At 55.2% G+C, this 230,686-nt stretch carries 188 protein-coding genes, 3 tRNA genes and 1 other RNA gene (1 of these 192 running past the window's edge); 131 read left to right on the plus strand and 61 right to left on the minus strand.

The genetic code is table 11. From position 1 onward, the window contains the following. Positions 1-87 precede the first annotated feature (87 nt). Entirely contained in the window at positions 88-624 is a 537-nt protein-coding gene (locus tag GP473_RS02600) for a capsid assembly scaffolding protein Gp46 family protein (protein ID WP_185769266.1), read from the plus strand. Positions 625-662: 38 nt separating this feature from the next. Continuing rightward, entirely contained in the window at positions 663-1,079 is a 417-nt protein-coding gene (locus GP473_RS02605; RefSeq protein ID WP_185769267.1) for a hypothetical protein, read from the plus strand. Here GP473_RS02605 and GP473_RS09635 read toward each other — a convergent pair. Then, the gene (locus tag GP473_RS09635; RefSeq protein WP_390625295.1) at positions 1,006-1,215 is read right to left on the minus strand and encodes a potassium-transporting ATPase subunit KdpA; all 210 of its coding nucleotides are present in this window, start codon (positions 1,213-1,215) and stop codon (positions 1,006-1,008) included. The two genes, GP473_RS02605 and GP473_RS09635, sit on opposite strands and share 74 nt — an antisense overlap. Before the next feature lie 92 nt (positions 1,216-1,307). Continuing rightward, the gene (gene kdpF, locus GP473_RS02615; RefSeq protein ID WP_185769269.1) at positions 1,308-1,400 is read right to left on the minus strand and encodes a K(+)-transporting ATPase subunit F; all 93 of its coding nucleotides are present in this window, start codon (positions 1,398-1,400) and stop codon (positions 1,308-1,310) included. 348 nt (positions 1,401-1,748) lie between these two features. Between kdpF and GP473_RS02620 the strand changes: the two genes are divergently transcribed. The 3 genes from GP473_RS02620 (at position 1,749) to clpX (ending at position 4,628) form a co-directional block, all read left to right on the plus strand. Then, positions 1,749-2,345, plus strand: a complete 597-nt coding sequence (locus GP473_RS02620; protein WP_185769270.1) for an ATP-dependent Clp protease proteolytic subunit — start codon at positions 1,749-1,751, stop codon at positions 2,343-2,345. Between the two features lie 2 nt (positions 2,346-2,347). Next, entirely contained in the window at positions 2,348-2,965 is a 618-nt protein-coding gene (locus tag GP473_RS02625) for an ATP-dependent Clp protease proteolytic subunit (RefSeq protein WP_185769271.1), read from the plus strand. A gap of 388 nt (positions 2,966-3,353) precedes the next feature. Beyond that, positions 3,354-4,628: an ATP-dependent Clp protease ATP-binding subunit ClpX gene (gene clpX, locus GP473_RS02630; RefSeq protein WP_185769272.1), complete on the plus strand. Its 1,275-nt coding sequence runs from the start codon at positions 3,354-3,356 to the stop codon at positions 4,626-4,628. Positions 4,629-4,697: 69 nt separating this feature from the next. Here the strand turns inward: clpX and GP473_RS02635 are convergent, their stop codons facing one another. After that, positions 4,698-5,633: a hypothetical protein gene (locus tag GP473_RS02635; RefSeq protein ID WP_186277085.1), complete on the minus strand. Its 936-nt coding sequence runs from the start codon at positions 5,631-5,633 to the stop codon at positions 4,698-4,700. Between the two features lie 162 nt (positions 5,634-5,795). On the opposite strand from GP473_RS02635, the gene GP473_RS02640 reads away from it, so the two are divergent. The 6 genes from GP473_RS02640 (at position 5,796) to ndk (ending at position 13,928) form a co-directional block, all read left to right on the plus strand. After that, positions 5,796-6,812, plus strand: a complete 1,017-nt coding sequence (locus GP473_RS02640; protein ID WP_186277086.1) for a malate dehydrogenase — start codon at positions 5,796-5,798, stop codon at positions 6,810-6,812. A gap of 124 nt (positions 6,813-6,936) precedes the next feature. Then, on the plus strand, positions 6,937-8,040 hold the full coding sequence (locus GP473_RS02645; RefSeq protein WP_186277087.1) for an alpha/beta hydrolase: 1,104 nt from the start codon (positions 6,937-6,939) through the stop codon (positions 8,038-8,040). A 91-nt stretch (positions 8,041-8,131) separates the two neighbouring features. Further along, on the plus strand, positions 8,132-10,927 hold the full coding sequence (locus GP473_RS02650; protein ID WP_186277088.1) for a valine--tRNA ligase: 2,796 nt from the start codon (positions 8,132-8,134) through the stop codon (positions 10,925-10,927). Positions 10,928-11,275: 348 nt separating this feature from the next. Beyond that, positions 11,276-12,805 (plus strand): bifunctional tetrahydrofolate synthase/dihydrofolate synthase, encoded by a 1,530-nt coding sequence (gene folC / locus GP473_RS02655; protein WP_390625296.1) that lies wholly within the window; start codon positions 11,276-11,278, stop codon positions 12,803-12,805. A 179-nt stretch (positions 12,806-12,984) separates the two neighbouring features. Further along, on the plus strand, positions 12,985-13,416 hold the full coding sequence (locus GP473_RS02660) for a DUF4233 domain-containing protein (RefSeq protein ID WP_246394876.1): 432 nt from the start codon (positions 12,985-12,987) through the stop codon (positions 13,414-13,416). Between the two features lie 101 nt (positions 13,417-13,517). Then, on the plus strand, positions 13,518-13,928 hold the full coding sequence (gene ndk, locus GP473_RS02665; protein WP_185769277.1) for a nucleoside-diphosphate kinase: 411 nt from the start codon (positions 13,518-13,520) through the stop codon (positions 13,926-13,928). Positions 13,929-14,133: 205 nt separating this feature from the next. Here ndk and GP473_RS02670 read toward each other — a convergent pair whose 3' ends face one another. Genes GP473_RS02670 through GP473_RS02680 form a run of 3 tightly spaced genes read right to left on the minus strand, consistent with a single transcriptional unit; the run spans position 14,134 to position 17,004 of the window. Next, positions 14,134-14,892 carry an ABC transporter ATP-binding protein gene (locus tag GP473_RS02670; RefSeq protein WP_185769278.1) on the minus strand — a complete coding sequence of 253 codons (759 nt, stop codon included), beginning with the start codon at positions 14,890-14,892 and terminating at the stop codon, positions 14,134-14,136. Next, entirely contained in the window at positions 14,889-15,899 is a 1,011-nt protein-coding gene (locus GP473_RS02675) for a FecCD family ABC transporter permease (protein WP_222104972.1), read from the minus strand. Before GP473_RS02675 ends, GP473_RS02670 begins: the two co-directional genes overlap by 4 nt. 40 nt (positions 15,900-15,939) lie before the next feature. After that, the gene (locus GP473_RS02680; RefSeq protein ID WP_222104965.1) at positions 15,940-17,004 is read right to left on the minus strand and encodes an ABC transporter substrate-binding protein; all 1,065 of its coding nucleotides are present in this window, start codon (positions 17,002-17,004) and stop codon (positions 15,940-15,942) included. A gap of 338 nt (positions 17,005-17,342) precedes the next feature. On the opposite strand from GP473_RS02680, the gene GP473_RS02685 reads away from it, so the two are divergent. From GP473_RS02685 to GP473_RS02695, 3 genes are all read left to right on the plus strand, one after another. Continuing rightward, positions 17,343-17,723, plus strand: a complete 381-nt coding sequence (locus GP473_RS02685; protein WP_185769280.1) for a hypothetical protein — start codon at positions 17,343-17,345, stop codon at positions 17,721-17,723. Positions 17,724-18,145: 422 nt separating this feature from the next. Then, a complete protein-coding gene (locus GP473_RS02690; protein ID WP_186277090.1) occupies positions 18,146-20,431 on the plus strand; it encodes a carbon starvation CstA family protein in 2,286 nt (761 codons plus the stop codon). After that, positions 20,432-20,635: a YbdD/YjiX family protein gene (locus GP473_RS02695; protein ID WP_185769282.1), complete on the plus strand. Its 204-nt coding sequence runs from the start codon at positions 20,432-20,434 to the stop codon at positions 20,633-20,635. Positions 20,636-20,768: 133 nt separating this feature from the next. On the opposite strand, the gene GP473_RS02700 is transcribed toward GP473_RS02695, so the two are convergent. Together GP473_RS02700 and GP473_RS02705 are read right to left on the minus strand one after the other, a co-directional pair. After that, entirely contained in the window at positions 20,769-21,848 is a 1,080-nt protein-coding gene (locus GP473_RS02700; protein WP_186277091.1) for a class II aldolase/adducin family protein, read from the minus strand. Between the two features lie 3 nt (positions 21,849-21,851). Further along, positions 21,852-23,363 (minus strand): aspartate aminotransferase family protein, encoded by a 1,512-nt coding sequence (locus tag GP473_RS02705; RefSeq protein ID WP_222104966.1) that lies wholly within the window; start codon positions 23,361-23,363, stop codon positions 21,852-21,854. A 96-nt stretch (positions 23,364-23,459) separates the two neighbouring features. Here GP473_RS02705 and GP473_RS02710 point away from each other — a divergent pair, with 96 nt between their 5' ends. The 8 genes from GP473_RS02710 to GP473_RS02745 all read left to right on the plus strand — a co-directional run bounded on the left by GP473_RS02710 (position 23,460) and on the right by GP473_RS02745 (position 35,227). Beyond that, complete coding sequence (locus GP473_RS02710; protein ID WP_186277092.1) at positions 23,460-24,104, plus strand: TetR/AcrR family transcriptional regulator; 645 nt, start codon at positions 23,460-23,462, stop codon at positions 24,102-24,104. A gap of 30 nt (positions 24,105-24,134) precedes the next feature. Continuing rightward, positions 24,135-25,727 carry a xylulokinase gene (locus GP473_RS02715; protein WP_222104967.1) on the plus strand — a complete coding sequence of 531 codons (1,593 nt, stop codon included), beginning with the start codon at positions 24,135-24,137 and terminating at the stop codon, positions 25,725-25,727. 465 nt (positions 25,728-26,192) lie between these two features. Next, the gene (locus GP473_RS02720; RefSeq protein WP_246394877.1) at positions 26,193-29,699 is read left to right on the plus strand and encodes a translation initiation factor IF-2 N-terminal domain-containing protein; all 3,507 of its coding nucleotides are present in this window, start codon (positions 26,193-26,195) and stop codon (positions 29,697-29,699) included. A 320-nt stretch (positions 29,700-30,019) separates the two neighbouring features. After that, positions 30,020-30,322, plus strand: a complete 303-nt coding sequence (gene rplU, locus GP473_RS02725; RefSeq protein ID WP_186277093.1) for a 50S ribosomal protein L21 — start codon at positions 30,020-30,022, stop codon at positions 30,320-30,322. Positions 30,323-30,363: 41 nt separating this feature from the next. After that, positions 30,364-30,624, plus strand: a complete 261-nt coding sequence (rpmA, locus tag GP473_RS02730; RefSeq protein WP_185769286.1) for a 50S ribosomal protein L27 — start codon at positions 30,364-30,366, stop codon at positions 30,622-30,624. Positions 30,625-30,888: 264 nt separating this feature from the next. Next, positions 30,889-32,403 (plus strand): GTPase ObgE, encoded by a 1,515-nt coding sequence (gene obgE, locus GP473_RS02735; protein ID WP_186277094.1) that lies wholly within the window; start codon positions 30,889-30,891, stop codon positions 32,401-32,403. A 273-nt stretch (positions 32,404-32,676) separates the two neighbouring features. Next, positions 32,677-33,810, plus strand: coding sequence for a glutamate 5-kinase (proB, locus tag GP473_RS02740; protein WP_246394953.1), 1,134 nt, complete (start codon positions 32,677-32,679; stop codon positions 33,808-33,810). Positions 33,811-33,922: 112 nt separating this feature from the next. Next, a complete protein-coding gene (locus GP473_RS02745; protein WP_186277095.1) occupies positions 33,923-35,227 on the plus strand; it encodes a glutamate-5-semialdehyde dehydrogenase in 1,305 nt (434 codons plus the stop codon). Between the two features lie 165 nt (positions 35,228-35,392). Here GP473_RS02745 and GP473_RS02750 read toward each other — a convergent pair whose 3' ends face one another. Next, on the minus strand, positions 35,393-36,334 hold the full coding sequence (locus GP473_RS02750) for a YwiC-like family protein (RefSeq protein WP_186277096.1): 942 nt from the start codon (positions 36,332-36,334) through the stop codon (positions 35,393-35,395). A 41-nt stretch (positions 36,335-36,375) separates the two neighbouring features. Between GP473_RS02750 and nadD the strand changes: the two genes are divergently transcribed. The 7 genes from nadD to holA all read left to right on the plus strand — a co-directional run bounded on the left by nadD (position 36,376) and on the right by holA (position 43,750). Then, a complete protein-coding gene (gene nadD / locus GP473_RS02755) occupies positions 36,376-37,020 on the plus strand; it encodes a nicotinate-nucleotide adenylyltransferase (protein WP_186277097.1) in 645 nt (214 codons plus the stop codon). Positions 37,021-37,120: 100 nt separating this feature from the next. Next, positions 37,121-37,594, plus strand: coding sequence for a ribosome silencing factor (gene rsfS, locus GP473_RS02760; protein WP_186277098.1), 474 nt, complete (start codon positions 37,121-37,123; stop codon positions 37,592-37,594). 104 nt (positions 37,595-37,698) lie between these two features. Beyond that, positions 37,699-38,463, plus strand: a complete 765-nt coding sequence (locus GP473_RS02765; RefSeq protein WP_185769293.1) for a histidine phosphatase family protein — start codon at positions 37,699-37,701, stop codon at positions 38,461-38,463. Beyond that, entirely contained in the window at positions 38,460-39,599 is a 1,140-nt protein-coding gene (locus GP473_RS02770; protein ID WP_186277099.1) for a DegV family protein, read from the plus strand. The genes GP473_RS02765 and GP473_RS02770 overlap by 4 nt, the downstream gene beginning before the upstream one ends. A gap of 376 nt (positions 39,600-39,975) precedes the next feature. After that, the gene (locus GP473_RS02775) at positions 39,976-40,701 is read left to right on the plus strand and encodes a ComEA family DNA-binding protein (protein ID WP_186277100.1); all 726 of its coding nucleotides are present in this window, start codon (positions 39,976-39,978) and stop codon (positions 40,699-40,701) included. Between the two features lie 37 nt (positions 40,702-40,738). After that, positions 40,739-42,757 (plus strand): ComEC/Rec2 family competence protein, encoded by a 2,019-nt coding sequence (locus GP473_RS02780; protein ID WP_186277101.1) that lies wholly within the window; start codon positions 40,739-40,741, stop codon positions 42,755-42,757. A 9-nt stretch (positions 42,758-42,766) separates the two neighbouring features. Then, positions 42,767-43,750, plus strand: a complete 984-nt coding sequence (gene holA / locus GP473_RS02785) for a DNA polymerase III subunit delta (RefSeq protein WP_186277102.1) — start codon at positions 42,767-42,769, stop codon at positions 43,748-43,750. A gap of 189 nt (positions 43,751-43,939) precedes the next feature. Here holA and GP473_RS02790 read toward each other — a convergent pair whose 3' ends face one another. The 3 genes from GP473_RS02790 to GP473_RS02800 all read right to left on the minus strand — a co-directional run bounded on the left by GP473_RS02790 (position 43,940) and on the right by GP473_RS02800 (position 46,275). Further along, entirely contained in the window at positions 43,940-44,992 is a 1,053-nt protein-coding gene (locus tag GP473_RS02790) for an ADP-ribosylglycohydrolase family protein (protein WP_186277103.1), read from the minus strand. A 182-nt stretch (positions 44,993-45,174) separates the two neighbouring features. Next, positions 45,175-45,438, minus strand: coding sequence for a 30S ribosomal protein S20 (gene rpsT / locus GP473_RS02795; protein ID WP_185769298.1), 264 nt, complete (start codon positions 45,436-45,438; stop codon positions 45,175-45,177). A 258-nt stretch (positions 45,439-45,696) separates the two neighbouring features. Next, on the minus strand, positions 45,697-46,275 hold the full coding sequence (locus GP473_RS02800; protein ID WP_185769299.1) for a type II toxin-antitoxin system PemK/MazF family toxin: 579 nt from the start codon (positions 46,273-46,275) through the stop codon (positions 45,697-45,699). A 124-nt stretch (positions 46,276-46,399) separates the two neighbouring features. Here GP473_RS02800 and lepA point away from each other — a divergent pair, with 124 nt between their 5' ends. Beyond that, positions 46,400-48,250 (plus strand): translation elongation factor 4, encoded by a 1,851-nt coding sequence (lepA, locus tag GP473_RS02805; RefSeq protein ID WP_185769300.1) that lies wholly within the window; start codon positions 46,400-46,402, stop codon positions 48,248-48,250. A 210-nt stretch (positions 48,251-48,460) separates the two neighbouring features. On the opposite strand, the gene GP473_RS02810 is transcribed toward lepA, so the two are convergent. The 3 genes from GP473_RS02810 to GP473_RS02820 all read right to left on the minus strand — a co-directional run bounded on the left by GP473_RS02810 (position 48,461) and on the right by GP473_RS02820 (position 51,588). Then, complete coding sequence (locus GP473_RS02810; RefSeq protein WP_186277104.1) at positions 48,461-49,372, minus strand: NADP-dependent oxidoreductase; 912 nt, start codon at positions 49,370-49,372, stop codon at positions 48,461-48,463. A 165-nt stretch (positions 49,373-49,537) separates the two neighbouring features. Further along, a complete protein-coding gene (locus tag GP473_RS02815) occupies positions 49,538-50,302 on the minus strand; it encodes a DUF2786 domain-containing protein (protein ID WP_186277105.1) in 765 nt (254 codons plus the stop codon). Positions 50,303-50,562: 260 nt separating this feature from the next. Continuing rightward, the gene (locus tag GP473_RS02820) at positions 50,563-51,588 is read right to left on the minus strand and encodes a bile acid:sodium symporter family protein (protein WP_425488596.1); all 1,026 of its coding nucleotides are present in this window, start codon (positions 51,586-51,588) and stop codon (positions 50,563-50,565) included. Between the two features lie 216 nt (positions 51,589-51,804). Between GP473_RS02820 and GP473_RS02825 the strand changes: the two genes are divergently transcribed. The 4 genes from GP473_RS02825 to GP473_RS02840 all read left to right on the plus strand — a co-directional run bounded on the left by GP473_RS02825 (position 51,805) and on the right by GP473_RS02840 (position 56,629). Further along, positions 51,805-52,410 (plus strand): metallophosphoesterase, encoded by a 606-nt coding sequence (locus GP473_RS02825; protein ID WP_186277107.1) that lies wholly within the window; start codon positions 51,805-51,807, stop codon positions 52,408-52,410. 282 nt (positions 52,411-52,692) lie between these two features. After that, positions 52,693-53,649 carry a hypothetical protein gene (locus tag GP473_RS02830; RefSeq protein WP_185769304.1) on the plus strand — a complete coding sequence of 319 codons (957 nt, stop codon included), beginning with the start codon at positions 52,693-52,695 and terminating at the stop codon, positions 53,647-53,649. Positions 53,650-53,900: 251 nt separating this feature from the next. Further along, on the plus strand, positions 53,901-54,752 hold the full coding sequence (locus GP473_RS02835) for a hypothetical protein (RefSeq protein ID WP_186277324.1): 852 nt from the start codon (positions 53,901-53,903) through the stop codon (positions 54,750-54,752). A 92-nt stretch (positions 54,753-54,844) separates the two neighbouring features. Beyond that, complete coding sequence (locus GP473_RS02840) at positions 54,845-56,629, plus strand: thiamine pyrophosphate-binding protein (protein ID WP_186277108.1); 1,785 nt, start codon at positions 54,845-54,847, stop codon at positions 56,627-56,629. A gap of 157 nt (positions 56,630-56,786) precedes the next feature. Here the strand turns inward: GP473_RS02840 and GP473_RS02845 are convergent, their stop codons facing one another. The 3 genes from GP473_RS02845 to GP473_RS02855 form a co-directional block, all read right to left on the minus strand. Then, positions 56,787-59,294, minus strand: a complete 2,508-nt coding sequence (locus GP473_RS02845; protein WP_246394880.1) for a DEAD/DEAH box helicase — start codon at positions 59,292-59,294, stop codon at positions 56,787-56,789. A gap of 156 nt (positions 59,295-59,450) precedes the next feature. Continuing rightward, the gene (locus GP473_RS02850) at positions 59,451-60,176 is read right to left on the minus strand and encodes a hypothetical protein (protein ID WP_186277325.1); all 726 of its coding nucleotides are present in this window, start codon (positions 60,174-60,176) and stop codon (positions 59,451-59,453) included. A 312-nt stretch (positions 60,177-60,488) separates the two neighbouring features. Then, a complete protein-coding gene (locus GP473_RS02855; RefSeq protein ID WP_185769403.1) occupies positions 60,489-61,028 on the minus strand; it encodes a hypothetical protein in 540 nt (179 codons plus the stop codon). 963 nt (positions 61,029-61,991) lie between these two features. On the opposite strand from GP473_RS02855, the gene GP473_RS02860 reads away from it, so the two are divergent. The 3 genes from GP473_RS02860 to GP473_RS02870 all read left to right on the plus strand — a co-directional run bounded on the left by GP473_RS02860 (position 61,992) and on the right by GP473_RS02870 (position 63,936). Continuing rightward, a complete protein-coding gene (locus GP473_RS02860) occupies positions 61,992-62,165 on the plus strand; it encodes a hypothetical protein (protein WP_185769306.1) in 174 nt (57 codons plus the stop codon). A gap of 408 nt (positions 62,166-62,573) precedes the next feature. Beyond that, entirely contained in the window at positions 62,574-63,428 is an 855-nt protein-coding gene (locus tag GP473_RS02865) for a 3-hydroxybutyryl-CoA dehydrogenase (RefSeq protein WP_185769307.1), read from the plus strand. Positions 63,429-63,732: 304 nt separating this feature from the next. Next, positions 63,733-63,936, plus strand: coding sequence for a CsbD family protein (locus tag GP473_RS02870; protein WP_185769308.1), 204 nt, complete (start codon positions 63,733-63,735; stop codon positions 63,934-63,936). Positions 63,937-64,212: 276 nt separating this feature from the next. Here the strand turns inward: GP473_RS02870 and GP473_RS02875 are convergent, their stop codons facing one another. The 4 genes from GP473_RS02875 to GP473_RS02890 form a co-directional block, all read right to left on the minus strand. Further along, a complete protein-coding gene (locus GP473_RS02875; RefSeq protein WP_222104968.1) occupies positions 64,213-65,682 on the minus strand; it encodes an aminotransferase class III-fold pyridoxal phosphate-dependent enzyme in 1,470 nt (489 codons plus the stop codon). A 213-nt stretch (positions 65,683-65,895) separates the two neighbouring features. Beyond that, positions 65,896-67,782 (minus strand): ABC transporter ATP-binding protein, encoded by a 1,887-nt coding sequence (locus GP473_RS02880; protein ID WP_186277109.1) that lies wholly within the window; start codon positions 67,780-67,782, stop codon positions 65,896-65,898. 86 nt (positions 67,783-67,868) lie between these two features. Next, positions 67,869-69,101: a MalY/PatB family protein gene (locus tag GP473_RS02885; RefSeq protein ID WP_186277110.1), complete on the minus strand. Its 1,233-nt coding sequence runs from the start codon at positions 69,099-69,101 to the stop codon at positions 67,869-67,871. 52 nt (positions 69,102-69,153) lie between these two features. Next, positions 69,154-70,626, minus strand: a complete 1,473-nt coding sequence (locus tag GP473_RS02890) for a carboxylesterase family protein (protein ID WP_186277111.1) — start codon at positions 70,624-70,626, stop codon at positions 69,154-69,156. 42 nt (positions 70,627-70,668) lie between these two features. On the opposite strand from GP473_RS02890, the gene GP473_RS02895 reads away from it, so the two are divergent. Further along, positions 70,669-72,771, plus strand: coding sequence for a M3 family metallopeptidase (locus GP473_RS02895; RefSeq protein WP_186277112.1), 2,103 nt, complete (start codon positions 70,669-70,671; stop codon positions 72,769-72,771). Between the two features lie 104 nt (positions 72,772-72,875). Then, entirely contained in the window at positions 72,876-73,157 is a 282-nt protein-coding gene (locus tag GP473_RS02900) for a hypothetical protein (protein ID WP_185769313.1), read from the plus strand. Between the two features lie 125 nt (positions 73,158-73,282). Here the strand turns inward: GP473_RS02900 and GP473_RS02905 are convergent, their stop codons facing one another. Then, the gene (locus GP473_RS02905; RefSeq protein WP_186277255.1) at positions 73,283-75,466 is read right to left on the minus strand and encodes a 4-alpha-glucanotransferase; all 2,184 of its coding nucleotides are present in this window, start codon (positions 75,464-75,466) and stop codon (positions 73,283-73,285) included. A 270-nt stretch (positions 75,467-75,736) separates the two neighbouring features. On the opposite strand from GP473_RS02905, the gene GP473_RS02910 reads away from it, so the two are divergent. From GP473_RS02910 to GP473_RS02975, 14 genes are all read left to right on the plus strand, one after another. After that, positions 75,737-77,575, plus strand: a complete 1,839-nt coding sequence (locus GP473_RS02910; RefSeq protein WP_186277113.1) for an AMP-dependent synthetase/ligase — start codon at positions 75,737-75,739, stop codon at positions 77,573-77,575. 273 nt (positions 77,576-77,848) lie between these two features. Then, positions 77,849-78,589 (plus strand): hypothetical protein, encoded by a 741-nt coding sequence (locus GP473_RS02915; RefSeq protein WP_186277114.1) that lies wholly within the window; start codon positions 77,849-77,851, stop codon positions 78,587-78,589. Between the two features lie 167 nt (positions 78,590-78,756). Then, positions 78,757-79,980, plus strand: a complete 1,224-nt coding sequence (gene hemW / locus GP473_RS02920; RefSeq protein WP_222104969.1) for a radical SAM family heme chaperone HemW — start codon at positions 78,757-78,759, stop codon at positions 79,978-79,980. A 15-nt stretch (positions 79,981-79,995) separates the two neighbouring features. Continuing rightward, positions 79,996-81,021, plus strand: coding sequence for a heat-inducible transcriptional repressor HrcA (gene hrcA / locus GP473_RS02925; RefSeq protein ID WP_186277116.1), 1,026 nt, complete (start codon positions 79,996-79,998; stop codon positions 81,019-81,021). Between the two features lie 133 nt (positions 81,022-81,154). Further along, entirely contained in the window at positions 81,155-82,306 is a 1,152-nt protein-coding gene (gene dnaJ / locus GP473_RS02930; protein WP_186277117.1) for a molecular chaperone DnaJ, read from the plus strand. Beyond that, entirely contained in the window at positions 82,307-83,047 is a 741-nt protein-coding gene (locus GP473_RS02935) for a 16S rRNA (uracil(1498)-N(3))-methyltransferase (protein WP_186277118.1), read from the plus strand. A 1-nt stretch (position 83,048) separates the two neighbouring features. Continuing rightward, positions 83,049-84,095 carry a PhoH family protein gene (locus tag GP473_RS02940; RefSeq protein WP_186277119.1) on the plus strand — a complete coding sequence of 349 codons (1,047 nt, stop codon included), beginning with the start codon at positions 83,049-83,051 and terminating at the stop codon, positions 84,093-84,095. 2 nt (positions 84,096-84,097) lie between these two features. Further along, positions 84,098-84,706, plus strand: a complete 609-nt coding sequence (gene ybeY, locus GP473_RS02945) for an rRNA maturation RNase YbeY (protein ID WP_246394882.1) — start codon at positions 84,098-84,100, stop codon at positions 84,704-84,706. Positions 84,707-84,709: 3 nt separating this feature from the next. Next, on the plus strand, positions 84,710-86,158 hold the full coding sequence (locus tag GP473_RS02950) for a hemolysin family protein (RefSeq protein ID WP_185769321.1): 1,449 nt from the start codon (positions 84,710-84,712) through the stop codon (positions 86,156-86,158). A gap of 14 nt (positions 86,159-86,172) precedes the next feature. Further along, entirely contained in the window at positions 86,173-87,225 is a 1,053-nt protein-coding gene (gene era / locus GP473_RS02955) for a GTPase Era (RefSeq protein ID WP_246394883.1), read from the plus strand. A gap of 227 nt (positions 87,226-87,452) precedes the next feature. Next, entirely contained in the window at positions 87,453-88,247 is a 795-nt protein-coding gene (locus GP473_RS02960) for a hypothetical protein (RefSeq protein WP_185769322.1), read from the plus strand. 40 nt (positions 88,248-88,287) lie between these two features. Beyond that, entirely contained in the window at positions 88,288-89,082 is a 795-nt protein-coding gene (gene recO / locus GP473_RS02965) for a DNA repair protein RecO (protein ID WP_186277120.1), read from the plus strand. 50 nt (positions 89,083-89,132) lie between these two features. Beyond that, entirely contained in the window at positions 89,133-89,873 is a 741-nt protein-coding gene (locus GP473_RS02970) for an isoprenyl transferase (RefSeq protein ID WP_281381141.1), read from the plus strand. 31 nt (positions 89,874-89,904) lie between these two features. Further along, on the plus strand, positions 89,905-91,062 hold the full coding sequence (locus GP473_RS02975) for a VIT1/CCC1 transporter family protein (RefSeq protein WP_186277256.1): 1,158 nt from the start codon (positions 89,905-89,907) through the stop codon (positions 91,060-91,062). A gap of 145 nt (positions 91,063-91,207) precedes the next feature. On the opposite strand, the gene GP473_RS02980 is transcribed toward GP473_RS02975, so the two are convergent. Next, complete coding sequence (locus tag GP473_RS02980) at positions 91,208-91,639, minus strand: Fur family transcriptional regulator (protein ID WP_185769324.1); 432 nt, start codon at positions 91,637-91,639, stop codon at positions 91,208-91,210. Positions 91,640-92,219: 580 nt separating this feature from the next. Between GP473_RS02980 and GP473_RS02985 the strand changes: the two genes are divergently transcribed. Further along, entirely contained in the window at positions 92,220-93,599 is a 1,380-nt protein-coding gene (locus GP473_RS02985) for a glycine--tRNA ligase (protein ID WP_186277121.1), read from the plus strand. Between the two features lie 66 nt (positions 93,600-93,665). Continuing rightward, the gene (locus tag GP473_RS02990; RefSeq protein WP_186277122.1) at positions 93,666-94,208 is read left to right on the plus strand and encodes a hypothetical protein; all 543 of its coding nucleotides are present in this window, start codon (positions 93,666-93,668) and stop codon (positions 94,206-94,208) included. Between the two features lie 109 nt (positions 94,209-94,317). Here GP473_RS02990 and GP473_RS02995 read toward each other — a convergent pair whose 3' ends face one another. Continuing rightward, complete coding sequence (locus GP473_RS02995) at positions 94,318-96,303, minus strand: TPM domain-containing protein (protein ID WP_185769327.1); 1,986 nt, start codon at positions 96,301-96,303, stop codon at positions 94,318-94,320. Positions 96,304-96,447: 144 nt separating this feature from the next. On the opposite strand from GP473_RS02995, the gene GP473_RS03000 reads away from it, so the two are divergent. Together GP473_RS03000 and GP473_RS03005 are read left to right on the plus strand one after the other, a co-directional pair. Then, positions 96,448-97,038 carry a YdcF family protein gene (locus tag GP473_RS03000; protein ID WP_343061488.1) on the plus strand — a complete coding sequence of 197 codons (591 nt, stop codon included), beginning with the start codon at positions 96,448-96,450 and terminating at the stop codon, positions 97,036-97,038. A 2-nt stretch (positions 97,039-97,040) separates the two neighbouring features. Next, positions 97,041-98,321 carry a deoxyguanosinetriphosphate triphosphohydrolase gene (locus tag GP473_RS03005; RefSeq protein WP_186277123.1) on the plus strand — a complete coding sequence of 427 codons (1,281 nt, stop codon included), beginning with the start codon at positions 97,041-97,043 and terminating at the stop codon, positions 98,319-98,321. Positions 98,322-98,381: 60 nt separating this feature from the next. Here GP473_RS03005 and GP473_RS03010 read toward each other — a convergent pair whose 3' ends face one another. Continuing rightward, on the minus strand, positions 98,382-98,879 hold the full coding sequence (locus tag GP473_RS03010; RefSeq protein WP_185769330.1) for a ribonuclease domain-containing protein: 498 nt from the start codon (positions 98,877-98,879) through the stop codon (positions 98,382-98,384). A 49-nt stretch (positions 98,880-98,928) separates the two neighbouring features. Beyond that, on the minus strand, positions 98,929-100,674 hold the full coding sequence (locus GP473_RS03015; protein ID WP_185769331.1) for a GMC oxidoreductase: 1,746 nt from the start codon (positions 100,672-100,674) through the stop codon (positions 98,929-98,931). A 171-nt stretch (positions 100,675-100,845) separates the two neighbouring features. Here GP473_RS03015 and dnaG point away from each other — a divergent pair, with 171 nt between their 5' ends. Continuing rightward, positions 100,846-102,867 (plus strand): DNA primase, encoded by a 2,022-nt coding sequence (gene dnaG, locus GP473_RS03020; RefSeq protein ID WP_185769332.1) that lies wholly within the window; start codon positions 100,846-100,848, stop codon positions 102,865-102,867. 82 nt (positions 102,868-102,949) lie between these two features. On the opposite strand, the gene GP473_RS09455 is transcribed toward dnaG, so the two are convergent. Next, on the minus strand, positions 102,950-103,333 hold the full coding sequence (locus GP473_RS09455; protein WP_246394886.1) for a hypothetical protein: 384 nt from the start codon (positions 103,331-103,333) through the stop codon (positions 102,950-102,952). A gap of 221 nt (positions 103,334-103,554) precedes the next feature. Between GP473_RS09455 and GP473_RS03030 the strand changes: the two genes are divergently transcribed. From GP473_RS03030 to GP473_RS03040, 3 genes are all read left to right on the plus strand, one after another. Then, on the plus strand, positions 103,555-104,655 hold the full coding sequence (locus tag GP473_RS03030) for an S-(hydroxymethyl)mycothiol dehydrogenase (RefSeq protein ID WP_185769333.1): 1,101 nt from the start codon (positions 103,555-103,557) through the stop codon (positions 104,653-104,655). Positions 104,656-104,666: 11 nt separating this feature from the next. Next, positions 104,667-105,320, plus strand: a complete 654-nt coding sequence (locus GP473_RS03035) for an MBL fold metallo-hydrolase (RefSeq protein ID WP_185769334.1) — start codon at positions 104,667-104,669, stop codon at positions 105,318-105,320. A 183-nt stretch (positions 105,321-105,503) separates the two neighbouring features. Further along, the gene (locus GP473_RS03040; RefSeq protein ID WP_185769335.1) at positions 105,504-107,768 is read left to right on the plus strand and encodes a heavy metal translocating P-type ATPase; all 2,265 of its coding nucleotides are present in this window, start codon (positions 105,504-105,506) and stop codon (positions 107,766-107,768) included. Between the two features lie 382 nt (positions 107,769-108,150). Here the strand turns inward: GP473_RS03040 and GP473_RS03045 are convergent, their stop codons facing one another. Together GP473_RS03045 and GP473_RS03055 are read right to left on the minus strand one after the other, a co-directional pair. Beyond that, the gene (locus tag GP473_RS03045; RefSeq protein ID WP_313770388.1) at positions 108,151-108,321 is read right to left on the minus strand and encodes a hypothetical protein; all 171 of its coding nucleotides are present in this window, start codon (positions 108,319-108,321) and stop codon (positions 108,151-108,153) included. A gap of 710 nt (positions 108,322-109,031) precedes the next feature. Next, positions 109,032-109,104 (minus strand) — tRNA-Asn (locus GP473_RS03055). A gap of 313 nt (positions 109,105-109,417) precedes the next feature. Between GP473_RS03055 and GP473_RS03060 the strand changes: the two genes are divergently transcribed. Beyond that, positions 109,418-109,494 (plus strand) — tRNA-Ile (locus GP473_RS03060). 247 nt (positions 109,495-109,741) lie between these two features. On the opposite strand, the gene GP473_RS03065 is transcribed toward GP473_RS03060, so the two are convergent. Continuing rightward, positions 109,742-110,578, minus strand: coding sequence for a serine hydrolase domain-containing protein (locus GP473_RS03065; protein WP_185769337.1), 837 nt, complete (start codon positions 110,576-110,578; stop codon positions 109,742-109,744). Positions 110,579-110,659: 81 nt separating this feature from the next. Further along, positions 110,660-110,992 (minus strand): acyl carrier protein, encoded by a 333-nt coding sequence (locus tag GP473_RS03070; RefSeq protein ID WP_185769338.1) that lies wholly within the window; start codon positions 110,990-110,992, stop codon positions 110,660-110,662. A gap of 213 nt (positions 110,993-111,205) precedes the next feature. On the opposite strand from GP473_RS03070, the gene GP473_RS03075 reads away from it, so the two are divergent. Continuing rightward, positions 111,206-112,303 (plus strand): alpha/beta fold hydrolase, encoded by a 1,098-nt coding sequence (locus GP473_RS03075; RefSeq protein WP_186277124.1) that lies wholly within the window; start codon positions 111,206-111,208, stop codon positions 112,301-112,303. A 143-nt stretch (positions 112,304-112,446) separates the two neighbouring features. On the opposite strand, the gene aceE is transcribed toward GP473_RS03075, so the two are convergent. Then, positions 112,447-115,242 (minus strand): pyruvate dehydrogenase (acetyl-transferring), homodimeric type, encoded by a 2,796-nt coding sequence (gene aceE, locus GP473_RS03080; protein WP_186277125.1) that lies wholly within the window; start codon positions 115,240-115,242, stop codon positions 112,447-112,449. 330 nt (positions 115,243-115,572) lie between these two features. On the opposite strand from aceE, the gene GP473_RS03085 reads away from it, so the two are divergent. The 3 genes from GP473_RS03085 to GP473_RS03095 all read left to right on the plus strand — a co-directional run bounded on the left by GP473_RS03085 (position 115,573) and on the right by GP473_RS03095 (position 117,403). After that, positions 115,573-115,950, plus strand: coding sequence for a DUF3052 domain-containing protein (locus GP473_RS03085; protein ID WP_246394956.1), 378 nt, complete (start codon positions 115,573-115,575; stop codon positions 115,948-115,950). Between the two features lie 184 nt (positions 115,951-116,134). Further along, positions 116,135-116,207 (plus strand) — tRNA-Val (locus GP473_RS03090). Positions 116,208-116,290: 83 nt separating this feature from the next. Continuing rightward, on the plus strand, positions 116,291-117,403 hold the full coding sequence (locus GP473_RS03095) for an SURF1 family cytochrome oxidase biogenesis protein (RefSeq protein ID WP_185769397.1): 1,113 nt from the start codon (positions 116,291-116,293) through the stop codon (positions 117,401-117,403). 35 nt (positions 117,404-117,438) lie between these two features. Here the strand turns inward: GP473_RS03095 and GP473_RS03100 are convergent, their stop codons facing one another. Continuing rightward, positions 117,439-117,978, minus strand: coding sequence for a low molecular weight protein-tyrosine-phosphatase (locus GP473_RS03100; protein ID WP_185769342.1), 540 nt, complete (start codon positions 117,976-117,978; stop codon positions 117,439-117,441). A gap of 164 nt (positions 117,979-118,142) precedes the next feature. After that, positions 118,143-118,871 (minus strand): HAD hydrolase-like protein, encoded by a 729-nt coding sequence (locus GP473_RS03105; protein ID WP_186277126.1) that lies wholly within the window; start codon positions 118,869-118,871, stop codon positions 118,143-118,145. A gap of 168 nt (positions 118,872-119,039) precedes the next feature. On the opposite strand from GP473_RS03105, the gene GP473_RS03110 reads away from it, so the two are divergent. From GP473_RS03110 to GP473_RS03130, 5 genes are all read left to right on the plus strand, one after another. Then, the gene (locus tag GP473_RS03110; protein WP_186277127.1) at positions 119,040-120,233 is read left to right on the plus strand and encodes a Nif3-like dinuclear metal center hexameric protein; all 1,194 of its coding nucleotides are present in this window, start codon (positions 119,040-119,042) and stop codon (positions 120,231-120,233) included. 4 nt (positions 120,234-120,237) lie between these two features. Further along, positions 120,238-120,969 carry a C4-type zinc ribbon domain-containing protein gene (locus GP473_RS03115; protein ID WP_186277128.1) on the plus strand — a complete coding sequence of 244 codons (732 nt, stop codon included), beginning with the start codon at positions 120,238-120,240 and terminating at the stop codon, positions 120,967-120,969. A gap of 204 nt (positions 120,970-121,173) precedes the next feature. After that, entirely contained in the window at positions 121,174-122,394 is a 1,221-nt protein-coding gene (locus GP473_RS03120; protein ID WP_186277129.1) for a bifunctional RNase H/acid phosphatase, read from the plus strand. 24 nt (positions 122,395-122,418) lie between these two features. Further along, positions 122,419-122,865, plus strand: an RNA gene (rnpB, locus tag GP473_RS03125) — RNase P RNA component class A. Positions 122,866-122,931: 66 nt separating this feature from the next. Next, positions 122,932-123,108 (plus strand): SPOR domain-containing protein, encoded by a 177-nt coding sequence (locus tag GP473_RS03130; protein ID WP_186277130.1) that lies wholly within the window; start codon positions 122,932-122,934, stop codon positions 123,106-123,108. A gap of 111 nt (positions 123,109-123,219) precedes the next feature. Here GP473_RS03130 and panB read toward each other — a convergent pair whose 3' ends face one another. Next, positions 123,220-124,059: a 3-methyl-2-oxobutanoate hydroxymethyltransferase gene (panB, locus tag GP473_RS03135; protein WP_186277131.1), complete on the minus strand. Its 840-nt coding sequence runs from the start codon at positions 124,057-124,059 to the stop codon at positions 123,220-123,222. A gap of 122 nt (positions 124,060-124,181) precedes the next feature. On the opposite strand from panB, the gene glnA (GP473_RS03140) reads away from it, so the two are divergent. From glnA (GP473_RS03140) to GP473_RS03165, 6 genes are all read left to right on the plus strand, one after another. Beyond that, a complete protein-coding gene (gene glnA, locus GP473_RS03140) occupies positions 124,182-125,522 on the plus strand; it encodes a type I glutamate--ammonia ligase (RefSeq protein ID WP_185769348.1) in 1,341 nt (446 codons plus the stop codon). Positions 125,523-125,692: 170 nt separating this feature from the next. Beyond that, a complete protein-coding gene (locus GP473_RS03145) occupies positions 125,693-128,926 on the plus strand; it encodes a bifunctional [glutamine synthetase] adenylyltransferase/[glutamine synthetase]-adenylyl-L-tyrosine phosphorylase (protein WP_185769349.1) in 3,234 nt (1,077 codons plus the stop codon). Between the two features lie 171 nt (positions 128,927-129,097). Further along, positions 129,098-129,739 carry a hypothetical protein gene (locus GP473_RS03150; RefSeq protein ID WP_185769350.1) on the plus strand — a complete coding sequence of 214 codons (642 nt, stop codon included), beginning with the start codon at positions 129,098-129,100 and terminating at the stop codon, positions 129,737-129,739. Between the two features lie 152 nt (positions 129,740-129,891). Continuing rightward, positions 129,892-130,638: a sulfite exporter TauE/SafE family protein gene (locus GP473_RS03155; protein WP_185769351.1), complete on the plus strand. Its 747-nt coding sequence runs from the start codon at positions 129,892-129,894 to the stop codon at positions 130,636-130,638. Positions 130,639-130,843: 205 nt separating this feature from the next. Continuing rightward, the gene (locus tag GP473_RS03160; protein WP_246394887.1) at positions 130,844-132,289 is read left to right on the plus strand and encodes an MFS transporter; all 1,446 of its coding nucleotides are present in this window, start codon (positions 130,844-130,846) and stop codon (positions 132,287-132,289) included. A gap of 215 nt (positions 132,290-132,504) precedes the next feature. Beyond that, the gene (locus GP473_RS03165; protein ID WP_185769352.1) at positions 132,505-133,173 is read left to right on the plus strand and encodes a hypothetical protein; all 669 of its coding nucleotides are present in this window, start codon (positions 132,505-132,507) and stop codon (positions 133,171-133,173) included. Here the strand turns inward: GP473_RS03165 and GP473_RS03170 are convergent. Beyond that, the gene (locus GP473_RS03170) at positions 133,097-134,401 is read right to left on the minus strand and encodes a hypothetical protein (protein WP_185769353.1); all 1,305 of its coding nucleotides are present in this window, start codon (positions 134,399-134,401) and stop codon (positions 133,097-133,099) included. The genes GP473_RS03165 and GP473_RS03170 overlap by 77 nt on opposite strands. Before the next feature lie 10 nt (positions 134,402-134,411). Beyond that, positions 134,412-135,629, minus strand: a complete 1,218-nt coding sequence (locus GP473_RS03175) for an aminotransferase class I/II-fold pyridoxal phosphate-dependent enzyme (RefSeq protein WP_185769354.1) — start codon at positions 135,627-135,629, stop codon at positions 134,412-134,414. On the opposite strand from GP473_RS03175, the gene GP473_RS03180 reads away from it, so the two are divergent. The 3 genes from GP473_RS03180 (at position 135,628) to GP473_RS03190 (ending at position 139,262) form a co-directional block, all read left to right on the plus strand. Then, complete coding sequence (locus tag GP473_RS03180; RefSeq protein ID WP_246394889.1) at positions 135,628-136,509, plus strand: fructosamine kinase family protein; 882 nt, start codon at positions 135,628-135,630, stop codon at positions 136,507-136,509. The two genes, GP473_RS03175 and GP473_RS03180, sit on opposite strands and share 2 nt — an antisense overlap. A 269-nt stretch (positions 136,510-136,778) precedes the next feature. After that, positions 136,779-138,236: a threonine synthase gene (gene thrC, locus GP473_RS03185; protein WP_185769356.1), complete on the plus strand. Its 1,458-nt coding sequence runs from the start codon at positions 136,779-136,781 to the stop codon at positions 138,234-138,236. Between the two features lie 93 nt (positions 138,237-138,329). Further along, positions 138,330-139,262 carry a 2-dehydropantoate 2-reductase gene (locus GP473_RS03190; protein ID WP_185769357.1) on the plus strand — a complete coding sequence of 311 codons (933 nt, stop codon included), beginning with the start codon at positions 138,330-138,332 and terminating at the stop codon, positions 139,260-139,262. Positions 139,263-139,378: 116 nt separating this feature from the next. On the opposite strand, the gene GP473_RS03195 is transcribed toward GP473_RS03190, so the two are convergent. After that, the gene (locus GP473_RS03195; RefSeq protein ID WP_186277132.1) at positions 139,379-140,143 is read right to left on the minus strand and encodes a hypothetical protein; all 765 of its coding nucleotides are present in this window, start codon (positions 140,141-140,143) and stop codon (positions 139,379-139,381) included. A gap of 311 nt (positions 140,144-140,454) precedes the next feature. On the opposite strand from GP473_RS03195, the gene GP473_RS03200 reads away from it, so the two are divergent. Further along, positions 140,455-141,486, plus strand: a complete 1,032-nt coding sequence (locus tag GP473_RS03200) for an alpha/beta hydrolase family protein (RefSeq protein ID WP_186277133.1) — start codon at positions 140,455-140,457, stop codon at positions 141,484-141,486. Here the strand turns inward: GP473_RS03200 and GP473_RS03205 are convergent. Beyond that, a complete protein-coding gene (locus GP473_RS03205) occupies positions 141,476-144,415 on the minus strand; it encodes an FAD/NAD(P)-binding protein (protein ID WP_186277134.1) in 2,940 nt (979 codons plus the stop codon). The two genes, GP473_RS03200 and GP473_RS03205, sit on opposite strands and share 11 nt — an antisense overlap. Further along, positions 144,406-145,530, minus strand: coding sequence for a pyridoxal-phosphate dependent enzyme (locus GP473_RS03210; RefSeq protein WP_185769361.1), 1,125 nt, complete (start codon positions 145,528-145,530; stop codon positions 144,406-144,408). Before GP473_RS03210 ends, GP473_RS03205 begins: the two co-directional genes overlap by 10 nt. 247 nt (positions 145,531-145,777) lie before the next feature. Here GP473_RS03210 and GP473_RS03215 point away from each other — a divergent pair, with 247 nt between their 5' ends. Continuing rightward, positions 145,778-146,629 (plus strand): SGNH/GDSL hydrolase family protein, encoded by an 852-nt coding sequence (locus tag GP473_RS03215; protein ID WP_185769362.1) that lies wholly within the window; start codon positions 145,778-145,780, stop codon positions 146,627-146,629. Positions 146,630-146,817: 188 nt separating this feature from the next. Here GP473_RS03215 and glnA (GP473_RS03220) read toward each other — a convergent pair whose 3' ends face one another. Then, positions 146,818-148,254 carry a type I glutamate--ammonia ligase gene (gene glnA / locus GP473_RS03220; protein WP_185769363.1) on the minus strand — a complete coding sequence of 479 codons (1,437 nt, stop codon included), beginning with the start codon at positions 148,252-148,254 and terminating at the stop codon, positions 146,818-146,820. 440 nt (positions 148,255-148,694) lie between these two features. Between glnA (GP473_RS03220) and GP473_RS03225 the strand changes: the two genes are divergently transcribed. Continuing rightward, the gene (locus tag GP473_RS03225; RefSeq protein ID WP_185769364.1) at positions 148,695-149,171 is read left to right on the plus strand and encodes an RDD family protein; all 477 of its coding nucleotides are present in this window, start codon (positions 148,695-148,697) and stop codon (positions 149,169-149,171) included. On the opposite strand, the gene GP473_RS03230 is transcribed toward GP473_RS03225, so the two are convergent. From GP473_RS03230 to sucB, 4 genes are all read right to left on the minus strand, one after another. Beyond that, positions 149,168-149,941 carry a DUF4191 domain-containing protein gene (locus tag GP473_RS03230; protein WP_185769365.1) on the minus strand — a complete coding sequence of 258 codons (774 nt, stop codon included), beginning with the start codon at positions 149,939-149,941 and terminating at the stop codon, positions 149,168-149,170. The genes GP473_RS03225 and GP473_RS03230 overlap by 4 nt on opposite strands. 151 nt (positions 149,942-150,092) lie before the next feature. Then, the gene (lipA, locus tag GP473_RS03235; RefSeq protein WP_185769366.1) at positions 150,093-151,136 is read right to left on the minus strand and encodes a lipoyl synthase; all 1,044 of its coding nucleotides are present in this window, start codon (positions 151,134-151,136) and stop codon (positions 150,093-150,095) included. 148 nt (positions 151,137-151,284) lie between these two features. After that, positions 151,285-151,983, minus strand: coding sequence for a lipoyl(octanoyl) transferase LipB (gene lipB / locus GP473_RS03240; protein ID WP_185769367.1), 699 nt, complete (start codon positions 151,981-151,983; stop codon positions 151,285-151,287). 294 nt (positions 151,984-152,277) lie between these two features. Then, entirely contained in the window at positions 152,278-154,473 is a 2,196-nt protein-coding gene (gene sucB / locus GP473_RS03245; RefSeq protein ID WP_186277135.1) for a 2-oxoglutarate dehydrogenase, E2 component, dihydrolipoamide succinyltransferase, read from the minus strand. Between the two features lie 148 nt (positions 154,474-154,621). Between sucB and GP473_RS03250 the strand changes: the two genes are divergently transcribed. Next, the gene (locus GP473_RS03250) at positions 154,622-155,023 is read left to right on the plus strand and encodes an oxidoreductase (protein WP_185769136.1); all 402 of its coding nucleotides are present in this window, start codon (positions 154,622-154,624) and stop codon (positions 155,021-155,023) included. Between the two features lie 39 nt (positions 155,024-155,062). Here GP473_RS03250 and GP473_RS03255 read toward each other — a convergent pair whose 3' ends face one another. Continuing rightward, positions 155,063-156,700, minus strand: coding sequence for a leucyl aminopeptidase (locus GP473_RS03255; protein ID WP_186277136.1), 1,638 nt, complete (start codon positions 156,698-156,700; stop codon positions 155,063-155,065). 159 nt (positions 156,701-156,859) lie between these two features. Here GP473_RS03255 and GP473_RS03260 point away from each other — a divergent pair, with 159 nt between their 5' ends. Further along, the gene (locus tag GP473_RS03260) at positions 156,860-157,978 is read left to right on the plus strand and encodes a branched-chain amino acid aminotransferase (RefSeq protein ID WP_185769134.1); all 1,119 of its coding nucleotides are present in this window, start codon (positions 156,860-156,862) and stop codon (positions 157,976-157,978) included. A 115-nt stretch (positions 157,979-158,093) separates the two neighbouring features. Here GP473_RS03260 and GP473_RS03265 read toward each other — a convergent pair whose 3' ends face one another. Further along, a complete protein-coding gene (locus tag GP473_RS03265) occupies positions 158,094-159,119 on the minus strand; it encodes a nicotinate-nucleotide--dimethylbenzimidazole phosphoribosyltransferase (protein WP_185769133.1) in 1,026 nt (341 codons plus the stop codon). A 3-nt stretch (positions 159,120-159,122) separates the two neighbouring features. Then, on the minus strand, positions 159,123-159,824 hold the full coding sequence (locus tag GP473_RS03270) for a DUF3043 domain-containing protein (protein WP_185769158.1): 702 nt from the start codon (positions 159,822-159,824) through the stop codon (positions 159,123-159,125). A gap of 247 nt (positions 159,825-160,071) precedes the next feature. Between GP473_RS03270 and GP473_RS03275 the strand changes: the two genes are divergently transcribed. Next, positions 160,072-160,416 carry a HesB/IscA family protein gene (locus GP473_RS03275; protein WP_185769132.1) on the plus strand — a complete coding sequence of 115 codons (345 nt, stop codon included), beginning with the start codon at positions 160,072-160,074 and terminating at the stop codon, positions 160,414-160,416. Positions 160,417-160,577: 161 nt separating this feature from the next. Here the strand turns inward: GP473_RS03275 and asnB are convergent, their stop codons facing one another. After that, complete coding sequence (asnB, locus tag GP473_RS03280; RefSeq protein WP_186277137.1) at positions 160,578-162,515, minus strand: asparagine synthase (glutamine-hydrolyzing); 1,938 nt, start codon at positions 162,513-162,515, stop codon at positions 160,578-160,580. Between the two features lie 333 nt (positions 162,516-162,848). Between asnB and ctaC the strand changes: the two genes are divergently transcribed. Further along, positions 162,849-163,934 carry an aa3-type cytochrome oxidase subunit II gene (gene ctaC / locus GP473_RS03285; RefSeq protein ID WP_186277138.1) on the plus strand — a complete coding sequence of 362 codons (1,086 nt, stop codon included), beginning with the start codon at positions 162,849-162,851 and terminating at the stop codon, positions 163,932-163,934. A 31-nt stretch (positions 163,935-163,965) separates the two neighbouring features. Then, a complete protein-coding gene (gene ctaF, locus GP473_RS03290; protein WP_185769129.1) occupies positions 163,966-164,397 on the plus strand; it encodes an aa3-type cytochrome oxidase subunit IV in 432 nt (143 codons plus the stop codon). Positions 164,398-164,741: 344 nt separating this feature from the next. Here the strand turns inward: ctaF and trpD are convergent, their stop codons facing one another. Further along, on the minus strand, positions 164,742-165,854 hold the full coding sequence (gene trpD, locus GP473_RS03295) for an anthranilate phosphoribosyltransferase (RefSeq protein ID WP_246394890.1): 1,113 nt from the start codon (positions 165,852-165,854) through the stop codon (positions 164,742-164,744). A 457-nt stretch (positions 165,855-166,311) separates the two neighbouring features. Here trpD and ctaE point away from each other — a divergent pair, with 457 nt between their 5' ends. The 4 genes from ctaE to qcrB all read left to right on the plus strand — a co-directional run bounded on the left by ctaE (position 166,312) and on the right by qcrB (position 170,732). Then, positions 166,312-166,923, plus strand: coding sequence for an aa3-type cytochrome oxidase subunit III (gene ctaE / locus GP473_RS03300; protein ID WP_186277139.1), 612 nt, complete (start codon positions 166,312-166,314; stop codon positions 166,921-166,923). 79 nt (positions 166,924-167,002) lie between these two features. Beyond that, the gene (gene qcrC / locus GP473_RS03305) at positions 167,003-167,902 is read left to right on the plus strand and encodes a cytochrome bc1 complex diheme cytochrome c subunit (protein ID WP_185769127.1); all 900 of its coding nucleotides are present in this window, start codon (positions 167,003-167,005) and stop codon (positions 167,900-167,902) included. Then, the gene (qcrA, locus tag GP473_RS03310) at positions 167,899-169,110 is read left to right on the plus strand and encodes a cytochrome bc1 complex Rieske iron-sulfur subunit (protein WP_185769126.1); all 1,212 of its coding nucleotides are present in this window, start codon (positions 167,899-167,901) and stop codon (positions 169,108-169,110) included. Before qcrC ends, qcrA begins: the two co-directional genes overlap by 4 nt. Beyond that, positions 169,107-170,732: a cytochrome bc1 complex cytochrome b subunit gene (gene qcrB, locus GP473_RS03315; RefSeq protein ID WP_185769125.1), complete on the plus strand. Its 1,626-nt coding sequence runs from the start codon at positions 169,107-169,109 to the stop codon at positions 170,730-170,732. Before qcrA ends, qcrB begins: the two co-directional genes overlap by 4 nt. A gap of 191 nt (positions 170,733-170,923) precedes the next feature. Here qcrB and GP473_RS03320 read toward each other — a convergent pair whose 3' ends face one another. Beyond that, positions 170,924-171,799 (minus strand): 3'-5' exonuclease, encoded by an 876-nt coding sequence (locus GP473_RS03320; protein WP_186277140.1) that lies wholly within the window; start codon positions 171,797-171,799, stop codon positions 170,924-170,926. Between the two features lie 655 nt (positions 171,800-172,454). Here GP473_RS03320 and GP473_RS03325 point away from each other — a divergent pair. The 8 genes from GP473_RS03325 to GP473_RS03360 all read left to right on the plus strand — a co-directional run bounded on the left by GP473_RS03325 (position 172,455) and on the right by GP473_RS03360 (position 180,862). Continuing rightward, a complete protein-coding gene (locus GP473_RS03325) occupies positions 172,455-173,081 on the plus strand; it encodes a C40 family peptidase (RefSeq protein WP_186277141.1) in 627 nt (208 codons plus the stop codon). Positions 173,082-173,236: 155 nt separating this feature from the next. Then, a complete protein-coding gene (locus GP473_RS03330; RefSeq protein WP_246394891.1) occupies positions 173,237-174,412 on the plus strand; it encodes a C40 family peptidase in 1,176 nt (391 codons plus the stop codon). Positions 174,413-174,609: 197 nt separating this feature from the next. Continuing rightward, complete coding sequence (locus GP473_RS03335) at positions 174,610-175,818, plus strand: glycosyltransferase family 4 protein (RefSeq protein WP_221891844.1); 1,209 nt, start codon at positions 174,610-174,612, stop codon at positions 175,816-175,818. A gap of 73 nt (positions 175,819-175,891) precedes the next feature. Further along, on the plus strand, positions 175,892-176,869 hold the full coding sequence (locus GP473_RS03340; RefSeq protein ID WP_185769122.1) for an ROK family protein: 978 nt from the start codon (positions 175,892-175,894) through the stop codon (positions 176,867-176,869). Between the two features lie 16 nt (positions 176,870-176,885). Next, entirely contained in the window at positions 176,886-177,617 is a 732-nt protein-coding gene (locus GP473_RS03345) for a lysophospholipid acyltransferase family protein (RefSeq protein ID WP_185769121.1), read from the plus strand. Positions 177,618-177,633: 16 nt separating this feature from the next. Continuing rightward, positions 177,634-178,701, plus strand: a complete 1,068-nt coding sequence (locus tag GP473_RS03350) for an acyltransferase family protein (protein WP_186277142.1) — start codon at positions 177,634-177,636, stop codon at positions 178,699-178,701. Between the two features lie 10 nt (positions 178,702-178,711). Beyond that, entirely contained in the window at positions 178,712-179,230 is a 519-nt protein-coding gene (locus GP473_RS03355) for a polyadenylate-specific 3'-exoribonuclease AS (RefSeq protein ID WP_185769119.1), read from the plus strand. Positions 179,231-179,473: 243 nt separating this feature from the next. Next, the gene (locus tag GP473_RS03360) at positions 179,474-180,862 is read left to right on the plus strand and encodes a class II 3-deoxy-7-phosphoheptulonate synthase (protein ID WP_185769118.1); all 1,389 of its coding nucleotides are present in this window, start codon (positions 179,474-179,476) and stop codon (positions 180,860-180,862) included. Positions 180,863-180,934: 72 nt separating this feature from the next. Here the strand turns inward: GP473_RS03360 and pknB are convergent, their stop codons facing one another. Further along, a complete protein-coding gene (gene pknB, locus GP473_RS03365; protein WP_186277143.1) occupies positions 180,935-183,244 on the minus strand; it encodes a Stk1 family PASTA domain-containing Ser/Thr kinase in 2,310 nt (769 codons plus the stop codon). Positions 183,245-183,379: 135 nt separating this feature from the next. On the opposite strand from pknB, the gene GP473_RS03370 reads away from it, so the two are divergent. Beyond that, a complete protein-coding gene (locus GP473_RS03370; RefSeq protein ID WP_246394958.1) occupies positions 183,380-183,745 on the plus strand; it encodes an Rv2175c family DNA-binding protein in 366 nt (121 codons plus the stop codon). A 104-nt stretch (positions 183,746-183,849) separates the two neighbouring features. On the opposite strand, the gene GP473_RS03375 is transcribed toward GP473_RS03370, so the two are convergent. Genes GP473_RS03375 through GP473_RS03385 form a run of 3 tightly spaced genes read right to left on the minus strand, consistent with a single transcriptional unit; the run spans position 183,850 to position 188,198 of the window. Continuing rightward, positions 183,850-185,388: an alpha-(1->6)-mannopyranosyltransferase A gene (locus GP473_RS03375; protein WP_185769116.1), complete on the minus strand. Its 1,539-nt coding sequence runs from the start codon at positions 185,386-185,388 to the stop codon at positions 183,850-183,852. Continuing rightward, on the minus strand, positions 185,385-187,064 hold the full coding sequence (crtI, locus tag GP473_RS03380; protein WP_390625285.1) for a phytoene desaturase family protein: 1,680 nt from the start codon (positions 187,062-187,064) through the stop codon (positions 185,385-185,387). The genes GP473_RS03375 and crtI overlap by 4 nt, the downstream gene beginning before the upstream one ends. Before the next feature lie 6 nt (positions 187,065-187,070). After that, entirely contained in the window at positions 187,071-188,198 is a 1,128-nt protein-coding gene (locus tag GP473_RS03385) for a polyprenyl synthetase family protein (protein ID WP_185769115.1), read from the minus strand. Between the two features lie 76 nt (positions 188,199-188,274). Between GP473_RS03385 and metF the strand changes: the two genes are divergently transcribed. Continuing rightward, positions 188,275-189,243 (plus strand): methylenetetrahydrofolate reductase [NAD(P)H], encoded by a 969-nt coding sequence (gene metF, locus GP473_RS03390; RefSeq protein WP_185769114.1) that lies wholly within the window; start codon positions 188,275-188,277, stop codon positions 189,241-189,243. Positions 189,244-189,285: 42 nt separating this feature from the next. Here the strand turns inward: metF and GP473_RS03395 are convergent, their stop codons facing one another. Next, complete coding sequence (locus tag GP473_RS03395) at positions 189,286-189,939, minus strand: GNAT family N-acetyltransferase (RefSeq protein WP_185769113.1); 654 nt, start codon at positions 189,937-189,939, stop codon at positions 189,286-189,288. A gap of 206 nt (positions 189,940-190,145) precedes the next feature. Here GP473_RS03395 and GP473_RS03400 point away from each other — a divergent pair, with 206 nt between their 5' ends. From GP473_RS03400 to GP473_RS03510, 23 genes are all read left to right on the plus strand, one after another. Continuing rightward, positions 190,146-190,553, plus strand: a complete 408-nt coding sequence (locus GP473_RS03400; RefSeq protein WP_185769112.1) for an SAV_6107 family HEPN domain-containing protein — start codon at positions 190,146-190,148, stop codon at positions 190,551-190,553. Positions 190,554-190,855: 302 nt separating this feature from the next. Continuing rightward, positions 190,856-191,254, plus strand: a complete 399-nt coding sequence (locus GP473_RS03405; RefSeq protein ID WP_185769111.1) for a DUF3040 domain-containing protein — start codon at positions 190,856-190,858, stop codon at positions 191,252-191,254. Between the two features lie 531 nt (positions 191,255-191,785). Beyond that, positions 191,786-192,217: a division/cell wall cluster transcriptional repressor MraZ gene (gene mraZ, locus GP473_RS03410; protein WP_186277144.1), complete on the plus strand. Its 432-nt coding sequence runs from the start codon at positions 191,786-191,788 to the stop codon at positions 192,215-192,217. A gap of 304 nt (positions 192,218-192,521) precedes the next feature. Beyond that, positions 192,522-193,553: a 16S rRNA (cytosine(1402)-N(4))-methyltransferase RsmH gene (rsmH, locus tag GP473_RS03415; protein WP_185769109.1), complete on the plus strand. Its 1,032-nt coding sequence runs from the start codon at positions 192,522-192,524 to the stop codon at positions 193,551-193,553. A 107-nt stretch (positions 193,554-193,660) separates the two neighbouring features. Next, the gene (gene ftsL / locus GP473_RS03420; protein WP_185769108.1) at positions 193,661-194,533 is read left to right on the plus strand and encodes a cell division protein FtsL; all 873 of its coding nucleotides are present in this window, start codon (positions 193,661-193,663) and stop codon (positions 194,531-194,533) included. A 191-nt stretch (positions 194,534-194,724) separates the two neighbouring features. Next, positions 194,725-196,560: a peptidoglycan D,D-transpeptidase FtsI family protein gene (locus GP473_RS03425; protein ID WP_186277258.1), complete on the plus strand. Its 1,836-nt coding sequence runs from the start codon at positions 194,725-194,727 to the stop codon at positions 196,558-196,560. 4 nt (positions 196,561-196,564) lie between these two features. Further along, positions 196,565-198,187, plus strand: a complete 1,623-nt coding sequence (locus tag GP473_RS03430; protein WP_186277145.1) for a UDP-N-acetylmuramoyl-L-alanyl-D-glutamate--2,6-diaminopimelate ligase — start codon at positions 196,565-196,567, stop codon at positions 198,185-198,187. Further along, positions 198,184-199,698, plus strand: coding sequence for a UDP-N-acetylmuramoyl-tripeptide--D-alanyl-D-alanine ligase (locus tag GP473_RS03435; protein ID WP_185769106.1), 1,515 nt, complete (start codon positions 198,184-198,186; stop codon positions 199,696-199,698). Before GP473_RS03430 ends, GP473_RS03435 begins: the two co-directional genes overlap by 4 nt. Positions 199,699-199,701: 3 nt before the next feature. Beyond that, positions 199,702-200,802: a phospho-N-acetylmuramoyl-pentapeptide-transferase gene (gene mraY / locus GP473_RS03440; RefSeq protein ID WP_185769105.1), complete on the plus strand. Its 1,101-nt coding sequence runs from the start codon at positions 199,702-199,704 to the stop codon at positions 200,800-200,802. A 147-nt stretch (positions 200,803-200,949) separates the two neighbouring features. After that, positions 200,950-202,401, plus strand: coding sequence for a UDP-N-acetylmuramoyl-L-alanine--D-glutamate ligase (gene murD, locus GP473_RS03445; protein ID WP_390625287.1), 1,452 nt, complete (start codon positions 200,950-200,952; stop codon positions 202,399-202,401). Beyond that, entirely contained in the window at positions 202,401-203,993 is a 1,593-nt protein-coding gene (locus GP473_RS03450) for a peptidoglycan glycosyltransferase FtsW (protein ID WP_185769103.1), read from the plus strand. Before murD ends, GP473_RS03450 begins: the two co-directional genes overlap by 1 nt. Before the next feature lie 6 nt (positions 203,994-203,999). After that, positions 204,000-205,106 carry an undecaprenyldiphospho-muramoylpentapeptide beta-N-acetylglucosaminyltransferase gene (gene murG / locus GP473_RS03455; RefSeq protein ID WP_185769102.1) on the plus strand — a complete coding sequence of 369 codons (1,107 nt, stop codon included), beginning with the start codon at positions 204,000-204,002 and terminating at the stop codon, positions 205,104-205,106. An 81-nt stretch (positions 205,107-205,187) separates the two neighbouring features. After that, entirely contained in the window at positions 205,188-206,651 is a 1,464-nt protein-coding gene (gene murC / locus GP473_RS03460; protein ID WP_186277146.1) for a UDP-N-acetylmuramate--L-alanine ligase, read from the plus strand. A gap of 15 nt (positions 206,652-206,666) precedes the next feature. Beyond that, complete coding sequence (locus GP473_RS03465) at positions 206,667-207,338, plus strand: cell division protein FtsQ/DivIB (RefSeq protein ID WP_185769100.1); 672 nt, start codon at positions 206,667-206,669, stop codon at positions 207,336-207,338. Between the two features lie 151 nt (positions 207,339-207,489). After that, positions 207,490-208,731, plus strand: coding sequence for a cell division protein FtsZ (gene ftsZ, locus GP473_RS03470; RefSeq protein ID WP_185769099.1), 1,242 nt, complete (start codon positions 207,490-207,492; stop codon positions 208,729-208,731). Between the two features lie 104 nt (positions 208,732-208,835). Continuing rightward, positions 208,836-209,579, plus strand: coding sequence for a peptidoglycan editing factor PgeF (gene pgeF / locus GP473_RS03475; RefSeq protein ID WP_185769098.1), 744 nt, complete (start codon positions 208,836-208,838; stop codon positions 209,577-209,579). 96 nt (positions 209,580-209,675) lie between these two features. After that, entirely contained in the window at positions 209,676-210,383 is a 708-nt protein-coding gene (locus GP473_RS03480; RefSeq protein ID WP_246394892.1) for a YggS family pyridoxal phosphate-dependent enzyme, read from the plus strand. Between the two features lie 99 nt (positions 210,384-210,482). Then, positions 210,483-211,040, plus strand: coding sequence for a cell division protein SepF (locus GP473_RS03485; RefSeq protein WP_185769096.1), 558 nt, complete (start codon positions 210,483-210,485; stop codon positions 211,038-211,040). A gap of 6 nt (positions 211,041-211,046) precedes the next feature. Continuing rightward, a complete protein-coding gene (locus GP473_RS03490) occupies positions 211,047-211,337 on the plus strand; it encodes a YggT family protein (RefSeq protein WP_185769151.1) in 291 nt (96 codons plus the stop codon). Between the two features lie 1,037 nt (positions 211,338-212,374). Beyond that, positions 212,375-213,427: a DivIVA domain-containing protein gene (locus GP473_RS03495; RefSeq protein ID WP_185769095.1), complete on the plus strand. Its 1,053-nt coding sequence runs from the start codon at positions 212,375-212,377 to the stop codon at positions 213,425-213,427. A gap of 540 nt (positions 213,428-213,967) precedes the next feature. Then, positions 213,968-217,144 (plus strand): isoleucine--tRNA ligase, encoded by a 3,177-nt coding sequence (ileS, locus tag GP473_RS03500; RefSeq protein ID WP_185769094.1) that lies wholly within the window; start codon positions 213,968-213,970, stop codon positions 217,142-217,144. Between the two features lie 25 nt (positions 217,145-217,169). Then, a complete protein-coding gene (locus tag GP473_RS03505; protein ID WP_246394893.1) occupies positions 217,170-218,051 on the plus strand; it encodes an EamA family transporter in 882 nt (293 codons plus the stop codon). Between the two features lie 344 nt (positions 218,052-218,395). Beyond that, positions 218,396-219,760 carry a DNA polymerase IV gene (locus tag GP473_RS03510; RefSeq protein ID WP_246394960.1) on the plus strand — a complete coding sequence of 455 codons (1,365 nt, stop codon included), beginning with the start codon at positions 218,396-218,398 and terminating at the stop codon, positions 219,758-219,760. Here the strand turns inward: GP473_RS03510 and GP473_RS03515 are convergent. Then, positions 219,757-220,788 carry an asparaginase domain-containing protein gene (locus tag GP473_RS03515; protein WP_186277147.1) on the minus strand — a complete coding sequence of 344 codons (1,032 nt, stop codon included), beginning with the start codon at positions 220,786-220,788 and terminating at the stop codon, positions 219,757-219,759. The genes GP473_RS03510 and GP473_RS03515 overlap by 4 nt on opposite strands. Before the next feature lie 133 nt (positions 220,789-220,921). On the opposite strand from GP473_RS03515, the gene GP473_RS03520 reads away from it, so the two are divergent. Next, on the plus strand, positions 220,922-221,620 hold the full coding sequence (locus GP473_RS03520) for a WKL family lipoprotein (protein WP_185769091.1): 699 nt from the start codon (positions 220,922-220,924) through the stop codon (positions 221,618-221,620). A 49-nt stretch (positions 221,621-221,669) separates the two neighbouring features. Here the strand turns inward: GP473_RS03520 and GP473_RS03525 are convergent, their stop codons facing one another. Beyond that, the gene (locus tag GP473_RS03525) at positions 221,670-222,695 is read right to left on the minus strand and encodes a DUF6263 family protein (RefSeq protein ID WP_185769090.1); all 1,026 of its coding nucleotides are present in this window, start codon (positions 222,693-222,695) and stop codon (positions 221,670-221,672) included. Between the two features lie 79 nt (positions 222,696-222,774). Here GP473_RS03525 and lspA point away from each other — a divergent pair, with 79 nt between their 5' ends. The 4 genes from lspA to rarD are packed head-to-tail and all read left to right on the plus strand — an operon-like array spanning position 222,775 to position 226,073. After that, a complete protein-coding gene (gene lspA / locus GP473_RS03530) occupies positions 222,775-223,386 on the plus strand; it encodes a signal peptidase II (RefSeq protein WP_246394894.1) in 612 nt (203 codons plus the stop codon). Further along, on the plus strand, positions 223,383-224,321 hold the full coding sequence (locus GP473_RS03535; RefSeq protein WP_185769088.1) for an RluA family pseudouridine synthase: 939 nt from the start codon (positions 223,383-223,385) through the stop codon (positions 224,319-224,321). Before lspA ends, GP473_RS03535 begins: the two co-directional genes overlap by 4 nt. Then, the gene (locus tag GP473_RS03540) at positions 224,314-225,171 is read left to right on the plus strand and encodes a hypothetical protein (RefSeq protein ID WP_185769087.1); all 858 of its coding nucleotides are present in this window, start codon (positions 224,314-224,316) and stop codon (positions 225,169-225,171) included. Before GP473_RS03535 ends, GP473_RS03540 begins: the two co-directional genes overlap by 8 nt. Beyond that, positions 225,168-226,073, plus strand: a complete 906-nt coding sequence (gene rarD / locus GP473_RS03545) for an EamA family transporter RarD (RefSeq protein ID WP_185769086.1) — start codon at positions 225,168-225,170, stop codon at positions 226,071-226,073. The genes GP473_RS03540 and rarD overlap by 4 nt, the downstream gene beginning before the upstream one ends. Positions 226,074-226,228: 155 nt before the next feature. Here the strand turns inward: rarD and GP473_RS03550 are convergent, their stop codons facing one another. Next, positions 226,229-227,548: a D-arabinono-1,4-lactone oxidase gene (locus tag GP473_RS03550; protein WP_186277148.1), complete on the minus strand. Its 1,320-nt coding sequence runs from the start codon at positions 227,546-227,548 to the stop codon at positions 226,229-226,231. Continuing rightward, positions 227,548-228,726, minus strand: coding sequence for an amino acid deaminase/aldolase (locus tag GP473_RS03555; RefSeq protein WP_186277149.1), 1,179 nt, complete (start codon positions 228,724-228,726; stop codon positions 227,548-227,550). The genes GP473_RS03550 and GP473_RS03555 overlap by 1 nt, the downstream gene beginning before the upstream one ends. A gap of 100 nt (positions 228,727-228,826) precedes the next feature. Here GP473_RS03555 and dnaE point away from each other — a divergent pair, with 100 nt between their 5' ends. After that, positions 228,827-230,686 carry the 5' portion of a DNA polymerase III subunit alpha gene (dnaE, locus tag GP473_RS03560; RefSeq protein ID WP_186277150.1) on the plus strand. Its footprint extends 1,707 nt past the window's final position, so 1,860 of the gene's 3,567 nt are visible here — the first part of the coding sequence; its start codon is at positions 228,827-228,829; its stop codon lies beyond the right edge, outside the window.

Here is a 230,686-nt window from a genome sequence, read left to right on the forward strand (position 1 = left end):
AACCCCCTGCAAAGAACCACAGTGTTCTTGCCGGGGGTTTTGTCATGCCCGAAACGGGCGGAAAACCCCTGTAAAAGGAGAAAACACTTGTTCACACAATCACACTGGTTACGTTTCATCGAAGGCGCCGACGGTGGCGCACACAACGCCCCCGACCAGCCTAAGGAACCCTCCCAGGATGCAGACAGCACACCCGCCGACAAGCAACCTGACGATGAGGTGGACTGGAAAGCCAAATACGAGGCGATGAAAACCTACTCCCGTCAATGGGAGGCCAAAGCTAAAGCCAACGTGGACGCGGCGAAAAAGCTCAAAGAGATAGAAGACGCCGAGAAAACCGAGGTCGACAAACTCACCGAGCGGCTCAAGGAATCCGAAAAGGATAACCAGGCTCTGCAACTCCAAGTTGACCGGATGACCATCGCCGCCAAGTTCGGGATCAGCGCTGACGACGCGGAGATGTTTCTCCACGGCGATGCAGAAACCATGGCCACACAGGCCGAAACACTCGCACAGCGCAGCCGTACCCCACGCAAAGCCGAAGCCCCAAACCAAGGGCGAGGCACTGCCCAAGGGACTAAAGCGGCAGCCGAGCAGTGGGCTGATTCCCTGTTGAACAAGTGACAACACACTGACATTTACGAGTAGAAAGGCTTTTTGCCATGCAGTTGAAGACTGTCCGCGAAGCATGGGGTGCCGAGAATCAAAAGTGGCTCGGCTCCGCCCATGCAACCAACGCAGCCCAAACAGTGACCCTGGACGCCACGAAGCTAGCCAGCGTTGCTGACGCTGGGGTTATCCCATCGGGAATCCCCTTGAAGAAGGCTGAGTCCGGGAAGTTCGAGCCTGTCACCGCAGCCGGCGACAAGCTCACAGGGTTCCTATTCACCAGCCAACCTTTTAAGGCAGATGCCGGTGACATCATCGCCCCCATGCTGGATCACGGTCGTATCCGCACCGAGTTCCTCCCAGCTAAAGCATTCGACGTCACCACCCTGACAAACGCTAACCCGCTGTTTGGGCGTTGCCCCAACTGGGCAGAACCGCCTGTAGCCGTTGAAGGAGGTACAACACAATAACCGAGGCGATGGAAAAGCCCATTACCGCGCGGAAATAGCCTTTCCAGGTTTGGTCTGCATCAGGGTTGATCTTGAGGAATCGATAGCACAGGCGCTCAGCACGGGTGTGATGGGCGGAAGAATAAACCCGAGCCATCCAGTCTCCCAGCGGGACGTAGGCGACAGCGAGCAGAATGATGAGCAGGGCAATCTGCCCTAGAGCTGCGGGAAGTGGTGAAAGATGCACGACTAAAACCTCTCCGGATCAATCAGTGCTACCAACAGGTAAGCGATGAGACCCAAAGCCAGAAGAAGAAGTGCGACGGCAAGTAGGACAGACATCCTTGACCTCCTAATTCTTCAAAGCACATCCGAATGGAAAATCGTCATCCGCATTCGGCTTGCCAGGGATATTAAGACTGTCGTGGAGGGCTAGAGAGCCACATTTACGCGTTCTTTACACCAGAAGAGCGAATCTTAGCGCAGTCTTCACTTCCTGCAGAGAAGGAAGAAAATAGGTGGAAAAATAGGTAGGGGAGAAACCGTGTGGGGTGCAGTAAGGCAACCGAGCGTTGGCGAACCGTGCGCTGTTAGCGAACACGCCCCCCTTAACCGCACACGTGATCGTCGCACATGACTAGGCTGGGGCAAGACAAAATAACGAGTTCATCGAATTCCACGAGGAGCACAATGAGTACTCAGTCCCAACCGCTGGTGGCCAGCGGCACGGAGAAACCGAGCACCACGGACCTGGTATATGATCGCCTCCTGCGCGAGCGCATCATCTTCCTCGGCAGCCAGGTTGATGACGAGATCGCTAACAAACTGTGCGCCCAGATCCTTCTGCTATCGGCAGAGGATCCAAGCAAGGATATTCACCTGTACATCAACTCCCCAGGTGGTTCCGTCACTGCGGGCATGGCGATCTTCGATACGATGCAGTATTCTCCCTGCGACATTGCAACTTATGGCATGGGACTGGCCGCTTCCATGGGACAATTCCTGCTTTCCGCCGGTACCAAAGGCAAGCGTTATGCTCTCCCACACGCCCGCATCATGATGCACCAACCGTCTGCTGGAGTAGGCGGCACCGCGGCGGACATTGCTATTCAGGCTGAGCAGTTCGCACACACCAAGCGCGAAATGGCTGAGCTCATTGCGGAATTTACTGGTCAAACCGTCGAGCAGATCACTAAGGATTCTGACCGTGACCGCTGGTTCACTGCTGAACAAGCGAAAGACTACGGCTTTGTCGACCACGTCATCACTAATGCGAAGGAGCAGTAAGAATGCAGATGCCAGAAATGCGTTACATCCTTCCATCCTTTGTGGAGCACTCCTCCTACGGGGCGAAGGAATCCAACCCATATAACAAGCTTTTCGAAGAGCGCATTATCTTCCTGGGCACCCAGGTTGATGACGCATCTGCGAACGACATCATGGCTCAGTTGTTGGTGCTGGAAGGTTTAGATCCAGACCGAGACATCACCATGTACATCAATTCCCCGGGCGGTTCATTTACCTCTTTGATGGCGATTTATGACACCATGCAGTACGTCCGTCCGGACGTTCAGACAGTCTGCCTGGGACAAGCTGCCTCTGCAGCTGCTGTTCTTTTGGCCGCAGGTACCCCCGGCAAGCGCGCTGCATTGCCTAATGCCCGCGTGCTCATTCACCAGCCAGCCACAGGAGGCGTGCAAGGACAGGTTTCTGACCTGGAAATCCAGGCTAAAGAGATTGAGCGTATGCGCACCCTCATGGAGACTACCCTGGCGCGCCATACGGGTAAGTCCGAGGAGCAAATTCGCATTGATACTGATCGCGATAAGATTCTCACCGCCGAGCAAGCGAAAGAGTATGGCATCATCGATCAGGTATTCGAGTACCGCAAGCTGTCTGCCCAGTAGGGGATTGCATGTGTAGCCGAGGTGTGTGACCTTTGGCTCCCAGGCCTAATACGGCCATTATCGTGCAACCGGCAGGCCTCACCGTGCAACGCAGGCTCGGTGTATGCGGGATAGCAAGACCCCGGAGCTTTGTAAGTGAGCCCCAGTGTCCGACACGGCACTGGGGCTCACTGTATTTTGTCTCGTCAGAGAGTAACCTGTGTAGAACTGATCGCGCCTTCGCCCCGGAGTGAGATGAAATTGCCGTGTCAGTGAAGAGTGTTCGTGGATAAGGGCGCTCTCAGGCGCCGTGTCTCACGGGTGCTGCTAGTGCGAACAGGTTATTCTGAGCCTGAGATGACTTGGGTGCGTCACCCGCCTATGCGAGAGAAAGAAGAGCGAGTCTCGAATGCAAGAAAGTGCTGAACTGCTGAAGTGCTCCTTCTGCGGAAAGAGTCAAAAGCAGGTCCGGAAACTCATTGCTGGTGCAGGTGTATATATCTGTGACGAATGTATTGAGTTGTGCAACGAGATTATCGAAGAGGAGATGCTCACCGCAGCTCCCGCTGAGACCGCTGACTCTCTGCCCAAGCCCTCTGCTATCGCGGCATTTCTCGATAAATATGTCATTGGCCAGGACGAGGCGAAACGCACATTAGCCGTCGCCGTATATAACCATTACAAGCGCATCAGGGTCGAGGAATCTAATGCGTCTGCGCGTCGCTCTGACGATGAAGTAGAGCTAGCAAAATCCAACATTCTCATGCTTGGACCCACGGGTTCCGGCAAAACCTACCTAGCTCAATCGCTGGCACGCATGCTCGATGTTCCATTTGCCATTGCCGATGCCACTAGCCTTACCGAAGCTGGGTATGTGGGTGAAGATGTAGAGAACATCTTGCTGAAGTTGCTGCAGGCTGCCGACTTCGATGTGGCGAAAGCGCAGCGCGGCATCATTTACGTCGACGAAGTGGACAAGATTTCCCGAAAGTCTGAAAACCCCTCTATCACTCGTGACGTGTCCGGCGAGGGCGTACAACAGGCGTTGCTAAAGATCCTCGAAGGTACGGTGGCGTCTGTGCCTCCACAGGGTGGGCGTAAGCACCCGAATCAAGAGTTCATCCAGTTTGATACGAAGAATGTGCTCTTTATTGTGGCCGGTGCGTTTGCAGGACTTGAAAAGGTCATTGCGGAACGCCGAGGCAAAAAAGGACTGGGCTTTGGAGCGGAGATCTCGTCAAAAACTGAAGAAGACGTCAATCCATTCGAATTCGTGGAGCCCGAAGACCTGGTGAAGTTCGGTCTCATTCCTGAGCTCATCGGCCGACTACCTGTGGTGACCCACGTCGGGCATCTGGATGAGGATGCGTTGGTGCGTGTTCTTACGGAGCCTAAGAATTCCCTTGTTCGTCAATACGAGCGCCTTTTTGAGATGGATGGCGTGCGTTTGTCGTTCGAAGAAGACGCACTTCGGGAGATTGCCCGCCAAGCATTGGCGCGTGAGACCGGAGCCCGCGGATTGCGCTCCATCATGGAGAGCATATTGTTGCCGGTAATGTTCACGATTCCTGAGGATGAAGAAACCGGTGAAGTTGTAATCACTTCTGATTGCGCTGCCGGAAAGACTGAACCGACGCTACTGTCCCACGAAGAGGTAGCTAGTAACGACAAACGCTCAGCGTAATGTCGAGCCAAGTGGCCAGCGGCGACAATGGGAGAAGCGGCCAGCGGCAACCAGAGCGGAGATAGTCTGCTAATCCTTCCCGTAGAGTTCCTCTTCCCTCGGAGCGTGCTCTGAGCGTGCGGGGGTGGGGGCAGTGGCGTCGTGAGAAGAAACGGGAAAAGAACCGGGGGTCACGCTGGGGGATGTAGAGACACCGTTCAACGGCCCAGTGGCGTCGTTGAGCTCAGCATATTCCCGAGAGTATAAATGCGCCGCAACCGAGGATCCCATCCCAGGTGATTGGGAGGAATGAGTATAGCTGCTTCCTTGTGAGGTAGGCATAGTGGAGGTCAGGAAGGCCACAACATTATCGACAATTAATTTCTCCAGCCCTTCTGCATTGGCTGGATCACTAACGTTCATTCCGTATAGAGCATGGAAGGTGGATCCGGAGGCGACGGGAAAAGCGCATAGCGACAGGATGACAACGTACAGATCCTCAGCCGATATTCCCTCCCGGAAGGCGCCGACATCGTAGCCTCGCATCAATAGGCGGTCGAGCTGGAGAACCACAGGGGAATCTTCCATCACGCCTACACGCCGCGGCAAGTCCAAGGTGTTGAAGAGATTCTCCGCAATGAGCAAGCGCAAGCAATCGGGATGCGCCTGAAAACGGCGAAACGTGGCGCTCACAAAATTCCGGACGGCATCAGCGGGAATGAGATCCGCCAAGCCATCGAGTTCCGGCGCATCCGCCGGAGGCCAGATCTGAGCCATCGCGAAGCGCAGACCCTCCTCGTATAGCCGCTGCGGATGGCGTAAAAATGGGCAAGAAGGAGACACTCCCACGGCGTTCCCAATCTCATGAAGAGATTGGGAGCTAATGGCTGTGCCGGAGCGAGCCAAAATAGGCAGACTATGGCGCATGACGGACACATAGTCTGCCTTTTTTAAGCCCGTGCCCTTCCATGAGCTCGCAGGCAGGACATAGTCATCGGGGGACTGCAAAGGCTTCCAAGACGTCACGTTCTTCATGCTAGTGCAGCAGTCAGCGCAGGTACCCACTGCACGCCGATCTGTTCTTTGCAGTAGGTTGGAGAGAGACGAAAAGAAAAGCTTCGTTTATAAACCCATGCCATAAGCAAACCCATGCTCTACGCATAGGAATCGATTGGAGAGGATCAGCATATGACCCAGCCCGCAGTAGATACTCCCGCCGGCGAACAGCAGCCGGTTAATGTTGCAGTGACCGGTGCTGCCGGTCAGATTGGTTACTCGCTGCTGTGGCGGCTGGTTAATGGCGAAGTGTTTGGTGCACGCCGTGTGAACCTTCGCTTGCTGGAGGTCGGTTCAGGCTTAAAGGCGGCTAAAGGTGTTGCAATGGAGCTCATGGACTCTGCGTTTCCGCTGTTGAGCGACATCACCATCACTGACGATCCGATGGTCGGGTTTAAGGATGCTCATTCCGTATTTCTCGTGGGCGCCAAGCCGCGCCAGGCCGGGCAAGAGCGTGCTGATCTATTAGCTGCGAACGGCGGTATTTTCGGTCCTCAGGGAAAGGCTCTCAATGAAGTGGCTTCCCGTGATGTCCGTGTTCTGGTGGTGGGCAATCCAGCGAACACCAATGCGGCAATCCTGGCCGCCAACGCGCCAGACATCGACCCACGCCAAATCACGGCCATGACCCGACTTGACCATAACCGTGCACTCGGACAACTTGCTCAGAAGCTCGATGTCCCTGTAACCAGCTTGTCCCGTATGACCGTGTGGGGTAACCACTCCGCTTCCCAGTTCCCAGATGTGTCTGAGCTGTTGGTCGACGGTAAACCAGCTGCAGACCAACTTGATAAGAATTGGTTGACTGACGAATTCATTCCGCGTGTGGCCAAGCGTGGGGCGGAAATTATCGAGGTGCGCGGGCACTCGTCTGCGGCTTCTGCTGCGTCATGCGCAATCGATCACATGCGGGACTGGTTCAACGGTATTCCGGAGGGCGATTGGGTGTCAGTAGCGCGCCCATCCGATGGCTCTTATGGGGTGCCAGAGGGCATTGTCTCTTCTTTCCCATGCCGTTTGGTGGATGGACAGTGGGAGATCGTTCAAGGTCTGGCCATCGACGAATTCCAGAGGGAGCGTATCGACGCCACCGTTGCCGAACTCGTCGAGGAGTTTGACACCGTCAAGGAATTGGGCCTGCTCTCATAAGGGCTGAGACACGGTGCGAGCCTGCCTGTATGGTTAGCTGCCGTGTGCCCTCAGACCGGTACTTTTGAATTCAAATATTCCCGTTTGCCCTCCATAGGGCGCGCGGGTGTGTTTGTATGAGGCCATGACAGAGCACAACACAGCACCTAATTCTGCACCTACGTCCGTCGACCCTGTCCAGCCACCCGCTTTCACGCGGATTGCTGCTGCAGGCGCTGGAGTTTTATCTTCTTTGCCTACTGGGTTACTGCGCTTGTTGGGGAGCCACACGAACAGGGACGGCGACAAGTTGGATGCGGATGTTCGCGCCACACTCATGGCTCTCAAGATTGTGTCCAGTGATGATCTGACTGATCTGCCTATAGCCGATGGACGTGTCATGCTTGACGAGGAAGCCTACATGGCTTGCCCGAAGAGCAGCGTGTATCAGGTTGGAAGTGTCACTGAGCATGAGGTTGCCGGGGTGCGGGTACGGCATTACCGCCCGAAGGGTGCGGAATCCGTTGAGGTGGATCTGCCGACTGTGGTGTACTTCCATGGCGGCGGTTGGGTGCTGGGCTCCCTCGATTCCCATGATTCGACGTGCCGTTGGCTGTGTGCTCGCGGTGATGTGGCCGTTTTAAGTGTGGATTACCGTTTGGCTCCGGAGCACGCGTTTCCTGCGGGCTTGGATGATGCCACCGCGGTTACTGTCGCTGTTCTTAACGGGGAGGTCGCAGGTACTGACCCAGCTCGCGTGGTGACTGCTGGAGATTCCGCAGGTGGCAACCTCACTGCTGCGGTAAACCTGCGTTTGCGCGATGAGGGCAAGCCCCTTCCATGCCTGCAGATGCTTTTTGTGCCCGTCACTGACCTGAGAACTTTCGAAACCGGTAGTTACCAAGAGTTCGCCAAGGGGCCGTATCTCACGGCTAAGCATATGGAGTGGTACCGCGAGCGCTATGTGCCTAACGAGGACGATAGGCACAGTTCTTATGCTTCTCCGTTAGCTGCAACAGATCTTTCTGGGCTGCCGCCTGCGTACGTTGCGGTGGCGGGCTTTGACGTACTGCGTGACGAAGGCGAGGCCTATGCGCACCGTTTGTCTGAGGCGGGTGTGGATGTGACTCTTCGACGCCACGGAGGCCTGACTCACCCCTTCGTGAACTCCACGGGCACGTGGAAGAACGCCCGGACAGCCATGGATGAGGCTGTGGGAGCGTTGCGTTTGGCTTTGAGAATCAGCTAATCACCTGGCTCCAGCATGTCTTTAAGGCAGGGGTGGGTTTTCCCGCGAGTACTGGTTTCCCTGTCTTGGAGGTCTATTAGACTAGACACTCGTGAGTGAAACCAGTGCTAATTCCAAGTCCTCAGCTGCCGGTACATCCATCGGCACTGACCGTTCTTCCAGACTACCTGCGGCGTGGAATCCCGCTGACGTAGAACTTGATCTGTACGAAGGCTGGGTTAATTCTGGCTATTTCAAAGCGGATGCTTCCAGCTCCAAGCCTCCGTTTTCCATCGTGCTGCCTCCACCGAACGTGACGGGTCAGTTACATATGGGACACGCTTTAGACCACACGTTGATGGATCACATGGCTCGCCGTAAGCGGATGCAGGGCTATGAGGTGCTGTGGTTACCGGGCTTTGACCACGCGGGTATCGCTACCCAAACCAAGGTTGAGGCCATGCTCAAGGACACTGAGGGTAAAGACCGCTTTGACTATGGTCGCGAAGAGTTTGTTGATCGCGTATGGGAGTGGAAAGAGAAATACGGTGGAGTTATCCAATCCCAAATGCGCGCTATTGGCGATTCTGTGGACTGGTCACGTGAGCGTTTCACGCTGGATGAAGGTCTCTCCCGAGCTGTGCAGACCATCTTTAAAGCCCTGTATGACAAGGGCTTAATCTATCGTTCCAACCGTATGGTGAATTGGTCGCCAGTGTTGCAGACCGCCATTTCTGATATCGAGGTTGTTTACTCCGATGATGAAGGTGAGCTGGTATCCATCCGATATGGCTCGCTGAAGGATGATGAACCTCACGTGATTGTGGCGACCACCCGTGTAGAGACGATGTTGGGTGATGTGGCAGTAGCGGTGCACCCTGAAGACGAACGCTACGCTGACCTCGTTGGCACTTCGTTGCCTCACCCATTCTTGCCGGATCGCCAGATGATCGTCGTTGCTGATGATTATGTTGATCCAGAGTTTGGCACGGGTGCTGTCAAGATCACTCCTGCACACGATCCAAACGACTTTGCGCTGGGACAGCGTCACGATTTACCGATGCCGGTGATCATGGATGAAACCGGTCATATAGCGGGCACTGGAACTGAGTTCGATGGCATGGATCGTTACGAGGCACGTGAGAAGATCCGCCTAGCGCTGGAAAAACAGGGGCGTATTGCAGGTCGTAAGTTTCCTTACGTCCACTCCGTAGGCCATTCCGAACGCTCTGGCGAGGCGCTCGAGCCACGTCTGTCGCTGCAGTGGTACGTAAAGGTCGGAGAATTGGCAAAGATGGCCGGAGATGCAGTGCGCGAAGGCGATACCGTTATTCACCCGTCGTCGCAAGAACCGCGGTGGTTTGACTGGGTTGATGATATGCATGACTGGTGTATTTCCCGCCAACTGTGGTGGGGTCACCGCATCCCAATCTGGTATGGCCCCGAGGGGGAAGTGGTGTGCTGTGGCCCAGACGATGAACCACCAACAGGGCCCGGTTGGCACCAGGACGACGATGTCCTAGATACATGGTTTAGTTCTGCCTTGTGGCCATTTTCCACCATGGGATGGCCAGCAAACACTGAAGAACTATCCAAGTTCTACCCAACGTCTGTGCTGGTCACTGGATATGACATTCTCTTCTTCTGGGTTGCGCGCATGATGATGTTCGCCACTTTCGCAGACACCCTAGAGGATTCTCCGCTAAAGGGTGGGGAACTGGGTGTTCCTGCTTCTGAACGTGCTAGCCGCCCACAGATTCCGTTCCGTGAAGTTTTCCTCCATGGCTTGGTGCGCGATGAACGTGGCCGCAAGATGTCCAAGTCTCTGGGGAACGGTATTGACCCGATGGACTGGGTTCGCGACTATGGCGCCGATGCGCTGCGTTTCACCTTGGTTCGCGGTGCTAACCCGGGCAGCGATTTGCCAGTGGGTGAAGATTCTGCGCAGTCCTCCCGTAACTTCGCTACCAAGCTGTACAATGCGACGAAGTTTGCGCTGATGAATGGGGCACAGGTGGGTGAGTTGCCGGCGCGAGAAGATCTGACTGATGCTGACCGTTGGATTTTGGACCGTTTGGAAGCTGTGCGTGCTCATGTGGACATGGCTCTCGATAAGCACGAATTCTCCTGGGCGAATGAAGCACTCTACAAATTTGCGTGGGGTGAGTTCTGTGATTGGTACCTGGAAATTGCCAAGGTGCAGATTCCACGGGATTGGGATGCTGCGACGCAAGAAGATATCGACCGGGGCATCCGCACTCAACTGGTGTTGGGTCGCGTCTTGGATTCTGTGCTGCGCATGCTCCATCCAGCTATGCCCTATGTGACGGAAGTGTTGTGGAAAGCGCTCACGGATGGTGTGGAAGGTTACGAATCATCACTGATGATCAGCCAGTGGCCAGACGCACAGCTCACCAATGGTGGTGTGAAGCCGGATGCCGACGCGCTGCGTCGAATCGAAGATGTAGAGAAGTTGGTCACGGAACTGCGCCGGTTCCGTTCTGACCAAGGCGTGAAGCCAACCCAGAAGGTGCCTGCTGCCGTTGATTTTGCCGCAGCGGATCTGGTCGATCTGGAGGACGCAGTGCGTTCCATCGTGCGCATTGAACAACCGGATGCGGAATTTACCGCAACGGCCTCGATCGAGGTGCGTCTATCCCAAGCTACTGTCACGGTGGAGCTCGATACGTCTGGAACCGTGGATGTTGCGGCGGAGCGCAAGCGTTTGGAGAAGGATTTGGCGATAGCCCAGAAGGAACTCGATAATGCTGCGAAGAAACTGAGCAACGAGAACTTCCTTTCCAAGGCGCCGGAGAAAGTCGTGGAAGGTATCCGGGAGCGTCAACGTGTCGCGCAGGAAGAATTCCAGCGGATCACCGCGCGCCTGGAAGAATTACCGAAAGCATAGACCCTGAGCTTTGATAGGTACTCACGCCCCGCGCCGCCATTAGGCTGAGCGCGGGGTTATCCTGTTCAACGACATCAACTTCAAAAGATGGGTGGAGAAGTGACTGATAGCAGCGGTGGCGTCGACAAAAATAAGACCTATCAGCCTCAAGGCTCCGAACCAGCAGAGCCCATAGGTGGCCAGTCGGTGGAGCGCCAAGGCACTGAGTCGGTACAGCACAGAAATGGCCAGTCGGTGGAGCCCAAAGGAAACGAGTCGGTTGAGCGTAGAGACACCCAGGCGGTAGAGCACCTGGGTTCTGAGTTGGTTGACCGCAAGAACGCCAGCCGCCCAGAAACGGATGCGCAGATCGACGCGGCCCTCGAAGAACTACCGGGATTTGGTGAAGTCACGCTCGATGAAGACGGGTTAGCGCTGCCGATCGATCAACCCGGCAGCGCCGCTGAAGATGACGGGGAGGAAAGCCTGCCTGACCAGCCCATCACTACCGAGGATCTTCGCGCCCTAGCAGAGACGGAAGCAGAACTTGATCTCCGCTGGCCAGAAACGAAGATTGACCCTTCGTTGGAGCGCATCGAACTCCTCATGGATCTTCTTGGACACCCCGAACGAGCTTTCCCCGCTATCCATGTGGCGGGTACTAACGGTAAGACTTCCGTAGTGCGGATGATTGAGTCCCTCATGCGGGCATTTCACAGGCGAACCGGGCGCACCACCAGTCCGCATCTGCAAATAGTCACCGAGCGCATAGCCATCGACGGTAAGCCGATCCATCCGAACGACTATGTGCGCATATGGGAAGAAATCAAACCCTATGTGGAGATGGTGGATGCTCGTAGCGAAGCGTCCGGAGGCCCTACAATGAGCAAGTTCGAGGTACTTGTTGCCATTGCATACGCTGCCTTCGCTGATGCTCCAGTAGACGTGGCGGTAGTGGAAACAGGGATGGGTGGACGCTGGGATGCCACGAATGTGATCAATGCAGACGTCGCCGTCATTACGCCCATTGGAATGGATCACACTGACTATCTAGGGGAGACGATTGAACAGATCGCGGGGGAGAAAGCCGGGATCATCAAGTCTCGTTGGGATACCGATGACCTCCTCAGCCCGCCGGATAACGTGACAATCATCGCGGAACAGGAACCAGAAGCCATGAACGTGTTGCTAGCTGAGGCGGTGGAGAAAGACTCTGCAGTGGCACGCGCTGGCAGCGAATTCGGGGTACTCGAATCTTCCGTGGCGGTGGGAGGGCAACAGCTCACCCTCCGTGGATTAGGAGGAACCTACGAAAATATTTTTCTGCCCCTGTCGGGTGAGCACCAGGCGCGCAATGCGGCGGTGGCGCTTGCGGCCGTGGAAGCATTCTTTGGTGCCGGTGCTGACAAACCGCTGGACATTGAGCGCGTGCGCGAAGGATTTACCACCGTGCAATCGCCGGGTCGTTTGGAACGTGTCCGCACCGCACCCAGCGTTTTCATTGATGCCTCGCATAACCCTCATGGTGCCAAGGCTTTGGCAGAGGCGATGGATCGTGACTTCTCTTTCCGGCGACTCGTTGGCGTGGTGGGTGTACTCGGCGATAAGGATGCCCGTGGAATCCTGCGCAACTTAGAGCCTGTATTGGATGAAGTGGTGATCACCACAACCAATTCACCGCGGGCTCTTGATGTGGACACTTTGGCAGAATATGCTCGCGATGCCTTTGGCGAAGAACGAGTGCATGTTGCATCCAACCTCCCCGGAGCAGTGGAACTCGCAATTGAGCTTGCGGAAGAGGACAGCGATGGCGTGCTTTCGGGGTCAGGAGTGCTGATCACCGGATCTGTAGTGACAGCCGGTGAAGCCCGCACTCTCTTTGCCAAGGAACCTGTATAGGCGAGGGTGACATGGAAACCGCTAAGCTGTCGGCGGCATAATAGAGAGCACCACTGTGATCGCACTCTGCATAGAAAGGAAAGCCCTGCATGAGGGCTCTGTGTGAGAGTATGCGGCAATGATTGCGCCAGTGATGCCAATGGTCGCTGACGACGCCAATGATGAGGAGAATAGTGACGGTGTCCAAAAAAGCTAAGCACCCCGTAGAGATGGGGCCGTTGGGGCCGGGGCATGCGCCAAAGAATGATCCCATGAAGGGGTTGCGTGGAGTGATGGCTGGTACTCATATCATGGAAGCCATCGTTATACTTCTCGTGCTCACTGTGGTGACACGGGTGGACCCTGCACACAACGCCACCACCTTCAATATCGTCTATGTTTTGGCCTTGGGCGTGGCAATGATTGCTGCTGCTTTTATGCAGAAGGCTAAGTTTGCTGATGCACTGAACATCGTCTTGCAGATCCTGGCAGTTGTAGGGTTCATCGTTCACATCTCGATGGGAGTGGTGGGGCTGATGTTCGTTGCTGTGTGGTGGTACATATACACCTTGAAGCGCAACATCGTTGCCCGGATGGAACGAGGCCTTCTGCCAAGCCAACATATCGATTAGCCCCAACAACCAGCCCCGATTCATGACAGTGGAGGCGCTTGGGGCTTTTGGCTGGGGTGTCGGCTCAGCAGTCGGCTGATCACGGTTGTAAAATACTGAACATGACTGAAAAGACTCTGATCCTTATCAAGCCAGACGGTGTGAAGAACGGCCATGTGGGCGAAATTATTGCTCGTATTGAGCGTAAGGGCTTGAAGCTCGTCGCTATGGATCTGCGCACTGCAGATCGTGAGACTGCAGAGAAGCACTACGCCGAGCACGCTGACAAGCCATTCTTCGGTGAGCTTGTTGATTTCATCACCTCTGCTCCACTGGTTGCCGGCATTGTTGAGGGTGAGCGTGCGATCGACGCATGGCGTCAGCTCGCTGGTGGAACCGACCCAGTCTCTAAGGCCACCCCGGGCACAATCCGCGGTGACTTCGCACTGACCGTGGGTGAGAACGTCGTTCATGGGTCAGACTCCCCAGAATCTGCTGAGCGCGAGATCGCGATCTGGTTCCCCAACCTGTAAACCATCCGCAGTGTCAATGCTCCGCCAGTGGGTGAGGGAAGATAACCCATCCGGTGAGAGCAATGTAAATGCCCGGTGAGGAATACTGGCGTACTGGTATTCCTCACCGGGTTTGTGTCTTTCTATATCCCTTACTGGGGACGTTGTCTGTAGCCTCGCTTCCTAGCGATGATGTGGTTGGTATTTTCCTGTGGGATTATGGCATTTAGCAGTAAGTGATGAGGGGACGTTTAGTGAGTGGGTGAATAGTCACTAGCGTTTCTACCTCATACACATCACTGATGAGCTTTGGTGTGAGGATATCTGCAGGCGTTCCTACAGCAACCACCCGCCCCTGCTTCAAAATGATAAGCCGGTCGCAAAACATCGACGCCAAATTCAAATCATGCAGAGCGATGATGAATGTGGCATCCAATGTGGAGACGAGACGCAATAATTCCAATTGATGCTTAATATCTAAGTGATTGGTTGGTTCGTCCAGAATAAGTTCTTGCGGCTGTTGCGCCAGTGCGCGAGCAATATGGACGCGTTGACGCTCGCCACCAGACAGCTCATTCCACAGGCGATCCTCCAAACCGATGAGCCCCGTTGATTCCAAAGCATGCTGGATCGCTGTGGCATCATCACGGGAGTGTGTACCCCATCGACCGCGGTGGGGAATGCGTCCTAAACGAACAACATCACCGACAGTGACATCGACCGCGCTATCTACATGCTGAGTAACCACGGCGACAGATTGTGCAAACTTCTTTTTGCTGATTTTCTCCACAAGCTGATTGTCTAATGTGATGGTGCCGGTGGTTGGTCGGTTAAAACCTGCTAGTAAGCGGATGAGGGACGATTTTCCTGAGCCGTTGGGGCCAAGTAAGCCGACGGTCTCACCTGGGAGGATCTCAATGTCGATGTCATCTACTACAAGTTTGCCCCCGCGGTTCCATGTGACATTAGTAGTGCTAAAGCTCATCGGATTCCCCTCCTCTTGATCAATAGCGCTACAAATACTGGCACGCCAATTATTGCGGTTCCCACGCCAGCGGGAAGTGGGGTAGGGGAGAATACTACGCGGCTAATGGCATCTATCCACACCATAAACAACGCGCCCGCAATCACGGTCACAGGAATAAGGCTCGAGTGCTTTGAACCAACGAAAAGCCGGCCAGCGTGTGGTAGAACCAACCCGATAAAACCTATGGAACCAGCTACGGAAACTAATGTTGCAGTCAACAGTGCAGTGAGTGAAAGCAAAGCCAGCCGGGCGGCACGGACATTGATGCCCAGGGAATCGGCGATGTCGTCGCCAAAGGTAAAAGCATCCAGCACGTGGGAAAAATACCAGCATAGCGATACGGCGATGCCGACAACGCTGAGGCAGAGCCACACATCGTCCCAGCGAACTCCCTCGAGTGAACCTAAAAGCCAAAACATAACACCGCGGGTTTCATCTGAATCGGCGAAGGCGAAGATTATGAGGGAGGTAAGAGCAGAAAATAATTGAGTAGCAGCGACTCCAGCGAGGAGAATGAGGGGCCCCGTCCCTCCGGCCATGTGGGCAATCCACAGCACGACAGCAAAGCTCATCATTGCGCCAATGAATGCTCCCAGGGATAAGCCCAAGGACACACCGCCTATTCCCAGAACCCCCACGGTGACGGCACCTGCAGAAGCTCCGGATGAAATTCCCAGCACATAAGGATCGGCGAGAGGATTTTTCAGGAGTGACTGCATGATGACACCACATAGAGCCAAGCCTGCTCCACAGGCCGCAGCAACGAGAGACCGCGGTAGGCGATCTTCCCAGACAATCGCATCCTCCGATCGACGAACAGGGATGTCAGTGTGGAGAAGGTGATTGCTTATGATGTCTCGGACATTAACCAGAGAAATATCGGCGGTGCCCATCGTGATGACTACCGCCACAGAAGCAATGAGCGCCAGGAGGGCGACAGCTGTGATGATCAATGCCACTCTCATACGGCCACGAGGTGGTCTGGATGCGGTTGTGAACATAGAATCAGTGCTGGTCAAGATATGTTGCGATCTTTTCTAAAGCGTCTGCAAAGCGGATAGAAGGATTCAGTTCCGCGCCGTGCAAGGCAATGTACTTGTGTTCTTTGACCGCATTCATTTGGCTAGCTACTGGATCGGTAGACAGAAACTCCTTTTTATCTGCCAGTTTGTCGCCTGGAAAACGGTTGCGTTCGAGATCGCCCAGCACCAGTATGTCCGGGTTTTTGTCAAGAACGTTTTCCCACGTCGAGGCGATCCAATCATCTTTTTCATCGGCAAAGATATTCTTCATGCCCGAATTCTCAGAGAGGACGTTTCCGAAACCGTAGCCGCCAGCAAAGTAAGGGGTTTTGGTGTCCGCGAACCAATAGCCAACGCTTTCTCCGTGAGAATGGATAGCGGAATGAGCTCTATCTACACGCTTCTTCAAGTCATCGATGAGGCGTTGTCCGCGTTCTTGTACGTCAAAAATCTGGGCGATGACTTCAACATCCTTATAGATTTTGTCAGCAGTCAAAGACCGTGTGCGGGTACCTCCGCCATTAATCATGAGCGGACCTTCACAGTCGGTGTACGACAAGACGGCTGGAATATCTGTTTCGCCGAAGCGCTCACGGGTGGCCACACCACCTTCTTGTTTATAGTGTCGGCCGAAAGAAGCTACTACGAAATCGGGGTCTTTGTCCATAACTGCTTCGTAGGTGGGAGCGTTATCACTGAGGCGTTCAACTTGTGCATTGGCTTGCTCCAATTGAGGAAGGACTGGATCTGTCCACGACGCGGTGCCGACCATGCGATCTTGGAGCCCGAGCGACAGCATGATTTCGGTCATGCCTTGGTCTAAAGAAACGACGCGTTCTGGAGCCTTATCGAATGTAAACTCTTTCCCACAGTTGTCCACGGTGAGTGGGTAGTGTGTGGTGCCCTCGGGTGTGGCAGCAGGGGCCGACGCAGCGGAGGAAGAAGGTGCATCAATAGCCGGAACTGGTTCGGACTCGCCACAGGCGGAGAGCAGCATCGTAGATATCAGGCCACAGGCTAGTGCGGCCGTACGCAGAGTGGAGGTCATGGTGTTTTCCTTGTATGACAGTTCTTGAAAGCGTCAGATGATTTCTTGTGTCGGATCGTGCTGAAGAGATGATCGCGACCCTATTTCAGTTGTGAATAAGGAAAGCGTACCCTTAGTTAGTGTTACCTGTGTTAATGGGGGGAGGTGGCATGAATGCTGCGTGTGATGGATGAGTCCGGGTGTAGTGCGTTGGATGTTGCGTGCGATGGTTGACCTGGTCGTGACCTGGGTGACGGTCGGAGCCTGGGAGGTGATTTCGCGCTGTAGGATTTACGTCACAGAAATCACTGGTGAAAATCTGGGCTGTCGGGTCTCACTTCAATGCAGGAGGTTGATTCGTGAAGTTATCTACGAAGCTTCTCATCATGGCCGTGGCTGGGGTGATCATGGTGATTGTCTCGTTTGTATTAGGTGGAACCCTCGAGGCTAACGAAAGCGCAATAGTGTTTATTGCTGTGGCGGAAATGCTCTACACGGCTGGTTTGGGGCTAGTTTTTGGTTCGCTATTTACGGCGACCTTCCGCAAGGTGTCGGATCGAATGAAATCGACGCTGGGCATTCTGGGATTAGCCGCTGCTATTTTCTGCCTATCGATGCTGGATCAGCAGCGAAACTTGCCGGTTATTTTTTCTCCGGGGTTACTCGCATACCCAGCCCTGGGGATGGCATGCATGGGGTTGGCGCAACCGTTCATGAGCGCTCGATGTGACCTTGACTAGCGGTGTGTGGAGTCCTTCTTGCACGTCTGTCTTTTCAGGGTGATTGTGAGCGGATGAGGTGCGACATTTTCTGTTCAATGCAGGAGTGCTCCTCCGAAGTGCCCTTTGAGGCAGATGGTGTGTGATGGGGTGGGTGTCGATGCTCTCGTTTTGTTATGCGTAGGACAGTAAAAGGAGGGCGTGGGTGGTGTCGGGAAGAAAAAAGGCTTTTCCATCTTAGATAGTGAGATTGAACCGGCTATAAGAAGGGGGTATAAGCAGCGGGTTAGGGTCACGATTTCACAATGTGGGATTTGCGTCTTTACTGTGGCAGAATTCTTGTCATTCCGTACCGAGCAAGCCGCGCAACTTCCTATCCTCAGGGGAAGCAGAGTCAACCGGAGCTTGGTTCGGTCGACGAGCAAGTGGAGAGAAGAGAGTTTATGACCATTAAGGAACAGTCGGTCGGGAATCTGCCCGACACCCCGGAAGGGGTGACCTATGTCTACAGCGACGCCACCGATCTGCCAGTCGGTGTCGAAGACAAGCGCGGCCTGTCTGTCAAGGCACGCATCGTTATGGGCGTTTTTGCCATCATGGCCGCTGCTGGGTGGGCAGTGGTGGCATTCAACCGTGGTGAACAGATCAACGCTATGTGGTTGGTGTTCGCTGCCGTCGGCTCCTATTTCATAGCGTTCACTACCTATGCGCGCTTCATCGAGATGAAAGTGGTGAAGCCTCGCGCTGACCGTGCGACTCCGGCGGAATATGACAACGACGGCAAGGACTTTATGCCGACTGACCGGCGTGTTCTCTTCGGGCACCATTTCGCAGCCATCGCCGGAGCAGGGCCACTGGTAGGCCCGATCATGGCAGCTCAGATGGGGTACTTACCATCCACCCTATGGATCATCGTCGGAGTAATTTTGGCCGGTGCTGTACAGGATTACCTGACCCTATGGATCTCTACTCGCCGCCGTGGTCGCTCCCTCGGTCAAATGTTGCGTGACGAGGTGGGGCCCGTGGGCGGCTACGTAGGTATGTTCGCCATTGCAACGATCATGCTATTGCTCATTGCTGTTCTGGCACTTGTGGTGGTTAATGCTCTAGCGGAATCCCCTTGGGGTGTCTTCTCACTAGCGATGACCATCCCCATTGCCTTGTTTATGGGTGTGTACCTTCGCTACATACGCCCTGGTGCGGTTGCTGAGGTATCAGCGATTGGCGTGGTTTTACTGTTGGCAGCCATCATCGGCGGTGGCTACGTGGCAGATACCACCTGGGGAGCTGAGACCTTCACGCTATCTAAAACAGCCCTGAGCTGGTGTCTAATCATCTACGGCGTGGTCGCAGCTATTTTGCCTGTGTGGCTACTCCTGGCGCCTCGTGACTACCTTTCCACCTTCATGAAGGTGGGCGTGGTATTCCTGCTGGCTCTAGGTATCGTGGTGAGCCGCCCGGTGGTGCAAATGCCGGCCGTGACCGAGTTTGCTAAGGATGGCACGGGTCCGGTCTTTGCCGGTAACCTTTTCCCGTTCCTCTTTATCACTATTGCGTGTGGGGCTCTTTCTGGTTTCCACGCATTGGTCTCCTCAGGAACCACACCAAAACTGGTGGAAAAGGAATCCCAGATGCGCATGATCGGCTACGGATCCATGCTCATCGAATCCTTCGTCGCCATGACCGCATTGGTTGCCGCAATCATTTTGGATCGCCATCTCTACTTTGCGATGAATGCCCCCGCATCCGTTACGGGCGGCACCCCAGAGAGCGCATCTCACTACGTCAATGGGCTCAATATTCCAGGTGACGGCATCACTGCTGAACAACTGCAGGCGGCTGCTCACGCTATTGGAGAACCATCCATCGTTTCCCGTACGGGCGGCGCGCCAACGTTCGCCTTTGGAATGTCTGATATTCTTACCGATATTTTCGGCAACCCAGGTTTGCAAGCATTTTGGTACCACTTTGCCATCATGTTCGAGGCATTGTTCATCCTCACCACCATTGACGCCGGTACGCGCGTAGCTCGATTTATCATTTCGGACACGGTGGGTTCCCTCCCCGGCCTGAGCAAGTTCAAGAACCCGCATTGGAAGCTTGGCTCGTGGATCGCCACGATCATCGTGTGCGGTGGTTGGGGCTCTATCCTGCTGATGGGTGTTACCGATCCTCTGGGTGGAATCAATATGCTCTTCCCCCTGTTCGGTATCGCCAACCAGCTGCTTGCAGCTATCGCTTTGGCGCTTATTACCGTGGTGGTCGTGAAGAAGGGTTACGCCAAGTACGCCTGGATTCCGGGAATTCCTCTGGTCTGGGATGTGGTAATTACCATGTACGCCTCGTGGCAGAAGATCTTCAGCGATGTGCCAGCCATCGGTTACTGGGCACAACATGCTGCGTTTAAGGACGCACAAGCGCAAGGTCTCACCAAGTTCGGTACTGCTAAGAGTGCTGAGGAAATCGCAGCGGTGATCCGCAATACCGCAGTTCAAGGGTCGCTATCCATCTTCTATGCACTTTTGGTACTCATCGTTGTGGTCACCTGTGTGATCGCTATTGTGAAGGCGTTGCGAGCCCAATCAGCGGGGCAGGAGGTTACTACCTCCGAAGAACCATTTACCCCGTCTGCTTACTTTGCCCCCACCGGAGTATTTGCAACAGATATCGAAAAGCCCTTGGTGAAAGCATGGGCTGAGCGTGAGCCGAAAATTCACAAGGGGCATTAGATGTCTTCAGTTTTAGAATGGCCAGTCAAGATCATCCGCAATATCTGGTGGTACATGGGTGAGCTCGTGGGCGACCACGATTACGAGAAGTACGTGGCTCACATGCAGTCCCATCATCCAGGCTGTGAGATTCCGTCCAAAAAACAATATTGGCGGGAGCGTTATCAGGCGCAAGAGGCGAACCCAGGTTCTCGTTGTTGCTAATCAGTCCGGGCGCTGCCTGTACTAATCACCCTGGGTGCTGCCCATCTAACAGGGGGGCTGAGCCCCCTGTTGTTTTCTCAACAGCTTGGGGCTCGACCGTAGCTCAAGTGCTCATGCCTTCTGGAAAGCGCCACTACGCCTGCTTGGAGTACGTGGCCCGATAAATGGCGTTCATCAAATGGCATTCCCAGTTGGCGATGGGTGAGCGGCCAGCTACCTGTGCCACGCGAGCTGCCCGGGCATTCTTCATGAGCACAGACTCGACAGCGGTGGCGTCGGCCGGATCAGACCCTATGCACAGTGCCTCGCCATCGCGAAAGACCACGTTGGCCCGTGCCGAGGCATGTGCTTTAGTGCCGACAATCTGGGCGAAGTCATCAAGATAAGGGCGCAAAGGAGTGCCGCCGCTGATCTGACTCTTGAGAGCCTCCACCTCGGAATCCCAGCACACTCGAATGGCGCAGGCCTTCTTGCGTTGAGAATAGATCGCCTCGTGACGTGCGCGAACCTCAGCGGGAACTGATGCCGTGGCTTCTTCGCCAGCAGCGTTGAAGAAGCAAATAGGAGCGTGGGGATTGTCACGTTCACTGCGCACGATGCGATCCTGCGGCACATCGGGATCAACCAGGGTCGAGCCGGTGACTTCCTTGTAGATGCGAGTAGCGGCTGATTCTACATCGCGAGCTAATTGAAGGGCGTGCTCTGCGGTATCACCGCACAGAAATACGCCGTGAGCCTCCAGCAGGACAACATTGTCGCCGGGATTATGGCGCAGAGTTTCCTTCACACCGAAATGCAATTTCTTGGTGGACGGTAAGCCATACGGGGAGATCTGGATATGAGACTGCCCGATGGCTTGGGCCTCGTGCCGCGTGAGCTCTAACGGCTGTCCGAGCTGACTCAACGCCGATGCGTAGCGCTGGTGAGTGTGAACCACACAGTTAGCTCCGGGGCGATGTTCGTAGCACAGCTTGTGCATTGGGTATTCACTGGAGGGCTTGAAAGGCCCAGACGCTTCACCGGCTGCGCTAATAACGGCGAGGTCAGATTCGATCATTGTGTCGTAGCTACGCCCCGAAGGGGTAATGACGAACTCATGGCCTGAGGTGCGGTGGGAAACATTGCCCCACGTGCGTACCACGAGCCCTTCGTGGAGGAGGTCTCGGGAGAGATCTACCACGGCAGAACGCTGACTAAAACGAGGATCTTTCATGGTCTACAGGGTCACCACCGAATCAAAAATCTTGTCGAAGCGACGGAGAGCGTCGTCGATGAGGTCGGGCGTATAAGCAGCGGAGGTGTAGAGCCGGGAGCCCGCAAGCGTCACGATCCCCTCGGCCATATATGCCGCGCCCATGTGCTCCATTTCCGTCTTGCGCTTGCCGGTTTCCTTAATGACGTGTGGAATTGTCCACGGCTTGGACCAATCGATGCTGAAGTGCATGGTTCCCACGGTTTCCAAGTGGCAGATGGAGCCCTGATTAAATGCCACGAAGGGGAGGCGACGCCGCTGAATGATCTCCCGCAGGCCATCGGTGAGACGGTCACCCATGTCGGATGCTTTCTGGCACGCTCCGGTTTCTGCGATGGCTTTGAGCGTGTAGTAGCCCGCGGCTGCCGACAGAGGAGTTCCGGCCATCGTGCCGCCAGCCAGAGCTTTCTTGACCTTCGAATCCGCGTGAATGCCTGCAGAAAGATACTGCATGTATTTCTTCGGTCCACCGATACCACCGGCGCCAGGGTAACCACCAGCGATCACTTTGCCGAAGATAGTGAGGTCAGGTGTCACCCCATAGAGGTATTGCACGCCGTGCTCAGACAGACGGAAGGCGGTCACTACCTCGTCGAAAATGAGGAGTGCGCCGTATTTGTCAGCGAGTTCTCGCGCGCCGAGAATGAACTCGTGGCTGATAGGGCGGGTACCGGATTCAGGTCCCACGGGTTCGATGAAGATAGCTGCGGTTCCTCCGGTGAGCCGCTTTGCTTTGAGCTTCTTTTCCAGTGATTCGAGGCTGCCGGGGAAAAACTCATCGGTGAATGTGAAGGTCGTGAGTGGTATGCCTTTAGCTTGGGTGAACTTAGAACCCGGAATACGGATGCCGTAGGCAAGCTGGTCACTCCACCCGTGGTAGGCCCCACCCATCTTGAGGATGTGTTTGTGGCCAGTGGCTAGACGTGCAATACGGGCTGCTACCGAGCAGGCTTCAGAGCCGGAATTGAACATGCGAAGTTGCTCGACGCTGGGCACGAGGTCTGCAACGAGGCGGCTAATTTTGACCTCAAATTCGTGCAATAGGCCAGTGGAAGGACCTGAATTATCCAGTACTTCCTCAATTTTCTCTCGGATTTCTGGGGGATTAGAACCCAGAACCGTGGGGCCGCCGGCTTGGAGGAAGTCCAAATATTCGTTGCCATCGGCGTCGTATAGTTTGGCACCTTCAGCTCGCGTGAAGGTTAAAGGGAAGGGGTGATTAAATGCAAGGTTGTGTTGCACACCTCCCGGGATAACTTCTTGGGCATCGTGAAAGAGCTCCTTGGATCGTGTGCATTGTGCGTCGAAATATTCAGACTCGTAACGAGCCAAGACGTCGGGATCGATGGAGTGGATGGGACGTTTAATGAGGTCGTCCAGTTCTTTGGTGATCTGTTGAGTTCCTGGCCGATTGATGTCCATGACGGGAGCTTCTTCCTGGCGTGTTGTGATGTATAAAGATGAGTAGCTACTCACTGTCTACTGTCCACACTATCACCGACTGTTCGCGAGGGGATAGGCTTTCGAGTCTAGACTGGAAATCTCACACCAGTTTTTTGGAGAAGAAAAGACATGACCTCACCTGCTACGCAACGATTCCTCAACCTTTCGGATGAAAAACGCGAGCGTATTGAGCGTGCAGCTACTGCCGAATTCGCGTCGAAGGGTTATGAAAACGCGAATACTAACGATATTGCCGCAGCCGCTGGTATCAGCGTGGGTGCTCTATTTGCTTATTTTGAGACCAAGCAGGATCTTTTCCTCCATATCACCGGGCGCGGTAGTGCCCTCATCGAACAGATGGTGAGTGAGGTGCTGGCCAGTGATGCTCCGGTCTTGGAGATCATCCACTCTATCCTGGAACTCATTGCGCAATCTTCTCGTGCGGAGCGTGAATCCGTACAGTTCTACCAGCTGATGACGGGACCGGGAGACCGGGAAGAAAGTGCGAAGGTCGCTTTCAAGCTGGAGCAGTTCACATCCGGTGCGTATGTCGAATTAATGAAGAGAGGCCAGAAGGAAGGTGATCTCCGTACGGATATCCCAGCGGAAATGCTGGCTTTTCATCTCGATAATATTTTCATAATGCTCCAATATTCCTTCGCCAGCGACTATTTTGAGCAACGACGTTCTATGTATTTCGAGGGGATCGACGACTCTGACGAGGCGTTGTTAGACCGCTCGATGCAGCTCATTACCTCCGCTTTGCAGGCGTAACTTATGCGGGCGTAACCAGGAGATAATAAAGTGATTCACGCTCTGGCCTTCGATATTGGAACCACTGGGGTTAAGGCCTGCCTTTTCCGCATTCAAGATACTGTGACCAAATTGGATTCTGAGACGTCGACGTACGAATTACATATTCTCCCTGGTGGTGGCGCTGAGCAGGATCCAAATGACTGGTGGGCTGCCATCGTGGAACTAACTCGGCTGTTGCGTAGGCGGCACCCGGAGGCGATGGGCGACCTTTCTGGAATAACGTTCTGTGCACAGATGCAGGCTATGGTCATGGTCGACCGCGATGGGGTTCCGGTACATAACGCTTTTAGTTACATGGATCAGCGGGCATCTGCTGAAATGAAAAAGCAGGTGGGAAGAGGTCCGCGCATAGCGGGTGTTAATGCGGTGACAGCATTGCGAACTTTGCGACGCACCGGTGCCGTGGCCGCGAGTGTAAAAGACCCAGTATGGAAGTATCACTGGTTGCGCCAACACTGTCCGGAGGAATTCCAGCGTGGCTATAAGTGGCTCGATGTCAAAGAGGCGGTGATAGCACGTATGACCGGCAAATTCATCATGAGCCAAGATAGCGCTTTCGCTACGCTACTGTACGATATTCGGGCAGATAGGCCACGTTTCGATGAACTCACGATGAAGCTGTTGGGAGTGGAGCCTCGGCATATGCCACGCATCATTAACTCCTCTGATGTTGTGGGTGGCTTGTTGGCGAAGCCCGCGGCGGAACTTGGGCTGCCGGTGGGAACTCCTGTCTACGCGGGAGGAGGGGATGCGTCTCTAATCGGTGTGGGTGCGGGTGCGACGGCGCTGGGGGACACGCATGTGTATATGGGAACCTCAGGTTGGGTATCTACTGTCACTGACAAGCAGACTGTCGATATCGCGTCAATGATTGCCGCGATTGTTGGCGCGGATCCGCAGCGATACAACTACTTTGCAGAGCTAGAGACAGCGGGGAAGTGTTTGGAGTGGGTGCGTGATCATTTGGCGCTCGATGAGATCAATGTTTTCCTCGAAAAGAGTGATGTCACAGAGTCTGAAGAAAGCATTCATAGCTCGCTTTATGATTACCTTTCTGAGGTCATTGGGCGGGCTGAGCCGGGAGCGGGGGGCGTGTTGTTCGCTCCGTGGCTGCACGGTAACCGTTCTCCGTTTGAAGATCCGTTGGCTCGGGCTTTGTTTCTGAATATTTCTCTCGATACCGGCAAGACCGAGCTGTTGCGTGCGGTGGTCGAGGGGGTCTGCTTCCACATGCGCTGGTTCCTGGAGACGCAAGAAAAGCGAGTGAGTACTTCCTCACGTCTGCGTTTTGTCGGCGGTGGAGCGCTGTCCGATGTCACCAGTCAGATCCTAGCTGATGTGACCCAACGACCCGTCGACGTGGTAGACCACCCCCAAGACGTTGGAGCGGTTGGGGCAGCGTTATTGGTCGCGGTGGGCGAAGGCATGATTTCTGGCGTCGATCAGGCAAAAGACCTTGTTAAAGTTGCGGCAAGTTTTGAACCGAACCGGGCTAATAAGAGCGTTTATGATCGGCAGTTCACGGCTTTCAAAGGACTACATAAAGCGAATAAAAAGCTGTTTCAGGCTCTCAATGGGTAGCGGGGCATCTCGAATGACACACTGCTTGCCTCAGCGTGATCACCGTTGCTGACGGTCCGAAAATGAGGGATGTTTGAGGGATGTTTAGGGAACACGATCGAATAGCGGACGAGCGGATAACAGTGATTGAGACCCGTCACGTTAGGGGCACGTCACGTTAGGGGCAGTGCAGAGAAGAAATCAATGAGCCGTCTACCGTCGATTCACACTATCTATAGGGGAGTATGCGACAATGGTTGCGGACGGACGGCCCACAACGATGATGAGGCATCCGTTTTACCAGACCTACCTGTACTTTTAACATTTTGCAGCGGTCGCCCGCGGAGAGGCGATCGGGTGCGACGCTCGCGTAGGAGCTAGGCGCTTGGTTTCACCGACGCCGAACCTAGGCAGACGCATGGCGCATCCTGCGACTCTTCAGTCCCTCGGTGGCTTCAGGGGCGTACCAGCGCACAAAGGAGAATCGTGGCTATTTCCAGCCAGGAACTGTCGGCACAGGCCGCACAAATTGATAGAGACCAACTGGGGGAGAAAACTCGAGTTCACGCACTAGCCAAGATGCTCGGCGTGAGCAGCGCAGAACTGCTGACTATCCTCGCCGAACACAGCATTGAGGGGAAGCGTCCAGCATCCACCGTGACTAAACAGCAAGTTGGTGCAGTGCTCGATGCCTTGGCATCCACCCAGACAACCGTGAACAAGAGCGGTAAGAAAACCGCGAAGAACACCACGAAAAAGACTGCGAAGAAAACCGCGAAGAAGGCGGTTGCGAAAAAGACTGAGAAGACCGCGGAGACGACGAAAAAGACTGCGAAGAAAACCTCTAATCAGACCGCAGAGCCGACGGCTCCGGTGACAGAAGAGAGCAGCGCACAGCAGGCTGACAACGTCACTGTAGAGGGAAAACCTGCACGTCAACGCGCGAAAAAAACTGTTAAGCGGACTACTCGTAAGAAGACTTCGGGTAACACCGTAGAGGCTGTGCAGTCCCCAGAAGCATCGGCTGAACCTGATAGCCCTGCAGATAAGAATGCCGCCGAGAAAACCTCCGCCGATAAGAGCTATAAGGACGCGGTTGAGAAAACCCCTGCGGATAAGAACGATAAGGAGGCGGTCGAGAAAACCTCCGCCGATAAGAGCTATAAGGACGCGGTCGAGCAGGCATCAGAGGATAAGGATTCCGGTCAAAAAGCATTAGCGGTTAAGTCCCAAACTGATGATGCTGAACAACACCACTCTGATGTACAGGAGGAGCCGAAGGAAAAGACGACTCGGCGCCGTGTGCGGCGGGTCGTGCGCCGATATGGTGCCAGCGAACAGCTGGCTCAAGAGAAGTCCGAGGAACACGCCAAGGAGACAGCACCAGGGCATATCGATTCTCTCTCCGATCAGGACGCTACTTCTCAACGTGAGGACACACCACAGTCCGACACGGAATCTGACAAAGAAGAGAGCCGTTCCAACAGCGCGCGGCGTTCACGCCGTCGTCGTCGCAGCCGTGGGCGCCGGGGAACAAGAACCACCGGCAAACAGGAACAAATCGAGGCTCCCCTCGCTGGTGAGCAGGATAACGAGGAGGATAAGAAAACATACAGTGACGAAGAGGAAAGGAAAACACACGCTGAGGAAATAAAACCAGAAAAGCTACACCCTGCCGAGCGGGACGAGGCCGATATTGTCGACGAGCCGGTGCGCGTGAAGGGCAGCACCCGGCTAGAATCCCGCCGCAAATGGCGCCAGGAGAACCGTCGCGAACCACGCCATATCGTGAGCCGTAGTGAGTTCCTCGCTCGTCGCGAGTCTGTCGAACGCAAGATGGTGGTTCGTGACTCTGAACGCACCGACAAGGCAGGTCTCACCACACAGGTCGGTGTGGTGGAAGACGGAATGCTGGTGGAGCACTTCGTTGCTTCCGAGACCCAAAGCTCTATCGTTGGCAATATCTACTTGGGTACGGTTCAAAACGTGTTGGGCAGCATGGAAGCTGCATTCATTGATATCGGTACAGGTCGGAATGCGGTGCTCTACGCGGGTGAGATGAATTGGCATTCGCCACACCTGCACACCAAAACGCGTCGCATTGACCAGGCCTTGAAAGCCGGCGACCAGATCATGGTTCAAGTCATCAAGGATCCATTGGGACATAAAGGTGCGCGTCTCACAGGGAGAATCAGTTTCGCTGGCCGCTACCTGGTGTACTTCCCAGGTGGAACAACGGCGGGCATCTCACGCAAACTCCCTGAAGGTGAGCGGAAGCGTCTCAAGGAAATTCTCACCCGAGTAGTCCCCGGTGAGGGTGGAGCGATCATTCGTACCGCTGCCGAGAATGTGGAGGAAGAGCGCATTCGAGAAGATGTTGAGCGCCTACATCGCATCTGGGAAAGCGTAGCGAAGGAAGAAACACACGCGCGCAGTCGCAAAGGCGCAAAGCCCATCGCCCTCTACGAAGAGCCGAATATGCTGGTCAAGGTAGTCCGCGATATCTTCAATGAAGATTTCACCGAGCTCATCGTAGAAGGTGAGCAGTCTTGGTCGACCGTGCGTGACTATGTAGGCAGAATGGCGCCTGATCTGAAAGACCGCGTGGTGAAGTGGCATCCGCAGCGCAACGGCGGCCAAGACGTGTTTGCTGCGATGAACTTAGACGAGCAGCTGGCTAAGGCGTTAAGCCGTAAAGTGTGGTTGCCATCTGGTGGTCATTTGGTATTTGACCACACTGAGGCCATGACCGTTATCGATGTGAACACGGGGTCATTTATCGGTTCCGGTGGCAATCTCGAAGAGACCGTCACACAAAACAACTTAGAGGCGGCTGAAGAGATTGTTCGTCAGATGCGCCTTCGAGATCTGGGCGGCATGATCGTGGTGGACTTCATCGATATGGTTCTGGAAGAGAACCAAGATTTGGTTCTACGACGTCTTACCGAGTTCTTAGGACGTGATCGCACCCGTCACAAGGTGTCCGAAGTGACGTCGTTGGGACTGGTTCAAATGACTCGTAAACGTTTGGGCACAGGTCTTCTGGAGACGTTTTCTACAGTTTGCGAGCACTGCGGCGGTCGCGGGGTCATTATTCACGCTGATCCAGTTGAGGATCATGGCAGCGATAAGGACTTTGAACGTCGTGATCATGGCAACCGCAAGGTGCGGCAGCAGTTGCGTCGAGAACAACGGCTGCGGGAGGAAGCTCAGGCGCGTCGTGCGTCTGCGGAGGCTGTTCAGACAGTACACGCAGCGTCTACCCCGGAAGATGTGCCAGAGGAAGAGGCTCACGCAAAGCCGAGCGAGACGCCGCAGAATGTCACCCAAGATGAGCGCGCTGTGGCTCACCCTCGGCGCCGTGTACGCCGTGTGGTTCGACGCCACAACGTCCCAACCATCGAGACATCCAGTGGATCTCGTGGCACAAGGTCTAAGAAATCGTCCACTTCCGCAGACCGTGCTGCCGCCCGCCGCGTGGAGTCCAGGCGTGAGAGTGATCAACAACAGGTTCGCCATGACGATCGAGATCACGGGCGTACAGATGGCATAGAGAAGCAAGGACGCCGCCGTATGCGTCGTGTCGTGCGTTCAGCGCGTCGGGTGGTGGATCAGCCATCCATGACGCGCCCTGACGAGAACGAAGTCAACGGCTCTGCCCAGGATCACGTGAGTGTTCTTACCCACGAGAACACGCGGAGTTTCGACGAAGCTCAACGTGAGTTCGATTCCTCTCCGCGCCGAAAGCGAAATACACGAGGCAATTCGCGATCTGATATTCCGCCGCGGCCGGAGGACTTCGCCACTGGGGTAGCGGCGGAGGACTCCGATGGCAAGAAGTCTTCGCGCCGGCCGATGCGGACAGCTCGCAGGCGCAGTGTGAGGCGTTCTTCCGGCGAGCGCACTGCGTCGACCGAAAGAAAAACGCAGGCGCAGGCACAAGGAGGGAAACGCCGCGTGAGGCGCGTTGTCCGTCGTGTCAACGAGAACTAGTGTGACGCATGTGAGCGGCTGTGAATTCTGTCCGTGAGATTTTGGAAAAACCAAGATGAACGGGTAGTCTTGAGCAGTCGCTGTTCAAAACGCCAGTGAACCGCGTCTGTGTGCGCGGAGGAAAACCCGCTGAGGGCTTTCGTATCACAAGCGCAGACGATACCGCTGAAGATCAACTTCACGCAGTCGTCATGCGGCTACAGGTGTAAAGAACACAGTGAAAGACCGAATTGTCCAGTCAGGACGTACACGTTGCATGCCAGCGTCGATGCGGTGTGTGTGGCCTGAGTCGAAGAGAGAAATAAAGGGGTAGCCCTACCATGTACGCGATCGTCAAGACCGGCGGCAAGCAGTACAAGGTTGCCGAAGGTGACCTCGTCAAGGTCGAGAAGATCGAGGGTGAGCCGGGTAAATCCGTGGCTCTCACCCCGGTTCTCGTCGTCGACGGCGCAGATGTCACCACCGGTGACAAGCTTGCCAACATCACTGTTAACGCTGAGATCGTTGAGCACGTCCGCGGCCCTAAAATCAACGGCATGCACTACCGCAACAAGACCGGTTACAAGCGCCGTTACGGCCACCGTCAGGACCTAACCGTCCTGAAGGTCGGCGGTATTAAGTAAATTACCGAGACACGTAATCTTCCTGAAGGAGGGAGAGACTAATGGCACACAAGAAGGGTGCATCTAGCTCCAACAACGGCCGTGACTCCGAGTCCAAGCGTCTCGGTGTGAAGCGCTTTGGCGGCCAGCAGGTTAAGGCAGGCGAGATTCTTATCCGTCAGCGCGGCACCGCATTCCACCCAGGTGAGAACGTTGGCCGCGGTGGGGACGATACTTTGTTCGCCCTGAAGCCAGGCGCTGTGAAATTCTCCATTAAGCGCAACCGCCGCACTGTAAACATCGTGGAGAACGAGGCTGTTTAAAGCTTCACCCAAGCCCAACAAGCTTCCACGCTTTGACACGCCGCCAGTGGGACACCCTGCTGGCGGCTTTGTGTATCTCCGCTCGCTCAAATTATTCTCTGAGGAAACTGGAGAATAGTGACGAGTGAGACGATGAACAAAGAGAAAATGGCTAAGGACGACGCGCAATAAAAGGAACACGTGTGACAGTCCTATTTCACAAAGATTCAGAACACGTGTGACAGTCCCATCTCACAAAAGATTCAATGGAAAGGAACACTCCATATGCCACAGTTTGTTGACCGTGTGGTGCTGCACTTGCAGGCCGGAGACGGCGGCCATGGCTGTGCATCCGTTCACCGTGAGAAATTTGTTCCGCTCGGTGGGCCAGATGGGGGCAACGGTGGGCATGGGGGAGACATCGTGCTCGAAGTCTCCCCCCAGGTTCACACTCTCCTTGACTTCCACTTCCACCCGCACATCAAGGCTCAGCGTGGAAATAATGGGGCCGGGGATAACCGACATGGAGCGCGCGGGGAGGATCGTATCCTTCCCGTGCCAGAAGGCACGGTCGTGCTTGATGATAAAGGCGAGGTGTTGGCAGACCTCACCGGAATCGGCACCCGCATGATTGTCGCGTCTGGAGGACATGGCGGCCTCGGCAACGCGTCATTGGTTTCCAAAAGCCGTAAGGCGCCGGGTTTTGCCTTGTTAGGTGAGCCAGGCGAAGCAAAGGATATCGTTCTTGAGCTGAAGTCAATGGCGGACGTGGGCTTGGTGGGATTCCCCTCCGCCGGTAAATCTTCTCTGATCTCAGTGCTGTCTGCGGCGAAGCCGAAGATCGCAGACTACCCATTTACTACTCTGGCCCCGAATCTCGGTGTGGTCACTGTGGGGAATGAAGTATTCACAATGGCTGATGTTCCAGGTCTGATCCCCGGCGCGTCTGAAGGCAAGGGTCTCGGACTCGATTTCTTGCGCCACATTGAACGCACCGCTGTGCTGGCTCACGTGGTGGACGCGGCCTGCTTGGAAGCTGAGCGCAATCCGGTGGATGATATTCGTGCCCTGGAGAATGAACTGGCCAACTATCAATCTGAGTTGGCTACTGACTCTGGTTTGGGTGATCTACGCGACCGTCCTCGGGTCATCATTTTGAACAAGATGGATGTACCTGATGCCGCTGAGATGGCAGATCTGCAGGAAGAAGAGCTCAAAGAGTTTGGGTGGCCCATTTTCCGTATTTCTACGGTCGCTCACCAGGGATTGCAGGAGCTTAAATATGCTTTAGCGGACATTGTGAAGCAACATCGCAAGAATCATCCCGTGGCGTCGCGTCCTCCACAGGTCATTACCCCGAAGGGGTTGCGAAAGAACAGCCGTGGTGGCCACTTTGCGGAATTTGAGGTGCGACGCGATCCTCACAGTGATGATGCATTCATCGTCACAGGGGAAAAACTCGAGCGATGGATTCTACAGACCGACTTTGACAATGACGAAGCAGTGGGATTCCTGGCGGATCGTTTGGCGAAAGCGGGCGTAGAAGACGAACTGTGGAAAGCCGGTGCTCAGGAAGGGTCTGAGGTCACCATTGGGGACATCACGTTCGAATGGGATCCGCAGACCGCAGCCGGTGTAGATATGACACCGAGCAGCCGTGGCACGGACAACCGTCTTGTTCAGAACCACCGTGCGACCGCTGAGCAGCGCAAGCGTGCTTCCCAAGCTCGTCGCGGTTTGATCGATGAATTTGATTATGGCGATGGTGAGGAGGCCTCCACTGAGCGCTGGGAGGGCTAGAGGGATGGCGGGGTGCTACGGAATACAGGTGATGCTGGCATACTAGTACTCATGCCAACTGGGAAAAACGACGACCACATTGCACAGTCCGATGACCAGAATCCCGCTTCTAGTGTGTCAGCTGCATTGACTTACTCGGGGCCAGAAGAAGTCTCGGAACCGATCAATACAGTCGCCAGCTATGGGAGCCGTCCGGTTCACCAGCCGGGTCCGGTGGTACCCGCAACCACCATTGAGTTTCCAGATCCTGAGATCCCAGAGGATCATCCAGCGATGGGGCATGAATCCCGTTACCGTGAGGATATAGCTCGGGCACGCCGTATTGTGGTGAAAATCGGATCCTCCTCCTTGACGGATGAGAACGGCCATGTGGATCCGCGGCGCATTGACATTATTGCCGATGCCCTCGAAGCTCGCATGGATCGTGGGTCTGATGTCATCGTCGTGTCTTCTGGTGCCGTGGCCTGCGGCATGGGGCCTTTGGAATTGGCTCAGCGTCCTACGGATCTGGCGACTAAACAGGCAGCTGCGTCCGTGGGACAGGTTCTTTTAGCGCAGGAATGGGCGCGCAGTTTCGCCCGTTATGGCCGCACCATTGGCCAGGTTCTTCTCACTGCATCCGACGCCGGCGTTCGTGATCGCGCTCGTAATGCGCAGCGCACTATTGATCGCCTACGCCAGCTTAAGGCCGTTCCAATTGTGAATGAGAATGATACGGTGGCCACCGTCGATATGCGGTTCGGTGACAATGATCGACTCGCTGCCTTAGTCAGCCACTTGGCTTTTGCCGATGCATTGGTTTTGTTGTCTGACGTGGATGGATTGTTTGACCGCAACCCGGCAGAACCTGGCGCTCAGTTTGTTCCGGAGGTGAAGTCTGGCAAGGATCTCATGGGTGTGATAGCCGGTGATGGGGGGCGCTTAGGAACCGGTGGCATGGCCGCAAAAGTATCCGCTGCTCGCTTGGCTTCTCGCGCGGGCGTGCCTGTACTGCTGACCTCCATGGACAATATTGGTGCGGCGCTGGATGATGCCCAGGTGGGGACGTGTTTCTGGCCGCAGGAAGATCGTCTTTCCGCCTGGAAATTCTGGGTACTGTATGCGGCTGACGCTTCGGGGCGATTGCACCTTGACGAGGGTGCAGTGGCGGCCGTGACTCAGAGCCGTAAATCCCTATTGGCAGTGGGGATTACCCGCGTCGAGGGCGATTTTTCACAGGGGGACATTGTGGACATCGTGGGTGCCGATGGTGAACTCGTTGGCCGCGGAGAAGTGAATTATGATTCCGCGATGTTGGATGGCATGATAGGCCGTCCGACCAGCCAGTTGCCTGATTTTGCCCGCCGGCCGGTGGTGCATGCTGATTATCTGTCCACTTACTCCAACCGGGCTCAGTTACCAGGCTAGAGGGTGACTCCGGTGTATGCCGAGCGGTTGAGGTGCGTGGCGTGTAGTGACTTGAGATGTGCACACTCAGATTGCTTTAGGTGTGTGTTAAAAGTCGGTACAGTTGAGTGGCATGTCAAACCCCAATGCGAATTTTCCTGAAGATCTGACCCCCGAACGTCAAGCCGAGCGAGATGAGGTATTATCCAAGGCTCGCAAAGCTAAGGAAGTTAGTCAGACCACCATTTTGAGCACCGAGCAGAAAAATGAACTGCTCAACGCCGCGGCCGATGCGCTCGAGTCTCAGTCCGCTGCCATTATTGAGGCTAATGAAAAGGATCTGAGGGCTGGCCGCGAGTGCGGTTTCGCGGATTCTCTCCTGGATCGGTTGGCCTTGGATGAGCAGCGTATTACAGGCATTGCTGGTGGCCTGCGTCAGGTGGTTGGTTTGCCAGATCCGGTGGGTGAGATTGTCCGGGGATACACTCGTCCCAACGGTTTGCGCATGAAGCAGGTACGTGTGCCACTCGGTGTGATGGGGATGGTCTATGAGGCTCGCCCTAATGTCACGGTTGATGCCTTTGGTCTTGCCATCAAATCCGGTAACGTGCCGTTGCTGCGCGGCTCGAAGTCGGCGCGCTTTACCAATGAAAAACTGGTTGAGATATTGCAAGATACCGCCGAGAAGCATGGTCATCCGCGAGAGATTGTGCAACTCTTGCCATGCCAGTCGCATGATTCCGTGCACGATCTCATCACTGCGCGCGGCTTGGTTGATGTGGTTATTCCCCGTGGTGGAGCAGGGTTGATTAACGCCGTGGTCATGGGGGCTACTGTCCCTGCCATCGAAACCGGTACGGGCAACTGTCATTTCTACATTGACAAGTCCGCCAACCTCGATGAAGCCATTGACTTGGTGGTGAATGGTAAGACTCGCCGCGTTTCTGTGTGCAATGCCACGGAGGTTGTTCTTCTCGACGCCGCTCTCAGCAACAATGACAAAACCCGAGTGCTCAAGGCGCTGCAGGATGCTGGGGTGACCATTCACGGTGACAAGTCTGAGCTGGATGACTTGATTGGCGATGTTATTCAGGCGGAGGAAGAGGACTGGAGTGACGAATATCTGAGTATGGACATCGCGGCGAAGATCGTTGATGGTGTCGAAGAGGCAGTAAAGCACATTACTCAGTACTCTTCTGGCCACACCGAGGGTATTTCTGCCACCGATTACGGAGTGATTAATTACTTCGAGAAATTCGTGGACTCTTCCACACTGGCCATTAACGCATCTACTGCGTGGACCGATGGAGAAATGTTTGGATTCGGGGCAGAGATCGGCATCTCCACCCAGAAGTTGCACGCGCGCGGGCCGATGGCTCTGCCAGAATTGACCTCCACCAAATGGGTTCTCAATGGCGAAGGTCATGCCCGCCCATAAAAGGTATGGGTAAGCATTTCTGAGGGGAAACGTTTTCTGCCCGGAGCTGAACTGCGGTGCGGTAGCTCTATGACATGGCGCGTTAACTACGCTGTGGCGCAATAGGTACGCGGGCGTAGTGCAATATAACTACGCTGCGGTGCGGATGGAGATCACACTGACGTCCTAGAAAAATGCAATGGCTACGCAGCCCACGGCCAACGTGAGAGTGGGCCATATTTCCCGCATACCCACGCGCTTGGGAGTCCACGCGCGTGGGTTGTTTGCAGCCAACGCTGGAACTCGCCATGCTCTGTAGAGGCACCACGCCATAGTGAGGATAAATATCAACGCGCTAGGCCAAAAGACGCCCAAAATAAGAAGCGGCACACACATGATGGACACCACGATGAGGGCGATGAAGTGGTAGATCACCGAGAATTTTACGTAGGACGGATTACCTTTTTCACGGATTAACGTCTTGACGTAAGGGATCGTTCCGACAAAGTACAGCGCGACGCACAGCGTCGCGATGATCAGCTGTGCCGGAGCGTAGAAGAAGAAGCCTGGCGGTCCCTGGACAGCAGCCGAGACCATGACCGGAATCATGAGAGAACTCGCCACCGTAGTGGACACTCCACTGGATAGGGAGCGGGGGTGACGTCGAATAACTTCCACGAATGCCCAAACGACCAGGGGAAGAAATATGGGAACCCACCACAGCATCTGCCAATTCATAGCAAGGGCGGACAACCCAGCGATGACAGTGATAGCACCGTAGACAACAAGCGGTGCGCGATATTCTTTTTTGCGCTGCTTGCTACGGGTCTTATGCCACAACCCGAAAGCGTAGAAAGCGAAATAGCCGAAGAGCCACATCACTGCGATTGCCGCCATGAGTGCATACACCTTAAAACGCTCCGGAGTTCCCGGGGCAGCAGGACTCAACAGCAGACCCAAAATCACGCCGACGAACATGGGCATGATAAGCATCGCCCATGCGCCGTGTTGATTGGGCACCCATGCATTGCCGCGTGACTGACGCTTACGGCGGCGAGTGGAGGTACCCGGACGCTCCCTGTGCGAAGACTTAGAGGATGTGACCGGGGAGGTTGGTTGACGGGACATGACTCATAGACCTCGACAGTGTTTCACCTAGAATTGCCACCATGGTTTCAACAACTAACGGTAACTCGCGGCCGACGCGGGTGGGAATAATGGGAGGCACATTCGACCCCATCCACAACGGTCACTTAGTCGCAGGAAGCGAAGTTGCCGACATGTTTGATCTAGACGTGGTGGTGTATGTACCGACAGGTCAGCCATGGCAGAAGAAGGATCGCTCAGTATCTTCGGCGGAAGATCGCTATCTGATGACAGTCATTGCTACGGCATCCAACCCCCGTTTCGAGGTTTCCCGAGCCGATATAGATCGGGGTGGAGATACCTACACTATTGACACGTTGGCAGACATACGGGCCGAGTATCCGGGTGCAGAACTGTTCTTCATCACGGGAGCTGATGCATTGAACAAGATTGTGACGTGGCGCGACTGGGAGTCCATGTTCGATCTCGCGCACTTTGTGGGCGTGACTCGGCCGGGGTACGAGCTCCCCGGGCACGGGGTGGGCAGCAGCGAACATCCCCTTCAACGAGAGATGGATGAGGGGCGGCTGAGCCTTGTGGAAATTCCGGCGATGGCGATTAGTTCCACAAACTGTCGAGAGAGAGCTGCAGCTGGTCGTCCTGTGTGGTATCTCGTACCCGATGGGGTGGTGCAATACATAGCCAAGCACCGCATGTATGTGCAATAGGCACGCGCATGGATTGGGCACGCGCATGGATTAACTGCACAAACACCGGTAGGCTATTTGTGTTTTAACGCATAAACCGTGCTTGGTGAAAGGTTCATTTTTGACTGCGACTTCTGAGTCCATTGCACTGGCATCTGCAGCAGCACGTGCCGCATCGGACAAGCTGGCCGAAGATATTCTGGTGATTGATGTCTCTGATCGTTTGGCGATCACTGACTGCTTTGTTGTGGCTTCTGGCGACAACGAGCGCATGGTCAATTCCATTGTTGATGAAGTGGAAGATGCGCTCAGCGAGTTGGGCGAGAAACCTCTACGCCGAGAAGGCCGAGGTGACGGACATTGGGTACTGCTGGATTACGGTAGCGTGGTGGTTCACGTGCAACGTGCTCAGGAACGTGAGTTCTACGCCCTGGATCGTTTGTGGCGCGATGCTCCTCAGATTGCAGTTGATGGTGTGGAACAGATTGATCGAGGAACCAACTGGGACGAAGACACGGAGGTTGACGTCCTGGAAGCTACCAGCGTGGATGACCTGCCACTAGCTGGCCCCACCCCTGATGTGGACGAACTGTAGGAAGAGCGAAGAACCCCTGTTCGTCCCCCTTGGCTGATTATGGTTGTGGGTGTGATGGATGACGTGGACTGCTGCATAGTGATGAGAGGAGAGTGAGACATCACATGAATCGCCGTCTGGTATTGGTTCGCCACGGGCAGACCGACTACAACAAAAGTGGCCGTATGCAAGGGCAATTGGACACACCCTTATCTGCCGAGGGCATTGCTGAGGCGAAGTCTGTTGCATCGCAGATCGGCGAGTGGGATGTCTCCGCTGTCTACTCTTCGGATCTCACCCGCGCCGTCGACACAGCCCGCATACTCGCTGACGCCTGGGGGCTTGAGGTCAAGACTGATAGGCGCTTGCGAGAAACGGATCTGGGTGACTGGACGGGTGCGTCGCATGAAGAGGTAGACCACAACTATCCCGGTCAGCGAGCTTACTGGCGCCATGCTCCCAATTGGGCGCCTCCGAATGCAGAAACTCGCGTGGAAGTGGCCACCCGCGCCCACTCGCTGGTCAATGAGCTGATGGAGACAGATGTTTTTGACCGCGGGATGGTGGTGATGGTCGCCCACGGCGGAACTATTGGTGCGCTCACTGCTCAGTTGCTGGAACTGCCCATTTCCCACTTCAGTATGTTCTCTGGGCTAGGAAATGTGCGTTGGTCGCAGCTTATGGCGCGGCAGAAGTTCTACGGGGAGGGGGCAACGATGAGCCCTCCTGCCATCGATGGCTCTACGGTGCCGCATGTTCCCAAGAAAGACCGCCAGTGGTGGAAAGATCCCCACTGGCATCTGGAGGGATGGAATATGTCTGCAGCTCCGGGCAAAGCTCCAGTGCAAACCGCTAGTCCTGATGAAGGTGGAGAGGATAACCTCGCATGACAGTGCACGTCGTTACCGACTCGTCTTCCTGTCTGCCAAAAGAGTTGGCTGAGCAGTCCAAGGTGAGTGTTCTGGATCTGCACACCGACGGCGAAGGCACAGACAGAACCACGGCTGGGCTCGGGGCTCTAGAATTAACTGCGTGTTACGCTCGTCTGCTTGAGCGTGGGGGCGACGCCGGCGTGGTAGCCATTCACCTTTCCAAGGAGCTGTCTGCCACCTGGAGTAACGCCGTGTCTGCTGCAGGCATTTTCGACGGCAAAGTCCGTGTGATGGATACAAATACGGCCGGAATGGTTAACGGTTTTGCAGCACTCAAGGCCGCCGAAATCGCCCAAGCAGGTGGGTCGCTGGAGGATTGTTTCCGTGCTGCTCAGCGGGTGATTGACGAGTCGAATCTGTGGCTCTATGTGCATCGACTGGATGCCATTCGCAAGGGTGGCCGGCTCTCAACTGGCCAAACCCTGCTGACGACTGCGTTGGCCATCAAACCAATTCTCCGGTTGGAGGATGGGCGTATTGCCTTGGCCGCTAAAACACGCACTCAAGGCAAGGCCATGGATAAGTTGGTGAATATGGTGACTGAGGTGGTCATTGAGGAGGCCACCCGCGCAGCGGTGAGGGGAGAATCACCTCGCCGTATCCGTGTTGCCGTCCATGAAAACGAAGCAGTGGACGTTGCAGAAAAGTTGATCGCGTCGATGCAGGAACGCGTGGAAGAACTGCGCATTCACGCTTCTTCGCATGATGGTCCGTTTGCTATACCCGATGGATCTGAAAAGAAAAAAGAACGCCTCATTCTCGCAAAAGAAAAGGCGAGGATTCGGGACATGGTCAAGGCTGAGAAAACGAAAACGGATAAGGTTCACACTGACAAAGCTAAGGCCCAGAAAGTAGGCACTGAACAGGGAAAGAGCGGAGATCATAAGGATCGATCCGGGGGTTTCCAGGCGGTGGACGCATCCGGTGTAGCACAACGCGATGAAACAGAATCCATGGAGAGTATTGCCGGCACACACTATGATCCAGCAGATATCGCCATTCCCGATGTTGAGTTTTCGCGGATTCAAATCTCTGACGTGCTTTCGGTACATACAGGGCCCAGTTCCATCGCTGTCACCACCGTGTTTTGGTAGAGCGTGTGCGATAAAGCTCTCCAGTGTGGGTAGAAGACGTGCCAATAAAACTTCTCTTGGGTGGGTGGAATGCGTTCGGTTAAAACTTCGGCCTCACATAAGAGACTTCTGGTCACAAGCTTTTGTTCACGTCTTGGAAAAAACTGGATAAAACCACTGGTCATGAACCAAAAATAGGCATGTGCACATGACCGGCAAATTACTTATTCACACCCCATGAGTTATCCACACCCTCCTGGGGCTTTCACGTTTCCAGCTCTGTCCCGGCACTACGCCTAGTCTGCCCATGGTGTTTACTTGCGCCATGGGGACGCGCTGGTCGAAGAATTCGGGGAGGGCTGAGATCCGACAGAGGATCGAGGCACTGGTGGAACCCATGCCTGAACATGAGGTATCACCAGTGGACTTCGAACGGCGCGTGGGGATGGGCCCCATAACGGCGAGGGCGATTGTGGGGATTATCGCGGCAATCGCCCTCGCCGTGACGCTAGTGGTCAGTTGTGGAAAAGAGAAAAACTCCACAGATCAGCTGTGGGGAAGTGATCTAGGGATGACAAACCACAGCGCTAAAAGTGACAGTCCAGGTGAGCGAGAGGTGGCGTCGGAGACACAAGAAGAGAAGAACGGAAACGCTGCACAAAAAGGCGAGGGTGAGACAGACGCGAGTGAACAGAACGCAGTGGTTAGTGTGCAGGGGATGGTCCGCTCGCCAGGATTGCTCAGCATCGCGGGCACCGCGCGTGTAGGCGAGGTTATTCAGAAAGCAGGTGGTGAACTGCCGGATGCCTCGTTGCTTCATATCAATCTGGCCGAAGTGGTAGTGGATGGAATGCAGATTGTGGTCGACCGCGAAGGCAGCACAGTTGTGATGCCGGGAATGCCCTCAGCCGAAGAAAGGAATGCTCCCCGCCGGGGTACAGGGACCACCTCGAGTGAGGGCAACGCAGCAGGGAGCGGTGGAGATGTCGTGAACATCAACACGGCAGATGCGACAACGCTGCAGACGCTTGATGGAGTGGGGCCAGCAACAGCGGAGGCGATTATCAAGTGGAGGGAAGCGAACGGGGACTTTTCTACCGTGGAGCAACTGATGGAAGTTTGAGGCATCGGACCGGCGAAATTTGAGGCAATGAAAGACCATGTCACTGTCTAAGCCGCGGGGAGCTGCTCGAGCGCGCAGCATGGTGCGTTGGACTCACCAGTGGGTAGATAAAGTGCGCCATCCACGTTTAGAACGGCCGCGCATCGTGAGCCAGAGCATTGCTGCTGATCGCGACGATCACTCGCCGGAGGCCATCAGACGAAGGCGAGGAAAGGATCTACGGCTGCTCCCAGTAGCTGCGGCTGTATGGATTGTAGTGGCAGTGACGGTGGCATGGAGGAGTCCGTGGCCCGCGGTTACCTGTGCTGCGTTGTCCATAGTGGGATGGCTGATGGTGCGTGGTGCAGATCGGGAGGAAAGACGGAGGTCACTGGGACGTAGCGTCATTGCTTCATCCGTGTCAGCCTCTGTGGTTGGTTTGTGCGCGTGGTGGCGAATTTTTCTTCTTGACACCACATCTTCCATCACCGCTTTGCGGATAGGTCAAAAACTCACTATCACCGGTGAATTTCCGGTCGCGGGAACGCCCAAACAGCTCGGTGAGGGGAGAATACTCATCCCCATTAAGTTGCCGGATATGGGGACAGTGCCTTTATTTGTCAATGCTGAACGAGCACGTGGTACCTTCGCGGCTCACAACCTGGAAGACGTGCAGCCAGGACAGCTAGTGGATGTAGCTGCCACTGTTCGTTGGGATGACAGCGTACAGTTCCTCCCGGTAGTAGCCAGCGCGACACGAACAGTGGAGTGGGACCCTGAGGCTAGCCCGGAGGGGATTTGGGTCCTGACCGCTTGGTTGCGTGCAGGATTGAACTGGGCGAGTGATTGGTGGGGTGGGGATATGGCGGGGCTGATCCCCGGTATGGTTATGGGAGATATTAGCGGCCAAACTCCGCAGGTGCGCCACCAATTCTTGGCAACGGGTTTGTCACATCTCACAGCTGTCTCAGGAGCGAATGTGTCCATCGTTGTGGGAACTGCGATGGTGATGTTGTCATTTTTCCGTTGCTCACCCAAGTGGCGCGTTGGGGCTGCCATGTGCGCTTTGATCGGTTTCGTTTTGCTGGTCGGACCGGAACCGAGCATTCTCCGCGCCGCTGTGATGGGAGGGGTGGGAATTGTGGCGGTGGCCAGTGCGCGCTGGTCTGATGTGTTAGCAGCGTTGAACGCGGCGATTATCGTGTTGCTCTTGGTGGCGCCGGGTTTGGCAGTCCAGTATGCGTTTGTTCTGTCTGTGGTCGCTACTGCGGGAATTGTGGCGTTGGCGCCGTGGTTATCCCTGGGGATTCTACGACGGTGGACACATTACTGCGCAGATCGGTGGCACCGAGATCCCACCAAAGCTGAGGTTCTGTTCATTCGCTTCATCTGCGTGACCATCGCTGCCGATGTGGTAACGGCGCCGGTGATTGTGCTCATGACAGGCCGTGTGTCTTTGAGTGCATTGTTGGCGAACATGCTTGTCAGTGCAGCGGTGGCGCCGGTGACCGTGATTGGGTTACTAGCCTCCCCGGTGGGTGCGTTTTTCGCTAGTATCGGGCTACCTCACTACTTCGCAGGGATTATCCTCGCTCCTGCGGTTCCTTGTGCTTGGTGGATACTCAGTGTGGCGGATACTCTGAGTTCTCTGCCTATGTTGCTGACTCCGGGCGGTTTCTGGTGGGCGCTTCTATGGGCAATAGTTTTGATCACCGTCATATTCAGTCTCAAAAGATTGCGCCTATGGCGAATCTGGCGCTGGGCGTGGCTGATACAGGCGATCATCCTGGGGTGCGGTGTCGACGTGGTGAAAGGCGGCCTAGACGAGCAACAGATAACTCAATGGGCTCCGTCACACATAGATGTCAGCGCCAAAACCGTGATCACAGTCGACGATGACGACGCAGCGCGCCGGGTTAGTGCGTCGTGGATGGAAGACAATGACCAACCACTGGATCTCATAGTGGTGAAAAGTTGCGGGCGCGCCTATGGCAGGCCAACCATCACCCAAGAAGGAATCCCCGTCGTCTACCCATGTCGGGACGGCACCACATTAGTGGGAGAGAATGTGGAATGATCAATAAACATGAATAGCCCCAAGCCTCCAGCACCTGTAAATCTTATCGTTGGGGCGGATGAGTTCCTTGCCGAGAGGCGAAGAGGCGCACTGGTGCGTGCTGCACGGCGTAACGCCGGCAACCCAGAATTACCGGTAGAAATGCACAAGGCGAGCGATTTATCCGCGCCTGAGATCATTGAATTGCTGAGTCCCTCCCTGTTTGCCGACCACCGCATCATCGTAGTGTGGGGAGTAGAAGACGTGGCGAAGGACATCGTTGAAGCAATTGAATCTACCATCGTGGATCCAGCTCCAGGCGTGGTGCTGATTCTCCAGCACACGGGTAAGGGAAGAAACAAAAGGCTAGTCCAGGCTTGGCCGAAATTGGGCGCTCAGGTGAATTCCGCTGCTGAACTTAAGGGGCGGGAGCTGTTGAGCTTCGTGGAGTCTGAATTTCGTTCCAAAAAAGTGCGCGTGAGTCCGGATGTGACGCAATTCCTGGTGGAGGTTGTCGGATCCGATCTCCGTGAGTTATCCAGCGCCATAAGCCAACTGGTCGCGGATACGAACGGTGCAGTCACGGTTGATGCAGTGAAACAGTACTATTCAGGAAAAGCTGAAGTCAGCGGCTTCGACGTCGCGGAATACGCCGTGTCAGGGAGGACGACCGACGCTGTGGCCTCCGCGCGCCGGGCGATACAACTGGGGGTGCCGCCAGTGCTTCTAGCGAGTGCCCTGAGCAGTATGGTTGCGGACATTGCCAAGGTTGCTGAAAATCGCCGTATTGATCCCCGCCGCAACGCAGGCGAATTCGGCATGCCGCCCTGGAAATTAGAGAAAACCCTACGGCTAGCTCGCGCCTGGTCGCCAGCCGCCGTAGCCCAGGGAGTGCAAGTCGTCGCCAAGCTCGATGCCGGCGTGAAGGGGCAAGCAGCTGATGTTGACTACGCTGTGGAAGAAGCCGTACGTGCTATTGCTCAGCTGGTCGCACAACGCCCTGGCAGCAGATAGCCACACGGTAATGAAGGATGGGGTAGCTAGACGCCGACACGTAGGAATAACCCGCTAGGAATAACACCCATGGCCTTACAGTGGGACGCCGCTGACCACGCGTGGCAGTGATGGATAACACACCGTGAGCAACGGGCGAATGCTCTGCAGAATACGGGCAAGAATACGGGCAGGTCTCACCAGTTGTGCTTAACCCTGCGTCGGAAGAGGAGTTTTCTTAAAACCTCGCCACACACCGGAATGGATAGCGGCGTCGTAACGCTCCTCGAATTCATAGTCACAGCAATCCTCCCACCGCTGAGGACTGTCCAAGTGAGCACCGATCATCGCTCCGGTAACCGCGGCTCGCGTATTGCGATTACCCGGCCAGCTCACCGCGGCGTGGAGAAAATCATGGGGTGCGTATTGATCTTTGTGGTCAAGATACAACTGAGCCAGTAGTAGCGCTGAGGCGGTGCAGGACCCGGCGTCGTAGCCTTTACCGAAGATCTTCATCAATTTCGATGCTCGTTCGTAGAGCACTTCGAAGTCGCCTTCTTCTAGACGCGGAGAGAGGATTCTATGCAGCTCCCGGACGCGGGCGAAGATCTCGCTCAGCGGCACAGCAGCACCATACACGTCGGTGATCATCGCGCCGGAGAAATCCTCAAGAATCTGGGTTTTCTCCTGATCCGTGAGCAGACGGTCATTATCGAAGTGGGTGTCACCAGCTAGCCCCTCGGCAACATCCAGCAGGTTCGCCTCCCGCGGCGCGAGAAGGATCGTTGCCACGGAGGCTGCCGCTGCTCGTGCAATACCGGAATCGTGGGTGAGAATAGCCTGCATGACGGACCACCCCACACCCTGGTCGGCAGGCGCCAACAGGGCGCTGGCCGCTGCTCGCATTACCGCTCCAGCGCCACCAGAATGACTGGATACATCCTCCCAGTGGCTAGGACCTAGATCTTCCAGACGGTCCAAAGATTCGGTGGTGGCCGCCCCGGGGGAGCGGTCGTAGTCAGGGTCTGCGTGATAATCCAGGAACTGCTCACTGATCTCACGCATGCCGGCATCGCGCCCCATGTTATTCGTCGTGATTTCACGCATAGCCGTAGAGAGTGACAGGGTCATCTGCGTGTCATCAGTGATCGTGAGAATCTCAGGCAGTGGTGTGTTCTCTGGCTGCGGGGCTTCCTGGTAGGGATATCCCCATGCATCGCCTAGAGCTGTGCCCAGAAGGGCTGACCGAAAACGGTCGTTCATCGCGTGACTTCTCCTTTGGAGTGGCCTCTATCGATCTTTGTGTAAAGAAAAACCCGCGCAACCTTCTCTAGCGGATTTATCCACTTAGCTCCACTCTACGAGCGGTGTGATGGTTGTGCGGGGATTCCCAAGCATGGTGTTCTTCGTTCTTCCTATGCGGAAGAGATCTGAGAAGAACGCGCTTACGCCATCTTGTTCAGGCGCTGAGCCATTCCGGACTTCTTGTTCGCCGCGTTGTTACGGTGCAAGGTGCCCTTGGTTACGGCTTTGTCGTACAGACGGGAAGCGACGCGCAGCTGTGCCTCTGCACCTTCCTTGTCACCGGCCTCAACGAGAGCAGTGAACTTGTTGGCCTCGGTACGAAGACGGGAGCGGATGGCCTGGTTGCGCTGACGTGCGATCTCGTTGGTGAGGACACGCTTCTTCTGCTGCTTGATGTTTGCCACGGTGGCATACCTCTTTCTCGATTGTCTATTTTTGTGCTCTTCCACAGCCGGCGGAGCGTTGCGTTAAGCGTTCTCTGACATGCTGCCCAAGGTCCTGCAGCGTGCGGCTTAAGCCCCCGTTCCCCTTTGTCTAAAAACGACGCCAGGGTGAGCGTGGATATGAACGAACTATGAAGATACCAGCATGCGCTGCGTAAGCCAATTAGTGGCGTCGGAAGAAGTGAGAAACGCGGAGAGTTCTTTATTGCTGGAGGGAAGCTAGTGCCAGCCATAATCGGATCGGAGGCGAGCGGCGATCAGATCGTAGCGACGTTCAGGCATCGAGACGCCTCGGCGTTGAATCTCCGATTCAGGGACTTCAAGCACTTTATCTAGGCGGATATAAGCCTCGTTACCTTCCTGTTCCCAAGGGCCGGAACCAATGCGAATCCAGTTCGGAGAATCATTGAAATCGGCGTTTGAACTGATGAGCAGGCCCAACAGAGTGTGCTTCCGGCGGCCGATAATTAATACGGAACGCAACTCTAGTTCGCCGTTTTTCTGGGTGCGGATGTTAACCCATACCACTTCTCCAGGGTCGGCTTGGCCATCCATATCTGGGGCGTAAATTACCGCTCGCGCATGTGCCTGTGTCGGAGCCTTCACGGTTTCATCTCCGGACATGGTGAGGTGACTGTTAGCGGCGGTCAGCCCCAGATATTCGTTGAGTAATTGGAGCCCTTCATCCAAATTTCCCTGCGTGGAGAAATTCCGACGGAGGAAACGCGACATTCGACCGTCATGATGGTTACTGGCAGAGTTACCCTCCGACCTGCGAAATTTCTTGAACAGGCGCATGGCCACGATACTAGCCGTTTTGATGAGAAAGGTGTGTACACATCTCTCGTGAACGATACCCAGATACGGTCGCGTCTCTAGTAGAGTTCAAGGCTGAACAACGACCATCGAAAGGGATCTACACATGGCAGGCAAGAAGCAGAATTACGCAACGGAAACTTTTACGGAGCCGTCGCGTATTCGCAACTTCTGCATTATTGCCCACATTGATCACGGCAAGTCCACCTTGGCAGATCGCATTTTGCAATTGTCTGGGGTGATCGAAGACCGCGATATGCGGGATCAATACCTCGACAACATGGACATCGAGCGGGAACGTGGCATCACCATTAAGGCGCAGAACGTGCGCCTTCCGTGGGTTCCCCGTTCTGGTGCCCACGAGGGGGAAGAGCTCGTGTTACACCTTATCGATACTCCTGGTCACGTGGACTTCACGTACGAAGTATCCCGCGCTCTGGAAGCGTGTGAGGGGGCAATCCTCCTCGTTGATGCCGCTCAGGGAATCGAGGCACAAACCTTGGCCAATCTATACCTGGCGATGGAAAATGACCTGGAGATCATCCCAGTTCTCAACAAGATTGACCTGCCTGCGGCGGATCCAGAGAAGTATTCCTTGGAGCTTGCTCACATTATTGGCTGTGAGCCGGAGGATGTGCTGCGGGTGTCTGGCAAAACAGGAGAGGGGGTTCCAGAACTTTTGGACAGAGTGTGCGAATTAGTGCCCGCCCCGGTTGGTGACGCTGAGGCGCCCGCTCGAGCATTAATTTTCGATTCTGTTTACGACACCTATCGAGGTGTGGTGACCTACGTCCGAATGATCGATGGCACACTGGAGCCACGCCAGAAGATCCAAATGATGTCCAGCGGCGCGAATCACGAAACGCTGGAGATCGGTGTGGTTTCACCGCAACCACTGAAGACTAAAGGGCTTGGCGTGGGGGAGGTGGGTTACATCATCACCGGCGTCAAAGATGTACGCCAGTCCAAGGTGGGCGATACCATCACGTGGGCCGCCAATGGTGCTGAGGAGCCACTGAAGGGCTATGAAGAGCCGACACCGATGGTTTATTCCGGCCTGTTTCCAATCTCTGCAGATCAGTACCCCGACCTGCGTGAAGCTATTGAGAAATTGCAGCTCAACGATGCTTCGCTGACTTTTGAACCGGAGACCTCGGTGGCCTTGGGATTCGGCTTCCGGTGCGGCTTCCTTGGCCTGCTACACATGGAAATCACTCGAACGCGTCTGGAGCGCGAGTTCGGGCTCGATCTCATTTCGACAGCGCCTTCGGTTGTATACCGTGTGGTCGCGGAAGATGGTTCGGAGAAGATAGTGCGTAATCCATCGGACTGGCCAGGTGGAAAGATCCGAGAAGTGTATGAACCGATGGTCAAAATGACCGTTATCGTGCCATCGGAATTTTTAGGCTCCACGATGGAGCTGTGCCAGTCCAAACGCGGTCAGATGGGCGGCATGGACTACCTGTCGGAGGATCGCGTGGAATTGCGCTACACCATGCCGCTCGGTGAGATAATCTTCGATTTCTTCGATCAGTTGAAGTCCCGTACTAAAGGCTATGCCTCTCTTAATTACGAGGAAGCTGGCGATCAACTATCTGACCTTGTCAAGGTGGATATTTTGCTTCAGGGTGACCCGGTGGACGCGTTTAGCGCTATCGTCCACCGTGATAATGCGCAATGGTATGGCAACAAGATGACCGTGAAGCTCAAGGAGCTGATTCCACGCCAGCAATTTGAGGTGCCGGTGCAGGCTGCCATCGGTTCCAAGATCATTGCTCGAGAGAACATTCGTGCTCTGCGCAAAGATGTTCTGGCCAAGTGCTACGGCGGTGACATCAGCCGTAAGCGCAAGCTGCTGGAAAAGCAGAAAGAAGGAAAGAAGCGCATGAAGTCCATCGGTTCTGTGTCTGTTCCGCAGGAAGCCTTTGTGGCTGCCCTATCCACTGACTCGGAGTAGTTGCCTCTTCTTTTTCTCACGCCACCTCCTCATTCTCTTGATCCTCGATGTCATTTCTTGGCTGCCTCGCGGGAACACGATCCCTTCACTCCTCTCCTGTGCTGCGCATGGTGTGGGCGAGGGTTTGTTGGATAGGACAGTTGTCGGTGCCCAATGAGTGATGAGATTTCGATGACGTGAGATTCCGATTGTCCGCCGAAGTCTGTTTCTCTATACGTTGGTTACAACGGTTTTGCCTCGTGCATGGCCAGTTTCTACTGCTGCGAGTGCCAGAGACGCATTGTCTAGAGGGTAGCTATGCGTGATGTTGGCGTGTATCACGTCATTGGCCATCATCTCAGCGAGTTGTTTATAGATTTCCCCCTCGCGGCGTCGTCTGATGCCCGATCCTCCGTATTCTTCTGCAAGAGCAGGGGAGGCGGCACTACGTATAGCTCCGGTGGGAACTAGTGAAGAGGTAGCGCGTAGTGTATCTCCTCCGGCTGCGTCGATAATGCCCGCGTAGGTATCGCTGGATAGTGCGAGTTGTGCTAACCAGTCTCCTCGGTCGTAGGCCACATGCTTGGCTCCCATGTTCGTGAGAAATTCTTCTTTTTGTGAGCTGGCAACCCCTACGACGTTGAGATCTAGGCTTTGCGCTAATTGAACTGCTGCTGAGCCGACGCCTCCACCAGCCCCAAGAACAAGAAGGGTGCTGCCTTTGGCGAGGTTGAGCTCGTGTAAAGCGTCCCAGGCTGTTCCAAAAGCTACCGGGATACAGGCGGCTTGACTTGGTGAAAGGCCTGCTGGAATGGGCGCTGTTTGGGATGCGTCGAGCAGCACAAATTCGGCGAGAGCACCAGTGCCTGTCGCGGTTCCACCGAATACCAACTGTCCTGGCTGGAATGGCGAGTCCGCTGGAGCTTCGAGGACTACGCCGGCGGCTTCACGGCCGACAGCCATGGGAAATTTTACTGGGAATTTGTTCTGCCGCGCTCCGTTGCGGACTTTGATATCCGCTGGATTGATTCCTGCGGCGCGCATTTCAATGAGGAGGTGATGGGCACGTGATTGTGGACGCGGGACATCGAGGTGCTGAACAACTTCTGGCCCGCCGTATTCCTGGAATCCAAAGATGCGCATGTGGATCACTCTAGCGGTGTCTTATGGCCATGAGGGACATTCTGTGGTGACCGTGACGTTTTGTCCAGCGACGCGCCTGTCGGACACCTCGTGCTAGTGCAAACGTTTTACTACTGGTGAGAGGATGAGCAGAGAATATTGCGAAACAGTTGGGTGCTCGATCCGTCAGAGTTGGGTGGTTGATCCGCCCGCAGGGAGAGCTTCCTTATCGGTAGGCATCTTTGTCTGTCCGAGATCTATCGTATTGCCTTTAGTTACTCCAAGGTGGAAACTGTCAGGATCCCATGTTCTTCGAGCTGAGCGACTGCGTCTGAGGTGGGGAAAGTGTTCTGCCGCGAGGCTTGTGGCCTTATCGCGGTCGTCGCGCAGGACTATCGCTCCGGGGGTCACTGTACCTGATGCGCTATCAGTTTGAGTGTACTCATCGGCATAGTGACTCTCGATCTGGCGGAGTCTCGTTGCGATCGTTGAGATAAAGCCATTCATCCAGCTGCGTTTCTGAGTCTGGGAAGAAATGTGGCGATTCGGTGAGAGTTGGGCATGTTTTGTTGCGCCGAGGATCATCTGTGGGCTGAGTAGGCCGAAAAGCAACATCACGCGTTCAACGTGGTGAGAGCATCCGAATACTACTGCGTGCTGGACTTTCGAACTACGTGGAATTCGAAACATCACAGCTTGGCAATGGAGCTCTGAAGCAAGGGAATTAAATAACTCGAACTGCATGTCAGTGTATGTTCCGGCAAAATCCACGTCGCGATGCATCGCTGTGTGTGGTTCGTTGCTGTGCATCTGTGAACGTTCCACCCCGTAGTGAGCCATCAGCTCGAATGCTTTGTCTCTGAATGCGTCTCCTTCGGGGGTGCCTTCTCTGTCTGTGGCCATGCGCAGCAGTTTTTCGACTTTGACTTTGATGGTGTCTATTGTGGCCATGGTGATCCCCTCCCTGTTGGTGTGTGATTACCTTCGACGCTAGCAAAGACCCGTGACAGCCTTATCGTTTTGTTGCTTGTTGGGACTTGCGTGGTCCACAGAACTTCGCTGAGTGGAGGACACTCAAGGGCATCAGCGATGCTGAGGTGATGGCATGAGAGACGTTGAGGTGAAGGTATCGAGTAGGAGTTATGTGAGGCATGAAATCCTGTTGGCTGTGGAGGTAGTCATTCACTCTGATGTGGGGGCTTCGGGTCGTACTAGGAGGCGATGGGGGTTTCGGGGTGGTTTGCCTTGGTGGCGGGAGTACCCTTTGCAGCATCTATGCGGCGCACGATGAAAGCAAATAGTGCGCCGGAGATGTTGTGCCATACAGCAGCGACGGCACCTGGGATTGCTGCTTCCGGAGACCACAGTTTGCCGGACATGCCGGATGCTAGTCCGGCAGACTGGGTTGCAACTTCGATGGAAGTAGTGCGAGCTACAGGGACGGAGAACTTGAATAACTTTGCGGATAGGTAGCCCAGAACATAGCCGATGAGGTTATGGAGAATGACGGCAAGAATGACAATCAGGCCGACGTGTTTGAGAGACTCGGAGGACTTTGCCACGGCAGGGAACACTACGCCACCAATGGCCAGAACGGATAGCCAGGGCAGGATCGGTAAGAGTGCGGTGACTAAGCGGTCGAATACCACGCGAATGATCAAGCCCCCGATGACAGGCAGTAATACGGTTTGTACGAGTGACCATGCCATGGTTGCGCCGTTAACGGGTGTTTCTTCCCCGGCTAGAGTCAGCATGATGATCGGTGTGACTAGTGGGGAGAGGATAGTCGAGACGGAAGTCATGGTGACGGACAGCGCTACATCGCCGCGGGAAAGATAAGCCACAACGTTAGATGTGGTGCCGCCGGGCACGGATCCGAGCATGAGCAGGCCGATGGCGAGCATCGGGTTGAGTCCGAGTAGTTTGGCGACGGCAACGGCCCCCACAGGCATGATGATGAATTGGGCGAGAACGCCGATGATGATGGGGAGTGGGCGTCGAATAACTAGGCTGAAGTCTGGCAAGGTCAGGGTGAGTCCCATACAGAGCATGATGATTGAGATCATCATGCTGATGTATTCGGATAGTGGGGCGAACGGGTCGGGTTTCAGGAAGGCGATCACTGCCCCTATGAGAATGAAAAGGGGGAAGGTAAAAACCGCGATGTGTGCGGAGCGCTCTTCTTTGCTGGAGGTTTGGGTCGTGGGGGCGGTGTGTGCGGGGTTCACTGAATGCATCATATGTTCAATATATGGGATAAGTGTCCCATTGTTTGAAACGCCCCGGGGAAACCTTGCCGATGTCCAATGTGCACGAGCGCTCCTATTTCGGGAATCTTTCGCCTTCATCTCAGCTAGGGTGGTGAGACACAGTCTTTCCTCGTATTCGTCGTGATCCACCATTTATGGTGATCCTCCGCCTCCGTCTAAGGACCCCAACGAAAAGAGAGCTCAATGTCCACCACATGGTTTACAAGCGACCTTCACTTGGGTCACCCTTTTGTTGCCAAACTTCGTGGTTTTGATGACGTTGAGGAACACGACCGCACCCTCCTCGGCAATATGTTGGACGTTCTCGAGGAAGGCGATACTTTGTGGTTGCTTGGTGATTTGTCCTCTGGTTGGGGACCGCAGGAGGAACGCGCTCTGGATCTTTTCGACGCCACCTTGGAACCACTGCGCAACGATGTCGAAGATCCTGTGGTAGTTCATCTCATCAGCGGGAACCATGACACCTGTCATCCTTTGCATGAAGAGGCTCCCGAACGCCAGCGCCGTTTCCTTGAAGTGTTTGACACAGTACAGACTCAGCAAATTATGTTTCTGCAGGGAGAAGAAGTCTGGCTCAGCCACTTTCCGCGCCCGGGGCAGGATCACGAAGGCATGAGCTCTCGTCATGACGACATGCGTTTAAATGTCCCGTTACTGGTTCACGGGCATCTTCACTCAGAAACGCCTGTCGCAGGTCCGGGACAGATCGATGTGGGCGTGGATGCGTGGCACCTAGCTCCAGTCCGTCAAGAGACACTAGAGGAAGTATTGTTCTCCTCCTCGCTCTAGCGGTGTATCTTAATTCACGTCGCAGTGAACTGATCTTCGTGGCCAGAGCGCGAAGCGTACTGAGACATGTTGAGGTTGAGCATACTGCCACGAAGGACGGGTCGGGTATCGCAGCGAGCAACGAAGCTGCTGTGATCTCTCGACGGCCGACGTCTTGGACGACCGACACGCTGATTGAAGCGTCATATGTGATCGATCGATCTGTCGAGGCGTCTCGTGTAATTGGTCGATCGTGAAACCTGAACCACCGATGTACTGATACCGGAAAGGTAGAGCGCAGCTATGACCATGCCACGTGGAAAAGAGGCACCAGCCAGTCACGGCAAGCCAGCGATTGTTTCCATCCTCGTGGCCACTGGTCTTATCGGAAGTTTCATCGGTTCGATTACACTCGCGAAACCTGAGCAACACAACATTGCTATGGCTGCGCCGTATTCATCAGATGCTTCACCAGGGCAAGGAACTGGTCGTGCAACAGGCACACCACACACTAAGCCCACATCTCGTTCTTCCTCTGGAGACGCGTCATACAAGACATCACCGGAAGCCAGTCACGATGGCACAGCGCTGTTTGTCGGGTCGGAACAGCCGGGAGGGGAGGAAGTGGCGTCGCCAAAAAAGATCACGGGAATGGAAGAACTCTCCACGATCCCGTCCCGAACCTCGATGGCGGTCATTACCGATCACGGGGAACTTAAAACGGACAATGCGGCGGAACCTCGTTCCGGTTTGTCTATTGTCAAACTTTACTTGGCGGACTACGCACTGACGCACACGAAAAACCCCAAGAAGAACGTCAAGGATGTGGCTCGGATGATCCGTTATTCCGACGATGACATCGCAAACAAACTAATAAAGAAATATCCCTATGCCATCGACGTCATCGCGCAGGAATACGGGCTGAGCAACACACGACAAGGAAAAACATGGGGGCAGTCGCTCACTTCCGCCACTGACGTAGCGAAATACCTCAATGCTGTGAAGAAAAAACGACCTCATTCACTCATCCTGGGATGGATGCGGGACGCAGCACCTATCGCTTCCGACGGAACGAGACAAGATTGGGGAACCGCGAATCTACCAGGGGTAACCGGTACAAAGTGGGGTTGGTCGGCATACGGAGACCCCATTGTCGCTTCTGCATCGATCGCGGATAACTACGTGGCGGTGGCCTTCACCGAAGGAGGTCCAACCGAGCAGAATATTGACGTCCGCAGCGTCATTCCATACCTGGAGTAGAAGCGCGCCTACCAGCGTAGGACGGTAGTACCTTCTGTACACGTCCTTCTGCGCCATATACGTCACTACCTCCCAATGACGCGCGCATACGCCCACAGTAATTGTCAGGTCTGTTGTCGGAGCTGACGATAAACTAATGGGCCAGATATAGAACCAGAGAGCAGAGCTGCGCTTTCCTAGGGCGGAGCATGTCCACTACGCTCAGTGGGCGGCCCACAAACTTTTCACTGAACTCAAGGGATAGTCTTCGGATGACACACAAGAACGGAAACGAAAATTCCTCGGAACCCACGCCTCACCACGACACACCTCCCTACGAGGGGAAAGGCGCGGATAACTACGGGATGGACGATGATGCCACCCAGGTTTTCACAAGGGTTTCTGGACAGAATTCCGAGACACAGGCTGCTGATAACCCGAAGGGGCCAAAGCCACCGGAATACCACCGTGCTGAGGAGTACGAACAGTACAATAACCAGGATTTTGGCAGTGGTGGATATGATTCAGGCTATGGCCAGCCTGGCTACGGCGACGGTTATGGCCAGCCTGGCTACGGCGACGGTTATGGCCAGCCAGGCTACGGCGACGGCTATGAACAACCCGGTTATGGGCATGATTCTTATAACCAAGACGGCCTGGACCAGACCTACGGGGATGCATACGCTTCGGGTTATGGGGCGCGAGGATACGGCGACAACACCGTTGCCAATGACGCTCCAGCGGGCTACGGCAGCAGGGCGGGATACCGTCAAGAATCAAAGAAAACTTCGGTGGGTAAGATACTTGCGATTCTGCTGCCTCTGTTGATCCTCGTCGCCATTGGTGTCGGTGTTTTCCTTATGGCTAGTGGTACGAAGGACAAGTCCCCCGATGACAAGTCCACGAGCTCGAGTACATCTTCTTCGGAGACCACCAGCTCAACGGAATCGACCACACCGAGCAAGTCTCTCGACCTCAATACCCTGCTGCCGTCGATTCCTCCTCTTCCCTCCATGACCGAGAAACCGTCACTGCCCAGTGAGATAGAGAATCTTCCGAGCGAACTTCCGCTGCCGGATCTCCCTTCGGTAGACCTCGGTTCTCTGCTCAACCGGCCACGTTGATGTGATACCTATCCGCCGCTATACAGAAACGACTAATTTTCTCACTCAGGACTATGACTACTGCCTCCACTACATCATCTTCGGTATCTTCCATGACTATTTCCCGTTGTCTCGCGGAAGCAATTGCCGACCGTCACACCACAACCTTCGGGCTGGTCGGTAACGGAAATATCCACATGATCAGCGAACTGGTGCGTATTGGCGGTGATTATGTAGGTATGCGGCATGAGGCGGGTACCGTCGCAGCTGCAGATGCCTATTACCGTGCCACGGGGACGATTGCTGTGGCATCTACCACCTACGGTCCTGGTTTCACTAACACCATCACCTCCTTGTCCGAGGCGAAAGAGGCACGTATTCCTTTAGTCTATGTGGCAGGTATGGAGCCCTTTGTCGACGGTCGTTTTCGTCGTCGCCCGATTGACATCGATACACCGGCTATCCTCTCTGCCCTCGACGTTCCGGTATATCTCGTGCAGCCGTCCAATACCCGTGGGACTATCGACGCCGCTTTTCGCCAAGCCGAGCAGATGCGCACGCCGGTGGTTTTGGCTGTTCCCCATAACTTGGTGGACGCCACCCTGGACTCTACCGAGAATGCTCATCTGCGCGCTGACCTGGGCTCTTGGTATGGTTCTCCCGGTGCACCATCTATGGATTCAGTGCGTGATGAATTCACAACCCAGATCATTGATTTAGAGGATTCCGATCCAATTGAGGGGTTGAGCGATGCTCATCGCAGTATCGCCCGCGGCTTAATTAAGCGCCTGCTCGGTGCTCAGCGTCCTCTCATAGTGTCTGGACGCGGTGTGGTGGAATCAGAAACGGGTGACTCCGTGAAGAAACTCGGAGACGAAGTGGGGGCATTGTTCGCTACGACTGCGATGGCGCGGCGAGTGGTGGGGGATGAGTGGAATCTTGGTATCTGTGGTGGATTTGCCCACCATGGCCGGCTGAGTACGTTCCGCCAAGCAGATGTGGTTCTGGTTTTAGGGGCTGGCTTGAACGCTTTGCAGACGCGCAAGGGCAGCATCTTTGGTGAAGGAGCTCATATCATCCGTGTGGACTGGGATCCCTCTGTGTACAACGCGCGGAAGCCATTCATCCCAGTTCACCGTCATGTCGATGCGCGTTTGGAAGAGCTTGTTCCCGCACTCCTGAGCGTGCTTGATGAATTCCGTGATGGAACCGAGTTAACGTCGAATAAAAAGACATGGCGGGAAACCATCGGGCAGATTCCGGAGCGGGAAAGTGAAGAGTTAGACCCAGGCTGCTTCGCGGAAACAGGAGTGGATGGGAAGCTGGATCCGCGCTATGTTCTACGCCGACTCAATGAAATGCTGCCCGAGGAGCGCAGCGTGGTCACTGACGGCGGGCACTTCCTTGGATGGGTGGGCAAATACCTGGATGTCCCCGACCCCCGATCCACCATCCTGGTCGGTGGTGCAGTGATGTCCATAGGTCTGGGTCTGCCGAGCGGAACTGGTGTGGCAGCAGCGCGTCCCGAGCGCTATACCGCGCTGCTGTCTGGCGATGGAGGCACACAAATGGCAGCAGCAGATCTCGGGCCATTCCTCAACCAGGTTCGTAACAGTAAGGCAGGCGGAGCGCTCATCGTATTTAACGATGCTGCTTACGGTGCTGAGATTCACCAATACGCTATTAAAGGACTCGATGAGCGCCCGATGTTGCTTGAAGACATGGACTTTGCATCCATGGGTGCACCATTTGGTGTGCAGGGATTGAGTGTCACGAGCCCGGAACAGTTGAAGCCCGGGGGAGAGGTGGAACAGTTCCTCGCTCAGCACGCAGGGGATGCGTGCATCCTTGATGTGAAGATCTCTCGCGTGCCCGTAGCGGACTTCCTTAAAGAATGATCGACCTTGACAAGCGGAAAAGACGCTGTGTGGACGTTTGACGTCGACGTGCGGACAACAGCCCGATGACGGAAGGCAGCTCGTAGAGTGTCAGGGCGACCCGTAGGATTTTGGGGGTCAACCGAACAAGAGTGCGAGGCGATAGCACTTAGCGGAATCAGAGACGAGGAGTCTCTCCCAGGCGTTCTCGCTCGGCCTTGATGACCTGGTGGATGAGTTGTGCTTCCGAGACGTCAAGGGCTTCTGGGTTGGAATCGGCGGTGACGGAGTCACGCGCGAAACGGTCAAACACCGCACGTTTATTAGCGAGCATGTCGACCAGACGTTCTTCCACTGAGTTCGGTGTGAGTAGGCGGTGAACTTCCACGGTGTTGATCTGGCCCATGCGGTGGGCCCGGGCGATAGCCTGTGCTTCCACGGCTGGGTTGAGCTGGGGTTCGATGAGAATGACTCGGTTGGCCGCCTGAATATTCAGCCCCTCGCTGGCTGCGGTGATCTGACAGACCAAAACGGCGCCGGCTTCTGCCGAACTAAAGGCATCCACTGCTTTCTGTCGCTCTTCGTGGTTGACACCGCCTGCGATTGGGCCGTATGCGCGGTCGTGGAGAACCATCATCAAGGTGTCTAACACAGACCGGAAATAGGTAAAGATGATGGTCTTACCAGCCTCGGCTCCGTCGCCGAGGATCTCCAGCACGCGTTCCATTTTTGCGGATTCTTTGCCGGAGAATGCCTGGCGCATGTCCATGAAGTGCGCCCGTCGTACGGAATCTTCATATTTGTCCACGTCACCGGGCTTCGGCTCCACCCACTCCTCGATTTCGACTACGGGCGGTAATTCGTCGAGGACATCTTGTTGATTCCGACGCAGATAGATTCCGGCGATAGCTTTTTTAAAGCCCGAGGATTGACCACGAACGTTGTCCAATTTCTCGTTCATGGCGGGGTCGAGATACCCCAGTAGCACTTCGAATTCGCTGACTCGGTTTTCGAGGGGAGTGCCGGTGAGATACACAGCGTATTCAGCAGCTTCGGTGAGAGCTTTCACACCCTGCGACTGCTGAGAATGAGGGTTCTTGGCTCGGTGTGCTTCGTCCACCACCACGATGTCTACTTGAGGAATGTGTGCAGGTTCTAGGAGCCTATTTGCTCGCGTTTCAGGAAAGCCAGCGATAGCCACTCCTGCGTTGTGTTTCCACGCTTCGAGTGCTACGTCCTTATTGGGACCGTGAATCAGGTACGTGGGCAAGTCGGTGAATTTGGTGATTTCACGTTGCCAGTTGATGCGCAGCGAGGGAGGGCAAACCACCAGGGCATGTTTTTTCCTCTCTTCCTTGAGATGTGCCAGTACTGCGAGAGCTTGCATGGTCTTACCTAGACCCATTTCGTCACCAATGAGTGCTTTCTTTTGAGCTAGGACAAATTTGGCACCGAAAGCCTGGTATCCGCGCAGTGACGCGTGCAGTGTTCCCCTAAGGGTGATGTCTGCGATGTGCTCGGCGATGTCTTCTGGTACCTCGGTGCCAGCGCCAGAATCACCGTAGGCATGGAATTCTGCTGCGCGTACAGCGTAAAGACTCCACGCTTCCTCGCTATCGATGCGACGGTGCGGTCGTTGGAAGGTACCGGAGGTGATCAAGTCGTTGACTCCGGCGATAGCAACTGGCGTTCCAGGGTCAACCGGGGCGAGGATCAGTGGGTTGAGTGGAAGATCGCGGAGATTATCGCGGTAGGTTAGTAGGTTCGCTAGTGCCGTCACGTAAGGGGTGCAGGGTAGCTTGTCTTGGTAGTTAATCTGTGGAATCTGTGAGTTGATGACGTCTTGTGAGTAGGAACGAGCCGCGGCGATAGCTTGGTTGGCTGTCTTTTCCCCCACGCCGTCATATGTCATGAGTTCCGAGGGAGACGCGGCCGCAATCTGTGGAAGTGTGAGATGTTTGAGCGGGCCTAAACGCACTCGTCCGTCAGTGATGTGATCTAGCACAGAAATATCCGTGCGCACCAGCTCCTCATGGGCTTGCTTTTCGCATAATGCGCGGGAGGCGCGTTGCACTTCAGCTTCCAACGCATGTTCGGTCGCGCGAGCGGCCTGGATGCTGCTGACAGCTTGGTTGTGTTGGTTAATCGTGTCGGCACTGATCCATTCGATTGGCCAACCAGTAAGGCGTACCAGGTCAGCTTCAATCTGTCCCTTAAGACTTCCGATGTGAAGCCCGATAAACTCGTTGTGATCCGTGGAGCCGAGTGCGGCGTCGATACCGGAAAGTATGGTGTGGATGCTCGAGACATCGACGGATTGCATCCAAGCTAGTGCGCGTTCACCCTCGATAGGGCGGGAAGAAAATAGTTTGCGGAGGCCGCGATAAGAGGTTGTCTGGCGGGCTTCGTCTGCCAGTGCGTCGAATTGGTTGATGACGGGTAGGTCGATGTTCGCGAGATCATTGCGGAGGCTGCTGAAATCGATGTTGCGGAACTGCGCGACATACGCGGCAGTGTCGGCTGTGGCGGGGAATGCGAAGACACGCGCGTCATCATCTGAGCCGATTGTCGGTGCGGTACCCCCAGCGCTGACTGTGTCGAGACGCCATTGCGTGGCTTCTTTATGCTGAACAGCACTACGGACGTCGCTAATGAGGTGTTCAAGATAGGCTGGGTCGATGCTCACGGGGTAATCCTAGCTTCTCTCAGGGCTGGAACTTGCGTACGGGAGAGCTCTGGGTTGCATGTTGTGAACGGGCATGGTGCGAGTGTTTTGGGAAGCGGATAATGAACTCTCACAGCTACACCCGGTATTTGGCTGTGGAGTCAAAAGAGGCAAAATTTAGGCGCTTTGCCAGCGCATACGGCCATCGGAGGCCGGAGCACACACCATTGGTTTACCTGTGCTACTGACTCCGGTGCCTCCATTGCAGAATGCGCCTGGGTGAACAGTCCGTCCACCCGCAGGGGCAGGTGGTGTGTATGCAGGAGCTGAGGGTGGGGTGTATGCGGGAGCCGGAGACTGTGCAGGAGCGACGAATCCATGCTTCTCATTATTTTCTTTTTCCTGATAGCCAGGAGTATCTTCTTCGATTTCAGTGGTAACTGGAGCTGATTCAGCTTCTGAGGCGGAGCTCTCAGAGGACTTGGTAGGTGAAGATTCAACAGTCGAAGTTTCCGACTCTTCTACTAGTGGTTCATCGGTTACAGGAGACGGATGTGAGTTTTGAGGTTCCGAGAGGGTGGAAAATACACCGACAAAGAACAGGCCAACGCTGATCATGGTGATAACTCCCCAGTGCTTTTTCGTTGGTGGTTTTGATGGACTGATCTGATCAGCTTTTTCGCGAATGAAGAACCAGATTGAAGGGAGAAGAAAAGCAGCTGCGAGGAAATAAAAAGACTTACTTTCATCAGAAGCTGAGCCACCAAGGAGGATGAATAAACCGATGATGATGCTTACTGAGGCCAGTATTGTTTTCCACCATGCTGTCTTTGTCCTACGTGGAGGCCTGTTTTGCGTTGGTGATTCGTTTTTAGCTGAAGGTGTGAGGTAGGGGTTGGTCATAGATAGTCCTCTATTTTATGTCGTGAGTAGGGGTATCTTGCGCAATTGTTTAATCGACACCAAGGTTTTGGTAAAGATTCATGCGCGCATTTTTAATTCGATCTCTGTCGCATTTTGAGTTTTCATACAAGGTCGTGAATCTGGTCGATTCCGCTGTTGAAGTGAGGCGTAGCTTAGCGTATGGGTTAGAGCAGATGAGTTTGTAATTCGATACGCTTGTTCCGTTCCGGGTCCTGAATGATCATAGTTTGGGATGGAATACTTCATTTTGTATGTCATTCTCGGCATATGTGGAGCGGCTGACGGAAGAGGTTAGTCTGGGTAACTCTCGCAACCCACACCGTCGCCGTCGCTGTCGTGATCGGGTATGTAAAGCCCGTCGCCCGCGTGTGTTTTGTGTCCGATTTGAGCACAGGTTAAGACCTTTCCTGAAGTATGTTCAGGTACAGGCTGATCAGTCATCATTTGGTTGGCGCATTGCTGTGTCCATCCGCTAGAGCCATCGGTGAAGAATGTTGTTCCAGCTTCATGCAGAGCAGGGTCGCCACACGATGCTATAGTCTTGTTCATTTTGGATGGTGTTGCCTGTCCCGGTGCTTCGGTAAAACCGGTTGGGGATGTCGATGCGGGGTCATCGGCACGTGAGACAGATGTGGACTCCGCGGTTTGCCTCAAGGTGGGGTTTGGGTGGGCCTTGGAGCTAGATGGTTGTGATGAGGATGCGGTAGTAGGCAGTGCGGATGTGTCGCTCTTGGGTGCGGCGGTGTTGGCAGAGTTGCAAGCGGTGGCGAATGGAATAGCGACGAACACTGCGATGATAAGAGTGCGCCTAGCAGTACGTGTGATGAACATGCTTCTTCCTCAGCAATGGCTAAGTTATAATTTTATTTTGCATAAAAAATTTATGCTTGCGGAAAGTATAACTGTGCGTGGGGGTTTTGCATATTGCGGTCGTAGAGCCGGGATTTGTGGTATCGAGTTGTCTGTTTACTCGCTGCGAGCTTAGCCCTAGTTATGGCTGATTGGGGGGTGATCGTCGATATGAATGAGTAGGTAGGCCCCCAGTTTTATTATTAATCAATGAGTGGAGTTGCTTCAAATAACCACTCAAAAGCTAGGGAAATAGTTCGTTATGATATTAACCACGATTCTGGAACAGAAAATAAATATCTTCCTATTTCATTGGAGTTATCGCTTCTTTTTTGAAGCGTCTACTGTTCGTCGCAATTCAGTAGTTTTCGTTTTATCTCAGTTACGGCCTAAAGATCGGAGTGAGTATTCTTATGCTGGGGTGAGAGGTTTAAGATTTGTTTTGCGTCAACCCTCTAGAAATTTGCGGTGAGATAGTTCGTCGTGCCGATTAGCTTTGGCTAGGCAATGGCTTATATAGATCAGTACGCGACACTGAGCTTTCCTTTCGTATAGCGTGGGGAATAGGATACGAGGTAGGTAACCCGCTTACGCTCTTTCGGAGATGAGAGAGATGGTGGCGATCATGATATCACTTCCTAGATTTATTTGCCTTTTCATAAGGTTAGTTCGAAGCGGTTAGCTTTGGGGTTGAAAGTCGTCGGGATTATTTCTGACGATGTATTCCCAGTGAACACGTGAGGTAATTTGTTGGAGAACCTGGCGAATAGTGAGCGGGAGTGCTGGCTCTTCGTGTTGTAGTCGTCGCAATCGGCGGGCAGAAGATGCGAAAGGACTGAAAGGAAAAAGGTACCGGAGAGGAAAACAAAAATAACCCCGGGCGCTGGATAGCCAAATTATCCAGCCCCACGGGGCTACCTCCCAAGACTACATGAAAGAAAAACCATGAGAATTCTGAGCTATTGGCCGTACATCGTCTACCTCCTCAGCGGCCTGCTATTCATCGCCGCGGGATCCCATCCGGCATGGATGCTCGTACCGCTGACATGCGCCTGCATTGGAGGATCAGTCGAGCGATCTCGTGTGGAGTCCGCAAAAATCCCGGAAGAAGTTCCGTAGCAACCGGAATTACCGGAACCATCGGAATGACCGGAAAGAATCATTAGCCACCTGACCTGCACAAACGCCAAACCCCCACGTCGCGAGGACAATGGGGGTTTAGCGCTGACGTTTCAAGAGGAGAAATGACCGTTCGTGAATTGCATCCTTTCTGTTGACCAGTGAGACCTACAGTAGGGCTTGATTATTAAGGGAAGCTGTGGGAGCTCTGACAGGTCGTTACGCATTGCTTCAGTGCTTCATTAACGGTCTTCCCCGGCGTGGGAGGGGGTGTCGTGTCAAAGAATGGAGAGGGGTGGCGTCGTATAAAAATAGAAATATCCTCCTGCAAACGGTGACGGAGAGCACTGTGCCCCACTAGGCTAGGCGGAGGACACAGAAGAAATCCCGATTATTGAGGAGAACATAATGGTTCAGCGCGTAGGTGTTATCGGTGCGGGCCTGATGGGTGCCGGCATTGCAGAAGTTGCCGCCAAGGCGGGCAGTGACGTCTTGGTATGGGAGGCCAAGCAGGAATTCGCCGACGCCGGCAAGGCTCGCCTGGAGAAGTCTTTGAGTAAGGCTGTTGAGCGCGGAAAGTTGTCGGAAGAGGATCGCGACGCAGCGCTAGGGCGCCTGACTTTCACTACCGAACTCAAGGATTTCGCCGACCGTGAGATCGTCATTGAAGCCATCATCGAAAATGAGGATGTGAAGAAGGACGTTTTCCGTCAGCTGGATGAGATCGTTGAGGATCCGAAGGCGGCACTGTGCTCCAACACATCTTCCCTGCCAATCCAAACCATCGCCTCCGCAACCAAGAATCCGGGTCGAGTGCTTGGTCTGCACTTCTTTAACCCAGTGCCAGTCTTGCCACTGGTAGAGGTTATTCCAGCTCTGACCTCTGACGAAGAGGTTGTGGAGCGTGCTCAGACCTACGCAACCGAGGTACTCGGCAAGAAGGCTGTACGGGCGAAGGATCGCTCCGGCTTTATCGTTAACTTCCTGCTGGTGCCTTACATGCTTTCCGCTGTGCGCATGGTGGAACAGGGCGTTGCTACTGCTGAAGACATCGACACCGGCATGAAGCTCGGTGCTGCTCACCCAATGGGTCCGCTGACACTTGCTGACATGGTTGGCCTTGACACCTGTGCTTTTATCGCCGATGTGATGTATAAGGAGTACGGCGATCCTTCCTACTCCTGCCCTCCATTGCTACGTCGTATGGTCACTGCGGGGCACCTTGGCCGCAAGTCCGGCAAGGGTTTCTACGATTACTCCTAGCCTTTTGCTGCCGTAAATCCTTGCTCGTTGCGCGTCACCCGTGAAGGGCGTCGCGCCTACTAGGAGCTTTGATCATGGGGTTTACCAGGGGATGTGATGCAGGATGGTGGTTTTCACTCGCTGGTGTTTGTAACGGGTCAGCAACGGCTTGACAACGGGTTCACAACGCCATTCGTAAAGTAGCCTGTGAAAAATCCCTTCTGTGCTCCCCACGGCGACCAGCTGAGAAATTTTTCCGTAAGGTCGGATATGTCGGCACCTGCGAAAGACGCATGGTCCATTAACAAAGACTAAGGAGACGCGTATGTCTACCGATGAACTGAAGAACAAGGCAGAGAACCTGGGCGGCAAGGCTAAGGAAGGTCTTGGCGAGGCTACTGGCAACGATTCTCTCAAGGACGAAGGCCGCGCTGACCAGACCAAGGCTGGTATCAAGGAGAAGGCTAACGAAGCAAAGAACAAGATTGCTGACGCAGCCAACAAGCTCATTGGCGACGCCGGCGAGTAAGCCTGCTGCCAAAACTCCAGCGGGGGCGCAGCCGTTCCCCGCTAAACTGTGAAGCGTGAACAATGTGAATGAAGCGCTAAGAAAAAGCGCATAATGCGCCGATAGTCGGGCTCCTGCTCCATCTCATGATTGGGTGGAACAAGAGCCCGATTTTTAATGTGCTGATGGGGCTGTGTTGACGTGGCTCGACGGTGACATGACCCCTCAGTCCCGAAAGAGACCTCGGTGAGAAGGCGCCATGATGGACGAGGGGCAGAGTACTCCGCTTGTCGAGGGTCAGAGTGCCTTGTCGGCCTCTGTTGCCGCAGCATCTACCACATCGAGGAGGAACTTCAGCTCCTCGACAGAGGTGACCAACGGGGGAGCCAGGTGTACGCGGTTGCCAGAGACCATAGGCCACACTCCGGCTTCCTTGGCGGCAGCACCGAAAGCAGCCATGCCTTCAGGACCTAGCGGAGCCTTTGTATCTTGGTCTGCCACGAACTCGATGGCCCAGAAGAAACCCTTGCCGCGAACATTGCCGATGGAGTTATGCTTCTGTACGAGTTCATTGAGGCGAGGCTCGATGATTTCCTCACCCTGTTTCGCCACTTTGTCGAAGATGTTTTCTTTTTCGTAGACCTCAAGAGCAGCAACGCCAGGTGCGCAGGCCACAGGGTGCCCGGAGTAGGTCAGTCCACCTGGGTATGGTGTGTCGTCAAAAGTTGCTTTGACAGCTGCGGTCATCATTACCCCGCCAAGAGGAACGATGCCGGCATTCACTCCTTTGGCGAATGTGACGATGTCCGGTTGCAGGATCTTTTCAGTGCAGTGTTGCTGGCTCAGCTCGGAACCACTTGAAACCTGCTCCGGGCCGTTGTGATGGGCAACTGTTTTACCTGCGTGCTCGTAGGCGAAGAGCTTGCCGGTGCGTCCGAAACCAACCATGACTTCGTCGGCGATCCAGAGAATACCTTTGCGGTCGCAGATCTCACGTACACCTGCCAGGTAGCCTTCTGGTGGGACGATCACTCCGGAGGAGCCGACAACGGACTCAATGAGGACTGCTGCCACATCGTCCTCGAAATCAATGGTGTCTTCTAGGTGCTGCAGCGCGCGCTCGCATTCTTCCTGTTCGTTTTTCGCGTGGAAAGCAGAACGGTAGTGGAAAGGTCCCCAGAAGTGTTTGATATCTCCATCAGTGGTGGGGTTACCGTGACGGCGTGCTTCACCAGTGGCCATGATGGCGGATCCCGTAGCGCCATGGTAGCTGCGGTAGGCTGTGAGGATCTTGGAGCGTCCAGTGTGTTTACGAGCCATACGGATAGCGTGCTCGACAGCATCCGCGCCTCCGTTGGTGAAGAAAATGTGTGAGAATTCGCCTTGTGCTTTATCGATGATGGCGGCCGCGAGTTCGCCACGGGAATCGTTTGCGAACGCAGGGTTGAGGTTGCTCACCCGTTGTAGCTGAGTAGTGATGGCCGCGACGAGTGCTGGGTGGCCATGACCTAGGTTGGCGCTGACTAGTTGGGAGGCAGCGTCGAGGTAGCCTTTGCCCGAGTAATCGTAGATCCATGCGCCTTCAGCCTTGGCAATGGGTAGAGGGTTGATTTTTGCTTGCGCACTCCAGCTGTGGAACACGTGGTTGCGGTCGTTGGAGCGGGCGTGCTGTTCGGCGGCTTCGGCCTCTTTAGACCCGACGCCAACCGTCTCACCCTGTGAGTTGAGAAATTCTTTGATGCTCAATGGGAAAGAATTTTGTGCCATAAGTGGGCCTCGTACTAACTATGGGGAATCGGTGATTTTTCAACGTGCATGACTATGTCAGCTGGTAATTCTCCACTGTAGCGAAAAGCTGTGGAAGGGATGGGACAAGCCCCGTGAGTATGAACTCAGCGTGAGACGCCCTTTGATGCCAGTAGGCTCGTCTCATATATTGAGACTGTCGCCCGTAGTTATCGTTGAGGTTGAGTCCTTCATTCAGAGGCTGTGACTGTCGTTGACGTCGTTGAAGCCGAATCGCTTTAAACGCTCACGATCCGCAGCCGAGCCCGATGCCGTCAGCCTTAGTAGCTCCGAGTAGATACCACCTGATGTCGCCAGGTCAGCAGGAGAGCCAACCTCATCCACACGTCCTTTATCCAATGTGACGATGAGATCCACATTGGCGATTGTGGATAGACGGTGAGCGATGACTAAAGTGGTGCGGCCAATCATCAACTCTTCCAACCCCGCTTGCACCACGCGTTCAGCTTTCGTGTCCAAAGCTGATGTCGCTTCATCGAGAACGAGAACAGGGGCATCCTTTAACATGGCCCGGGCCACCGCAATGCGCTGCTTTTGCCCGCCGGAGAGCCGCAGACCGCGCTCACCTATGAGCGTGTCATAGCCATCTTTGAACCCCATGATGAACTCGTGGGCGAATGCACGTTTGGCGACGGCGGTGATCTCCTCTTCGGTGGCTTCCGGCCGTGCGTAGGCAATGTTTTCTCTAATGGTTCCGGAGAAGAGGGCAGGTTCTTGGAACACCACACCAACAGAAGATCGAAGGGTGTGTGCAGAGGTTTCGGTGACTTCCGCACCACACACGCGGAGCGAGCCAGAGCTTGGTGTATACAAACCCAAGAGCAAGTTGACGAGGGTGGATTTGCCACCGCCGGATTCTCCAACCAAGGCGACCTTCTGACCCTTCGTTGCCGAGAAACTAACTTCTCGTACAACAGGTTCGCCCTCGTTGTAGGAGAAACACACTCGGTCGAACTCGATGACAGGACCTGTTGCCGACGGAGAAAGTTGCGGCACGCTGCCAGCTCGGACTTCCTCCTCTGAGACCATCATGCTGCCACCTGGTGTGGCGGCGTCGATCAGGGTCGGGGATGCAGCGGGTTCTTCTAGTTCCTCCATGGCTTCAAAATATTCGCGAGAGCCTGCACCCGCGCGTTGGGCAGTGTCCACCAGCCAGCTCATCATGGTGGCGGGTTGCCGAGCCATCACCACATATTGCAGTAGGAGAACGAGTTCACCGATAGAGAAGTGGCCATGAAGAGTGCGCCAGAAAAGCATCAAATAAATGGCGAAAAATATGACGTTGAGCGCGCCCATCCGTACCGTATCCATCGCATGCCAATAACGGGACTGCTCTTTCGTTAAACCGATGACATGGGCGAAATGACCTTGGAATAAGCGGAGTTCTCTCAACTCGGTCACGAAGCTTTTGACGACCTTGACCTGACCGATTACCTCAGCGAAACGTCCCTGAGCACGGTCGATGTGCTCATTTTTCTGCTTCTCCCATACCACCCATTTCTGAGAAGTACGCGTGGTGAGGTACAGATACATCGGAAAAATCACAGCTAACAGCAGAGCTAGGGGCCAGTAGTAGACGGCGCATACACCCAGGATCATGCCGACGGTGAGCAACATGGAAAAGAAGTTATTGGCGAAGGATTTGAAGAAATCCGTCAATCCAAGGATGGAACGATCCAAACGGGAGATAATGGTGCCGGTTACCTGATCGTCGTAGTAGCGCTGCGGAAGTGCCAGTAACTTAGCGTAGTAGCGGTTTGACAGGATCTGACGCATGCGGGTCGCCATGACGTCGCCAAACCACCCACCTATATTGCGGATAACGGTGCCGCCAAGTTCGGCGACTAGGAGACCGATAGTGAGCCAAATAATGGTGGAGGTGGCCGCGTCAACGGAAGAGCGGCCGGCTAGCGCGTCCACGATAGCGTCCGTAGCTCGTGCCACGAGGAAAGGGGTAGCCATGGCTAATACGGCGGTGAGGATGGAGGTGATGATCACCACCACATAAAACGGCCATAGTTCTTTTGTGGAACGCAAGATCCGTGACAAGGACTTCAGCATGAGGCCAGACTAAGCCCAGTAGAGGATTGGTGAAAAATCACGCAACCCCAGGTACCTTCTCAGGAGCCAAATTAGCGGTATCGGTGTCAAGCGAACGGGGCAGCCGCGGCAATACGCTCGCACGCTTCGTTCAAGATGTCGCGGGAGGTCGCAAAGTTTAGACGGACATGCCCCTTACCTTGAGGGCCGAACGTCGTACCTTCTGAGAATGCCACGTGAGCTTTCTTGAGAAGAGTCTCCGCTGGATTAACCTCTAGTCCTGGTACGGCAGACAGATCCAGCCAAAGTAAAAAGCTGGCTTCCGGTCGAATGAAGCACGATCCCGGTAGAACCTCGGGGATGTGCTTTTCCAAGAAGTTGAGGTTTTCTTCGAGATAGTCTAGCTGACTGGATAGCCAGTCCTCTCCCTCGTTATATGCGGCGGCTGACGCCACCATGCCGAGGACGGATGGCTCTCCAGTACGGAGATTATGGACGTGTGCTAGCTGTGCGCGATCAGATGGGTTGGACATGATGATTTGCGCGCAATGCAGACCCGCGGTGTTCCACCCTTTGGAGGTTGCAGTTACGGTGACTGTTACCTCTGCTGCACACTGGCTCACGCTGGCTGTGGGAATATGGGTCTCGTCGCCATAAACGATGGGCCCGTGGATTTCATCAGAAATGACGCGCACTTTGTACTTATCCGCCAGTTCGGTGACCTCGCGTAGTTCTTCGGCCCGAAAAGCCCGCCCCAGAGGGTTATAGGGGTTGCATAATATGAGGCAGCCGACCCCATGAGGGTTGTCTGGATGTGCGAACAGTTCTTCCAGAGCTTTGAGATCGAAACCCCATTCTTGTTCCACTGCACCATTGATATCGGCTTCTGCGCCGGGCTTGTCCCTTTGGATCATTCCTACGAATGAAGCCGGGCGGTTGGTGGCTTTTGGAACTTCGAAAAACGGGTAGTAGCTCGGAAGTGTGATGACCACAGTGGAGCCCGGTGGGGTGAGTTCTTCAACGGCGACAGCCACGCCTTTGACCACATCGGGCACGGTGCGAACCCATTCGGGTTGGATTTCCCAGCCGTAGTGGCGCGCGCTGAAGCGGGCGACGGCTTCCTCCACCGGGAAACCTGCACCACGGTAGCCGAAGTATTCGCGATCCACAGCATCGCGGATGGCGTCATTGACGACTGGACAAGTGCTGAAATCGGATTCAGCTACCCATAGGGGGAGGACATCCTCGCCGTACCGTGTCCATTTCATTGTCCCGCGAGCCCGTAGAGTGTCCAGCGGAGGGATGGAGATGGAGTTGGAGGGCGAGTGTGTTTCAGTCATGTCGACAACCATAACGTGTATAGACAGACCTGTCTAGGTGGAGTGTCGGCGATCAGCGCTCGCCCTCTGGATAAAGGAAACGGCGCACCGGCCCATGCGAATCCTCCACAACGTCTTCTGAGCAATCGGACATATCGAAGAGTTTGGTGAGGCGCCCCGTCTCCGCGCGGAATTGTGGCCAATCTGGCTCAATACCATGAGCGAAGTTCGCAACAATGGTATGGAAACGGCGAGCCAATGGTTGGAGACGCTGCGGTGCATAATCACCACAGAAACGTGTCACCGTTAAAGGAGCCACGTTTAAACAATCGAACACTAATGCCAGATCGCCACAATGCTGTGCGTCTGTCCCTCGCTCCTGCACATTGCCCGGTCCTCCATGAAATTCATATACCCATGTCGGTGCCTGTCGGGAATGAGCTTCCATAGTGGCTACGCTGAACTTACGGATTGATGCATCGCCGATCGCCCGCCCCATAGGACGTGGAGGCTCAACCGAATTGCAATAACGGAGCCACTCATCCCAATCCTGAGACCTAGCTGGTATGCCAAACTTCTGAGAGACACGTGGAAGCCATGCTTTTGCCCATTTCCGGCGCAACGGGTTATCGGAGCGATACGCCGTATCCAGGCGCTCAGCAAAACCCACTCGGGCGAATTCATCTCGCAAAGAGCCAGTGAGTAACGGTACCGGATGCATATTCGCCGGCATGTGAGGGGACAGGCCTACCGCGCAGTCATCGTAGTAACGCCGTGCAAAATACTTGAAAGCCCTGTCTACCCGTTCCTGGCTCAGTGAAGAAACATGCTCATAGGTTAATGGTCCGCCCAGCATCATCTTCGCTGTTCCCGTGCGCTGTTCCCACGACTGTCTCGGTGCACCTTGGGAGAGCACAACTGCACGGTGTATGAGATCTTTCGTGCGCGGGCTGCCCAGGGCATAGGTCACCAACGTTCCGCCCGCCGATTGCCCCATTGCCGTGACGTTGCTGGCATCACCGCCAAAGGCTCCGATATTGCGCTGTACCCACCGCAGACCCTCAATCACGTCTTCTACCGCACGAAAATAAGGAGGTTCAGCGGCGGCGTCGAAATCCCCGGGAAGAGGTTCTCCCTCTAAGGGCAAGAAACCCTCGAACCGGAAGCGGTAATTGACGGTGACAAGAATGCAACCAGACTGGGCAAAAGCATCGCCCCGGTACCACGAGGTATCTCCGTGCCCCTCCTGAAAGCGACCGCCGTGAACGAACACGATCACCGGCAGCTTATCCTCAGGGTCGATTTTTCCTGCAGGTCGAGTAACAGACAATGTACAGCGTGAATTCGCCCCTTGCGGGATCGCCTCCACTACACCGCGGAAAGGCTGCACCGGACGCGGGGGAGCAAAGCGTTCGGCGACAGTCTGGGGCTCCTGCACGAAGGGGATGGCTGTCCAATGGGAAGCTGTGGGGCCACTCCACCCCCGAACTGTTCCGTCAGCGATACGGACATCGAGTTCTGGGTTCGGCTGTGCAGTGATGGTCATAGTTTTCAATGTTAGAGGTTAGCGGCCGTAAAGTGAGGGGCTATGGAAGATTTCCTCGCACCGTCAGAATTGCCATATGAACTCCCAGACTTTGCTCACATCCAGGTTGATAGCCTGGTTCCAGCATTTCGCACAGCGTTGGCCGACCATTGTGCGGAGATCACTGCCATTGCAGAAAATCCGGCTGAACCGACGTGGGAAAACACCATGGAGGCGCTGGAAGCGGCGGGCCAGATGCTTAACCGCGTGTTGGTGATCGTCTATAACTACGCAGGCACGATGGCTTCCCCCGATGTCCTCGACGTAGAGTCGACCGTCTCTGGTGAGCTGGCTCAGCACATGTCGAGCATCGTGCTCAATGAGAAGTTGTGGTCTCGCGTTCGTGCTGTGCCACAACAACCGGAAGGCAGCGAGGAAGCAGCGTTGCAGGAGTACTGGCTACGACGTTTCGTCCGTGGCGGGGCCAACTTATCTGCCGAGCAGCGTGAGACACTTCGCTCCATCGACGCCAGGCTTGCTGCCCTCACTACCTCTTTCGGGGCACAACTCCAACGATCCACCGAGCAGCATGCTGTTTATATCGAGAATGAGAAGGAACTGCAGGGACTGGATGAGTCTACGAGGACCCAACTTGCAGCAGCTGCTAGGGAAGCGGGGAAAGCAAGCGGGTGGTTGATCCGCTTGGGGCTTCCGAGCGTGCAACCGATCCTTGAGAACCTGGCGGATGCCCGCACGCGCGCGAAAGTTTACGAGGCGTCTCTACACCGCGCCGGGCACGATAACGATGAGACCCTGTTGGAGATCGTGCGTTTGCGGGCACAGCGTGCTGAGTTGCTGGGCTATGGCTCCCATGCGGACTATGTGGCAGAAGTAGAGACAGCGGGTTCGGTGAAAGCCGTTGAAGAATTGCTTCATTCCCTCACGCCTGCTGCTGTGGCCAACGCCTATGACGAATATAAACAGGCGCAGGACAAGCGCAATGTGGTTGAGGATGGGGAAGAGCAACACCCTATGACGGCGGCAGATTGGCCGTACTGGTCAGCGAAACTGCGTGCGGAACAGCTCAATGTCGATGAAGCCGAGTTGAAGAGGTATTTTCCTTTAGAACAGGTGATGGTCGATGGTGCTTTCTACGCAGCCGAACGGTTGTATGGCCTGAGGGTTACCGAGCGCACTGATCTGGTGGGATACCATCCGGATGTCCGGGTGTGGGAGATCTGCGAGAGGGATGACTCCGCTCATCCCGGCGCAGAAATAGGTCTTCTTCTCACCGACATGTATGCGCGACCGACGAAACGGGGCGGCGCGTGGATGAGCAGTTTTGTTGATCAGTCCAATCTCATTGGGCAACTGCCTGTGGTGGTTAATGTCATGAACATTGCCAAACCGGCGGATGGTGAGCAGGCATTGTTAACGATGGACGAGGTGACCACTGTATTCCACGAGTTTGGTCATGCGCTGCACGGACTGCTCTCAGATGTGCGCTACCCAAGTCTTTCCGGCACTTCTGTCCCTCGGGACTTTGTGGAGTTTCCATCGCAGATCAATGAAAACTGGGCGGTGGAGCCGGAGATTCTTGGTCACTATGCTCGCCACATAGACACGGGGCAGCCGCTATCTGCCGAGCTGATTGGGGCTGTTAGACAACAAGCCAAGTGGGCGCAAGGGTTTGCGACAACCGAGTACCTGTCTGCATGCATAGTTGATTTGGCGTGGCACAAGTTGTCTGCTGAAGAGGCGGAGAAGGTCACGGATATCGACGCTTTTGAGAAGCGGGCTGTAGAAGATGCTGGCCTTTATGTTGAGGGACTGGTCGCTCCGCGTTACCGCTCCGCTTATTTCAACCACATTTTCTCGGGTGGCTATTCCGCTGGTTATTGGAGTTACCTGTGGGCTGAGGTGCTGGATGCGGATGGGTTCCAAGCCTTCATCGATACGGGAGCTGCTCGCGGTGAAGAACACGAGGGTGGAGATATTGATGCCGAGGATGTGCGTTTCGCTGGGGATCGTTTCCGCCGGATGATCTTATCTCGCGGTGCAACAATCGATTACGAGGATGCTTTCTGGATGTTCCGAGGCCAGCAGCGCAGCGTGGAACCTCTTCTTCGCCGACGCGGATTATCTGGTGCGATCAGCGAACCCTAGGAATCTCGAAGGATATGAAAACAGACCCTCAGAGTCCCCGTGGAAACTCAGACGTCGTGGAGAATCTGGGGTATCGCTGGGGATAGGACTACACTAGGTGCGCAATGTTTGAATGGCTTATCAACCTTCCTGTGTGGATCCAGACCCCTTTCTTAGTGATTGTCGCGCTCGTGGCTTGTTTTGCCCTGGCGACTCTGTTTCACGCACTGCTGTGGAGGATCCTTCCGCCTACCGAGGAAGAAAAGGCCATCGCCGGGTATGGTGTGGACGGCTCGGTTATCAAGAAGCTTATGCTCGTAAAAGCTACTGATGAGGGTAGCGGTGACGTCGGGAAGAATCAGGCGGTTACCGACGGCACCCCAGACCACGGAGAGAAGAAAGGATAAACATGAAGCATCACTCCAAGGTGCGCCAGGCGCTGATCCTGCTTTTCGTGATCTTGATTGTGGCGTGGATAGCGACGCAGCTGTTCTAAAGTCGTTTTCACAGCCGGCAAACAGCTTGGGGCACGCTAAAACTCACCCCGGGCGGCAGCCAGCACATCGTGAGCCAGCGTGAGTTCTGAAAGATCCTCCACCATCACCGACCTACCAGTGTGATCGCAGAGCGGGATACACCAGTTCGGGTACACATCATGTGTGGTGCCAGGTTGATTCTGGGCACGCAAATCCCCAACCATATCCACGAGAGACACACACCTTAATGCGGAGGGGGTCATGGAGAGAAAACGGTTCATCCCTTCCAGGATCCCCGTGCTGACTAGCGCGTGAGTACTGCTGAGTCCATCTGCGCCGCCTGGACGGTTGTCACGCCCATGCTGAGGATTCTGTGCTTCGCGAAGTACGCCAGAGTTTGCTTCAGTGGTGAAGTAGCTTTCACAGTTAAGCCCTGCGAAAGCTCCTGCAGCTCCCATCATCGATAGGACTTGAGACTGCCACTGAGCATCTTCCGCGTACTCCTCGGCGGGATCGCGTGTGAGCACACCCAGTTTTTCCCGCAGGTCGATGTGCCCGCCGCGCAAGTACGAGGCAGTAGGAGGGAGATCGTGAGTGGTCACGGATGTCAGTGCTAATTCACGGTAACGATCGGGAGTTTTCGCGCCGTGGGCATCACCCTCGAACCACACAATGGAAGTTCCCATGATCCCTCGACTGGCCAGGTATTCCTGAACCCAAGGCTCAAAGGTGCCGAGATCCTCGCCGATGACAACAGCGTCTGCGCGCTCTGCCTCAAGAACGAGGGCACCGATGAGCGCTTCGTGGTCGTAGCGCACGTAGGTGCCTTCGGTTGGTGAACCCATGCGGGGAATCCACCATAGCCGGAACAGACCCAACACATGGTCGACGCGGATACCGCCGGAGCTGCGCAGTATAGTGCGCAGCATGTCGCGCCACGGTTTATAACCCTCCTCAGCCAATTTCCACGGGTGCCACGGTGGCTGAGACCAGTCCTGGCCTTGCTGGTTATAGCCGTCCGGGGGAGCTCCTACGCTGGCGCCGGGTGCCAAAACATCCGCCAAAATCTGGGAGTCAGCACCGCCTGGGTGCACACCGACGGCGAGGTCAGCCATTAATCCAATACGCATGTGTTGGGTCAGCGCGGTGTGTGCGGCAAGTTCTTGTTCTTGGCATAGCATCTGTACCCATGCAAAGAACTCCGCAGTGAGCTTCATACCATGTTGTGTGGAGTATTCACTGGCTGCGTTTTCGCACCACGTGGCGAATCCTTCGAGACCCAGACCTTCGTGTTCGCGGTAGTGGCTGAGAGCCTCTCTGCGTTGATTTCCTATTCCGGCATCCCAGAGCATGTAAAGCGCGCGAAGTTTGGAGGACATGACCGGATGGCGGTTGAGCTCTTCAGAAGTGCCGTTGGCCTGCGCGAGGTTTTCTTTCATTACCCCGATGGTTTCGTGAAGTTCAGGATGCGCGTGATATTCCGGTGTATCCTCCACGCGAATGTAGATCGGGTTGGTGAAGCGACGGGTAGTGGGAAGGTAGGGGGAATTTTCCACTGGCGGTACTGCTTCGGCGGCGTGCATCGGGTTGACGAGGATAAAGTCCGCCCCGCCTAGTTTCTGCAGCGATTGCCCGAGCATTGTCAGAGTGCGGTAGTCTCCCATCCCCCATGCGTCACGGTCTCGCACAGAATATAGCTGAGCCATGACGCCGGTGGCTGGTTGGGTGACGAACCGTTCAGCAGAGCCGAGGCGCTGTGGGGAAACCAGGAGGGTTGAGGTTGCGTGCTTTTCTCCAGTGGGGCCGCTGATGCGTGCGTGTAATTCGTGCCAGCCTGCGGGCAGTTCGGGTAGCTCGAAGGTGGCGGTGCCGTAGGTGGTGGCGTCGATGGTCACGGGGTCTACCCAGATGTTGAGCTGGGGGCACCTGATCTCTTCGTCTTTTTCAGTGATGACCCAGGCTTCTACTGTGTCGCCATCGATGCAATGAACCTCTACGTTTCGGCGCTGGCCTGCGATCGCCGTGATTGTGGGTGCAATGAGCTTGGAATATCGCGACGCCAGGAGTGCCTTTTTGGCGTCTTCCAAGGAAAGCTGGGTGGGAACTGCGGGAAGCTTCAGGCCTAATTCCCGCAAAGCGAAGAGTATGGTGGCGGGGGTTATGTCAACGGGCTGTCCATTCTGTCCTATGTAGCGGGTGGCTACACCACAGAGCTCGGCAAGCTCGTGGAGAAGTTCCAGCTCGCGGTCGGAGAAATGGGAGGGGGCATCGGGCGATTCGGTGACGTTCACATTGGTTATTGTGCCGATAAAGGGGGTGATGAGCCAATGGAATGGGGGAGATGTGTATTTATTTTTGAAAGACTGGAACGTGATCCGTTTCACTAATATATGTTTGTAGAAGTGAACGTCACGTTTGGCTCAGACTAGAGCCTAGGTATGCCCGCGTCTAGATTCACCGCGAGATATCCGTGACAGGTAACAGCGAGAAGTAAGGTAACGAGGAGAATAATGACCACGACGGAATACACGTCTGAGGCTCTTTACACTGTGGGCGAGAATGAGACCCTCATTTCTGCCCTGCGCGATCTTCAAGCAGAAAAGCCAAACCTAGTGACGTTTAACCGACCTGTGAACTTTGATTGGGAGCAGGTCACTGTCACGCAGTTCCTTAACGAGGTTTATGCAGTGGCCAAGGGGCTGATTGCCAACGGTCTCGAGGCAGGCGAGCGTGTGGTTATCATGTCCAACACTCGTTATGAGTGGATCCTGGCGGACTTCGCCATTCAGGCATGCGGAGCTACCTCCGTGCCAATCTACCCATCCTCTTCCACCAGCCAGTGTGAGTGGATCATCCAAGACTCCGGTGCTGTGCTGGCCTTTGCTGAGGACTCGGAGCACTCTACTCGTCTGAACACTTTCGTGAAGGAAGGGGAGCGCCAGCCAGATACTGCACATCTGAACCGCGTCTTCACCTTCAATCAGAATGCGATTGCTGATCTGGTTAAGGAGGGTGAAGAGGCCGGTATTCCTCAGGAGGAGATCGACAAGCGTATCGCAGGGATGAGTTCCGCGACGATCAACTCCATCGTGTACACCTCTGGAACAACCGGACGCCCCAAGGGTTGCATGTTGGATCATGAAAACTGGCTGTCTGAGGTACGTACCCTCCTGACCAATCCAATTGGTTCTTTCGCTGGTGAAGGCCATGGTGCCCTCATGTTCCTGCCGTTGGCTCACGTGCTTGCGCGCGCAGTGTCGTACACCGTTATTCTCGGTGGCTCTGAACAGACCTACTGGTCAGATATGGACACTTTGGTCGCTGAATTCCAGCGTGCACAGCCACACATGATCTTAGGTGTTCCTCGGATTTTCGAGAAGGTTCACGCTGGTGCGAAAGCTAAGGCAAATGAGGCCGGCGGACTCAAGGCAAAGATCTTCGCCCTGGCGGAAAAGACCGCTACGGATTACTCCAAGGCTTTGGATACCCAGGAAGGCCCTGGTTTTGCTCTGAAGGCCCGCCGAGCTCTGTATGACAAGCTGGTGTACTCCACCTTGCGCGCTGCTCTCGGTGGACGTCTGCTGTACTGCATCTCCGGCGGTTCCGCATTGAACCCCGAGCTTATGCACTTCTTCCGCGGTGTGGGCGTGAAGATCTTCGAAGGCTATGGCTTGACTGAGTCCACAGCTGCTGTCGCAGTGAACTCGGATCCAGACAACATTATCGGAACCGTGGGTAAGCCGGTCGGTGGTAATACCGTCCGCATTGCCGAAGATGGCGAGATTGAGCTCAAGGGTTCTGTGGTCTTTAAGGGTTATTGGCAGAACGAGGAGGCCACAAAGAAGGACTTTACGGAGGACGGCTTCTACAAGACGGGCGACCTCGGTAGCTTGCTACCATCCGGCCACCTGAAGATCACGGGTCGTAAAAAGGAAATCCTGGTTACCGCCGGTGGTAAGAACGTGTCCCCAGGACCTCTGGAAGATATCTTGCGTTCTGCGCCTATTATCTCTCAGGCCATGGTGGTGGGTGATGACCAGAAGTTTGTGGGGGCATTGATCACGCTGGACGAAGATGCCGTTGCTCGTTTCAAGAAGGACAATGGTATTCCAGAAAACACCTCGGTGCGTGAACTGGCTAAGAACCCTGTTTTGCGTTCCCATGTGCAGGATGCAATTAACGAAGCGAACCAGACCGTGTCTTCCGCCGAGGGCATCAAGAAGTTCCGCATCCTGCACCGTGACTTCACCGAGGAAGACGGAGAAATCACTCCATCCATGAAGATTAAGCGTTTCGCGATCGCTGAGCATTTCTCTCGCGACATTGCGAAGATCTACTCCGGTAAGTAAAACGACGATCCGGTTCGGTACGAGGGGTGTTGATCCACCTGTGTAGCGAACCGTCACGGGTCAGCGGCGCAGGAGAGATCTAACGTGGTGAAAGTTGATGCCTTGAGAGCTTTTCGGCAAAACTTTTACCACTAACAACGGCCACGCCTCCACGATGAGGGCGTGGCCTTGTTTTATGGTGGCTTGCGTGGATAAAAGCACTGCTCAACAGCAGTGATTTTTGACTGCCGAGACGTAAGAGGATTCACAACACCCGGGAGAGGAGTGTGAGGCGTGCACTATAATGCCACTCTGCGCGTCCGCGAGCTCACCCAGAATATTTACGATATCGGCGACGAAATTTCCCAGCATATCGACCATGTGGCGCAAGCGATGGCTGACTGGGATCCCGAACTTGTCCAGGATTGCCTCATGGAACTGGATGAGGCGGTGACGGAATGTCGGTGCGAGGTGCGTCCGCAATTATCTGAGCTTAATGGCCTACGCCAGGCATTTGTGTCCGGAGTGCGTTCAGGCGAGATGTCAGGACGCGCCCGTTCCTATGCGCAAGAAGGACACGCTTCTTATGCACACCCTGGTCGCACTCTCACCTTCATGCACAAGGGCAGCGCCTCGGTTGCAGGAGTGGCGTCGGAAAATATAAAAAATACGGCGGTGATGACCACCCTTTGTGAGCCAGAATCTATGGCATCTACCGCGACGTGGCGCCTCTGGATGCGATCCAGTTGCGAGAATCTGATCAAAGAACTCGATGAACTTGCTGAATGGGTAGTTCAACAAACCGAAAAGGCACTCGAGGCTCAGTCGGTACTGTTACCACAAGCCTATTCCAAGGCTCGTCAGCAAACTATTGAGATCGCCGGCCGCTTCGGTGCGATTATCGACCGTCAGCCGCAGCTGGCTCAGTCAATGCGTGGTGAAGCTCCGCCGGAGTTTCTAGAAGACCGCGCTCGGATTGATGCCGTAGTGGCGCGTCTACAGCAGCGCCGCGCGGCAAGCGACACGGCGGTATGACCTCTGGGCAAGCACACCGTGGCTACACTTCCAACGGTGACAACCAGCGTGAAGACCCGTGGGTCGTGGACTGACTAAGGCTTCTCAGCAGCGGCCCGACCGACGTCACACCTCGACGCCCAGCTAGGGAGGCTTCCACTATTAGCTCCACCATGAAAGTGGCAGACATGGCATATGGCCTTTACATACACGTTCCATTCTGTAGTGCCCGCTGCGGCTATTGCGATTTCAACACCTACACTCCACTGGAATTAGGCGATTCACACGGCACGAGTGTGCACGGTTATTTGCGTGCCTTGGAAGTGGAACTGGAACAAGCTGCGTTGCGATGGGACGTGCCTGCAGACTGGCAGGGTGTACAGACCGTATTTTTCGGAGGAGGGACTCCATCGATGCTCGGCTACCAGGGATTGGCTCGGGCTCTGCGAGCGGTCAAACGCACGGTGGGACTCGCCCCGGGTGCGGAAGTGACCACGGAATCGAACCCAGAGTCTACAGATGCTCAGTTCTTCGACAAGCTCCGGGAAGAAGGCTTTACACGTATCTCACTAGGAATGCAGTCCGTGGCTGGACACGTGCTCAAAGTATTGGAGCGTAAACACACCCCGGGTAGGCCAGTTGCTGCAGCGAAGGAGGCAATGGCCGCAGGTTTTGAACATGTGAATCTGGATCTCATTTATGGAACTCCCACGGAAACCGAGGATGATCTTCGCGCTTCCCTGGATGCAGTTGTGGAAGCGGGAGTGGACCACGTCAGTGCTTATTCTCTGATCGTTGAGGATGGCACCGCGATGGCAAGAAAAGTTCGTCGTGGTGAGCTACCGGCACCCGACGACGACGCATTGGCCGATCGCTACGAAATTATCGACGCCACTCTGCGTGAACATGGTTTTTCTTGGTACGAAGTATCCAATTGGTCCAAGCCCGGGGGTGAATGCCGCCACAACCTCATTTATTGGCGCGGAGGACAGTGGTGGGGCGCCGGGCCGGGAGCCCATGGATGCGTACGCATCAAAGAGGGCATGTGGGGGCACAATAGTGACGTCATAGAACAAGCTCACCCTGGCCTGACCCGCACGATTAACGCCAAGCATCCCTCCACCTACTTCAATAAGTTGGTAGGGGAAGAGGCACAGCGGTCTCCAGGCGGTGCTGTCATTACTACAGAAATGCTTACCCCGAAAGATGTGCGCACTGAGCGGGTCATGCTTGGTCTGCGGCTTGCTGAAGGGGTAGAGCTGGAGGCCACTCCAGACGTGGACAGAGTCGTTGAGCGCTATATTCACATGGGATTGTTGGAACGCAAAGCTGGCCAGAGGGTTTGTTTGACACATAAGGGCAGGTACCTGGCGGACGGTATTGTGACAGATATCATTCTTGCGCAAGATTAGGAGGTCGTCGGGAGTATGTCGGCAGGAACGGAGCAACGGCGCAATGAGGTATTGCGCGCGATTGTCTCGGACTTCATCTCCACGCAAGAGCCGGTGGGCTCAAAAGCGTTGGTTGATAGGCATAAGCTTGGCGTCTCTTCCGCAACTATTCGCAATGACATGGCGGTTTTGGAAGCCGAGGGGTATATCACCCAACAGCACACCAGTTCCGGCCGTATCCCCACAGCAAAGGGTTACCGTCGTTTCGTTGACGCAATCCATGAGGTCAAGCCACTCAGCCGCGCAGAGAAGCGTGCGATTTTGGATTTCTTAGAAAACGGAGTGGATCTTGAAGATGTTCTGCGCCGCAGTGTGCAGTTGCTTGCGCAACTGACCCGTCAGGTGGCCGTAGTGCAGCTGCCGGACTTGCGTGTTGGGCGAGTAAAACACTGCGAAGTGGTGCCCCTGGCTTCCCAAAGGCTGTTGCTGGTACTCATTACAGATACTGGCAGGGTAGATCAGCGCAACGTGGATCTGGCAGAGCCGCTTAGCGATGACGATGCAGTTCGGTTGCGCGAACTCGTAAACAAAGCAATGGTGGGAAGAACTCTGGATGAAGCCTGCGCCCAGATTGCGAAAGTCGCTCAGGAGGCGAAGTCACGCACTACCGCAGCGGAGTTATGCGACGCCATTGTGGCCGTTTCTACGGTTCTTGTGGAAACCTTGCTGGAGAGGCCCAACGAGAAACTCATCCTCGCTGGAACTTCGAACCTTATGGGGGTGGGGGATTTAGCTCCGGTTCTTGAGGCGCTAGAGGAACAGGTAGTGATGCTCAAGATGCTTAATGGGGTGCGTGACATGCACTGGCAGGTGTCTATCGGCGAAGAAAATGAGGACGAAGAACTCCGCAAGGCGTCTGTTATTTCTGCAGGCTATGGAAGCTCCACAACTGTGTTGGGAGGAATGGGAGTGGTAGGGCCGACCCACCTGGACTACCCGGGTACCATTTCTAGCGTGACTGCCGTGGCACATTACGTCTCGCGCATCTTGGCGGGGGAATAGGGCTGAGCTTGTCATCGGGGGTAGACTGTGTGAGTTGCTCGCACAATACTGCACGCGGTGCTTCTGTGTGCAACTTCTATGTGAAAAGAAAACTGACTGGATACTAATTGTTCCAAAGGGGCGTTAACTCAAAGTGGCTCGAGATTACTACGGCATTCTCGGTGTGGACCGCGATGCCACTGATGCCGAAATTAAAAAGGCCTACCGCAAGCTGGCACGCAAGTACCATCCGGATGTGAATTCTACGGACGAAGCGGCGGAAAAGTTCCGTGAGGCATCTTTGGCTCAGGAAGTGCTCACGGACCCCCAAAAGCGTGCCATTGTGGATGCTGGTGGAGATCCTGAAGAGCAAGGGGGGCAGCCCGGTGGCTTCGGCGGCGGTTTTGCTGGAGCTGCCGGAGGTTTCGGGGACATCTTCGATGCATTTTTCGGGGGAGCGGCTGGCGGAGCACAGCGTGGTCCCCGCGTGTCTCGTGTACGAGCAGGTAACGATGCTTTGCTGCATATGGAGATCAGCTTGGAAGAGGCATTTACTGGGGTGACCAGGGAGGTCACCGTGGATACGGCCGTGCTCTGTGAGGCATGTCAAGGCTCGGGTTCTAAGACTAAATCGAAGCCTGTGACGTGCCCAACGTGTCATGGGCAAGGGCAGGTCATGGAAATACAGAATTCCATTCTGGGCCGTGTACAGGTGGCGCGCACGTGTACCCGCTGTCAGGGCACGGGGGAGATCGTGAAGGATCCATGCGAGAACTGCGGTGGCGATGGCCGTGTCCGTGCTCGACGTGACCTCTCTATCTCCGTTCCTGCGGGTATCGCTGATGGAATGCGGATACGGTTGGCGGGCAAGGGAGAAGTCGGTCCTGGTGGTGGCCCGAATGGAAACATTTACGTGGATATCTCCGTGGCTGAGCATGCCCACTTCTTGCGGGACGGTGACGATCTGCATGTGACCATTCAAGTTCCGGCGCTCGACGCGACCTTGGGCACCGACGTGGAAGTTCCGATGCTCGATGATTCTGTGTCTACGGTGACTGTTCCGGCAGGTACTCAGCCAAATTCAACGATCCGTATGGACGGTATGGGTATGCCTCGTCTGCGCCGTGAGGGATATGGTCACCTCGTCGCCCACGTTGATGTCACTATCCCCACCGAGTTGGATCGTGCTTCCGAAGACCTTTATGAGCAGCTGCGGCATCATTCCAAGGACTCTGTCGCAGTGGCGTCAAAGAATGACGAACCAGGTGGGTTGTTCTCCCGTTTGCGCTCTAAGTTTGGCCGTTAGATGACAGACCCCGTCTTTATCCACCCGTTGCCTGATTCCTGTGCAGCAGGGCAGGTGTTTGAATTGTCCGGTGCGGAAGCTCGTCACACTGAGGTCAAACGTATGCGTGATGGCGAGTCATTGGTGGTATCCGATGGAGTGGGACGCGCGGTGCGTGGCTGTTGGATAGGTGGCCGGGTGGAAGTGCGTGAGGTGCTGGCTGTGGCGCAGCCTCGCCCGCGTGTGAGCGTGGTGCAGGCGATTCCAAAATCTGAGCGGGCTGAGCTCGCCGTGGATCTCATGACTCAGGCCGGCGCTGATCGAATCATTCCGTGGGCGGCTTCGAGGAGCATAGCCAAGTGGGATGGTAAAGAGAAAAAAGCACGTTTGAAATGGGAAAATGCTGCGCGTTCTGCTGCGAAACAGGCGCGTCGTCTCCTCGTTCCCGAGGTGACGGAGCAACTTAAGCATCCCTCGGATCTCGGCGCTCTCATCAGCGACGCCCACTCACCCCGTGTCTTGGTCCTCCACGAATCTGCCACGACATCCATTGCTGAGGTTGATCTCGACGCGGATGAGATCGTTCTCGTGGTGGGACCTGAAGGCGGGATCAGTGATGACGAACTGTCTGCCTTTGCAAAATATGGTGGACAGCCCATCGTCTTGGGCCCACAGGTTCTGCGTACAGCAAGCGCCGCTGCAGTAGCGTTGGGCGCCCTTGGGGTGCTCACACCGCGGTGGAGGAAGGCTACAATCGGCTGACATGACATCCTCTAATACACGAACCCGTGTGGCCAGCACTACGGTGGAACTCGATCCCGACGCAGTACTTATGGTCGCCGGTCCGGCGGATGAGAACCTGCGGGTACTTGAGGATGCCATGGATGCGGATATCCTCACACGCGGTAACCATATCCATATCCGGGGCGAGGCCTCCGAGGTATCCCGAGCACGGAGGGTGCTGCAGGAGCTTATAAATATGGCTCACCGGGGCAGCCCGATCAGCCCAGAAACTACCCGCCGGGTGGTGGCGCTCGTTGAACAGCAGTCCGATATCTCTTTTGCAGATGCGACCACTCCGGCAGCTCCGATTGTCAGCTATCGCGGGAAAACGGTGCGGCCGAAGACCCTGGGGCAGCGTGAATACGTCGATGCAATCGACGACAATACCGTGGTTATCGGCAGTGGACCGGCTGGCACTGGAAAAACCTATTTGGCGATGGCAAAGGCCGTGCAGGCATTGCAGAATAAGGATGTCAACCGCATTATTTTGACCCGTCCAGCTGTGGAAGCTGGAGAGAAGTTGGGTTTTCTGCCGGGCACCTTGGGGGACAAGATCAACCCGTATCTCCGCCCGCTCCACGATGCATTGCGTGAGATGGTTGATCCAGAGTCGATCCCGCGTTTGATGGAGACAGGTGTGGTTGAAGTCGCCCCGTTGGCATATATGCGCGGGCGCACCCTCAACAACAGCTTCGTCATCCTGGACGAGGCTCAGAATACAACGCCCGCACAGATGAAGATGTTTCTCACCCGCTTGGGGTTCGGCTCCAAAATGGTGGTGACGGGGGACATGACACAAGTGGATCTTCCTGGAAAGCAAGAGTCTGGCCTCAACGTGGCACAGAAAATTCTTCACGATGTTCCTGGCGTGCATATTGCCCGGTTAGACAACGATGATGTTGTACGTCACCACCTCGTCGGGCGCATTGTCGACGCCTATGATCGCTTCGAAGCAGAGGAGCAGCTGCGTCGAGAAGATGAAGAGGAAGCACGCGCAGAACGCATGGCACAGAGGAAGGGCAAGTAGCGGTGAGTATCGAGGTATTTAACGAATCCGGTCGCGGTGAAGTCAACGAGGAAGAGCTGATCGATGTCGCGCGCTACGCACTCTGGACCATGGATGTGCACTCTGCTGCGGAGCTGTCGATCCACATCGTCGACGAGGAAACCATCGCTGACCTCCACATGCGATGGATGGATCTGCCTGGACCCACGGACGTGATGAGCTTTCCGATGGATGAATTAACCCCAGGCTGGGGCAGGAAGGATGGTCCTTCACCGTCGCCGGCGATGCTCGGAGACATCATGCTGTGCCCTGATTTTGCTGAAGGACAAGCACAGAGGGCGGGGCATTCCCTGGCCCATGAATTGGATTTGCTCACTGTGCACGGCGTGCTGCACCTGCTGGGTTTTGACCACGTTACCCCGGAAGAAGAGCAGAAGATGTTCGCTCTGCAGAATGAGATTCTGGCTAACTGGTATGACTCCCAAGAGGAACGAGGAGTGAAGTTTGCGCCGAAACCAACGGGAGCGGCTGCTTTCCCCTCGGCTGCTGATCGAGATGATACAAGCGGGATGGCGCGTCCTCATGCTGCTGATGGTGGCAGCGATGAGCCGGCTGATGAGGGCGACGCATAACGCATGGATACGCTAACTTTCGTCGGAATTCTCATTGGCTTTCTTACCCTCGCATTCGGCGGCGTGATTTCACTGATGGAGACCGCCGTGGGTTCCATCTCTTTGGCGCGCGTGGAGAACCTCGTCAAAGAGGAAAGGCACGGGTCAGAGCGGCTGTTGCGGGTAGTCACCGAGAAAGCCAAGCACGTGAACCTGTTGGTCCTGCTGCGTACGGTCGCCGAAGTCACCGGCGCTGTGATGACCACAGCAGTGCTCCTTCGGGTGGTGGAGAAAGACACCTGGGCAATAGTGTGGGCAGTGTTGGTGGTCACCCTGTACCAATTCGTTGTGATCGGCGTGCTATCTCGCACTTTGGGGCGCAAGAATCCCTACACCATTTCTTTAAAATGTGCTCCCGTCCTGTTGGGTCTGTCCAAGATTTTTGGTTTGCTGGCGTGGCTGCTGGTGAAGGCCGGTAATGTTCTGACCCCGGGTGAGGGTTTCCGTGATGGCCCCTTTGCCACGGAGATCGAACTGCGCGAAATGGTGGACATTGCCTCTGAACGCGGCATTGTGGAATCCGACGAACGTCGTATGATCCAGTCGGTTTTTGACCTGGCAGATACCACTGCCCGCACCGTCATGGTACCGCGCCCAGAAATGCTATGGATTGAGCAAGACAAAACTGTGAGCCAGGCGCTGAACCTGTGCATCCGCTCAGGGCATTCCCGGGTTCCGGTTATAGGCGAGGACGTGGATGACGTGGTGGGAGTGGCCTACCTCAAAGATCTCATCGCGCATGTTCACCGTGCGTCGGAGGAAGAGCGGCGTTTGCCCGTGCGAGATTTCATGCGTTCCGCGAAGTTCGTGCCGGATTCGCGTTTGCTGGATGACTTATTGGAGGAGATGCAGCGGGAGCAAATTCACTTGGCGATGTTGGTCGATGAATATGGTGCTATTGCTGGTCTCATCTCCATGGAGGACATCCTGGAAGAGATCGTGGGCGAGATTTCTGATGAATATGACTCCTCTGACGCTGCCCCGGTGGAGGATCTTGGAGATGGCAGCTACCGCGTGCTTGCACGGCTGAGTCTCGATGAGGTGGAGGAGTTGTTTAATGACCCGGAGATGGTCAGCGATTTAGACCGTCAGCGGGAGAGCGAAGGTGGCGACCATGCGGAGCCGGAGAACAAAGAACCTCGCGAGGGTGATCTGGACGCACTAGAATCCCAGGCAGAGATTCCAGACATTGAATTCTCCGCTGAACAGCATGAGGAAGTGGATACCGTCGCCGGTCTCGGAGCATATGAGTTGGGACGCGTGCCACTACCAGGTGCGGAGATTAGCACGGCCGGCTTGCATTTCCGTTTCGAGGGCGGGAAAGACCGCCGTGGGCGTATGAAGATCCGCAGTGCGGTGGTTCGCCGTGAACCTTTCATCGACGCTACAAATGATCACAACCGCGACAGCTAAAAACAAGGATGGATATGACCTCTGACCCACGGGATGGAGCCGAAGCTCCACAGAAGCAGGCAGATGCCCCAGAGTTTCCAGCGTTTATGGAAGACAACGCGTTGAGCGATGCGCCCGTGGAAGCTGTCTCGTTGACAGATGCCGCGTCGGTTCCCGCAGATTTTGCAGCCCCCGAAGGTTTTCGTTCGGGTTTTGTGAGCTTTGTTGGCCGACCAAATACCGGTAAGTCCACACTAACCAATGCCTTGGTTGGGGAAAAAATAGCTATCACGGCTGATCAACCTGAGACCACACGCCATCCTATCCGCGGTATAGTTCATCGTCCTCGCGCCCAGATTATTTTGGTAGACACGCCGGGCCTGCACCGCCCGCGTACTCTGCTGGGCGAACGTCTGAATGAAATCGTCAAGGACACGTATTCCGACGTGGATCTTATCTGTATGTGCGTGCCAGCCGATGAAAAGATCGGGCCGGGTGATCGCTGGATCGTGGATGCTGTTCGCAAAGTTGCTCCACGCACACCTCTGATTGGTGTGGTGACTAAGTTAGACAAGGTCTCAAAGGATCGAGTCGGCGAGCAGCTTCTCGCATTGCATGAATTGCTGGGCGGCGCGGACGTAGTTCCCGTGTCCGCCACTAAAGATGTGCAGCTTGAGGTATTGAAAGACGTCCTGACAGAGCATTTGCCGGAAGGGCCGAAATTCTACCCGGATGACCATGTCACTGATGATGACCGAGACACCCGCATGGCTGAGCTGATTCGAGAGGCTGCTTTGGCAGGTCTTCATGATGAGCTGCCACATTCTGTCGCTGTTCAGATTGATGAAGTGATGCCGAGCCCCACCCGCGAGGGCGTACTTAATGTCCATGCAGTGATCTTCGTAGAACGTGAGGGACAAAAGGCGATCCTTCGTGGCAAAGGTGGGCGCCGCCTGTCGAAAACCGTGCATGATGCGCGCAAGGAGATCATCGACTTGGTGGGACAGAATGTGTATTTGGATGTGAGACTCAAGGTAGCGAAGAATTGGCAGTCTGATCCAAAGCAGTTGGGGCGCATGGGGTTCTAGTTTTCATTATAGGAAGAACACTTTTTGGTCTGTGTATATCCATTGTGATCAGGAGTTTTGGGTTGTAGTGCCTGTCTGCTGGTGAACCTTCGGGGGGGGGGGAGCCTTCCTTGAAGAATATTTCGACAAACGAAGAATTTTCTCAGATAATCAAAGATGTTACTAACCAAAGAACATTCTTTTGGTTGTAATTTTAGAGATTTTGGGCTTTATCTATGGAGGTTCTAATGGCAACTACTGATATTTTGCTTGCTCCGGGCGAACGTGGGCTTTACAGCAGATCTTTTAGACCAAATCTGGTTCTTTTCTGGCTCCGTACGCAAATGGTTGTAACTAACAAGCGCATTGCGGTGAAGTATCCGAATACGGTTCTTGGCGTGATCCCGCTAGGTTTCGAGGAGCGTTCGATGCCTATGGGGTCGGTTGCTGGAGTTACCACTTCATTTAAAGTGTTCCTCGGTCCTCTCCTTTTTCATAGTTTTCTCGCTTTAATTTTCTTTATATTAATGTTCAATGGAGGTGTAGGATTTAATTCGCTTTTGTTTTTGATTTTATTCTCCCTTTTTGCAGCGTTTGCGGCTAGCGCTATTCGTTCTTCAATGGTTGTCACTAATAACGGCGGAGGTATTCAAACGAATACCGTTTCCTTCCTAGAGAAGGGAGCTTTGGAGGATTTCAAGAACAAGGCTAATGAGATTATCTACTCTGCCTCTGACGGCGGAACTTCTTGGACTGACAGCTATCGCGACAATTCCCAAGGTTTTCAAAATGCGATCGGTGGTCAGCAACAGTTTGGTCAACAACAGTACGGTCCTCAATCACACATTTATGGTGCTCAACAACAGTACGGTCCTCAATCACACAATTATGGGGCTCAACAACAGTTTGCTACATCTCAGAATTCCCAGCAGTCTTTCAGTAATCCTGAGTTTACTCGACCTCTGGAAGGTGGAGGTCAACATAATGACGGTCAGATCGGAGACGTAGCAAACAAGGCTAACGAAGCTTCTAATAACCAGTAGTAATCAAAGCTGTGCCGTTCGGGCTCCTATACTGGCTACCATGACGTCGGCACACTCAGCGCAACCAGCGCGACCTTCCGCGCCTCGTCGTCGTAGGGGATCTCGCCCTAGCTATCGAGACGAGGCGTTTGTGCTGCGTACCTACAAGCTAGGTGAGGCGGATCTGATCCTTGTGCTGTTGACTGCGGAGCACGGTGTGATCCGTGCGGTAGCCAAGGGGGCGCGTAAAACAACATCGCGTTTCGGGGCTCGGTTGGACCGCTTTTCGCGTGTCAACGTGCAGATTTATCCGTCATCTCAACCGGGCAATGCGGGGCTGGGGAAGCTGACCGACGCAGCTACGGTGGCTACCTATGCCCCAACAATTGTTGCGGATCCAGATCTTTTCTTCGCTGCTTCAGCATTGTTGGAAATGGCGTTAGTGTTCGCCGACTCTGATATTTTTTTCCTGCTCGACGTTACACTGTCCACCTTGGCCAAGCCTGAACTCGTGTTGCCACCGGTCTCGGTTGTTGATCAATTCGTCCTTCATTGTCTTGAACAAGCAGGATGGGCACCCTCGCTTGTGGACTGCGCACAGTGTGGAAAACGGGGGCCTCACCGTGCCTTTCACCCCTTAGCTGGCGGTGCGGTATGTGCATTGTGTCGGCCGCCAGGAGCGATCACTCCTCCAACGGAAGCTGTGCATGTTCTATGGCTATTGTCTAATAGACGTGATCAACAGGCCGGCGAGATTTTACGGGATAAGGATATAGCCGCCGCGGCTCATGAGCTCTTGCTCAGCCATGTGAGGAATCACGTGGAGGCGCCGTGTAAGGCATATGGTGCTTTGTAGAACCAAAAATTGTGTTTTGCCCTGCGCGATGTTTTGGCAAGATAGTAAGGGTGAGTTTACCTGAGATTGAGCGTTCATCCATCCCCTCGGAATTGATACCGCGCCATATCGCGCTAGTTATGGACGGTAATGGGCGTTGGGCGGAAGAACGCGGAATGGCTCGTACCGAGGGGCACAAACGCGGCGAAGCAGTGCTTGTGTCCTTAGTGGAGGAGTGCATCGAACTGGGGGTGGACTATCTGTCCGCGTACGCATTCTCTACGGAGAACTGGCGTCGGTCAGCCGACGAAGTGCGTTTTTTGATGGGCTTTAACCGTGACGTGTTACGTCGCCAGCGTGACTACCTCAATTCCTTGGGGGTGCGCGTGCGTTGGGCTGGGCGGCGTCCTCGCCTGTGGCGTTCGGTCATTTCGGAGCTGGAAAAGGCCGAGGAATTAACAAAAGATAACACCACGATGACCCTAGCTATGTGCGTTAATTACGGTGGTAGAGCAGAAATCGTGGATGCAGCCCGTGCGATCTCCGAGGATGTTGCTAGGGGAGTGATGACACCACGTCAGGTCAATGAGTCCACGTTCGCGCAGTACCTTGATGAACCGGATATGCCAGACGTCGATCTTTTCCTACGTCCGTCGGGGGAGATGCGCACCTCGAACTTCTTGCCATGGCAGTCCGTTTATGCGGAGATGGTGTACCAGGACGTGCTGTTTCCGGATTACACGCCTCATCACTTGCGTGCTGCCGTGTTGGAATACGCACAGCGAGACCGCCGATTCGGTGGCGTGAAGTAAGTCAGAGAGAAGGATTTCGCGCCCCATGATGATGTCCCCTAATCCCGCTGATCACCCTCATCGTGACACCTCTGACATCGAGCCCCACCCAACTCCGGTGGAACAGCCCACGCGCCGGCAAATTAATCGTTGGCGCAAGCATTTGGCCAATGAACGTGCCGAAGGTGCGGTCTACAGAGAATTGGCGAGGAAGAAGACGGGGGAGGAGCGCGATATTCTTCTCGCAATTGCTGAGGCCGAAGCTCGCCACGAGAAGTACTGGCGTAAGCGTTTGGGAGAACACGTAGGCATGCCGCGGCAGGCGAGTTTGAGCACCCGCATCATGGCATGGATGGCACGGCATTTTGGTTCGGTGTTTGTTCTGGCCATGATGCAGACTGCCGAGACCAGAAATGACTATGTGAAGGACACGGACGCGACCGAACAAATGATTGCCGATGAGGCAATACACGCTGAGGTTGTTCGTGGCTTAGCTGCTCGCGGTCGTGCGAAGATGTCAGGTGATTTTCGTGCTGCCATTTTTGGAGCTAATGATGGCTTGGTATCCAACCTCGCATTGGTATTGGGCATGGTCGGCACCGGAGTCAATGCCGCTGTGGTGTTGGTTACCGGCTTGACAGGTTTACTAGCCGGCGCGTTGTCCATGGCTGCAGGTGAGTACGTGTCAGTGAGTTCGCAAAAGGAATTGCTAGATGCAAATACTCCTGCGCCAGAGGCGACAGAATCGCTGCCGAAGTTAGACATGGAAGAAAACGAACTAGAGCTCGTGTACCGAGCGCGCGGGATGAGCGTAGAAGATGCAAAAGCCAAGGCGCAGCGCGTTTTTGAACAGATGACGCTCACTGGAGATCTACTAGATGGTTCGGATTCCGCCGGTGTGGACGATGTCGCCGCGGATGCCACGGAGCTAGGCGGTTCTGGCCTGTCCGCAGCAATTTCCAGTTTCTTGTGCTTCGGTGTGGGAGCCCTAATCCCCGTCATGCCTTATATCTTCGGCATGGAGGGAATGGCTGCGGCGGTTACTGCTTGTGTGTTGGTGGGAATCGTGTTGCTCATGACAGGAGCGATCGTCGGGGTGCTGTCCGGCGTTAGCCCAGCGAAACGTGCTGGACGTCAGCTCCTTATTGGTTATGGAGCCGCTGCCGTGACGTATGTGCTGGGAATGGCATTTGGAGTGAGTGTGGGATAGCTGCGACGGATTGGGCTGTTCGGTACGCTGCCGGTTGGATCCCGCTTGAGGCCGGGGTGTGGCGGATTGAGGTTGGGGGTTCGGCAGCTAGAGGTTATGGGCGGCGGCCTGCGGCCGAATTGCCGCGGCTTGCGGATGAAGGAAACTATTTGTCGACGCAGCTTTCGCAGAGTCCGAAAATTTCGGCTGTGTGGCCAGACTTCTTGAAGCCGTATTTTGCCGCGGTTTCTTCAGCCCACGCTTCGACGGGACCGCCATCGATTTCCACTGTGGTGCGGCAATTGGTGCAGACAAGGTGATGATGGTGAGTCTCCATTGCACAGCTGCGGTAGAGAGTTTCTCCAGAGCTGTCGTGAAGTGTGTCGATTGCTCCAAGATCAGAGAGCTGTTGCAATGTCCGGTAGACGGTGGTGAGCCCCACTTTTTGCCCGTTATTCGTGAGCATGAGATGGATATCCTGCGCAGACGCAAACGTGGTGATTCCTTCCAGTGCATCTTGAACCGCTGCGCGCTGGCGGGTGTTGCGTTGGCCAATTTTTGGGCGAGCGGATGGGGTTTTATTCGTGCGCGCTGGCATAGAAAGGTCTCCTGGAGCTGGTAGTGAAAACTATTCTCTACAGTAGACGGCACAACGTGTATTTTCAATAAGTTGCCAATAGTGGCTGTTGGCCTATGTGGTTTTGTGGATGCGTGAGATGTAAAAGTGAATAGTGGTGCGCCTGGTTCTAAAAGTTTTTGCCTCTGAAATGCATCAACACGGCATTCGCCTACTTTTCATTGAGTAATAACTTGACAACAGAGCTATATGTCCTATGATTGATGACAGTTCCTCCTCGGTGTGGCGTGATCCCCCCCTTCGCTTCACCGAATTAGCGGGGGAACAGGCCCCATTCTCTTCGGAGAACAGTGCGGCCGGGACCCGTGGTAAATCCCCCCTAACCACGGGTCCTTTTTATATTCAGCGAAGCTCCTTCTGAGGGCGCAGATCGGGACACCCAAATAAGCACAGCTGAGGGACGTGCACTGGTACCCAGTGAGTCTAGGTAACCCGTTCAGATAGCATGCTTCATAGCATCAATGGGTCGATAAAACAGAGTCACGCCATAGCGGCTAGGATGTGGTGGAGTAAGAAACAACTACAAGGAGTAGCGCTAAATATGGCCGGCACCATCGATGCTGTTGTAAACCTCGCCAAGCGTAGGGGACTCGTGTACCCCTGCGGAGAGATCTACGGTGGTACCCGCTCTGCCTGGGACTACGGTCCACTCGGCGTAGAGCTCAAGGAGAATATTAAACGCCAGTGGTGGCGCCACATGGTGACATCACGCAAAGATGTTGTGGGTTTAGACTCTTCTGTTATTCTGCCCCGTCGCGTGTGGGAAGTCTCTGGTCACGTCGATGTATTCACGGATCCGCTTGTAGAATCGCTTCATACCCATAAGCGGTACCGCGCTGATCACCTTCTCGAGGCCTATGAAGAAAAGCATGGGCATCCACCAGAGAATGGTCTCGCCGACATTAATGATCCGGAAACCGGCCAACCAGGAGCCTGGACGGAGCCTAAAGCTTTTTCCGGTTTGCTGAAGACTTTCTTGGGCCCCGTGGACGACGAAGAAGGTCTGCACTACCTTCGCCCAGAAACTGCGCAGGGAATTTTCGTTAATTTCAAGAACGTGATGACCACCTCGCGTCAGAAGCCACCTTTCGGCATTGCGCAAGTGGGCAAGTCGTTCCGTAACGAGATCACTCCCGGCAACTTCATCTTCCGCACTCGTGAATTTGAGCAGATGGAGATGGAGTTCTTCGTCAAGCCGGGTGAAGATGAGAAATGGCATCAGTACTGGATCGATAATCGTTTCCAATGGTACGTAGACCTCGGCATTGATCCGGAGAATCTACGGCTATACGAGCATCCACAGGAAAAGCTTTCCCACTACTCCAAGCGTACGGTTGACGTGGAGTATGCATTCCACTTCAAGGGTTCCAAGTGGGGCGAATTGGAGGGCGTGGCGAATCGCACCGACTATGACCTTCGTGTCCATTCCGAAGGTTCTGGTGAAGATTTGAGCTACTTTGAGCAGGAAAGTAATGAGCGTTGGATTCCGTACACTATTGAGCCCGCTGCCGGTTTGGGTCGCGCAATGATGGCATTCCTCGTTGATGCGTATGACGAGGAAGAAGTCCCCAACGCCAAGGGCGGAACGGATAAGCGCACTGTGCTGCGTTTGGATCGTCGTTTAGCTCCTGTGAAGGTGGCCGTGCTTCCGTTGTCGAAAAAGGACACGCTCACACCTACCGCGGAGAAAATCGCCGATCAATTACGTGGTCTTTGGTCTGTGGACTATGACACATCAGGTGCGATTGGTCGACGTTACCGCCGTCAGGATGAGATTGGTACACCTTTCTGTGTGACCGTGGATTTCGATACCCTCGAGGACGACGCAGTAACTGTCCGCGAACGCGACACCATGCAGCAAGAACGCATCAAACTGGAAGACTTGCAAGCATATCTCGCCGAGCGCCTCGCTGGCTGTTAAAGCATGCCGGTGGCTAAGTACCTCGTTGAGACCTGGTTAAGAGCCTGATAAAAACTAAGGACAAACGTGAATAGCGACATTCGCTGGGGACTCCCAGACGATGGGCATACTTTCCCGATTTATGCCGGCCCATCCAACGATCTCGATCGCGTAGCTGAATATGCTGACGAGCGAGGGGTGACGCACCTGCGTTTCGGCGGGGATACGTGGAATTTAGAAGCCGATCAGGATGCAGAGATTTCTGCCGAAACCGCCACCGGAAAGTGGACTGCTCGAGGTAATAAGGAGAGCTTTAAGAAATCCGACCGTTACGTCGTCCAGGCCGATCGGCATACCGTGGAGATAATCGCAGAGAGCTCCAAGAATTTTGTTCTCGATATCGACGGGCAAAAAGCCGGACAGTTCACCTCGAATGATCGAGGCCTGCGCAATCTTCATGTCGAGTTTGAGGGGCCAGGGGAGAAACTGCCTCTTGATGTACAGATATTCATCTCATGGGTAGCGCGCCGCTGTATGGAAGTCCGCATGGTCTCTAGCGTATGGGCCTGGACCATTCTCATGGTGATTTTTATTCCGATAGCCATCCTGTACTGGATCGGCGTCTTTTAAGCCGAGGTGAAACCCCTTCGCCACCTTTTGTGGTTGGGGTTCTTGGCGTGTGCCAGTGGGGTGCGGTATCGAGGGTGTCCTTGTGCTCGGTATCGGGGGATCGTTAGCGTTAGAAACTGGCTGAGTCGCTGCCGCCCCCAAAGCCATCGCCGCCGCCGAAGCTATCGCCGAAACCTCCGCCAAAGCCCCCGCCGAAACCGCCGTTGCCAGAAAGCAAGCTACCGAGCACCATGCCGGTAATGAGGTCGCCACCGCCACCGCCTCTGTAGGTGTGACGGCGGTTGAAATCGTCAATATCACGGCGAGCCTGTTCCGAGGCCTGCTGAGCTAAGCGAAGAGACTTCTGGGCAGAGAGGAAAGCCTCTTTGGGGTTTGTTGAGCGTTGGTGACGGGCGAGATCTAACGTATCGCGCGCAGCCTGCGCAGTGGTACGCGTATCCACACTGATAATACGCCCGCGGTTAAAAATTACGTCTTCTACACTTCGCAGGTGGCGTTCAGCATCCTGGACAGTGAGATCCACCATGCCGATAGTGCGCCGGTAATCATTGTCCGCACCTCGTGCCTCGTCTAATTCGATATCCAGCTGCCCATCAGCCTCTAAGAGTTCTGAGTAGCATCCCAGTGGATCGCGGGAGCCATTCTCTTGCGCGGCTCGCATAGCTTCTTGCGCCCGAGTAATCGCTGTGCCCAGAGCTGCACGGTCGATGTCTGCCCCTGACTGAGACAATGCCTGCGCCTCGTCAAGTTCCTCAGATACCTCCTGTATAAGTGCACCAAGGTTGGACTGTGCGGTGGTTAACTGCTCTTCGGCGCGCTCGACAGCGGTCAATTGCCGATCAGCCTGTTGGCAGGCTATTCGCGCGGCGCCAATTGCATCAACTAATCCACCCTGCTTGCCCGCTGGCTGCTTCAGTAGTTCGCGAGCCCTATCTAACTCCTCCTCAGCATGGCTGATTTCCTTTTCTGCCACGCAAGGGTTGTCCTCGATGGAATGCAGCAACTCGGGCTTGTGGCGTGTCTTTAATTGTTCCACGATGCTGGAAGCCTGTGTTACACGAACACCCAACGCAACCGTCTGCTGACGTAATTCATTGACCAACTGAGGGGCATCAATCAATTCTTGGCGTAAACGTGCAAATTGATCAGACTGCTGATCCAGACATTTGTCAGCTGTGCCGCAGCTGGAAATGATGTCGATCAACAATGCCCGCTCTTCCTCATCACTGGATACGAGCCCCGCACGAATACGCTGATGCAGAGCAAATGCTTGATTCAAGGTGCTGCGAGAGTGTTCAAGTGCGCGGGATAGTGGGCGGGTGCGCTCTTCACCGAACTCGGAAATAGCTACGCGAAGTTCCTCGTTCCCTTTATGGATGGATACATCAGTGCTGTGCAGTTCTTCGTCGGCTAACTGGCGAAGGATTGGTGTGGGTTGCGTGGCCAGGTCTGTCGTATTCCCCGGAGTGATGGAACGAGCGGCCTCTATCTGTTGTTGCTGCTTCTTCTTCGTGTTTTTGCGCGACCACACAACGGCGCCTGCTCCTCCACCGACGACCGCCACGCCAGCAGCTCCGAGCCATGCTAGAGATTCGGAACTCGTGGTGTTCGCGACCACATCACCTGCAGCATGTGCCCCGCCGGCCCAGTCGGATGTAGAAAAATGCTTCTGCGCAGCTTCTTTTACCTTTGCTGCAGTGTCCTTGTGCACCGCCGCGCCCCAGTTGGTCCCCAGCTGTCTTTTGTTGACGTCTACAACCATAACCATCGTGTTATTGGTGTTGTCTTGCGAACGCAGTTGACTCGCATACTCTTGAGCGCTCGTTGGCAGTGAATCAACGAACACTATGTACAGCTTCACGTTGGACTCGGTGATGCCTTTCTTCAGTAGCTCCTCCGTGTCTTTCTTCTCTGCTGTGCTCAGCACACCAGCCTGGTCGGTGATCTGGCTATTCAGACGAACTGCCGTCGTTGCAGACTGGGCTTGGGCGGGTGCAGAGGTGGCGTCGAGAAGAAGAAAAGAGGAGGGCAAGGCAAAAAGACCGGCAATTGCGACCGATCCAGCCGTGCGAGTTATGAAATTCACGGGCTTCATGCAGCCCACCTTAACCGATTTTGGGGTCTTCACCGCGTATCCTTTTCTGTCATGCAGTTTTTCCGGAAAGTTGGTCACGGCCTCGGGATAACGTTCAGTTTTATCCTGCGCTCTATCCTGTACTTCATCGTGGGAAGCGTGGTCGTGTCCTTGCTGCTCGTGGGTGCCACGGCTGTTCACGTATGGGCCTATGCACGAGGTGATCATCATCCTCCGTCGGATACCATTTTTGTTCTGGGAGCAGCACAATATGACGGTCGGCCGTCCGCGTGGTTCGCCGCCCGGCTGGATCACGCGGCGCAGCTCTATCGCAATGGGGTGGCTCCGACTATCGTCACTGTTGGTGGTGGGCAGCCGGGCGACCGCTTTACCGAAGCGGAATCTGGCAAGAACTACCTAATGGAGCATTTCGGCATCCCAGACTCAGATATCGTCCAAATTGGCGAGGGAGTGGATACACTCACGTCTGCTGAGGCTTTCAAACGGGTAGCGGATCAACACGGCTGGTCGAGTTCCGTCGTGGTGACCGATCCAGCCCATTCTCTGCGTGCAACCACCATGGTTAAGGATGTGGGAATCGACGCCGCCGGATCTCCGACGCGCCAAGGACCCAGCGTGCAAGGACGTGATGCTCAGTTAAACAGCATCAGGCATGAGACCGGTGGCCTGATCTATTACAAGGTAGTGGAGCGCGAACGGGATAACTTTCGGGACTTCATACAAGGAGTGCTCTAGGAATGGTCGAGCGTTATGCATATTCCGCGCAGGAAGTTGAACGCAGGTTTCCCCTCACAGCCAAACGCTTAGGGCTGGACGGAGCGGTGCCGGATGGTCGTGACGCGTTTGACCGTGACCGCGCGCGCGTGCTGCACAGTGCTGCGTTACGGCGTTTGGCTGATAAAACTCAGGTCGTTGGTCCGGGAAGCGGTGATACCCCACGCACACGTCTGACCCATTCACTGGAAGTTGCGCAGATAGCACGAGGTATAGGCAAAACTCTGGGAGCAGATCCGGATCTCACTGAATTGGCGGGCCTGAGCCATGACATCGGTCACCCACCTTATGGGCACAACGGTGAACGTGCGTTAAATGATGCTGCACAAGCATACGGCGGATTTGAGGGGAATGCTCAAACCCTACGCATATTGACCCGTCTCGAGCCAAAAACGTTAGGGGAGGACGGACGTTCTTATGGGCTCAATCTCACCCGGGCGTCCATCGACGCCGCGTGCAAATACCCGTGGGGGCCGGTCGATGAACAGGGCAATAACCGCCGCAAGTATTCGGCATATGAGGATGACCTCGAGATCCTAAAGTGGGCGCGTATTGGAGCCCCGGCGGGGAAGAAATGCCTCGAGGCGCAGATCATGGATTGGTCGGATGACGTGGCGTATTCCGTACACGATGTGGAAGATGGCATACTTTCCGGGCGGATCACGCTGGATGTGCTGTGGGATCTCGTGGAACTGGCGGCTCTTGCAGAAAAAGGTGCCCACGCTTTCGGCGGAGAACCCGAGGAGCTACTCGACGCTGCGGATCGTCTGCGCCGCATGACCTTGGTGGCGCGGGCGGCGGATTTCGGAGGCACTTTGGACGACCTTGTTGCCTTAAAAGCTATGACCTCCGAGCTAGTGAGTCGTTTTGTGACGGCTTGTGTGACCGCGACCAGGAAGAAATTCGGGCTCAGGCTGGGGCGCTATGCGGCGGACTTGGTAATTCCTGCCCAGGTACAGGCCGAAGTGACGCTACTGAAGTCCGTTGCTGTGCTCTATGTGATGGATGAGCAGAATCATCTGTCTGAGCAAGAAAGACAGCGTGACCGGATCTTTCGCGTGACTGAGTACCTGTGGCAGGGAGGGGAGGGCGCATTGGATCCGCTCTTTCGTGCATGGTTTACGGAGGCAGAGGATGACTCTGCACGGATGCGCGTGGTGATTGATCAGGTGGCGTCGTTGACAGAAAGTAGGCTCGAACGGCTTGACCGTGTGGCCTCGGGTGTGTCAGCAGCCTGGGCCTAGGAGCTTCGCTTTATTAACAGCTGGGTCCCCTCACCAGTAGCTAGCTCTACTCGGTGGTGGTTAATTCTCCTCGGCGTCGGGGATAGAACAAAAGGTGTGAAAGTGATCACCGGAGTAGTACCACACCTCCGGGTCAGTTTTTGTTCCCCCACCCACGACGATACGGCGTGCTCCACGGTGATTGAGGCCGGGAGTGGTCACGGTGTATTCGCGGTAATACTGAGAATTCTTCTTGGGAAGTAGTCCTTCGTAATTACCGAAGTGTTTGCCGTCATGGTAGCCATCGTCGGGTGCGGCTCCGGCGAGAATGTCGAGGATTTGATGCTGAGCCTCGACTGGAAGGGTGGCGTAGGGGCACTCGTTGCCGCGGGAATAGCCACTCCCGCCTGTTTTATTCTCCACTGAGCTGCTGTTCTTGGTCTCATTAGAGACTAAGCCACTTGAGCCCTGAGAAGTGCCCCGATCCTCGTCTTGTGATGTCTGGAATCCAAACCACCCCGTGGCAGCCACGGCGGCGACAACAACCGGGACGTACTTCTTCAACGCGTGAGATTTCATGAGCTGCATTTAAGCATGCCCGGGTGTTCTCAGCGAAAAAGTGGAGTCTTTACACCGGGCGAATAGGCAAACGCAGAGCACCCGGTGCATCGGCAGGAACCACGGGGTGTTTTGGCTCCACGGGATTGAGGCGAACATAACCCTCCGACTGGGCTGGTCGAGGATCTTCCTCACCTTTGTTCGGCCATAACGACGCAGCGCGTTCGGCGTTAGCTGTAATGGATAGGGAAGGGTTGACACCGGGGTTAGCGGAGATAGCCGCACCATCAGTGACATATAAGGATGGGTAGCCCCATACGCGGTGGTATCCATCGACGACGCCGCGCTCCGGGGACGAACCGATGGGGCAGCCACCCAAGAAGTGAGCTGTCAGCGGGATGTTGAAAACCTCCGACCAGACGCCACCGGCAAAACCGTTGTCCATGTTCTTAGCCACGCGGCGTGTGGCAGCGTTGCCTTCAGGAATCCAGTTAGGGTTCGGTTCACCCGTGCCCTGCTTGGAACGCATAATGCTAAACGGTCCGACTTTACGCAGGAAAGTAGTCAACGAGTTATCGCGAGACTGCATGACCAAGTTAATGACCGTTCGCTGCGACCACTTATTGAGATTCAATAGGCGTGGGATATCTCGGTACTCGATAACGGCACGCTTAAGGAATTCCAAGAAGCGCGGCTGCAGCTTATCGCCATCGGTCATCAAAGTTTGCAGCAGACCCATTGCGTTGGATCCCTTACCGTAGCGCACGGGCTCAATATGAGTGTCGGGGGCAGGATAGTAGGAAGAGGTGATGGCTACGCCTTCGGAGTAGTCGTGTTCCGGGCTGTAGGTTCGGCGCTGTGCGCCTAGGAGCGCTTCAGAATTGGTGCGCGTCATGTGACCAAGCGTGTCGGGCAGGTCGGGGAGGTTACCGTTGCTCTTCTGGTTGTGCAGCAAGCTTTGCGTTCCCCACGTGCCGGCAGCGACGATTACGCTATCCGCGGTGAAGGTCTTCTTCACAGCTCCCCCCTTGAAGCCCTTGATGCGCTTGACGAGAGAGCTCGGTAGAGATTCGGTAGAACGAGTTTCTACGGTCCAGCTGTTGCCATCGAAGGTGAGATCGGTGACGGTGGTGCGGTCATGAACAGTCGCTCCGCCGCGTTCTGCGAGGTACAGGTAGTTTTTCAGTAGGGTGTTTTTAGCTCCATGACGGCAGCCGGTCATGCATTCACCGCACTCGTGGCAAGCGGTGCGGTCTGGACCTACGCCGCCGAAGTAGGGATCAGCAACTGTCTCGCGTGGCTTGCCTTCTAACCCGACTTTTTCGCCGAAGAATACGCCTACGGGCGCCATGCGGAAGGTGTGTCCTACACCCATTTCCTCCGCAACCTTTTTGGAAATCTTGTCAGAGGTTGTCATGGTGGGGTTATCCACCACACCGAGCATGCGCTGAGCTTGTTCGTAGTACGGGGTGAGTTCGTCTTCCCAGTCAGTGATGTCCGCCCACTGCTTGCCCTGGAAATATTCAGAGCCCGGCTTGTACAGAGTGTTGGCGTAATTCAGGGAACCTCCGCCCACACCGGCACCCGCAAGGATCATTACGTTGTTGAGTAGGTGGATGCGTTGGATGCCGAAGCAGCCGATTTTCGGTGCCCACAGGAAGTCTTTGAGATGCCACGAGTTCTTGGCGAAGTCCTTGTCTTCGAAGCGCCGTCCCGCTTCGAGGACTCCTACCTTGTAACCTTTTTCGGTCAGGCGTAGGGCGGAGACTGATCCGCCGAAGCCGGAACCGATGATCAATACGTCATAGTGCGTCATGTCATCGAGGTTAGAGCAAGTCTTTCCTGTTGGTGGGCGTTTTCCAGAATCCATTATAGGAATAGATAAGTGAGTCGGTAGTCACCTTTTCAGTTAGAACGCGGGTTTTTGGACAGCACACCGTTGAGCGACGCTTCAGACCTATGGCTGCCCTGCGCTAGGGTTGTGATCATGGCTAAGGGACGTATCCCCGAAAGGGACATTGCGGCGATCCGCGAACAAACTCCGATCGAAGAAATAGTGGGGGAATATGTCCAGCTCAAACCAGGCGGGGTGGATTCTCTGAAAGGGTTATCTCCATTTAAAGATGAGAAGACGCCATCCTTCCACGTGCGCCCTAACAAGGGTTATTTCCATTGTTTCTCCACTGGCGAAGGTGGGGATGTTTTTAGCTTCCTCATGAAAATGGAGCACGTCACCTTCCCTGAGGCGGTAGAGCAGTGTGCCGAGCGTATCGGATACCGCATCAACTACGAAGGGGGTGGGCCAGGTAAACGAGAGGAGCCTGGCACTCGTCAGAGACTCGTGGCTGCAAACAAAGCGGCATGGGACTTCTACCGTGAACAATTCACCAGCGATGTGCAGGGGGCGGAGGAAGCACGCAATTTTCTCCTCGAGCGCGGCTTCACCATGGACGACGCCGCACAATTCGGTTGTGGTTATGCACCCGGCGGATGGGATACCCTGACGAAACATCTGCAACGCCAGGGTTTTAATTTCAAAGAGCTCGAAGCTGCAGGGCTTGCTCGCATGGGACAGAAGGGGCCTATAGACCGCTTTCATCGCCGCCTACTGTGGCCAATTAAGAACGTGGCCGGCGATGTTATCGGTTTCGGCGCGCGCAAAATTTTTGATGATGACAAGCTCGGCAAATACATAAACACACCAGAGACTTTGCTCTATAAGAAGTCCAAAGTGCTCTTTGGCATCGATCACGCAAAGAAAAACATTGCTGCTTGCCATCAGGCGGTGGTGGTCGAGGGCTACACGGATGTTATGGCTATGCATGCCGCAGGTGTGAACACCGCAGTGGCCGCATGCGGTACAGCCTTTGGAGCGGAGCACTTGCAGATGCTGCGCCGGTTCATGTTGGACGATAAGTTCTTCAGAGGTGAGATTATTTACACCTTCGATGGCGATGAAGCAGGGCAGAAGGCAGCCTTGCGGGCTTTCGAAGGAGATCAGAAATTTGCTGGCCACAGTTATGTGACGGTCGCGCCGGGAGGTCAGGATCCGTGCGATGTGCGCATGGAGCGAGGTGATCAGGCGGTGCGTGACCTCGTGGCTTCGCGTATCCCTATGTTTGAGTTCGTCATCCGAACAATCGTGGCGGAGTATGACACCGCAAGTATCGATGGGCGGGTTCATGCTATGCGTCGCATTGTTCCTGTTTTGGCCAGCATTCGGGATGAGGCTATGCGCGACGAATACTCTCGACAGGCTTCGGGTTGGATTGCGTGGGCTGACCCGGATGATCTTCTAGAGCAGGTTCGGCGTGAGGCTCGCAATGCTCATCGCCAACGTCCAAAGCTTGAGCTCAAGCAGGGTGCGGCACGCCGTGAACGTGAAGAACAAGAAGAACATAGTGGGAGAGGGCAAGCACCTGCCCCAGGTGGGTCAGGGGTGGCGTCGGACTATGTCCAAGGCAGCAGCCCGCAACAGCGACCTCGATTGCATGCAGTTGAAGGAATGGATCGCCCGGATCCCAGCGATGAATACTTGCAAGGTCCGCGAGAAGTGTTGAAACTCGCGCTGCAGGAACCACAGCTGGCTAGCGCCATTTTCGATCTCATGCCACCGGTGAGTTTTGAGCATCCCACGTATGTCGCAATTGCGCAGGCGATTGCCGATGCAGGTGGGGCGGCTAAGAGTTCTGGCGGTGCGGAATGGATCGATAAGGTGGCGTCGCGTATCCCGGATCCCATGGGGCGGGCGGTGGTATCTGAGCTGGCTGTTGATGACATTCACTGTGAAACATCGCGGTTGCCGTACTACGCGGACGCAATTATGGCGCGCATGCAAGAGCGTTGGGTAGGTAATGAGATTGCCGATATGAAATCCCGAATGCAACGCATGCGCCCAGACTTGGAACAGGAAGAATATCGAGGTTTATTTGCAGATCTCATGGCGCTAGAGAAATACCGCCGGTCGTTGCAGGAACGCGCGGCAGCATATGGGGATTTTACCCGCTAGAGCATAACCCTAGCGGGTCTGAGCTGCGTATTGTTCTCGCGTGGCGCAGCGTAGATTGGTTGCAGATTTGGTGTAGAGGTTCTTATTTCTTGAACGGAAGCTTGTTTTTCAGTGAGGTTTTCTTCGCTGTTATACGCCGTTCTTTAGCGATCTTTTTGGGATCTTTCAGGTTGCGGCTGAAGTCTTCCGGAATGCGATCGTTGGGGTGTTCATTGTCTGATTCGACGATGCTCACACCCTCACCGAGAGATTCACGGGTTGTTGCATTGAGATCGCGGATTTCGTGCATGCGGGGTTCTGGATCGAGGCGGTTGGCGATGGCCTTCCGTCCCGCATGTACTGCTTTACGGGTGATTTCAGAGTTCACTGCGGTCAGGTAGCCGCGACGAATCTGTTCGTAACGACGGCGACCCGCCTTGGTGCCCAGAACGTATCCGGCTGCTGCGCCTACGACGAGCTCAAACATTGCCGTTTTCTTCCTTCCCTATGCTCTCAGCCAACTTTGCCCAGCATACGCGATCCTTAGTGACATGCCCACTGGCTTTACTGGTAATGGTTGTCGTTAAAACCTGGGCTGACCTGCGAAGAGAATACGTGTAGACAGGAAGGAGAACAACTGCGCACTGCAGTCAATGGTTGCGCCACGATGGCGGACGGACATGAACCGCTCAAGGAGGATTACGCGAGATGAAGCAAACCGTGCAGGGAGTTATCGCCCGAGCGAAAGCTAAGCCAGTAGAATTGACCAGCATCGTTATCCCGGATCCGGGTCCGAATGACGTAATCGTGAAGGTCCAGGCTTGTGGGGTGTGCCATACCGATATGGCCTATCGTGATGGGGGTATCTCCGATAACTACCCTTTCCTGCTGGGTCATGAGGCTGCTGGAATAGTGGAATGCATCGGAGACGACGTCACCCACGTGAAAGTCGGTGATTATGTGGTGCTCAACTGGCGGGCCGTATGTGGAGAATGTCGCGCCTGTAAGAAAGGTAAGCCGAAGTATTGTTTTGCGACACACAACGCGTCGAAGAAGATGACACTCGAGGATGGCACGGAGCTAGAGGCTGCTCTCGGAATCGGCGCATTTATCGAAAAGACCCTTGTGCATGAGGGGCAGTGCACCAAAATTGACGATAAAGCTGATCCTGCCGCGGCAGGTCTGCTCGGATGCGGCGTGATGGCTGGTCTGGGCGCTGCGGTGAATACCGGCGAGATCACGCGTGGCGAATCAATCGCTGTCATAGGCGTAGGAGGCGTGGGAATGGCAGCAATCGCTGGAGCTCGCTTGGCTGGTGCCACGACCATCATCGCGATCGACGTCTCTGACGTAAAACTTCAGCGAGCAAAGGATGAATTCGGCGCAACCCACATCATTAATTCTGCGAACTTGTCTGACGGTGAGCTCGTGGAAAAGGTACACGCTCTCACGGATGGCTTTGGTGTAGACGTGGCCATCGATGCTGTCGGTCGGCCGGAGACTTATAAGCAAGCCTTCTACATCCGTGATCTTGCCGGACGCGTGGTTCTGGTTGGGGTACCAACACCTGAGATGACGTTGGAGCTCCCATTTCTCGATGTTTTTGGCCGCGGCGGAGCACTGAAATCCTCGTGGTACGGGGACTGCCTCCCAGAACGCGATTTTCCCCTGTATGTTGATCTGTTCAACCAGGGTCATCTTCCGTTGGACAAGTTCGTGGATGCTCGCACCACGGTGGACAAAGTGGAGGAGGCTTTCGAACAGATGGAAAAGGGTGAGGTTCTTCGCTCAGTAGTGGAATTTCAGTAGGTGTGACACGCATGGAACAGATGAAAAATTATTCCGAAAGCGGGCTGCGCATTGACCGTGTGGTGACCAGCGGCGTCTTTGCTCTTGACGGCGGGGAATGGGAAGTAGATAACAACATCTGGGTTATCGGCAATGACTCCGAATGCATGATCATTGATGCCGCTCATGATGCACGGCCGATTATCGACGCCGTTGGTGACAGAGAAGTACTGGGTGTCTTGTGTTCACATGCGCATAATGACCACATCACTGTGGCACCAGAGCTGGCAGAGAGACTAGACACGCGCGTCTTCCTCCATCCCGGGGACAAGATGCTGTGGCATGAGACGCATCCAGACTTTGACCCTTTTCAGCTCAAAGATGGCGAGATTGTCCACGTGGCAGGTACTGATCTGAAGGTGTTGAACACTCCAGGGCATTCTCCGGGGTCGTGTTCCTTCTATCTTCCAGAGGCGAAGGTGTTGTTCAGCGGAGATACTTTATTTGCGGGCGGGCCGGGAGCCACCGGGCGTTCATTTAGTGATTTTGACACCATCATTGCCTCTATCGAGGGCACTTTACTGAGTCTTCCAGGGGACACGGAAGTGTACACCGGGCATGGGGATGCTACGTCGATTGGTGCTGAAGCTCCCCATCTTCAAGAGTGGAAGGATCGCGGTTACTGATACCCCGGGCAGTGATCTTGTGCTCGAGCGGCACGGTTTTCGTATGAGCTCGTTGAATGCGGGCTTTAATCGCGCAATCTCTTCGAGGGCAGGAGAGTCAGTGATCCAAAGGAGCGAAGCCGGTGATCTGAGTGGGGAGAGCCGGTTTACCGGGGGAGTAAAGACGGTGATACTCTCGTACTCATGACCTCCATCGACCTCGATATCGTAGGAATGACGTGCGCGTCGTGCGCCCAACGCATTGAGCGCAAGCTCAATAAAATCTCTGGCGTGGAGGCATCGGTCAACTATGCCACGGAAAAGGCACACATCGAGTCATCTGTAGGTGCGGATCCGACCTCGTACATTGATCTCATTGATGGGATGGGCTATCAGGCATTTATTCCAACCCGTGGGGCAGAGACGGCGTCGTCCTCACAGTCGGTGAGCCATAAGGGGGACAGTGAGGCGGAGGAGCTTACTGATGTTGAGCTAGCCGCTAAGCGGGAGTTAGAGAGTCTGCGGCATCGTCTGGTCGTCTCAGTCAGCCTGGCCACACCAGTCATTCTCATGGCGATGATTCCGCCACTTCAGTTCACATATTGGCAGTGGGTATCGTTGGTGCTGGCTACTCCAGTGATCTTGTGGGCAGGATGGCCATTCCACAAGGCGACGTTAGCCAATCTCAGACACGGTGCCGCGACGATGGACACACTCATCACGGTAGGAACATTGGCGGCGTATCTATGGTCGCTGGCGGCTTTGCTCTGTGGTCACGCGGGTATGCCGGGCATGCGCCATACTTGGTCAATACTCCATTCACATACCGAACCTCTTGGAGATATCTACTTCGAGGTTGCCGCGGGCGTGGTGACATTTGTGCTGGCTGGCAGGTATTTCGAGCACCGCTCAAAAAAACGAGCTGGAGATGCTGTGCGTGAACTGACCCGGCTTGGATCAAAATATGCATCGGTGCTGCAAGGGAACCCGGCAACGGAAGTACTCATACCGGTTGATCAGCTACAGGTGGGTCAGCGCTTCGTTGTACGTCCAGGTGAGAAGATAGCGACCGATGGAGTGGTCCTTGAAGGCACATCCGTGGTTGATGAGTCGATGTTGACTGGCGAATCCGTACCGGTGGACGTATCGCCGGGATCTGCGGTGACGGGAGCGACGGTCAATGCTTCTGGCCGTGTGATCGTTGAAGCAACTCGTGTGGGAAGTGACACCACGCTGGCGCAGATGGCTCAGCTGGTGGAGCAGGCGCAATCAGGTAAAGCACAGGTGCAGCGGCTTGCTGATCGAATCTCGGGGATTTTTGTGCCGGTGGTCATAGGGCTCGCCGTGCTTACTCTCGTGGCCTGGTTGCTGTTGTCCGGTGACGTCTCCGGAGCGTTGAGTTCTGCAGTCGCCGTATTGATTATCGCCTGTCCGTGCGCTCTTGGTTTAGCGACGCCCACAGCACTCCTCGTTGGCACCGGACGCGGGGCGCAGCTAGGCATTCTCATCCGAGGTCCCGAAGTGCTCGAGAGCGCTCGTGGGGTGGATACCGTTGTGTTGGATAAAACGGGAACTGTCACTAGCGGTGAGATGTCTGTTGTTCGAGTGACACCGAACCAGGGCTGGAGCGACGATGAAGTGCTCGCTGTGGCTGGCGCTGTCGAGAAGAATTCTGAGCACCCGGTGGGAAGAGCCATTGCGGACAGGGCTGCGCAGTACCTCGGCACACTGGCATTTAGTGTGGAGGACTTTGAGAACCTTCCGGGCCGGGGAGTACAGGCTCGCGTGGATGAGCGCGCAGTTCAGGTCGGTCGTGGGTTTGCCTCTACGGAAGCGTTGGAATCCCTGGCCGCTTCCGTGGGGGACGAGCGGCAGTCCGTCGGTACGGAGGTACCTGTGGTTGTAGACGGCGTCTTGGCTGGGGTGATTGCCGTCTCGGATACTGTTCGGCCAACGAGTGCGCAGTCTATAGAGAAGCTGCACGATATGGGGCTCAGAGTGGTGCTGTTAACCGGTGATAGCGACCAGGTCGCTCAATCGGTGGGGGACGAGATCGGTGTAGATGAGGTGATAGCGGAAGTACTGCCGGAAGATAAGGTCTCTACCGTGGCCCGTCTGCAAAACGATGGCCACGTTGTCGCGATGATCGGTGACGGCGTTAATGATGCTGCTGCTTTGGCTCAGGCGGATCTGGGCATGGCCATGGGGCGGGGAACTGATGCAGCGATTGAAGCGTCAGATATCACCTTGATTCGCGATGACCTAACCGCTGCGGTTGATGCTTTGGCGTTGGCCCGGCGAACACTGGCGACGATCAAGGGGAACCTTTTCTGGGCCTTTGCATATAACGTAGCTGCGTTACCCCTGGCTGCGTTAGGACTGCTGAACCCGATGCTTGCGGGAGCTGCAATGGCACTGTCTAGCGTGTTTGTCGTGAGCAATAGCTTGCGTCTTAGGAGCTTCGCTTAATACACGAACAGTGGCGGTGTTCTGCCTGGTGAAGCGCTGCTAGTGGTCTGTTCACCTCATGTATCGGAGTGGCGTTCAACGCGGAGTTTTCCCATCACCGGCACTGAAGGTCTAGTTACGGAGGCGGGTGTAATTATTGTCCGACGTTCCTGCGCCTTAGGAGTACTCACCACAACCTCAGTGCCTATCCGTTATAGCGTTACGCCTCATCGAGATGTGCAGCCGTTAAAGATTCACATTCCGGAGGTTTAAGACTTTAGCTTTACACCACGGTCGCGGTTTTGAGCGCCGATTTATCTAGCTGCCTCAGCTCGGATTCTCCCGCGGTGGCGTCATGCCTGATGGGGTGTTGACCGTGGGGGGGTGTATTGAGGTGTGCGGTTTAGGGGTGGTTGGGGATGGGGGAGCCGGGGCGTTGTGCGTGCCAGGCTTTGACTTCCTCGGCGTCCCAGAGTCGTGTTTTTCCGAGGATGGTGGCGACGTAGTTGGGGTGCGTTTGTTGGCTGAGTAGTTGCGCCACGTGGGTGGTGTTACGCCGATGTATGCGGCGCATTGTTCGCCGTACCAGAGCTCGCGGCCGGTGTCTTTGTCGATGATGATGGGGTTCATGGGATGGTTCCTAGTGTTTTGCGTAAATTCCTGCTACGCCGTCAAGGACGATGGTCCATTTCACGTCCCTTATACTGTTGCGTTGCTATTTATGATAGCGACGTAGCGTTATTAGTTAAGTCAAGATACGGTGAAATTATCCCTAATTTACCCCCCAAAAACACTCTGTGACTAGGCGATCCATGCACCCATCTCTCCTTCCTGAATACCACGAAGACGAGGAGAAATATTGAGGTGTGCCCGGGGCAGGTGTGGAGTGCCCCTGAGAGCACAGGTGACGCCGTGGCGGTTGCTTATTCGGGGTAGTTTCGAGGCATGTCAACCCGGAACGTATCAGGGTGGCGGGTGTTCGTGATACCGCGAATATGGGAGGCATTGCGTAGGTCGTGGATAGAGAACAGGCTTCCCCCGCCTTCACTGAGCTTACGTGCCTCATTGTCCGACTGGCGCATAGTAATTGCGCTCACTTCAGTGTTAGCGAACCACGGATAGAAGCGCCCTTCGTGAGTTACCTTATCGTCTGCCCGTTGACGACATTTTGACTACAATAGCGATGAAAAACGGCCCACATAGGCGAAAGTTTGCTACCTTCTGCCTACGTGAAAACCCCGTTTGACCTGGCATCTATCCTGGTCAGACGGGGTATATGACGTGCTCCCCCAACTGGGCTCGAACCAGTGACCTTTCGATTAACAGTCGAATGCTCTGCCAACTGAGCTATAGGGGATTATTGATGACTTTACATATGCGCCACATAGGTGCGTTTCGTATCTACCTAGCGCACGTGATCCGTGCAACGAGATCATACTTTATATGCGTGGTGTTCAACTATGCAAATCGCCAGCTAAGAAGGGATATTGAGGTACGGTTGCGGCATGCTTTTATTAGCTGGTGTGATTCACAATTGTGCCGGTACGCTGCGGAGGGACCCAGGTGTTATTTCATCCAGTCCCGATGTTGAGCTTTGGGGGAGAGCATATATACTCATGTGCGGACAGAACCCTTGTACGCAGTTCGCCTGTGTAGCGAGGTAATGCCCTGGGGCTATAGCTCAGTCGGTTAGAGCCACGGACTCATAATCCGTTGGTCGCGGGTTCGAGCCCCGCTGGCCCCACCAGCAACAGCTCAATTGAGTAGTAGATCAGGTCACGTGTTCCTCACTGGATCTCGTGGCCTTTTCTGTATGAGGCATGAATTCTTGGGTGCCTGACCAACAGGGAGAGTGCGATTGTCATCATCTAGTCCTGCGGTAACTATTCCAGTGGCGGTGGTGGTTAGTGAGGGGGCAGAACAGTGGAAGCCCCCTGGTGGTTCTTTATTCCCTCGGGGAAGTCTCGTTGTGGAAGGCTTTTGGCTCGCTGTTTCTACCCGCCCATTGCTTGCCACAGTTGGTCGTTAAAGTTTGTCCAGCGTTCTTTAGCCCAGTCTCCGAAGTGTCTTGTGGTCAGAACAACGGCTGCACGGTTGCTTGGACGATGAATCCACAGGAACGTTCCGGATTGGCCAAAGTGACCAGCCGTATCGTGAGGCATACTCTGTGGAATCCAGTGGGGAATTTTTCCTCCGTGAAGGGAAAAGCCTAGCCCCCAGGTGCATGGGTTGTGGCGACCGTAACCAGGCACGATGCCACTGAGCCTCGGAAACTGGGGGTGTAGAGCTTCTTCTAGCGTTTCCTCGCTTAAGAGCCGAGGTCCCAGGAATTCCTGTGCCAAGGTGGTTAATGCGTCGACGCTTGCCGAAAAGCCGTGTCCGGCGGAACCCTCTACAGTGATCTCGATATTCAACGGCTGGGAAACGGCCTGGTTCACGTAGTCGGGGAAGGCTATTTCAGTGGTGTACTCGAGAGCTTCGGCTAGTACTTCATAGCCTGCAGAAGAGTAAATGCGGCGTGTTCGCGCTGGTTTTTCTTGTTCGCGACTAGCAAAAGCCATGCCTGAGGCATGGGAGAGGAGCTCTCGATAGGTCGGGGTGACGTCGAAGGAAGGAAGGAGGCTTGGTGGCACCCCATCATCGAGATCGAAAGCGCCTTCTTCGTACGCAATTAGTACAGCGTACGCAGTAATGAGTTTGCTTACACTAGCCAAGGAGAAACTTTCGGACGTGTCTCCCACACACTCAATGCCATCGGAGGTGATGGCAGAAGCAGCGACCTCTTCCACAGGCCACTCGCCCGTCGTTTGTAGTACATCAACAATGCTCATAGTGGCAACGAGCTTACGTGACGTATATGAACCGCATGAACAGGTAAGAAAGCAATCCTAAGGGGCGCCGTTCTTGGAAAGCTATCCCAGACGTTTTTCTACGAGCTTCACCAATTGACCAACGGTTCCCACTTTGTTGATGGCCTCGTCCTCAACATCGATATTGAACTCTTCTTCAAGGCGGACGGCGATGTCCACCAAAGTTAGTGAATCGACGTTCAGGTCATCATCCAGAGTGGTCTTCGAGGTTAGTTCCTCTTTGTCTACACCTGTGGCATCTTCAACGATCGCGAATACGCGAGATTCAGTGGATTCCGGAACGGATTGAGACTTCTTGACGGGGGAATTGCTGCCCATCGCTGCGGCGAGTTGCTGCTTCGCGGACTCAGAGATCCCGGTGGTGTTGTCAGCCATAAGGGTCCTTTCGGCGAACGTCCTTAAATGTCAATCAAAAGCATACGGGACGAGGGATTTTTCGGTCATTCGCCGCGGTGAGTGTGACCGTGCCGTGATGTATTTTCCTTAAAATCCCAGGTTGCAGGAAAATGACAGCTACGGTGTGCCTTGTGACTAAGGTGTAATAAATAGATTGAAATAGAACTGTCTCATAGGTAGGTGAAAGTTATCATGTCGGCGAAATCATCACGTTTGGTGGGAGTAATCACATTGAGCGCGCGTCGTACAAAGAACCGCCTGCGGAAGTGCGTGCCGGATCTTCCCAACCTGCGTGATGTGCATGAGACTCACTATGTGACTGTACCCGGCACACCAACAGGGGCAGAAGTGGAAGCCGTGGGGGAGAAGGATAAGCCGAAAGATCCCAACCGTCCTGACGTGAAAATAGCAGTCCGCGAAATCGTCTCCGAAAACTATGACTCGTCGGCGGCGGAGACGCTTAACATCATCTTCGCGCACGGATTTACTCTCTCCAGTCAGTCCTGGTTTTTCCAGGCCGAGCGCCTACGCCACATGGACAATCTGCGCATGTTCTTTCCCGATCTGCGCGGCCACGGCGATAGTTCTGCGCCGCCGGAATCGCTCGGTGTGGATGAGACAGCCGGTGACATTGTCGAGATCATCAAACAATGCGCACCTGAAGGACCAATAATGTTGGTGGGGCACTCAATGGGAGTGATGACGGTTCTCGGCTCGCTGCGCTATATGGATAACGCCACGCGCGATCGGGTAAAAGGTATTGCACTCATCAATGGCGCAATAGATACCTTTGCATCCGCAGGTATCACCCGGATTCTGCGTTCTCCAGTGGTCCGAGGTCTCCGTGGCGTCGGTAAACGCTTCCCCCGCAGGGCAGAAAAACTCAAGAACAGTATCGAATGGGCGCTGGAACCATTCATCGCTAGCTTTGTCTACCACGGTGCGTTAGAAGAAGGTGCGAGTGCACGTTTTGACATCGTGGAATTTCACGCAGAGGAAATTGGTCGAACCACCATGACCACGGTTCTTGGGTACCTGGACGATCTAACTGTTCATGATGAAACCCCCGCCGCGCCATTCTTACAAGGGATTCCCGGCGTGGTGATGGTGGGTGCGTGCGACGATGTTACGCCGGCAGAGCAAACACGTGAAATAGCCAAAGTATGGCACGACGCAGTGAAACGTGAATTCCCAGAGTCCGGACACATGCTGCCGGTGGAATGCCCAGAAGCGGTCAATGCAGAATTAGTCAAACTTGTTCGGGTGATCCGCGGCGATGGGACGCAGTAGATCTCGATAGGTGAGAGACATCAATCATCTCGTCTTGAGAGTCGCAAGAATCTCGAAAGATGTAGATCATTGTCGAGCTGACTGAAGGGATGTCGGATGCGCGTATTCGTTATTTTCGAATACGCGTCATCCTTGCCACGTTCCTATTCGTGTACCTCGTTGGGTGCCGTTGGGTCAGTTAATTCATATTTCTCAGCAGCTTCGGCGACGACAGACCTGTCGATCTTTCCTTCGCGGGAGAGCCCCAGCAAAACCGCTACCACGACGGATTCGGCATCGATATTGAAGAATCGGCGAGCTGCGTCGCGAGTATCAGAGAAACCGAATCCATCTGCACCCAAAACGATGTACTCGCCCGGTACCCAGTGGCGGATTTGCTCCGGAACTGCGGTAGTGAAATCTGTGACAGCGACCTTCGGGCCGTCAACATCACGCAGGGTCTCTTCGACAAAAGGTACACGCACATCGGCACCAGGATTGCGGAGCTGTTCACGCTCTGCAGCCTGGGCATCCCTAGCCAGCTCATTCCAACTAGTGACGGAATAGATGGCGGTGTTGACCCCGTATTCTTCAGCGAGCATGGTCTTAGCCTTCACTGCTGCTTCCATCCCCACACCAGAGGCGAGAATAGACGCGACATGTTCAGCTTCCGGTGCAGGGCCGGCGTCTCCCGTACTGTTCTCTTCGATACCAACCAAGCAGTCAGCAGGAGAGTATAAATACATGCCCTTGAGCAAAGCCTCCACATCTAGGTTCTCAGGCTGAGGGGGCTGGTAAACCGGCTCGTTATAGACCGTGAGGTAGTAGATGACGTTTTCTCCACGCCCTTGGCCATACATGCGATCGATACCCTCACGGGTGATATGGGCGATCTCATAAGCGAAAGCCGGGTCATAAGTCACTACGGCGGGGTTGGTGGAAGCCAATACGGGGGAATGGCCATCCATGTGCTGCAGGCCTTCACCAGTCAAAGTGGTGCGTCCGGCGGTCGCACCGATGAGGAAGCCGCGAGCCATTTGATCTGCAGCTGCCCAGATGGAATCGCCGGTGCGCTGAAATCCAAACATCGAGTAGAAGATGTACACGGGGATCATTGGTTCGCCATGCGTGGCATAAGACGAGCCGGCGGCAATGAAGGAGGCCATCGAGCCGGCTTCGCAGATACCCTCGTGCAGAATTTGTCCATCCTTGGCCTCGATGTATGTGAGCATGAGGTCGTGATCCACAGGGGTGTAGTTCTGCCCGTGAGTGTTGTAGATCTTCAACGTAGGGAACCAGGAATCCATTCCGAAGGTGCGAGCCTCGTCCGGGATGATCGGTACGAGGCGCTTCTTGATTTCCTCGTCACGCATAAGTTCCTTGAACACGCGAACCAAGGCCATCGTGGTAGCGACTTTGTTTTTGCCGGAACCTTTCAGTGCACTCTTGATTTTGTCCACCGTTGGGACCGCTAAAGGTGTGTACTTCTGGCGGCGTTCTGGCAAGAAGCCACCGAGCTCTTCGCGACGTTTGAGCATGTACTGGATCTCTGGAGCGTCCTTGCCCGGGTTGTAGTACGGAGGAAGATATGGATCCTTTTCCAGTTCTTCATCGGAGATAGGGATCTCTTGCTTGTCGCGGAAAGTCTTCAGATCCTCGAGAGTTAGCTTCTTCATCTGGTGAGTCGCGTTGCGCCCCTCGAAGTTGTGGCCTAGACCGTACCCCTTGATGGTATGGGCGAGAATGACGGTGGGCTGATCCTTCGTTTCCAAGGCGCGTGCGAATGCTGCGTACACCTTGCGGTAGTCGTGACCACCGCGGCGTAATTTCCACAGATCGTCATCGGACATGTCTTTCACCAATTCAGCAAGGCGCGGATCACGTTTGAAGAAGAACTCGCGGACGTAGGCTCCGTTGTTGGCTTTAAAGGTTTGGTAATCGCCGTCTGAGGTGTTGTTCATGACCTCTACGAGTGCACCGTCACTATCGCGTTCGAGCAGCTCATCCCATTCGCGACCCCAGACGACCTTGATGACATTCCAGCCAGCGCCCTTAAAGAAGCTTTCTAGTTCTTGGATGATCTTTGTGTTGCCGCGCACCGGCCCATCCAAGCGCTGCAGGTTGCAGTTCACTACGAAGGTCAAATTGTCCAAGTTGTGGAGAGACGCCATCTGGATCAGTCCGCGAGATTCTGGCTCGTCCATCTCGCCGTCTCCCAAGAAGGCCCACACGTGCTGATCCGAGGTGTCTTTAATTCCCCGATCGTGGAGGTATCGGTTGAAACGCGCCTGGTAGATGGCATCCATTGGGCCTAGGCCCATAGATACGGTGGGGAATTCCCAGAACTCTGGCATGCCGTGGGGGTGAGGATAGGATGGCAGTCCTATGCCCGGCTTTGACGCTTCTTGCCGGAAGGCGTCCAGCTGCTCTTCGCTAAGGCGACCTTCCAGGAAGGCACGGGCGTACATACCGGGGGATGCGTGGCCCTGGAAGAAGACTTGGTCGCCTCCGCCAGGGTGATCCTTACCGCGGAAGAAGTGGTTGAGTCCAACCTCGTAGAGCGGTGCTGCAGACGCGTAGGTGGAGATGTGTCCACCGACGCCGATGCCAGGCCGCTGGGCACGGTGAACCATGACTGCGGCGTTCCAGCGGATCCAACGTCGGTAGCGCTTTTCTGTTTCCTCTTCACCCGGAAACTCAGGCTCCATAGAGGTGGGGATGGTGTTGACGTAGTCTGTGGACAGCAATGGTGGCAACGGGACGCGTTTGGCGGTCGCTCGTTCCAGAAGGCGAAGCATGAGGTAGCGGCCGCGCTCTGGGCCTGCTGCTTCGAGCATCGCGTCCAAGGAATCCATCCATTCTTGGGTTTCTTCCGGATCGTGATCCTTGAGATACGACGCCACACCGTCACGGATTTTTGGGAAGTGGCTATCGCTGAACTGGTTGTCGTCCTGTGCCATTTTCGGCCTCCTACGTGCACGATTGCGAAGTGTGCTTGAGCCTCGAAAGCATGGGGTTAGCTGTGAGGCATTGTTTCCCCAGACTACGTGAATTTTCGTTCATTTTGCGGGCGCGTGGCGTCATTCGTGTTATGTTTACCACAGTGCAACAATTTGGCAATTTGGGCGTTTGGGTTGCTAGAAATCGAAAAAACCTGGACGATTTGAGTTGTGACTACTAAAGAAACGTCCACTATGTCTGAGAACGAAAGGCTTGATACACCAGTGGCTAACGCTCCGAGCTCTGCCCCTGAGAACGCTCATGCGCAGAACACACCGGATTGGGCGAGCATGTTGGATATCAACAAGTCCGACATCATCCAGGAAATTGGGTGGGATGAGGATGCGGATTCCAGTATCAGCGAATCGCTGGAAGATGCTATCGGAGCTCCTTTGTTGGATGTGGACACCGATGAGATAGTCGATGTGGTTCTGCTGTGGTTCCGCGAAGAAGATGGTGATCTCGTCGATGGATTGGTCGACGCCACTCGTTCCCTTGGCGACGAGGGTCGAATTTGGCTGTTGACTCCGGCAGCCAACACGCCCGGAACCATCGAACCTGGAATCATCGCAGAGTCAGCTCAGTTGGCAGGTATGGTGCAGACCAGTTCCGAACGTTTAGGCCAGTGGCAGGGGGCTTGCCTCGTTGCCTCAGGGGCTAAGCGCTAAGTGTTAGTTCGGGGCCATCTTTGGGGATGGCTCGTCGGGCAACTGTGCGATGGAAGACTGCACCTAATGACGCCTTGTTCATAATGTACTGTTCATGCCCTGTGAACTGCTGTTTTCTCTAATCGCCTAGTATCGTGTTATTGTCATGGGGCAGCAATCGAACGGATGCTTCGGTTGAATGTATGCGCCTTTAGCTCAGCTGGAAGAGCAGCTGGTTTACACCCAGCAGGTCGGCGGTTCGAGCCCGTCAGGGCGCACAGCACGATAGGGTTCCCTCTAGGCGGGAACCCTATTTTTATATCTTAGGGTTTGTGCTCATGACTGCTAGATTGGGGGAGTGATGCAGCAACAGAAGAGACGACAGGGTTGGAAAATTTTCCTCACCCCTGGATGGGTGATCACCACTATCCTCATCCTCACGTTTACCTACTTCGCGTTCACCTTTCTTGGTCCTTGGCAGTTGCACAAGGGAGAACAAAAAGCGGAGTTTAACCACCGGCTCCAAGCGGCGATGGAAAAGGATCCTGTTGCTCTGTCAGAGGTGATTCCTGCTGATGGATCCTCAGCCGGCCTCGAAAAGGAGTGGACCCACGTTCGTCTACAGGGGCGTTTCATGGAAGACGCCCAGGTGTTACTGCGCAATCGGCCAATTAATGGAAGTCCGGCGTTCCAGGTGTTGACTCCCTTCAAAACAGATGATCAACGCACGATTTTGGTGAATCGAGGGTGGGCGCGACCAGAAGAAGGAGCACGAGTACCGCAGATTCAGCATGCGCCACGAGGGGAAATAGTGGTGACGGGGTACCTGCGCATGTCTGAGGCGGCGCCTGAAACAGGCTCAATTGATGCTGATGGCTACTCTCAGGTATCGGGTATACACACCCCATCTATAGGCAGGCTTGAAAAGGACAAGCTGGACAAGGCGGATGGGTTGTCTCCTAGGCAGAAGACTCCACTTGCATCCGAATATGTCCAGCTGGATGAGACGTCGGTAGATTCAATTAACAACAGCCTAGGGGGCTCGGCTACCTTAAGCGCTATTCCGTTGCCGCAGCTGGACAATGGACCGCACACCTCATATGGGTTTCAGTGGATCACTTTCGGAATTATGGCTCCGGCGGCTCTGGGGTGGTTTGCTTGGTCCGAAATTCGCGAACGTCGCCGTGAGAAAGAAGAAATAGCTGAAGCAGAGGCGCTTGCTGCACAGAACAGAACATTCGCGCATGGTGCCGGAGGCGACAACGGTAAAAACCAGTCCACCCTTAAGCCTCAGGTGTCTTCATCTGCGACGCCGCACTCGGCAACTTCAGCCAGTGTGGAACGTATCGGAACCGATGAAGATGGTCGGGAACAGCGTCGTGAGGTTGCCGAACGTAAGCTCGCTGACCGATATGGAGGCACTCGATCACGTTTCGAGGAACGCCGGGCGAATAGGCAGCGTGAGCGTTTCTAGGGACGGCGTGCGCGGTAATGGCGCTCGCACACTATCTAAGGCAATGTCCCACGACGTGTGTCATCTTCGTTCCCTGAGAGGACAAGGTTGGTGATGATTCCTGGTACAGCAGCCTCGATTTGACGAGCCACGGTGGTGAAGGCTGCGGCGTCGTCGTAGTAAGGATCAGCGACTTCCGGTGCCCGCAAGGAATGGAACCCGGCTGAGTCAGCAGCGGCGTCAAAGACAGCGGGATCGAAAGCGCGGAACAGGTAAATTTTTGCGGGATCCACCCCGAGTCGCGAGAGCCCACGGACATGCCCGCGATCCATAGCGAGGAAAGCATCGGCCTCGAGGTGATCATCACCAATCTGAGCGGCGACGTGGCGAGTGCCATCGTAGCCACAGGATTGCAGTTCTCGAACAGCGCGCGGATCAGCGCTATCGCCAACATGCCAGCCGCCGAGACCACAGGAATTAACCACTACGTCTGGGATGCCCTGCTCTTTAAGTGCCTTGTTGAGCATGACATCCCCCATCGGGGAACGGCAGATGTTTCCCGTGCACACCACGGTGATCTGTGAAATCTTACTCATTGTCTAGTGATTCTTAGCCTTTCGAATTCTGTCTTGCTCTGAGTGCTGATATTCAACGAGGTTACGTGTTGTAGGTGCCCTCAAGGAGCTGGCGTAGCCGGTGTTCCTCCGGAACACGTGCTGCTGGTGTTCCCCGGGTTCACGTATTGCCCAGACATGCAAAATTATGTATCAATCGACTGTCCTCGGTCTGCGAACCAGCGTTGAACACAATGATCGAGTTCTTCTGGCGAAGCGGCACATGCGTTGGCCTGGGCACGCTCCTGTTCGTCTCCGTAGCCCCAACTCACCAGAACACTGGCTATGCCGTGTGCGGAGGCCCCTTCCACATCGTGAATTCGATCCCCGATTAAGAGTAATTCTCCGGGATCCAAGGACAGGCCGGTGTCTTGACGCCAGTGGGCGATTTCAGGAATTGCGTTGAGCTGCGTTAAGGCATAGTCGATGACCATGGCTTTTCCTTGTCTGCCTGTGTCTGGATCTGCGGCTGCCAGAACATGGAAGTAAGGAAGCATGCCGAAGTGAGTCAAGATCCTCTGTGCTGATTCCATGGATTTTGACGTGGCGGTGGATAAAATGATGCCCTGCTTTCTCCAACGTGCAAGGAGCTTTTTCATCCCTGGGAAGGCGTGCGCATTGGACCATCCGCCGCCCGCCTGATGCTCCAGGTAGGAGCGTAATGTGGCGTCCAGCACCTCACCTTCAAGGCCGAGGTTGGCCATAGTCTGGGACATGGGCGGTCCAGGTATGCGTGCGATCTCTTGTTGTGGTGGGCGGCTGATGCCGTTGTTGTCGAGGGCATAGAGGAAACTGTCGCGGATGCCGGGGAAACTATCCACGAGGGTTCCGTCTACATCGATCAGGAGGATCTTTGGATGTTGTTCAGGGTTCACTTATCCCAGTGTTCCAAATAATCTTCCGCGCTCGCCAGAGAAAACTGGTTAGGGTGGGAGGGTACACCCCGTGTAAGAGAATTCATCTTGCGTGTTTGTATCGTCCGTATCGCTTGCGTGGCGCTGTTTTTCGTTAGGGAAACGCGGCACGGTTTCAGGAGATTTTCTGTGTTCAACACTGCGTCGTCCCCCACCTCATCATCCAGTCGTGCATCTACCGGCTCTCCGGCCACTGTTGGAGATGTCATTAGTGTGATGGAGGCGGCGTATCCCCCTTATCTTGCGGAGTCCTGGGATGCCGTGGGATTGGTGTGCGGGGATCCTACTGAGAATGTCAAGCATGTGGCCTTCGCTTTGGATTGCACTGATGCTGTGGCGGAACGGGCGATTGCAGAGAATGCGGACATGCTGATCGTTCATCACCCGCTGCTGATGCGTGGGGTGACAACTGTGGCGGCTGATACTCCGAAGGGTCGTATTGTTCACCGGCTTATCCGTCATGGTGTGGCGTTGTTTTCTGCGCACACCAACGCGGATTCGGCGCGCCCAGGGGTGAATGACTGTCTCGCTGAACTACTCGGTGTGACCCCCGGTGAGCCGTTGCGGCCGATAGAGGAGGCGTTGGATAAGTGGGGCGTGACTGTTCCCGCCTCCGACGCCAACAGTCTCAAAGACGCGGTGTTCCATGCAGGGGCAGGCACTGTCGGCGATTACACGGAGGCAGCTTTCGAATTTGACGTGACAGGTCAATTCCGTCCAACAGCAGCCGCCGATCCTCACATTGGGAGCGCCGGTGAGCTGGAACGTGTCGAGGAGATCCGCGTGGAGTTTGTTGCACAGCGGCGGGTACGTGAAAAAGTACGCGGTGCATTACTGAAAGCGCACCCGTATGAGGAGCCTGCCTATGACGTGGTGGAGACTCACTCGGGTACTGCAGATGTAGGTATCGGCCGCGTCGGTGAGCTGGATACTCCTATGACGCTGCGTGAGTTTGCTGAGCGAGTTTCTGAACGGCTCCCTCACACCGTGTGGGGAGTGCGTGCCGCCGGCGATCCAGAGTCCATGATCCGCAGGGTCGCGGTGTCCTCCGGGGCTGGAGATAGTTTCTTGGACAAGGTTGCCGGCATGGATGTGGATTGTTTTGTGACTTCAGATTTGCGTCATCATCCCGTGGACGAGCATGTGCGTGCTGGTGGATGTGCGGTCATCGATACGGCACATTGGGCTTCAGAATTCCCTTGGTGTGGACAGGCTGCCGACGTCGTGCGCCGAGGTATGGAGGAGAGGGGACACACTGTGACGACTACCGTGCTCGATATTCAGACAGATCCGTGGACGATCCATAGTCAAGGAAAGAACTAAAACGATGCGTTACACCGACCAAGATAGAAATGCGTTGGTGACGCTCACTGATGCGCTTCACGAGATCTCTGTCCTCGAGGCACGATTGCAGACTTTGCCCGAACGAGAAAAGGTGGAGAAACTCAAGCAGAAACTCAGCAAAGACGGGGATAACTCCGCTCGGCAGCAGACCAGTGCGCAAGAACAACGCACGGACGTGATGCGTTTACGCCGGGAAGTGGACAACTTGCGAGAGCGGGAGCGTCGTGACCGTAGACAGCTCGGCTTAGAGACCGATACGCAAAGACGCAAAGAGCTGCGCTGTGAGCTTAGTGCCCTACTGCGGCGCTTAGAGGACTTTGAGGAACGGCTGCAACGTGCGGAACGAACAGCGACGATCTTTGATGAGCCCCTTCCGGGAGTGGATAATTCCGAGCACCAAACCCAGATCATTGAGGCGGAAGAAGCTTTAGAGCGCGCAGAATGTGCCCTACAGGAAGAAATTGATGCGGCTCAAGCCCGTGCAGAGCAAGCACGAGCTGTCATGACACCGAGCGTGTTGGAAGTGTTCGAACGGGGTGTCGATGAGCATGGCGTGGGGGCTGCCAGGTTAAGAGGGGGGATGTGTCAGGGGTGTCGTATGGGGCTGGATCCCCAAGTCCTCAGAGATTTACGCCAAGCTCCGAGGGATGAATTACAGCATTGTCCTGAGTGCAATGTGATTTTGCTTTTCGATGATGAAGACCTCGCCACATAGGAACATGGGGGACTTCTCCGCCGAGGAATACGGGAATCAGACCGCTGACGAGCACAGGTACCTTGCCATGTGGGAACACGGGGAGTGAGCCGCTGAGAAGCCCGTTATAAAACTGGGTCACAAAACACAACCCATCGGGCATAGGAGAACTGCCCTCCTGGGATAATGGTGTTCATCGGAGAGCGTCGGATAGAAAGGCACATCATGCGTTTGAGAGTGGAATCAGACGGTGGATCCCGAGGTAATCCGGGGATAGCCGGCAGCGGCTGCTCCGTCGTTGATGCAGCAAGTGCAGCCCGGGGGGAACCACATGAACTCGCGTGCCAATGGGAATACATCGATAAGGCCACTAATAACGTTGCTGAATACAAGGGGCTCATCAACGGTCTGACGCTGGCGCGTGAGGTTGCGGAGCGTAGCGGGTCTACGGGTGGAGAAACCACGGTGGACGTGTTCATGGACTCCAAACTCATCGTGGAGCAGATGACTGGGCGTTGGAAGATTAAACACCCGGATATGAAGCCGCTGGCACAACAGGTCAAACAATTAGAACGCGAATTTTCTGCTGTGACCTACACGTGGGTGCCTCGCGAACGCAATAAACGGGCCGACGCTCTGACAAATCTCGCCATGGATGAGCAGGAATCCGGCGTCACACTCAACCTGAGTGATCAGTATGAGGGTCAGGGCGGTTCGGAAGGTTCAGATGTGGCGTCAAGAAAAGGGGGGACGAATGAGAAAGGCGAGAAGGAACATCAGCACTGCGGTGGTACCTCCGCGTTCAGCGCGCCGGACTGGCACGGCGGTACACGCCCGACCCGCTTTCTGCTAGTACGTCATGGGCAAACTGAGATGAGCGTCGCCAAGCAATTTTCCGGTCTCTCCGATCCACAGCTGACCGAAACGGGGCAGTGGCAGGCGGCTCAGGTGGCTCGCTACCTAGGGGCTCGTGGAGGTATTCAGGCGGTTGTCTCCTCGCCACTAACCCGTACGCAGCAGACGGCACAAGCCATTGCGGATCAGCTTGGGCTTAGCGTCACCACAGATGAAGGACTCATCGAAATGGACTTCGGTACGTGGGAGGGACGCAGCTTTCAGGAAATCCGCGCGGAATACCCTGATGAACACCGTGAGTTTTTTCTCAATGCCACGTCGGCACCGCCGGGCGGTGAATCCCAGGAAGACGTGTATCACCGGATGGAATTTGTGATTAACCGTCTAGTCACAGAGTATGAGGGTGCGAACGTGGTGTTGGTCAGCCACGTTACTCCAATTAAGTCAGTCATCCGCCTGGCTCTACAGGCTAGCGGCGTGGTGTTCCGCACGATGCATTTGGATCTTGCAGGGCTGAGTATCGTTGAGTTCTACCCTGATGACACCTCTGTGGTACGACGCGTAAACGATACCCATTACCTTGAAAATTGAGACCCGGGGTAGAGTGTCTTGTGCTGAGAAGGCCGGGTGGTCGCGGCGCATGAACGAGGAACCGGCTCCATGTGGGGCAAGGCCTGGCGCGGAGGAAAGTCCGGACTCCACAGAGCACGGTGGTTGCTAACGGCAACCCAGGGCGACCTGCGGGATAGTGCCACAGAAAATAACCGCCTCTATTTGGAGGTAAGGGTGAAAAGGTGCGGTAAGAGCGCACCAGCACACCAGGTGACTGGTGTGGCTAGGTAAACCCCACCGGGAGCAAGGTCAAGTGAACGCATGCTGTTGTTTACCAATACGGTAGGTAATGAGACAACGTGCGATCGGGTTCTAGAGTTGCTCGCTCGTTAGTGAACAGGTAGACCGCTTGAGGCGCCCAGCAATGGTGCGTCCAGATGGATGGCCACCTCGCAGCGTGACCTTAGTTCCGCTGTAAGACAAAATCCGGCTCATAGGCCTTCTCAGCTTTGTATGCTTATACGCTCGGAAAGCTGCTGCATCTTCGTGGCACAGCTTTATGGTAGGAAAAGAACCATGAGTGAAAAGTGGTACTACGACACCAAAACCGGACAAGTCACCCAAGGAAAAGAATCCGGTTGGGATTCTCGGATGGGGCCCTACGACACCCAGGAGGAGGCAGCTGCTGCCCTAGAGACGGCTAAGAAGCGTAATGAGCAAGCAGATGCTTATGACGCCGACGGTGACGACTAATCAGCCGACGCTGGCTCACGGTCGCTATTAGACAGCCGAGGATAACGACTCAACAGACTAAACGAAGGGCGCGCGGTTGCACTCGCAAAAACGACGAGTAACTACTACCGATTAGAAGCAATGCTCCGCGGAGGGGAAAGTTCCCTCAGCCACTTCGCGTTTGTATGCGGCAGCAGCATCAGCCATCGTTTGTCCCACCGCACCCCATTGTTTAGCGAATTTTGGTCGGTGCCCATCGGATGGGAAAGCGACCATATCGTGCCAGACCAGTACTTGCCCATCGCAGTCCGGCCCAGCACCGATGCCGATGGTCGGGACGGGGCACATGTCGGTTACTGTTTTCGCGAGATCTGCCGGCACCATTTCCATGACGACTAGGTCTGCACCTGCGGCCACGACCGCCTTCATATCGTCAATGAGCCCTTCGGCCCCCTCACCGCGTCCTTGAACCTTGAATCCTCCCAAATTATTGACTGACTGGGGAGTGAACCCGATGTGTGCACACACCGCTATACCGGCATCCTTAATGGCCTTGATACGGGGAGCGATCCGCACTCCCCCTTCGATTTTCACGCAGTGAGCACCGGATCGGCGGAGAATTTCTGCGGCGCTCATGACAGCCTGCTCGTTAGAGGCCTCATAGGTACCGAAGGGAAGGTCTGTTATGACAAAAGCGTTGCCAGCTCCGCGCACAACAGCAGCGGAAATGACGCACATTTCGTCCATGGAGATGTGTGCGGTGGTCGGATAACCAAAAACTACGTTGGCGGCAGAGTCACCAACGAGCAGCACCTCGATCCCACCCTGGGCGAAAGCCCGAGCGGTGGAATAGTCATAAGCGGTGAGCATGGCGAAGGGTTTTCCGGAACCCTTACGGGCAGAGAGATCGGACAGCCGCACCTGCTTGGTCGGTGCCATGTAGCTCTGGGAGGCACTGTTGTTCTCAGACATAGTGCATATATTGCCATGCGCGCAGGTGGGGAGGAAGTTCACCCTAAAACTGGCCGCTCTGAAAATACTGAAACATACAATGGTCTCCCATTCGGGAGCGCACACGGATACAATTGTTATTCATGAATCGCCAGCAGGAATTTGTGTTGCGCACGCTTGAAGAGCGCGATATTCGCTTCGTCCGACTTTGGTTCACCGATATTCAAGGCTTTCTGAAGTCTGTGTCTGTCGCTCCGGCTGAGCTGGAGGGTGCTTTCGAAGAAGGAATCGGTTTTGATGGCTCCGCGATTGAGGGTTTTTCGCGTGTCGCAGAGTCTGACACTATTGCCAAACCAGACCCGAGCACCTTCCAGATTCTGCCGTTTGAGAGTGAACAGGACGGCAGCCTCTCTGCCCGCATGTTCTGCGATATCACGATGCCCGATGGTGAGCCGTCGTGGGCTGATCCGCGCCAGGTGTTGCGAAAGCAGATGAACATTGCGGCGGAGATGGGTTTTACCTGTTACGTGCACCCTGAGATTGAGTTTTTCTTGGTGAAGAGCACAGAGACCAACGGCGAAACACCGGTGCCCGCAGATACTGGCGGGTACTTTGATCAAGCTGTCACTGATGATGCCCCATTTTTCCGCGCCGATGCCATTAATGCTTTGGAACGCGTGGGAATCTCCGTGGAATTTTCCCACCATGAAGCTGCGCCGGGCCAGCAAGAGATTGATCTCCGTTTTGCCGACGCACTATCGATGGCTGACAACGTGATGGCGTTCCGTTACATCATCAAGCAAGTTGCTCGGCATAATGGTGTACGCGCCACGTTCATGCCTAAACCGTTTAGTGAATACGCTGGTTCGGCCATGCATACGCACATGTCATTATTTGAGGGCGATGACAATGCATTCCATGATCCGGATGACGAACTGCGTTTATCGAAGACGGGCAAGTCTTTCATCGCCGGTATCTTGGAGCATGCTTCTGAGATCTCTGCGGTGACAAACCAGTGGGTGAACTCCTATAAGCGCATTTCCTCGGGTGATGAGGCGCCGCGCTCAGCGGCGTGGGGAGCATCGAATCGTTCAGCAATGGTTCGCGTACCGATGTACACACAGAACAAGCCTGCGTCTCGCCGTGTGGAGATCCGAACTCCGGACTCTGCCGCGAACCCTTATTTGACTTATGCGGTTCTCCTGGCCGCCGGTTTGAAGGGCATTAAGGAAGACTACGAGCTGCCTGCTCCTGCGGAGGGAGATGTTGCTCGCATGACGGCGCGCGAGCGCCGAGCTGCTGGCTTTAGGGATTTGCCAAATGATCTGGACTATGCGTTGAGGGAGATGGAACGCTCTGAATTGGTTGCTGATGCCCTAGGTGAGCATGTCTTTGAGTACTTCCTGCGCAATAAATGGCGTGAGTGGTACGACTATCAAGCTCAGATCACCCCGTGGGAACTGAAGAACAACTTGGAGTTTTAACGTTGGGGAGGGAGCATGTGCGACAAGCCATCATCGTGTGCTCCTTTTCTCTCAACGTGAAACTACCGCGTTTGTCTCATCCCCAAATTTTTCCGTGCCCTGGTTCGCGTAATGCGTGATCTGCCGTGGGCGTTAATTACATATCGATCTTGGAAAAGGTGTCTTTGTCGATGACTCGGCCTCGCTCTTCCCGCTCTCGCATTCCGTCTGCTCGCACATTGGGTTTGACTCGACCTCGTGCCCAAGAGGATCTCGAGATGCTTGGTTGGGTGGGGGAGGAGCACGTGGAGGTGCTTGTTGCCCTCGGCTCCACTGGTGATCCGGATTTGGCGTTGAATAACGTGGTGCGTCTGGTAGAGGCGCTGCGTGCGAAGGAGGCCGATGGGGAATTGGAATCCGTCTCTGTCGAAGGAGAGGTGGGTTCCTTTTCCGACGCCACGGCGGACACCCTGCTAGAAGCCCTTGTTAGTAACACGGCTCTTCGCCGCCGACTATTTGCCTTGTTCGGTGCGTCCGGGATGCTGGGTGATCACATAGTGGCGCACCCTGAGCATTGGGTGCAGCTGGCGTTACCGCTCCCAGATACTGAGGACATGATGAAAGTCATGCTCGACAGCGTGGGCGCCGTTCCGGTGGAGAAGGTTCTTGCATTCGATGAGTTTGCCGAATTCAAAGATGACTCGGAAGAAAAAGCAGTCGAGATTCCACACGAAGGCAATCGGTTGTATCGCGCCCGGCTAACTGGCCCCGAGGCAGATAACGCGATGCGTGTTGCATATCGTACGTTGTTGGCTCGCGTGGCATCTATAGATGTAGAAGGAACGTACGTGGTGCGCGGAGAGGAAGATCCTACGCCGCTGCCATTCGTCACTTTGTCCGAACGTCTGGCAGATTCCGCGGATGCGGCGTTGACTGCGGCATTAGCGGTGGCCTGTTCGACGGTCTACGGCGGCCCCGATGACGACAATGCCAAACCCCCAGCTCGGCTGGCGGTGCTGGCCATGGGTAAGTGCGGCGCCCGCGAGTTAAATTACATCTCTGACGTGGATGTCATTTTTGTGGCGGAGCCTGCGGATTCCCGCGCTATGCGCTGGGCCGGTGAATTTATCAATATTGGTTCCCGCGTGTTTTTCGAAGTGGATGCGGCACTTCGCCCCGAGGGAAAACAGGGCGCGTTGGTGAGAACCCTGGCGTCGCATAAAACCTACTACGACCGTTGGGCGGCAACTTGGGAGTTCCAAGCATTGCTCAAAGCGCGGCCTATGAGCGGTGACCTCGAGTTGGGCCAACAGTACGTGGATGCGCTGGCGCCGAAGGTATGGACGGCCTCTCAACGCGACGACTTTGTCCCTGATGTGCAGAAGATGCGCAAGCGCGTGATCGACAATGTGCCAGAGGATATCCGTTCTCGCGAACTCAAGCTTGGGCCGGGAGGTTTGCGAGATGTAGAATTTGCCGTTCAACTGCTGCAGATGGTGCACGGTCGAGTAGATGAGTCCCTACGCGTGCGCTCAACAGTGCAAGCGCTCAACGCACTGGTCGATGGTGGTTACATTGGGCGTGAAGACTGCAAGGTTCTTGTGCGCTCTTATGAGTACATGCGCTTGCTGGAACATCGCCTGCAGCTCTTTAGGCTTAAACGTACTCACACGTTGCCACCGCAGAGTGATCTAGTGACGCTGACGTGGTTGTCGCGAACCGCTGGAACCAAGCCTGAAGGCATGAACAGTTATGCCGAACAGCTGGAGAAAAATGTCAAGCGCGTGAGTGTGCAGATACACCAGCTACATTCCAAACTCTTCTACCGACCATTGTTGACTTCGGTGGTGACCTTGGATGAGGACACCATCCGTTTGACTCCGGATGCTGCGAAGCGACAATTAGCGGCCTTGGGTTATGAAAATCCTGACCGCGCTTACGATCACCTCACTGCGTTGGCCTCTGGTGGAGCGCGTAAGAACAAGCTTCAGGCGATCATCTTGCCCACTCTATTGGAGTGGCTGGCACCCACTGTGGATCCGGATGCTGGGCTTTTGGCTTATCGCAAGCTTTCCGAGGCTGCGAAGGATAAGCAATGGTTCTTGCGGTTGCTGCGAGATGAAAATGTGGTGGGACAGCGTCTCATGTTCCTACTGGGAACGTCGCCCTATCTGGCTGAATTGCTACTAAACAGTGTGGACACGGTCAAGCTACTTTCCGACGGTGCAAAGGGGCCGAAGCTTACGGAACGTGATCCGGCGGTAGTCACTCATTCCTTAGTTTCCGCCGTGGCGCGTCACCGTGACCCGGACAAGGCCATTGCGATCGCGCGATCGCTGCGCCGGGCTGAACTGGCTCGTGTCGCCGCGGCGGATTTGCTGGGGTTTATGGATGTAGAGGAAGTCTGTCAGTCTCTCTCACTGGTGTGGGATGCCGTGTTGGAGGCTGCCTTGCAAGCGGAAATCCGTGCGTGGGAAGATCAAAATGGGCAGAACGCTCCCGCAAAGATCTCTGTAATTGGGATGGGGCGCCTGGGTGGCGCCGAGCTGGGGTATGGGTCCGATGCAGACGTCATGTTCGTCACCGAGCCGGTTGATATTCCAGATGATGACGATGAGCGCGAGAAAACGGAAAACCGCGCGGTGAAATGGGCAGCGAGCATGTGCGATTCCGTGCGTATGCGTTTAGGTAGGCCTTCGCAAGACCCACCGCTTGATGTGGATATGGATCTACGACCGGAAGGGCGTAACGGTGCTGTAGTGCGCACCATGGAATCCTATGAGCGCTATTACCGCGAGTGGGGCGAGACGTGGGAAAAACAGGCGCTGCTCCGTGCCACGTGGATTGCCGGTGATAAGGATCTAGGCATTCGGTTCTTACGCATGATCGACCAGTTCCGCTACCCAGAGGGTGGAGTGAGCGACAAGACTGTGCAAGAAGTACGGCGCATGAAAGCTCGTGTGGATGCGGAGCGCTTGCCCGCGGGAGCGGACAGGAAAACGCACACGAAACTGGGGCATGGCGCTCTTGCAGATGTGGAATGGACCGTCCAATTGCTCATGATGCAGAACGTCACCATGGCAGAGAACCTGCGCAACACGTCGACGCTGGAGGCGTTGCAAGAACTGGCCAATGCCGAGCTCATCAGCCAGGCCGATGCAGAGATTCTGCGGGAGGCCTGGATCACCGCCACGAATGCCCGCAATGCGATTGTTTTGGTCAACGGAAAGCGCAAGGATCAGCTGCCCACCTTCGGTAAACCTTTGGCACAGGTTGCCGCTGCTGCTGACTGGGACGCTACAGATTCTCAGGGATTCCTCGATGATTATTTGAAGCGGACCCGCCGTGCTCGCCGGGTGGTGGACCGCGTGTTCTGGGGCGAGGACGTCCTGCACGATTTCGGCGGTGTGGATTTCCATCCGTAGAAAATGAGTGGTAGTCCCCTCAAGTTATCAGCAAAGGGTATGCTAACCTTTGCTGTACATGGGTTGTTGACGAGGGGTTCTGGCATCGTACTTTGCCAGCGCTGAGCTGCTTATTCTCATAACCTCACCCTAATTCCACTCCCAGACCGTAAGCCAAGGAGGTGCCAAAACATGAGTGCAGCAGAAAACACTGTGGACCACATTGACGTTGCCTCAATGGTGATCGCCACTGCTCACAACGTGCGTGAAATGCTACAACGATCCTCGGTATGGGGACGCATGAACGACGGCACCTTGCCCTTTGCTGGGCGTGCTTCTTACCTGGAACAACACTGGGAGGGGCTTCGTGTGCTCCTCGCAGCTTTGGATAAGTTCGATGGGGTGGCGGATGTTGTGGAGTTGCGGGAACAACTGCGTCGAACGGTTGAAAAAATGGGTGACGCGCTGGATCGTTCCCATTCCACGGCTCGCTGGCGGGACCATCACGTCACTATGCCGTCGATGCTGCAATTCCGGCGTCAGGTAGCTGACATGGACGAGCGTGGAGATCTCGTGGCTCTCGTTGCACATAGCGTAGTGCGCCTAGCTGCGGTGGGGGCATGCCCTGTTCCCTCTAAAGCAGGGGAGATGTCCATTCCAGCCGTCACTATTGTCCGTGATGAAGAGCAAGAGGAACACTTTGCGGAGGAACTATCCGCGGCGCTGGTGCTGATGATGGCTCACGGCAGTGATGTGGTGCGGGCTTATCAGGGACAAAAACGCGCAAGCAGCTGTGCAGTAACTGCTGCGATGATCCGTAATGCACTGCGTTGAGGGACGACCCCCGAACGACAATAAGGCAACAACAGGGGAGGGCTATGACCCCGGCGCGTCGATAAAAAAGATGCCGAGCAGATGACCGTCATCCGGTGCGATGAAGGTGAGTAGAAACTCACGAAGCTGGTTGTAGTAGTAATCTAATCACCGTGAATGATGCCCTATTGATTTTTGCCGCTTTTCTCGCTGGCTCTGTTTTACAGCGCGTGAGCGGGATGGGGTTGGGTTTGGTCGCTGGCCCAGTGATGAGCCTAGTGCTAGGTCCGGTAGAGGGCATACTTTTTCTCAACGTTCTTGCTACGGTCAATGCGCTGCTTGGAACGTGGACTGTTCGCCGGAGTGTTCCTTGGCGAACGGTAGCTCTCCTCGGATCGGTAATGATCTTAGGAGCGGCGCCCGCCGCGTGGGTGATCCTTAATATTTCTACTGCGGTGCTCAACATTGTCGTGGGGATTCTACTGCTCATCGCGCTATTTATAGTGACTGCAGGTCGAACATGGATCCCGCCCTTTCAGGGGAGGATTCCAGCGATCACAGCCGGAATTTTGGCCGGTTTTATGAATACTGTGGCCGGGGTAGCTGGCCCTGCGTTAACTATCTACGCATTGGGCTCGCGTTGGAAGCATGCAGAGTATGTCGCTGCTCTCCAGCCCTTGTTTGCCATATCTGGCGCACTGGCAGTCATTGTTAAAACGGTAGGGTCACATGTGACGCTTGAGGGTACGCCTCCCGGGGACTGGGCGGCAGGATTTGGCGCTGTAGCCCTGGGTGTTTTCCTAGGAATTAAGCTTGCGCGCATGGTGGATCGCGCTATTGCTCGACGAATCGCCATTGCAGTGGCTTTAGCGGGTGCGAGCTCCGTCATGTTCCGCGGCGTTCTTGCCGTGATTGGATGATGGTGAAGTAGCTAGTGTCACGGCCGGCGATAGGTTCAAGGGGTGGGTAAGACGTCGCACGGTGGCAGTGCGCGGGGTGGGGCAGGTAGTAAATAGTGGTGTCCATTGGTCTGTGCAGAACTGATGTGAGCCAATGTGCGTTCTAGTCAGCTCCGCCCGCCCCGGTCGGCGACTTGCTGCTCCCCGAGGCGTAAGGTGACACAACGTGTCACCAACTCAAGCTCATCCACCCCGAGTCTCGCATGTTGAACGCAGCTCCCAGAATATCGGCCCACAAGCATTGATGGTGTGGCTCGTTGGCGTGCTTTTGTACACCATGGCTGTGACCGGACGTACTTCTTTCGGCGTGGCTTCCGTGGAGGCGATGGATCAGTTTCATATTGACGCCGCCAGACTTGCTGTCTTTGCCACCCTTCAGCTAGGTACGTATTCATTAGCCCAGATTCCGGTTGGGTTGATGGTTGATCGCTTCGGCCCCCGAAAATTGCTGGCTGCTGGTGCTCTGGTGATGGCTCTTGGTCAGATCGTCTTGGCTTTCAGTGCCAACTATTACGTGGCGTTATGCGCTCGGATCCTTGTCGGAGCAGGCGACGCCACTGCTTTCTCCTCCGTGATGCGGATCATACCGGCGTGGATCCCGCTGAAATGGACACCGCTATTGTCCCAGCTCACAGGTGCTATTGGACAATTTGGTCAGTTCCTTTCGGCAGTGCCGTTCATGATGATCCTGCATGCTGAGGGATGGACTGTAGCGTTTCTCTCACTTGGGGCGGTGGGCGCACTATTTGCCATCGTGGCGATGGTAGCCGTGCAAGACACCCCGGATTCGCCCAACCGCGTAGAGAGGAAACAGCTCCGTCAGGCTCAGAAACTGGCGTCGGATAAAGGGGCGGACCAGGCGCCGGATGAGGCACTGGATAAGGTGGCAGGTAAGGCATCGACTAAGGGGACGGATCAAAAGCCAGGCGATCGGCAGTCAACTCTGCCTATACGTGGAATTCTGGTAACGGTGTTGCGCTCAAGCGTGTGCTGGCATGGATTTTTCATTCACTGGGTGGGTTTGGGGACACTTGTGTTGTTCACTATGCTTTGGGGGCTTCCCATCATGACGCTGGGCATGGGGTTGAGCAATGAGTTTGCAGGTTACATGCTGACCGTCGCAACTATTGCGACTGTCCTGGCTGGGCCGGTCGTGGGATATCTTTCCGCGAGGGTAGGCAAGAAACGTTGGGTCGTGACTCTCACGGGATCAACAATTGCGATGATGTTGTGGATATGGCTGTTTATTTCTCCTGATCCTCGCGGCTCAGTGGCAGCGGTCGTGGTGTGTCTAGCCATGGGGGTGTTTGCCCCAGTATCCAATTTGGGGTTTGATTCAGTGCGTGAACAGGTTGATCGCAGCATGGTGGCTACCGGGACAGGGTTGGCCAATATGGGTGGGTGGACGTGCGGGATGATTACAGCGCAAGTGGTCGGCGTGATTCTCAGCGTTTCTGCTCCGCATGGTGATTATGCATGGTCTGATTTCCGCTTAGCGTGGATGGTTGTGGTCCTGTGCTGGATGTTTGGGGTGGTAGGAGTAGTTCTTACGCGTCCACGGAGGTTGCCTCGCGAGGAATCGACAACGGTCGCGATTTTGCCAGCTAGTTAAGGGATTCTCCGTGGATCGCCGGGGTGGGAGAGAGTTTGGTTTTGGGCGTGATGAGGGCTTGATTTTGGGGTGTGGATGTGAGGTTGGGGTATGGGAGAGAGTTGGGGAGTCCTGGGGGTGGATTCTCCCGAAGAAACATTGACGTTTGTTGAACGAAGTACTTCCTATGGGAGGGATGCTCTGGGAGAATGGGAAGTGATTTCTAGGAGGAAACTATGACGTCTCTGGCTACACCCTCGGGGCTTTCTCATGAGAACTATGCCCGTGAAGTGGATGCACTGTTGAACCATCTCACGGGGCTTAACATCATTAAGCCGAGCCAGCCCCGACGTGGATGGACTCATGCGGGCACGGTGCTTGTTGATGCCGTTATGCAGGAGCGCAGTACATTCGATCCCTTACTGCGGCCAAAGGCTGAGAAAGCCGTTGCTCAGAACCCTGCGGCCGGCGATTTCCTCGGCGTGATGGACGTGGTTAACGACCCACAATTTCAACATTCGCTGCCCTTGGGATCGCGTGCCCGCTTCGAGTCGGTGATGGCCATGGCGGCGGTGATGCGGGAGCAAGGGTGTGAGACGGTGGCAGACGTGCGCCGAGTGTTCGACAATGATGACGAACAACTGCGCAGCGCTTTGATGCTTATCGCCCGGGTGGATACAAAGACCGTTGACATGTTGTCTGTGCTGGTCGGTGCGAATAGTGGGGTCGTTGTGGACGGGAGGGTACGCCGAGTTCTTTCCGACGCAGGTATTGATCCCTCCGATTATCAGATGTCCAAAGCAATCGTTCTGGTCGCGGCGCAGGAGCTTAACTGGACACCCGCACAGATGGACGCGACGCTTTGGAACGCCGGAAACCGTACGTGGATTCCGCGGTATGGATAGCCGAGGTGATGTAGAGCCGGTAGCCGACGTAGACGGTCATGGCTACCACTAAAAGGTTGCGGATGACCAAGTAGAGCAGCGGCCACACGCTGCTGCTACGAAGCAGTGCTTCGTATGTAGCTGGGTAAATCAAGGTAGTGAATACTGCGGTAATGATCATTACCAGACGGAGTTTGTGTAGAGGGTGGGAGCTCAGTAGTGAGACAACCGCAACTGCGGGTCCCATCCAGACCACGTATTGCGGGCTGAATACTTTATTGGTCACGATGAGCATGAGAATCAGTAGTAAAGCAAAGAGCGCCGCATTCTCATGGGTCCACCCACCGTAGAGGAAACGCCAAAGAGCGAATAAAACAGCGAATACGACCGTGACCAAAAGCAGGATATCCGCTGCATCAATAGCGAAAGAGACCCCGGGACCTGCAATTTCATAGGATTTCGACGCAGCGTAGCCAGTCACCCACTTGTCGTCGTCGAAAATTCGGGCCGCCATAAACGGGGTGGCCATGACGGACTCTACCTGCAACCCGCGAGTGTCCTGATAGGTGATGGGGGAGAGCAAACGATCGAGACCGACGGTTGTAAGAGTCACCACTGCCAAAGCGACGAGAGAAGAACCGAAGGATAAGAGGCGTACCCATGTGCTGCGAAGAGACCAACGGTCCACAAACGCGGCAGCTATTACACCCGGCCACAGCTTGGATAAGGTAGCGAAGGCAAGTAGAAACCCGGCAACTCTTGGGCGCGTCAACATCCACGCTATGGCCATTGCCACAAGCATGCCGGAAATGATATCGAGGCGGGTCAGCAGGATTGGTCCTGTGGCCGCGCAGAAGATGACCCAAAACCAACCAGCTCGTAGAGGAGACCGGCCTACCGCCTTATGATCGTTACCCCACGCAAGCAGGAACCATAGGAAAATTCCGGAGAGAGCAACGCACATTGCGCTGAACACGGCAATGAACATTGGCTGTCTATCAGCACTGATGAAGTTGACTATGTGCAGTGGCCATACGCCTGCGTGCGGATATTCAGCCAGTGGAGTTGCGCCGGAATTCGTTGCCATCTGTGTGGCTGCGTCGATGTCCGCAGAGCTGAGATCCGGATTCATGCCACGGAAGTAATAACGGACATCTCCGTTGGTAGTGCCCGTGGTGAGAACAAGGGTCACCAATATCACGTGGACCACGGCCCAGCTTGCCCACAGGGCCTTCACGTTTTTTAGCACGACGATGATCCTAGCCGAAGTGGGACCGCAGGCGTTCGATGGCTCGCGCCATCGTCTCTGGGTTCTTACAGAAAGCCCAGCGGACGAGAGTTCTCACCTCGGGGCTGTGAGGACTCGTCACAAACGCGGTCACTGGTATCGCGGATACTCCCACTGTTTCCGGAAGCCTCATGCAGAATTCGTCAGCACTTTCTCCGGTGTTTAATGGGGCGATGTCAGTGATTAGGAAGTACGTTCCTTGGGAAGGGATAACGCGAAAGCCTAGTTCCTCTAAGGCTGTGGAGAGGTCCTTCTTTCTTTGGGCCAATGTGGCGCGCCAACTGTGCGACCAGTCGTCAGCATTGGTTAACGCCCAAGCAACCGGTGATTGGAACGGTGTGGCCCCCACGTAGCTTAAAAACTGCTTAGCCGCGATGATTGGATGAAGAAGATCTGGTTGTGCGCAGACCCAGCCCGTCTTCCAACCAGTGACGTTGAAAGTCTTTGCTGCCGAAGAAATTGTCACCGTGCGTTCGGCCATGCCATCGAGTGTTCCGAAAGGAATATGTTCGCCGTTGAAGATGAGCCGTTCATAGACCTCGTCGGTTATGACGATGGCACGAGAGCCACGGACAACCGATGCAATGAATTCGAGATCATCGCGTCCCAAAACGATGCCAGTGGGGTTGTGGGGACTATTGAGAATAATCGCCGACGTGTCGTTCGTGACTGCCTCGGCAAAGGCTGCGCGGTCGAGCGCCCATCCGAGTTCTTCATTGCGAAGCAGCCGGACTGGTCGCAACTGAGCTTCCGCCAATTTGACGATAGCCGGGTACGCGTCATAGGTGGGTTCGAGGGTGACAACCTCGCTACCCCGTTCAACTAAACCCAAAACACTTGCCGCGAGCGCTTCTGTTGCTCCAACGGTAACAAGAATTTCACTATCGGGGTCGATGTGTTGGTTGTAGCGTGACGCGCGATCTGCAGCAATAGCCTTCCGTAGATCCATTTGACCCCGTCCGGGTGCGTATTGGTTGTTGGGTACGACGGTTGGGCTCCCGGTGATGTGCTCTGCCGCCAGCCGTAGCATTTCTTCCGGCCCGTCTTCATCAGGGAAACCTTGCCCTAGGTTGGCTGCGTCGTGTTGAACAGACAATGCGGTGATGGTGGAGAAGATGGTCTCATCCGTACCGGCTACGCGCCGAGCTGGAGAAAACAAGGGCGAATGAGGGAGACGGCGTTCAGACATGCTTTTCACCCTAGCGCACGGGCGACTGGGCAAACTGTGGAGTACACACGCCAATGGTGCCGGGCGGCTGATGGTTGGCGAGCAGAGACGTGTTTTGTTTCTCCAACTCAGGCACACTGGGGTTATGGTCTCTTCGTATGTCAAAAATAACCCCGGCCGAACGGGAGAATGGGAAGTCGCTGGCCTTCGGTGGTTGCGCAGTGTGGCCGACGGCACCGGTTTGCACGTAGCAAAGGTTCTTGCGGCTACACAGGGAGCTATTCACTTGGAACGCATTGAGGTGGTGCAGCCGAGTGCGAAAGATGCTGAGGAATTTGGCCGTAGTTTGGCGAGGTTTCATCGGGTCGACGTCGGGAAATTTGGACAAGGACCCCGCGGGTGGCAAGGCGATGGCTATCAGGGGCCTACTGACCAGCTACTGGTGCTACCATTGCACCCCACTGACTCCTGGGGATGCTTCTACGCAGAGGTTCTTGAAGGTCTAGCTGCGGGACAATTCGGGCAAGAGGATCGACGTGATGTGGACGAGTTACTAGCTCGTCTGCGCGGCGGTGATTTTGATGCTCAGGCACGACCATCGGCACTCCACGGAGACATGTGGGCGGGAAATGTGCTGTGGAGCAGGCATGGTGCAGTACTTATTGATCCCATGGCTCATGTGGGGCATCCTGAGACGGATCTGGGGGCGTTGCAATTGTTTGGGGCTCCGCATATAGGCAGCATTATCGGTGCCTATGTGGAAGAAGCCGGTTTAGACCACGGTTTCGTTCAGCGAACCCCGCTTCATCAGCTTCATCTGTTGTTTTTGCATGTGGCACTATTTGGGGGAAGCTACCGGATCCAAGCCATGGATGCTGTGCGGGCAAGCCTTCGGCTCTAGCGGACTGTGACGGGTTGGCAAGCCGTGATGTTTTAGCCTGTTGTGGGAGTTCACGGTAGGCATGAGGTCGCAGAATCGATTTGAGCGCTCAGGGTAGGAATGAGGGCGGGACTTAGCAAACATTGAGGACTCTGGGGCGGAATGGAGAGGACTCATGTAGAAGACAACGCCCTAGTGAGGCGCCGTGGTCATCCCACTGTTTGAGATGACACTGGTGTCGGGTGTACCGCTCATCCCAAAAAATTGCGTGACAGTCTACGATGACAGACGTGGACTACATTTCAACGCGCGATACCACCCGTAAGCCAGCGACGTTTACCGACATTTTGCTCGGTGGACTCGCTCCAGATGGTGGCCTGTACCTCCCGGCGACGTACCCGCAACTTGACGACGCCACTTTGACCTCCTGGCGCGAGCTGCTTGTCCAACCCGAGGGCTACTCCAAGCTAGCTGCGGAAGTGCTCAAGCTCTACATCGATGACATTCCTGCCAAGGACATCGATGGTATCGCTGCCCGCGCATACACTACCGCTAAATTTGCGCATGAGGACATCGTTCCCGTGACCATACTGGAGGATGGCTTATACATAGGACACTTGTCTGAGGGGCCTACCGCGGCGTTTAAAGATATGGCCATGCAGCTCCTTGGTGAACTCTTCGAATATGAGCTCGCACGCCGTGGCGAGACGCTCAATATCCTGGGCGCTACATCCGGGGACACGGGATCGTCTGCCGAATATGCGATGCGTGGTCGCGATGGCATTCGGGTATTCATGCTCACCCCCGCTGGGCGTATGACGCCTTTTCAGCAAGCCCAGATGTTTGGCCTCGACGACCCGAACATCTTCAATATCGCACTCGATGGTGTTTTCGATGATTGTCAGGATGTTGTAAAAGCCACCAGTGCCGACGCGCGTTTCAAACGCGATAACCGCATCGGTGCCGTGAATTCCATTAACTGGGCACGTCTCATGGCTCAGATTGTTTACTACATTGCGTGTTGGATACGTGTCACTGAGACCAATGATCAGAAGGTGAGCTTTTCCGTTCCTACCGGTAATTTTGGCGACATTTGCGCCGGTCATATAGCCCGACAAATGGGGCTGCCGATAGACCGATTGATTGTTGCTACCAACGAAAACGACGTGTTGGACGAATTCTTCCGCACCGGTGATTACCGCGTACGGAGTTCTGCTGAAACTTTTGAAACCTCCAGCCCCTCAATGGACATTTCTCGTGCCTCTAACTTTGAGCGCTTCGTTTTTGACTTGCTTGGCTGTGATGCCGAGCGAACTGCCGATCTCTTTGGTGTCAAGGTAAAACAAGGAGGCTTTTCTCTCGCGGATGATCCAGCTTTTGTGGATGCTGCTGAACGATTCGGTTTCCTTTCCTCCTCTAGTACTCACGCTGATCGGGTGAAAACGATTGCAGACGCAGCGTCGAGACTGAACGTTGTGATGGATCCCCACACCGCCGATGGTGTGAAAGCCGCCCGTGATTGGGCAGACCAGATTAGTACTCCGATCGTTTGTCTAGAAACAGCTCTTCCCGTGAAGTTCGCGGACACAATTGTGGAGGCTACGGGAAAGGAACCGGAGGTTCCGGAGCGTTTTAAGAACATCATGAAAGCAGACCGCCATGTCACCGATCTGCCCAACGATGCTGAGAAAGTCAAGCAGTTTATCCTGGACTCCATCGCCGAGACGCCTGAGATTGCCAACGACTAGCCGAGAAACCTCACGTACGCAGATTTGAATGACGCACCGTTCATCAGATGATGTGGATTGTGTGCGTTCTGCGCATGTTTAAACTAGAAGACCATGAAGATTGGATTCTTGGGTGCAGGGGCAGTGGGTGGCTACTTCGGTGGGCTCATGGCGAAGGCAGGGCAGGATGTAGGTTTCGTCGCTCGTGGTGAAACCTTGCAGAAGTTGCAGGATGAGGGTCTAACTCTGACGGACCCGGAAGACACGGTACATCGCATTCCGGTAACGGCTGCAGCAGACTTTGCAGAACTGAAGGACAAACTAGGTGGCTTAGATGTTGTCGTCGTAGCAACTAAGGCCTTGCCCGATAATGAGACTTTTCCCGACGTCCAAGGAGTGCCAGTAGTCACCACGCACAATTCGGTGGAAATCCCTTACCTCGCTGCGGAGCGTTTTGGTAGGGAATCTGTTATTCCCGGTGTGATTAGGGGATATCTCACTCACACGGGACCCGCAGCGGTGAAGCTTTATCCCGGTCCCTTGAGCCTCAATGTCGGTGCTTTTCCGATGGAAGGGAGTGAGGATTCCCATGCTGCAGCTATTGGCCGTGAGCTGGTTGATCATCTTCATGCAGCGGGCATCGGTGGCGAATACTATGAGGATATTTTTAGAGATGTGTGGTCTAAAGCCATGTTTGTCACCACAACTGGCGAGCTCGGTGCATTAGCTAACCAGCCGTTGGGCTATGTGCGCGGACAGATGCGCTCGAGCCTGCGGGCGCTGATGGAGGAAGTAGAGACCGTTGGGCGTGCTCATGGCGTGAACTTGCCGGAGGACATCGTGGACAAAACGTTGGCTTTTGCGGATGCTCAGATCCCTTCAGCGACCAGTTCGATGCAGCGCGATATCCTCGCTGGGCTGCCTAACGAGTTGGATGCCCAGGTGGGGGCTATTCGCCACATGGGAGAACGTGCGGGTGTGCCCACCCCGTTGCACGATCTAGTGTACGGGGCTATCGAAGGAAACTTAGCTGCCCGGAATAGCTAGTAGCGCGTATGTGTTTGCCACGGTTCACGCGTGCTTGCTACCGCGCGGACGTGGCACGACTAGCTCGCGCTCTCGTTACGGGTTCCGCGTGCGTTTGTTTCCTCAAGGAGAGGGGCTCACCAGCCGCTGAGCCCAAGGCACGTTACGTGGAGAATTATGTCGATGATGATGGTCGTACAGACCACCGCACATGCCGTTGGCATGATGCCACGGAACCAGTCTTTTACCTTGTCCCACCAGTGCTGGAGCCACTCGCTAAAGACCTGTGCCTTGCCGAACATTAGTGTGATGCACAGTACTACCAGGGGCAGTTGAGATATTACTGCCCACACGAGGTTGCCCAATGCGTTGATCCATAGTGGTTGTGTACCTGCGGCTATTGCCCCGGCGAGGAAGGGGACGTCTGTGGTGACTATGGCAATGAAAAATAGTGCCGTGAGTATTAACCCACGCAGTCCCTTGGTTTTCTGTGCCGACTCGGTGTGCGGATCCGTGTGTACATCACCGTGTCCAGCGGTTCTGTAAAATTGTGCGTTCCGACGCCAGTAGTACCACCCCACGCAGGCCACGGCCGTTGCAATGACTGCCTTGCCTACGATCGTCCACCATCCAGCGTTGAGGGCGATGTGGAGAATTGCGCCGATATCCACTGCTGCGAGTCGTGCGCCTACCGTCGTGGCCAGAACGACACCCCAGAGAGCTGTTCCGCCGATGAGGGTGAAAGCAAAGATGAGGATCTGGTGGCGTCGGGTAGAAAAAGACACGGCTCCGCCGGATCCGGCCGCGAGGAACACTCCGCCAATGAGTGCGGGAGCTGGATCGAAACCACCAATAGCAAGGGACACCATGAGTCCGAGAAATTCGCTGATGGTGGTGTGCATGGTCAGGAGCTTACCGGGCGGTGGTGTGACAGAGGGAATAGAAGGTGGTGTGACGGAAGGAATAGAATACGACGACGGTCAATGAGGCTCGTTGTGCTGATAGTGATACTCGTCATTGTGCTTACCACCCGGACGCGATGTGGCGGTAATGAGTTGGGTGAGCTCCAGTTTTGAAGCAAAGATGACTTGGCTAGCATGGCGAAAAAGTAAGAAGGTGAGCACGGGCTTCACCATCTACGAGACAACGAACCATCCCCCGGAACCTACGACCCGTCATAGCGCCGACGATGAGCAGGAGCACATCACCCGACATGAACTCTATTGGGAAGCGAACGAAGGCAGTCAGCAAGTGTCATACTCGACGAGTTGCTTACTGCGCTGTCGCTGTACTCACTAGCCTCGGCTTGGCTGCATGCTCCGGCTTTACATACGGTAGTGATACGCCACGGATCGATGACGAGAGTATCGAGCAAACTGCACAATTCCCGAGAGATGGAATCATGCGGTTTCACTACGCTACAGAGCACGAACGGCAGTATGGGGATCTCTTCTTGCCACGAGGGCAACGTTACTCTGAGCCGGTTCCACTGGTGGTGATGATCCACGGTGGAGGGTGGATGGAGAAGTCAGATGCAGCTTCCACCAATGATCTCGCGGAGAACCTCACCACATATGGAGTTGCAGTATGGAACATCGAATACCGGGGCATTGGTAAAGAAGGACAGCCAGGGCCGGGAGGTTGGCCCCGCACGTATGAGGACGTGGCTCAAGCTGTGGATTTCATTCCGACGCTCGCAGAACGCTCCGCCGTCCCGCTGGATCTTACGCGCGTCACTGTCACGGGTCTCAGCGCTGGCGGCAATTTATCCGCTTGGTCTTGCTCCCGACCAGCGTTGCCGAACGGGGCGCCAGGTTCCAACCCACGGTTCGAGGTTAATCGCTGTGTAGGGTTGGCTGGGGTATATGATCTCAAGCTGGCCTACGAACAGCACGATCGTTATGTCAAGACGCTGCTCGGAGGCACTCCTGATGAGGTTCCTGACCGTTATCGGTTGTCCTCACCAGCCGAAAACATCAACAAGGATGCCACCATTGTTGTCTTCGCCGGGCGCAATGACGAGGTTGTCAATTACGACGAAGCCACGTCCTTCGTCAAGGAGGCACGAGCAGCGGGGTTGAAGATCGAGGAGCACATTCTCAACAACGCTTCTCATGTCAGTTGGGCTAAAGTCACAGGGGCCCAGTGGAAGCTCGCACGCACACATATTCTTGCCCAGGTGGGTATTAAAGCTGAGAACCTGTCATCCGTGCCGGAGGACACGGGTGTTCGCATTAGTCGATGAGATCCAGTGCAACTTGCCCATGGTGGTACAGCACATTTTTCGCCAACGGGATCTGATGCGAAGCGCTTTCAAGGATGTGCATGAAGTAGCCCGCGGTATTTGGAATCGCGATGATGTCGCCGGGACAAACCCCGCGTGGAAACTCCATCATGCGGCGGATAATCACCTCATCTTCAATGCAATATGCGCCGACGAGGAAGCCTTGGGATGCCTTGTTATCCGACGCCGTGAGGTCATGCTTATCCACCGTCGAAAGATGCTGCTCATCCAACGTCGAGGGGGCATGTCCAGTACGAATCAGGATCGGATCCACCAAGATATCGTCTGAAGTAGTGCGGCACTGGGTGCGATTCATTTCCACACCAACTATCGGGGTGCCATCAGACATTGTCTTAGTAAAAGCTACCCGAGCCAGAATCATGCCGCAGCCATCTAAAATACTGCGGCCTGGCTCCAAATGCAGACGAAGATTACGGGCAAGTAGACCCTGGACAATATCCTTGCGGAGAACGTCCTTCAACCATTCGCCGCGAGTCGGGGATTGGTAGAAGGGGTAGGTATTTGGCAGGGGGTCTGCCTTCCACGTAAAAGGCGTACGGTGTCCATGATTCATAGCATGGAGTTCACTACGGAAGTGTTCATATTCTTCTGCGCTATTTAGATAACTCATCGGTACCCCGCCGCCGAGATCGATGAAGGAGGGGCGGTGACCCGCTTGCGTCATGGAATCAATGACGTCGAACGTCTCACGCAGGGCTGTGCGGCGGTCTTTTGCTGCATAACCATGAAGGTGAACGTGGGCACCGACGAGCGTGATGAGCTGACGATCGAACCCAGAAAGTGCCGTGCTCCATACGCTGGCCAGTTCCCCGAAGCGCGTGGCAGGCAGTGCTTCCGGACGTGGAGCTACACGTGGGGCACAGTACGCCGTGGTGCCACTGGAACGGGCTAGTGATTCGATCCGACGCATCTCCTGCACATTGTCCACGGAGATGCTCACCCCATTGTCTATGGCTAGCTGCAGTAGCTCATCGGGTTTGATAGCAGCGCTCAGGATAATGTTCCTTCCCGGCATTCCCCGATCCAGCACGTGGCGCAGCTCCCGGTAACTAGCCACGTCCACCCCGTGGCCGGCGTCGCGCATCGTATCGACGAACGTGATAGCCTTGTTCGCTTTTCGGGCATAGAAGACGCGCACGTCCACGCCTTTATCGCGACCTGCCATAACAAGTTCGGCGACGTTGTTCCGCATCGCAGAGGGGTTGAGCACATTCGTGGGGGAGGAATAGGTATCTAGAATGCTCTGGGCGAGTTTCGGGTTCTGGGCCAGCTGCACCATCCATGGTTCAAGGCGTGCACTGAGGGGAACTGTTGCGTGCATTCCAGGATCGTTGATGGTTGTATTTTTCGCAGCGTTTACAATCGTCTGGGCCCAGCGGGGGATGACATCGTGCATTGTGCGCGAGAGTGTATCTGGTCCCAACACGACATCCTCGGTGTCACGTCCAGCGATTGCCAGACCTGGCGCATGAGGGACACTGCCGTCACGCTGCACCCACGCACCACGGTGCCCTTCTGGAACTAGCACGAGACCTCTGGCGACTAAATCACCAACTAAAGTATCCTCCACCACACCGGGAGGGGCGATGACACAATCGATGAAGCCCTCAGTCAGCGTACGGGCGCGTTTTTCGTCATCAATGCATGAGGTATCGATGATTCCCGCATCGATGAGTGCGATAATTTTCGCAGCATTGATAACCGGAGGCCCAAAAGCTACTCGCTCCATGCGACGGGCACAATCCCCAAAACCAGGCAACTGATCTCGCCCACCAAAAGACGTACGCTGCACGATCGCCGGGTAGAGGCTGCGAAAAGCCATGCCCGCTGCCCATCGCGCATGGGGCGCCGCATTACCCACCGCAACATCCAGCGATAAGCGCAGGTCCTCTACAGGATCTCCCGCATCCTCACCCATCAACACCCGCCAGACTTCATCGAATCTATCGCCAGAATCCCCCAGACCGGCTGCCCGCGCACACGCGAGCATATCCACTGCAGTTCGTGCGATGACGTGAAAGAGCTCGTCATCTGACTCAGCGAGAAGAACCTGGTTTTTCGCTGGTGCAATCACATTGTCGAGCTCGAGCTGACCCAGAGGAGAGTCGGGATCTACTTTGGTTTCCATGAAGCGGCCGGAACGGCTGAAAGGCACTATCCGTTCCGGTTCTTCGCCGCTGGGAATGTACGTCACGCGCCAATTCTCCCGAGCATCGTTCACTGACCGGAACCGACCGCCACGTCCCTCAGTGAGGTCGAGCGCGGTGTCGATAAAGGTCAAGGCGAGCCCCCGCACAGACACCGGAGAGCGAGGGGAGGAAGGGGGCACGTCATCTTCTGCGCCAGACCATGTCGGTGCGTGCCCGGTCGCTATCAGAACACGGTCGTACTCACGAGAGGAATGCTCGCCGGCGACTGTCCAGGAGGAGCTGGTTTCCCGGAAGTTTTCATCCCTCCTAGAGGTCTCGCTAGCCCCGGAGGTCTCACTGAGCGCGGGGAGGAGAGATCTCACCCTTTCTTTTATCACCTCCATACGCACGAAGGGCGATTGATGCTGAAGAAGATGCATCCACGAGGCGTGCAAGAATTCTCCGACGAGAGCGCGCGGAGGAAAATGCCTATCAGCACTGGTCACCGGCTCATCCTGACGCCAATCATCGAAAGCCCCCAGATGCGTTTCGATAATGGCCGATGTCACGTTGAGCCTCTTGTACACAGGCTGGGAGGCAGCGTAAGCCGAACCGTAGCCCAGCTCACCCTTTTCCCAAATATCGACGCCAATGCTCACGCCCATCCGTTGTGCCCGAGAAGCCAGTTCTTCCGCAGCCCAGAGTCCACGTGGACCAGCTCCGATAATCGCTACCCGCATGACTGCTCCCTATCATTAGTCCGAATGCGAACCGCTTCTACCTTCTCTTCGATTTGCTCCTCGGTAAGTCCAAGAGTTTCGTACACCCACTCGGGGTCGTACACCGTATTCATGTAGGCCTGCCCATCATCGTGGAGGAGCAGTACTACCACGCTACGATGCGGCAGATCTTTCTCTTTCTGAAGCAGGGCAGAGACGACAGCGCCACCCGATGCTCCAGCCAAGATGCCCTCGCGTCGAGCAAGAATGCGCGTGCCGATAACGGAATCGACATCCGTGAGACGTGCAACCTCGTCGGGCTGAGTGTATTGCGCTAGTTCCGGAACCATGCCGGCACCGAAGCCGGGCAGGGTGCGGGTGGCCCGGCGCCCACCGAATAGGACAGAACCCTCCGCATCCACGCCTACCAGGTGAGTCGGAGCCTGGATGCGCTTGAGGTGGAGAGCACAACCTCCGATGGTTCCAGTAGTGGACATGGCTACGAACATGAAATCCGGTGCCGTTCCTAGAGCGTCCATAATCTCTGCCATAGAGCCAGTATCGTGCGCCGTCAATGCCGCCTTATTGGAGTATTGACCGAGGTTGATGGAGCCTGGGATCTTATCAAGAAGCTCTTTGACGCGCGTACGTCGAGCGATAAGCCAGTCGCCCGTTGCTTCATCGGGTTTCGTGACCATATGTACGGTGCTTCCCAATGCCTTCATCGTGGCGATCGTTTGTTCATTGGCGCGAGGATCAACCACGCAGTGGAAGTCCCATCCCCGCGTTGCACATTCTCGTGCTAATGCCATGCCGAGGTTGCCGGAACTGGATTCCACGAGGCTAGGCCGGTGGGAGGAAGGTGAGGATGGGGTGGGAGTAGAAGGGTTGTCTGGCGTAGATGCATGGGAATCATGCGAGGTGTGTGAGCCAGGGATCATGCCGGTTTGCAAAGCATCTTCTACGAGGGCGTGGGCGGTGCGATCCTTTGCAGAGTGAGTGGGGTTGAAACCTTCCAGTTTTGCGTAGACGGATACGTCCGGGCGTTGGGGCAGAAGGTTGATAAGACGAACGAGGGGTGTGGAACCGATGGTGGCGTTAATGCCTGTAACCGGCCCGCGATAAGAAAAAGACATAAGGCCATCAAGTCTACGCTGAAGCGGAGTGCACTGTATTTTCCAGGCATTCTGGGGACTTGTCGGAGAAAACGAGGTGGAACTCCTCGATAGCGCTGTGGCTCCGTTTGAGCTTCTAGGTGACAACGCGGTCTCTTTCGGCCTATGATTAGTAGCCGTATCTTTTGTCTATCAAAGCTTGCGGGCTGCGAAGGGTGTTGTATCGTGCCTTCCGCGCCTCACAAATTGGAAAGGGCCTCCCACACACATGCGTGCCACCTCCATTCGCCGTTCCACCGGGAAGATCGTTGGTGCTCTCGGTTTGGCAGCTGCCGCAGTAGCAGCAACCACCGTGGTGACCACTCCGGATGCGACTGCAGCGCCGGGACCAGCCGTCATTCTCGGTGACTCCCTTGCAGCTAACCCAGTTCCTGTTGATTACCTTGCTGGCAAACTGCATTTGCCGGGCAAGACCAACGTTGTTGGCTGTGGTTCTGATGGCCTTGCAGCTTCTGCTTATGCTGCGGCGTCTGGGCGCGATGTCGTGGATGCAACTTGTGCTGGTGCCTCCTACCGTACCGGTGGGGATCACATGATTACCCTGGCTGAGCGTGCTGCGAATGCCGGCAAGCTGAATCAGGGAACCGGCGAAGTGGTGATCCTCGCCGGGGCAAACGATACCTACCCACACATGATCAATGGGCAGCCAATTCCCGCTGTAGAAAACGATCTCAAAGTTTCCATGGTGAATACCATCAACCGCGTGAAGCAGATGGCTCCGAATGCTCGAGTGAAGATTGTGGGTTACCCACAGATCACGGGGCCGGATGGTTCAGTGTGCCTTATCAACAATGGTGATCAGACACTACCGGCAGCGTGGATTTCGGCTCCTGTGAATGACGCATTCGGCATCATCCAGCGCGCTGGTATCAATGCAGCACGGGAGACCGGTGCTACTTTCGTGGACTCTCAGGGCATCAGCAAAAATAACAGCACCTGTGCTCCCGCCGCCCAGCGTTACGTTGCGGGCATCGTGGATACCGGTACCGCGCACAACCTGCCAATTCACGCCACTGATGTGGGATTGCGTGCTGTCATGGATCACGCAGGCCGTGTGTAAAGTGTAAGAAAACTCAAAGGAGCGCCTCAGTGAAAACGGAGAGGCGCTTCTTCTTGTTTTTCGTGCACTGACGTTTCGCACAGAGGCTCACGTCACAGACAACATAACAAGATAACCCCTAGAGTTCATCTGGAACTCTAGGGGTTTTCTTTGCCTGATCAGCTTTTCATCAGCTGATTAGCCGCGGTCTAGCAATCGAAGTACAGTTCAAATTCCTGCGGGGTTGGGCGCAGGCGGACTGGGGAAATCTCGTTGTCGAACTTGTATCCGATGTAGGTATCGATCAGGTCTTCGGTGAATACTCCACCGGCGGTGAGGAACTCGTTATCCTCTTCCAGAGCTTTCAGGGAAGCTTCAAGGGAGGTAGGTGCCTGAGGAATGTTCTTTGCTTCCTCTGGAGGCAGCTCGTAGAGATCCTTGTCCACCGGTGCGTGAGGTTCGATGCGGTTCTTAATTCCATCCAGACCGGCCATCATCATGGCGGCGAAGCCAAAGTATGGGTTGCCGGAAGGATCTGGAGCACGGAACTCGAGACGCTTGGCCTTCGGATTGGAACCAGTGATAGGAATACGAACTGCGGCGGAACGGTTGCGCTGAGAGTAAACCAAGTTGATAGGAGCCTCAAAGCCAGGAACCAGGCGGTGGTAGGAGTTGAGCGTTGCGTTGGTGAAGGCCAACACAGCACCAGCGTGCTCCAAGATGCCACCGATGTAGTAACGGGCTAGGTCAGACAAACCTGCGTATCCATTCTCATCGTGGAATAGTGGCTTGCCGTCTTTCCAGAGAGACTGGTGGGCATGCATGCCGGAACCGTTGTCTCCGGCAAGTGGCTTAGGCATGAAGGTTGCTACCTTGTCTGCCTGCCATGCGGTGTTTTTGATGATGTATTTAAAAGACTGCAGGTCATCGGCGGCATGCAACAGGGTGTTGAACTTGTAGTTAATTTCCTGCTGGCCACCGGTACCAACTTCGTGGTGGGCGCGCTCCAGTGCAAAGCCAGCGTTAGTCAGGTTGCGGCACATGTCGTCGCGCAGATCCTGGAAGTGGTCGTATGGGGCGGTAGGGAAGTATCCGCCCTTTGGACGAGTCTTGTAACCACGGTTTGGTGTGCCGTCTGGGTTCAGCTCCTCGCCGCGGTTCCACCAACCTTCAACGGAATCCACTTCGTAGAAGCCGTGGTTCATCTCTGCGGAGAAACGAACGTTGTCGAAGCAGTAGAACTCGGCCTCAGCGCCGAAGAAACAGGTATCGGCGATACCGGTAGAGGCGAGGTACTGCTCGGCCTTACGGGCGACGTTACGAGGATCACGGGAGAATGGTTCGCGGGTAAACGGATCGTGGACGAAGAACTTCATGTTCAGGGTCTTCGCCTTACGGAAAGGATCGATGCGAGCGGTCTGAAGATCCGGCAAGAGGTTCATGTCGGATTCCTCAATGGAGGTGAAACCACGAACAGAGGAGCCGTCGAATGCGAGACCCTCTTCGATGGCGTCCTCGTCGAATGCTTCAGCAGAGATAGTGAAGTGCTGCTCTTGACCAGGGACGTCGGTGAATCGGATGTCAACGAACTCGATGTCGTTGTCCTTGATGTACTTGACGACTTCTTCAGCAGTCTTGAATGACACTGTCTTGTTTCCGTTCTTTGCAGTGGGAATCTTGCTACGAGTCAGACCGCATAATCAGGTTACGGTCGATCACTCCATTGACTCTAAAAGCGCTCTATTGCTCTTAAATCAAAGTAGTGTTTCGTGTTTATTAACTTGTTGGTCGTTAAGTTTCGATCGTGTGATCTGACTTTTGGCATGCCTTGAAGCTTTCGAGTTCGGGCGCTGACGCGGGCCGGTTGATTCGAAAATCAAAACACTGTGCTCCAGCCTATAAGTTTTAGACCGTGCAGTGGGGATCTTTGGGGGTAATTAGTTATAAACGAAGCAATAGTGCATGATGTTCTGGTGATCCACGGTCCGCCGTGCAGACCGTTCCCACACGGAGTAGGTGGAATGTTTCACCTATCGCGAGCCCTAATTAGCAGTCCGCAGTCCAAGCAGATACTCTCAGAACCATCATGACTGACAAGCGCTCTTGGCTCGAAGGCCCGCAGGTTCCGGGCGAAAATGAAGATCCGAGTAACATCTCTGCTTATCCCGGCGAGAACCTCGGCCTCCCTCAAGAAGGTCCAGGTTCTCTGGCCCCTCTTTTCCCCCGTATGGCGGCTCTGCTTTTGGATTGGTTGTTGTGCTGGGGCATCGCTTTTTTCATCACCCGCATGACCGACTGGTGGGGGGATGTGGCGACGGTGACGATGATGGTTTTCATCGTTGTACGAACCCTGACTGTGTGGCTGTTCGCCCAAACCCCAGGGCATGCCATTGTCGGTATCGGAGTGGTACGTCTCGACGATCATTCCCGGCGTGTGGGCTTTGGGCGGGCTTTTTTCCGCACTGTCCTGACTGTTTTTCTCTTCCCACCCGTTATTCAAGATACCGATGGACGCGGAATGCATGACCGTGCCACCGGAACAGGGGTCATCCGCACGCGCTAGAGTTTCTTACCGCGTGCCGCTGCCCGGCGTGCTCGGCGGTTCATGCCTGCCATCTGACCACCCTTGGGCAGCGGCCCCTTGGGAACGGCATTCATAGGGTTATTTAGGCGAGAAATCGACGCCACACGGTTGTTGAGGGCATCCACTTCGTTTTTCTTGATGTTGCGGGGCAGGCGCATCAAGTGGTTCTGCAACTTCTTGATGGGCACTTCTCCCTCCCCATCGCCAACGATCACGTCGTAGATGGGTGTGTTGCCGAGGATACGGGAAAGCTTTCGGCGCTCCTGCGTCATCATGGGTTTGAGGCGGTGTGGCTTACCTTCGCCCACCAGTATGATTCCTGGAGTACCTACCACGCGGTGAACAGCATCCATGTGAGTATTAGAGGCAACGCCAGTTTCAGTAATCCACTTCATGCCGACACCGTCACGCATGTTGGTCAGTGCCCACGCGGCAGCACCGGCCTCGCCTTCGATCTGGTCATAGACGCCAGCCTGGAGGCGCCGGGTAAATACAAAGAGCGCCAACATGACACCGAAAATGATGCCGGCAATGAGGTTGATCCACCACCAACCCCACACGGTAGATAGCAACAGAAAAAGAACAACCGGCACGAGGAAAGCCAGCACCATGTATGGCACAAGCTTCTTATCGCGCTTGCGCTGTAGCTGGAAAGCCTGCCACATCTGAGCACGAGTTTGCTTGTTTTGTTCACGTTTGGCAGCACGTGCTGCCTTCTTGTTTTCCTTCTCGCGGATGTCCTTCGCCATGACTTAAACAATAGGCTATTGCGGAGAGAGAGGAAAAGCAGGGTCTGCGGTTTGCTGACGAGTATCTGAACCACAGATCCTTGGGATAAATGGTTGGGAGCCAGATATCTGAGGGCCTGAACAGTGCCGGCTTGTAGTCTGCTGGCCTGAATTATCGCGATTGGACTGGTGTGTCCTGCGAAGCTCCGTATTTGGTGATGAGTGTGGAGGCCTCTTGTGCCGTCGTTCCTTCTAATGTTTCCTCTAGATGGGAGAGATTGGAAGGAATCTCTTCTCCCCGAGCCTTCTTCGCTTGGGCATAGAGGCGACCCGCGCGGTAGGAGGACCGGACTAGTGGGCCTGCCATCACAGCGTGAATGCCCGCCTCGTAGGCAGCATCTGAGTGCTGTAGGAATTCCTCGGGCTTCACCCACCGTTCGATTGGATGGTGCATGGAGCTGGGACGCAGATATTGTGTGATGGTGAGGATGTCGGTGCCAGCAGCGGCCAGATCCTTGATTGTGGAACGTACTTCCTCCGGAGTTTCGCCCATTCCCAAGATCACGTTGGATTTGGTGACGAGACCATAGTCGTGAGCTGCCTGAATGACCTCAAGGGATCGTTCATAGCGGAAGGCTGGACGGATGCGCTTAAAGATGCGAGGCACCGTTTCCAGATTGTGGGCGAAAACTTCCGGCTGGGCATCAAAAACTTCTGTGAGAAGATCCGGTTTATTTGAGAAATCAGGGGTCAGGTTTTCTACGCCGGTATGGGGATTAAGCCTGTGGATCTCTCGTACCACCTCTGCATACAGCCACGCGCCCTCGTCATCTAAATCATCGCGCGTGACACCAGTGATGGTTGCGTAGCGTAGTCCCATCTCTTTAATGGACTCGGCAACGCGCCGCGGTTCATCCCTGTCCAAAGGGGAGGGGCGACCGGACTTGATCTGGCAGAAGTCGCATCGCCGAGAGCAGGTGTCGCCACCGATGAGGAACGTCGCTTCACGGTCTTCCCAGCATTCGTGAATGTTAGGGCATCCGGCTTCTTGGCACACCGTATGCAGACCGGCTCCCGAGACACGGTTTTTCATGTCTCGGAATTCTGGACCCATTTTTGCCGTGGTCCTGATCCACCGAGGTTTTGCCTCAATGGGGGTCTGGGAGTTCTTGGCTTCGATCCGAAGCATTCGACGTCCATCAGCGCTCACAGTCATGCGCCCTACACTACGCTGTCCGACTGTTCGTGGCGAGAATCGGGTGGATTTGCTGGTCTTCAGAGGAAGAGCCAGGATATCCTTCGCTGATCCCCGCTACCCACGCATACACGCGGATATGCACTCATGGGTCTGTGGGGGGAGCGGCTTAAACGTCGGAAATGGAGAGGTCGCCGTTGAGAGCATCAATGATGTCCTTTTCCAGCTCCGATTGCACGGCACCCACCGTGATATCACGGCCGAGTTCGTCGGTCATAGTTGTGACACCAGCATCTGCAAGACCACAAGGAACAATGTGGTCGTAGAAAGCTAAGGTGTTGTTGCAATTGAGGGCGATACCGTGCATCGTCACGCCACGGGTAACTCGAATGCCAATCGCGGCAATTTTTCGAGCTGGCTTGAGTTCACCCCCGACGATTCCTGCGGGTAGCCATACCCCGGAGCGCCCTTCAACCCGTCCGACATTAGTGATACCGAAGTGTTGGCACGTGTGGATGAGAGCCTCTTCGAGGCGTCGTACATAGTCGACGACATCCACCGGATCGGCAAGTTTGATGATGGGGTAGGCAACCAGCTGTCCAGGGCCGTGCCATGTGATGCGCCCGCCGCGATCCACGTCCACGACTGGCAGCCCATTGGTTGGGCGGTCTGAGTCCTGCGTCCGTTTACCTGCGGTATAGGTCGGCGGATGTTGTAGCATCAGGATGGTGTCCGGGATATGGTCATCGGCGCGTTCAGCGGCCAGCTCAGCTTGGCGACGCCACGTGTCCGTGTAATCGACTTCACCCAGTTCTTTGATCACGATGTCGTCACTGGAGCGACGGATACTTCCCTGCTGAAAACCCATGGTGGAGATCATACATCTTCGATGCGATGAAAAGACCCAGGATGTTGCACAGATGGCCAGGTCCGACAACGGTTTGCCAATCCGATGTAGAGATAGTCGGGACATACAAGGTACTGTCAGCGCGATACAGAGACAGTCAGCAGAAGGTGGTAAAGAAAACTCCTCGGTAATCTCTACCGAGGAGTAGATGCTTCCTTAATCGTTCTCAGCACTATTCACTGCTATTCATTACGCGAATGAATCCGTGCTGTGGACTATTCGCGCACGCAGAATTGCGGGGGATGAAAGTGAATCCTACAGTTCCAGATCGGCCTCGAAATCGCCTTTTTCAAGACGATCGCGAACCGTAGAGAGGAAGCGACCGGCATCAGCGCCATCAATCACCTGATGATCATAGGTCATGGGCAGGTACACCATGTGGCGAATACCAATGGCGGAGGACCCGTCTTCGGTCAGAACCACTGGGCGTTGCACGATAGCACCGGTGCCAACCATGGCAGCTTGGGGTGGAACCAGAATAGGTGTGTCGGTGAGAGCACCTTCAGAACCAATATTGGTGATTGTGAAAGTGCCACCTGAGAGGTCATTTGGCTTGAGCTTGTTGTTGCGGGCGCGGTCAGCGATGTCGACGATGGCCTTGGCCAGCTCCGGAAGGCTCAACTCTTGAGCATTGTGGATGACAGGGGAGAGCAGACCATTCTTAGTATCTACAGCGATACCCAAGTTGACCTGGCTATGGTATGTCATTTCCTTCTTCTTGGAATCATAAGAAGCGTTGACGTTTGGATGAGCAACAAGAGCTTCCACCATTGCCTTCGCGAAGAACGGCAGATAGGTCAGGTTCACTCCGTGCTTATCCTGGAAAGCCTGCTTGTGTGCCTTGCGCACTTCATACACATGAGTCATGTCTACTTCATGTACCTGAGTGAGCTGCGCTGTAGTCTGCAGAGATTCAAGGGTCTTGGCAGCAGTGATCTCCCGAATACGGTTGACCTTCTTGGTCGTACCGATGAGTTCTGCCTTTTGAGGATCCACCTTGAAGGTGGATGCTCGGGACGCAGAAGCTGACTCGGTGGTGCCCGTTTCGCTGGAGGATTTACCTTGAGCAGCAGCGAGGACATCCTGCTTACGGATACGGCCGCCAATGCCGGTGCCTTGAACCTTTGACAGATCCACGTTGTGTTTGTCAGCTAGCTTGCGTACCAGAGGAGTGACGTAAGGGAGAGAGCCCTCCGCGGGCTTGCTTTCTGGAGCTGCATCTTCCTGCGGCTTTTCCTGCTGGGGTTCCGGCTTGTCCTCGGTCTGAGCCTCCTGAGCGGGTGCCTTCTTTTCGGAAGCTGCTTCCTTTTCATTGGCTTTGACGTCGGCTTCATCGTCGGTCGGCTTGTTTGCAGCCTTTGCTTCTGCCTTATCTTCGGTGCGTGAGCTAGAGGACGCGGAGCAGTCGCCGATCTTGGCGATGACTGCGCCGACGTCGACGGTGTCGTCTTCGTCAGCGAGGATTTCCACGAGTGTGCCGGCGACCGGGGAGGGGATCTCGGTGTCAACTTTGTCGGTGGAAACCTCCAGTAGTGGTTCGTCGACCTCCACTTTGTCGCCTGGCTTCTTTAGCCATTGGGTGATGGTGCCTTCGGTGACGGACTCGCCGAGCTCAGGCATCGTTACATCTTGTGTCTCACCGGAGCCAGACGAACCGGACTCACTATCGGCGGATTCGTCAGCAGAGTCCTGAGCGGGTGCCTTCTTTTCGGAAGCTGCTTCCTTTTCATTGGCTTTGACGTCGGCTTCATCGTCGGTCGGCTTGTTTGCAGCCTTTGCTTCTGCCTTATCTTCGGTGCGTGAGCTAGAGGACGCGGAGCCGTCGCCGATCTTGGCGATGACTGCGCCGACGTCGACGGTGTCGTCTTCGTCAGCGAGGATTTCCACGAGTGTGCCGGCGACCGGGGAGGGGATCTCGGTGTCAACTTTGTCGGTGGAAACCTCCAGTAGTGGTTCGTCGACCTCCACTTTGTCGCCTGGCTTCTTTAGCCATTGGGTGATGGTGCCTTCGGTGACGGACTCGCCGAGCTCAGGCATCGTTACATCTTGTGTCTCACCGGAGCCAGACGAACCGGACTCACTATCGGCGGACTCGGCGCTGTCAGTGGAATCTTCATTGGAGGATGCAGCTGCGTCGGAAGAATCTGAGGAGTCCTCCTCATCCGCAGCGGCCTCGTCGGAGTCAGAAGATCCGGAAGCGGAAGGTTCTTCGCCTTCCTCGCCGATCTTGGCGATGACTGCGCCGACGTCGACGGTGTCGTCTTCTTCAGCGAGGATCTCCAGTATGACGCCAGCAACAGGGGAGGGGATCTCGGTGTCAACCTTGTCGGTGGAGACCTCCAGCAAAGGTTCATCAACGGCAACGGTGTCGCCGACCTTCTTCAGCCACTGGGTGACAGTGCCCTCTGTTACGGACTCGCCCAGTTCGGGCATTTCGACGGAGTACGCCATGGTGTAGAAGCTCCTCTAGCTAAGCAGAAATCAGCTGTGGTCGTATTTGGTTGAAATACTACATAAGTCTACGCCTGCCAGTTTCTCGATACAGACTCAGGCAATAATCCTCCCGAGTGCCCATCACATGGCAGCTAGAATGATCACCGTGTTTAACCTTTTTGGACGGCGCAAGAGTGAGGGTGTCACAGCACCGCGTGGGCCGGGAGGCACGATCCGCCCAAAGGACCTCGCTTACCTGCAGGAATGGGCTTCTGCACGCAGTGGGGTGGAAGGATTTGTGGAGCCAGAGACCATCGTGAATGAGATGTCTGTGGTGTTCGTCGATGCCGCTGGCGAGTGGACTCGCCGACGAATTGGAGGCCCGAAGGGCATCGACAAACTCCGTGGAGTTACGGGGGTTCCGCTTTACTTTGCGGAGGAAACTGGGTACCCCCAGCGCATGCGAGATCGTATAGAAAAAGATCGAATTATCCGTGAGCGTCTCAAACAACGTGAAAGGCGTGCCGGCCTTGAGGAAGAACGGGCACGCCATAACTCAGCCGAATGAAGTGGAAAAGACGGATAAGAATTATTCGCCGTGGGCGACCTAGCCACCGTTCGCTATGGATTCAAGCGTGGCCAAGATAGTGCGTACCGGGACTCCTGTTCCTCGCTTAGGGGTGTAGCCATAAGCAGATGCGTCGTTATATGCGGGGCCGGCTACGTCGATGTGGACCCACTCCACGCCCTCGGTGACGAAACGAGAAAGGTAGTGCCCTGCCACAGACATTCCACCCCATCGGCTGTCGGAGATGTTCCGCATATCAGCTACATCGCTCTTCAATGCTTCGTTGAGCTCGGAGGGGAGAGGCATAGGCCAACCGTTTTCGCCTACCGCCTGGCTATGCATGGCAACTTTGTCACGAAAAGCGTGTGAGCCCATGATTCCAGGGGTTCGGTTGCCGAGCGCCACCATCTGTGCACCGGTGAGGGTGGCTGTCTCGATAAGGTAGTCCGGTTTGTCCTCGCAAGCGCGCGCGATGGCATCGGCGAGGATGAGGCGGCCTTCCGCATCAGTATTGAGTACTTCTGTGGTCTGGCCGTCATAGTGGCGAAGGATATCTCCTGGTCGGATAGCCGATGCGGAAAGCATGTTTTCTGCCATGGGGATCGTGGCGATAACCTTAGCGTTGATTTTGAGAGCCGAGGCCAAAAGGATCGACGCCACCACTGCCGCTGAACCACCCATGTCGGAGATCATGTTCCACATGTTGGCTGCGGGCTTGAGAGAAACGCCGCCGGTATCGAAGGTAATGCCTTTGCCAACGAGAGCTACGGTGGGAGTGTTATCGTCGGCGTTGTGTGGGGTGTACGTGAGGCGAACCAAACGCGGTGGGTTTTCCGAACCCCTACCCACGCCGATGATGCCTCCGTACCCCTGGGCTTCTAATTCTATCTCATCGAGGATGTCGACCTCCAAGTCGGAGGCCTTGGCTGCGCTAGCCACGATCTCTGCGTATTTAGCCGGGTAGAGATCGTTGGCGGGCGCATTCACTAGATCACGAGCGAAGCATACTGCGCGAGCGATGCTTGTCGCGCGCTTGGCGGTGGCCCCGCCGTCCTGGGTATTACCGAGCACAGTGATGGTGCCGATAGTTTCCGCTGATGTGGTGGTCTGTTGTCCCGTGTACGCGTATGCACCTAGTGCGTGTCCCACCATGGCTGCCTCCACATTGAAAATGCCGAGGCTGGAGACGACCGTAGCAGCTGTCCCCGCGGCGCGGGAGGCGGAGCCGGCCGCTTGGCGAATGTCTTCGTCGCTAATCTCTTCGACATCTCCCAAGCCCACAGCAAGAATCTTCGCGATGTTTCTATGGGTGGGGTGGCCGCCGGAGGCCGTTGCCTTTTCGGAGTGAGAATCTGTTTGAGATTGGGCGTCGGCCGCTGTCTGCGAGGAGTCTGCCGACGGTTCTGTAGATAGAACAGCACCGGGCAAGGTGGTTATTTCGCCAGCATTACCTTGGGCACCCACCGAGGTAAGTAATTTCCACAGCTCGATTTCCTGCTCGGAGGACAGCACTCGTGTAGGGCCACCGGCTAGTTCAAGGCCACTGTCACCTCGAAACACCGGGACGATGAATGTGTCTATGTCTCCATCAATCTCGTCCAGAGAAGCCGCGAACTGCAGTTTTGGTAAAGCGCCACGAGCAGAGAGCGTTGCCTCTGGTGAGGTGCGAGCAGTCATAAAAGAGTTTCCTAACTTTCCGTTGCTGTGATATGGGGAGGTAAACGCGAGGATTTTGCCACATTCTCTACGAGCTGAGGTATGCGAATACTCACCACGGGTTGGGGCTACTGAACCAACATACTCGGTCATCCCAAGGGATGGAGTAGCATCTGCACCATGACTACAGTGCCAGCATCCACAGAAACTTTCAGCATCCAGCGTTGTGATACACCAACGTCTTCCGCCCGTATTCAAGAGATCTTGAGCAATCCCGGTTTCGGCAATTATTTCACCGACCACATGGTTGTTATTGATTGGAATGAAGAGCACGGATGGCATGATGCGCGCGTAGTACCGTACGCACCTTTTTCTATGGATCCGGCAACGAGCGTTTTTCACTATGGCCAGGCCATTTTCGAAGGTATTAAGGCCTATCGCCAGCCAGATGGTTCAATCGCTACATTCCGTCCTGATCGTAACGCTCAGCGTATGCAGGACTCAGCGGCGCGCATGGCCATGCCGGCGCTACCGGAAGAATTGTTTATAGAGTCTCTACGGCAACTCGTTGATATCGATAAGGAGTGGGTGCCAGCCTCTGGGGGCGAGGAAGCCCTGTATCTGCGTCCATTTATGATCTCCCGTGAGATTTCCCTGGGGGTTCATCCGTCTAACTCCTATACGTATTGCGTGATTGCCTCTCCGGCTGGGGCTTATTTCTCCGGTGGAATTAAGCCTGTGAGCGTGTGGCTGACCACGGAGTATGTCCGAGCATGTCCAGGTGGCACTGGCGCAGCCAAGTTCGCAGGCAATTACGCCGCATCTCTTTTGGCTCAAGCCGAGGCAGAGAAACATGGTTGCGAGCAAGTTGTGTGGTTGGACGCTATCGAGCACACATACATTGAGGAAATGGGTGGTATGAATCTTGCCTTTGTTTTTGGCAAGGGGGCAGACGCAAAGATCGTCACGCCCTCTCTATCCGGATCCTTGCTTCCTGGTGTGACCCGGTCTTCGTTGATCGACGTCGCCAAGGATCTTGGTTACGAGGTAGAGGAGCGCAAGATTTCCACCGAGGAGTGGCATGCTACGGCTGAATCTGGTGAGATGACCGAGGTGTTCGCTTGCGGAACCGCTGCAGTTGTCACCCCGGTGGGCTTTGTGAAATACGACGGTGGTGAGTTCGACGTAAACGGGGGAGCAACCGGTGAAATAACCATGAAGCTTCGCGAGCATCTGACCGGTATCCAGCGTGGCTCCGTGGAAGACAGGCATGGCTGGATGTTTACGCTCGTCTCATAGATCCATGGGCAGGCGGGTCTGACAAAAATCGGGCGTGAAATGGGGATGAGTCGGAAATGGCTGCGGCTGAAACTAGGGGCTAGTGTGAAAAGATCACGGGTGGAATAGGGGGGGACTAGTCCAGCTCTGAGGTCATCGGGGTGTCATGAGACTCGAAATTGAGCGCGTCGACAGCATGCCGCAGCAAAGGAAACGCGAGGATAGCGCCTAATCCCTGGCCGGTTCCAATCCCGGACGTAAGCAGTGGCTCTTTGCGCAGTGCCTTGAGCGCCGGCACATGTGCAGGCTCATCTCCCGCGGAAGCGGCGATCCACCAGTCAGCAGCGCCGGGAACCATCATCTGGGCGCACAGAGCTGCCGCAGTTGTTCCCACACCATCAAAGAGAACAGGGGTGCGGCGAACCGAACATTGAGCTAAAAGGCCAGCGAGAGTTGCGAAATCAGGGGATCCTATACGCCGTAGAATACGGGAGGCATCGGCCTTATCATCACGCACCCGGTACATCGCATCGCGAATGACCGCGGTCTTAGTCTTCCACGCCTCATCGCTGATACCGGAGCCCCTGCCCACGACCTTCACGGGTTCGATGCTGCAGATGGATCCAATTATTGCCGCGGCCACGGTGGTTACCCCACGACCGGCATCACCCAATAACACCAGTTGTGTCCCTTGATCGGCCAGATCATCTGCTATCTCGATACCGCGCGACATGTACTCGAAAAGCTCGGCGGAGGTCATCGCGTCTTCATAATCAATGGATCCTGAAGGGTGGGAAGAGTCGGCGTCGCGGACAGAAACACGAATACCTTCTGCCGTCGCTGCTGAGAGCAAGGGCGAACGCCCCTGCGATATGGCAGCGAGAACATCCTGAGAAAAAGTCTCCGGTAACGCGGAGATTTCAGGGTGAGTACGAGCCACCCCGTGAGTGCCGCCCACCACGACCAGCTGAACATCAGTGAGTGGACGCGGGGGAACGGTGCTTTGACAAGCTGCAAGCCACGCTCCGAGCTGTTCAAGACGACCCAGTGATCGGTTGGGCATGCCAAATTCAGTGGGAATATCCGATCGCCATGCGGTAGCACGCCGACGAAACTCCTCATCGGGAGGAATCACGGGAGGAAAATCAGGCAACTGACTCATGGACTAAACAGTATCGCCAATATTGACCTGAGGGGCGGGGGTGCGCATACGGCGAATCATCGTTGCGCGAGTAAATGCATACATACCCAGGGAAAATTTGGAATGAGGGTTGTTACGGAAGCGTGCATTGACCTCGCGATTAACCCTCCGACCCATAATGAGTCCCTCGGCCAGCATGATAGCAAAGAGCACGAGCATGACTATCGAGGCGAGATTGGCAATAGCTGCGTTGCGCATCCCCAGCAGCATGATGATGATTACGATGAATGTCAATGGCAAGAAGAAATTCATAAGGAAACGGCGAGAATCCACCCAGTTGCGCACGAAGCGCTTTTCCGGTCCTTTGTCCCGTGCCATCAAATATTCCTCGTCGCCGGCCATCATGCGCTCATTAATGCGACGGCGTTCGCGAGCAGACTCTTCACGCTCGCGCTGCTTCATTGCCTTGTATTCCTCTTTCGACATTGAGTTTTTCAACTCTTTGCGGCGCTTGCGAGCTTCCGCAGAGCTGGTCGGCGCGTCGTAAGCAGTGCGACGAGAACCGACCTTGCGCTCAACCTCATTGCGTTTAGGAGTAGGACGACCTTTCTTCGGCGTATATGCTTTGCCGGTACGTTGTTCTGCAGCAGCGTCGGCGGCTTCGGCATTGACGTCGGGTTTCTCAACAGCATTAGGTGCTGGAGTCTCATCCTTTTTCCACGGCATTTTCACGCATTCAAGGCTAGAGGACGAAATAACCGTGGCCAACTTGACTCACCGGGGTGCGACATGGTTGTCACGACAAGCGACTGCTAGTACCTTGACTTTATAGTTCGCGTCCGTGTCCGTCGACTGGGAATAACGGTCGGTGCGCCCGCGTTGATCTGAATACTGAATATACGAGACCGAGTGAGGCTCTCTTAGCAGGGTCTTTCGTCAACAAAACCCTTCCACAGAGGAACAAGGAGGAAGTATGACTGCTCCAGAGCGTGTCACTGGTGTTGAGCTAACCGAGGCAGCTGCAGAAAAGGCAGGTGCACTGTTGGCGCAGGAAGGTCGCGATGATCTGGCCCTGCGTATCGCCGTTCAGCCGGGAGGCTGTGCTGGTTTGCGTTACCAGTTGTTCTTTGACGATCGCTCTCTCGATGGTGACCTCGTTGATGACTTCAACGGTGTAAAACTAGTGGTAGATCGCATGTCCTCTCCGTACCTCACGGGAGCGAAGATCGATTTTTCTGACACCATCGAATCCCAAGGTTTCACTATCGATAACCCGAATGCCACTGGCTCATGCGCTTGCGGTGATTCCTTCTCCTAAAACCCTGTGAGAAACTCAGCTTGTTCCTCCCCAGGGGACTATGAGCTTCTGAGTTTGTGTCACCCCGAGGTCTAACCACACGGCGGTCAAGTAAAAAGGAGAGGTTCCCAGATAGGGGAGCCTCTCCTTTTTATATTCGGGTGGAACTCATCGATTTCGGCTTAGAGCTCAACTGGGTAGTCGTGTCGATCGATCTTGGGATCGATGCGTTCCTCCACGAAAATTCCATACCAAATCATGAAAGCGATGATGGTCCAGAGACGGCGAGAATGGTCTGGACCTGAACCACTGTTCATCGCCACACGATGCTCTTCGAGCATCTTCAGAACTTCGGTTTTGTTAATGAGGTCATCAGTTTGTGACTCTTCGATGATCTTCTTCGCCCAACCGTAGAGCTCATCACCTGCTAGCCAATGCCGCATAGGTACTGGGAACCCGAGTTTCTTACGGTGCAGTACGTGGGCGGGGACGATACGTTCCATGGCCTTGCGCAGAGCGTATTTCGTGGTGCCGTGAGAGATTTTCATATCCACGGGCAGGGATTCGGCGGCATCGAATACCACCTTGTCTAGGAACGGTACGCGAAGCTCCAAAGAATTAGCCATGGTGATCTTGTCCGCTTTCACCAGGATGTCGCCACGTAGCCATGTGAACATGTCTAGGTGTTGCATACGCGCTACGGGATCCATGTTGCGAGACTTGGCATAGATAGGCGCGGTTACTTCGCGGTGATCCCACTCTGGACGGATGTGGCGGAGGACTCGCTCTAACTGCTCATAATTAAAGGAACGCGCATTGCCGTAGTACCGTTCTTCCATGGTCATGGTGCCACGCTGTAACAGTGATTTACCGCGTACTCCGTCAGGGAGGGCGTCGCCAACTGTGGATAAAACACGCTTGATAGGGGATGGCACCTTATCGAAAGGAGCCAAGCTGAGTGGTTCCTTATATATGGTGTAACCACCGAAAAGCTCGTCCGCTCCTTCTCCGGACAACACGACCTTCACGTGCTTGCGCGCTTCTGCAGCAACGAAGTATAGGGGAACCAAGGATGGATCAGCGACCGGATCATCTAGATACCACATGATTTTTGGAACGGCATCGGCGTACTCCTCCGGGCTGACAACCTTGACAATGTGTTCTGCACCAATTGCTGCGGCGGATTCAGCCGCGACGTCGACCTCCGAATAGCCTTCGCGTTCGAAGCCAGTGGTGAAGGTCAAGAGGTTGGGGTTGTGACGCTTCGCCAAAGTAGCGATGGCGGTGGAATCAATGCCTCCGGAAAGGAAGCTGCCGACCGTTACATCTGCTCGCATGTGCTTTGCGACAGAGTCCTCCAGAGCTTCAGCAATGCGTTGAAAGACCGCTTCCTCATTGCCGGCAGAAACCTTCTTCACTGGGAAGGAAGGCTCAAACCAGCGCTGTTGCTGTGGTGCCTGGCCCGGAGTGATGATCGCGTAGCTGCCGGACTCGAGGCGACGGATTGCTGTGTGCAAACTCTCAGGCTCTGGCACGTATTGAAGATCGGTGTAGTGAGCGAGGGCTCGGATATCCAGATCCTTGCTCAGACCAAGTGCGTCGGCCATAGATAGGATGCACTTCTTCTCCGACGCAAAGACAGTGCCAGCGTTAGCCGTCGCAATGTACATAGGTTTGATGCCAAATTGATCGCGGGCAATGAATAGCTTTTTTTCCTTGGAGTCCCACACTCCAAAGCCGAACATCCCGCGTAGATGCTTCACTACATCGATACCCCAATGGTGATATCCCACGACAATGGTTTCGCCATCTCCTTCGGTGTTAAAGGAGTAACCGGCGGCCTTTAGTTCCTGACGAAGCTCAACATAGTTGTATATCTCGCCGTTGAAAGTCAGCGCGTAACGGTTAGGTTCATCTTCGGGTCCCCATTGCAGAGGCTGATGGGAGTGTTCAATGTCGATGATGGAAAGCCGATTGAAGCCGAATACAACGGAATCGTCGTTCCACGAGCCACTGTCGTCTGGGCCGCGGTGATGCATGCAAGGTAGGGCATTTTCAACAGCAGTGGTAAAACGTGAAGCCGATTCGTCGGCAGAAATGAATCCAAGCAATCCGCACATGGAAGAAAACTCTACGCGCAGCGTACCGTAGCCTTCTACCCGCCACGCGGTGATAGATGTAGTGAAAGTCGGACTGAGCGGGCGTCGAATGGAAGTCGAATAGAAAAGAAGAGAGGTAAATCACAACCACTAACATGTTATGAAGTGAGTTACTACACAGTTCACACCCAAATAGGGAAAACTCCTCAGTAGGATGGTGGCAAACACTCACAAATGGTCTAAGGTTTCTGATTGAAGCGGTCTAATACTGTTTGTGACGAGCGTACTGCAGGCTCTGATCAGCATTCGCAGACATTAGACCTTGTGACGTGTGAACGAGGAAGGCAAACTCGCGTGGAACAGCGAAAAGTGCACGGTTTGACTCGCCGTTTAGGACTGGCTGGCTTGCTCGGTGCAAGTGCTATGGCTCTGACCGGTTGTACGGTCACTCCACCAGATAACGCATTCTTTAACGCCCTGCGTATGGGCTGGCCGAAGGGTATCACCCCAGAGGCTCATGATACGGGCAATTTCTGGGTGTGGACCTGGGTAGCAGCGTGGATCATCGGCATCATCATGTGGGTACTGATGTTCGTGGTTATTTTCCGCGACTCTGACAAGGCCCACGCGCGCCGTGGGAATAAGGACGAATTCCCGCGTCAGACCGGTTACAACGTTCCGCTGGAGCTCGGCCTGACCACCGTTCCTGTGTTGATCATTATGGCCCTGTTCTTCTTCAACGTTCAGGTTCAGGACAAGGCCACTGCTCTGGACAAGGATCCGCAGGTCAAGGTCGACGTGACTGCATTCCAGTGGAACTGGAAGTTCGGTTACAGCGAGATCAAGGCGGGGCTATCCCCAAGCGGTAAGGACTACGAGGGTATCGACGAGAAGGCTCAGGAAGCCGCCGAGAAGACCAAGTATGAAGATGGTGAGCACGGCCCGATCCATGGCAAATCTAAGGGCGACCTGAGCTACCTGCACTACAACAAGATTGAGACTGTTGGTTCCACAGAAGAGATCCCTGTGCTGGTGTTGCCATCTCATACCGCGATCCAGTTCGATCTGGCTTCTGCTGACGTAGTTCACTCCTTCTGGGTTCCAGAGTTCCTCTTCAAGCGCGATGCATTCCCGCACCCAGCGGAGAACCGATCCGAGCGACTGTTCCAGATTGAAGAAATTCAGGAAGAGGGAGCGTTCGTGGGGCGCTGCGCTGAAATGTGCGGCACGTACCACGCAATGATGAACTTCGAGGTACGCGTTGTATCTCCTGAAAAGTTCAAGCAGTACATCGAATTCCGTCAGAAGAACCCACAAGCTCCAAACTCTGAGGCTTTGAAGTCCATCGGCGAGGATCCTTACGCAACCTCCACCAAGCCATTCGTTTCTGACCGCAAGGGTTCCCGCGACGGCCAGACCGTTGAACGTTCAGACGCTTAAGCGGTAGTGCAGAAGAAAGAGGAATAGAACAATGACTTCCGGCGCTAAACTCTTCTACGGGATTGCGACCTTCCTGGGCATCGTGACCGTGGTATACATCATCGCTACCTCCTCCGTGAAGGATCCTGGTTCCCTTCAGGGTCTGGAGTGGGCTGGTACCACCGCTTTGGTGATGTCTTTCCTCCTGGCATTGATGCTGGCTGGTTACTTGCACCTCACCGACAATAAGACCGATATTTCCCCAATGGACTGGGAAGAAGCAGAGATCGTCGATGGAGCTGGCGTACTGGGCTTCTTCTCCGCAAGTTCTATTTGGCCATTCGTTATGACTGTAGCCATCGTCATCATGGCTTATGGCTTGGCGTTCTGGCACCTGTGGTTGGTAGTCTTTGGTGCTGCCATCCTGGTGTGGGCCGGTGCCATGCTTAACTTGCAGTACGGTCTTCCACCAGAGAAGCACTAATAACCGTCTAGCCTGTCACACGCCAGTGGCTCAGATAGCCCCTATAAGTCCGGGGCTCTGAGAGGAAACCCCCAGTGGAAATACATCCATTGGGGGTTTGAGCATTGAGCGAGAATGTGTGGGCGTGGTGTCTAATGTCGAAAAAAGGTAAAGAAGACTCGGCTTCGTTAGCTTAACGAGGGGAATTAACAAGCCCGGAGAATACTCGGACGTGGGCTACACATGGGGGATAGAAGCACACATTGTCGTGAATTAGGTAAGCGCACCGAAGCATGAACGGGTTAACGATCCTCGTGTATCGCACTGAAGAGAATGGGCAGGAGCAAAAACAAGAATCAGCCACGTTAGGGTGTGTTCTCATCGACGACGTTGGTCATCGTTGTCAGCGCTTTACCCGATTCTAGTGCCTCGCGTGCTACTTCAATGTTGGTCATCATCGTTTTTTGAAAACCATCCCGTTCCCAGCCATGGACGGAAGTCAGTGCCGCTGCAGCATTAATCAAGACTGAATCCTTGATTGCCCCCGTGATTTCATTGCGGAAGAATCTGCGAGCTACGTCGGCATTGAAGTCGGCATCTCCGCCCCGAACCTCGTCTAATGAATAAAAGTCGAGTCCAAGCTCGCGTGGATTTATAATTTCCTCCCCTGTGGTTCCGTGGGAATCTACCGTAACAACTTCCGTAGGAGCAGAAACGGAAATTTCATCCATCCCATCCATTGACCTCACCACCAATACACGGCAGCCTTGATGAGCAAAGGCACCGCCGACGATTGGCATCATGTCTCGGAATGCACATCCAATAAGCCCGTAGCGGGGCGACGCCGGGTTAGTCAGCGGACCGAGGAGGTTAAAAATAGTCGGCACCCCTAACTCAGAACGAACTGGTGCGGCAAAACGCATCGCTGGGTGGTAGGTCTTTGCGAAGAGAAACGCAAAATTATGCGTTTGGGCATCTTTTACTACCTGTTCAGGTGCCCGCACGATGTTATAGCCGAGTGCTTCCAGCATGTCGGCGCCGCCACATTTAGACGATGCAGCGCGGTTTCCGTGTTTGACTACGGGTACGCCACAGGCAGCGACGACGAAACTAGCCATCGTGGATATATTCACGGTGTGGTGGCCATCGCCGCCGGTGCCGACGATATCAACTCGTTCGGGTACGGAAGAGAAATCCACTGGGGTTGCGAAACTGCGCATGGTGGCCGCTGCAGATGCCAGTTCAGCAGCAGTAATGCCCTTGACCCTCATGCCAAATGAGAAAGCGGCGATCTGAGCGTCGGTAGCGTTGCCCTGCATGATTTGCTGCATTGCCCATGCGACCTGAGATTCGCTTAATTCATCGCGGCGTCCAAGACGATCAAGTACACCAGACCAAGTGAAATAGCTCTTCGGAAGTTGGGTAGCTTCCAATGAATTGCGGTGCGACGGTGATGAGTTGCCTTGAGAAGTGGCCACGAGGAATCAACGCTCCTTCTAAAAAGTTAGGGGAGGGGAACAGTGGACAGGAAAAGGCCAATATCCACTGCGCACTTATCTGGTGCTGCCGGATAGCAAATCTGGACGAGCCAAGACAATGTATATACGACGTGAAGTGCAATCGACTTCTATCGTATATTTCGAAGCACTGTGGAACAGAGTGAAGGCGCTGCGAAATGCGGTTCCGGGAAAAGGAAAGCAAGGGAACAAACTCACCAATTATGGGGGTATATAGCGCTGATGAGCTTGACGAACTAACGCTCTGACCTCCTTGTTTGTGGCGCGTCGGATACGGGCGGCGAAAAGTTCCCACCATCCCCCTAACGGGGTGGATTCACAGGTTGGTGTAAGGATTTACCTGCGGTTTTCCAGAAACTACAAAGAAACGAGCCAGAGAGAATCGACTAACGACGCAGAAACGGCCATACTGTTAGACGTGACGAGCGCAGTTGAAAACCCAGGTATGGCAGCACCACAACGTGTTGCAACGCTGAACCGGCCAAACATGGTCAGCGTTGGCACGATTGTGTTCCTGTCTCAAGAATTGATGTTTTTTGCTGGCCTGTTCGCGATGTACTTCGTGTCCAAGGCCAACTCCGGTGGCGATTGGCCACCGCACCCGACCCACCTCAATGTGCCGTGGGCGGCGTTGATCACCGTCATTTTGGTGTCTTCGTCTTTCACTGCACAGTGGGGTGTTTTCGCGGCTGAGCGAGGTGATGTGTTTGCACTCCGCAGGTGGTACGCGCTATCTGCGGCGCTGGGCGCAGTCTTCCTCGTGGGCCAAGGGTACGAGTACTTTGAGCTGGTGAAGCACGGTACCACCATCGGAGGATCCGTCTACGGCTCCGTATTCTTCATCACCACCGGTTTCCACGCCGCCCACGTTTTGGCCGGTGTGCTTGCCTTCGTTGTGGTGTTGATTCGAACCTTCAAGTCGAAGTTCACCCCGGCACAGGCCACCGCGGCCGTCGTTGTGTCCTACTACTGGCACTTCGTCGACGTTGTGTGGATCGGTCTGTGGATCACCATTTACTTCATCCAGTAGGCCGTAGCGGTCGTCCTATCCGCTAGGTCGGCCTACATACAGCCCATCGCATTCCATTGACGAGTTAAAAGGGAACAAGATGGATACCACTTCCACAAACGCGACGAGCGAAGGTGTGACGACCTCCGCTCCGCGTAATGCAGGCGCGCTCCGTCGCCGCCGCAAGATGCGTAAAGCCTTTGCCGGTGCTTTGGCAATGGTCGTCGCTTTAACGGGCGCTGGCTTCATTGCCAACGCACTGACCCCCAATGCACAGACTGCTGTTGCCCAGCAGGATGAGACAGCCCTGGTGGATCAGGGTAAGCAGATTTACGAAGTTGCTTGTATTACCTGCCACGGTGCAAACCTTCAAGGTGTGAAGGATCGCGGTCCTTCACTCGTTGGCGTAGGTGAAGGTGCCGTGTACTTCCAGGTACATTCTGGCCGCATGCCGATGCTGCGTAACGAAGCTCAGGCTGCACGTAAAGAGCCTCGCTACTCCGAGCAGCAGACCTTGGCACTTGCCGCTTATGTCAACGCTAACGGTGGCGGACCGGGAATTGTGAGGGATGAAGACGGCAACATTGCTATGGAGTCCCTTCGCGGTGCAAACAACAAGGACGGCAAGATCGATCCTGCCGATGTGGCTCGCGGTTCTGATCTATTCCGATTGAACTGCGCGTCCTGCCACAACTTCACCGGACGGGGCGGCGCCCTCTCCGGCGGTAAGTATGCGCCGGTGCTGGATCCTGCGAATGAGCAGGAGATTTACCAGGCAATGCTGACCGGACCGCAGAACATGCCTAAGTTCTCCGACCGTCAGCTGTCCGCGGACGAGAAGAAGGACATCATTGCCTTCATCAAGTCCTCTAAGGAGACCCCGAACCCAGGTGGCTTCGGTTTGGGCGGAATTGGCCCAGTTACTGAAGGTATGTTCATGTGGTTCGTCGGCATCATCGTGGTGATGATCTTCGCAATGTGGATTGGAAGCCGACAGTGAGCGATAACAACAAGAAGCAATACACCAAAGAAGAGCTCGACAAGATGAGCAATGGCGAGCTCGCCCGTTTGGGTACCGAGCTCGACGGCGTAACGGTTGCCTACCGCAAGGAGCGCTTCCCCATCGCCAATGACCCCGCAGAGAAGCGCGCAGGGCTGGCAGTCGGAACCTATTTCGCACTGTCGATCGTTTTCGGCCTAGCTTTTATTGCGACCTATTTGTTCTGGCCATGGGAGTATAAGCACCTTGGCCAGGATGGGTTGGGTTGGTACACCCTGTACACCCCGCTGCTGGGTATTACCTCCGGTCTGGCCATCATCTTGCTGGGCATGGGATGTGTGAAGTACACCAAGACCTTCGTGCCAGAGGAAATTTCCGTACAAACTCGCCACGACGGCCCGTCTGAGGAAGTAGATAAGCGAACCCTCGTAGCACTGCTCAACGATTCTTGGCAGACGTCCACGATCGGTCGTCGTCCAGTGATCGCAGGGCTTGCGGGTACTGGTGCGGTTCTGGCTGGTCTTGCCATCATCCTGCCTATGGGCGGCATTATCAAGAACCCATGGAAGCCAAAGGCCATGGGAATCTCTGGTGACGGTACTCTGTGGACAACCGGCTGGACCTTGGCAAATAAGGGCGAAGAGCGCATCTACCTTGGCCGTGACAACGGTAATATTGCCGAGGAGCATGATGGTCACTGGTCTACGGAGGGTGTATCCCGCCTCGTGCGTATGCGTGCCGATGATCTTGATGCTGGTGCTATGGAGACTGTTTTCCCACTGCCAGCTTCCATGGTCAATGACGGTGATAAGTATGACGCCCACAAGGATGTCTACACGGAGCACATGCACTCTATCCACGGCGCGCGTAATGCCGTGATGTTGATCCGTCTGCGTCACGAGGACGCCAAGAAGGCCGTCCTGCGCACTGGGCAGGAAGACTTCCACGCCGGCGATTACTTCGCCTACTCGAAGATTTGTACTCACATTGGCTGCCCTACTTCCTTGTACGAGCAGCAAACTAACCGAATCCTCTGCCCTTGCCACCAGTCGCAGTTTGATGCGCTGCACTACGGCAAGCCAGTCTTCGGCCCGGCAGCGCGTGCTTTGCCTCAGCTGCCAATCGCCGTGGATGAAGAGGGCTACATGTACGCCAAGAAGGACTTCGTTGAGCCTGTTGGCCCTGCTTTCTGGGAGCGTCGCTCATGACAACTAAGACTTCACGCCTGAACAAGGCGGCTAAGAACATTGATGACCGTTACACGGCATCCGGCCTTATCCGCCCGAACATCAACAAGGTCTTCCCAACTCACTGGTCCTTCATGCTCGGTGAGATCGCGTTGTACGCGTTCATCATCTTGCTGCTATCCGGTGTATACCTGACCTTGTTCTTCGATCCTTCGATGTCGAAGGTTATCTACGACGGCGCATACGCCCCACTCAATGGTGTGGAGATGTCTGCCGCCTACCACACTGCTCTGAATCTCTCATTCGAGGTTCGCGGCGGTCTGTTTATCCGCCAGGTGCACCACTGGGCTGCTCTGCTTTTCGCAGTGTCCATCATGGTTCACATGTTCCGTATCTTCTTTACGGGTGCTTTCCGTAAGCCACGCGAAGCCAACTGGGTTATCGGCTGCATCTTGCTGTTGCTGTCTGTGGCAGAGGGCTTTATGGGCTACTCACTGCCGGACGACTTGCTGTCCGGCGTCGGTCTGCGCATCATGTCCGCAATCATCGTGGGTCTACCCATTATCGGTACCTGGTTGCACTGGATCATGTTCGCCGGCGATTTCCCGGGTGAGATCATCATTCCTCGCCTGTACATTGCCCACGTGCTTTTGATCCCAGCCATTTTGCTGGCTCTGATTGCTGCTCACCTGGCACTGGTGTGGTACCAGAAGCACACGCAGTTCCCCGGGCCTGGTCGTACCGAAAACAACGTTATCGGTGTGCGTATTCTCCCAGTGTTCGGCCTGAAAGCTGCTTCTTTCGGTCTGATCACTTTCGGTGTCGTTGCTTTCATGGCGGGTATTACCCAGATCAACGCCATTTGGAATCTTGGTCCATACAACCCATCTCAGGTTTCCGCAGGTTCTCAGCCGGATATCTACATGCTGTGGACTGACGGTGCAGCGCGTGTCATGCCAGCGTGGGAACTCTACCTGGGTAACTACACCATTCCGGCCGTGTTCTGGGTAGCGTTGCTCCTAGGTCTGCTTGTCGTTCTGCTGTTCGCCTACCCGTGGATTGAGCAGAAGATGACCGGTGACGATGCTCACCACAACCTTTTGCAGCGCCCGCGCGATGTTCCTACTCGTACAGCTATCGGTGTCATGGCAATCACTTTCTATGTGATTTTGACAATCTCCGGTGGTAACGACCTCTTGGCTTTGCACTTTGGTATCTCCTTGAACGCAATGACCTGGTTGGGCCGTATCGGACTGGTTCTTGCCCCACCAATCGCCTACTACGTCACTCACCGTATTTGTGTTGGTCTGCAGCGTAGCGACCGCGAGGTGCTCGAGCACGGTATCGAGACCGGCACGATTCGCCAGCTGCCTTCCGGTGGCTTCATCGAGGTTCACCAGCCTCTGGGCGGCATCGATGAGCACGGCCATGCTATTCCATTGGAGTACGAGGGCGCATACGTTCCGAAGACACTGAATGAGCTGGGCTTCGCTGGTGCTCCTGGTCGTGGTTCGTGGTTCTCTCCGGATCCACAGGACATCGTGGATCAGGCTGAGGACATCGAGCACCGCAACCACAAGGAGCTCAAGGATATGTACTCCAAGCTCACGGAGAAAAACCGCAAGGAGCTTGAAGGCAAGTAGTTCTTGCTCCGCCGGCTAGCCGATATGGCAACATGTTGGCTAGTGCGGTACCAACTGCGCTAATAGAACCCCCTGCATGTGTTGCAGGGGGTTCTTTTCGTTGGTGATTGTTGTGTGTCCCGTCCTTTTGCCGGTTGTGGCCACTGTTTACGAGGGCATTAGCCGATGCTGAGTGAGCAACGGAGTGGCAATTATGCCAATGGGTTTTCGAGTTGGATGAGAGCCTGAAATACCTCGTACGTTGTGTAAACATCATCGAGGGCTCGGTGTGATGGCTTATGTGTGGTGTTAAGGTAGCGAGCTACGTTGGCTAGTCTGTAACGCCCTACTTGTTCTCGCTCAATAAGTCGACGTGCAAGATGCGCAGTGCACACCGCATGGCAGTTTTCTAAACATGTGTTGAGCTTATGGATGCTCTCTCCGTCTGTATGTGATGAGAGGACGTTGTCATCCTTCAATTGTCCGTGAAACGTCAGGTTAGTTGTTCCAGGGTGCCTTCGTAATGGGATGTGATTAGCCGGGTTTGGCTGATTGTCCGGACAAGATTGGGGGTTGCTGAACTTGACCGAATCATTGCCGTGTGTAGGTAGGTGATTTGCCCGCTTTAATTCTGAACTATGGGAGCCAGCGAACTGTGATCGGATATCTTGTCGTGGTGCTGTGATTGGGCCCACGCGGTGGAGCTCGGCATGGATGAAAGCCAAATCAAAAGCGACGTTGTGCCCGATTATGCGCGTTGTAGTGTTCTTGGTGGAGGTATGTGCGGTGATGAACTTACCGAACTCGGCAAGGGCGGCTTGCGCAGCCGGTGCGTCCTTGACATCCGCATCACGAATGCCGGTGAGTTTTTCTACGACCCGAGGGATATTTCGCTCAGGATTGACGAGGAGGTGAAACGTTCCATCAATCTGACCGTTTGTCACGGCGATCGCTGCAATTTCGATGATTCGTTCTTTTTCGGGATTAAGCCCAGTGGTCTCTACGTCGACGACCACAGAAAGCCCGCTCTTGTGGAGCGTGTCGCGGGGGTTGCTTTTACGGAATTTCTCACCGGAGAAGTGTTTCACGGAGCTCATTCTATCTGCCATTGGGGCTGGGGTGGTTTGTGCGAGGTGACGTTACATTATGTCGGAAAAATGGTTTTGATTAGCGAGTGCTTTGTGCTTGATCTGAATATTTGACGCGCTGACGTGAGAACTACTTGGGGAGGCGTTAGTTTTCGCTGTGAGGGGGGGAGATGCTCGCCGGAAGTAAGGATGAGATTACGAGTGTCTGTGTTCCACGGGGGCGAAACCGTAACATTTACGAACTATCGCATGTTATCGGTGTGACTGAAGGGAGCAGTGTGATATTCAGGCCTAGAATGTGATGAAGGTCACATTCGCTAAGTTGGTGGGTTTAATGAAAGGAAACCTTGAGTCATTAAGTACCGGTATCTTCTTTCAAAGAACCAGCTTAAAGCGCTTTTTTTACATTTTGGAGTAGGGGCCGATTGGCCTTGATGAAAAAAAGATGAAGTAAATCTTCGCGGTTGCAACGTTGCCATTTTGATATTTTTTCTGCGTTCCGCTGGACAGGATGCGTAACCATTTCGTAATCTTTTCGAGACCTTACAGAGAGGGCGCCTCGTCTAGTCCCTCTCAAGACACCGCGTCAGGGACAAGCCCTGGGAGCGAGAGGCATCCGCCTCGAACACACGGATCGAAAGGTATTTGACGAGATATGGGTAAGCACAACCTGCACAAGAGCTCCATCAAGCGCAACGCTGCCGTCGCTGCGGCTGTTGGTGTTGGCGCAACCATCCTGAGCCCAGCCGCTGCCCAGGCTGCTCCGGTCGCTATCCCAAACACTAACTACTCTGTGGATGTTCCTTCGGGGCTCGCGGATCAGGTTAAGTCTTACATTGGAGAGAACGGCAATGTTGCTCCTTCCCAGGCTAAGGTTTCCCAGTCTGAGTCTTCTCCAGTTTCTCAGCTGACCAAGCCTGCTGCTCCAAAGTCTTCCAAGGGTCAACAGATCGCAGACTTCGCTTTATCTAAGATCGGTTCTCCATACGTGTGGGGAGCAGCTGGCCCTAACTCTTTCGATTGCTCCGGACTGACCTCTTGGGCACACTCTCAGGCCGGCATCTCCATTCCACGTACCTCGTCTGCTCAGGCTTCTTCAGGTACTCCAGTGTCCCTGAATAACTTGGAGCCAGGCGATGTAGTGTCCTACTACGGTGGCGCTTCTCACGTTGCTATCTACATCGGTGACGGCAAAGTTGTTCACGCTATCAACTCCGGTACTTCGGTAAAGGTTACCGACATGAACTACATGCCAATCCACAACGCGGTTCGTTTTCACTAATTAGCTACAACAACCACTGTGGTTAACGTCTGTCACAGCAGACACAGGAGACTAAACCACTGCCTAGTCGGCTGGGGTTTAGTCTCTTTGCTTTTCGCAAACGTGTGGCAAAATAGCTATTTGGCAATTACATCTCTCTCATCAAGAAGGTTCGAGTGTCCATCTCTTCACTTCGCTTCCGTCGCCCTCTCACGCATGCTCTCGGCGCCGGTCTTTTGAGCATCGCCGTCGGTGCTTCCGTCGTTCCCGTCACACACGCGGATCCTGCGCAGTCTTCCGAAGCATCTTCTGCTACAAATGCAGCTCCATCGGAGAAGGAGATTGAGGACCTCCTCAACGCTCCAATACCGCAGGACTTCGACGGACTTCTGTCTCATATGAAGCAGATTTCTCGAGTCGCGGGTGCGACCAACGAAGAGGTTGTGCAGATTTCAGAGGAATTGAAAAACGCTGACAAGGACGTGAAGGCTGCTCGCAACGCCCAAGAATCCTCAAAGCGTAAAGCGGCAGCAGCCCAGAAGAAGCTGGCAGCGTCTCGAGTGAATGTGGCTGATATTGCGCAGGCAAAGTACCGTGGCGCAACTATCGACCCAGTGTCGGCCGTAGCCGGTGCTTCCGGGCCACAAGCCGCCATGGAGCGGAGCTCCTACATGAATAGTCTCCAGGACAAGAACATCCGCTACCTGGATACCTTGGATCAAGACCTGCAGGAAGCTGCTTCAGCTAACTCCGACGCCAACATCTCTAAGTTCAAAGCGGATTACCGTGTGAATTATCTGACTGCCCGACAGACTGAGTTAGATGAGCGCACAACACAGTTGGACCGTCTCAGCGGCGAGATTATGCACATCGTGGACGGTTTCAGCCCCGCTGATCGTAAACGCTGGGTGGATAGCAATGGGCCGATCAACGTCGATGTCAAAGCCTTCTTAGCTGGACTCGAAAAGAAAGCCGATGGGGCTTCCACGGGCGACAATGATAAGGCCGGCAACTATGCAGGGGCAGTAGCAGCCGCGATGTCCAAGATCGGTGCTCCTTATGGGTGGGGTGCCGCAGGACCAGATGTATTCGATTGCTCTGGTTTGATGTATTGGGCTTATCAACAAATCGGCGTGAGCATACCGCGAACCTCCTCTGCCCAGATTGCCGGAGGTACCCCAGTGAGCCTGGATGCGCTCCAGCCGGGTGACATCATTGGTTACTATCCAGGCATCACCCACGTTGGTATGTACATCGGTGATGGCAAAGTGGTTCACGCCGCCGATTACGGCATTCCAGTTCAGGTGGTGCCGTTGAATTCAATGCCGATTTCCGGCGCTGCTCGTTACTAATACTAATATTTCCTGGGCATATAACGCGGGCGTAGAAGGGACAAGAGACGCGAGGGGCTCCTCGCGTCTTTTTTGTGCGCCCCGCTTCCTTTTCCATTCGTCGCGTACTGCCTTGGGCCTTTCTGTACGCCAGCAACACGTCCTTGACACTCTGTTCGTGCGTGGTGGCCCACTCCCATTGACTAGGCTGATACTTTATGGCTATTCCCCGCGTTCTTGTGGTAACAAATGATTTTCCGCCGACTCTCGGCGGCATACAGACGTACATTAGGGACTATCTTTCGACTCTTTCTTCCACGGATGCTCACGTGGTTGTTTTTGCTTCCACTCAGGATGACCGCGCTGCAGCAGCCTTTGATTCAACCCTGAGCTATACGGTTGTTCGTTGGCCTCATAGGGTGATGCTCCCTACGCCTGGGACGGCGCGGAAAATGCAGCAACTAATACGCAAATATCAGGTTGACACAGTGTGGTTTGCGGCGGCGGCCCCACTGGGCCTTATGGCTCAGGCTGCACGTGAAGCGGGGGCGCGCAGGATCATCGCTTCCACACACGGCCACGAGGTTGGCTGGTCAATGTTCCCGGTGACCCGTCAGATCCTGAGACGCATTGGTGCACACGTGGACTGTCTTACCTACGTGTCGCATTACGCACGCAACCGTATGGCGTCTGCTTTTGGTTCCGATGTGGCGTGGGAGCCGATGCCCGGCGGGGTGGATACGGAGTTTTTTCATCCCGACCCGCAGATGCGAGATACGTTACGACAGCGTTATGGTTTAGCGGATAAGAAAGTCATCGTGGCTGTGTCTCGTGTGGTGCCTCGTAAGGGACAGGACAGTTTGATTGAGGCCATGCCTGGCGTGCTGGAACGCGTGCCGGAGGCACATTTGTTGATTGTGGGCCCGGGCTCCTACGCCGACAAACTCAAAGATCGTGCGAAGAAGCTTGGCATAGAGAACTCAGTAACGTTTACAGGTGCGGTGGATTTTGATGAACTCCCTGGGCACTATTGCGCCGGTGATGTCTTCGCTTTGCCAGTCCGTACGCAAGCAGGGGGGTTGAGTGTTGAGGGACTCGGCATTGTCTTTCTCGAAGCGCAGGCTTGTGGTGTGGCGACTGTCGCGGGGAATGGTGGTGGTGCTCCGGAAACTGTGATAGATGGAAATACTGGCGTCGTGGTTAGAGGAAGTGACAAGAAAGACCTGGCGAGAACGTTGGTCACCTTGCTCAACGACGCCACTTTGCGCGAACGGCTAGGCAAGCAGGGACGGGCACGGGTGAGCCGTGCCTGGACGTGGAATAGACTGCGCGAACAATTGAAGGCAGTACTGGGCGGTGACGGCCGAGTTCCTCCGGCGGCCGCTTGGAACGTTACAGACCCCGTATCGGGCACCAAGAGCCAGTAATTAGGGGACCTCGCACGCAAAGGGCTAACCTGTAGAGAGCTCTGTGACGAGGTAAAAGAGAAAGGTGCCGTGTATGGCGACGCAGCCAGTGACGATCGGGGTGGACATTGGAGGAACAAACCTCCGTGCCGCCGTCATCGATCGTCAGGGCACCATGGTGGATACCGAGCAGCTGCCAACACCCAGTTCCGTAGGGGCGTTGGAAAAAGCCTTGACGATGGTAGTCGATACGCTGCGTCAGCGGCATCCACAGATCACGGCAGTGGGGTTGGCTGTCGCGGGATTCATCACCTCTGACCAAACTACCGTCCGGTTTGCACCCCACCTGCCATGGCGGAACGCGGAAATTACTACCCGTTTATCGAAGCTATGGGATATACCGGTAGTTCTCGAACACGATGCCAACTCCGCAGCATGGGGCGAATACATTCTCGGTGCAGCCCAAAACACACGAAACACCGTGCTCTTTGCCTTGGGAACCGGAATCGGTGGCGCTGTCATCATCGATGGGAAGATTTACCGTGGTGCCTACGGAGTGGCTCCTGAATTTGGTCATCTCACCGTCGTGCCCGGTGGCAGGGCATGCCCATGTGGAAAACGGGGGTGCTTGGAGCGCTATTGCTCCGGTTCAGCGCTGCCCCTAACCGCCCAGGACTATATCGCGCTCGGTGCACACCCCGAGTCGAAATTCTCTCAGGAATTTGCGAATAAGCCGGAAGAGATTACGGGACGCGTAGTGGTCCGCATGGCTCGCGAAGGCGACCCACTGGCTTTAGCGGTGTTAAAGGATATGGCTACCTGGTTGGGTAAGGGATTATCCCTGGTCCAAGACGTGTTTGACCCAGAACTCATTGTGTTGTCCGGTGGTGTTGCCCGCGATGCCGATCTTTTGATCGACCGCGCAGAGGCTGTACTGCATCACTCGGTTGTAGGTGCTGGTCATCGACCGATCTCGCGCGTTGTTTCCGGGGAATTGGGTAGTGAGGCCGGTATGATCGGCGTGGCAATGCTTGCGCACGAGCGCGCTAATTCTGACGTAGAGGACAAGTAGAAGGAGACCTGTCATCGTGCAGCACAATACCTACTGGTGGTTGAAGCACGTGTTTTTTGGACCTTTTCTATGGGTCTACAACCGCCCTTTCACCAGAGGACTGGACAAGATTCCAGATACGGGTGCGGCGATTTTGGCCTCCAACCACCTCGCCGTCATGGATAGCTTCTACTTGCCCTTGGTCGCTGAGCGTCAGCTGACGTTTCTCGCTAAAAAGGAGTATTTCACCGGCACCGGAATCATAGGCGCCGTGCAGCGGTGGTTTTTTACAGCGGTGAACCAGGTACCGATCGATCGCGCCGACAAGGAATCTCAAGAGGCGGCAATGGCAACGGGGATTGACGTGTTGAACCGCGGTGAGATTTTAGGCATGTATCCGGAGGGAACCCGCAGCCCGGATGGACGTCTCTACCGAGGAAAGACAGGACTGGCTCGAGTGGCTTTGGCCACCGGCGTAAAAGTTTACCCAGTAGCCATGATAGACACGGAGAAAGTTAATCCAATTGGCAGCTGGATACCACGCCCACGGCGTTGCGGTGTCTACGTTGGTGATCCCATCGACCCAGCTGACTTTCGCGATGCGGGAGACGAGTATGAGCAGGCCCGAGCGCTCACCGATGCAATTATGGAAGCACTCCAGGAGTTATCTGGCCAGGAGTATGTCAAGGATTTCTATGCGGCTGACGTGAAGAAGTCTCTAGAAGCAGGTCTCGGATACCCTCAGGGATCCGAGCCGGCTGCCTATTAGAATGCCGGCCGTCACGGTGTCTAGACAGCGCGTTGATTGGGCAGATAGTGCCAAGGGGCTCTCCATAATCGGAGTGTGCTTGATGCATGTGGTCACAGGCGTAGATGGTGGGACATTGACCGCTTGGGGCCACTTTTCCACATTGTTGGATCCGCTGCGCATGCCACTATTTTTTCTTGTGTCTGGGCTGTTTTCCCATAGAGTGATCACGCGAGACCTGACGGATCTGTGGTACCGCCGTTTATGGTTTCTCCTTGTCCCATACCTGATTTACACACCGGTTCAAGCGGCGATCAGGTTGGACTTTATGGAGGAACTGACGGCAAGCAATCTGATTAAGGCGATCATCGTTGGGGATCCCGGATTATGGTTCCTCTATACGCTGATGTTGTACAACATCGCTGCGGTGCTCTTGCGCCATCAACCCCCGTGGTTGGCGCTCCTTATATCAACCGTGCCTCTGTTCGTAGGTTGCATGTCCGGTGCGGTGATGGAGCAGGGATACCGTCAAGCGATGATGTATGCACCGATCTTCTTTGCGGGACTACATTACCGACAGGTGATCTTCACGGTGGCTGCTAAGGCATCCCATGTGAAGGTGGTAGTGAGTGCTTTTGTGGTTTTTGCCTTGTGGGAGCTCATCTACCGGGGACTGGAGTTCTACTACTTCCAGGGTTGGGATGAGAAAATTGCAGGTGAAACTTCCATTCTAGCTTTGGTGCGAACCTTTACCGCGGTGCCGTTAGGCATCATCATTGCCGTGTGGATTTCGCACACGCCCGTGCTTTCTACTTTTGTGAATTTCGTGGGCAGAAACACCCTACCCATTTATGTGTCGCACCATGCTGCGCTGACATTTACTAACACCGTGATTGTGCCGTGGATGGCAGAGCAAACACCGGGGATGGCAGAGGCGCTGGCCAGCCCACACGTCAGTATTCTCCTGGGACTAGCTACCTGTGTGGTGTCTGGTGCTGTGTTCTATTTCGTGGGAAAAACACCGATTCTCAAGTGGACTCTCTTTCCACCGGCGCTTCCGCGGCGCCGTACCCATAGCGCGTCCATGGTGAAGATACAGGGATAGAGTAGAGCGCGTGCGTTATTTCTATGACACGGAGTTCATCGAGGACGGCCGAACTATCGATCTTGTCTCCATCGGCGTGGTGGCAGAGGATGGGCGTGAGTTTTACGCAGTGTCCACTGAGTTCGACGCCACTAAGGCAGGATCTTGGGTGCGCCGCAATGTGCTCAATCAGCTACCACCGAAGTCAGATGCAGCGTGGATGGACCGTGATACGTTGCGCCGCAAGCTTTATGAGTTCTTACTTCCAGACCATGTGCCGGGCACGCGCCTGGCTTATGCTGAACGGCCGGAGTTGTGGGCGTGGGTTGGCGCCTATGACCATGTCGCTTTAGCTCAACTTTGGGGGGATATGACGGGCCTGCCACGTGAACTGCCGCGTTTTACTCGTGAACTGAAGCAACTCTGGGAGATGGCAGGATGTCCGCGTTTGCCGGAGTCTCCGAATAACGCCCATGATGCACTCGCCGATGCCCGTTTTAATGTTGTGAAGTATCAGCTGTCCATGGAAGCGCTGCGTAGCGCACATTAATGCGGCGTACAAGAGAGAGGCATTAACGCGGATGTTGACGCACACACTCACAATAGAGTGGAGATAGCTGGTTTCGGGCAACAATGGCGTCGGGTGTTGATAGAAACACGCTAAGAACGACTAGCAGCCAGTAGGAGGAAAAACGGCGCTTGCGACACCCTAAAAGGGGTCAAAAAGGCAACGTAGAGCCCAAAAACGCTCTCACGTTGGGGGTGCGTGAGGTAACCGCGTATATTGATCAACATGGCTTGGACAATTGACGCCCCACTAGACGAACTCCCAGACTTGCCTCCGTTGCCGCAGAAAATCGCCGAGAAACTGGATGATGTCCTTTCTCGCGATGCCAAGCAACAGCCAAGCTGGGATCCAGAACATGCCGCCCGCGTGCGTAAAATTCTGGAATCGGTGCCACCGATCGTCGTGGCTCCGGAAGTTCGCCGCTTGAGCAAACAGTTGCGTGATGTGGCGCTCGGCAAGGCATTTCTGCTACAGGGTGGCGACTGTGCTGAGACATTTGAGTCCAACACCGAGCCACATATTCGCGGCAACATCAAAACCTTGCTTCAGATGGCGGTTGTCCTTACCTATGGCGCGTCCACGCCGGTAGTGAAGATGGCTCGCATTGCAGGTCAGTACGCGAAGCCTCGTTCTGCTGACCGCGATTCCTCCGGTTTGCTCAGCTACCGTGGTGATCTTGTTAATGGTGTAGAGGCTACCGAAGAAGCACGTACCCATGACCCATCTCGCATGGTTCGTGCCTACGCGAACTCTTCTGCGGCCATGAACCTTGTGCGTGCATTGACGAGCTCCGGAACCGCAGATCTCTACAAGCTGCATGAGTGGAACCGTGAGTTCGTGTCGAAATCTCCCGCCGGCGCTCGCTACGAGGCGTTGGCCGAAGAGATCGACCGCGGCCTGGAATTCATGAATGCGTGTGGAGTTTCCGATTCTCAGTTGCACATCGCGGATATCTATGCTTCCCATGAATCTCTTGTCATGGATTACGAGCGTTCAATGCTGCGCCTAGGCCACGATGAGGACGGCGACGATGCACTCTACAATTTGTCTGCTCACCAGGTCTGGGTCGGTGAGCGCACCCGCGGGCTGGAAGACGCACATATCCAATTCGTCTCTATGATCGCCAACCCTGTGGGAGTGAAGATTGGGCCAACCACGACGCCCGAGGAGGCAGTGGCTTATGTTCGCACGTTAGATCCGCACAATCAGCCAGGCCGCCTCACTCTGATCTCTCGCATGGGCTACGACAAAGTGCGCACTGTCCTGCCTAACATTGTCAAGGCAGTGGAAGAGACCGGCCATAAGGTCATTTGGCAGTGCGACCCTATGCACGGCAACACCTATACCTCGTCGAACGGATACAAGACGCGAGATTTCGACCGGATTATCGACGAAGTCCAAGGATTCTTCGAAGTTCACCGCTCATTGGGTACGCACCCCGGTGGCATTCACGTGGAACTCACTGGTGAGGATGTTACTGAGGTTGTTGGTGGCGGTCAGTCCATCACCGATGTGGATTTGCCGGAGCGTTACGCCACGACCGTGGATCCACGCCTGAACACTCAGCAATCTCTGGAATTGGCTTTCTTGGTTGCTGAGATGCTGCGCAACTGATTTCCCCTTCGAGCGATCTGGGGCGGTGCGTTAAGTCACAACGTCCTAGATCGCTTCATGCTCAGAAGCGATCTAGAAGCTTCGGAGGCGAACTGTGTCTCCCTCGGTAGCCCATGTGCGGGATGAGGGCGATTGGCTGTACACGAGGCCATCGGCAGGCCCGTCAATCTCTACACTCAAACCTCGCTGTTCGAGGCGCGTCTTTGCGCTATCGGCTTTGGATCCGAGAACCAGCGGTATGCGCACCGCGTTTGAGAGTCGGATTTCAACTTCGGTGTTATCGGCAGGATTAATGAGCTCCCCAGACGCAGGTGACTGTTCCGCGACTTCACCGTTGTCCACGTTACGGTCTGAGACGGGATCGCTGGTTATCGGGCTAAGACCCGCTTCGCGTAGTGTCTTGCGAGCATCATCCTCGTTCATCCCGGTCACGTCAGGAACCTTGATGGCGTTGCTCATCACCAACGTGACGTCGGAGCCTCCGGCTACTTCTTTACCCTCGCCAGGTTGAGTGCCGATGGCGTAGCCTTCTTCGACGCGATCGCTGAACTCCTTAATGATTGAGTTGACGTTGAGGTTGGCCGATGCGAGCGTGCGCTTTGCACGGGACTCGCTTTGGCCCTCGACATCCGGGATGGTGACTGGCCGTGGGCCTTTGCTTAGATGCACTTTTACTGTGGAGTGTGTGGGCACTTCACGGCCAACCGGAGGGGTGGTTGTGGCGACATCCCCTTTTGCCACGTCCTCAGAGAATACTTCGTCGCCGAGGACTCCGGTGAGTGTGCGTTCCGACAGGCGCGACGTGTAGCTGGAGAAGTTGTCATCTGTTCCAGGTTGGGGGACGGTTGGTTTACCGAGGGATACGAGCACCGATACCTGGCTTCCACGCGGCGTTCGTACGCCAAAAGAGGGATCGGTTCCTATGACGGCATCGCGGGCATCGTCGTCCGAATAGCGTTGCTCGAGAGTTGAGGTAAAACCAGCAGATTCAACTGTATCTTGGGCGGTTGCTTGATCCATACCGAGCACATTCGGTACTTCACCGTAACGCCCGCTCGTCAACCACCATGAACCGGTTGCGATCAGTGCAACGAGAATGAGGATGATCAATACCCAGACCACGGTGCGGCCCGTTGATCGGTTGCTTATCGTCGGAGTTTGTTGGTGGAGGCCGTTCGACGCCACGACCGAGCCCGCTGGACTGTGATGCATCGAGGCCGAGGGATATGGTTGTTGGCCGGGTGGAACATTCCATGCGGGATTCATGGGATATGCCGCATCGGGGCTGTGTGCGTCCTGCTGCGGACGGTCATGATGGGGGCGCAGCGCCTGTTCCGGCTGGAGCTGCGTATGGGCAGTCATCTCTGGCCGGTCAAAGAATGGTGAATCCTTGGTGACCTGTTGGCTTTCGAGATTCACTGCACGAGTAGACATAGATTCGTCATCCCAGGACAAACGCTCCCCAAAGTCGGCTCCCGCCAATGCACGGCGTACTGCAGAGTTTTCGGGGGAGGGTACGCGAAATGACGGTAAGCTGAGCTGTCGTGCTGCCTCGTCAACTGCCTCCAGGAATGCTGCGCCGTCAGCGTAGCGTTGATCCGGTTCACGGGAGGTTGCTACGGTGATGAGCTCATCGATGACTTCGGGGACACCGTTTATTTCCCCTGAAGCCAAGGGAACATTGCGATGAAGACGAGCCATGGCTGTGGCAATAGGGGTGTCTTCGTGGAAAGGGGTGTGGCCAGTGAGCAGCTCGAAGAGGAGCACGCCGGCAGAATAAACATCTGAGCGCTGGTCTAGGGATTTTCCCTGCACTTGCTCGGGCGACAAGTATCCTACGGTTCCGATAACTGTGCCATCAGCTGAGGTCGCTGCGGTACTGTTGACCCCGGTGGAGATGGCGCGCACCAATCCAAAATCTGCCAACTTCACTTGGTGGGTATCGCTGATTAGCACGTTATCCGGTTTAATGTCGCGGTGAACCATCCCGGTGGCGTGAGCGACAGATAAGGCTGTGAGCACTGGTTTCATCACTGCCAATGCTGCGTGGGGTGGCATGGGGCCGCGTTCTTTAAGCAATTCCCGGAGAGAACCACCTACCACTAGTTCCATCACCAGAAAGACTAACTCCCCGTCGACACCTTGATCGAATACGTTGACCAACGCAGGGTGGTTGAGTTTCGCGACAGCGCGAGCTTCTCGCTCGAAGCGGGTGCGAAATGTGCGCTCCTTAGCCAAGCTTGGATCCATGACTTTAACGGCTACCTCGCGGTCAAGGCGGGTATCCACAGCGGTGTAGACCGTCGACATCCCACCCCGGGCTATGCGTGCGCCGATGCGGTAGCGATTGTCTACAAGGTCGCCAGGATGCAGTGAACTCACAGTTCCTTAGACCATCCTTCCTCTGTGTGGAGCACCAAATGCATGTAAGTATACGGCCACGAACTCATAATCTATCGAAGGTGGGCTACAGTGGCACCTGTGAACAACAAGCACGTCAACTCTAGTGAAAAGTCAGTGATCCTCGAAAAAGATACCGGGGGTTTACCTGCTGGCCAGGAAGTGATCTCCATTCCCGACGCCGCCGAGCGTATGGGAGTAGTGGTCACCAAGGTCATGGATTTGCTAAATAAGGGGCAGATCCTGTCCGTCCGTGTCAAGGGAGTGCGCTATATTCCAGAGCGTTTTTTCAACGATGACGGTGAGCTCAACAAGTTCGTTCCGGGCGTTATCGCACTGCTCGCTGATGGCGGATATACGTCGGAGGAGATCTTGGGGTACCTCTATGAGTCCGATGATTCCCTACCTGGACGCCCCGTCGATGCCCTACATGGGCACCTCGCCCGTGAAGTCATGCGCCGAGCTCAGGCGATGGCTATTTGATCGTCACGTAGAAGGTAGTGGCTGCGAGCATGTAGCCATGGATGGGTTGCAGGCCTTCGGGGGTGAATAAGCGTCAAACCCAAGGCGAGGCTATGCATCTGGATCTACATCTGGATCTCGCGGGGCTGTGGATGCAGAATCCACTCGTCTGTTTTCTCCATGGGTCGACGGGGCGCATAACCCAAGCAGGCACGGGTCATCCAGAATGTCAGCAAGCAAACGCCTATAACCCACCACAGGCTGTAGAGCCGGTTATTGCCCCCACCGTCAAACATCATGGACATCGCTAGGCAGAACCATGCGGTGAAGAAGATCATGCGTCGGTCGAAGGTCCACACCCCGATGAGGGCCAGGGCAGCCGTGTAGTACCACGGTAATGTCACCGAGTTGAACACACAGGTTACAAGGTAAGCCAACGTGGCACCCTTGAGTGCTAGCAGCTCGTCCGTACGAAAAACCCACCACACAACGATGAGCCCTAACATCATCAGGATTGTTGAGAAGGGCCGGACAGCGTTGACCACCACATTAAAGGTGATGTCGCTGTCGAACGTGGACCACAGCGGGGTGATGCTTGAGGCAATGAAAGAAGGCAATGCAAGCGGATTGATGACCTTGGTATTGCCGGTGACCTCCGCGATCCAACCCCACGTCTGACCGGAAAGCATGGTCACCAGAGAGACCACCGCACTGGTGATCCCCAACATGGCGATTCCAGTGGCGCAGAGCGTGAGCACGCGCGTGAACGTTTCACGGAATAGACCACCTGGGGCTCTGCCTGCGATTCGAGCGACAGCAATCCATCCAAGGAATGGCAGTGCGATGAACGCCGTGGCTTTAATTGATACCGCCATGGCAATCAACGTTGCACCGGCGACAAGGCCGCGCCATGGACCCATCTTCACACCCGCATATAGACCCACTAGTACGAGAGCCATCATGATGTTCTCGTTGTGCATGCCACCGATGAGATGGATGATGGACAGCGGGTTGACCACCCCCAACCACACGGCCACCGACGCACGATGACCGAAGTGGCGAGCAAGACGGGCGACCGCCCACATCATCACTACAACAGAGGCGATGGATAAGATCTTGTAGGCGAACAGTCCAGCGGTGATGTTGTCTCCAGTTACGCTGGTGATCAGGTCGCCGATCCACAAGTGCAGCGGCCCGTACGGGGTTGTTGTGTTTCGCCAGTCGGCAGAGACCTCGAAGAGAAGAGGGCCAGGGTTGGCTGCCGCCCCGTGCTCGTAGGCATTGATGCCGTCACGTGCCAACGTTCCCTGCATGAGATAGGAGTACAAGTCGCGTGACATAATCGGCCCGGCAAAAAACAGCGGTGCGATCCACGCCGTTGTCATTTTCGTGGTGAGTGAACGCCCGTGGCGCAGAATGTGGCCGCCCACGACGATCCAGCTAAGCATCAGCAGGAGGACGCCAATCCACATGATCACCACCATGATGCCGGTCATATGGCCGAAGGTTAAGGATGTAAGCCCTAGAGCTTGCATGATTCCGCCGCGCGTACGCGTGGCGCCGCACATGTGCGAGGTGATGGCAATGATGATCGAGCCTACGAGACCGCAGACATAGGCTTGTTGCCATGTGATCCGGCGTAATTTATAGGTCCACCTGTTCATCGAACTCCGCCTCCGGTGATACGACGGGCTGCCAATGCCCCCGATAGCAGGACGGTTGGTACTCCCACGCCCGGGGTCGTACTGGAGCCAGCGAGGACCAGATTCTTTAGCCCATAAGCATTCATATTTCGGGGCCTAAATGGTCCCGTTTGGAAAAAGCTATGTGCCAGTGAGAATGGGCTGCCTTGGCCATAGCCATAACAGTGGTGCCAGGTACGAGGGGTGTCGATTCTTGCGATGGACAGGCTGTCCTGAATCTGACCGAAACCTCGAGACTCTAGTTCTCTGAGCAGTTCGTCGACATAGCGGGTTGCTAGGTTGTCCCAGTCGATGTCAGCGGAGTCCAAGTTCGGCGTCGGTGCCAGGATGCTGATGGGTTCGTAGCTTTCGCCGTTGGCGTCGGAAATGATACGACTTGGTGCGGACACGGCGGGGCGGGTGATCAACAGGGAAGGATCGCTCATGATATGGCCTCGGCCTCGAGCGGCCGTGATTTCTGCGAAAGTGTTCTCCCATGCATGGCCGAAGCTCATTGTGTGGTGAGCCTGCGAAGTGAATTTCTCCGTCACTCGTGTGGGGATGGTTCCGTGAACGACAACCGCTGAGGGGGACCATCGCAAGGGGAGCAGACGCTTAGAAACTCGTGGGATGTGTCCAACCAATTTGTCGAGGATGGGTAGGTCGACGGTTGCGATTACCGCATCGGCTAGAAGCAGGTCACCATTATCTATTTCGACGCCAACAACTCTGTCACCTTCGGTGCTCAACCGAGTGGCGCGTGTGCCGAGCATCAGCTTCGCACCAGCCTGCTTTAGCGCACCGGCAATAGCTTCTGCGGCTTCTCCGATACAATGCGCCGGGTAATATACCCCCATGCTTGTGTCCATATGGCTGATCACCGAATAAACCGCCCGCGCTCTGGAAGGGGTTTCGCCGGCATAGAGTGCCTGGAAGGTGAAGAGCCTTTCCAGCTCCTCATCCTTGATATGTGCACGAGTGTGCTTGGCTAGGCTGCCGAAAGCACCGAGGCTGAGCAGCCGTAGCAGATCTGAGCTGGACGCCGGGGTAGAGACGAGGTCCAGCGCAGAATCGAAGTCTGCGGCGAGAAAGTTCTCGTAGGAGGCGGTGAACATCTCTTGAGCCCACGCCCTGTGGTGACGGTATCCTTCCACATAGCGGCGTGCGTCATGCCCAGCGCCATACTTTTCGGTGGCGAAGATACGGATCTCCTCTTCCATGCGTGTCTCATCGGCATATACGTTGATGCTGCGTCCTGACGCGAATTGCGCATGGTACGCGGGGGAGAGGCGCCGTGGTGACCACGTCGGAGGCATGTGCTGGCCTAGCGCATGCACTGTGGATTCCACCAGAGACGGCATGGTCAGTACGGTGGCACCTGTATCCGCTTCGAATGTGCCGTGAGTGCTGGAGAGCGTTTCAGTGCGGCAGCGGCCACCTACCTGCTCAGCAGCTTCAATAATCGTGACCTCCCTGCCGGAGGCTCGAAGACGGGCAGCTGCAGCAAGACCGGACAGCCCTGCACCTATCACCACTACTCGGTGAACGGTGCCGGGAACTTTCTTACGGGTAAGCGCGCGGGTCATTGGCACCAAGGGACGAGGAAGAGTGAGGTGATGGCGTGCTTCGGAGCCGGTGCGCAGAGTCCGCTGTTTCATGGCTTGTCAGAACTTTCTGTCGTTGAGCTTTGTTGTCAGCGCCACAAGCTCGGAGGTAATGGCGTCACTCAGTCCCGCTGCAGTGAGGGTATCGATGGCGCGCTGGCTATGGATCCTGATGTAGTCCTCAACAGTTTCTTCAGCACCGGTGGCGATAATGAGCTCGCGCAGATCGTTGATCTCTGGTTCTTCGTGAACCACGCCTAGAGCATCGCGCAGTTTCTTGACCTGGCTCTCTGTCCCCTTGTGCAACGCCAAATTGATCAATGCCGTGCGTTTACCAGTGCGCAAATCATCTCCACTAGGTTTGCCGGTCACAACTGGGTCACCGAATACACCTAGTTGATCATCGCGCAATTGAAAGACCAGCCCAATGTCATGGCCAATCCGACGCAACATGTCTACCACTTGCGGATCCGCCCCGACCATGGCGGCGCCGATATGTAAAGGGCGAGCGACGGTGTAGCTGGCTGTCTTATATTCGATGACCTTGAGGGAATCATCCACGCTTTCGCTGCCGGTATTCTCCAAAGTCACGTCGAGGATTTGCCCGGCAATCACTTCAGTGCGCATAGCGCGCCAAGGAGCTCGAAGCTTGTGCAGAGCTTTATGCCCTAAGCCGGAATCCAGGAGCATGTCATCTGCCCAGGCAAGAGCCAAGTCACCTGTTAAAATCGCTTGGCTTATCCCGTAGTGTTCAGGGGAACCCAGCCAGCCTTTCTGGCGATGCTCCTCTTCAAATTTGCGGTGCGTGGTGGGATTGCCGCGCCGGGTGTCTGATTTATCGATGATGTCATCGTGTACCAAGGCGCACGCTTGAATGAATTCAAGCGCCGAGATTGCCGAAAGTAGTGCCTTGGGGTTGGGTGTGGCGTCGGGAAAGGGGACCGATAGGCTGCCGCCTCCTCCCTCTAAACCGGCGCGAATACCAGCCCAGGCGAACATGGGGCGTACACGCTTGCCACCCAGAAGAATGAAATCCTTGAGATAGGAAATAGCTTGGCCGAACTCGGAACCGATGGAGCCGAACTCCTTGGAACTGTCCGCAAAATACTGGTCGAGACATGCGTTGACGGCCTCAGGGACAGCAGACAGAGGAGCCGTGAAGCTCCACTGAGAATCAGGAGAATTCATAATCCTTGAGTTTACAGTGTGGAGATCGCTCCCCCGCGTCCAGCGCTAGGTGGACGTGCCGTTAAAATCTGTGCTCATGGCAACCATTCGTAGGCAAGTCGCGGTCTCGGAATCTTTGAAACTCACTACGCCTGGGCGTGTCCCGTTCAGCGTGGAATTCATGCCGCCGCGCGACGATGCCGCCGAACAGCGACTGTGGGGGGCTGCCGAAGCGTTTCATGACCTGGGCGTGAGCTTTGTCTCCGTGACCTATGGAGCTGGTGGTTCTACCCGTGAACGCACCTTGCGAGTGGCAGAACAGTTAGCCACCAAGCCGCTCACCACCCTGGTGCACATGACCTTGGTGAATCACACCGTCGACGAGATTAAAGAACTCATCCGCAACTTCGCCTCCGTAGGGCTTACTAATTTGTTAGCCCTACGCGGCGATCCTCCGGGCGATCCCAATGCCGAATGGATTCCTACAGAAGGTGGATTGCTTTACACCAGTGAACTGATTGAGCTTGTAAAGTCCATGCCCGAGTGTGAGGACTTTGATATTGGAATTGCGAGTTTCCCAGAAGGCCATTACAGGGCGGCTGATCTAGAAGCGGATACGACATACACGTTAAAAAAATTACGTGCGGGAGCGGAATACTCCATCACCCAAATGTTTTTCGATATTGAGCATTATCTGCGATTGAGAGACCGGTTAGCGGCAGCAGATCCGGAGTATGGAACTAAGCCGATCATTCCTGGCCTGATGCCCATAACTTCGTTGCGCGGAGTGCGCCGGCAAATGGAATTAGCGGGGGCAAGCTTGCCGGCGTCCTTGGAGAAGAGATTGCTAGCGGCTGCCGCTGGTGACGAGGTGAAGAACAAGGCGGCGATTCGTGAGGTGGGAATCGAGGTAACCACCGAGATGGCGGAGCGTCTCATTGCCGAAGGAGCCCCGGATCTCCATTTCATGACGATGAATAACGTGCGCGCTACCCAAGAGGTATTGCATAATCTCGGCATGGCTCCGGCGTGGGGTCCGGGCTATGGACATGATATGGTGCGCTGATCTACCATGTGAGCTGGGCAAATGTAGGGTGAAAGTTGCAGCTTAATCAGTGTGGGGGCGTGTGCCCGGCATGTGTGTTGCGCGTTCAAGAATAGCGAAAGGACGTGCATCTGATGGGAAAAGAAAACCGCGGAGGACGTCTGTAAACCCTAGCTTCCGGTAAAGCCTCCAGGCGCCGTTGGACTCACCTTCAATCTCTGGCGTGGAGAGCATGACTTTGCTTGTGCTCACTGATTGGAGATGGGTGTGGAGAAGAGCCTTGCCAATTCCACGGCCCTGGAGATGGGGAGAGACGTGAATCTCTGAGAGCTCGGAGTAGTCCGTCAGTGTACGGTGTGCTTCCTCTCTTGAATGCCCTGCGAGGATAAGTCCGCGATAAACCTGCTGATACCACCATGTGTCAGGGGTTCCGTGGAAACTGAAGCAGATACCGGCGCTGCGTTGCCGCATGTCATCGAGATTGGGATCGACTCCATCACCATGAATAAGCGCGATGTGACTGAGGAAGTCATAGCGGCCTGTGCTAGAAAGCCAGAGATCTTTACGTTGGTGAAACAGGGAAGGGGAGTAGTTCATCGCGGCAAGGTGAATGTCTACCAGTTCATCAATGCGGCGAAAAAACTGCCCAGGAGTAGCCGGGAGTATGGATACTTTTGCCTGGGCGGCGGGAACGGAAAAACCGGCATCATCTGGCATAGCAATTATGTTGCCACGATTCTTGTCGGGACGAGAGCAGTATCGAATAGTTCGAACATATGTGCTATAATAGGGGTGAAAACAAGATAGTTGTCCGGCACCTTCATAGACTGTTGCTAAATATGCGAGCGAGAGAACCGCTGCTGGTCGTGCCCAGAAGTGACAGAGAATTGGCTGCGTGGTGATGACCACCAAAGGAGGAAATCATGGCTACGGTGCATAGGATTAACGGGACCATGAGGCCGAGTGCCCAGGCGTTCATTGATGATGCCGAACGTCTGCTTGAGCTCGCGCGCGTGTGCGAGAAATCAGATGACTCGGTGGTGTATTCCTATCGTGCGGCCTTAAGGGCAGCGGGAGCTCTCATTGAGTGGGCTATGCATAAGCGTAAGCGTTACCCAAAGGGATCTGCGTGGGACAAGTTGCGGAAGCTTGACCCTTCCATGAGCACATGGGCGGCACATTTCGAAGCGCATGCCCGGTTGGCCAGTCGCGCCGGGATGGGTTTAGAGAGGGGTGTGGATCCGACGGTTGCTGAGCAGATTTACAGACAGGCGTGCGAACTTGTTGATGTGGCTCGGGGTCGTTTGGGTTATATGCCAGATGTTGCCTAATTGTGGTGGCTCCGTGCGGATTGCTCGTAGAAATACGGAAAGCATACGAGTCTTGATCAGCCCGCGCGTGTACGCTCGGGCATTGTGCTAGAACAGACCGAAGTTTTCTTCGCGAGAGTGGAACTTAAACACTAGGCTGATCGTTGTACCCAGTAGAGAGTACTTTGCTGAGGGAAATGCTGGAAGTCTTAATCACTGAGCGAAAATGAGATGTGGCTCATAGGCTCGTGTGGATAAGGTTGGTAAGGCATGAGGTAACACAGTGCGGCTACGTATCGCACTGCCAACATTTGGAGGTAACCGTGGCTCTATCCGAGCAGGAACAGCGTGCGCTGGAAGAAATTGAGCGCGCACTGTACGCCGAAGACCCTCGCTTCGCCCAGCGTGCAAGGAAAGGGGCGCAAGAGTCCACCTTTAGCCTGAACATCCGTTCTGTGGCGCTGATCCTCCTCGGTCTCTGTGCAATGATAGGTGGTATCAGCCTCGCGCAATTCTCCCTATGGTTTGTAGCGCTGAGCATCGTAGGTTTCCTCATTATGTTTGCTGGTGGTTTACTCGCGTTCCGGGGAGGAGGCTCTATGGCATCCGGGCGAAAAACTCTCGCAAAGGCCGGTGGGGCTGCACGCATGTCAAAAGCTAAAAGCCCCGGAGGTTTCGGCGACAGAATGGAAGAAAGCTTCCGCCGCCGTTTTGAGCGCTGAGCTTAGTGGGGTGCGCGCACCCAATGCCAGCGCGACTATTCTCAAACCCTTCTCTGAGAGACAAGAGAAGGGTTTTTGTGTGCTCTCAGAATGTGAGGGTTCCCTACTGTGTCTCCACTGCGCAGCTCGTTTCCCCACTTTCCCCCACTTGAGACTCTCTCGGCCACGAAGGCTCCATCTTTATTGAGGAAAATACAATGTAAACTGCGGATTTTTACACTGTTTTTGGGGTGGATAAGTTGTTAGGGGAGGGATCGAAAGAAGTTTTTAAGTGGGGGAAATCCTCTGAGTGAGGTGTGTGGGTGGAGAGATGGGGGAAAGGGTGAGTCTTGCGGAAAACCCTATGATTAGGTTTAATGTGCCAGGTAGTAGGTAGAAAGTAACCCTAAAGTTTTTATTTAAAGTTCGGCGTGTGTCTGTTTTAGTGGGAGAGAGTGGGGTAAAGTGGGGGAAGGCAACGCGCCGATAACTAAACAGAGCTAGTGAAGACGACACACTGACATCCAACGTTGAAGGAAGGAGCCGTGCGACATGTTCTTCGGTACCTTCACTCCTAAGTTGGATGACAAGGGCAGGCTGACGATGCCAGCGAAATTCCGCGAGGAATTGTCCGATGGCCTCATGGTTGTCAAGGGACAGGATCGAAGCCTAGCGGTGTATCCGCGGGCTGAATTTCTCGTCCGAGCGAAGAAAGCAGCAGCCGCGTCACGTACGAACCCCCGGGCACGCGCCTTTGTGCGAAACCTGGCGGCCAGTGCTGACGAGCAGTCTCCCGATGCGCAGGGGCGCATCACCATTTCGATGTCACACCGGCGATACGCAGGTTTGTCGAAGGAATGTGTGGTGATTGGCAATGTGGATTTCGTGGAGATCTGGGATGCCGAAGCCTGGAAGGCTTACTCTGCGCAGCACGAAGAGGACTTCTCGATGGGTGATGACGATTCCTTCGCGGAATTCCTCTAAGTCTCTATACACCGCAGCACCTTGTCATATGTCTGCACTGAGAGTGTGCGCAGGCCCTTACCTGCGTGGACGACGTGACGTTTGATGTACTTCCCCAATATCAAGCCCACACCCACGCAGGTGAGGCCCTGTTCACACTCGAGTCTTTACTTCAGCGAGTAACGATCGTTCGCTGATAGCAATAGCTCTTTGTTTTCTTGACCGCCGTTGCCACGCCGTACGTGTGAGCGATTGACCGATATAGCTCCTCACTGGCTTCTCACTGTGAGTAACGACGAATAGGAAAGGAGAGTGTAGTTTCCGAATGAGTTCAACCCAGCAGTATGGACACGTCCCCGTCATGCGAGACCGCATGGTCGAGCTCGTAGGCGCGGGCGTGAATTCGGAACTAGCACCCGCCACTCCCATCGTCGTGGATGGAACGCTAGGCGCAGGGGGGCATACCGAGGCCTTTTTGGAAAGATTTCCTCACATCGTGGTTATCGGGCTAGACCGCGACCCTCATGCTCTGGCGAAAGCCGAAGAACGTCTTGCGCGTTTTGGCGAGCGTTTCCTTAGCTACCGTTGCCGCTTCGACCAGATCACTGAGGCAATCGATGTATTGGCTGCCCGCAATGCACTGCCTGTGAATGTCCGCGAAACTGGTATTTCCGGATTTCTTTTTGACCTAGGCGTTTCTTCGATGCAGCTCGACCAGGCTGAACGTGGGTTCGCTTATAGCGTGGACGCCCCACTGGATATGCGAATGGATCCAACCACGAGGCTGACAGCCGCGGACATTCTCAATAACTATTCACACGGCGACCTCGCTCGAGTTTTGCGAACCTATGGCGATGAGCGCTTCGCAGGGAAGATTGCCAGCGCGGTTGTGCGTGAACGCGAAAAAGCACCGTTTAGCAACTCGGCGCGCTTGGTGGAACTGCTCTATGCAACTATCCCAGCAGCTTCCCGGCGTACCGGTGGACACCCCGCGAAACGCACGTTCCAAGCCTTGCGTGTTGAAGTCAATGCTGAGTTAGAGGCACTGAAGAGGGTGATTCCTGAAGCAAGCTCGTGGCTTCACATTGGAGGTACGGGGGTGTTCATGAGTTACCAGAGCCTCGAGGACAAGATCGTGAAGAAAGCGCTCAGCGAGATGACGTCTTCTAAAACGCCAGTGGGATTGCCGATGGATTTGCCGGGAGCCGAGGCGGAATTTGAACTACGGACACGAGGAGCAGAAAAAGCGTCATCGGAGGAAATTGAACTCAACCCCCGCGCCGCTCCTGTGCGGGTGAGGGCCGCTAGCAGGGTGAGTATGCGGGACTACGCAAAATTTCCGGTGCCGCCAAGATAACTCCTCATTCCAAGATAACTCCTCATTCGGACGAGTCCCCAACGCTAACAACATCAAAGCAAAACACTACACGTACACCTCATTTTTTCGACAAGGACTATCGCAGCATGACGACCGGAATCTTCAATACCACCCGGACTACCGCGGATTTTCCACGCCGAGCACGCAATGTTCACACCTATGAACCGAGCGAGCACGTCGAGAGCTCATCGCTGCGTGGCAGCAGGAAGGCTACGTCTGCGCCAGTGAGGCAGTTGCCTCGCACAGGTCGGATCGGTTCCAAACAACGTGTATCAGTGCGCGGTGTGCGACAGACCCAGGTAAAAACGGGGCAGTCGTCCATCGTCCGCTGGGCTATCTCTCTCATCGCTGTCTTGATCCTGGGAGTATCCGCCGTGATGTATCTCTCCGGTGTGACGACCGAACAGTCCTTCCAGTTAGCTGATGCGCGACAGCAATCCGACGAACTATCCAACCAGTTGGAAACGCTGGAGCGCGACGTCGCACACGCTCAGTCCTCAGCTAACATCGCCGCAAAAGCTAGTGAATTGGGCATGGTCGCTCCTGCTAAGTCAGGAATCTTGGACGTCAACGGCGACAAAGTGGAGGAACGTCGGGCCAGTGATAACTCAGCCAACCGTGAAGTGATCGATATCAATGGGGATACGCGCCAGCGCGGAGCAACCTCCAACCCACAGGAAACCAACTCCGTTCCTGGTTTGGCTCCCTCCAACCCAGTTGATGCCTCCTCACACGCCGTGACCCAGAATGGTTTGCCTTACGCTGATCGTCATGCGACGGTTCCGAATCCGGCAGACGCTGGCGCGGCTGGAACCGCGGACGCTGCGGTAACCCCTGCGTCGCCGACAGGCAACGGTAATGCGGCTCAGATACCGGCACCGGCTGCTGCCAACGGTGCCCCAGCACAAGTCCCGGCAAACCAGCCGAATAACGCGCCAGCTCCACAGGCAACCCCATAGACAGAGGAGCCTTTGAAGGCATCTGACCTGCAGGGAAAACTTTAAGCCAGGACACGCCGGGAGTCTTGCCCGGCTCTTGGCATTTCAATAAGCGACAATGAACCGGACTACTGCCCGCAGAAAGGAGTGAATGGGTTGTGTCACACGACCAGAGGCCTTCTTCTGCGCGATCAGTAAACGGCAACTCGTGGATGATCCTGGATAACTCATCCGCCCGTTTCAATAAGCGCGTTCGCATGATCCTGGCGGTGATCGTACTCCTTGTCTCGGCTCTCGTACTTCGATTGACCTGGGTTCAGCTTATTGCTGGTCCTTCTTTGGCATCCCAAGCCCAAATGCAGCGCACGGCCGTAATCACCGAACCTGCCCACCGTGGCGCCATCACGGATCGTAATGGAAAGATCCTCGCGTACACGATGGAAGCGCGTTCCCTCTCCGTCCACCCGAAGCGCCTCATGGATTTCATGCAGGAACGCCACGACCTGGATCCGGATAACGTCCCAGAACCAAAGCAACGCCTTGAGGAGATCATCAACGAACTTCCAAAGATGATCAACGATGAGGGAGACGACATCCGCAGTGAGGATCTCCGTGAAAAACTCACCGCCGATTCCAACTACGAAGTTTTGGTACGCAATGTTGACCCAGATGTGGCACAGGAAGTAGTGAAGAAATTCCCGGAGATTACCTCCGAGCGTCAGGACATTCGTCAATACCCAAATGGAGCCGTTGCGGAGAATGTCATCGGCAAGATCAGCATGGACAATCAGGGGCAATTCGGCCTTGAATTGTCACAGGATGGCCGTCTCCAAGGTATCAATGGCTCCCGCACCGTCGACGTGGCTGGAGACGGCTACGCTATCCCCGGTTCGACACGTGATGAGCATCCTGCGGTCAATGGAGATGCTTTTGAACTGACTCTTGACTTGGATGCTCAGACAGTCATTCAGCAGCAAGTTCAACAGGCTCGGGAAAAGTCCGGTGCAAAGTCGGCAAACGCCGTCGTGTTAGATGCACACACTGGGGAAATCGTGGCAATGGCGTCGTCGGATACCATCAATCCGAATGGAGACATTGACAAGCAGCTGAAACAAAACAAGGTTTTCGGTGATAGGACTACTGCCAACTCCTATGAGCCAGGATCCGTAGCAAAGGTGATGACCGCTGCTGCGGCGCTTCAGGAGGGAAAGACTACTCCGGACGAAGTGCTGCAGGTTCCGGGGCAGATTGAAATGGCTGGAGTCACCGTCAAAGATGCCTGGTCCCATGGAGTAGTTCCCTTCACCACCACAGGAATTTTCGGTAAGTCGTCAAACGTCGGCACGCTGATGCTGGCCCAGCGTGTGGGTGAGGAGAAAATGTACGAATACTTCCGTAACTTTGGAATTGGCCAAGCTACGGGGGTGGGGCTGCCATATGAAACGGCGGGGTATATGCCCGAGCTGAGTCAGTGGTCCGGAGGCACCTTTGCCAACTTGCCGATCGGGCAGGGAATGTCCATGAGCTTGTTGCAGATGACCAGTATTTATCAGACCTTGGCCAATGATGGTGTCCGCGTAGAACCTCGTATCATCCGCTCGGTCACCACCGCCGATGGGTCAGTATTGCCTGCGGAGGAACCGAAGAAAACGACTGTTGTTTCCCCCGGGACCGCGCGCAAAACCATTGACATGTTCCGTGCTGTCACTCAGTCAGACCCCACCGGCGTACAGCAAGGCACCGGGTATAAGGCAGCGATTGATGGATACCAGGTCTCAGGAAAAACGGGTACCGCTCAACAGATTGACGAAAAGACGGGGGCGTATTCCAATTCTCAGTATTGGATCACTTTCGCGGGCGTGGCTCCAGCCGATAATCCACGTTTTGTCGTGGGCATCATGTTGGATGATCCGAAGCGAGGCACTGATGGCAGTGGCGGGCAGTCTGCAGCGCCGCTTTATCACGACATTGCGTCCTGGTTGATGGATCATTACAACGTGCCACTATCTGCTGACCCCGGACCAAAACTGATGTTGGAGAAGAAATAAGAACATGACTACGCTGACCCGGCTTGTTGAGATCACGGACGGTGAAATCCGCCGTGGATCCGGAGCGTCCACCGAAGACGTCGCCGACCTCCGCGTGACCTCCGCGACCTTGGATTCTTCCCAGGTTCAGGCCGGTGGTTTATTTTGTGGTGTGCCAGGAACCCGTACCCACGGGGCAGCTTTCGCCGCCGAATCAGGTGCAGTAGCTGTGATGACCGATGCCGCCGGAGCGGACATCGTTGCGGAACAGGATCCCGACCTCCCTGTGCTTGTGGTCGACGATGTACGCCGGTGGATGGGCGACGTAGCGGCCGAGATATACGGGCACCCTTCTGATCAATTAAAGATTATCGGCATCACCGGGACATCGGGTAAGACGACGACTTCTTATCTGGTGGCAAAAGCCCTCATGGGTGCACACTCCGTGGGGATCATAGGGACGACAGGTACGCGGATTAACGGGCAGCCCGTCCCCACCAAGCTCACCACCCCTGAAGCGCCAACGATGCAAGCTTTACTTGCACGGATGGTGCACGAGGGTGTCACACACGTGGTGATGGAGGTCTCTTCGCACGCGCTTGCTCTCGGTCGCGTGCGTGGCATTAACTTCGATGTCGCCGCCTTTACTAACCTGAGCCAGGATCATCTGGATTTTCATCCCACGATGGATGACTATTTTGCTACCAAGGCCACGCTTTTCAGCCACACCTATGGCAACCCTTCTCCCGTGATATGCGTAGACGACGCGTGGGGGCAACGCTTGGCTCATATGGTTCAACGCCCAGATATGTGCACGGTCGCGACGAGTTCCGACGCCGCTAACCCTCTCCTTTCCCTCCCCGGAACGCACTGGCTGGTTAGGAAGGTGGAGGTGCGTTCTACGGGTGAGCAAAGGATTTATGTGACACGCAGTGGTGAAGCCTGCAGTGCTGCGTCGAGCGATGTTGATTATCAGATCTCTCTAGCGGGCAGCTTTAATGTGGCTAACAGTCTCCTCGCGTTGGGGTGTGTTGAGGCTCTGGGTGAGCCGGAGTGTCTGGGGTGTATTGAGGATGTTGCCCGCAGCATTCAGGATGTGCAGGTACCGGGCCGTATGCAGTCAGTAAACGCTGGTCAGGATTTCTTGGCGCTGGTGGATTATGCGCACAAACCCGGGGCGGTGGCCGGAGTCGTTGGAACTCTGAGGGACTATATGCCTGACCCTGCGGGGCGTATTGCCATGGTGCTTGGTGCGGGAGGAAATCGCGATCGCGATAAGCGCCCGAAGATGGGATATGAAGCTGCTCGAGTTGCCGACGCCGTCTTCGTCACCGACGATAATCCGCGAGACGAAGATCCCTCTCACATCCGTGCGATGGTCCGTGAAGGAGCGGACAAGGCTGCGTCGGAACGAATGGGCAGTGAGGTACTCGTTGAGGAGGTTGCCGACCGAGCCGAGGCTATTCAACGAGCAGTTGAGTGGGCTAAGCCAGGAGACGCTGTCGTGGTTGCAGGAAAAGGTCACGAAAAAGGTCAGTTAATTGCGGGAGTGATGCACGATTTCGACGATGTTGAGGTGCTCAAGGCTTCTTTGCGAAGCAAGGTAGCTGAGTCGAGCGGCTTGAGGAGCGATGACAGAGAATCATGATTGAGTTAACTATTGGAGAAATCGCCACCGTCACGGGCGGCCAACTGATCAACGGGGCGGATGCAGATGCGGTTATTACCGGGCCTGTGGAATTTGATTCCCGCGCCATTACCCCTGGAAGCATTTTCATGGCACTGCCAGGCGCGCGAGTGGACGGACATGCTTTCTGTGAAGGTGCCTTGAGAAACGGTGCGGGACTGCTCCTCGTCGGGCATCCAGTCGAAGAACCAGCATTGCTGGCGGCGCCAGCTGAAACAACACCGGAGGCATCGAATGCCACCGCTTTTGAACACGATAGTGATGGTTATGGAGCGGCAGTTTTGGCTGCCGTGGACCGACTTGCTCGGTACAACACGGATCGCCTCGCGGAAGAAGAGGGAATGACCGTGGTGGGGGTGACTGGATCCGCTGGTAAGACGTCCACTAAGGATCTCATCGGCGCGGTGTTGCGCACGGCCGGGGAAACGGTAGCACCCCCAGGAAGCTTTAATAACGAGATCGGCCTGCCCTATACAGCGTTGAGAGCCGGTCGTAGTACGCGATTCCTCGTATCTGAGATGTCAGCCCGAGGGGTGGGCCATATTCGCCACTTGACCGAAGTTACCCCTCCACACATCGGCGTAGTGCTTAATGTGGGCTCGGCACACCTCGGGGAATTTGGTTCTCGAGAGGCTATCGCGCAGGCCAAGGGTGAGCTGGTGGAAGCCCTACCTTCCGATGGCGTGGCCGTGCTCAATACAGATGACGACCAGGTCAGTGCGATGGAGTCACGCACGGCTGCTCGAGTGGTGCGGTATTCAACATCCGAGGCAGCAGGTCAGGCGGGACAAGCGGACTACTATGCCACAAACATCACACTCGACGAAGTCGCCCGCGCTGCATTTGACCTGCATCACCCACACGGAGAGCCGGTGCATGTTCACTTAGGAGTCTTTGGAGTACATCAAGTATCCAACGCGCTTGCTGCGGCTGCGGTCGGCATGGAGACAGGAATCAGTCCGCACACGGTGGCTCAAGCGCTGTCTGAGCATGTTGCTGCCAGTGCCAACCGCATGGATGTGCGAACCCGTGCGGATGGTGTGACAATCATCAACGATTCCTATAACGCCAACCCGGAATCCATGCGTGCTGGCATTGAAGCTCTCGCCTACACCTCTGGTGGCAGGGCAGAGGCTTCCAGCTGGGCCGTGTTGGGACAGATGGGTGAGCTGGGCGAGGAAGGAACTGACGAACACTCCGAGTTGGGTGAGTTCTTGGGGTCCCGTGGCGTAGATAATGTGATCGTGGTTGGCAATGGCGTTAATCAACGCGCGTTGTTTGAATCGGCAAAATCCGCGGGGATTAACACGCGTCTAGTCGAAAATATCGATGCTGCTGTGAACATGATTGACTTGGAACTGCGCCCTCGTGACGTGGTGTTAGTGAAAGCCTCTTATGCTGACGGGCTGTGGGGCGTTGCTGAAGGACTGCTGGCTAGTCGCCGCATTGGTCAGACAGAAGGAGAGAACTAAACAATGATGCAGATTTTCATCGCCGGGTTCACTGCGTTCCTGGTCGCGGTGTTCCTCACTCCGGTGTTGATCCGCAAGTTCTCTGCCGAAGGCCTGGGACAAGAGATTCGGGAGGATGGACCGCAGTCCCACCTAAAAAAGCGCGGAACTCCTACCATGGGCGGTATCGCCATTTTGTCCGGGATCCTCGTGGGTTATTTAATTGCGGCCGTGGTTGGGCTGGTTACCACTGGCGCTGGCCCGGGAGCATCCGGCTGGCTAGTGCTGGGGTTGACGCTCGCGCTGGGCGGCGTGGGATTTGCTGACGACTACATCAAGTTGGTTATGGGTCGTAACCTTGGTTTGAATGCCCGGGTCAAATTGCTGTGCCAACTGGTCGTCGCCATCGTGTTCGGCATGCTGGTTCTTCAGTTCCCCGATCACAACGGACTGACCCCGGCCTCGACCCAGTTGTCTTTCATCCGCGATATTTCCACTTTTAACATCGCTATAGGTGGTGCTGTTATCGGAACATTTTTGTTCCTCTTGTTTATTTACATCGTCATTTCTGCCTGGTCTAATGCCGTTAACCTAACCGATGGCCTCGATGGCCTGGCGTCCGGTGTGACTGCTGTGGTGATGGCCTCCTACGTGCTCATTACTTTCTGGCAGTTCCGCAACTCTTGTGCTCACGGAGCAGCGGTGGGTTGCTATTCGGTACGCGACCCTCTGGATTTGGCCATCTTAGCTTCTGCAGCTTTGGGTGCGTGCCTGGGCTTTTTATGGTGGAACGCCTCTCCAGCGAAAATCTTCATGGGCGATACTGGATCTCTTGCCCTGGGAGGTTTGGTCGCTGGTCTGTCGATCACCACCCACACGGAGCTGTTGATGATCATCATTGGTGGCATCTTCGTGGCAGAGGCCGCATCCGTGGTCATTCAGGTGGTGTCTTTCAAGTCCACCGGTAAGCGCGTGTTCCGTATGGCACCGGTGCATCACCACTTTGAAAATGGTGGATGGGCGGAAACCACGGTCGTTGTTCGGTTCTGGCTGATCGCGGCGCTTCTCGCCATGAGCGGCTTTGGCCTATTTTATGGACAGTGGCTTACCGTTACTGGCTTTTAGTAATGCCCGTCTAGTTTTGTGTTTCTTCTTTTCTCGACGCCACCGCGTCTTCGGTTCTTAAGGGAACCGGAATTCACCTCATAAGGAGTTGTTGCCGCCATGACTTCAGCACAATCCTTCCTCAGTCCAGCCGAAGCTCTGGAGATCATGCGTTCGCGCCCTGTACTGGTAGCAGGTGCAGGAGTGGCCGGACGTGGCGTCGTGAGTATGCTCCATGAGCTCGGCGCTGAAATAACCGTCGCTGACGATCATGTCACCGCCGAAAATGCACCCGATCCGAGTGCCTCATACATCACGGTTGAACAGGCCGTTCGCCGGGTGACGGGTGATGAACCTCCAGCGCTTGTGATCACCTCCCCTGGATGGAGGCCAGATTCCCCGCTGTTGGTCAGTGCACATGAATTCGGGGTGCCTGTCATCGGTGATATCGAAGCAGCATGGCTCGCGGACCAAGCTGGGGCCTTTGGGCCGACGCGTCGCTGGATGGCTATCACAGGTACCAATGGGAAGACCACAACAACTGCCATGTTGACTGCAATGTTCGTCGCTGATGGTCAGGCGGCGGTTGCAGTCGGCAATATCGGCACTCCACCCGGGGTGGCTCTCACAACGGAGGCGGCTGGTAACCCAAGGGTTGATGTGCTGGTGGCTGAAGTATCCAGTTTTCAGCTTCACTGGGCACCGAGCTTCCGTCCTGATGTCGGTTGTCTTTTGAATCTCGCGGAAGACCATTTGGATTGGCACGGTAGCTTCGAGAACTACGCAGATGACAAAGCACGTGTTCTGCGAGCCGGCACGGCCGTTATTCCTGCACAGGAACCGGAGGTGTGGCGGACAATTGAACGTCTCCACAGGGCACCGGCGCAAAGTTCCCCGCTATGGGATTGTGCCTATGCTTTCAGCACAACCTCCGAGTTGGGGGAGATGGCGTCGATCGACAAGAAAAACATCGGGTTGGAAAACACGGTGACGGTCATCGATGGGTGGATCGTTGAATCGGATGCCTCGGGTAAGCAGAAGGTGCTTGCTTCTGCGGAAGGGATTTCTCCTCCGGGGCCAGCCGGTGTGGCAGATGCCGCTGCCGCCGCAGCCATGGCTCGCAGTGCTGGAGTGGATGCAGAAAGCATTGCTACTGCCCTAAAGAACTTTACCGTGCAGGCGCACCGTGGTCAGATCGTTTACAGCAGCGAGGGAATTACCTGGATCGATAACTCTAAAGCCACTAATCCACACGCTGCGGCGGCCGCTCTGCGCGGCCAAAGTAACGTGGTGTGGGTTGCCGGAGGGCAACTCAAAGGCGCCTCCGTAACGGAGCTGATTGAAGAGGTTAAAGATTCTTTGAAGGCTGTGGTCGTACTCGGCGTGGATCGGAAGGTCATCGCCGAAGCCATGGATACAATCGCACCAAACGTAGACGTTGCAGTCGTTGACAGCACTGACCCGCATGAGGCGATGGAACGAGTAGTCAGGGCTGCGCGCCAGTACGCCGACGATGGCGATAGCGTGATCTTGGCTCCAGCGGCGGCGTCCCTCGACATGTATACCGGAATGAGCCAGCGAGGCGATCTATTCGCTGAATACGCCATGAAAGGCAACTGATGACGGCACCCGCACCTGATCGCAAACATCCGCAGGCGAAGAAAAAGCAGGCACCCAACGAGCGTCGCTCTGCCGCCTCATCCTTGAATGCCGTGGCGGGTTTTATCTCCCGGGTTTTGTCCAAACCACAAACTGATTACCTGGTGATACTCACAGTGACGGTACTGCTCGTGGGACTCGGCCTCACCATGGTGCTCAGTTCCTCCATGGTGACCTCCCGCTCCAGTGGCGGAACGGTGTTCACAGAATTCAGCCGCCAGTCGCTAATCGTGCTAGTCGGTCTGGTGTCCATGTGGTTTACCATGCGCATCAGACCCCAAACTATTCGCCGACTCTCGCGCTTACTGGTGATAGTGGCTTTCGCTTTGCTGGTTGCGGTGTTGATCCCGGGAATCGGTGTGGGCGCTGAAGAGGTGGGTTCCAACTCGTGGATCCGCATTGGTTCGGTCGGTATTCAACCGTCGGAGGTTGCCAAATTAGCGTTGGCAGTGTGGGGCTCCGCGTCTATAGCTAAGCGCCTGCACCAGAGTAAAGATATGCGTGTGGTGTTGGGACCCACCCTAGGGCTTGGCGCGATGATGCTGCTAGCCGTTCTTCTTCAAAAAGACCTTGGCATGATGATGTCCGTTGGCATCGTTTTGCTTGCCCTGGCTTTCTTCGCTGGTGTCAATGCGCGCTTGTTCTACGCAATGTTAGCGGCGGTGGGAGTCATTGGCTTGGCGGCAACCATCGAGCAGGCCTATCGTTCAGCACGTTTTACAACATGGATTGAAACTTTGCTATTGAACTTTAAAGATGGTTCAACCCAAGGAGCGGCGTATCAATCCCACCAGGGAATTCTCAGCCTCTCCGATGGGGGACTTACCGGCCTGGGGCTGGGACAATCTCGCGCCAAGTGGTTCTACCTGCCGGAGGCCACCAACGACTTTATCTTCGCCGTCGTCGGGGAAGAACTGGGCTTCCTCGGTGCAATGGCGGTGGTTGTGCTTTTCGCACTGCTAGGCTGGTTCGGAATTCGTACGGCGTTGGCTCACACTGACCCATTCATGCGTACCCTTGCGGCGACATTGACCTTGGGGGTTGTTGTCCAGGCTTTCTTCAACATGGGCTATGTGGTGGGGTTGTGGCCGATGACCGGTGTGCAGTTGCCACTGATTTCTGCCGGCGGTTCCTCAGCAGTGATTACGCTGATGTCCCTCGGTCTCTTGGCCAACTGTGCACGTCATGAACCGGCTGCCGTGTCTTCCATGCAGCATGAAGGACGTCCACTGGTCGATCGTTTGTTGTTCCTGCCGGAACCGCAGATCGTGATCGCTGGTACAGAACGCCGTGTCGAGCGCAGAAACACTACTCATCGTTATGGCGACCCTGTGACTCGTCAACGTGGTACTGCTGGTCGTACTAGTCAAGACGTAAGGAAAGACCGCGACCGTCTGGCAGAGTCTAAGCGGCGCAACGGAACTGAGACCATGGAACGTGGCTACGATGGACGCAGACGCAGCGCTTTGCCACAGGCGCGCAAACCGCGTAGCAACTATGGCAGGTCGTTGCATTCTGATCATTTTCATCGTCCGGATTCAAGGAGGCATTAGCCCCATATGACTGAACCATTATCCGTCGTTGTCGCCGGTGGAGGTACGGCAGGCCACATTGAGCCCGCTCTGGCAGTCGCTGAGGCGGTGCGTTCTTTGGTTCCGGAAGCACGCATCACCGCGTTGGGAACCGCACGTGGGCTGGAGACAACTCTGGTTCCTGCGCGTGGATTCGATCTCACCCTTATCCCCCCAGTTCCGGTACCCCGCACACTGAATAAGGATGTGGTGACCCTTCCTTTTCGCTTGCAGAAGGCTTTGGGTGAAACCCGGAAAATTCTCAAGGAAGTCAAAGCGGATGTTGTGATTGGTTTTGGCGGCTATGTATGTGCTCCCGCATATCTGGCAGCCAAATCCTTGGGCATTCCAATTTTCATCCATGAGGCTAATGCTCGCGCGGGCATGGCCAATAAACTCGGTGCGAAGCTCGGTGGAACAGCGCTCGCTGCGGTGGAGGAATCTGGACTTCGCGCGGATATTGTGGGCATCCCGGTACGTGAATCAGTGCTCAATCTCGATCGGGAGGCGTTGCGCAGTGAGGCTCGCAGGTTCTTCGGCCTTGATGAAGATGCTCCGGTGTTGTTGGTAACAGGTGGCTCACAGGGCGCTCGTTCGATCAATGACGCGATGATGGGCGCTGCACAAATTCTCGCCGACGCACAAATTGGTGTATTGCATGCTTATGGCAAGAAAAACGAGTGTTCGGTGTCCACCCACGGGGGGCCGCCGTATGTTGCTGTGCCCTACATTGACCGCATGGATTTGGCCTTGGCAGCTGCGGATATGATTCTGTGCCGTGCCGGCGCAATGACTGTTGCTGAGGTGTCCGCCGTGGGGCTGCCGGCAGTCTATGTTCCCCTGCCACACGGTAACGGTGAACAAGAGCTGAACGCTCGTCCAATTGTGGAGGCCGGTGGTGGCGTGATTGTGGCTGACTCCGAGCTGACTCCCGAGGCAGTGGCGCGTGAGGTCGTTCCGTTGCTGCGGGATAAGGAGAGGCTCGAGATTGCAAGTAAGGCTGCGGCGAGGGCTGGTCACCGCGACGCGGCCAGGAAAATTGCCGAAAAGCTCGTCGCAGCGGCACGATCACACCACAAATATTCTGCGGCGTAGTACGTCGACTCCATCATTGGTCGAGATTTTTCCGCGTTGCGCCCAAACTTCTTCGTTTCCTCGCGAAAGGCTTATCTTGAGATGACGATCCCCTCTGTTGACCTCGCTCGCGTACACATGGTGGGTATTGGGGGTGCTGGCATGTCCGGCATCGCCCGTATTCTCTTAGCTCGTGGCTATCGGGTCACTGGCTCCGATATGAAGGATTCCCGCAGCATTTTGGCTCTTCGCAGTGCGGGGGCTGAGATAGCCATTGGCCACGGTGCGGAGAACCTGGATCTCTTGGGCGAAAAGCCAACGGTTGTGGTGACCTCTTTTGCTGCCATACCGCAGGATAACCCTGAGCTATCGGCTGCACGCGACGCTGGTATCCCTGTTATTCGCCGTTCTGATGTATTGGCATTGTTGATGCAGGATCGGCGTGCGCTGCTGCTAGCTGGTACCCATGGAAAAACCTCTACAACCTCTATGGCTGTGGCGGCTTTGCAGGCTGCTGGCTTTGATCCCTCTTTTGCCATCGGTGGACAGCTTAACCGGGCGGGCACGAATGCCCATCACGGTACCGGGGACGTGTTCATTGCTGAGGCCGATGAGTCCGATGGGTCATTTTTGTCCTACAGCCCTCAGGTTGCTGTGGTTACTAATGTGGAACCGGATCATCTGGATTACTTCGGTACGGAGGATGCGTACCGTGAGGTATTCGAGAAGTTTGCGCAACGCGTACTGCCCGGTGGCTCGTTGGTTGTCTGTCTCGACGACGCCGGGGCTGCCGAACTAGCCCATCGTGCTCTTGCCCAGGGTATAGAGGACGTGCCTGTGGACGTTGTGGGCTACGGCACTCGTGCAGCAATAGACGCTCATCCCGAGGTGAAGGCCGGTGCCATCGTAGAACAAATGACGGTCTCCCCGCAGGGGACGGTGGTGAGCATCACGCTCCCACATTATGACGTAACTCTCGACTTCACTGTGCATATTCCGGGTTCCCACATGGTGCTCAATGCCACTGCGGCAATCCTGGGTGGTATGTTGTTGGGCGGAGATGCACACAAGTTGGCGGAGGGGATCGGTAGTTTCGACGGGGTGCGTCGTCGCTTCGAATACCATGGCGAGGAAGCCGGAGTGCAGGTCTATGACGATTATGCACATCATCCGACAGAAATCACCGCGGTACTCACTGCGGCGCGAGAGCGAGTGAAGGCCACTGGTCGTGGCCGGGTGATCGCAGTATTTCAGCCGCATTTGTATTCCCGCACGATGAATTTTGCGCAGGAGTTTGGAGAAGCACTTTCTTTGGCGGACGACGTGATCCTCATGGAGATTTTCGGTGCACGTGAACAGCCCGTTGAGGGTGTGGATTCCCGTATCATCGGTGAGCACATTGCCGGATCATGGAGTTATCAGCCGGTTTTCAACGCTGTTCCTGCCGATGTGGTCATGCGAGCTAAGCCGGGTGATGTGGTGATGACAATTGGCGCCGGTACGGTCACTATGCTTGCGGATGAGATTCTTCGCGCTCTGGCGGAATCTCACCCCGGGGAGCAGTAAGGAAGAGGAGACGTAGTGAACACGCGCGCAAAGCGGCGCCTGCCCGCCATCATCGCAGGGCTTGTGGTTGTGTTGGCAGCCGTGGGCGTCCTTGCGTATTTCTTTCCGCTTCTGAAGGTAGGCCAGATCAACGTTGAAGGCACGGTGAATGCCGACGTGGCTCAGATACAGGATGCTTCTGGTATCGCCACCGGTGACAACATGTTGCGTTTGGACACTTCAGGTGCTGCGCAGACAATCGCACATGTTCCATGGGTGGAGAAGGTTACTGTTTCTCGTCACTGGCCGACGTCCGTAAACATTTCGATTACAGAGCATCGTGGCGTCGGGGTAATAAACCGCGGTGGCACATTGTATGACGTGAACGAACACGGCCAGATTTTTCTCCAGGGGGCTGCTCCGGAAGGTGCCGTGGAGTTTAAGAATGTCGACCCTCAGGATTCGGCTGCTGTGAAAGCTGCTGCGGACGCGGTGGTTGCACTGTCTCCAGAATTAGTGGGGCAGTTGGACCGCGTTGAAGCGAAGAGTGCCGAAAGCGTTGAACTTTTCTTCCATGATGGGCGGCGTGTTTTTTGGGGATCATCCGAGCGCGCTTCCGAAAAAGCAGAGGCTACCAGGGTTGTTTTAACCCGAGAGGGTCAGGAATGGAATGTGTCTAACCCGGCCATGCCCACAGTGCGAACCTAAAGTAGAACTTTAAACATACGACGCGCCACGAAAAATGAGCGCCGTAAATCCTTGTCTGGCGACGAAAATGGTGAGGAACAGATCGGACTCCAAACCGCATCAAAAAGGCAACCAACAAAAGCATCAGGTACAAGGAAGGCGAAGCACTTATATGACCACTCCAGGAAACCACCTCGCTGAAATCAAGGTGGTCGGCGTTGGTGGTGGCGGCGTCAACGCTGTTAACCGCATGATCGATGAGAAGCTACAGGGTGTTGAGTTCATCGCCATCAACACCGACGCGCAGGCTCTCATGCTGACCGACGCCGATGTCAAGCTAGACATTGGACGCGAAGAGACACGTGGCCTCGGCGCTGGGGCTAACCCTGAGGTCGGTCGCAAATCAGCAGAAGATCATAAGGATCAGATTGAAGAGATCCTCTCTGGCGCTGATATGGTCTTCGTGACTGCGGGCGAAGGCGGTGGTACCGGTACCGGCGCTGCTCCAGTTGTAGCGAACATCGCTAAGAAGCAGAACGCTCTGACCGTGGGCGTTGTAACTCGCCCGTTCACCTTCGAAGGACGCCGTCGTGGAAAGCAGGCTCTAGAGGGCATCGAAGCTTTGCGTGAGGTGTGCGACACTCTCATCGTCATCCCTAACGATTCTTTGTTGCAGATGAGCGATGAGGAGCTCTCCATGATGGAGGCCTTCCGCAAAGCTGATGAAGTGCTGTTGTCCGGTGTTGAAGGTATCACCAAGTTGATTACCACCCCCGGCGTGATCAACGTTGACTTCGCCGACGTGCGATCCGTGATGACCGACGCAGGTTCGGCCTTGATGGGCATTGGTACCGCCCGCGGCGAGAATCGAGCTGTGAAGGCCACCGAAACGGCCATTAACTCTCCATTGCTGGAGTCCACCATGAAGGGCGCTAAGGGTGTGTTGCTTTCCTTCGCTGGTGGTTCCGACTTGGGGCTGATGGAGGTTTCGCAGGCTGCGACCTTGGTTGAGGAATTAGCGGATGAGGAAGCGAATATCATCTTCGGTACGATCATCGACGATCAGCTCGGCGATGAAGTTCGCGTGACCGTGATCGCCACGGGTTTCGATGATTCCCCTTCGGCGGAGTCCAATGCTCAGCGCGGTGGAAAGCATCATGCAGCCACCAACCAACAGCAGGGTTCCTCCATTTTCGGCTCAGATCAGGCCCCGTCCGCACAACAACAGACAGCACAGGTACCACAGACTTCTGTGCAGCAGCCGACTGCTCAGCCACAGCAGAACTCGAGCTTTGCTCAGCGTTCGCGCTCCGATGTACCGCGGGGCAACGGCGGCGGTTTGTTCACCTCACGTCAGGATGATGTCGCCCCAGCCGATGACGGTGACGACCTGGACTTGCCAGATTTCAACTAAAACTGCCACAACCTTCGCGGTGGTGGGCTGAGCAGAGAAACCACCGCGATGAAATCTCAGCCGAGAGCGATAAGCGGTAAATCGAGAGCGATACGCACGAAATAATGGGTAATACGGCACAAGAAACACGCATTGTTCGACAGGTCTTCACCGATCGCAGCGGCGGAGTGTCGGCTGCTCCCTATCACGGTTTCAACTTAGGCGATCACGTTGGCGACGATCCGGTGGCGGTTCAGAACAATCGTCAACGTCTTGCGAATGCATTGGGTTTGCCATTGGAACGCTTAGTGTTCATGGAGCAGATTCATTCGCCGACAGTTACAGAGGTGACCGAGGATCTGCTGGGTAAAGGCCCGGTTGAAACCACAGACGCCCTGATAACCACGCTGAAAGATGTTGCGCTTGTTGTGCTCACTGCCGATTGTGTGCCGCTGTTGCTAGCTGACGAGTCTGCGGGTGTGATCGCAGCAGTACATGCTGGGCGTATCGGGGCGCGAAATGGGATCGTCACGCGGACTGTTCGTCGTATGGAAGAGTTGGGTGCTGTGCCTGCACATATGCATGCCCTCATGGGTGCGGCAGCGTCGGGAGCGAATTACGAAGTTCCAATTGACATGGCAGCTGATGTGGAGTCCAAGCTGCCTGGCTCTCGCACCACAACAGCAAGGGGAACCTGCGGCCTTGATATCCGTGCGGGTCTCACCCGTCAATTGCTGGGGTTGGGTATAGGGAGTATCGACGCCGATCCTCGTTGTACCGTAGAATCTGAAAATTTCTTCTCGTATCGCCGAGAAGGGAAAACAGGGCGTCAGGCAGGAGTGATCTGGATGCCGCGGCCCCAGAACTAATCTGAATTCTGCGGACTGAAAACCCGATCAGGATTATCTGTTGGGGATACACAACAAGTGGCATAGGCGCGTGGAGTGAGGAGAACAGCAATCGCGATGGAGCAGAATATGGATGAGAGGAGCCAGCGCCGATCTGAAGAATTGGCTGAGGCGTTGCGTAAAGTGCGGCATCGCATCGCTGTAGCCGGTGGAGCTGACTTATTACCAGTAACGAAGTTTCACCCGGTGGAGGACATCGCGCTTCTTGCCGGTATGGGTATCGGAGCCGTGGGCGAAAACCGCGAACAAGAGGCACGCAACAAAGCTCAGGTTTTGGCGGGGCGTCCAGAAATTCACATGATTGGTCAGATTCAGACCAAGAAGGCTAATAGCGTGGCTCGATGGGCCGCGGCGGTTCATACGGTGGACTCCCTGAAATTGGTTCATGCCTTGGATCGAGGGGTGGCGTTGGCACAAGAACGAGGCGACCGCCATGAGAACCTTCCGGTGCTGATTCAGTTCAGTGCTGACGGTGACCCATCACGTGGAGGTGCTGTTGAAGAAGAAATTGATGCTTTGGCTGATGCCATAGCTTCGACGGAACATTTGGAGTTGCGTGGTCTTATGACAGTCCCGCCTATTGCTTCGGATGCTGGTGTAGTTTTCGCACGGGGACGCATACTCTTGGAGAGGATTGCTGATCGTGTACTCGGTGCGCCGGTATATTCGGCCGGTATGTCCCATGATCTCGAAATCGCTCTTGCTGAGGGCTCGACTTTGGTGCGTGTCGGAACGGACATCATGGGTCCGCGACCAGTAATTTAGAGCACGGAAACTGCCTCTCACGTGGACAAATGATGTCTCAGATGGCACTTGAGTATCACGAGTCACGGCAGAAACAAACACGGAAAGGTTCTACACCTCATGAGTGACTCTTTTAGCGGCAAAGTCAAAGATTTCTTTGGTTTTGGCGAAGTGGATAACTACCGGGATCCTTATTACGGCGATAGCTTCCGTGAGGAACGCGACGGCCGTGATGAGCGCGGTAGCGACGATCGCAGTAGGGATCGCGACCCTGGCGATGACCGTTACTACTCGCGCGGGGCGAGCTCTTCTAGCTACCGGGATTACGGGGCCTCCCATCGTGGTTCCAGCTCTCGTTACGGGGAGTCTGCGGCTCGCCCATCTACACTGGAGCGCCGTACCGTCGCTCCAGAACCTCAGGTTGTTCGACTTTCTTTGAGTGAATACAACCAAGCTAGCGAGCTCGTTGAAATCATAAAGTCCGGAGATGTTGCCGTATTTAACCTTGGAGGAATGGAAAAGAATCAGGCCGCGCGAGTCTTAGATTTCGCCTCTGGTTTGGCCAAGGGTGTGGATGCAACCATCAAGAAGCTGCGTGGCGTGCGTAACTTCGTGCTGATTCCACAAGGTTTGACCCTGGAGCAGAGCCAACTGGATCAGTTGGTAGAGGATCTGTAAAGGATACTGTTGACTTTCGTATATGCAGTCTCGTGGTTGTGCCAGATCTATGCGCTCATTCTGCTGCTGCGCATTGTTATTGAGATGACGCAATCGTTTTCGCGTAATTGGCGGCCGCAGCGGTGGTTTTCTATTGCTGCAGAGCCGATTTTCGTTGTGACTGATCCGCCGGTGAAATTGTTGCGCAGAATTATTCCCCCACTGCGCCTGGGTGGAGTAGCGCTTGACCTATCCGTGTTGGTCTTGTTCTTCATCCTGCAGTTCCTGCCTCAGTTACTGTATCTGTTTGTTCGATGATTGTTTCGTCGTAGCCTCTGTGGGTGGCTCGTGCTGATTCCGGCTGAGCGCATAAGGGGTGCGCGATGGCTGGTGAAGTGTTGGCGGTTGCTGAGAGCCGCCGATTCCTAGGTGGAGTCGGCGGCTCTTGCTTTTGGGTGAGAAAACGTTCGCTCCTCACACGTTCTCACCTGCAGCTTTTTCTAAAGAGTGCAAGATTAAAGAATTTTGGTGAATATTTGAAAAAATTTGCTGTGAAAGGTTGTGAAAGCACTAGGTAGAAGGTTAGACTAAGCCCATCTTCGCGGTAAGTGAGTGAGGCCGCGGAGATGTCGTGTGTAGTGAAGGAAGCCACTGCGATTCGAGAATGTGGGTCGAGAATCGCAGTGGCTTTCTACTATTTTTATAATGTGTGCACGAGTTGAGCTGCTTGCTCCAATTATCCAGCGATGTCCTCCATGGGGCTGGGGAAAATGTTTGTGAATGGGGAAATGCTTTGATTCTCGGAATGAAGCGGCGGAACAGAGCAGAGAACTGAAGAGGCAAAACAGAACACTGAAGCGGTAAAACAGAGCAGGAGAGCAGGGTAAGCTCGCGGCCGGGGATGAAGCCGGTGTAGGGAGGAGAGCGGTTTCCGACTCACTTGTCCGGGCAGTATTTGGTGGGGTTTGTTGGCTGAATGGGGTGTTGTATGGGGTAGCGATACTGCGGTGACTTTCCATTAGTTATGCAGAAGTAAACGATTGTAGGTAGTTGTATCGCTGAAATTCTCTCGGTGCCCGGTAGCGACAATAAATTGAACGTCATACCAGTTGACGGCCGTGTTATGCCCATCGAAGGCTTTGAATTATTTATTGATCAGTGGGATTGTGCTGGGACTAGTGCCCCCGTTATGAGCCAGATAATTGTAGTGCATCGACGTGAGCTATTGAGAAGCGGTAAGCTCTTAATGTGTAGTTGAGCCTTAATCGCAAGGCGCTGCTATGCTCGTAGCAGTTTGTTAAGTTTGAACAACCCTCTGGCACATTGAGGCATTCCGATTTGGAAGGGACATACCTATGCCGCTGACTCCCGCTGACGTGCACAACGTAGCTTTCAGCAAGCCGCCGATCGGCAAGCGAGGCTACAACGAGGATGAGGTCGATCAGTTCCTCGACCTTGTTGAAGACACCCTAGCTGAGCTCCAGGACGAGAATGCTGACCTGAAGCTCAAGGTTGAGGAGCTCAACGACGGTGGAAAGGCAACTGCAGCTGTTGGCTCTTCCAAGGTTGATGAGGCCGAACTCCGCAGGAAGATCGAGGCTGACGTACGCAAAGATGTAGAGGCCAAGGTTCGCCGCGATGTTGAGGCGAAGGCTGAGGCACGCATTAGGGATGCCGAGTCGCGTGCGAAGGCAGCGGAGGAGCGCGCTAAGAAGGCAGAAGCTGCAGCTGCTGAAGCACGCAAGTCCACCGATTCCTCCGCTTCTTCTGCCGCTACCTCCGGTATTGTCGGCTCCGCAGCCACCAAGGGGGACGTAACCTCTGGTGCTGCTACGCCAGACACTCATATGCAGGCTGCTCGAGTGCTGTCTCTGGCTCAAGAGATGGCCGATCGTCTCACCAGCGATGCCAAGGCAGAGTCCAGCGCAATGCTCTCGGATGCGCGCGCTGAAGCCAAGCGGACTGTTGACGATGCAGACAGCTCCTCCCGCAGGATTTTGGATGAGGCAAAGAAGAATGCTGATTCCCAACTGTCTGACGCTAAGGTTCGTTCTGAAAAGATGCTGGCTGATGCTAAGCAGAAGTCCGAAGCTCAACTTGCGGATGCAGATCAGCGTTCTAAGACGATGATTGCGGACGCTAACGCACAGTCTCAGGCACAGATCCGTCAGGCTCAGGACAAGGCAACCGCGCTGCAGCAGGATGCAGAGCGGAAGCATACCGAGATCATGGAGACTGTCAAGAAGCAGCAGACCATCCTGGAAGGGCGCATCGAAGAATTGCGTACTTACGAGCGCGAATACCGTACTCGCTTGAAGACCTTCCTCGAGTCTCAGCTTGAAGAGCTCAACTCTCGAGGCACTGCTGCTCCAGCAGGTACCCCGGAAGTCGAGATGCATAACCAGTAGACTCGTTGATCCTCTCTGGATGATTACTCCCCACTGTGGGTTGGCGTTCATTCGCTGTCCACCGGTGGGGAGTTTTTCGCTGTCTTTTGCTTGACGGTGTACAGTACGAGTTATTCGCGTTGATCCGGCTATCACCGGGGAGCGTCACCGGAAGAACGGTCATTCCATGAGTTCGCTGACAAGCGGAACCAAAGCTTGAGGACAAGCTGGTGGCAAGCGGCTGACATGCTGGTTGGTCACAGCGCCAGCGTTCTGCGTCTGAGTACACGGGAAGGGCTTATTAGAACCGGGCGGAGTCGCGGCACGATATCGCCGCATGATGAGTGGACTTGAGCCTCACATCTCGTCTCACCTGGTGGGTGATTACTCGCCTAGATGGTGATCATGCGGGTTGTAGGCTAGGTCAACCAGGGTGGTACCGCGTGCCCGTCACGTCCCTGATTTTCTTTGTGCCCGACATACAACTGCCGTCCACACGGGGTGGCGTCGGGAAAAGAAAGAGGAATGACCAGAAGACGACAGGAACGGATACGCGAGTAAATGAGCACCCCAGCCGGTGGCGCATACCCACGCCAGGACATGACGAACGGATCTTCATCCTTCCCTGTGATGGAACAGGAAGTGCTGAAGTACTGGGCAGAGGACGCAACGTTTAATGAGTCCATTGCTCAGCGCGAGGGCGCTGAGGAATACGTGTTTTACGATGGCCCTCCATTCGCGAACGGGCTGCCACACTACGGTCATCTGCTGACCGGTTACGTCAAGGATATTGTGCCGCGTTACCAGACGATGCGTGGTAAGAAGGTGGCCCGCGTATTCGGCTGGGATTGCCACGGTCTGCCGGCGGAACTCGAAGCTGAAAAGCAGCTGGGGATCAAGGGACGCCAAGGTATCGAAGAGATGGGCATGGCGAAGTTTAATGACTACTGCGCGTCGTCCGTGTTGCGTTATGCCGATGAGTGGAAAGAGTACGTAACACGCCAGGCCCGCTGGGTTGATTTCGATAATGGCTACAAGACCATGGATCTGGACTTCATGGAGTCCGTAATGTGGGCGTTTAAGGAGTTGTGGAATAAAGGACTGATTTATCAGGGATTCCGCGTACTGCCTTACTCCTGGGCAGAGCACACACCGCTGTCGAACCAGGAGACACGGCTGGATGACTCCTACAAGATGCGTCAGGATCCAACTCTCACGGTCACCTTCCCGGTTACCGGTGCGCGCGAAGGTTCTGCTGCAGCAGAAATTTTCACCAACCATGAAGAATGGGGGAACGTCTCCCTCATCGCTTGGACGACCACGCCGTGGACCTTGCCTTCAAATTTGGCATTGGCAGTGAATCCCACCGTCGAATATTCTGCTGTGAAGGTGGGCGCAGGATCCGCATTTGAAGGTCAGGTTTTTGTTCTAGCCACCGCTCTCATCAGTAGTTTTGCAAAGGAGCTGGGCGAGGATCACCAAGTGCTGTGCTCGTTCCCGGGCTCCAAGCTGGTGGGAACGACTTACGAACCAGTGTTCCCGTACTTCAAAGATCACCCGAATGCCTTCCAGGTGATCGCTGCCGACTACGTCACTACTGAGGACGGTACAGGTATCGTTCATCAAGCCCCAGCCTTCGGTGAAGACGATATGTTTGCATGTGAAGCGGTGGGCATTGAGGTGGTCATTCCCGTCGATATGGATGGCAAGTTCACCTCCCAGGTACCTGACTACCAGGGGAAATTGGTGTTCGACGCTAATAAAGACATCATCAGGGACCTCAAGGCAGAGGGCAAGGTGGTTCGTCATCAAACCATCGAACACTCTTACCCTCACTCGTGGCGGTCGGGTGAACCGCTGATTTACATGGCGCTGCCGTCGTGGTTCGTAGCTGTCACAAAGTTCCGTGATCGCATGGTTGAGCTCAACCATGAGCAGATCGACTGGATGCCTTCCCATATTCGTGATGGTCAATTCGGAAAATGGCTGGAAGGCGCACGCGACTGGAATATTTCCCGCAATCGTTACTGGGGAGCTCCCATTCCAGTGTGGGTGTCTGATTCTGAAGAGTATCCGCGTATGGATGTCTACGGTTCTCTTGATGAGCTAGAGCGTGATTTTGGTGTCCGTCCGCAGTCTCTGCACCGACCGGACATCGATCAGCTGACCCGCCCGAATCCAGACGATCCAACCGGTAAGTCCACCATGCGTAGGGTTCCGGAGGTATTGGATTGCTGGTTTGAATCGGGTTCCATGCCGTTTGCTCAGAAGCACTACCCTTTTGAAAACAAAGAGTGGTTTGATACTCACTCACCGGCTGACTTCATTGTGGAGTATTCGGGTCAGTCGCGTGGTTGGTTCTACACACTCCATGTCTTATCCACAGCATTGTTCGATCGCCCGGCTTTCAAGAAGGTCGTGGCTCATGGCATTGTTCTGGGTGACGATGGACTGAAAATGTCCAAGTCCAAAGGCAACTATCCGAACGTGAACGAGGTTTTTGAACGGGATGGTTCCGACGCCATGCGTTGGTTCCTCATGTCAAGTCCTATTCTGCGTGGGGGTAATCTGATCGTCACGGAACAGGGCATTCGTGAAGGAGTACGGCACGCTATGCTGCCGATGTGGAATGCGTATTCCTTCCTGCGTCTCTATGCCTCCCAGCCGGCGCGTTATAGCACCGACTCCACCAATGTGTTGGATCGCTACATTTTGGCTAAGTTGCACGACACCGTTACGCGCGTCACCGAAGCGCTCGATAACACCGACGTCGCTATTGCCACTGACGAGATCCGGACATTCTGTGACGCTCTGACCAATTGGTATGTTCGCCGCTCCCGTGAGCGTTTCTGGGCTGGGGATACCGAATACCCAGAAGCTTTTCATACCTTGTATACGGTTCTGGAGACCCTATGCCGAGTGGCGGCGCCACTCCTGCCAATGACTACCGAAGTTATTTGGCGAGGTCTTACTGGGGAACGTTCAGTGCATCTGACCGATTATCCGAAGGCGGAGGATCTACCTCAGGATTCTGCCCTGGTGGAAGCGATGGACGCTGTACGCTCCATTAGTTCCGCGGCATCATCATTGCGCAAGTCCCATAAGTTGCGTAATCGTTTGCCTCTACCACGTCTGGCGGTTGCTATGCCGAATGCTGATGAGCTGGAGAATTTCACGTCAATCATTGCCGATGAAGTGAATGTCAAGGAAGTTGTCTTGACTGATGATGTGGCCTCTGTTGGACGTTTTGACGTTGTGGTTAATGCTCGCGCGGCAGGTCCTCGTCTCGGCAAAGACGTTCAGCGTGTGATCAAGGCAGTGAAGTCAGGTGATTATGAAGTAACTGATTCCGGAACAGTTGTGGCCGACGGCATTGAATTGCAGGACGGTGAGTATTCCCGCAGGCTGGTTGCTACCGACCCGGACAACACTGCTGAGGTCGCCGGCGTAGGTGGTCTGGTTGTGTTGGATACCTGCGTCACTCCTGAGCTGGAGGCGGAAGGCTGGGCCGCCGACCGTGTGCGTGGGCTGCAAGATGCCCGCAAGAACGCCGGTTTTGATGTGAGTGATCGCATCACCGTGACGCTGTCTGTACCTGCAGACAAGGAGGCCTGGGCTAAGGAGCATGCACAGAGCATCGCCAAGGAAGTCTTAGCTACAGAATTCCACGTGGTGGTCGGAGAAGAACTTCCGGTGGATGTGGCAGATGGTTGCACCGCTCAGGTCACCCGAAATTAGTGCACACCATTCAGTGAACTAGTGAATGGATTGCCCCTGCGGGCTCACGCCCCGCGTAGCCGCTCCAGTTGTCATGATCGCCTCTGGCGTGTCGTTGTACGCTGGTGCGGCCTTGGCAGTTGGACTCTTCCATACATTTCCCCCAGCGATTGTCGCCTGGATGCGCATCGCGGCTGCGGGGCTCATCCTCGTGATTATTCAGCGACCAAAGATCCAGAGTTTCTTTGGCACCTCGGGGCGCCTTGCCATGGCGTTCGGTGTGGTCACGCTGGGAATGAACATGGTGTTCTACGAGGCTATTGCTCGTCTTCCGCTAGGAACTGCCGTGGCGATTGAGTTTTTAGGTCCTATAGCGGTCGCTGCGTGGGGTAGTCATTCACGCCGTGACTGGTCAGCACTTCTTTTAGCTGGCGTCGGTGTGCTGGTGTTATCAGGGGCACAGTGGGCTGCTTCCCCGAGTGGGGTGATGTATGCGCTCACTGCGGCTATGTTGTGGGCTGGATATATCATGCTCGGCTCTCGTGTGGCGAAGAATTCTGCTTATGCTGGTGCGCGTGACGCTCTGGCGATTGGTTTTGCCTGGTCAGCAGTGGTTTCGACTCCTCTTGTCGGGGCGGGCTATTTCCTGGTGTGGGGTAGTGGCATAGCCCCTGGTTGGCATGTTGACGCGTTAGAGCTCGTTGGCCTTGCATTGGGTCTGGGAATGCTGAGTGCTGTGATTCCCTATAGTCTTGACCAATTAGTGATGAAAATAGCGGGGCCTGGATACTTTGCCTTGTTGCTTGCCTTGCTTCCGTTGACCGCGTCACTACTCGGCGCGGTGGCGCTAGGGCAGATGCTTAGTATTGTCGAGCTACTGGGGATTGCAGCAGTGGTAGCCGCGGTTGCCTTGAGAGAGCCGGGTTAGTGAGGCGTATTTCTTGAAAAGGCTTTTCCAGAACTCGCAATTTTCACTACATCCTAATGACCTTGGATGAGCGTGGATGCATTCACACAGCGTAGTGACTGAGTGCCTTAGTCTGGGGCAAGCCTCGCATGTCGGAGTTTCGGTATTGACGGAGACTTCCACTGGCGGTCGTATGGAAAGGAGGTGTCAGGGACATGGGTGATCGTCCAGAATACAACGGCGAGATACTGTACGACCCTTTCAGGGATGGCCGAAAAATAACCGACGATACACACGCCGATAGGACACGCGCTGACAACTCTTCTCGCAGCCGCCCACAAGAACGCTGGGTGGCGCATATCGATATGGACGCTTTTTTTGCGTCTGTGGAACAATTGACCAGACCCACTCTGCGAGGTCGCCCGGTTCTCGTTGGTGGAATGAGCGGGCGGGGAGTCGTTGCCGGTGCGTCCTATGAGGCGAGAGTGTTTGGTGCGCATTCGGCAATGCCTATGAGCCAGGCGGTGCGTTTGTGCCGCAACAGGGCTGTGGTTGTTCGGCCTCGTTTGGAGGTGTACAAGGTGGCGTCGAGAAGAATCTTCGAAGTCATCCGAGCACATGCAGGCGCCGTGGTGGAGCAACTGTCCGTGGACGAAGGTTTTGCCGAGCCGCCTCAGCTCATAGGCGCTACCGACGAAGAAGCCAGAGCGTGGGCTATGCGCTTACAGCGTGCTGTGGAAGAGGAGACAGGTTTACCTTCCTCAGTGGGGATGGCTTCGACAAAACTCGACGCAAAAATGGCTAGTGACCTAGGGAAACCACATGGCATAGCGGTGGTTTCTGTGTGGCGAAGAATGCAGGTATTCGGGCCGCGACCGGCCAAGGAACTCTGGGGGATCGGCAAGGTGGCGCAAGCTCGGCTGGCAGAAGTGGGTGTGCACACTATCGCAGAATTCGTCAAGATGGATCGTGCCGATGTGAAGAGTTTGCTAGGTGCCGCCGGCGTAGATATTCAGCGCATGGCCGCAGGAAACGACACACGTCCCGTAGCTCCTCGTGCGCGCTCCAAACAAATGAGTGCTGAACGTACCCTCACCACGAATATTCATACATCAACAGAATTATGGCCGATCGTCAATGAGGTGGCCAAAGAAGCACACCGTAGGCTTCTCAAAGATGGTCGTGCAGCGCGTACTATTACCGCGAAAGTTCGCACGGAAGATTTTCATATCCATACCCGTTCGGCCACCTTACCCGCAGGCACAGATGATCTAGAGACAATCACCGTGGCCGCTCGGCGTGTTATGCCACGTCCAGAGCAACTCGGTTCGATTCGCCTCGTGGGTGTTGGGTTATCTGGGTTGGTGGATATACGGCAGGAGTTGCTCTTCCCAGAATTGATAACCCCAGCAGAGGAAGTGGGCATGGTGATCACCATGTCAGACAGCAATGATCACACTGCCAATGGTATGGGAGGCCTCGCGCCATTGAACGCTCGGGCGAGTAACTCCGGGCCGTGGCAGACCACCCAAGACGTGGAGCATGAGATTTATGGCCACGGTTGGGTGCAAGGCACCGGGTCAGGCGTGGTCAGTGTACGTTTCGAAACACGCGCGACTGGCCCAGGGAAAACGAAAACCTTTTCCGTTAATGACCCGGCTCTTCACCCCGCAGACCCCCTGGCCTCTTTGGCGTGGGATCTTCGCCCGGAGGAACGCTCGATGGACTAGATGCGCCCTGACGCAAGTTCGCACAACAACTTCATCCGCGCCTGGGACGGGCGAAGGCCACTTTCTATTGTCAGTCCTCGGCGCTGGAGCTCGGCACCGCCGCCGACGCCACCGTAGGCAGCATTCATAGGTCCGAAGGGAACCCGCGTGCACAACCTCACGGGCACGTCTAGTGCACATAGTGATTCAACCATGGCCCGGGGAATATTTCCGCTGCCGAGCGCAGAAACGACTATGCCATGCAGAGGTTTGGAGTCGGAAGTGATGGCGTCGATCACACGGCTAGAGCAACCACCGTAGGCCGAGACGATCTCCACACGTAGATCGGCTAATGACGGCGGCAGAGATGCGGGGCGCTGCTGCGGGGTGGGAGAAAAAGCACGGGTGACGCCGTGATCAGCAGAAGAAGATACGAAGGCGCGGTCGTTGTGCGTATGAGCCTTGCTCACCCCTGATGCAGGCAGAGCCACCCCTCCAAAGACCACATGAGCCGGCATCGTTGCATCTGGAGGTACGGATAGGGCAAAAGTGAAAGCATCCCGGAGATTGGCCGGTCCATCGGGACATGGGTCATCGAATGGACGCTGTGCTCCAGTGAGAATGACGGGCACATGAGAGTCGATGAGACAGTGTACAGCCATCGCGGTTTCCTCTAAGGTATCCGTGCCATGGATGATAATGACCCCACCTAAGGGATGAACATAAGAGGTATCGTTCAAACCCTCATGAAGGCAGGTGAGGATATGATCCACATCACTGAGCTGGAGGTCGGAGGAATCTAATGCCATGATGTCCCGGGACTCGACATGGATATGACTGATGTGTGGGATACCCGCCTGGGCGATGATGTCGTCGATGGGGTGCGACGGCACGAGATCCCCGCTGCGTGGATCCCGAGCGCAGGAAATAGTGCCGCCCGTCCCGATTACGACGATAGTTTGGGGCACAATGTCAGTGTTCAGAGAAGGGATGCGCCTGGCTGCAGGCTCTTCGACCTGAAAACGTGACGGGGAGTCCTTGTAATCCATGCCTCACAGGTTAGTGGTCACTTCATACACATGTGTAACATCGTGGCGTACCCCTAAACGTGCGTTGGATAAGGAATGCGTGAGAGCGCGCATCTCCGATGTACGTCACAGATCGAAGGAGCCGCACCCCATCATGAGCACGTCCTCCATAAAGTCTTTGGCGCTCGTAGCCGCCGTTAGCGCTGGTCTGACCCTGACTGCGTGTGGAAACGACAACGACGAGGAAAATACTGCGCCTAGCTCATCGCAACAGACGGCGCAGGAAGAGGCAATCCCCGCCGCTGCCGATTTGCAAGGAGTGCTGGCACGTGCGGTTGATCCCAACGTTCCTACCGATCAGAAACTAGACACCGTGGTTGGGGGACAAGAAGCACCGGAGCTTTTCGATTCCCTCACGAAGGCTGCTGTTGACTCTAAGGCACAGTTCAACGTCCTTGATCCGGTTTTGCCCGGCATGCTGCCCAATGTCTACACCGCAAACGTGAACCTGATGCTGCCGAATGCAGAACCGCAGCAGATTCAAGGTGTGGAATTTGTGCGTGATACGGCAGACCAGAACAAGATGAAGCTGGATAAGCGATGGGCTTGTTCCTTGGTTGAAGCTGTGCTACCTGATCAGGTTCCTGCGATGTGTAACCCTGACACAGCTGCTCCGGAGGGCTCTCCGGCTCCGGCGCCTGAGGGTCAGCCAGCCCCTGCACCGGCGCCTGAGGGTCAGCCAGCCCCTGCACCGGCGCCTGAGGGTCAGCCAGCTCCCGCGCCTGCACCGGAAGGCCAGCCAGCTCCCGCGCCTGCACCGGAAGGCCAACCGGCTCCCGCGCCTGCTGGTTAAAATTACGGCGACTCAACCCTGCTGAGTGCGGCGTAGGCCTCACTCAGCTTTAGTCCTGTTTTTCCTCAGATTGTGCCCAGGATGTTTTTGCCATCGTGGTTTGAATAACTTTTACTGCGGAATCTTTCTGACCATAAGTGGTTGTGGTCGTAACTTTCACCGAACCTCGTTCAGGCAGAGCATGGGTCAGATTGAGCACTATGTGCCCTGTCGATTCGCTGCTGACATCGAGAACTTCCAGATCAGTGTCCGCTAGCTGTTTGGTCGCTGGCCGACGTTTGACTTCCACTCCCAGCTTGACCGTCTTGTTTTGGCGCTCTGACAGTGTGTAGATGATGTCCTGCAACATGGATGTGCCGTTTTCATCGATGCGGTTGGATACTTTCCACTTGCCTCCCACACCGATTGGCTCGTCGGGGAAAATGATCGGCACGTCATTCATTCTGGTGAGTGCTTGTTCAACACTGGCACGAGCGGAGTCAGTTGCAGATTCAGGGGCAGAAAAATTCCGGTTCTGAACTCGGCCGTTCAGGTTCTGTTCCGTGACCATCGTGAATCCCTCGGCGGTAGCCACATCCTCGTTACGCTCGGTATTACTGCCTGAGGGTCGCCCCACGGTGACGGTGCTGGTGCGTACGTGACCATCGGTGTGGATGTTGGTGGTCAGCGGGAGATCCATGGTGACTTCGTCATAGGGAACGTCGAGATCGTCGGTATTGCTCTCGGTGGTAAAGCTTGGAGCAGTGGTCGACGCGGAAGAATCAGACGATTGCGTAGCGCTCTGCTTAGCACGGTCTTCGGCCTGCTGTTTCTTTAGCTTTTCTTCATCAACTAGGGTTTTTTGTTCAAGTCCCTGAGTGAAGGAAAACTTCACCTTTTGCTCGTCGGGACCCGTGAACCACACGAGTGGCTGTGCAGAGCCCTCACCTGCATTCAACAACTGCACGGTGACACCCTCGACAGGAGCATTGACTGGTTGGGCATGGGTGTTTGAGTCTTCGCCACAAGCGGTCAACGTAGACAGACAGAAAAGGGCGGTGAGCGCCAATGTTCGACGGGTCTTTCGATTAGCCACGGTTCCATAGCCTAACAGGTGCCCCTCCGAATACCGCTGTGGTTCCAGGCATTAGTGGTTAGGGGACTAGACTGTCTGCGTGACTTCCAAACGTGTGACGGGGCCGGCCCTATTACTAATGCTTCTCATTGTGGCCATTGATCAGCTGACAAAGTGGCTTGTCGTAGAGAATCTGGAGCCCCGCACGGCGTATCCGGTGTTTGGTAATTTCTTTCGCCTGTTCCTGATACGTAATCCCGGCGCAGCCTTTTCCATGGGGGTGGATGCCACACTTATCTTTTCCGTGATCCAAATTGCTGCCACCGTCGTGTGTCTAATTGCTCTTTTTCGCGCACGCTCGTGGTGGACCGCGGTACCGGCGATCCTCATCGGTTCAGGTGCAGCAGGCAATCTCATTGACCGTATTTTCCGCGCTCCCGGTGCTTTGCACGGACATGTGGTGGATTTCTTATCTTTCGGAAGCTTCGCCATTTTTAATATTGCTGATTCAGCGATCACCGTGGGTGTTGTGGTCTATCTCCTGTTCGCCCTATTCGTCGAACCACGACGTCACAAGTCAGTTTCTGAGCGTGCAAACCCACCCGCTGCTGATGGCGACAACGCGGCCAATGACGAGTGCAGACTTTCGGATGCGAGTGGCAGCGGAAAAGGAATAGAGGCAGCAGAAAGAAGGGAGGACATGCCTCGATGAGCCGTGAGAACCGTGTGATGCCGGTGCCCGATGGTCTGGCGGGAATGCGCGTTGATGCGGGTTTGTCTAAGCTTTTGGGGCTTTCTCGTACAGCCGTTGCAGAGTTGGCAGTCGGCGGTGACGTACTGCAAGACGGTGCAGCCGTAAGCAAGTCTGATCGACTCGTTGCAGGTGCGTGGCTCGACGTCACCTTGCCAGAACCGCCACGCGATTTGGCGGCCGAGCCTCCACAGCACGTGGAGGGCATGGACATTTTGTATTCGGATGACGATGTCATCGTCGTGGATAAACCCGTGGGGGTTGCAGCGCATCCCACTCTGGGATGGGAAGGTCCGACAGTCACCGCAGGACTGGCGGCTGCCGGTTTCCGCATTTCCACGTCTGGGCCCCCGGAGCGCAAAGGCATCGTTCAACGCCTCGACGTCGGCACATCTGGCGTGATGATCGTGGCAGCATCCGAGCGGGCGTATACGGTGTTGAAGCGTGCTTTCCGTAACCGTGAAGTAACCAAGACCTACCACGCACTCGTCCAGGGGCATCCTGACCCAACGAGCGGAACCATCGATGCTCCGATTGGCCGTCATCCCAGCGCAGGGTGGCGTTTTGCTGTGCGCGAGGATGGCAAGCATGCCGTAACACACTACGACACCCTCGAAGCTCACCGGCAAGCTAGCTTGCTCAAAGTGAAACTGGAGACCGGTCGTACACATCAAATTCGCGTACATTTCTCCTCGTTGCACCATCCTTTGGTGGGAGATCCGATGTACGGGTGCGACCCGCACCTGGCAGAACGCCTCGGGCTGATTCGCCAATGGCTTCATGCTGTGTCTTTGGGCTTTCCGCACCCTAATGGAGAGTTCATGACTGTGGAATCTCCGTATCCAGCAGACTTGGCTGAAGCATTGAAGAGACTGAGGGAGGCCAACGGTGCCTAAACATAGTGCCGCAGCCATTAAGTCTCGCATGTCGCAGTCAGTTCCAGAGAACAAAAAACGACGGCGGCGCCATGAGTGGGACGATACTCGCAAACCAGCGTGGGTGGCCTATCTGTCGCTCTTTTGCGTTGTGGGGCTGTTCATTGCGGTATTGGCTTTGTCGCAGTCGGATCGTATCTCTCAGCCACAAAACATTAATGGGGATCTTCTGGGTGCTTATGGTGTATCCCGGGAGGATTATCAGCGCCACGCTCACAACACCTTGGAACAAATGGAGGGGGATAGTCCCCGCTGGGCGCTTCTGAGCCTGCAACACAGTATGAATGCGCAGGAGTTGGCGGATATTTTCAAGGATCTCGATATGCGGGTGAGTACGTTGCTGCTCGGGCCGATTCAGGTGCCGCTGCCAGAGCCTGCCTCTGGATTGCGTCGGATCGATGTGTTTAACCGTGCGGTGAACACCTTGGCAAAGGGCTCTGGCCTACGAGCTGAGGACCTGCGCTTTGACAGCGTGCTCGTTTATGGAGCACCAGAACAGTTGCGTGAATTAGCCAAAAGGCCGGGAGTGTACTGCGTGGAGGCTGCCCATCCTGATGCAGTGTGGGGGCGCATTGGTGTGCAACCACTTGTCCAAGAGGATTCGCCGTACGCACCGCCTGTGGGTCACAGTGGAAATGGACAGGGGGAGACATCGGCGCAGACGTCTCCAGCCACACCATCTGATACGCCCACACCATCTGACATGTCGGAACCATCCGGGGCGCCCGTTCCTGCTCAGACACCGGCAACGGCACCTGAACTCGCCCCGAATCTGAGCGCCCGCAATGAAGGAGAAGCTAGGCAGCAATGATCTGGGGTCTACTCTGTTATGGAATGTGGGGCTTGTTCCCAGCTTTCTTTCCACTGCTGAAACCAGCTGCACCTGTGGAGATTCTCTCGCATCGAGTGGTGTGGACTTTTGTTTTTATGGCTGTGGTTTTGTTCGTCATCCGTGCCACGAAGAAACTTCGGGCAATTACGCAGAAAGAGTGGTTGCTTGTGGCTGCGGCTGCGGCAGTGATTTCTGTGAACTGGGGGCTTTATGTCTATGCGGTCAACAACGATCATGTTGCTGACGCCGCTCTAGGGTATTTCATCAACCCGTTGGTGAGCGTGATGCTTGCCGTTCTCGTCCTTCGGGAAGGCCTGAGCGGGCTACAGAGGATCGCTATTGGATTGGCCTTCATTGCTGTGGTGATCATGACCATCATGCTGGGGAATCCACCGTGGATCAGCCTGGGACTGGCTTTCAGCTTCGGCGTTTACGGCCTCATTAAAAAGAAAATCCGGTTGTCGCCACAGATTTCTTTGATGGCGGAGACTACTGTTTTAGCTCCGTTCGGTGTGATGTACATACTGTATCTACAGGTTCAGGGAAGAAGCACTTTTGTTCAGGAGGGGACTTCGCATACTGTCTTGTTGATGCTGGCCGGTGTGGTGACTGCACTACCATTGTTATGCTTTGCACGGGCTGCACACGAAATGACTCTGACCAGCCTGGGGATGATTCAATACTTCACTCCCATGCTGCAGATGTTGTGGGCTGTGTTCGTCACCAAGGAATACATCGAGCCAGGGCGTTGGGTGGGGTTTGTCATCATCTGGATCGCACTCGTCATTTTCGTCTATGACCTGCTACGCCAGACGCAGAACTCACGGCGTGCTAGGCGCAAGCTGACTAGCTTGCAAGATAGCGAAGCGGCATCGGCATGAGGAAGGGTGCAGGGCTGTGGTCCAGGTAGTGAGACTGCAGCGCTGAGCCGGACAGTACGTCAGTCACCGGATAGTGCCCCAGGCGTTGAGCCTCACACCACGCCAGGGAATCACGCCTGACACCGGACGACAGACAACACGCGAGGCGCTGGACCTCACACTAAGCCGAAAATGCGGTCGACCATCGCGTTTCGAAATACACCTAGGGGATCGATCTTCCCGCGTAGCTCCGCGGCACGGGCGAGATCCTCGTGCCGCTCCAACAAATCCTCGTGGTTCAGGCTGTGCATTTTGCCCCAGTGAGGCCGCCCGCCCGCTGCTTTAAAGATCGGTTCAATGCGGCGGAAATATGCCCACTGATCCTGCTTGTGATACCGGTGAAGCGCGATATAACACGATTCGCGGCCCTTAGCCGTGGATAGGGGCACGTCATCGGCACCTGTGGCACGCACCTCGATAGGAAAGAGAACCTGCTCATCCATACGGTTAATGGTTCGGTGAACGTCTTTGAGAACCTCGGTGGCGTCAGCTAGCGGAACGGAGTACTCCATCTCGTTGAATTTCACGCGACGCGGTGTGACGAACACATCATGAGCGAGATCTGAATACTCGCGTTGAGCCAAGCCTTGTGCTGAGAGCTGGAGCATGGGGCCAGTCAGTCGGGGAAGCACGCCGGACAATTTGTTCATGAATCCGAAAGCTATGCCGCCGAGAAGATCATCATCGATAGCAACTTTCCACCGAGGAATAGGTCTCGTTGGGGTGTCACCTGGTCGGCGGGTATTAGTCTTCACATGGGCTACGTCAGTTCTCGGGAACCAGAAATATTCGAGGTGATCTACAGCGTGTGCACGCTCCGGGAAGTGTTCGATCACCGGGGTGAGGAGCTCGGCGGCTTCTTTGGCTTCGAGCACGAAGGTCGGAACGACGTCCATCTCCACTTCGGTGATAATGCCGTAAGCCCCCAGAGAGATGCGACAGAGATCAAACAGCTCGCGGTCTAGTGGGTTTGGAGCATCGGGATGGCAGGCATGTACCTCACCATCTGGGGTGACTATGCGGAAGCTGCGCACCATGCCAGCAAATCCGGTGAACCCCACACCGGTACCATGGGTGCCTGTGCTGATAGCGCCAATAATGGATTGAGGATCCACATCGCCTTGATTAGCAAACGCCACGCCAAGGGGGCGCAAAATCGCTGGGCAGTCGCGCAGTCGAGTGCCCGCACGGAGGGTGACTGTCATTTTTTCTTTATCGAAAGCCACTAGTCCGCTCATCTTATCCAGGTTGACGAGCGTACCGTCGGTTTGGGCTACCGGGGTGAAGGAATGCGCTGCTCCCACGGCCTTGAGGCGGCCGGCAGAATCGGCGGTTTCTTTCACTAGCTGTATGACTTCAGCTTCAGTGGCGGGCTGTACGAAGCGAGACGGATGTGATGTGACTGCACCGGACCAGTTGCTCCACGTAGTGCTCATTAGACAAAGCTCCTTCCTTCGCCGCGGTAAGTTGGCCATTCGTCGACCACCTCTCCGTTGGCTACAACCATAATGTTGTCTATATATTCGGTATGCTCTCCTGCCTTGGAGGGGCGCATCCATACATGGTCGCCGATGTGCAACGTACGGGCTGCTTCTCCTGTGAGAGGCGTTTGTACTTCTCCGAAGCCTTCAAGCGGATTGGTTTTGAGTTGTTCGGGCCAGTCGACGACCGGTTGCCTGTCTTTCCCGACGGGGCCCGACGCCACTCGGCCTCCACCTGCGACAGTGACCGTGGTCGGCGTCGGTCGGCGGACGACAGGAACAACAAACCACTCAGCGGGCTGCGGGGAGAAATTCTTGTAGTGGTCGAATAGTGCTGAGCCGATTATTCCCGACCCCGCTCCAATTTCCGTGACGGACGTTTCCGCGGAAGTGGTTTCGATGGAGCCGGTACCTCCGCCATTGACGAATTCCAGCGGTGGCAAACCAGCTTTACGTAGTTCTTCAGAGACTGCATCGACGATCTCACCACGGCGCTGTGCGAGCTCTTTAACAGACAATTTCTTCATGAGTGCGATGGCCGGGGAAGTATCCGTAGTCCCGGCGATTTGGCCCTCATATGCCATGAGTCCGACGATGGTGAACCCGGCACGACTGCGGACGCACCGCACGAAGTCGCGTACTTCCTCCGCCGAACGGAGCGGAGAGCGAAGAGCTCCGATGTGGAACTTGCCGATCTCCAGGCTGGCGTCGACGTCTATACAGATTCGCAAACGGCCCCGTTCCGTGGGAGGAACAACTGAGTCGATGAAGTTAAGATGCTCGACACTGTCGACCATGAGGGTGATGGATCGACAGAGGTGTTCGTCCGTGATGAGACGGTGGATAGCTTCTTTATGTGCGCTAGGGTAGGCCACCAAGACGTTGTCACTGGTTCCCGTTTCCACTAGCCAGATTGCTTCGTTCAGGTTGTAGGCGAGGACGCCTTCATAACCGGGTTGCTCGAGAATGGTGGAGATGAGCTGTCTGATACGGATGGATTTGCTGGCCAGGCGAATGGGAGTGCCGGCGGCGCGGCGAACCATATCAGCAGCGTTGGCTAGAGCGGCGTCGAGATCCAGGACGGCAAAGGGGGCGTCGAGGTGCTCTACAGCAGTGCGGATTTCAGCTTTCACCCCTATAACCCTACGGGTGAGTGACGACTCTGTCTCTGGAAATGGAAATACGCGAAAACAGAATTTTTCGAGTGTCTCGTAGTGAGTATTGTTGTCGATTATGGGTAAGTCGTCATTCGTGCATCTCCACAACCACACTGAATACTCAATGCTGGACGGCATGGCTAAAGTGGACATGCTGGCGGAAGAAGTACTCCGCCAGGGTATGCCAGCGGTAGGCATGACGGATCACGGGAATATGTACGGTGCGGATGCTTTCTACCGTGCCATGAAGGCGGCAGGCGTCAAACCGATTATCGGCATCGAGGCCTACATGGCGCCGGACTCTCGTTTTAACATGAACCGTGTGCGGTGGGGCACACCGGAACAAAAACGCGATGATGTGTCTGCCTCTGGAGCCTATTTGCACCAGACGATGATGGCAGAAAACGTCACCGGTCTGCGTAACCTTTTCTACTTGAGTTCTATGGCTTCTTATGAAGGGCAGTTAGGCAAGTGGCCGCGTATGGATGCGGAACTTGTCGCAGAGCGTTCTGAGGGCATTATTGCGACGACCAGCTGCCCCTCCGGGGACGTGCAGACCAGATTGCGTCTAGGGCAGTTTGATAAAGCACTTGAAGCCGCGGGAATGTGGCAAGACATCTATGGCAAGGACAACTACTTCCTTGAACTGATGGATCACGGCCTGGACATAGAAAAGCGAGTGCGAGATGAACTTCTGGAAATAGGTAGAAAGCTCAAAATTCCTCCACTGGTAACCAATGACTGCCACTATGTGTTGGAAAGCCAGGCGCCCGCTCATGAAGTGATGCTCTGTGTGCAGTCTGGTTCCACCATGGACGAACCAACGATCGACAACGGTGGCAAGCGTTTTGCATTCTCTGGCTCGGGTTATTACTTGCGTACCGCGGAAGATATTCGGGCCCAGTGGGATCACGTTGTTCCCGATGGATGTGATAACACTCTATGGATCGCTGAGCGAGTGGAAGACTATGGCGAAGTCTGGGAAGAACATCCACACGATCGCATGCCGATCGCCGAAGTGCCCGAGGGGCACACTCCGACCAGTTGGCTCACTCATGAGGTGATGAAGGGACTCGAAGAACGTTTCGAGGGGCGAGAAGTACCGGCGGAGTACATCGACCGGGCGAAATATGAAATCGGCGTGATTGATATGAAGGGATACCCTTCCTATTTCCTCATCGTCGCAGAGTTGGTAAAGCACGCCCGTTCGGTAGGCATTCGTGTAGGTCCGGGTCGTGGATCTGCGGCAGGTGCACTCGTGGCTTATGCACTGACCATTACGAACATTGACCCCATAGAGCACGGCCTGTTGTTTGAACGTTTCCTCAACCCGGAACGACCATCGGCACCGGATATCGATATCGACTTCGATGACCGTCGGCGTTCAGAGATGATCCGTTATGCGTCTGATCGGTGGGGTGAAGACAAGATTGCCCAGGTCATCACCTTCGGCACGGTGAAGACCAAGCAAGCCATCAAGGATTCCGCCCGTGCGCACTTTGGACAAGCTGGTTTCCAGATAGCAGACCGTATCACTAAGACTCTGCCGCCGGCCATCATGGCTAAAGACATCCCGTTGCACGGCATCATGGATCCGGAGCATGAGCGATATAACGAAGCGGCGGAGACTCGTCAGCTCATAGAGACGGATCCTGATGTCAAAAAGATCTATGACGATGCATTAGGTCTGGAGGGCGTGGTACGGCAAGCCGGCGTGCACGCATGTGCCGTGATTATGGCCTCGGTGCCGCTGATCGACTGCATTCCCATGTGGAAACGCAAACAGGATGGTGCGCTGATTACAGGCTGGCCTTATCCTGCTTGCGAAGCGATCGGCCTGCTGAAGATGGATTTTCTGGGTCTACGCAACCTGACGGTGATCGGTGATGCTCTGGAAAATATCAAGCTCAACCGTGATTTCGATCTCGATTTGGAA

The sequence above is a fragment of the Corynebacterium anserum genome (genome assembly GCF_014262665.1).
Taxonomy (GTDB): Bacteria; Actinomycetota; Actinomycetes; order Mycobacteriales; family Mycobacteriaceae; genus Corynebacterium; species Corynebacterium anserum.

What these genes read in the sequence shown, in the direction of transcription:
- GP473_RS02605 (WP_185769267.1), top strand. Translation starts at nt 663, where the DNA reads ATGCAGTTGAAGACTGTCCGCGAAGCATGGGGTGCCGAGAATCAAAAG.
- GP473_RS09635 (WP_390625295.1), bottom strand. Translation starts at nt 1,215, where the DNA reads ATGGCTCGGGTTTATTCTTCCGCCCATCACACCCGTGCTGAGCGCCTG.
- kdpF (WP_185769269.1), bottom strand. Translation starts at nt 1,400, where the DNA reads ATGTCTGTCCTACTTGCCGTCGCACTTCTTCTTCTGGCTTTGGGTCTC.
- GP473_RS02620 (WP_185769270.1), top strand. Translation starts at nt 1,749, where the DNA reads ATGAGTACTCAGTCCCAACCGCTGGTGGCCAGCGGCACGGAGAAACCG.
- GP473_RS02625 (WP_185769271.1), top strand. Translation starts at nt 2,348, where the DNA reads ATGCAGATGCCAGAAATGCGTTACATCCTTCCATCCTTTGTGGAGCAC.
- clpX (WP_185769272.1), top strand. Translation starts at nt 3,354, where the DNA reads ATGCAAGAAAGTGCTGAACTGCTGAAGTGCTCCTTCTGCGGAAAGAGT.
- GP473_RS02640 (WP_186277086.1), top strand. Translation starts at nt 5,796, where the DNA reads ATGACCCAGCCCGCAGTAGATACTCCCGCCGGCGAACAGCAGCCGGTT.
- GP473_RS02645 (WP_186277087.1), top strand. Translation starts at nt 6,937, where the DNA reads ATGACAGAGCACAACACAGCACCTAATTCTGCACCTACGTCCGTCGAC.
- ndk (WP_185769277.1), top strand. Translation starts at nt 13,518, where the DNA reads ATGACTGAAAAGACTCTGATCCTTATCAAGCCAGACGGTGTGAAGAAC.
- GP473_RS02670 (WP_185769278.1), bottom strand. Translation starts at nt 14,892, where the DNA reads ATGAGCTTTAGCACTACTAATGTCACATGGAACCGCGGGGGCAAACTT.
- GP473_RS02675 (WP_222104972.1), bottom strand. Translation starts at nt 15,899, where the DNA reads ATGAGAGTGGCATTGATCATCACAGCTGTCGCCCTCCTGGCGCTCATT.
- GP473_RS02680 (WP_222104965.1), bottom strand. Translation starts at nt 17,004, where the DNA reads ATGACCTCCACTCTGCGTACGGCCGCACTAGCCTGTGGCCTGATATCT.
- GP473_RS02690 (WP_186277090.1), top strand. Translation starts at nt 18,146, where the DNA reads ATGACCATTAAGGAACAGTCGGTCGGGAATCTGCCCGACACCCCGGAA.
- GP473_RS02695 (WP_185769282.1), top strand. Translation starts at nt 20,432, where the DNA reads ATGTCTTCAGTTTTAGAATGGCCAGTCAAGATCATCCGCAATATCTGG.
- GP473_RS02700 (WP_186277091.1), bottom strand. Translation starts at nt 21,848, where the DNA reads ATGAAAGATCCTCGTTTTAGTCAGCGTTCTGCCGTGGTAGATCTCTCC.
- GP473_RS02710 (WP_186277092.1), top strand. Translation starts at nt 23,460, where the DNA reads ATGACCTCACCTGCTACGCAACGATTCCTCAACCTTTCGGATGAAAAA.
- rplU (WP_186277093.1), top strand. Translation starts at nt 30,020, where the DNA reads ATGTACGCGATCGTCAAGACCGGCGGCAAGCAGTACAAGGTTGCCGAA.
- rpmA (WP_185769286.1), top strand. Translation starts at nt 30,364, where the DNA reads ATGGCACACAAGAAGGGTGCATCTAGCTCCAACAACGGCCGTGACTCC.
- obgE (WP_186277094.1), top strand. Translation starts at nt 30,889, where the DNA reads ATGCCACAGTTTGTTGACCGTGTGGTGCTGCACTTGCAGGCCGGAGAC.
- proB (WP_246394953.1), top strand. Translation starts at nt 32,677, where the DNA reads ATGGGGCATGAATCCCGTTACCGTGAGGATATAGCTCGGGCACGCCGT.
- GP473_RS02745 (WP_186277095.1), top strand. Translation starts at nt 33,923, where the DNA reads ATGTCAAACCCCAATGCGAATTTTCCTGAAGATCTGACCCCCGAACGT.
- GP473_RS02750 (WP_186277096.1), bottom strand. Translation starts at nt 36,334, where the DNA reads ATGTCCCGTCAACCAACCTCCCCGGTCACATCCTCTAAGTCTTCGCAC.
- nadD (WP_186277097.1), top strand. Translation starts at nt 36,376, where the DNA reads ATGGTTTCAACAACTAACGGTAACTCGCGGCCGACGCGGGTGGGAATA.
- GP473_RS02765 (WP_185769293.1), top strand. Translation starts at nt 37,699, where the DNA reads ATGAATCGCCGTCTGGTATTGGTTCGCCACGGGCAGACCGACTACAAC.
- GP473_RS02770 (WP_186277099.1), top strand. Translation starts at nt 38,460, where the DNA reads ATGACAGTGCACGTCGTTACCGACTCGTCTTCCTGTCTGCCAAAAGAG.
- GP473_RS02775 (WP_186277100.1), top strand. Translation starts at nt 39,976, where the DNA reads ATGCCTGAACATGAGGTATCACCAGTGGACTTCGAACGGCGCGTGGGG.
- GP473_RS02780 (WP_186277101.1), top strand. Translation starts at nt 40,739, where the DNA reads ATGTCACTGTCTAAGCCGCGGGGAGCTGCTCGAGCGCGCAGCATGGTG.
- holA (WP_186277102.1), top strand. Translation starts at nt 42,767, where the DNA reads ATGAATAGCCCCAAGCCTCCAGCACCTGTAAATCTTATCGTTGGGGCG.
- GP473_RS02790 (WP_186277103.1), bottom strand. Translation starts at nt 44,992, where the DNA reads ATGAACGACCGTTTTCGGTCAGCCCTTCTGGGCACAGCTCTAGGCGAT.
- GP473_RS02800 (WP_185769299.1), bottom strand. Translation starts at nt 46,275, where the DNA reads ATGCGCCTGTTCAAGAAATTTCGCAGGTCGGAGGGTAACTCTGCCAGT.
- lepA (WP_185769300.1), top strand. Translation starts at nt 46,400, where the DNA reads ATGGCAGGCAAGAAGCAGAATTACGCAACGGAAACTTTTACGGAGCCG.
- GP473_RS02810 (WP_186277104.1), bottom strand. Translation starts at nt 49,372, where the DNA reads ATGCGCATCTTTGGATTCCAGGAATACGGCGGGCCAGAAGTTGTTCAG.
- GP473_RS02815 (WP_186277105.1), bottom strand. Translation starts at nt 50,302, where the DNA reads ATGGCCACAATAGACACCATCAAAGTCAAAGTCGAAAAACTGCTGCGC.
- GP473_RS02820 (WP_425488596.1), bottom strand. Translation starts at nt 51,588, where the DNA reads ATGCATTCAGTGAACCCCGCACACACCGCCCCCACGACCCAAACCTCC.
- GP473_RS02825 (WP_186277107.1), top strand. Translation starts at nt 51,805, where the DNA reads ATGTCCACCACATGGTTTACAAGCGACCTTCACTTGGGTCACCCTTTT.
- GP473_RS02830 (WP_185769304.1), top strand. Translation starts at nt 52,693, where the DNA reads ATGACCATGCCACGTGGAAAAGAGGCACCAGCCAGTCACGGCAAGCCA.
- GP473_RS02835 (WP_186277324.1), top strand. Translation starts at nt 53,901, where the DNA reads ATGACACACAAGAACGGAAACGAAAATTCCTCGGAACCCACGCCTCAC.
- GP473_RS02840 (WP_186277108.1), top strand. Translation starts at nt 54,845, where the DNA reads ATGACTATTTCCCGTTGTCTCGCGGAAGCAATTGCCGACCGTCACACC.
- GP473_RS02850 (WP_186277325.1), bottom strand. Translation starts at nt 60,176, where the DNA reads ATGACCAACCCCTACCTCACACCTTCAGCTAAAAACGAATCACCAACG.
- GP473_RS02855 (WP_185769403.1), bottom strand. Translation starts at nt 61,028, where the DNA reads ATGTTCATCACACGTACTGCTAGGCGCACTCTTATCATCGCAGTGTTC.
- GP473_RS02860 (WP_185769306.1), top strand. Translation starts at nt 61,992, where the DNA reads ATGAGAATTCTGAGCTATTGGCCGTACATCGTCTACCTCCTCAGCGGC.
- GP473_RS02865 (WP_185769307.1), top strand. Translation starts at nt 62,574, where the DNA reads ATGGTTCAGCGCGTAGGTGTTATCGGTGCGGGCCTGATGGGTGCCGGC.
- GP473_RS02870 (WP_185769308.1), top strand. Translation starts at nt 63,733, where the DNA reads ATGTCTACCGATGAACTGAAGAACAAGGCAGAGAACCTGGGCGGCAAG.
- GP473_RS02875 (WP_222104968.1), bottom strand. Translation starts at nt 65,682, where the DNA reads ATGGCACAAAATTCTTTCCCATTGAGCATCAAAGAATTTCTCAACTCA.
- GP473_RS02880 (WP_186277109.1), bottom strand. Translation starts at nt 67,782, where the DNA reads ATGCTGAAGTCCTTGTCACGGATCTTGCGTTCCACAAAAGAACTATGG.
- GP473_RS02885 (WP_186277110.1), bottom strand. Translation starts at nt 69,101, where the DNA reads ATGACTGAAACACACTCGCCCTCCAACTCCATCTCCATCCCTCCGCTG.
- GP473_RS02890 (WP_186277111.1), bottom strand. Translation starts at nt 70,626, where the DNA reads ATGACCATCACTGCACAGCCGAACCCAGAACTCGATGTCCGTATCGCT.
- GP473_RS02895 (WP_186277112.1), top strand. Translation starts at nt 70,669, where the DNA reads ATGGAAGATTTCCTCGCACCGTCAGAATTGCCATATGAACTCCCAGAC.
- GP473_RS02900 (WP_185769313.1), top strand. Translation starts at nt 72,876, where the DNA reads ATGTTTGAATGGCTTATCAACCTTCCTGTGTGGATCCAGACCCCTTTC.
- GP473_RS02910 (WP_186277113.1), top strand. Translation starts at nt 75,737, where the DNA reads ATGACCACGACGGAATACACGTCTGAGGCTCTTTACACTGTGGGCGAG.
- hemW (WP_222104969.1), top strand. Translation starts at nt 78,757, where the DNA reads ATGGCATATGGCCTTTACATACACGTTCCATTCTGTAGTGCCCGCTGC.
- hrcA (WP_186277116.1), top strand. Translation starts at nt 79,996, where the DNA reads ATGTCGGCAGGAACGGAGCAACGGCGCAATGAGGTATTGCGCGCGATT.
- GP473_RS02935 (WP_186277118.1), top strand. Translation starts at nt 82,307, where the DNA reads ATGACAGACCCCGTCTTTATCCACCCGTTGCCTGATTCCTGTGCAGCA.
- GP473_RS02940 (WP_186277119.1), top strand. Translation starts at nt 83,049, where the DNA reads ATGACATCCTCTAATACACGAACCCGTGTGGCCAGCACTACGGTGGAA.
- GP473_RS02950 (WP_185769321.1), top strand. Translation starts at nt 84,710, where the DNA reads ATGGATACGCTAACTTTCGTCGGAATTCTCATTGGCTTTCTTACCCTC.
- era (WP_246394883.1), top strand. Translation starts at nt 86,173, where the DNA reads ATGACCTCTGACCCACGGGATGGAGCCGAAGCTCCACAGAAGCAGGCA.
- GP473_RS02960 (WP_185769322.1), top strand. Translation starts at nt 87,453, where the DNA reads ATGGCAACTACTGATATTTTGCTTGCTCCGGGCGAACGTGGGCTTTAC.
- recO (WP_186277120.1), top strand. Translation starts at nt 88,288, where the DNA reads ATGACGTCGGCACACTCAGCGCAACCAGCGCGACCTTCCGCGCCTCGT.
- GP473_RS02975 (WP_186277256.1), top strand. Translation starts at nt 89,905, where the DNA reads ATGTCCCCTAATCCCGCTGATCACCCTCATCGTGACACCTCTGACATC.
- GP473_RS02980 (WP_185769324.1), bottom strand. Translation starts at nt 91,639, where the DNA reads ATGCCAGCGCGCACGAATAAAACCCCATCCGCTCGCCCAAAAATTGGC.
- GP473_RS02985 (WP_186277121.1), top strand. Translation starts at nt 92,220, where the DNA reads ATGGCCGGCACCATCGATGCTGTTGTAAACCTCGCCAAGCGTAGGGGA.
- GP473_RS02995 (WP_185769327.1), bottom strand. Translation starts at nt 96,303, where the DNA reads ATGAAGCCCGTGAATTTCATAACTCGCACGGCTGGATCGGTCGCAATT.
- GP473_RS03005 (WP_186277123.1), top strand. Translation starts at nt 97,041, where the DNA reads ATGGTCGAGCGTTATGCATATTCCGCGCAGGAAGTTGAACGCAGGTTT.
- GP473_RS03010 (WP_185769330.1), bottom strand. Translation starts at nt 98,879, where the DNA reads ATGAAATCTCACGCGTTGAAGAAGTACGTCCCGGTTGTTGTCGCCGCC.
- GP473_RS03015 (WP_185769331.1), bottom strand. Translation starts at nt 100,674, where the DNA reads ATGACGCACTATGACGTATTGATCATCGGTTCCGGCTTCGGCGGATCA.
- dnaG (WP_185769332.1), top strand. Translation starts at nt 100,846, where the DNA reads ATGGCTAAGGGACGTATCCCCGAAAGGGACATTGCGGCGATCCGCGAA.
- GP473_RS09455 (WP_246394886.1), bottom strand. Translation starts at nt 103,333, where the DNA reads ATGTTTGAGCTCGTCGTAGGCGCAGCAGCCGGATACGTTCTGGGCACC.
- GP473_RS03030 (WP_185769333.1), top strand. Translation starts at nt 103,555, where the DNA reads ATGAAGCAAACCGTGCAGGGAGTTATCGCCCGAGCGAAAGCTAAGCCA.
- GP473_RS03035 (WP_185769334.1), top strand. Translation starts at nt 104,667, where the DNA reads ATGGAACAGATGAAAAATTATTCCGAAAGCGGGCTGCGCATTGACCGT.
- GP473_RS03040 (WP_185769335.1), top strand. Translation starts at nt 105,504, where the DNA reads ATGACCTCCATCGACCTCGATATCGTAGGAATGACGTGCGCGTCGTGC.
- GP473_RS03045 (WP_313770388.1), bottom strand. Translation starts at nt 108,321, where the DNA reads ATGCGCCGCATACATCGGCGTAACACCACCCACGTGGCGCAACTACTC.
- GP473_RS03065 (WP_185769337.1), bottom strand. Translation starts at nt 110,578, where the DNA reads ATGAGCATTGTTGATGTACTACAAACGACGGGCGAGTGGCCTGTGGAA.
- GP473_RS03070 (WP_185769338.1), bottom strand. Translation starts at nt 110,992, where the DNA reads ATGGCTGACAACACCACCGGGATCTCTGAGTCCGCGAAGCAGCAACTC.
- GP473_RS03075 (WP_186277124.1), top strand. Translation starts at nt 111,206, where the DNA reads ATGTCGGCGAAATCATCACGTTTGGTGGGAGTAATCACATTGAGCGCG.
- aceE (WP_186277125.1), bottom strand. Translation starts at nt 115,242, where the DNA reads ATGGCACAGGACGACAACCAGTTCAGCGATAGCCACTTCCCAAAAATC.
- GP473_RS03085 (WP_246394956.1), top strand. Translation starts at nt 115,573, where the DNA reads ATGTTGGATATCAACAAGTCCGACATCATCCAGGAAATTGGGTGGGAT.
- GP473_RS03095 (WP_185769397.1), top strand. Translation starts at nt 116,291, where the DNA reads ATGCAGCAACAGAAGAGACGACAGGGTTGGAAAATTTTCCTCACCCCT.
- GP473_RS03100 (WP_185769342.1), bottom strand. Translation starts at nt 117,978, where the DNA reads ATGAGTAAGATTTCACAGATCACCGTGGTGTGCACGGGAAACATCTGC.
- GP473_RS03115 (WP_186277128.1), top strand. Translation starts at nt 120,238, where the DNA reads ATGCGTTACACCGACCAAGATAGAAATGCGTTGGTGACGCTCACTGAT.
- GP473_RS03120 (WP_186277129.1), top strand. Translation starts at nt 121,174, where the DNA reads ATGCGTTTGAGAGTGGAATCAGACGGTGGATCCCGAGGTAATCCGGGG.
- GP473_RS03130 (WP_186277130.1), top strand. Translation starts at nt 122,932, where the DNA reads ATGAGTGAAAAGTGGTACTACGACACCAAAACCGGACAAGTCACCCAA.
- panB (WP_186277131.1), bottom strand. Translation starts at nt 124,059, where the DNA reads ATGTCTGAGAACAACAGTGCCTCCCAGAGCTACATGGCACCGACCAAG.
- glnA (WP_185769348.1), top strand. Translation starts at nt 124,182, where the DNA reads ATGAATCGCCAGCAGGAATTTGTGTTGCGCACGCTTGAAGAGCGCGAT.
- GP473_RS03145 (WP_185769349.1), top strand. Translation starts at nt 125,693, where the DNA reads ATGACTCGGCCTCGCTCTTCCCGCTCTCGCATTCCGTCTGCTCGCACA.
- GP473_RS03150 (WP_185769350.1), top strand. Translation starts at nt 129,098, where the DNA reads ATGAGTGCAGCAGAAAACACTGTGGACCACATTGACGTTGCCTCAATG.
- GP473_RS03165 (WP_185769352.1), top strand. Translation starts at nt 132,505, where the DNA reads ATGACGTCTCTGGCTACACCCTCGGGGCTTTCTCATGAGAACTATGCC.
- GP473_RS03180 (WP_246394889.1), top strand. Translation starts at nt 135,628, where the DNA reads ATGCTTTTCACCCTAGCGCACGGGCGACTGGGCAAACTGTGGAGTACA.
- GP473_RS03175 (WP_185769354.1), bottom strand. Translation starts at nt 135,629, where the DNA reads ATGTCTGAACGCCGTCTCCCTCATTCGCCCTTGTTTTCTCCAGCTCGG.
- GP473_RS03190 (WP_185769357.1), top strand. Translation starts at nt 138,330, where the DNA reads ATGAAGATTGGATTCTTGGGTGCAGGGGCAGTGGGTGGCTACTTCGGT.
- GP473_RS03195 (WP_186277132.1), bottom strand. Translation starts at nt 140,143, where the DNA reads ATGCACACCACCATCAGCGAATTTCTCGGACTCATGGTGTCCCTTGCT.
- GP473_RS03200 (WP_186277133.1), top strand. Translation starts at nt 140,455, where the DNA reads ATGAACTCTATTGGGAAGCGAACGAAGGCAGTCAGCAAGTGTCATACT.
- GP473_RS03205 (WP_186277134.1), bottom strand. Translation starts at nt 144,415, where the DNA reads ATGCGGGTAGCGATTATCGGAGCTGGTCCACGTGGACTCTGGGCTGCG.
- GP473_RS03210 (WP_185769361.1), bottom strand. Translation starts at nt 145,530, where the DNA reads ATGTCTTTTTCTTATCGCGGGCCGGTTACAGGCATTAACGCCACCATC.
- GP473_RS03215 (WP_185769362.1), top strand. Translation starts at nt 145,778, where the DNA reads ATGCGTGCCACCTCCATTCGCCGTTCCACCGGGAAGATCGTTGGTGCT.
- GP473_RS03225 (WP_185769364.1), top strand. Translation starts at nt 148,695, where the DNA reads ATGACTGACAAGCGCTCTTGGCTCGAAGGCCCGCAGGTTCCGGGCGAA.
- GP473_RS03230 (WP_185769365.1), bottom strand. Translation starts at nt 149,941, where the DNA reads ATGGCGAAGGACATCCGCGAGAAGGAAAACAAGAAGGCAGCACGTGCT.
- lipA (WP_185769366.1), bottom strand. Translation starts at nt 151,136, where the DNA reads ATGACTGTGAGCGCTGATGGACGTCGAATGCTTCGGATCGAAGCCAAG.
- lipB (WP_185769367.1), bottom strand. Translation starts at nt 151,983, where the DNA reads ATGGGTTTTCAGCAGGGAAGTATCCGTCGCTCCAGTGACGACATCGTG.
- sucB (WP_186277135.1), bottom strand. Translation starts at nt 154,473, where the DNA reads ATGGCGTACTCCGTCGAAATGCCCGAACTGGGCGAGTCCGTAACAGAG.
- GP473_RS03255 (WP_186277136.1), bottom strand. Translation starts at nt 156,700, where the DNA reads ATGACTGCTCGCACCTCACCAGAGGCAACGCTCTCTGCTCGTGGCGCT.
- GP473_RS03260 (WP_185769134.1), top strand. Translation starts at nt 156,860, where the DNA reads ATGACTACAGTGCCAGCATCCACAGAAACTTTCAGCATCCAGCGTTGT.
- GP473_RS03265 (WP_185769133.1), bottom strand. Translation starts at nt 159,119, where the DNA reads ATGAGTCAGTTGCCTGATTTTCCTCCCGTGATTCCTCCCGATGAGGAG.
- GP473_RS03270 (WP_185769158.1), bottom strand. Translation starts at nt 159,824, where the DNA reads ATGCCGTGGAAAAAGGATGAGACTCCAGCACCTAATGCTGTTGAGAAA.
- GP473_RS03275 (WP_185769132.1), top strand. Translation starts at nt 160,072, where the DNA reads ATGACTGCTCCAGAGCGTGTCACTGGTGTTGAGCTAACCGAGGCAGCT.
- asnB (WP_186277137.1), bottom strand. Translation starts at nt 162,515, where the DNA reads ATGTGCGGATTGCTTGGATTCATTTCTGCCGACGAATCGGCTTCACGT.
- ctaF (WP_185769129.1), top strand. Translation starts at nt 163,966, where the DNA reads ATGACTTCCGGCGCTAAACTCTTCTACGGGATTGCGACCTTCCTGGGC.
- qcrC (WP_185769127.1), top strand. Translation starts at nt 167,003, where the DNA reads ATGGATACCACTTCCACAAACGCGACGAGCGAAGGTGTGACGACCTCC.
- qcrB (WP_185769125.1), top strand. Translation starts at nt 169,107, where the DNA reads ATGACAACTAAGACTTCACGCCTGAACAAGGCGGCTAAGAACATTGAT.
- GP473_RS03325 (WP_186277141.1), top strand. Translation starts at nt 172,455, where the DNA reads ATGGGTAAGCACAACCTGCACAAGAGCTCCATCAAGCGCAACGCTGCC.
- GP473_RS03335 (WP_221891844.1), top strand. Translation starts at nt 174,610, where the DNA reads ATGGCTATTCCCCGCGTTCTTGTGGTAACAAATGATTTTCCGCCGACT.
- GP473_RS03340 (WP_185769122.1), top strand. Translation starts at nt 175,892, where the DNA reads ATGGCGACGCAGCCAGTGACGATCGGGGTGGACATTGGAGGAACAAAC.
- GP473_RS03360 (WP_185769118.1), top strand. Translation starts at nt 179,474, where the DNA reads ATGGCTTGGACAATTGACGCCCCACTAGACGAACTCCCAGACTTGCCT.
- GP473_RS03375 (WP_185769116.1), bottom strand. Translation starts at nt 185,388, where the DNA reads ATGAACAGGTGGACCTATAAATTACGCCGGATCACATGGCAACAAGCC.
- crtI (WP_390625285.1), bottom strand. Translation starts at nt 187,064, where the DNA reads ATGAAACAGCGGACTCTGCGCACCGGCTCCGAAGCACGCCATCACCTC.
- GP473_RS03385 (WP_185769115.1), bottom strand. Translation starts at nt 188,198, where the DNA reads ATGAATTCTCCTGATTCTCAGTGGAGCTTCACGGCTCCTCTGTCTGCT.
- metF (WP_185769114.1), top strand. Translation starts at nt 188,275, where the DNA reads ATGGCAACCATTCGTAGGCAAGTCGCGGTCTCGGAATCTTTGAAACTC.
- GP473_RS03395 (WP_185769113.1), bottom strand. Translation starts at nt 189,939, where the DNA reads ATGCCAGATGATGCCGGTTTTTCCGTTCCCGCCGCCCAGGCAAAAGTA.
- GP473_RS03400 (WP_185769112.1), top strand. Translation starts at nt 190,146, where the DNA reads ATGGCTACGGTGCATAGGATTAACGGGACCATGAGGCCGAGTGCCCAG.
- mraZ (WP_186277144.1), top strand. Translation starts at nt 191,786, where the DNA reads ATGTTCTTCGGTACCTTCACTCCTAAGTTGGATGACAAGGGCAGGCTG.
- rsmH (WP_185769109.1), top strand. Translation starts at nt 192,522, where the DNA reads ATGAGTTCAACCCAGCAGTATGGACACGTCCCCGTCATGCGAGACCGC.
- ftsL (WP_185769108.1), top strand. Translation starts at nt 193,661, where the DNA reads ATGACGACCGGAATCTTCAATACCACCCGGACTACCGCGGATTTTCCA.
- GP473_RS03425 (WP_186277258.1), top strand. Translation starts at nt 194,725, where the DNA reads ATGATCCTGGATAACTCATCCGCCCGTTTCAATAAGCGCGTTCGCATG.
- GP473_RS03430 (WP_186277145.1), top strand. Translation starts at nt 196,565, where the DNA reads ATGACTACGCTGACCCGGCTTGTTGAGATCACGGACGGTGAAATCCGC.
- GP473_RS03435 (WP_185769106.1), top strand. Translation starts at nt 198,184, where the DNA reads ATGATTGAGTTAACTATTGGAGAAATCGCCACCGTCACGGGCGGCCAA.
- mraY (WP_185769105.1), top strand. Translation starts at nt 199,702, where the DNA reads ATGATGCAGATTTTCATCGCCGGGTTCACTGCGTTCCTGGTCGCGGTG.
- murD (WP_390625287.1), top strand. Translation starts at nt 200,950, where the DNA reads ATGCGTTCGCGCCCTGTACTGGTAGCAGGTGCAGGAGTGGCCGGACGT.
- GP473_RS03450 (WP_185769103.1), top strand. Translation starts at nt 202,401, where the DNA reads ATGACGGCACCCGCACCTGATCGCAAACATCCGCAGGCGAAGAAAAAG.
- murG (WP_185769102.1), top strand. Translation starts at nt 204,000, where the DNA reads ATGACTGAACCATTATCCGTCGTTGTCGCCGGTGGAGGTACGGCAGGC.
- murC (WP_186277146.1), top strand. Translation starts at nt 205,188, where the DNA reads ATGACGATCCCCTCTGTTGACCTCGCTCGCGTACACATGGTGGGTATT.
- ftsZ (WP_185769099.1), top strand. Translation starts at nt 207,490, where the DNA reads ATGACCACTCCAGGAAACCACCTCGCTGAAATCAAGGTGGTCGGCGTT.
- pgeF (WP_185769098.1), top strand. Translation starts at nt 208,836, where the DNA reads ATGGGTAATACGGCACAAGAAACACGCATTGTTCGACAGGTCTTCACC.
- GP473_RS03480 (WP_246394892.1), top strand. Translation starts at nt 209,676, where the DNA reads ATGGAGCAGAATATGGATGAGAGGAGCCAGCGCCGATCTGAAGAATTG.
- GP473_RS03485 (WP_185769096.1), top strand. Translation starts at nt 210,483, where the DNA reads ATGAGTGACTCTTTTAGCGGCAAAGTCAAAGATTTCTTTGGTTTTGGC.
- GP473_RS03495 (WP_185769095.1), top strand. Translation starts at nt 212,375, where the DNA reads ATGCCGCTGACTCCCGCTGACGTGCACAACGTAGCTTTCAGCAAGCCG.
- ileS (WP_185769094.1), top strand. Translation starts at nt 213,968, where the DNA reads ATGAGCACCCCAGCCGGTGGCGCATACCCACGCCAGGACATGACGAAC.
- GP473_RS03505 (WP_246394893.1), top strand. Translation starts at nt 217,170, where the DNA reads ATGGATTGCCCCTGCGGGCTCACGCCCCGCGTAGCCGCTCCAGTTGTC.
- GP473_RS03510 (WP_246394960.1), top strand. Translation starts at nt 218,396, where the DNA reads ATGGACGCTTTTTTTGCGTCTGTGGAACAATTGACCAGACCCACTCTG.
- GP473_RS03515 (WP_186277147.1), bottom strand. Translation starts at nt 220,788, where the DNA reads ATGGATTACAAGGACTCCCCGTCACGTTTTCAGGTCGAAGAGCCTGCA.
- GP473_RS03520 (WP_185769091.1), top strand. Translation starts at nt 220,922, where the DNA reads ATGAGCACGTCCTCCATAAAGTCTTTGGCGCTCGTAGCCGCCGTTAGC.
- GP473_RS03535 (WP_185769088.1), top strand. Translation starts at nt 223,383, where the DNA reads ATGAGCCGTGAGAACCGTGTGATGCCGGTGCCCGATGGTCTGGCGGGA.
- rarD (WP_185769086.1), top strand. Translation starts at nt 225,168, where the DNA reads ATGATCTGGGGTCTACTCTGTTATGGAATGTGGGGCTTGTTCCCAGCT.
- GP473_RS03550 (WP_186277148.1), bottom strand. Translation starts at nt 227,548, where the DNA reads ATGAGCACTACGTGGAGCAACTGGTCCGGTGCAGTCACATCACATCCG.